General features: G+C 64.9%; 194 protein-coding genes, 1 tRNA gene and 1 riboswitch. Of the genes, 75 read left to right on the top strand and 120 right to left on the bottom strand.

The window, feature by feature from the left end:
- Together IF803_RS11960 and IF803_RS11955 are read left to right on the top strand one after the other, a co-directional pair.
- On the top strand, positions 1 to 721 hold a 721-nt coding region (locus tag IF803_RS11960; RefSeq protein WP_461192264.1), incomplete at its 5' end, for a peptidoglycan -binding protein.
- Between the two features lie 706 nt (positions 722 to 1,427).
- Entirely contained in the window at positions 1,428 to 1,700 is a 273-nt protein-coding gene (locus IF803_RS11955) for a hypothetical protein (RefSeq protein WP_155258634.1), read from the top strand.
- A 115-nt stretch (positions 1,701 to 1,815) separates the two neighbouring features.
- On the opposite strand, the gene IF803_RS11950 is transcribed toward IF803_RS11955, so the two are convergent.
- Positions 1,816 to 2,136 (bottom strand): PilZ domain-containing protein, encoded by a 321-nt coding sequence (locus tag IF803_RS11950; RefSeq protein WP_461192263.1) that lies wholly within the window; start codon positions 2,134 to 2,136, stop codon positions 1,816 to 1,818.
- A gap of 322 nt (positions 2,137 to 2,458) precedes the next feature.
- Here IF803_RS11950 and IF803_RS11945 point away from each other — a divergent pair, with 322 nt between their 5' ends.
- The 3 genes from IF803_RS11945 to IF803_RS11935 all read left to right on the top strand — a co-directional run bounded on the left by IF803_RS11945 (position 2,459) and on the right by IF803_RS11935 (position 6,196).
- A complete protein-coding gene (locus IF803_RS11945) occupies positions 2,459 to 3,973 on the top strand; it encodes an AMP-binding protein (protein ID WP_461192262.1) in 1,515 nt (504 codons plus the stop codon).
- 144 nt (positions 3,974 to 4,117) lie between these two features.
- Positions 4,118 to 5,089 carry a S1C family serine protease gene (locus IF803_RS11940; RefSeq protein ID WP_411779799.1) on the top strand — a complete coding sequence of 324 codons (972 nt, stop codon included), beginning with the start codon at positions 4,118 to 4,120 and terminating at the stop codon, positions 5,087 to 5,089.
- 24 nt (positions 5,090 to 5,113) lie between these two features.
- On the top strand, positions 5,114 to 6,196 hold the full coding sequence (locus tag IF803_RS11935; protein ID WP_461192261.1) for a carboxylesterase family protein: 1,083 nt from the start codon (positions 5,114 to 5,116) through the stop codon (positions 6,194 to 6,196).
- 234 nt (positions 6,197 to 6,430) lie between these two features.
- On the opposite strand, the gene IF803_RS11930 is transcribed toward IF803_RS11935, so the two are convergent.
- Both IF803_RS11930 and IF803_RS11925 read right to left on the bottom strand, forming a co-directional pair.
- Positions 6,431 to 7,330, bottom strand: coding sequence for an SDR family oxidoreductase (locus tag IF803_RS11930; RefSeq protein ID WP_461192260.1), 900 nt, complete (start codon positions 7,328 to 7,330; stop codon positions 6,431 to 6,433).
- A 56-nt stretch (positions 7,331 to 7,386) separates the two neighbouring features.
- Positions 7,387 to 8,127: an SDR family oxidoreductase gene (locus IF803_RS11925; protein WP_461192259.1), complete on the bottom strand. Its 741-nt coding sequence runs from the start codon at positions 8,125 to 8,127 to the stop codon at positions 7,387 to 7,389.
- Positions 8,128 to 8,246: 119 nt separating this feature from the next.
- On the opposite strand from IF803_RS11925, the gene IF803_RS11920 reads away from it, so the two are divergent.
- Complete coding sequence (locus tag IF803_RS11920) at positions 8,247 to 9,134, top strand: LysR family transcriptional regulator (protein WP_461192258.1); 888 nt, start codon at positions 8,247 to 8,249, stop codon at positions 9,132 to 9,134.
- 63 nt (positions 9,135 to 9,197) lie between these two features.
- Positions 9,198 to 9,404 (top strand): hypothetical protein, encoded by a 207-nt coding sequence (locus IF803_RS11915; RefSeq protein WP_016841536.1) that lies wholly within the window; start codon positions 9,198 to 9,200, stop codon positions 9,402 to 9,404.
- Between the two features lie 77 nt (positions 9,405 to 9,481).
- On the opposite strand, the gene IF803_RS11910 is transcribed toward IF803_RS11915, so the two are convergent.
- The 6 genes from IF803_RS11910 to IF803_RS11885 form a co-directional block, all read right to left on the bottom strand.
- Positions 9,482 to 10,159, bottom strand: a complete 678-nt coding sequence (locus IF803_RS11910; RefSeq protein ID WP_461192257.1) for a DsbA family protein — start codon at positions 10,157 to 10,159, stop codon at positions 9,482 to 9,484.
- Positions 10,160 to 10,195: 36 nt separating this feature from the next.
- Entirely contained in the window at positions 10,196 to 10,933 is a 738-nt protein-coding gene (locus tag IF803_RS11905) for a sulfite exporter TauE/SafE family protein (RefSeq protein WP_461192271.1), read from the bottom strand.
- 135 nt (positions 10,934 to 11,068) lie between these two features.
- A complete protein-coding gene (locus IF803_RS11900) occupies positions 11,069 to 11,791 on the bottom strand; it encodes an LrgB family protein (RefSeq protein ID WP_069275888.1) in 723 nt (240 codons plus the stop codon).
- Positions 11,788 to 12,174, bottom strand: a complete 387-nt coding sequence (locus tag IF803_RS11895) for a CidA/LrgA family protein (RefSeq protein ID WP_137476834.1) — start codon at positions 12,172 to 12,174, stop codon at positions 11,788 to 11,790. Before IF803_RS11895 ends, IF803_RS11900 begins: the two co-directional genes overlap by 4 nt.
- Positions 12,175 to 12,502: 328 nt before the next feature.
- Positions 12,503 to 12,949 carry a PaaI family thioesterase gene (locus tag IF803_RS11890; protein ID WP_461192270.1) on the bottom strand — a complete coding sequence of 149 codons (447 nt, stop codon included), beginning with the start codon at positions 12,947 to 12,949 and terminating at the stop codon, positions 12,503 to 12,505.
- 5 nt (positions 12,950 to 12,954) lie between these two features.
- The gene (locus tag IF803_RS11885) at positions 12,955 to 13,389 is read right to left on the bottom strand and encodes an acyl-CoA thioesterase (protein ID WP_018269668.1); all 435 of its coding nucleotides are present in this window, start codon (positions 13,387 to 13,389) and stop codon (positions 12,955 to 12,957) included.
- A 93-nt stretch (positions 13,390 to 13,482) separates the two neighbouring features.
- Here IF803_RS11885 and IF803_RS11880 point away from each other — a divergent pair, with 93 nt between their 5' ends.
- Positions 13,483 to 14,040 (top strand): TetR/AcrR family transcriptional regulator, encoded by a 558-nt coding sequence (locus IF803_RS11880; protein ID WP_028342569.1) that lies wholly within the window; start codon positions 13,483 to 13,485, stop codon positions 14,038 to 14,040.
- 79 nt (positions 14,041 to 14,119) lie between these two features.
- On the opposite strand, the gene IF803_RS11875 is transcribed toward IF803_RS11880, so the two are convergent.
- Positions 14,120 to 14,605: a hypothetical protein gene (locus IF803_RS11875; RefSeq protein ID WP_461192256.1), complete on the bottom strand. Its 486-nt coding sequence runs from the start codon at positions 14,603 to 14,605 to the stop codon at positions 14,120 to 14,122.
- A 208-nt stretch (positions 14,606 to 14,813) separates the two neighbouring features.
- Here IF803_RS11875 and IF803_RS11870 point away from each other — a divergent pair, with 208 nt between their 5' ends.
- Both IF803_RS11870 and IF803_RS11865 read left to right on the top strand, forming a co-directional pair.
- The gene (locus tag IF803_RS11870) at positions 14,814 to 15,095 is read left to right on the top strand and encodes a PsiF family protein (protein WP_028342570.1); all 282 of its coding nucleotides are present in this window, start codon (positions 14,814 to 14,816) and stop codon (positions 15,093 to 15,095) included.
- A gap of 326 nt (positions 15,096 to 15,421) precedes the next feature.
- The gene (locus IF803_RS11865; protein WP_085970728.1) at positions 15,422 to 16,507 is read left to right on the top strand and encodes an AbrB family transcriptional regulator; all 1,086 of its coding nucleotides are present in this window, start codon (positions 15,422 to 15,424) and stop codon (positions 16,505 to 16,507) included.
- A 273-nt stretch (positions 16,508 to 16,780) separates the two neighbouring features.
- Here IF803_RS11865 and IF803_RS11860 read toward each other — a convergent pair whose 3' ends face one another.
- Complete coding sequence (locus IF803_RS11860) at positions 16,781 to 17,353, bottom strand: disulfide bond formation protein B (RefSeq protein ID WP_461192255.1); 573 nt, start codon at positions 17,351 to 17,353, stop codon at positions 16,781 to 16,783.
- Between the two features lie 509 nt (positions 17,354 to 17,862).
- Here IF803_RS11860 and IF803_RS11855 point away from each other — a divergent pair.
- A tRNA-Leu gene (locus tag IF803_RS11855) sits at positions 17,863 to 17,947 on the top strand.
- 134 nt (positions 17,948 to 18,081) lie between these two features.
- On the opposite strand, the gene IF803_RS11850 is transcribed toward IF803_RS11855, so the two are convergent.
- Together IF803_RS11850 and IF803_RS11845 are read right to left on the bottom strand one after the other, a co-directional pair.
- Positions 18,082 to 19,458, bottom strand: a complete 1,377-nt coding sequence (locus tag IF803_RS11850; protein WP_461192269.1) for a SagB/ThcOx family dehydrogenase — start codon at positions 19,456 to 19,458, stop codon at positions 18,082 to 18,084.
- Between the two features lie 92 nt (positions 19,459 to 19,550).
- Positions 19,551 to 21,797, bottom strand: coding sequence for a TOMM precursor leader peptide-binding protein (locus tag IF803_RS11845; protein WP_461192254.1), 2,247 nt, complete (start codon positions 21,795 to 21,797; stop codon positions 19,551 to 19,553).
- Between the two features lie 959 nt (positions 21,798 to 22,756).
- Here IF803_RS11845 and IF803_RS11840 point away from each other — a divergent pair.
- From IF803_RS11840 to IF803_RS11830, 3 genes are all read left to right on the top strand, one after another.
- The gene (locus IF803_RS11840) at positions 22,757 to 23,626 is read left to right on the top strand and encodes a VOC family protein (RefSeq protein ID WP_461192253.1); all 870 of its coding nucleotides are present in this window, start codon (positions 22,757 to 22,759) and stop codon (positions 23,624 to 23,626) included.
- A gap of 663 nt (positions 23,627 to 24,289) precedes the next feature.
- On the top strand, positions 24,290 to 24,541 hold the full coding sequence (locus IF803_RS11835; protein ID WP_028342576.1) for a C40 family peptidase: 252 nt from the start codon (positions 24,290 to 24,292) through the stop codon (positions 24,539 to 24,541).
- A 187-nt stretch (positions 24,542 to 24,728) separates the two neighbouring features.
- On the top strand, positions 24,729 to 24,983 hold the full coding sequence (locus IF803_RS11830; RefSeq protein ID WP_461192252.1) for a hypothetical protein: 255 nt from the start codon (positions 24,729 to 24,731) through the stop codon (positions 24,981 to 24,983).
- Positions 24,984 to 24,986: 3 nt separating this feature from the next.
- Here IF803_RS11830 and IF803_RS11825 read toward each other — a convergent pair whose 3' ends face one another.
- A complete protein-coding gene (locus IF803_RS11825) occupies positions 24,987 to 25,619 on the bottom strand; it encodes a TetR family transcriptional regulator (protein ID WP_461192251.1) in 633 nt (210 codons plus the stop codon).
- A 93-nt stretch (positions 25,620 to 25,712) separates the two neighbouring features.
- On the opposite strand from IF803_RS11825, the gene IF803_RS11820 reads away from it, so the two are divergent.
- Positions 25,713 to 26,378 carry an O-methyltransferase gene (locus IF803_RS11820; RefSeq protein ID WP_461192250.1) on the top strand — a complete coding sequence of 222 codons (666 nt, stop codon included), beginning with the start codon at positions 25,713 to 25,715 and terminating at the stop codon, positions 26,376 to 26,378.
- Positions 26,379 to 26,403: 25 nt separating this feature from the next.
- Here the strand turns inward: IF803_RS11820 and IF803_RS11815 are convergent, their stop codons facing one another.
- From IF803_RS11815 to IF803_RS11805, 3 genes are all read right to left on the bottom strand, one after another.
- Entirely contained in the window at positions 26,404 to 27,531 is a 1,128-nt protein-coding gene (locus IF803_RS11815; protein WP_461192249.1) for a TRAFs-binding domain-containing protein, read from the bottom strand.
- A gap of 225 nt (positions 27,532 to 27,756) precedes the next feature.
- Positions 27,757 to 28,341 carry a hypothetical protein gene (locus IF803_RS11810; RefSeq protein ID WP_461192248.1) on the bottom strand — a complete coding sequence of 195 codons (585 nt, stop codon included), beginning with the start codon at positions 28,339 to 28,341 and terminating at the stop codon, positions 27,757 to 27,759.
- Between the two features lie 111 nt (positions 28,342 to 28,452).
- The gene (locus IF803_RS11805) at positions 28,453 to 29,592 is read right to left on the bottom strand and encodes a patatin-like phospholipase family protein (protein ID WP_461192247.1); all 1,140 of its coding nucleotides are present in this window, start codon (positions 29,590 to 29,592) and stop codon (positions 28,453 to 28,455) included.
- A 391-nt stretch (positions 29,593 to 29,983) separates the two neighbouring features.
- Between IF803_RS11805 and IF803_RS11800 the strand changes: the two genes are divergently transcribed.
- Positions 29,984 to 31,408 carry a toll/interleukin-1 receptor domain-containing protein gene (locus IF803_RS11800; RefSeq protein WP_461192246.1) on the top strand — a complete coding sequence of 475 codons (1,425 nt, stop codon included), beginning with the start codon at positions 29,984 to 29,986 and terminating at the stop codon, positions 31,406 to 31,408.
- 40 nt (positions 31,409 to 31,448) lie between these two features.
- Here the strand turns inward: IF803_RS11800 and IF803_RS11795 are convergent, their stop codons facing one another.
- From IF803_RS11795 to IF803_RS11785, 3 genes are all read right to left on the bottom strand, one after another.
- Positions 31,449 to 32,174, bottom strand: coding sequence for a hypothetical protein (locus tag IF803_RS11795; protein ID WP_461192245.1), 726 nt, complete (start codon positions 32,172 to 32,174; stop codon positions 31,449 to 31,451).
- A 108-nt stretch (positions 32,175 to 32,282) separates the two neighbouring features.
- On the bottom strand, positions 32,283 to 32,525 hold the full coding sequence (locus tag IF803_RS11790; RefSeq protein ID WP_461192244.1) for a hypothetical protein: 243 nt from the start codon (positions 32,523 to 32,525) through the stop codon (positions 32,283 to 32,285).
- A gap of 126 nt (positions 32,526 to 32,651) precedes the next feature.
- Entirely contained in the window at positions 32,652 to 33,650 is a 999-nt protein-coding gene (locus IF803_RS11785; RefSeq protein WP_461192243.1) for an NAD(P)H-dependent flavin oxidoreductase, read from the bottom strand.
- Between the two features lie 66 nt (positions 33,651 to 33,716).
- Here IF803_RS11785 and IF803_RS11780 point away from each other — a divergent pair, with 66 nt between their 5' ends.
- Positions 33,717 to 35,279 (top strand): AMP-binding protein, encoded by a 1,563-nt coding sequence (locus IF803_RS11780; protein ID WP_461192242.1) that lies wholly within the window; start codon positions 33,717 to 33,719, stop codon positions 35,277 to 35,279.
- A gap of 179 nt (positions 35,280 to 35,458) precedes the next feature.
- On the opposite strand, the gene IF803_RS11775 is transcribed toward IF803_RS11780, so the two are convergent.
- The 7 genes from IF803_RS11775 to IF803_RS11745 all read right to left on the bottom strand — a co-directional run bounded on the left by IF803_RS11775 (position 35,459) and on the right by IF803_RS11745 (position 41,988).
- Positions 35,459 to 37,585: an ATP-binding protein gene (locus IF803_RS11775; RefSeq protein ID WP_461192241.1), complete on the bottom strand. Its 2,127-nt coding sequence runs from the start codon at positions 37,583 to 37,585 to the stop codon at positions 35,459 to 35,461.
- A 232-nt stretch (positions 37,586 to 37,817) separates the two neighbouring features.
- Positions 37,818 to 38,591: a thioesterase family protein gene (locus IF803_RS11770; protein ID WP_461192240.1), complete on the bottom strand. Its 774-nt coding sequence runs from the start codon at positions 38,589 to 38,591 to the stop codon at positions 37,818 to 37,820.
- Positions 38,591 to 39,562: an NAD(P)H-dependent flavin oxidoreductase gene (locus tag IF803_RS11765; RefSeq protein ID WP_461192239.1), complete on the bottom strand. Its 972-nt coding sequence runs from the start codon at positions 39,560 to 39,562 to the stop codon at positions 38,591 to 38,593. The genes IF803_RS11770 and IF803_RS11765 overlap by 1 nt, the downstream gene beginning before the upstream one ends.
- 178 nt (positions 39,563 to 39,740) lie before the next feature.
- Entirely contained in the window at positions 39,741 to 40,334 is a 594-nt protein-coding gene (locus IF803_RS11760) for a hypothetical protein (protein ID WP_461192238.1), read from the bottom strand.
- Between the two features lie 54 nt (positions 40,335 to 40,388).
- Positions 40,389 to 40,970, bottom strand: coding sequence for a YqaA family protein (locus IF803_RS11755; protein ID WP_461192237.1), 582 nt, complete (start codon positions 40,968 to 40,970; stop codon positions 40,389 to 40,391).
- 69 nt (positions 40,971 to 41,039) lie between these two features.
- Positions 41,040 to 41,435, bottom strand: coding sequence for a phosphoribosyl-ATP diphosphatase (gene hisE, locus IF803_RS11750; protein ID WP_028342591.1), 396 nt, complete (start codon positions 41,433 to 41,435; stop codon positions 41,040 to 41,042).
- A 118-nt stretch (positions 41,436 to 41,553) separates the two neighbouring features.
- On the bottom strand, positions 41,554 to 41,988 hold the full coding sequence (locus IF803_RS11745; RefSeq protein WP_253604604.1) for a hypothetical protein: 435 nt from the start codon (positions 41,986 to 41,988) through the stop codon (positions 41,554 to 41,556).
- Positions 41,989 to 42,253: 265 nt separating this feature from the next.
- Here IF803_RS11745 and IF803_RS11740 point away from each other — a divergent pair, with 265 nt between their 5' ends.
- The 6 genes from IF803_RS11740 (at position 42,254) to IF803_RS11715 (ending at position 50,070) form a co-directional block, all read left to right on the top strand.
- Complete coding sequence (locus IF803_RS11740; protein WP_461192268.1) at positions 42,254 to 43,309, top strand: ABC transporter substrate-binding protein; 1,056 nt, start codon at positions 42,254 to 42,256, stop codon at positions 43,307 to 43,309.
- 300 nt (positions 43,310 to 43,609) lie between these two features.
- On the top strand, positions 43,610 to 45,388 hold the full coding sequence (locus IF803_RS11735) for a glucan ABC transporter ATP-binding protein/ permease (protein ID WP_461192236.1): 1,779 nt from the start codon (positions 43,610 to 43,612) through the stop codon (positions 45,386 to 45,388).
- 203 nt (positions 45,389 to 45,591) lie between these two features.
- Positions 45,592 to 47,037 (top strand): D-alanyl-D-alanine carboxypeptidase family protein, encoded by a 1,446-nt coding sequence (locus tag IF803_RS11730; protein ID WP_461192235.1) that lies wholly within the window; start codon positions 45,592 to 45,594, stop codon positions 47,035 to 47,037.
- A gap of 176 nt (positions 47,038 to 47,213) precedes the next feature.
- Positions 47,214 to 48,896: a long-chain fatty acid--CoA ligase gene (locus tag IF803_RS11725; RefSeq protein ID WP_028342596.1), complete on the top strand. Its 1,683-nt coding sequence runs from the start codon at positions 47,214 to 47,216 to the stop codon at positions 48,894 to 48,896.
- A 22-nt stretch (positions 48,897 to 48,918) separates the two neighbouring features.
- A complete protein-coding gene (locus IF803_RS11720; protein WP_461192234.1) occupies positions 48,919 to 49,476 on the top strand; it encodes a DUF924 family protein in 558 nt (185 codons plus the stop codon).
- Between the two features lie 108 nt (positions 49,477 to 49,584).
- Entirely contained in the window at positions 49,585 to 50,070 is a 486-nt protein-coding gene (locus IF803_RS11715; RefSeq protein ID WP_028342598.1) for a peroxiredoxin, read from the top strand.
- Between the two features lie 266 nt (positions 50,071 to 50,336).
- On the opposite strand, the gene rnhA is transcribed toward IF803_RS11715, so the two are convergent.
- Genes rnhA through ispH form a run of 3 tightly spaced genes read right to left on the bottom strand, consistent with a single transcriptional unit; the run spans position 50,337 to position 52,746 of the window.
- On the bottom strand, positions 50,337 to 50,798 hold the full coding sequence (rnhA, locus tag IF803_RS11710) for a ribonuclease HI (protein ID WP_461192233.1): 462 nt from the start codon (positions 50,796 to 50,798) through the stop codon (positions 50,337 to 50,339).
- On the bottom strand, positions 50,786 to 51,766 hold the full coding sequence (locus IF803_RS11705) for a homoserine kinase (protein WP_461192232.1): 981 nt from the start codon (positions 51,764 to 51,766) through the stop codon (positions 50,786 to 50,788). Before IF803_RS11705 ends, rnhA begins: the two co-directional genes overlap by 13 nt.
- 5 nt (positions 51,767 to 51,771) lie before the next feature.
- Positions 51,772 to 52,746, bottom strand: a complete 975-nt coding sequence (ispH, locus tag IF803_RS11700; RefSeq protein WP_028342601.1) for a 4-hydroxy-3-methylbut-2-enyl diphosphate reductase — start codon at positions 52,744 to 52,746, stop codon at positions 51,772 to 51,774.
- 251 nt (positions 52,747 to 52,997) lie between these two features.
- On the opposite strand from ispH, the gene IF803_RS11695 reads away from it, so the two are divergent.
- A complete protein-coding gene (locus IF803_RS11695) occupies positions 52,998 to 53,696 on the top strand; it encodes a DUF1013 domain-containing protein (RefSeq protein ID WP_028342602.1) in 699 nt (232 codons plus the stop codon).
- Between the two features lie 109 nt (positions 53,697 to 53,805).
- Here IF803_RS11695 and IF803_RS11690 read toward each other — a convergent pair whose 3' ends face one another.
- From IF803_RS11690 to IF803_RS11680, 3 genes are all read right to left on the bottom strand, one after another.
- A complete protein-coding gene (locus IF803_RS11690) occupies positions 53,806 to 54,078 on the bottom strand; it encodes a hypothetical protein (RefSeq protein ID WP_075969207.1) in 273 nt (90 codons plus the stop codon).
- 389 nt (positions 54,079 to 54,467) lie between these two features.
- On the bottom strand, positions 54,468 to 56,375 hold the full coding sequence (locus IF803_RS11685) for a propionyl-CoA synthetase (protein WP_461192231.1): 1,908 nt from the start codon (positions 56,373 to 56,375) through the stop codon (positions 54,468 to 54,470).
- Positions 56,376 to 56,573: 198 nt separating this feature from the next.
- A complete protein-coding gene (locus tag IF803_RS11680; protein ID WP_461192230.1) occupies positions 56,574 to 57,347 on the bottom strand; it encodes a tetratricopeptide repeat protein in 774 nt (257 codons plus the stop codon).
- A gap of 149 nt (positions 57,348 to 57,496) precedes the next feature.
- On the opposite strand from IF803_RS11680, the gene IF803_RS11675 reads away from it, so the two are divergent.
- Entirely contained in the window at positions 57,497 to 59,041 is a 1,545-nt protein-coding gene (locus tag IF803_RS11675; protein ID WP_461192229.1) for a cation:proton antiporter, read from the top strand.
- 53 nt (positions 59,042 to 59,094) lie between these two features.
- Positions 59,095 to 59,865, top strand: a complete 771-nt coding sequence (locus IF803_RS11670; RefSeq protein ID WP_461192228.1) for a hypothetical protein — start codon at positions 59,095 to 59,097, stop codon at positions 59,863 to 59,865.
- Positions 59,866 to 59,967: 102 nt separating this feature from the next.
- Here IF803_RS11670 and IF803_RS11665 read toward each other — a convergent pair whose 3' ends face one another.
- The 4 genes from IF803_RS11665 to IF803_RS11650 form a co-directional block, all read right to left on the bottom strand.
- On the bottom strand, positions 59,968 to 60,774 hold the full coding sequence (locus IF803_RS11665) for an SDR family NAD(P)-dependent oxidoreductase (protein WP_316395930.1): 807 nt from the start codon (positions 60,772 to 60,774) through the stop codon (positions 59,968 to 59,970).
- Between the two features lie 99 nt (positions 60,775 to 60,873).
- Entirely contained in the window at positions 60,874 to 61,287 is a 414-nt protein-coding gene (locus tag IF803_RS11660; RefSeq protein WP_461192227.1) for a DUF1850 domain-containing protein, read from the bottom strand.
- On the bottom strand, positions 61,248 to 63,356 hold the full coding sequence (locus IF803_RS11655; RefSeq protein ID WP_461192226.1) for a TRAP transporter permease: 2,109 nt from the start codon (positions 63,354 to 63,356) through the stop codon (positions 61,248 to 61,250). The genes IF803_RS11660 and IF803_RS11655 overlap by 40 nt, the downstream gene beginning before the upstream one ends.
- 221 nt (positions 63,357 to 63,577) lie before the next feature.
- On the bottom strand, positions 63,578 to 64,525 hold the full coding sequence (locus tag IF803_RS11650) for a TAXI family TRAP transporter solute-binding subunit (protein WP_461192225.1): 948 nt from the start codon (positions 64,523 to 64,525) through the stop codon (positions 63,578 to 63,580).
- Positions 64,526 to 64,672: 147 nt separating this feature from the next.
- Between IF803_RS11650 and IF803_RS11645 the strand changes: the two genes are divergently transcribed.
- Both IF803_RS11645 and IF803_RS11640 read left to right on the top strand, forming a co-directional pair.
- Positions 64,673 to 65,950: an MFS transporter gene (locus tag IF803_RS11645; protein WP_461192224.1), complete on the top strand. Its 1,278-nt coding sequence runs from the start codon at positions 64,673 to 64,675 to the stop codon at positions 65,948 to 65,950.
- 370 nt (positions 65,951 to 66,320) lie between these two features.
- On the top strand, positions 66,321 to 67,535 hold the full coding sequence (locus tag IF803_RS11640) for an EAL domain-containing protein (RefSeq protein ID WP_461192223.1): 1,215 nt from the start codon (positions 66,321 to 66,323) through the stop codon (positions 67,533 to 67,535).
- A 14-nt stretch (positions 67,536 to 67,549) separates the two neighbouring features.
- Here the strand turns inward: IF803_RS11640 and IF803_RS11635 are convergent, their stop codons facing one another.
- Together IF803_RS11635 and IF803_RS11630 are read right to left on the bottom strand one after the other, a co-directional pair.
- Positions 67,550 to 68,452 carry an HpcH/HpaI aldolase/citrate lyase family protein gene (locus IF803_RS11635; RefSeq protein WP_461192222.1) on the bottom strand — a complete coding sequence of 301 codons (903 nt, stop codon included), beginning with the start codon at positions 68,450 to 68,452 and terminating at the stop codon, positions 67,550 to 67,552.
- Between the two features lie 19 nt (positions 68,453 to 68,471).
- Positions 68,472 to 68,951 (bottom strand): hypothetical protein, encoded by a 480-nt coding sequence (locus tag IF803_RS11630; RefSeq protein WP_225162966.1) that lies wholly within the window; start codon positions 68,949 to 68,951, stop codon positions 68,472 to 68,474.
- 205 nt (positions 68,952 to 69,156) lie between these two features.
- Between IF803_RS11630 and IF803_RS11625 the strand changes: the two genes are divergently transcribed.
- A complete protein-coding gene (locus IF803_RS11625; RefSeq protein WP_038386153.1) occupies positions 69,157 to 69,456 on the top strand; it encodes a hypothetical protein in 300 nt (99 codons plus the stop codon).
- 16 nt (positions 69,457 to 69,472) lie between these two features.
- On the opposite strand, the gene IF803_RS11620 is transcribed toward IF803_RS11625, so the two are convergent.
- On the bottom strand, positions 69,473 to 70,669 hold the full coding sequence (locus tag IF803_RS11620) for a hypothetical protein (protein ID WP_461192221.1): 1,197 nt from the start codon (positions 70,667 to 70,669) through the stop codon (positions 69,473 to 69,475).
- Positions 70,670 to 70,801: 132 nt separating this feature from the next.
- Between IF803_RS11620 and IF803_RS11615 the strand changes: the two genes are divergently transcribed.
- Positions 70,802 to 71,023: a hypothetical protein gene (locus tag IF803_RS11615; protein WP_244435874.1), complete on the top strand. Its 222-nt coding sequence runs from the start codon at positions 70,802 to 70,804 to the stop codon at positions 71,021 to 71,023.
- Between the two features lie 11 nt (positions 71,024 to 71,034).
- Here IF803_RS11615 and IF803_RS11610 read toward each other — a convergent pair whose 3' ends face one another.
- Positions 71,035 to 71,664 carry an NUDIX hydrolase gene (locus IF803_RS11610; RefSeq protein WP_461192220.1) on the bottom strand — a complete coding sequence of 210 codons (630 nt, stop codon included), beginning with the start codon at positions 71,662 to 71,664 and terminating at the stop codon, positions 71,035 to 71,037.
- 92 nt (positions 71,665 to 71,756) lie between these two features.
- On the opposite strand from IF803_RS11610, the gene IF803_RS11605 reads away from it, so the two are divergent.
- The 3 genes from IF803_RS11605 (at position 71,757) to IF803_RS11595 (ending at position 73,749) form a co-directional block, all read left to right on the top strand.
- Positions 71,757 to 72,182: a PaaI family thioesterase gene (locus IF803_RS11605; protein WP_016845608.1), complete on the top strand. Its 426-nt coding sequence runs from the start codon at positions 71,757 to 71,759 to the stop codon at positions 72,180 to 72,182.
- 102 nt (positions 72,183 to 72,284) lie between these two features.
- Positions 72,285 to 73,295, top strand: a complete 1,011-nt coding sequence (locus tag IF803_RS11600; RefSeq protein ID WP_461192219.1) for an aldo/keto reductase — start codon at positions 72,285 to 72,287, stop codon at positions 73,293 to 73,295.
- A 253-nt stretch (positions 73,296 to 73,548) separates the two neighbouring features.
- A complete protein-coding gene (locus IF803_RS11595; RefSeq protein WP_461192218.1) occupies positions 73,549 to 73,749 on the top strand; it encodes a hypothetical protein in 201 nt (66 codons plus the stop codon).
- Positions 73,750 to 73,849: 100 nt separating this feature from the next.
- Here IF803_RS11595 and katG read toward each other — a convergent pair whose 3' ends face one another.
- Positions 73,850 to 76,015: a catalase/peroxidase HPI gene (gene katG, locus IF803_RS11590; protein WP_461192217.1), complete on the bottom strand. Its 2,166-nt coding sequence runs from the start codon at positions 76,013 to 76,015 to the stop codon at positions 73,850 to 73,852.
- Between the two features lie 118 nt (positions 76,016 to 76,133).
- Between katG and IF803_RS11585 the strand changes: the two genes are divergently transcribed.
- A complete protein-coding gene (locus IF803_RS11585; RefSeq protein ID WP_028342619.1) occupies positions 76,134 to 77,090 on the top strand; it encodes a hydrogen peroxide-inducible genes activator in 957 nt (318 codons plus the stop codon).
- A gap of 261 nt (positions 77,091 to 77,351) precedes the next feature.
- Here IF803_RS11585 and galU read toward each other — a convergent pair whose 3' ends face one another.
- Positions 77,352 to 78,227, bottom strand: a complete 876-nt coding sequence (gene galU, locus IF803_RS11580; RefSeq protein ID WP_461192216.1) for a UTP--glucose-1-phosphate uridylyltransferase GalU — start codon at positions 78,225 to 78,227, stop codon at positions 77,352 to 77,354.
- Between the two features lie 223 nt (positions 78,228 to 78,450).
- Between galU and IF803_RS11575 the strand changes: the two genes are divergently transcribed.
- Both IF803_RS11575 and IF803_RS11570 read left to right on the top strand, forming a co-directional pair.
- Positions 78,451 to 79,830, top strand: a complete 1,380-nt coding sequence (locus tag IF803_RS11575) for a lytic murein transglycosylase (protein ID WP_461192215.1) — start codon at positions 78,451 to 78,453, stop codon at positions 79,828 to 79,830.
- 408 nt (positions 79,831 to 80,238) lie between these two features.
- Positions 80,239 to 81,945 carry an SGNH/GDSL hydrolase family protein gene (locus tag IF803_RS11570; protein WP_304498505.1) on the top strand — a complete coding sequence of 569 codons (1,707 nt, stop codon included), beginning with the start codon at positions 80,239 to 80,241 and terminating at the stop codon, positions 81,943 to 81,945.
- A 203-nt stretch (positions 81,946 to 82,148) separates the two neighbouring features.
- On the opposite strand, the gene IF803_RS11565 is transcribed toward IF803_RS11570, so the two are convergent.
- Together IF803_RS11565 and IF803_RS11560 are read right to left on the bottom strand one after the other, a co-directional pair.
- Positions 82,149 to 82,526, bottom strand: a complete 378-nt coding sequence (locus IF803_RS11565; RefSeq protein ID WP_028334740.1) for a CsbD family protein — start codon at positions 82,524 to 82,526, stop codon at positions 82,149 to 82,151.
- Positions 82,527 to 82,670: 144 nt separating this feature from the next.
- Entirely contained in the window at positions 82,671 to 83,405 is a 735-nt protein-coding gene (locus IF803_RS11560; protein WP_461192214.1) for an SDR family NAD(P)-dependent oxidoreductase, read from the bottom strand.
- Between the two features lie 181 nt (positions 83,406 to 83,586).
- Here IF803_RS11560 and IF803_RS11555 point away from each other — a divergent pair, with 181 nt between their 5' ends.
- Positions 83,587 to 84,366 (top strand): SDR family NAD(P)-dependent oxidoreductase, encoded by a 780-nt coding sequence (locus IF803_RS11555; RefSeq protein WP_461192213.1) that lies wholly within the window; start codon positions 83,587 to 83,589, stop codon positions 84,364 to 84,366.
- Positions 84,367 to 84,467: 101 nt separating this feature from the next.
- Positions 84,468 to 85,355, top strand: coding sequence for a TauD/TfdA dioxygenase family protein (locus IF803_RS11550; protein WP_461192212.1), 888 nt, complete (start codon positions 84,468 to 84,470; stop codon positions 85,353 to 85,355).
- A gap of 199 nt (positions 85,356 to 85,554) precedes the next feature.
- Here the strand turns inward: IF803_RS11550 and IF803_RS11545 are convergent, their stop codons facing one another.
- Positions 85,555 to 86,211 (bottom strand): YqgE/AlgH family protein, encoded by a 657-nt coding sequence (locus IF803_RS11545; RefSeq protein ID WP_028342624.1) that lies wholly within the window; start codon positions 86,209 to 86,211, stop codon positions 85,555 to 85,557.
- Between the two features lie 136 nt (positions 86,212 to 86,347).
- Between IF803_RS11545 and IF803_RS11540 the strand changes: the two genes are divergently transcribed.
- Positions 86,348 to 87,187 carry a protein-disulfide reductase DsbD domain-containing protein gene (locus IF803_RS11540; protein WP_304498500.1) on the top strand — a complete coding sequence of 280 codons (840 nt, stop codon included), beginning with the start codon at positions 86,348 to 86,350 and terminating at the stop codon, positions 87,185 to 87,187.
- Positions 87,188 to 87,389: 202 nt separating this feature from the next.
- Entirely contained in the window at positions 87,390 to 88,781 is a 1,392-nt protein-coding gene (locus IF803_RS11535) for an oligosaccharide flippase family protein (protein WP_461192211.1), read from the top strand.
- A gap of 84 nt (positions 88,782 to 88,865) precedes the next feature.
- On the opposite strand, the gene IF803_RS11530 is transcribed toward IF803_RS11535, so the two are convergent.
- The 15 genes from IF803_RS11530 to cysG form a co-directional block, all read right to left on the bottom strand.
- Positions 88,866 to 90,047: an MFS transporter gene (locus tag IF803_RS11530; RefSeq protein WP_461192210.1), complete on the bottom strand. Its 1,182-nt coding sequence runs from the start codon at positions 90,045 to 90,047 to the stop codon at positions 88,866 to 88,868.
- 24 nt (positions 90,048 to 90,071) lie between these two features.
- Complete coding sequence (locus tag IF803_RS11525; RefSeq protein ID WP_461192209.1) at positions 90,072 to 91,463, bottom strand: FAD-binding oxidoreductase; 1,392 nt, start codon at positions 91,461 to 91,463, stop codon at positions 90,072 to 90,074.
- Positions 91,441 to 91,620 carry a hypothetical protein gene (locus IF803_RS11520; protein ID WP_196238192.1) on the bottom strand — a complete coding sequence of 60 codons (180 nt, stop codon included), beginning with the start codon at positions 91,618 to 91,620 and terminating at the stop codon, positions 91,441 to 91,443. Before IF803_RS11520 ends, IF803_RS11525 begins: the two co-directional genes overlap by 23 nt.
- 84 nt (positions 91,621 to 91,704) lie before the next feature.
- A complete protein-coding gene (locus IF803_RS11515) occupies positions 91,705 to 92,493 on the bottom strand; it encodes a 3-hydroxybutyrate dehydrogenase (RefSeq protein ID WP_137476689.1) in 789 nt (262 codons plus the stop codon).
- A gap of 12 nt (positions 92,494 to 92,505) precedes the next feature.
- Positions 92,506 to 93,675: a DUF3734 domain-containing protein gene (locus IF803_RS11510; RefSeq protein WP_057016154.1), complete on the bottom strand. Its 1,170-nt coding sequence runs from the start codon at positions 93,673 to 93,675 to the stop codon at positions 92,506 to 92,508.
- 108 nt (positions 93,676 to 93,783) lie between these two features.
- On the bottom strand, positions 93,784 to 94,281 hold the full coding sequence (locus tag IF803_RS11505; RefSeq protein WP_016845206.1) for a CAP domain-containing protein: 498 nt from the start codon (positions 94,279 to 94,281) through the stop codon (positions 93,784 to 93,786).
- A gap of 302 nt (positions 94,282 to 94,583) precedes the next feature.
- On the bottom strand, positions 94,584 to 95,633 hold the full coding sequence (locus tag IF803_RS11500; RefSeq protein ID WP_028342240.1) for a sulfate/molybdate ABC transporter ATP-binding protein: 1,050 nt from the start codon (positions 95,631 to 95,633) through the stop codon (positions 94,584 to 94,586).
- Positions 95,623 to 96,585 (bottom strand): sulfate ABC transporter permease subunit CysW, encoded by a 963-nt coding sequence (cysW, locus tag IF803_RS11495; protein ID WP_461192208.1) that lies wholly within the window; start codon positions 96,583 to 96,585, stop codon positions 95,623 to 95,625. The genes IF803_RS11500 and cysW overlap by 11 nt, the downstream gene beginning before the upstream one ends.
- A gap of 8 nt (positions 96,586 to 96,593) precedes the next feature.
- Positions 96,594 to 97,400 carry a sulfate ABC transporter permease subunit CysT gene (gene cysT, locus IF803_RS11490; RefSeq protein WP_461192267.1) on the bottom strand — a complete coding sequence of 269 codons (807 nt, stop codon included), beginning with the start codon at positions 97,398 to 97,400 and terminating at the stop codon, positions 96,594 to 96,596.
- A gap of 50 nt (positions 97,401 to 97,450) precedes the next feature.
- Positions 97,451 to 98,440, bottom strand: coding sequence for a sulfate ABC transporter substrate-binding protein (locus tag IF803_RS11485; RefSeq protein ID WP_028342243.1), 990 nt, complete (start codon positions 98,438 to 98,440; stop codon positions 97,451 to 97,453).
- A 204-nt stretch (positions 98,441 to 98,644) separates the two neighbouring features.
- Complete coding sequence (locus tag IF803_RS11480) at positions 98,645 to 99,373, bottom strand: phosphoadenylyl-sulfate reductase (protein ID WP_461192207.1); 729 nt, start codon at positions 99,371 to 99,373, stop codon at positions 98,645 to 98,647.
- Entirely contained in the window at positions 99,370 to 99,885 is a 516-nt protein-coding gene (locus tag IF803_RS11475) for a DUF934 domain-containing protein (protein ID WP_016845212.1), read from the bottom strand. Before IF803_RS11475 ends, IF803_RS11480 begins: the two co-directional genes overlap by 4 nt.
- Entirely contained in the window at positions 99,872 to 101,527 is a 1,656-nt protein-coding gene (locus tag IF803_RS11470) for a nitrite/sulfite reductase (RefSeq protein WP_461192206.1), read from the bottom strand. Before IF803_RS11470 ends, IF803_RS11475 begins: the two co-directional genes overlap by 14 nt.
- 12 nt (positions 101,528 to 101,539) lie before the next feature.
- Entirely contained in the window at positions 101,540 to 101,857 is a 318-nt protein-coding gene (locus IF803_RS11465) for a DUF2849 domain-containing protein (RefSeq protein ID WP_028334721.1), read from the bottom strand.
- Positions 101,854 to 103,305 (bottom strand): siroheme synthase CysG, encoded by a 1,452-nt coding sequence (cysG, locus tag IF803_RS11460; RefSeq protein ID WP_461192205.1) that lies wholly within the window; start codon positions 103,303 to 103,305, stop codon positions 101,854 to 101,856. The genes IF803_RS11465 and cysG overlap by 4 nt, the downstream gene beginning before the upstream one ends.
- 247 nt (positions 103,306 to 103,552) lie before the next feature.
- Here cysG and cysD point away from each other — a divergent pair, with 247 nt between their 5' ends.
- The 3 genes from cysD (at position 103,553) to IF803_RS11445 (ending at position 108,639) form a co-directional block, all read left to right on the top strand.
- Entirely contained in the window at positions 103,553 to 104,347 is a 795-nt protein-coding gene (gene cysD, locus IF803_RS11455; RefSeq protein ID WP_155258612.1) for a sulfate adenylyltransferase subunit CysD, read from the top strand.
- 63 nt (positions 104,348 to 104,410) lie between these two features.
- The gene (cysC, locus tag IF803_RS11450) at positions 104,411 to 106,330 is read left to right on the top strand and encodes an adenylyl-sulfate kinase (protein WP_461192204.1); all 1,920 of its coding nucleotides are present in this window, start codon (positions 104,411 to 104,413) and stop codon (positions 106,328 to 106,330) included.
- Positions 106,331 to 106,476: 146 nt separating this feature from the next.
- Complete coding sequence (locus IF803_RS11445) at positions 106,477 to 108,639, top strand: malate synthase G (protein WP_461192203.1); 2,163 nt, start codon at positions 106,477 to 106,479, stop codon at positions 108,637 to 108,639.
- Between the two features lie 457 nt (positions 108,640 to 109,096).
- Here IF803_RS11445 and IF803_RS11440 read toward each other — a convergent pair whose 3' ends face one another.
- The 3 genes from IF803_RS11440 to IF803_RS11430 all read right to left on the bottom strand — a co-directional run bounded on the left by IF803_RS11440 (position 109,097) and on the right by IF803_RS11430 (position 110,919).
- A complete protein-coding gene (locus IF803_RS11440) occupies positions 109,097 to 109,252 on the bottom strand; it encodes a Thivi_2564 family membrane protein (protein WP_461192202.1) in 156 nt (51 codons plus the stop codon).
- 112 nt (positions 109,253 to 109,364) lie between these two features.
- Positions 109,365 to 109,997, bottom strand: a complete 633-nt coding sequence (locus IF803_RS11435) for a DUF2865 domain-containing protein (protein ID WP_461192201.1) — start codon at positions 109,995 to 109,997, stop codon at positions 109,365 to 109,367.
- Positions 109,998 to 110,088: 91 nt separating this feature from the next.
- Positions 110,089 to 110,919: a L,D-transpeptidase gene (locus tag IF803_RS11430; protein ID WP_461192200.1), complete on the bottom strand. Its 831-nt coding sequence runs from the start codon at positions 110,917 to 110,919 to the stop codon at positions 110,089 to 110,091.
- Between the two features lie 227 nt (positions 110,920 to 111,146).
- On the opposite strand from IF803_RS11430, the gene IF803_RS11425 reads away from it, so the two are divergent.
- The 3 genes from IF803_RS11425 (at position 111,147) to IF803_RS11415 (ending at position 113,314) form a co-directional block, all read left to right on the top strand.
- A complete protein-coding gene (locus IF803_RS11425; RefSeq protein WP_028342252.1) occupies positions 111,147 to 112,259 on the top strand; it encodes an AI-2E family transporter in 1,113 nt (370 codons plus the stop codon).
- A gap of 76 nt (positions 112,260 to 112,335) precedes the next feature.
- Positions 112,336 to 112,707: an ElaB/YgaM/YqjD family protein gene (locus IF803_RS11420; RefSeq protein WP_016842979.1), complete on the top strand. Its 372-nt coding sequence runs from the start codon at positions 112,336 to 112,338 to the stop codon at positions 112,705 to 112,707.
- A gap of 166 nt (positions 112,708 to 112,873) precedes the next feature.
- A complete protein-coding gene (locus IF803_RS11415; RefSeq protein ID WP_461192199.1) occupies positions 112,874 to 113,314 on the top strand; it encodes a hypothetical protein in 441 nt (146 codons plus the stop codon).
- A 175-nt stretch (positions 113,315 to 113,489) separates the two neighbouring features.
- On the opposite strand, the gene IF803_RS11410 is transcribed toward IF803_RS11415, so the two are convergent.
- The 3 genes from IF803_RS11410 to IF803_RS11400 all read right to left on the bottom strand — a co-directional run bounded on the left by IF803_RS11410 (position 113,490) and on the right by IF803_RS11400 (position 115,735).
- Complete coding sequence (locus IF803_RS11410; RefSeq protein ID WP_038386124.1) at positions 113,490 to 113,882, bottom strand: hypothetical protein; 393 nt, start codon at positions 113,880 to 113,882, stop codon at positions 113,490 to 113,492.
- 660 nt (positions 113,883 to 114,542) lie between these two features.
- Positions 114,543 to 114,725: a hypothetical protein gene (locus IF803_RS11405; protein ID WP_016842983.1), complete on the bottom strand. Its 183-nt coding sequence runs from the start codon at positions 114,723 to 114,725 to the stop codon at positions 114,543 to 114,545.
- An 83-nt stretch (positions 114,726 to 114,808) separates the two neighbouring features.
- On the bottom strand, positions 114,809 to 115,735 hold the full coding sequence (locus IF803_RS11400) for a DMT family transporter (RefSeq protein WP_461192198.1): 927 nt from the start codon (positions 115,733 to 115,735) through the stop codon (positions 114,809 to 114,811).
- Between the two features lie 185 nt (positions 115,736 to 115,920).
- Here IF803_RS11400 and IF803_RS11395 point away from each other — a divergent pair, with 185 nt between their 5' ends.
- Positions 115,921 to 117,927 (top strand): tetratricopeptide repeat protein, encoded by a 2,007-nt coding sequence (locus IF803_RS11395; RefSeq protein ID WP_461192197.1) that lies wholly within the window; start codon positions 115,921 to 115,923, stop codon positions 117,925 to 117,927.
- 66 nt (positions 117,928 to 117,993) lie between these two features.
- On the opposite strand, the gene IF803_RS11390 is transcribed toward IF803_RS11395, so the two are convergent.
- Positions 117,994 to 118,674, bottom strand: a complete 681-nt coding sequence (locus tag IF803_RS11390; protein WP_157347171.1) for a transglutaminase-like domain-containing protein — start codon at positions 118,672 to 118,674, stop codon at positions 117,994 to 117,996.
- A gap of 146 nt (positions 118,675 to 118,820) precedes the next feature.
- Between IF803_RS11390 and IF803_RS11385 the strand changes: the two genes are divergently transcribed.
- A complete protein-coding gene (locus IF803_RS11385; RefSeq protein ID WP_461192196.1) occupies positions 118,821 to 119,429 on the top strand; it encodes a hypothetical protein in 609 nt (202 codons plus the stop codon).
- Here IF803_RS11385 and crcB read toward each other — a convergent pair.
- The 4 genes from crcB to IF803_RS11365 form a co-directional block, all read right to left on the bottom strand.
- Positions 119,426 to 119,812 carry a fluoride efflux transporter CrcB gene (gene crcB / locus IF803_RS11380; RefSeq protein ID WP_461192195.1) on the bottom strand — a complete coding sequence of 129 codons (387 nt, stop codon included), beginning with the start codon at positions 119,810 to 119,812 and terminating at the stop codon, positions 119,426 to 119,428. The two genes, IF803_RS11385 and crcB, sit on opposite strands and share 4 nt — an antisense overlap.
- A complete protein-coding gene (locus tag IF803_RS11375) occupies positions 119,809 to 119,982 on the bottom strand; it encodes a hypothetical protein (protein ID WP_225161321.1) in 174 nt (57 codons plus the stop codon). Before IF803_RS11375 ends, crcB begins: the two co-directional genes overlap by 4 nt.
- Positions 119,983 to 120,049: 67 nt before the next feature.
- Positions 120,050 to 120,110: riboswitch (Fluoride riboswitch) on the bottom strand.
- A 61-nt stretch (positions 120,111 to 120,171) separates the two neighbouring features.
- A complete protein-coding gene (locus tag IF803_RS11370; RefSeq protein ID WP_461192194.1) occupies positions 120,172 to 120,294 on the bottom strand; it encodes a hypothetical protein in 123 nt (40 codons plus the stop codon).
- A 37-nt stretch (positions 120,295 to 120,331) separates the two neighbouring features.
- Positions 120,332 to 120,508 (bottom strand): hypothetical protein, encoded by a 177-nt coding sequence (locus IF803_RS11365; RefSeq protein ID WP_196238195.1) that lies wholly within the window; start codon positions 120,506 to 120,508, stop codon positions 120,332 to 120,334.
- Between the two features lie 185 nt (positions 120,509 to 120,693).
- Here IF803_RS11365 and IF803_RS11360 point away from each other — a divergent pair, with 185 nt between their 5' ends.
- The gene (locus tag IF803_RS11360; protein ID WP_028342259.1) at positions 120,694 to 120,936 is read left to right on the top strand and encodes a hypothetical protein; all 243 of its coding nucleotides are present in this window, start codon (positions 120,694 to 120,696) and stop codon (positions 120,934 to 120,936) included.
- Between the two features lie 27 nt (positions 120,937 to 120,963).
- On the opposite strand, the gene IF803_RS11355 is transcribed toward IF803_RS11360, so the two are convergent.
- The 3 genes from IF803_RS11355 to IF803_RS11345 all read right to left on the bottom strand — a co-directional run bounded on the left by IF803_RS11355 (position 120,964) and on the right by IF803_RS11345 (position 122,890).
- Positions 120,964 to 121,104, bottom strand: a complete 141-nt coding sequence (locus IF803_RS11355; RefSeq protein WP_155258615.1) for a hypothetical protein — start codon at positions 121,102 to 121,104, stop codon at positions 120,964 to 120,966.
- A 57-nt stretch (positions 121,105 to 121,161) separates the two neighbouring features.
- Positions 121,162 to 122,043: a DMT family transporter gene (locus IF803_RS11350; RefSeq protein WP_461192193.1), complete on the bottom strand. Its 882-nt coding sequence runs from the start codon at positions 122,041 to 122,043 to the stop codon at positions 121,162 to 121,164.
- Positions 122,044 to 122,167: 124 nt separating this feature from the next.
- Entirely contained in the window at positions 122,168 to 122,890 is a 723-nt protein-coding gene (locus IF803_RS11345; RefSeq protein WP_461192192.1) for a TetR/AcrR family transcriptional regulator, read from the bottom strand.
- Positions 122,891 to 123,005: 115 nt separating this feature from the next.
- Here IF803_RS11345 and IF803_RS11340 point away from each other — a divergent pair, with 115 nt between their 5' ends.
- Complete coding sequence (locus IF803_RS11340) at positions 123,006 to 124,229, top strand: cytochrome P450 (protein ID WP_461192191.1); 1,224 nt, start codon at positions 123,006 to 123,008, stop codon at positions 124,227 to 124,229.
- A gap of 84 nt (positions 124,230 to 124,313) precedes the next feature.
- Here IF803_RS11340 and IF803_RS11335 read toward each other — a convergent pair whose 3' ends face one another.
- Positions 124,314 to 125,126 (bottom strand): response regulator, encoded by an 813-nt coding sequence (locus IF803_RS11335; protein ID WP_016847263.1) that lies wholly within the window; start codon positions 125,124 to 125,126, stop codon positions 124,314 to 124,316.
- A 270-nt stretch (positions 125,127 to 125,396) separates the two neighbouring features.
- On the opposite strand from IF803_RS11335, the gene IF803_RS11330 reads away from it, so the two are divergent.
- Together IF803_RS11330 and IF803_RS11325 are read left to right on the top strand one after the other, a co-directional pair.
- A complete protein-coding gene (locus IF803_RS11330; protein ID WP_018269610.1) occupies positions 125,397 to 125,600 on the top strand; it encodes a NepR family anti-sigma factor in 204 nt (67 codons plus the stop codon).
- Positions 125,600 to 126,148 carry a sigma-70 family RNA polymerase sigma factor gene (locus IF803_RS11325; protein ID WP_016847265.1) on the top strand — a complete coding sequence of 183 codons (549 nt, stop codon included), beginning with the start codon at positions 125,600 to 125,602 and terminating at the stop codon, positions 126,146 to 126,148. The genes IF803_RS11330 and IF803_RS11325 overlap by 1 nt, the downstream gene beginning before the upstream one ends.
- 88 nt (positions 126,149 to 126,236) lie before the next feature.
- Here the strand turns inward: IF803_RS11325 and IF803_RS11320 are convergent, their stop codons facing one another.
- On the bottom strand, positions 126,237 to 129,146 hold the full coding sequence (locus IF803_RS11320) for an EAL domain-containing protein (protein WP_461192190.1): 2,910 nt from the start codon (positions 129,144 to 129,146) through the stop codon (positions 126,237 to 126,239).
- Between the two features lie 216 nt (positions 129,147 to 129,362).
- Between IF803_RS11320 and IF803_RS11315 the strand changes: the two genes are divergently transcribed.
- Positions 129,363 to 129,728 carry a methylamine utilization protein gene (locus IF803_RS11315; RefSeq protein WP_304498475.1) on the top strand — a complete coding sequence of 122 codons (366 nt, stop codon included), beginning with the start codon at positions 129,363 to 129,365 and terminating at the stop codon, positions 129,726 to 129,728.
- Positions 129,729 to 129,747: 19 nt separating this feature from the next.
- Here IF803_RS11315 and IF803_RS11310 read toward each other — a convergent pair whose 3' ends face one another.
- From IF803_RS11310 to urtA, 18 genes are all read right to left on the bottom strand, one after another.
- Complete coding sequence (locus tag IF803_RS11310; protein WP_028342265.1) at positions 129,748 to 130,731, bottom strand: hypothetical protein; 984 nt, start codon at positions 130,729 to 130,731, stop codon at positions 129,748 to 129,750.
- A 504-nt stretch (positions 130,732 to 131,235) separates the two neighbouring features.
- Positions 131,236 to 132,264 (bottom strand): cytochrome-c peroxidase, encoded by a 1,029-nt coding sequence (locus IF803_RS11305; RefSeq protein WP_051003091.1) that lies wholly within the window; start codon positions 132,262 to 132,264, stop codon positions 131,236 to 131,238.
- 178 nt (positions 132,265 to 132,442) lie between these two features.
- Positions 132,443 to 134,104: a CHASE domain-containing protein gene (locus IF803_RS11300; protein WP_028342267.1), complete on the bottom strand. Its 1,662-nt coding sequence runs from the start codon at positions 134,102 to 134,104 to the stop codon at positions 132,443 to 132,445.
- Between the two features lie 442 nt (positions 134,105 to 134,546).
- Positions 134,547 to 135,185 (bottom strand): urease accessory protein UreG, encoded by a 639-nt coding sequence (ureG, locus tag IF803_RS11295; RefSeq protein ID WP_028334695.1) that lies wholly within the window; start codon positions 135,183 to 135,185, stop codon positions 134,547 to 134,549.
- Positions 135,186 to 135,391: 206 nt separating this feature from the next.
- Entirely contained in the window at positions 135,392 to 136,129 is a 738-nt protein-coding gene (locus IF803_RS11290) for an urease accessory protein UreF (protein WP_461192266.1), read from the bottom strand.
- A complete protein-coding gene (locus IF803_RS11285) occupies positions 136,110 to 136,727 on the bottom strand; it encodes an urease accessory protein UreE (protein ID WP_038386109.1) in 618 nt (205 codons plus the stop codon). The genes IF803_RS11290 and IF803_RS11285 overlap by 20 nt, the downstream gene beginning before the upstream one ends.
- A 7-nt stretch (positions 136,728 to 136,734) precedes the next feature.
- Complete coding sequence (locus IF803_RS11280; RefSeq protein WP_028342270.1) at positions 136,735 to 137,034, bottom strand: putative quinol monooxygenase; 300 nt, start codon at positions 137,032 to 137,034, stop codon at positions 136,735 to 136,737.
- 24 nt (positions 137,035 to 137,058) lie between these two features.
- Positions 137,059 to 137,358 carry a putative quinol monooxygenase gene (locus IF803_RS11275; protein ID WP_461192189.1) on the bottom strand — a complete coding sequence of 100 codons (300 nt, stop codon included), beginning with the start codon at positions 137,356 to 137,358 and terminating at the stop codon, positions 137,059 to 137,061.
- 111 nt (positions 137,359 to 137,469) lie between these two features.
- Positions 137,470 to 139,185 carry an urease subunit alpha gene (gene ureC / locus IF803_RS11270; RefSeq protein WP_028342272.1) on the bottom strand — a complete coding sequence of 572 codons (1,716 nt, stop codon included), beginning with the start codon at positions 139,183 to 139,185 and terminating at the stop codon, positions 137,470 to 137,472.
- 1 nt (position 139,186) lies between these two features.
- Entirely contained in the window at positions 139,187 to 139,741 is a 555-nt protein-coding gene (locus IF803_RS11265) for an HD domain-containing protein (protein WP_461192188.1), read from the bottom strand.
- 5 nt (positions 139,742 to 139,746) lie between these two features.
- Positions 139,747 to 140,052 (bottom strand): urease subunit beta, encoded by a 306-nt coding sequence (locus IF803_RS11260; protein WP_038387566.1) that lies wholly within the window; start codon positions 140,050 to 140,052, stop codon positions 139,747 to 139,749.
- 111 nt (positions 140,053 to 140,163) lie between these two features.
- Positions 140,164 to 140,466: an urease subunit gamma gene (locus IF803_RS11255; RefSeq protein ID WP_028342275.1), complete on the bottom strand. Its 303-nt coding sequence runs from the start codon at positions 140,464 to 140,466 to the stop codon at positions 140,164 to 140,166.
- 28 nt (positions 140,467 to 140,494) lie between these two features.
- Positions 140,495 to 141,331: an urease accessory protein UreD gene (locus IF803_RS11250; RefSeq protein ID WP_461192187.1), complete on the bottom strand. Its 837-nt coding sequence runs from the start codon at positions 141,329 to 141,331 to the stop codon at positions 140,495 to 140,497.
- A 49-nt stretch (positions 141,332 to 141,380) separates the two neighbouring features.
- Positions 141,381 to 142,076 (bottom strand): urea ABC transporter ATP-binding subunit UrtE, encoded by a 696-nt coding sequence (urtE, locus tag IF803_RS11245; protein ID WP_024581870.1) that lies wholly within the window; start codon positions 142,074 to 142,076, stop codon positions 141,381 to 141,383.
- A gap of 4 nt (positions 142,077 to 142,080) precedes the next feature.
- Positions 142,081 to 142,842, bottom strand: coding sequence for an urea ABC transporter ATP-binding protein UrtD (urtD, locus tag IF803_RS11240; protein WP_016842654.1), 762 nt, complete (start codon positions 142,840 to 142,842; stop codon positions 142,081 to 142,083).
- 4 nt (positions 142,843 to 142,846) lie between these two features.
- Positions 142,847 to 144,016, bottom strand: a complete 1,170-nt coding sequence (gene urtC / locus IF803_RS11235; protein ID WP_461192186.1) for an urea ABC transporter permease subunit UrtC — start codon at positions 144,014 to 144,016, stop codon at positions 142,847 to 142,849.
- Between the two features lie 235 nt (positions 144,017 to 144,251).
- Positions 144,252 to 145,850 (bottom strand): urea ABC transporter permease subunit UrtB, encoded by a 1,599-nt coding sequence (urtB, locus tag IF803_RS11230; RefSeq protein ID WP_461192265.1) that lies wholly within the window; start codon positions 145,848 to 145,850, stop codon positions 144,252 to 144,254.
- A gap of 144 nt (positions 145,851 to 145,994) precedes the next feature.
- On the bottom strand, positions 145,995 to 147,290 hold the full coding sequence (gene urtA, locus IF803_RS11225) for an urea ABC transporter substrate-binding protein (protein ID WP_411781977.1): 1,296 nt from the start codon (positions 147,288 to 147,290) through the stop codon (positions 145,995 to 145,997).
- Positions 147,291 to 147,812: 522 nt separating this feature from the next.
- On the opposite strand from urtA, the gene IF803_RS11220 reads away from it, so the two are divergent.
- From IF803_RS11220 to IF803_RS11210, 3 genes are all read left to right on the top strand, one after another.
- Complete coding sequence (locus IF803_RS11220; protein WP_439711143.1) at positions 147,813 to 149,285, top strand: DEAD/DEAH box helicase; 1,473 nt, start codon at positions 147,813 to 147,815, stop codon at positions 149,283 to 149,285.
- 24 nt (positions 149,286 to 149,309) lie between these two features.
- Positions 149,310 to 149,603, top strand: coding sequence for a translation initiation factor IF-1 (infA, locus tag IF803_RS11215; RefSeq protein WP_016842649.1), 294 nt, complete (start codon positions 149,310 to 149,312; stop codon positions 149,601 to 149,603).
- A 279-nt stretch (positions 149,604 to 149,882) separates the two neighbouring features.
- A complete protein-coding gene (locus IF803_RS11210; RefSeq protein ID WP_016842648.1) occupies positions 149,883 to 150,095 on the top strand; it encodes a cold-shock protein in 213 nt (70 codons plus the stop codon).
- A gap of 222 nt (positions 150,096 to 150,317) precedes the next feature.
- Here IF803_RS11210 and IF803_RS11205 read toward each other — a convergent pair whose 3' ends face one another.
- The 5 genes from IF803_RS11205 to IF803_RS11185 form a co-directional block, all read right to left on the bottom strand.
- Positions 150,318 to 150,947 carry a TadE/TadG family type IV pilus assembly protein gene (locus IF803_RS11205; RefSeq protein WP_461192185.1) on the bottom strand — a complete coding sequence of 210 codons (630 nt, stop codon included), beginning with the start codon at positions 150,945 to 150,947 and terminating at the stop codon, positions 150,318 to 150,320.
- 8 nt (positions 150,948 to 150,955) lie between these two features.
- Positions 150,956 to 151,525, bottom strand: coding sequence for a TadE/TadG family type IV pilus assembly protein (locus tag IF803_RS11200; protein ID WP_016842646.1), 570 nt, complete (start codon positions 151,523 to 151,525; stop codon positions 150,956 to 150,958).
- 170 nt (positions 151,526 to 151,695) lie between these two features.
- A complete protein-coding gene (locus IF803_RS11195; RefSeq protein WP_038387572.1) occupies positions 151,696 to 152,202 on the bottom strand; it encodes a pilus assembly protein N-terminal domain-containing protein in 507 nt (168 codons plus the stop codon).
- 196 nt (positions 152,203 to 152,398) lie between these two features.
- Positions 152,399 to 153,844: a hypothetical protein gene (locus IF803_RS11190; protein ID WP_461192184.1), complete on the bottom strand. Its 1,446-nt coding sequence runs from the start codon at positions 153,842 to 153,844 to the stop codon at positions 152,399 to 152,401.
- A gap of 15 nt (positions 153,845 to 153,859) precedes the next feature.
- Positions 153,860 to 154,690, bottom strand: coding sequence for a sterol desaturase family protein (locus IF803_RS11185; protein WP_461192183.1), 831 nt, complete (start codon positions 154,688 to 154,690; stop codon positions 153,860 to 153,862).
- A 280-nt stretch (positions 154,691 to 154,970) separates the two neighbouring features.
- Between IF803_RS11185 and IF803_RS11180 the strand changes: the two genes are divergently transcribed.
- The 9 genes from IF803_RS11180 (at position 154,971) to IF803_RS11140 (ending at position 163,722) form a co-directional block, all read left to right on the top strand.
- Entirely contained in the window at positions 154,971 to 155,135 is a 165-nt protein-coding gene (locus IF803_RS11180) for a Flp family type IVb pilin (RefSeq protein ID WP_016842642.1), read from the top strand.
- 172 nt (positions 155,136 to 155,307) lie between these two features.
- Positions 155,308 to 155,832, top strand: a complete 525-nt coding sequence (locus IF803_RS11175) for an A24 family peptidase (protein ID WP_028342284.1) — start codon at positions 155,308 to 155,310, stop codon at positions 155,830 to 155,832.
- Between the two features lie 127 nt (positions 155,833 to 155,959).
- Positions 155,960 to 156,754 (top strand): Flp pilus assembly protein CpaB, encoded by a 795-nt coding sequence (gene cpaB / locus IF803_RS11170; protein WP_028342285.1) that lies wholly within the window; start codon positions 155,960 to 155,962, stop codon positions 156,752 to 156,754.
- 2 nt (positions 156,755 to 156,756) lie between these two features.
- Complete coding sequence (locus IF803_RS11165; RefSeq protein WP_085970777.1) at positions 156,757 to 158,235, top strand: type II and III secretion system protein family protein; 1,479 nt, start codon at positions 156,757 to 156,759, stop codon at positions 158,233 to 158,235.
- 8 nt (positions 158,236 to 158,243) lie between these two features.
- On the top strand, positions 158,244 to 158,996 hold the full coding sequence (locus IF803_RS11160; RefSeq protein WP_051447972.1) for a CpaD family pilus assembly protein: 753 nt from the start codon (positions 158,244 to 158,246) through the stop codon (positions 158,994 to 158,996).
- Entirely contained in the window at positions 158,993 to 160,261 is a 1,269-nt protein-coding gene (locus IF803_RS11155; protein ID WP_028342288.1) for an AAA family ATPase, read from the top strand. The genes IF803_RS11160 and IF803_RS11155 overlap by 4 nt, the downstream gene beginning before the upstream one ends.
- Before the next feature lie 24 nt (positions 160,262 to 160,285).
- Complete coding sequence (locus tag IF803_RS11150; protein ID WP_028342289.1) at positions 160,286 to 161,749, top strand: CpaF family protein; 1,464 nt, start codon at positions 160,286 to 160,288, stop codon at positions 161,747 to 161,749.
- Between the two features lie 11 nt (positions 161,750 to 161,760).
- Entirely contained in the window at positions 161,761 to 162,738 is a 978-nt protein-coding gene (locus IF803_RS11145; RefSeq protein ID WP_028342290.1) for a type II secretion system F family protein, read from the top strand.
- A gap of 9 nt (positions 162,739 to 162,747) precedes the next feature.
- On the top strand, positions 162,748 to 163,722 hold the full coding sequence (locus IF803_RS11140; protein WP_028342291.1) for a type II secretion system F family protein: 975 nt from the start codon (positions 162,748 to 162,750) through the stop codon (positions 163,720 to 163,722).
- Positions 163,723 to 163,896: 174 nt separating this feature from the next.
- On the opposite strand, the gene IF803_RS11135 is transcribed toward IF803_RS11140, so the two are convergent.
- Entirely contained in the window at positions 163,897 to 164,694 is a 798-nt protein-coding gene (locus tag IF803_RS11135) for a tetratricopeptide repeat protein (protein WP_137476641.1), read from the bottom strand.
- Between the two features lie 205 nt (positions 164,695 to 164,899).
- On the opposite strand from IF803_RS11135, the gene IF803_RS11130 reads away from it, so the two are divergent.
- Complete coding sequence (locus IF803_RS11130) at positions 164,900 to 166,279, top strand: leucyl aminopeptidase family protein (protein WP_461192182.1); 1,380 nt, start codon at positions 164,900 to 164,902, stop codon at positions 166,277 to 166,279.
- A complete protein-coding gene (locus IF803_RS11125; RefSeq protein ID WP_461192181.1) occupies positions 166,272 to 167,114 on the top strand; it encodes a C40 family peptidase in 843 nt (280 codons plus the stop codon). Before IF803_RS11130 ends, IF803_RS11125 begins: the two co-directional genes overlap by 8 nt.
- Before the next feature lie 281 nt (positions 167,115 to 167,395).
- On the opposite strand, the gene IF803_RS11120 is transcribed toward IF803_RS11125, so the two are convergent.
- The 6 genes from IF803_RS11120 to IF803_RS11095 all read right to left on the bottom strand — a co-directional run bounded on the left by IF803_RS11120 (position 167,396) and on the right by IF803_RS11095 (position 175,879).
- On the bottom strand, positions 167,396 to 169,021 hold the full coding sequence (locus tag IF803_RS11120) for an ABC transporter ATP-binding protein (RefSeq protein ID WP_461192180.1): 1,626 nt from the start codon (positions 169,019 to 169,021) through the stop codon (positions 167,396 to 167,398).
- Positions 169,022 to 169,024: 3 nt separating this feature from the next.
- Positions 169,025 to 170,209: an ABC transporter permease gene (locus IF803_RS11115; protein ID WP_028342296.1), complete on the bottom strand. Its 1,185-nt coding sequence runs from the start codon at positions 170,207 to 170,209 to the stop codon at positions 169,025 to 169,027.
- Positions 170,209 to 171,318, bottom strand: a complete 1,110-nt coding sequence (locus IF803_RS11110; protein ID WP_016842625.1) for a microcin C ABC transporter permease YejB — start codon at positions 171,316 to 171,318, stop codon at positions 170,209 to 170,211. The genes IF803_RS11115 and IF803_RS11110 overlap by 1 nt, the downstream gene beginning before the upstream one ends.
- Positions 171,319 to 171,321: 3 nt before the next feature.
- Positions 171,322 to 173,193 (bottom strand): extracellular solute-binding protein, encoded by a 1,872-nt coding sequence (locus IF803_RS11105; RefSeq protein ID WP_461192179.1) that lies wholly within the window; start codon positions 173,191 to 173,193, stop codon positions 171,322 to 171,324.
- 17 nt (positions 173,194 to 173,210) lie between these two features.
- Positions 173,211 to 175,067 (bottom strand): extracellular solute-binding protein, encoded by a 1,857-nt coding sequence (locus tag IF803_RS11100; protein ID WP_461192178.1) that lies wholly within the window; start codon positions 175,065 to 175,067, stop codon positions 173,211 to 173,213.
- A 263-nt stretch (positions 175,068 to 175,330) separates the two neighbouring features.
- Entirely contained in the window at positions 175,331 to 175,879 is a 549-nt protein-coding gene (locus tag IF803_RS11095) for a c-type cytochrome (RefSeq protein WP_028342300.1), read from the bottom strand.
- 200 nt (positions 175,880 to 176,079) lie between these two features.
- Here IF803_RS11095 and IF803_RS11090 point away from each other — a divergent pair, with 200 nt between their 5' ends.
- Positions 176,080 to 176,820: a 3-deoxy-manno-octulosonate cytidylyltransferase gene (locus tag IF803_RS11090; protein WP_461192177.1), complete on the top strand. Its 741-nt coding sequence runs from the start codon at positions 176,080 to 176,082 to the stop codon at positions 176,818 to 176,820.
- Positions 176,821 to 176,841: 21 nt separating this feature from the next.
- Positions 176,842 to 177,702, top strand: coding sequence for a prephenate dehydratase (locus IF803_RS11085; RefSeq protein WP_461192176.1), 861 nt, complete (start codon positions 176,842 to 176,844; stop codon positions 177,700 to 177,702).
- 153 nt (positions 177,703 to 177,855) lie between these two features.
- Here the strand turns inward: IF803_RS11085 and IF803_RS11080 are convergent, their stop codons facing one another.
- Positions 177,856 to 178,869: an LLM class flavin-dependent oxidoreductase gene (locus IF803_RS11080; protein ID WP_461192175.1), complete on the bottom strand. Its 1,014-nt coding sequence runs from the start codon at positions 178,867 to 178,869 to the stop codon at positions 177,856 to 177,858.
- A gap of 389 nt (positions 178,870 to 179,258) precedes the next feature.
- Here IF803_RS11080 and metF point away from each other — a divergent pair, with 389 nt between their 5' ends.
- The 3 genes from metF to maiA all read left to right on the top strand — a co-directional run bounded on the left by metF (position 179,259) and on the right by maiA (position 184,916).
- Positions 179,259 to 180,173, top strand: a complete 915-nt coding sequence (metF, locus tag IF803_RS11075; RefSeq protein ID WP_038387593.1) for a methylenetetrahydrofolate reductase [NAD(P)H] — start codon at positions 179,259 to 179,261, stop codon at positions 180,171 to 180,173.
- Between the two features lie 3 nt (positions 180,174 to 180,176).
- Complete coding sequence (metH, locus tag IF803_RS11070) at positions 180,177 to 184,031, top strand: methionine synthase (protein ID WP_461192174.1); 3,855 nt, start codon at positions 180,177 to 180,179, stop codon at positions 184,029 to 184,031.
- A gap of 225 nt (positions 184,032 to 184,256) precedes the next feature.
- Positions 184,257 to 184,916, top strand: a complete 660-nt coding sequence (gene maiA / locus IF803_RS11065; protein ID WP_461192173.1) for a maleylacetoacetate isomerase — start codon at positions 184,257 to 184,259, stop codon at positions 184,914 to 184,916.
- Positions 184,917 to 185,220: 304 nt separating this feature from the next.
- On the opposite strand, the gene IF803_RS11060 is transcribed toward maiA, so the two are convergent.
- From IF803_RS11060 to IF803_RS11050, 3 genes are all read right to left on the bottom strand, one after another.
- Positions 185,221 to 185,847, bottom strand: coding sequence for a glutathione S-transferase family protein (locus IF803_RS11060; protein WP_461192172.1), 627 nt, complete (start codon positions 185,845 to 185,847; stop codon positions 185,221 to 185,223).
- A 203-nt stretch (positions 185,848 to 186,050) separates the two neighbouring features.
- Positions 186,051 to 186,341 (bottom strand): hypothetical protein, encoded by a 291-nt coding sequence (locus tag IF803_RS11055; RefSeq protein ID WP_028342307.1) that lies wholly within the window; start codon positions 186,339 to 186,341, stop codon positions 186,051 to 186,053.
- Between the two features lie 12 nt (positions 186,342 to 186,353).
- Positions 186,354 to 186,947, bottom strand: a complete 594-nt coding sequence (locus IF803_RS11050) for a GNAT family N-acetyltransferase (RefSeq protein ID WP_461192171.1) — start codon at positions 186,945 to 186,947, stop codon at positions 186,354 to 186,356.
- Positions 186,948 to 187,098: 151 nt separating this feature from the next.
- On the opposite strand from IF803_RS11050, the gene IF803_RS11045 reads away from it, so the two are divergent.
- The gene (locus tag IF803_RS11045; protein ID WP_461192170.1) at positions 187,099 to 187,380 is read left to right on the top strand and encodes a hypothetical protein; all 282 of its coding nucleotides are present in this window, start codon (positions 187,099 to 187,101) and stop codon (positions 187,378 to 187,380) included.
- 89 nt (positions 187,381 to 187,469) lie between these two features.
- Here IF803_RS11045 and IF803_RS11040 read toward each other — a convergent pair whose 3' ends face one another.
- From IF803_RS11040 to IF803_RS11015, 6 genes are all read right to left on the bottom strand, one after another.
- Complete coding sequence (locus IF803_RS11040) at positions 187,470 to 187,727, bottom strand: hypothetical protein (protein ID WP_461192169.1); 258 nt, start codon at positions 187,725 to 187,727, stop codon at positions 187,470 to 187,472.
- 366 nt (positions 187,728 to 188,093) lie between these two features.
- Positions 188,094 to 190,538, bottom strand: coding sequence for a penicillin acylase family protein (locus IF803_RS11035; protein ID WP_461192168.1), 2,445 nt, complete (start codon positions 190,536 to 190,538; stop codon positions 188,094 to 188,096).
- Positions 190,539 to 190,625: 87 nt separating this feature from the next.
- The gene (gene glpK / locus IF803_RS11030) at positions 190,626 to 192,128 is read right to left on the bottom strand and encodes a glycerol kinase GlpK (protein ID WP_461192167.1); all 1,503 of its coding nucleotides are present in this window, start codon (positions 192,126 to 192,128) and stop codon (positions 190,626 to 190,628) included.
- A 258-nt stretch (positions 192,129 to 192,386) separates the two neighbouring features.
- Positions 192,387 to 193,388, bottom strand: coding sequence for an SGNH/GDSL hydrolase family protein (locus tag IF803_RS11025; RefSeq protein ID WP_461192166.1), 1,002 nt, complete (start codon positions 193,386 to 193,388; stop codon positions 192,387 to 192,389).
- Positions 193,389 to 193,401: 13 nt separating this feature from the next.
- Positions 193,402 to 194,184: an SGNH/GDSL hydrolase family protein gene (locus tag IF803_RS11020; protein ID WP_461192165.1), complete on the bottom strand. Its 783-nt coding sequence runs from the start codon at positions 194,182 to 194,184 to the stop codon at positions 193,402 to 193,404.
- Positions 194,181 to 195,440 carry an OpgC domain-containing protein gene (locus IF803_RS11015; protein ID WP_461192164.1) on the bottom strand — a complete coding sequence of 420 codons (1,260 nt, stop codon included), beginning with the start codon at positions 195,438 to 195,440 and terminating at the stop codon, positions 194,181 to 194,183. The genes IF803_RS11020 and IF803_RS11015 overlap by 4 nt, the downstream gene beginning before the upstream one ends.
- A gap of 273 nt (positions 195,441 to 195,713) precedes the next feature.
- Here IF803_RS11015 and apaG point away from each other — a divergent pair, with 273 nt between their 5' ends.
- A complete protein-coding gene (gene apaG, locus IF803_RS11010) occupies positions 195,714 to 196,112 on the top strand; it encodes a Co2+/Mg2+ efflux protein ApaG (protein ID WP_028333747.1) in 399 nt (132 codons plus the stop codon).
- Between the two features lie 288 nt (positions 196,113 to 196,400).
- Here the strand turns inward: apaG and IF803_RS11005 are convergent, their stop codons facing one another.
- The 3 genes from IF803_RS11005 to IF803_RS10995 form a co-directional block, all read right to left on the bottom strand.
- Positions 196,401 to 197,423, bottom strand: coding sequence for an Hsp33 family molecular chaperone (locus tag IF803_RS11005; protein WP_461192163.1), 1,023 nt, complete (start codon positions 197,421 to 197,423; stop codon positions 196,401 to 196,403).
- 211 nt (positions 197,424 to 197,634) lie between these two features.
- Positions 197,635 to 198,561 carry an ornithine carbamoyltransferase gene (gene argF, locus IF803_RS11000; RefSeq protein ID WP_016844071.1) on the bottom strand — a complete coding sequence of 309 codons (927 nt, stop codon included), beginning with the start codon at positions 198,559 to 198,561 and terminating at the stop codon, positions 197,635 to 197,637.
- Entirely contained in the window at positions 198,561 to 199,769 is a 1,209-nt protein-coding gene (locus IF803_RS10995; RefSeq protein ID WP_304498445.1) for an aspartate aminotransferase family protein, read from the bottom strand. Before IF803_RS10995 ends, argF begins: the two co-directional genes overlap by 1 nt.
- 487 nt (positions 199,770 to 200,256) lie before the next feature.
- Between IF803_RS10995 and IF803_RS10990 the strand changes: the two genes are divergently transcribed.
- On the top strand, positions 200,257 to 200,769 hold the full coding sequence (locus tag IF803_RS10990) for a GcrA family cell cycle regulator (RefSeq protein ID WP_304498444.1): 513 nt from the start codon (positions 200,257 to 200,259) through the stop codon (positions 200,767 to 200,769).
- The last annotated feature ends 286 nt before the right edge of the window (positions 200,770 to 201,055 follow it).

Below are 201,055 nucleotides of genomic sequence, written 5' to 3'. Positions count from 1 at the left end.
CTATGAGGGGCTCGCGAGTTCCGGCAGCGACGCGCAGGGCCGCGCCAACGAGCTCAACAAGGCGCTGGAGTCCGAGAAGGCCGTATCGTCGCGCGCACTGGCGCAGATCGAGCTGCTGAACCAGCAGATCAGCGCCCTGCGCCGCCAGCTCGCCGCGCTCGAAGAGGCGCTCGACGCCTCCGAGAAACGCGACAAGGAATCGCAGAACCGCATCGCCGATCTCGGCCAGCGCCTCAATGTCGCGCTGGCGCAGCGGGTACAGGAACTGTCGAAATACCGCTCGGAATTCTTCGGCCGGCTGCGTGCGATCCTCGGCAACCGTCCCGACATCCGCGTCGTCGGCGACCGCTTCGTGTTCCAGTCGGAAGTGTTCTTCGATACCGGCCAGGCGACGCTGCTGCCCGAGGGCAAGACCGAGCTCGAAACGGTCGCGAGCGCGCTGATCGATCTCGACAAGCAGATCCCGCCCGAGATCGCCTGGGTGCTGCGCGTCGACGGCCACACCGACGTGCGGCCGATCAACAGCCCGCTGTTCAAGTCGAACTGGGAATTGTCCTCGGCGCGCGCGATCTCGGTGGTGCAGTACCTGGTCTCGCTCGGCGTGCCGGCGCAGCGTCTGGTCGCCGCAGGCTTCGCCGAATTCCAACCGCTCGACACCGCACAGACCGAAGACGCCTACAAGCGCAACCGCCGCATCGAGCTGAAGCTGACGGAACGCTAGGACGACGGCGCCCGGCCAACCAGTCGTCATTGCCGCGTTCGACTGTGTTTGCGTGCACACGGCACTATCCGTTCGTCGTCCTGGCGAAAGCCAGGACCCATAACCACCGCATTTGATGATGAACGGGATCGCGGCTCCAGCGTCGCGCAACAATTGAGATTTGGGGTAATGGGTCCTGGCTTTCGCCAGGACGACGGTGAGGATGGGTTGCAATTCAAGATGTCAAACAGCGCGGTGTCGTCACCCGCGCATGCGGAGGCGGCGAGCCGGGCGATGACGGTGCGGATGCCACACACACGATCGTCGTCCTGGTGAAAGCCAGGACCTATAACCACCGCAGTTGATCATGAACGGGATCGTGGCCCCAGCGTCGCGCAACAATTGAGATTTGGGGTAATGGGTCCTGGCCTTCGCCAGGACGACACCAAATTTGTTGCGCGGTCCGTGAGTCACACATCCGCATTCTCGCGACATGAATGCCCAAACTTCATGTCGAAAGATCCGCAACGACCGGCGAGGCGTCGCCGCGATCGGTGGAGACCGTTCATTACACGGATATTTGCTTCGTCCTGGCGAGGCGCTCGGGAACGCATCAAATGCGGCTGACGTTATGTTGGTATCGCAATCTCGCGGGCTTGGCGGATATCTCGTCTCCGTCGCGGCTGTGCGTATGCCCCAGCCTCACCGCGCCATCTCGGACCTGCGCATGCTCAAGACCAAATTCGCCATCATCATCGCCGCCGGCCTCATCCTCGCACCGGCCCAGCTTCTCGCGCAGAACACGGGCGGCACCCCGCTGCCGCCCAGGCCAGGCGACCGCGCCGCACCGTCGAACGGCGTCGGCGGCACTGCGCTCCCGACCCAGTCCGGCCAGCGCGTCGCACCGTCTTCCGGCACCGGCGGCGGCAGCGCCGCACCGGCGCTTCCAGGAGGCCCGACCGGCACCACCGGCAATGCCGACAACCCGCAGCGGCGATGACGTGAGTCACGCCTGCGTTAGAAGTCCCGGCGTGCGCAATTGAACGCGCGGCCGATGCGATCGGCGATGGTCTGCGCCGAACGTCCATTCGAACATTGATTGACGAAACGCCGCGCTAGGTCGCGCCGGCCGGCTCCGCGGCCGGTTCAACCGGCTCGACTTCGGCGGTCACGAATTTGAGCCCGTAGGTTTTGCCGCGACACCAGACCACCTCGCAAGGGTAGCGCTTGGCATGATCGGCGAGCAGCGTCAGCGCGAGGCGGTCCTTCACCTCGAAGTCGACCTCGGTGGTGATCTTGGCGCCGCCGGGCGAGATGTCGACCACGGTGCATTCGCTCTCGGTCACGCCGTCGTCGACCGTGATCCAGGCCGCACGATTGTTGAGTTGGCGCCGCGGCTCGCGACTGACCTTGATCCGTGCTCCATTGCTCGCCATCGTCGCCGTCCTTGAAGCCATTGGTCATTGAAAGACATTGCACACCGCGCACGTCGATCGACGCGTCCGGCACAGAACCGCAACGGCCACAATGCCGGCCCCCCGTAAAGCCCGGCTTAGCGCGATCGCTTGAACTTTACCGGAATCTTGACGGGGCTTTTAGCGAACAGGGATTCTACAATTCCGTCAGCGGGATACCGGCCGCGTCGGCAGCCACCGGCTTGACACGGAGACTGCACTCTTGGTGAAGTGGCGGCCGTGGCGTTGACCACATCCCTGCAACAAGAGCGCTTCAAGCCGCCTTTTCCGACGGAAACGACCCATGCTGATCCCCCTCGCCGACGTGCCGCGCTGGTATGCCGAACGCAAGCCCACGGATGCGATCGCCATCAGTCATGGCGCGGATGCGTTGACCTGGCTCGAGCTCGAGCGCCGCGCCAATGCACGGGCGCGCGCCTTCGTCGCCAAGGGCGTCAAGCCCGGCGACTTCGTCGCGATCGGGCTGCCCAACAGCAACGCGTTCTTCGAGACGACTTTCGCGGTGTGGAAGTGCGGCGCGACGCCGACCTCGCTGTCATGGCGGCTGCCGCGCGGCGAGGCCGCCGCGGTGCTCGAGATTCTGAAACCGTCGCTGGTGGTCGGCGGCGAGGCCGACTGGAATGCGCCGAATTCGCTGCCGGTGAATTTCGTGCCGGATGGATTCTCCGGGGAGCCGCTCGATTCGCCGGTCGCGCGCTACTGGAAGGCGATGACGAGCGGCGGCTCGACCGGACGGCCGAAGGTGATCCTCGATCACAACCCCGCGGTGATCGAGACCACGGCCGAGGCGACGCTTGGCATTGCGCGCGACACCTCGCTGCTCAATCCAGGGCCGCTCTATCACAATGCGCCATTCATCCTCTCGCACTTTGCGCTGTTCGGGGGCGGAAGGGTCACCGGCATGGTGAAGTTCGACGCCGAGGAGACGCTGCGGCTGATCGAGCGCGAGCGCGTGCAGTGGGTGAATTTCGTGCCGACAATGATGCACCGGATCTGGGCGCTGCCAGAGGAGGTGCGCAGCCGCTACGACGTCTCCAGCCTGAAGATCGTGTTTCACATGGCAGCTCCGATGCCACCCTGGCTGAAGGAGAAATGGATCGAATGGCTCGGCCCGGAGCGGATCTGGGAGCTCTATGGCGGCACCGAGCGGCAGGGCGCCTGCGTGATCTCGGGCACCGAATGGATGGCGCACAAGGGCTCGGTCGGCAAGATCGGCGAGACCGCAAAGCTGCGCATCATCGGCGAGGACGGCAACGACGTCGCGCCCGGCGAGACCGGCGAAATCTATTTCCTGCCCAATGACGGCGCCGGCTCGACCTATCACTATCTCGGCGCAACACCGAAGCGGCGGCCGGATGGCTGGGAATCGCTCGGCGATATCGGCCGGCTCGATGAAGAAGGCTATCTCTATCTCGGCGACCGGCTCGCCGACATGGTGCTGCGCGGCGGCGCCAACATCTATCCGGCCGAGGTCGAGGCCGCTGTCAGCGAGCATCCCGAGGTGCGCTCCTGCGTCGTGGTCGGACTGCCCGATCCGGAATTCGGCCAGCGCGTGCATGCGATCCTCGAGCTCGCCGACAGCGCCGATGCACAAGCGATCGCCGACGGCATGGGCGATTTCCTGAAGGACCGGCTCAGCCGCTACAAGCATCCGGAAAGTTTCGAGCGCGTCGGCACCGCGCCGCGCGACGATTCCGGAAAGGTTCGCCGCACCATGCTGCGCGACGAGCGCGCCGCGTGGATCAAGGACAACCGTGCCTTCCGCATCATGCCGGCGCGTGCGGCAAAAACCGAATAGGTTCAATTATCTTGCGAGGGGCAGGTCTGCACGCCACATGAGCTGTGCAGGCGGCCCTGCAAGGTATATCATTCCATCTTCCCTGCCGGCAGAACCTCGGTCTACCTTGAGGTTCCAGCGCCCTGCACGCCAGGAGATCCCTTGATGCCCTCCACGACCGAATGGAAAGTGCCCGCGGCCTTTCAGCCTCGCCCCGAAGATTACCGCTACGATCTCGATCGCGCGCTGATGAGTGTGGTCGGGCTGCACTCGATCATTCCGCCGGATGCTTTCAGCGCCGAGACGCTCGGCACCGAGCGCGCCGGCAATGGCGTCCTGATCGACGACGGGCTGGTGCTGACGATCGGCTATCTGATCACTGAAGCCGCCACGGTGTGGCTGCATCTCGGCGACGGCCGCGCGGTCGAGGGCCACGCGCTCGGCTTCGATTTCGAATCCGGCTTCGGCCTGGTGCAGGCGCTCGGCCGGCTCGATCTCGCACCGCTGCGGATCGGCTCGTCCGCGGCGACGCAGGTCGGCGACAATGTGGTGCTCGGCGGCGCCGGCGGCCGCACGCGCTCGGTCGCAAGCCAGATCGCGGCGAAGCAGGAATTCGCCGGCTACTGGGAGTATCTGCTCGACGAGGCGATCTTCACCTCTCCGTCGCATCCGAACTGGGGCGGCACCGGGCTGATCAACAATGCCGGCGAGCTGATCGGCATCGGCTCGCTGCAGCTCGAACGCGAGCGCTCGGGCCACGCCGAGCATGTCAACATGATCGTGCCGATCGATCTGCTCAATCCGGTGCTGGACGATTTGCGCAAGTTCGGCCGGGTCGACAAGCCGGCGCGGCCGTGGCTCGGCATGTTCACGACCGAGATCGACAACCGCCTCGTGGTGGTCGGCGTCGCCAGCAAGGGACCGGCGGCGCGCGCCGAACTGAAGACCGGCGACGTGATCCTCGCGGTCGACGGCGACAAGGTGACGAGCCAGGCCGGCTTCTACCGCAAGCTCTGGTCGCTCGGCGCGGCCGGCGTCGACGTGCCGCTGACCATCTATCACGAGGGCGTCACCTTCGACGTCACGCTGACCTCGATCGACCGCATAAAGCTGTTGAAGGCGCCGCGGCTGCACTAATAAAAAATGGAAGAGGCAGCAGCGATGAGCGAGGCGGTGGTTGACGACATCGTGGCCGTGCTGCCGCCGCTGCTGCAGACGCTGGAGTCGCTGTCCTTCGTCGCCCGCAACCTCAACCCGCCGGACTTCGATCGCGTGATGCAGATCGCGGGCGAGCCCGAGGAGGCCTTGCAGGCGGTGCGGCCGCGGCTTGCCGATTGGCCGGAGAAATTCGCGCACATCAAGACCGCGCTGGAAGCCGCGATCGAACCGGCGCTGTCAGGCTATGCGGGCCTGCGCGCCGTGCAGCACGGCGAAGGCGACCTGGTCAGCGTGTTCCGCGCGCTGCGCTATCTGCCGCGGGCGCAGGAGGCGCTCTATCCCTTGACCGAGCTGCCGCCGGTCAGCGGTTTCTTCATCGCGCCCGATCTGCGCGAGAATACCGAGCTGCAGGCGAAGCTCGCGGCCAAGCCCAACGCCGACACCGGCATCTTCCACGAGCGCAACGAGCCGGGCAGCCGCGGCGGCTTCTCGATGTACGTGCCGGAATATTACACGCCCGATCGCGCCTGGCCGCTGGTGATGGCGCTGCATGGCGGCAGCGGCAACGGCCGCGGCTTCCTGTGGAGCTGGCTGCGCGATGCGCGCAGCCGCGGCGCCATCCTGCTGGCGCCGACCGCGACCGGCCAGACCTGGGCGCTGATGGGCGAGGACACCGACACGCCGAACCTCAACCGCATCCTCGAGCACGTGCAGGCGCGCTGGAAGATCGACGAGACGCGCCTACTCCTGACCGGCATGAGCGACGGCGGCACCTTCAGCTATGTGAGCGGGCTCGACGGCGCCTCGCGCTTCACGCATCTGGCGCCGGTTGCGGCGACTTTCCATCCGCTGATGGCGGAGATGGCCGACGCGGAGCGGCTGCGCGGCTTTCCGATCTTCATCACCCACGGCCGGCTCGACTGGATGTTTCCCGTGCAGACCGCGCGGCAGACGCAAGGCCTGCTAGCGGCCGCCGGCGCCAAGGTGACCTATCGCGAGATCGACGATCTCAGCCACACCTATCCGCGCGAGATCAACGCGGAGATCTTGCAGTGGCTGAATGGTGAGCGGGCCGACGGCGTCTGATGCGCCGCCGGCTTGTAGCTGCGTTGCGTAGCTCTATTCCCGTCACCCCCGCGCAAAGGCTTTGCCTTTGTCGCTGGAGGAGCGCGAAGCGCGTCTCGAAGGGTCGACGGGCCCGGCTGCGGCCACGCCGTTGCATCGGGGCCGTGCATCCTTCGAGGCTCGCTCCGCTCGCACCTCAGGATGACGGTGATGGACGGCGCGTGCAGCCCTGTCGCGAATGTAACGCCTGCCAGACTACCCGTTCACTCGCGGCTTGAGCAGGTCGGAGAAGCCGACCCGGTGCAGCATCTCGTTGCGGACGCGGTCGATCACGCCGAATGCGACTTCGGCGCCGTCCTGGGTCGGATCGATGTGGACGCGGAACGGCCGCTTGCCGAACGGCGTGTCGACCACCTTCACGATAGCGTCTGCGACCGACGAGGCGTCGGCATCCTCGGGCACGATCGCTGCGAACGCCTCCATGATCTCCTTGCCGAAACCGGCATAGGGACCGGCCTCATATTCGGCGACGCGCGCTTCGTCGGCGGGACGGCCGGAATGCGCAAAGTGGTTGGTGCCGCCGGTGAAGGCGCCGGGCACGATGATCGAGGTCTCGATGCCCCAGCGCGACAGCTCGCGGGCATAGATAACGGCCATCGCGTCCATGCCGGCCTTGGCCGCGAAATATGGCGCGAGATAGGGCGGCGTGCCGCCGGCCGAAGAGCTGCTCGACACCCAGACCACGAGCCCCCTGCCCTGCTTGCGCAGCTGCGGCAGCGCCGCGCGATTGACGCGCTGGGTCGATAGCACGTTGACGTCGTAGAGCTCGGCAAGCTGCTCGGGCGTGAACGCCTCCGCCGGACCGAACACCATGTGGCCGGCATTGTGCATCACGACGTCGAGGCGGCCTTCCTCGGCGACGATCTGCGCAATCGCCGTATCGACCGACGCCTGCGAGCCGACATCGAGCTCGAGCGAGCGCAGGTCGACCTTGTTGTCGCGCGCGAACTCCTCGATATCGGCGACCGCGGCGGCGTTGCGGCCGGTGGTGTGGCGCATCGAGGCGTAGACGGTGTGGCCGGCCTTGGCGAGCGCGTTGGCGGTGAGGCGGCCGAAGCCGCTCGAAGCGCCGGTGATGACGATGACCTGTTTCATGACAAATATCCTTGTGAAGTCGGTTGAATGCGCGTTGGGTTGGAGATGTGAAGACGTCAGACCAGGCCGCCATTGGCGCGCAGCGTCTGGCCGTTGATCCAGGAGCCGTCGGGGCCGGCGAGGAACGACACGACAGAGGCGATGTCATCGGGCGTGCCGAGCCGCTCCAGCGGGACCATTTTGGCGAAGCGGTCGATCAGCTCGTCCGACTTGCCGTGCAGGAACAGATCGGTCGCGGTCGGCCCGGGCGCGACCGCATTCACGGTGATGCCGCGGCCGCGCAACTCCTTGGACAGGATCGCGGTCAACGACTCGATCGCGGCCTTGGTCGCGACATAGATGCCGTAGGTCTCGAGCCTGGTGCCGACGACGCTGGTCGAGAAGTTGACGATGCGTCCGCCGTTGCGCAGCCGGCGCGCCGCCTCGCGCATGGTGTTGAAGCTGCCCTTCAAATTGACCGCGACCTGCTGGTCGAACGCGGCATCGTCGCTGTCGGCGATCTTGCCGAGTTTCATGATGCCGGCATTGTTGACCAGCACGTCGACGCCACCGAAGGCGGCTTCCGCCGCGTCGAACATGCCGCGCACCGCGCTGGCATCGCTGACATCGGCCTTCGCGGTCAGTGCCCGGCCGCCGGCGGCCTCGATCCTGTCGGCCACCACCTGCGCCGGCTTGGCGTCGCCGGAGTAGTTGATGACGACGGTGAAGCCGTCCCCGGCGAGGCGTTCGGCAACCGCCGCGCCGATCCCGCGCGAGGCACCCGTCACCAAGGCTACCTTGTTGGTTTGGTTGGTCATTTTAGTCTCCCATCGGGTTGTGCGGCCGCGCCGCGTTCGATGGGAGGACGCTACGCCTTGGCATTCACCGGATAATCATGCACCTTCCGGCATCACTATTCGTTATTTCCGGATAATAGATGGACCGTTTCGACGCGATGCGCGTGTTCACCCGGGTGGTCGAGCGGCGCAGCTTTTCGCTCGCCGCCGACGATCTGGGGCTGCCGCGCTCGACGGTAACGGACGCGGTGAAGGGCCTGGAAGCGCGGCTCGGCGTGCGGCTGCTCGAGCGGACCACGCGCACGGTGCGCCCGACGCTCGACGGCGAGGCGCACTACCGCCGCTGCCTGTCGCTGATCGCGGATCTCGAGGACGCCGAGGGCGCGTTCGGCGGCGCGCGGCCGAAGGGACTGCTGCGGCTCGAGGTGCAGGGCACGCTGGCGCGGCACTTCCTGCTGCCGAACCTGCCGGGCTTCCTCGCCGAATATCCCGACATCGAGATCAACATGAGCGAGAGCGACCGCTGGGTCGATCTGATCCGCGAAGGGGTCGACTGCGTGCTGCGTTTCGGCAAGCTGCCCGACAGCGACATGATCGCGCGGCAGGTCACGATGCTGGAGCGGCTGACTTGCGCGACGCCGGATTACCTTGCGCGCGTCGGCACACCGGTCGACCCGTTCGCACTCGACGGCCATCGCATGATCGGCATCCGCTCGCTGACGACCGGACGCCTGCGGCCGATGGAGTTCGTGATCGACGGCGTGCTGAAACAATTTCCGCTGCCGGCGCCGATGTCGGTGACCGGCCCCGAGAGTTATCTCGCGAGCGCCAAACTCGGTCTCGGCCTCGTGCAGGTGCCCCGCTTCCACGCCGAAATCGATCTTGCCAACGGAACGCTGGTCGCGGTGCTGCAGCAATGTCCGCCGCCATCGGTGCCGGTAAACCTGCTCTATCCGCGCAACCGCCAGCTCTCGCCACGCGTGCGCGTGTTCATCGATTACGTGATGCGGGCGTTCGTGCGCAGCTGATCGATCGCCGGAACCACACCGAGCCCGACGACGTTATGCTTCCGACACCGGAGGGATTGAGCGATGCGGACCTTTTTCGGCATGATTTTGGGCGCGCTGCTGCTGATATGCGGCGTTTATGTCTATGACTCGATGCGGACGTCGAGCGTCGCCAATGGCGAGGTGGCGCAGGATACGCGCACCATCGTCAATTGGGACGTCGCAGCGCATGACTGGAACCTGCTGAAGACGCGCACCCGCGAGCAGTGGGACAAGATCGCGGCGAAGTAACGATGGCTTTCAAACCGACACAAAAGCAGATGGCCTCTCCGACGCCGGAGAGGCCATTTTCGTCGCAGGAAGCGCGATCAATTCTGCTCGGTCTTGCGGCCCATATTGGCCTTGCGGGCGTCGGCGATCACCTGCTCAAACTGATCCATGCTGAGCACGCCCGGCACGCGATACTTGCCGACGATGAATGACGGCGTGCCGTTGAAGCCGAACGCCAGCGCCTGCTCGTTGTTGCGCGAAAGGATCGCATCGATCGTCTTGGCGTTGGCGTCGTGATCCTTCTTCAGCCGGTCCATGTCGAGGCCGGCGCCCGAAAGCAATTCGGCGATGCGCGGCTCGGTGATGCGCGAATTGACCGAGATCATCGCCTCATGCGCGACGTCGAACTTGTCCTGGTACTTCGCCGCCAGCGCCATCCGCGCCGCGACCTTGGAAACCGGCCCGAGGATCGGCCAATCCTTCAGCACGAGGCGGACCTTGCCGTCGTCCTGCACCACCTGGCGCAGTTCCGGCGCAAGCTTGCGGCAATACGGGCAGTTGTAATCGAACCATTCGACGATGGTGATGTCGCCCTTCGGATTGCCGATCACCGGAATATCCGGATCGCGCAGCACCTGCTCCTCGGTCAGGACATTGTCGTCCTCGGCGCCCGCGGTGCCCGCGGCCATGAGTGCGATGCCGGCACCGATCAGGCCGAGCGCGCCGCGGCGGGTGGCACCGGCGTTGATCAAGGGCGATTTCGTCAATTGGTTCATGGCTGGCTTTCGCAAGGGCTCGTCGCCCTTCTACGTTCAGGACACATTGATGTTACGCAGCAGCATATAGATCGCCACCACGATAATCACAGTCGCAAACACGATATTCAGCGCGCCGCGCCGTTCCGACAGGTGGCGGGCGCTGCTTGTGCCGAGCAGGCCGCCCGCGATGCCGCCGGCGACGAATAGCCCCGCCAGGCCCCACGACACCAGCCCGGACCACGCATAGCTCAGGGCCGTGGTCATGCCGAAGGCGGTGACGGCCACCAGCGAGGAACTCACCGCGTTCATGATCGGCATCCCGGTCGCCAGCATCAGGGCTGGCACGATCAGGAAGCCGCCGCCGATGCCGAAGAAGCCGGACATGGTTCCGGTGGCAAGCCCGAGGCCGATGATCGCGGGCATGTTGGACATCGAGATCTTGACGTCGGTCAGCCCGACCCGCGCGCGGCTCTTCAGCATCAGGCCCGCGATGACCAGCATCACCAGCGAGAACAGCGCGAGCAGCTTCTGCCCCTCCAGCATCTTGCCGAGGATGGAGCCGCCGAACGCGCCCAGCATGCCCGACAGCGCGAACACCAGCGCGCAGGACCAGATCACGGTGCCGCCGCGGGCGTGGTTGGAGAGATTGACCGCGGCGTTGGCAGCGACCGCGATCGCCGACGTGCCGATCGCGACATGCGGCTCCGGCACGCCGACCACATAGACCATCAGCGGCACGGCAAGGATCGAGCCGCCGCCGCCGACCAGGCCCAGCGAAAAGCCGACCAGCATGCCCGATGCCAGCCCAAGCATGCTTTGAGTTGCGGAGAAGACCAAGGGGAACAGACTCGCGTTTGAGGCGGCGACCCTAGAAGAATTTGCTGCTCAATGCCATACCAATAGCACAAAACTGCCCTGCAGCCGGGATTAGCGCAGCAGATATGTCACAGCCAGCGGCACCAGCAGCGAGGTGACCAGCGCATTCAGACTCATCGCGATCCCGGCGAAGACGCCGGCGACCTCGTCGACCTGGAAGGCGCGCGCGGTGCCGATGCCATGGGCGGCGATGCCCGCAGCAAAGCCGCGGGCGCGAAAGTCGGTGATGCCGGTGAAGTTCATCAGGGGCGTGACGATGATCGCCCCCATGATGCCGGTGAGGATCACCGACACCGCGGTCAGCGAGGGATCGGCATGCAGCGATTCGCTGATGCCCATCGCAACGCCGGCGGTGACCGATTTCGGCGCCAGCGACAGGATGACGTCGCGCGGCAGGCCGAACGCCTGCGCCAGCAGCACCACCGAGACGATCGCCGTCAGCGAGCCGATCGCGAGCGCAACCAGCATCGGCAGGATCGCCGCCGCGACCCGCCTGCGGTTCTCGTAGAGCGGCACCGCGAGCGCCACCGTCGCCGGCCCGAGCAGGAAGTGCACGAACTGCGCGCCGGCAAAATAGGTGGTGTAGGTGGTCCCGGTTAGCAGCAGGAACACGCCGATGATCCACACCGAATGCAGCACGGGATTGGCAAGCGGGTGCCGCCTCGTCTTCAGCGACACCGCGTCGGCCACCGCATAGGTCAACAGCGTCACCGTCAGCCAGAGCAGCGGCGACTGCGAGAGGTAGACCCAGAGCGAGAACGGATTGTCGCTCACGGCCGCTCCTCCTCGCGCGAAAACAAACTGCTCGCCGCAACGAAGGTCGCAACCGTCGCCAGCAGTGTGACGATGACCGAAACCGCGAGGATCACCAGGACCGCGATGCCGTGCTCGGCGAGCAGATCGAGCTTCTGCACCACGCCGACGCCGGCCGGAATGAACAGCAGCGAGAGATTGGCGAGCATGCCGCGGCTCGCGCTCTCGACGCCGTCATCGCCGAGCGGCCCGCGCGCCAGCGCCGGAAAGCGGTCGCGCGCCAGCAGCAGCAACAGCAGCAGCACGAGGCCGACCACCGGACCCGGCACCGGCACCGCCAGCGCGCGCACGGCGACCTCGCCGACCAGCTGGCAGAGCAGGATCAGGCTGAGGCTAGCGATCATGGCAGGAAGCTCACGCGACGCATCCGCCTATCAGGTCGTTGTGGCGATGGCTTGTCAATGCGCGGGTCTTGCATGCGCAGATCTTAGGCGCCGCCGCTCTCAAATCCGTCACACCTTCTCAGACCGTCATCCCGCTTGTCGTCCCTGCGAAAGCAGGGACCCATAACCACCGCATTCGGTGATGAGCGGGATAGTGGCCCCAGCAAGCGCAACAATTGAGATTCGGGGTAATGGGTCCTGGCCTTCGCCAGGACGACGCGGGGTGTGTGGCGCGACCTGCATCCACAATCGTCGTCCCTGCGAAAGCAACGCGCACAGAGTTAGCCTTCTACCCTTCCCGCCGCGCCAGCGCCATAAGCGTGCCGCTCATGGTTGCGACCAGCGTCTCGACGCCGTCCTGGATCGCGTAGGCGCGGCCGTCGCAGACCGTCAGCGTGCGGCCGGGCTTGACCACGACGCCGCGGAACACGAACCGCTCGCCGCGGGCCGGCGCCAGCAGATTGGTCTTGAACTCCACGGTGAGGATGTCGGAGCCTTCGGGCATCAGCGTGAAGGCGGCGATGCCGCAGGCATTGTCGAGGCCCGCGGTGATGATCCCGGCATGCACGAAGCCGTTCTGCTGGCAGAATTCCGGCGCGTAGGGCATCGCGAGATCGACTTCGCCGGGCTCCATGCGCGCGATCGAGATGCGAAGCGTCTGCATCGCGCGCTGGCGCGCGAACGTATCGGTCGCAACCGCGCGATAGTCGGGATTCTTCGGCTCGAAGCGGGACATCGCGGTCACGCACTCACGGGTTCTGACGGGACGAGATGCGGCATCGCGGCGTAGCGGATCGCGGGCGCAAACGGCGCCGCCTTGCGCGCGGCGCGATCGATATGCACGGCCGCGATCTCGCAGGTCGCGGCGATTTCGCCGGTCTCCGCGTTGCGCATCTCGTGCAGGATACGGATCGACTTGTCGCGGAACTCGACCAGCCGGCTCTTGACCTCGACGAGGTCGCCGGCGAGCAGCTCGCGCTTGTAGGAGATGTTCTGCTGCACGGCGGCCATGCCGCGGCCGGACTCGCGCAGATAGCTCGGCGTCAGGCCGAGCCGCGCGAACATGTTCCAGCTCGCCTCGTCGAACTTGCCGACATACCACATGACGTTCATGTGGCCGATATGGTCGCAATGCCAGGGATAGACCGTGCCGCGATAGGTCGCCTCGCCCTCCATCGGATCCCTCCTTCGATCTTTGATACGGTAGCGTATCAGGGACGAAGCGGGCTAGCAATACGGTACCGTATCAGAGGGGTACGCGGAGATCACATGACTGAAAGCAAAGGCGACGTCTGGGTCGCGGCCGGTTTCGCCGAACTCGCGCATAGCGGGGTCGACGGCGTGCGGGTCGAGGTGCTGGCGAAGAATCTCGGCGTCACCAAGGGCGGCTTCTACCGTCGCTTCAGGGATCGCGCCGCGCTGCTCGAGGCCATGCTGACGCGCTGGCGCGACGGCCGCATCGCATCGATCGAGAAGCACACCGCGCTCGACGGCGCCAGCGCGCGCGAGCGGCTGAAGGCGATCATCACACTGTATTCGGAGCGCATGAACACCGAGGCGATGGCGGTCGAGCTCGCGATCCGGCAATGGGCGCGCACCGATGAGGCCGCGGCCGCCGCCGCCGCGAGCGTCGATGCCGCGCGGCTGAAGAATGTCGCCCAGCTCTATCGCGCCACCGGGCTGCCGACTGAAGAGGCCGATGCGCAGGCCTTCCTGTTCTACTGCTTCATCTTCGGCCAGAGCCTGCTGTTCCTCGAGCGCGGCCCGCGCAAGCGCGCGCAACTGCTGGCGCAGTCGGCGGACAAGCTGCTCACGGAAAACCCGTAGAGAGAGAGCTGCCAATAGAGCCGGTGGAAACGGAAAGCGGCCGGCTTACGCCGGCCGCTCGCCAAACTCGGAGGCTGACTCAGGCGCCCTTCAGGCGCTTGTTGCATTCGCTGTAATAGCCGCCGCCCTTCTGGATCCACTTCAGGCCGCCATTGCCGCCGGTGGCCTTGTTGGCGTTGTACTGGTCGACGCAGGTGTGCATGCGTCCCTTGCCTTCGGACTCCTTGGCGTATTTGGGATCGATGGCATTCGGAAACACGGCCGGTCCTGACGGCGCCGCCGGTGCCGCGGCGGGCGCCTGCTTGGCTTCCTTCGGCGCGGCCGGAGCGGGCGCGGCGGCTGCCGGCGGCGGAGCGGCGGGCGCCGCGGCCGGGGTCGCGTCGGCGCCGCACTGCGCCTTGCGGAAATCATTCCACTTCTGGCCGCCGAGGGTGCCGGCCGACTTGGCCGCCTGGTACTTGGCGCTGCATTCCTGCGCGGTCAGGGCCTGCGCCGGCGCGCTCGCCGCAAAGGCTGCAAAGCCCGACATCGCAATCACGCACAACAATCTGGTTTGAATGGTCATCCCTGGTCTCCCGTCATCCCTGGTTTCCCGTTGGTTTCCCGTGGGGGGCATTGGCGTAAGACCATTATCCTAGCGCAACCCCGACTTGCGACAACGCGCCAGCGCGCCTGCGCGTTAAAATATTGTGGCGGCGGGACCACTGCATGTTCATCGACGGTTCAGCATCGTCGCGCGACGTTTCGACCCTCTTTCCCTCACGAGGTGCCCCATGAAGACGATTTCCACGCTCGCGTCCGCAACCGCCCTTGCCTCCCTGCTGCTGATGGGCGGAGCTTTCGCGCAAACGGCCGCGCCCGCCGCCAAGGACGCCGCTCCGAAGGCCGAGACCAAGGCGCCGGCCGAGAAGAAGCCGCGCACCGCCCAGTCGCTGGAATGCTCGAAGGAAGCCGACGCCAAGGGGCTGCACGGCAAGGAGCGCAAGAAATTCCGCTCCGAGTGCAAGAAGGAGAAGTCGGGCGGCGCCGCCGCTGCGCCCGCGGCGACGAAGTAACGCCCGGACAGGTTTGATGCGATTCGCTCTCCCCATCGGGGAGGGCAATCGCACATGCGCTCGATCCCTCGGCGAACCCGTCATGCCCGGCCTCGTGCCGGGCATCTACGCGTTGGCTTGCGCGTGGGAATGACGTCGATGGCCAGGAGACCTGCGCGAAGACGCGCTTCGCGCTTTGACCCGGTCATGACGAGTTTGTGGCGATACTGATCGCCATCCCCAGCTTGTTTCGAAGGGTGAAAATCTGTGCGCCACGCGAGCCGGGGCGCAATGCTGCAATCGCGAGATGCATTTGTCGCGTTCACGCGAATTTGCCATAAGGCGGCGTGACCCTGATCCGCGCTTCGATGGCAACGGCCATTCCCGACCGCAGCAAAGTCCTGAACGGGCTCGAGACTCTCGTCATCGGCACCGTCGGCGGCTTGCTGTTTCTGTGGGCAGAACTGCCGGGCGGCCTGATCTCGGGGGCGATGGTCGCGGTCGCGATCGCCGCATTGGCCGGACGGCCGCTCGCGGTGCCGGCGGTGTTGACGCAATCGGTGCTGCTGCTGCTCGGTATCTCCCTGGGCTCGCTGATGTCGCAGCAATTGCTGCAGCACATGAGCTCCTATCCGCTCACCATCGGCCTGCTGGCGCTGGCGACGTTCTGCTCGACCTTCGGCTCGAGCCTCTATCTGCAACGCGTTCATGGCTGGGACCAGACCTCGGCTTTCCTTGCCGGCAGCCCGGGTGCGCTGTCGCAGATCACGATCCTCGCCGCGGAAAAGGGCGCCGACGTCGCGGCGATCGCGGTGGTGCAGACCATGCGCGTGATCATTTTGACCGCGGCGCTGCCGCTGGTGCTGGCGCTGACCGGGGTGACGCATGCCGCGCCGCCGCCGTTGCCGACCTCGGTCGCCTCGCCGTTCGGCCTCGTCGCGCTGGTCGGCTTATCGATCGGGGTCTCGCTGCTGCTGCGCTGGATCAAATTCCCCGCCAGCTGGATGTTCGGAGCGATGCTCGCCTCCAGCCTGCTGCACGGCTCCGGGCTGGTCGATGGCGGCCTGCCGCCCTGGCTGCGCAACATCGCGCTGGTCGGCATCGGCGCCATCATCGGCACCCGCTTCGCGCGGATGAAAACCTCGACCCTGCTCAGTCACGTCAACGCCGGGCTCGGCTCGTTTGCGATTGCCATCCTGATCTCGGCGGTGTTCGTCGCGGTGATCGGCTTCACCACCCATGTGCGGCTCGCCGACGTCGTGGTCGCCTTCGCGCCGGGCGCGATGGATGCGATGCTGGCGCTGGCGCTGACGCTGCACATCGACCCGATCTTCGTCGGCGCGCATCATCTGTCGCGCTTCCTGTTCGTCACCATCTCGACGCCGGGCATCATCCATCTGTTCGGCCGCCCGCAGGACGACGTCGACGATTAGGCCCTCTTTGTCCCGTCATCCTGAGGAGCGCCACCGGGTCCGCGCGAAGCGCGGCCCGATGACAGGCTCCGCGCGTCTCGAAGGATGAACGGCCCGGTCAGTGCCCGTGCATGCTTCGAGACGGCTGCTTCGCAGCCTCCTCAGCATGACGGATCGAGAGACGGGCGGGCTTTATCCGTGGAAGCGTAGGATGGGTAGAGCGCAGCGAAACCCATCGGCTTCGTTCCGCAGCAAGGATGGTGGGTTTCGCTTCGCTCTACCCACCCTACGGGCTTATGCCCGCGCGGCTCGCATCACGCCCCAACCGGCGATCGCGGCCATCACGAGCGAGATCAGCACGTTGTAACCGGCCAGCGAAATGCCGAGGAAGCGCCACTGCACTTCGTCGCAGCGGACCACCTTCACCTTGTCGAGCTGGTCCAGCAGCGAGCCGGCCTTGCCGAAATCCACCATCGGGCCGGTGCAATCGGTCGGTCCCGGCCAGAACCCCCATTCGACGCCGGCGTGATAGGTGCCGAGCCCGGCATTGGCGAGCGCGGCGAGGCCGAGGATCATAAGGCCCGCGAGCAGCACCGGACGCGGCGCGCCGCGGGCGGCCGCGAGCGCAACCAGGGCGCCGAGCGGCACCGCGAGGTAATAGGCATAGCGCTGCTCGAGGCAGAGCGGACAGGGCATGATCTCCAGCACGAGCTGGAAGAACCAGGCGCCGGCCAGCGTCGCCGCCGCGATCACGGCAATCGCCAGGGCCGAGGTCAGCGCCGGATTGCCGGCGGCGGAAGCATGCGACGGATGGGCGGTGGCAATCGTCACGTCGGTCCTCCTGCGAGCATCGTTCGGGAGGGTCATGGGCCCTGCTCCAAGGTCGTCGATTGCGGTCGTATCGCGTGAAAATACCGCTGTCGAGGCGCGGGACAATCACATCCGCGCGGGTTGACCGTGACGGCCGCCGTCCGCCGCGGTCAAATCGCGTTCAGTCGATGATGCGTCGGAACGCGCAGGCGCCACTGGGTCATCGCCGCCTGCAACTCATCGGAAAAGAAAAGACCCGGATTGAGCAGCCTGCGTCATGTGCGTCATCGAGATCGACGAACGAATTCGCGCCTCCGTCCCGGAGTACGTTGCCGCAGCCGCGGCCGGGCATGGGCACGGTGGCAGACGGCCGCCGCCGGGCAAACTCTTCTGTGACCGCCATACGGACGGCGACGGCGTTGCGTCGTCCCTGGGATCACACCCCCCGGAAATTCCGCTGCCGGGGCGCGGGACATCCGGTCCGCGCGGGTTGACCGTGACGGGCCGCCCGCTATAGTCCGCCGCGCTTCGCGACCCCGGCCTTCCCGGCCGGGACCATTGCGAATGCCCCTGTGGCGGAACTGGTAGACGCGCTCGACTCAAAATCGAGTTCCGCAAGGAGTGCTGGTTCGATTCCGGCCAGGGGCACCATTCAGCGCAGCCGTAGCCGACAAGCCATCCGCACGAAGGCTCGTCCCGGCATAGCCCGAAGGGCGAAGCCGAATCCCGCCCCTGGGCGCCATTCGCGTGCGATCCAGGCCGTAAACATTCGAAAGACCTCCGCTCTAGCTAGAGGGGGCCGGTTTCCTGCCGCGCCCGAGCGCGAATTGACCGACCGGGCTCTCCACGTGGAATTCAAGCCCCGTCATTTTTGCAAACAGATCGATGTTGCAGGTGCCGATTGCGCAGCCACCAAGGCCCATGTCGGTCGCCGTCAGATAGAATGTCTGGATCAGGTTGCCGACGTCCTTCAGGATCAGCGAATATGCGATTGAGCTGTATTTCCAGGAGATCCGCCCAAAGCGCGCGGCGATCGTGATCAAGACCTGCGGTGGACCGGATGCGTCCATGGCAAACTCGGCCGCCGTAGAAAGCTCTTGGAGTTGTTGGGCGGAGGTGTCGATCGCGACAAGCGCGTGGCTGCCGGCGTCATAGTGGTAAAGTCCACGTGCAAGCCCCCCGCAGTTCAAGACCGCCAAGTATAGTTCCAGCTCGTACGCGCCGCCTGCCGACGGATAGGGTCTTGCGCTGTAGGTGACCTCGGGATCGCCGTCAAAATCTGCGCCGATCTTCCATTCCGACAGCACGCGGGCTGTCGTGTCGAGAAACTGCGCGAGCTCGGCGAGCGTGACCGGATGCTGGTCGTCGAAATCTCGTATTGAATGGCGTTCGCGCAACAGCTTCGCGAAGTGCGAGACCGACCCCGACGTGGAGAATTTGCCGAGGTCGATCTTCTTGCCGGGCCAAGGCGGACGCACCGCGGGTAGCGGTGGAACGACGCCCGCATGGGTGAACGCGCCGCCAACTGGATTGGTGTGCCGGCCCTCCGTGCTCCGCGTATGAAACACGAGATCGTGGAAGTCCCAGAGAACGAGATTGCCGTCGCCTTCATTCACCCGAAGGCCGTCGCCGTCTTTCGCATTGAGCTTGATCAGCATCTTGCTGTCGGTCAGCAATCCGAGCAGATCGAGGTTCGCGGAGGCCGCATGGCGGCGAAGCTTGCTGATCTTCTGAGGCCGCGACAGGGCAGCGAGGGTGGCAGCGATGGCGGGATCGAAAATCCGAAACAGCACGCCGGCGCGCGGTGATTCCAGCACCATCTCGCTGCCGCGCCGGCGCAGATAGGCGAAGCGCGACAACACAATGGTATCACCGTTCCCCAGCTTTGCGCGTTGTGGCCAGTATTCGGCGACCTGCGGCTCGATGACCACGAGGTCTTGCTCGTCACGCGGAGAGTATAAGCGGTATTCGAGAAATCCATGCCCTGCCAGTCGCCGCACGAGGGCATGAACCTGCCTCGCGAGGACGCCTTTACCCGCAAAGGAGGCGAGCGGCAGGCCGCTGGTAAGATGTCCCGCACGGTCGACCGCTGCCGCACTGAATTGTCCCAGATTGATCGAGTAACCGCCCAAGCCTGCAGCGATGCTTCCGTCCGCCTGCATGTGAAGGGAGCAACGACCGTTCAATCGGGCGACGATGACGGGTGCGATCTTCCTGAGCTTCGTTTTCCGGAAGTTGCGCAACGAGCCAGCCTTCAGGTGTGTGGAAGGAATGGCGTGAGCTCGCTTTCCAGTCGCGGACGATTCAGCAACCCGAGCTTCATCGGAACATCGTAAAGTCGGCCGGGCGCGAAGCGGCGATAGAAATGTCGCAACCCCGGAACGAGCACTCTGACGACGGGCACCTGGACATCGGGCCGCGTCTGGTCGAGCACGAGGAAATCAAATCCCGCGCCGGTGGCAATCTCGATGCAGGCATTGACCTGGTCGCGCGCGTTGTCGTGAACCTTGAGGCTCGGCGCCGACGGCACGATCGGATTGTCGCTGGGGATCAGGAACGGATAATCGTCCAGTCGCAGCGGCGTGACACCGTCCAGCGTCGGCTTCTCGCCACTTCCGCCGCCCATCATGCCAATCGACATGAACTGGGTCAGCTCGGTGAGGGAACGCAGCAGGGCTATGCGGCGATCGAAATGCGAGCCGGAACCGAATTCGATATTTTCGTGCCCGTTCTGCGTCCAATGGATGATCGCCACGTAAGAGGGAATGCCGAGATCGCTGGTGACGTCGAGCACCCAAAGCCTGCGCCCCGCATCGGCAAGCTGGGCTTGCAGATCCCGCACATAGGGATCTTCGAATTGCGCGAGGTCGACTTCTGCACGGTGCAGCCGATTGTACCACCAGATCGCGTAGGCGTCGCGTTCGACCAGCTCGAGGAAGCCTTGAACGATGGCTTCCTCCCGGGTGTTGCCGGCCGCGCATCCGTTGGAATCCGTGTGGAAGCCGCCATAGAAGAAGTACAAGAGGCCCGTTGGAAGATGTTTGAAACGCTTGTCGCGTAACGACCAGACCGGCGACCACTCCGTCTTGGTCGAGGGATCGAGCGGCTCAGGCACCAGATGTGAATCGTCCGGCTGCGAGGTATGTCTGCTTTGAAACTGCGCGTCGCTGAAAAGCTGTACTTCGTTGGGAAGAAGAGCGTCGCCGGGAGCGAAATCGACAAAGCGGCGCTTCGTCCTGATCTCGTCCCCCTGGAAAATACCCGAATAGCGCTCGATCGCCTCCATCAACGCGCTTGCCTCGCCCTGCTCGGCTGTGGAGCCCTTGCCGAAGCTGCCGCCGCTTAATCCGGATCTGAGTTGGTCGACGTTCCAGGCCGGCGCCGAGAAATTGTGGTAGGCGAAAAAATTCGTGTTCATCGGCAGATCGGCCTCGATCCGCTCGAGCCGTGAGACGACGCCGGTCAGCGGACTGACGTGCTTGCGGAACCGTGCTACGGTGGCTCGCGACGTCACGGCGCGGTAACCGCCGCTGGTCATGACGAGCTTTCCGCCCTCCGCGATCTCGATCGGCGCTGCCGCCCGGCGCGGACTCTGCAGCTTCCTGCTGCCACAGGTAGGACACTGCGGGCGTCGCGCGACGTAATGCTTGGCAATGACGGCACCGGTCAGGTCGAAGCTTGCGATGTGATCGCGCAGATCGGTACGAAATCCCGAGGCAATCGCTTTTGCGATTTCAACAGCAGCGAAGTGGATGCCGATCTGTCCGACGGCGTCGCCGACCAGGGGCGATACGGCGACCACCTGCGCCGCTCTGCGATCGAGAAATCCCTTGATCTCCCGATTGCGTATCATGCGATCGAACAGGCAAGTCCAGCAGGCGCTCTCGCCCGGCTTGAACACGGGTCCCACCAGCGGAAACACGCCGGACGGCTGCGCCAGCAGCCAGGGCGTCCCATCGCCAAAGCGCTTTCCGTTCAATTCGACGAGCCGCCGGTCAAGATAGTCGTTCGCCAGTGTGATCGTGAGCTTGGGCGACCGCTTGGTGATCCGAACACCGAGCTTGCTCAAGGCCGCGGCAAGTTCGTTGGCGCCTTTGACATCGATCGCTTCGACCCGCACGGGGCAATCGCGGAGATTCTGTTTTGCGACCTCGGGGGGGAGGCCGAGACTCGCCCAATATCCATCGACGGCGCCTGCGAACGCGTGCGGCGCTCCGCTTACGACATATCGGCGCTCTAGCAGCCGCCTGATCGCTTCCTCGATCTTGTCGGCGGGAAAACTCTTTGAGAGCTGGCGAACGATCTCTGCTGCAGCCTTACCATTCTTGCCGATCGCCGCGGCCACCGCACAATAGAGATCACCGTGCAGGAAGAATTTGCGGTTCTCGGAATAGAGGCAGACCACATCGGGAGGAATCACATAGGCGGTGAAGTTCGGCGCGAATCGCAAAATGCCCTTGCGGCTCTGCTTCGCGGTGCGGCTCTTGCCATTGACTGTCATCGGGGCGGCACGCTGATCCTGTTGCTGTCACTTCCGATCGCCGGCGCGCGGCCGACCATTGGCATCGCGCGGCTTGTGCGCCGCGTTCGGCCACTGGCATTCTGCGAGCAATTTGGATCACACTCGCCCACCATCGGCAAGCTGATCAGCCAGGCGCGGCGAATGCATAACGAAGCAAAAATTTGGCCGGGTCGTTCGGGCGCCCGGCCAATAAAATCGCGACGTCTCGACGCCCAGCGCTAGCACCAGCGGCAGCGGCCCCAGGATGCACAGCAGCCTGCGCATGAGACCAATGGAACGCCTACGCCGATCCAACCAACGCCGCAGCCGCCACATCCACCGCAACCGACACCGCAGCGGCAGCCTCTGCAGGCCCTGCATCCTCCGCAACCCCTGCAGCCTCCGCAAGCTCTGGCGCCTCCGCAGCCACGGCAACCACCGCATCCCCGCGCGAGCAGCACGCGGCCTCCGACGCTTTCATCGTCGATGAGATTGAGGTGGAAGGTGGCGAGACTGACGTCGGCGAGTTCTTCCTCACTGAGCGTCGTCATATGGCCCGGCGCGAAGCTCGGCTTGTGTTGAACGTCGCCGGTGGGCACGGCGGAGGCATAGGCGCTGCCCGCAAGCGAAAAAGTCAGACCGGCTAATCCCAGCGCCGGTACCGCGGCGTTGGTCGTTCGCTTCTTTCTCGAAGCTTGCTTCGCTCGCTGCATGGCCGCATCCTCCCAGTTTGGAAGAAAGGACTTCCGAAGCACGATCTTACGCCGAGCGAACGAGGCAGACAAGAATTACGGTATACACAAAATGTAATAGAGCTCGTTCTGATTGCATTCATCTTCATGAACGATATCGCGCAATTTGGTCGATTAAATCGAGAATCCGCGCCCGTGGAGCGGATTGCAACGGGTGCAATTTGATGCAGTGCGCAATCGTCGGCCCGCTTGAACGGGGAAATTAGCTTGGTCGATCAACTCGGACGCTTCGCCTGGTATGAGTTGCTGACGACGAACATGCCGGCAGCAGCCGCATTTTATGGCAAGGTCATCGGCTGGGCGGTGGAAGATGCGTCGACTCCGGAATTCGCCTACACGCTGCTTACTGCAGGCGACGCCCCGACAGTTGGGCTCATGCATCTCCCGGAAGAAGGGCTGCGATTGGGAGCGAGGCCGAGATGGGTCGGCTACGTCGCCGTGGATGACGTGGATGCGAAAGCCGTGCAGATCCGCCGTCGTGGGGGCGCCATTCTGGTAACACCGACCGCCAGCAATATTGGCCGAATTTCGGTGGTCGCCGATCCGCAAGGAGCGACGTTTGCACTGGTTTCCGGGCTAACATATGGCCAACGGCAGTCCAGCGGATTGGACGAGCCTGGACGCGTGGGCTGGCACGAGTTGCTGGCTGAAGACCGGAGCAAGATCTTCCCGTTTTACGGCGAGCTTTTTGGCTGGCAGAAGGCTCACGCTGGAACCGGGCCGGCCGACCTGTATGAATTGTTCTCAACGGCCGGCCAGACGATCGGCGGAATGCTCACCAAACTTCCGAGCGTATCGCAACCCTGCTGGCTCTATTACTTCAATGTCGACGACATCGGCGCGGCTGCCAAGCGCGTTGATGCTGGCGGGGGCCGGGTCCTCCAAGGTCCAATCGAGTTGCCCGACGGTTGCTGGATCTTGCGATGTGCCGATCCCCAAGGCGCCCTGTTTGCGCTACAGGGAGCCTGGGATCAGAAAGGCACCGGGCGACCTTCCGCCTCGGAAGTCAATTGGTCCGCCAGGTGGGGTGATGTCGCTTCACAGGGCAAATTGGTCCTTCACAAGACGAAGCGATAGGTCGGAACGTTTCGACCTTGTCCGCAGCAGAATTATATAGGTATTTAAATTAGGTAGAGGTGCGCAATCGTATTCTGAATGGTGCACCACGCTTAGCCCTTGCGGGCTTCGCGTGGCGCGGCCATGCGATGGCCGCAAGGGCGAAGCGTGTCCGGCGGAGCTTGAGCAACGCGAAAGCGAATACGGACTGGCGCCTCCCAAGAAGCTCTCTCACTGGTTCATGATCGGCGGCTTATCCTTGGCGGACCTGAGGCTCGGCAACGCGTCCTCGTCCGGACAGCCCAACCGCGGTGATCAAATTACCGGCCATCGCGCGGACCACGCCTGAAGTCTTCGGCAGCGTCGCGGCCGCCGGACGAGACGTGCCGGCCATATTTTGGCCATAGCCCGTTTCTTAAACGCCTGCGCGGGCCATGCCCCGCCTTCGTTTTGCGTCGCCTGACCGATGCGGTCGCTTCGCAAGCCAATCGCAGATCATCGCTGCGCTTCCCCCTACAACATGGATGGTCTGCCAACAGCAAGAAGGACTTTGTAATGCGTAAACTTCTAGCCGCTGTGGCGGTTCTTTTGGCGTTCGCTTCAACTGCCGAAGCCCGCGGCCGTCACCATCATCACCGGCACTATGCACATTCCGGTCGCCCAGCCGCGTGGTGCGGGTGGTTCATGCGCACCCAGGTCGGCAGCGATCCCGGTCCGCAATTCAATCTGGCCCGATCCTGGGCGCGCTACGGCAGCAATGCCGGCGGCCCTTCGGTCGGCACCATCGTGGTTTGGCGCCACCACGTCGGCAAGATCGTGGGTCAGGAGAACGGCCAGTGGATCGTGCAGAGCGGCAACGACGGGCATGCCGTGCGCACGCGGCCGCGCTCGCTGGCCGGCGCCATCGCGTTTCGAAATGCCTACGCTTCGTTCTAAAGCGCGATGAGATTGGGTCGAATCGTCATCGCGCTTTAGCCTCTTGTTTGAGCATGATCTCCGCGCAAACGCGTTGCGTTTGTCGCGAGGGAAAACCGCTGCGCACTTTTTCCGGATCATGCTTGGGGAACCTCGACGCTTCAGCTGACATGCGAGCTTGCGACACCCGGCGGTATACGAACCGTTCATGATCGCGGCTTACGCTGAAGCGGGGTTTCGCCCTGAAGCCCTCAGACGGGCGCCGTCATCTGTGTTGACCAGATGGCGGCGCCTTTTTCAGGAGCGAATTGGCTTGCCCCAGAAATCGAAAAAAGTCGCGACGCCCTCCCAGACGGTTTCTTACTGGTCGGCGGCTTACGTGAGTTTCCGCAACGGCGTGACGGTTTTAGCCGTGACCTGCGGCGTGCTCGGATTTCTGCTGGTCGCCAAGCACTATCTGTGAACTTCAGCGCTTTCCGAGACTCCTGAGATACGCGCAGAACATGTCAGCCATGGCGTCGGCATAGGCTTTGATCTCCGCGGGCGCTCGCGGGCTCTCCGAAAAATCCTTGCCCACCGTGCTCAGCGTCGTCGTGATCAGATCGCCGGCCATCGCGCGCACCGCGTCGGACGCTTGCGGCAATGCCTCGCGCATGAAGGCTTCGACGATGCGCTCGCCCGATGCCCGCGCTTCGCGCGCCTCGGGCGCATCGCGATAGAGCGGCGCGGCGTCGCTGAGCGCGACGCGCACCGCGGCCTCCTCGCATTCGGAGCGGATGAAGGCGTGCACCAACGAACGCAGCCGATCCAATGGCGGCCGCTTGGCATCCTCGAGGATGTCACGCAGCAGGCGCGTGGTCTGCCGCCACTCGTCGCTCTGCAACCGGAACAGGATCGAGGCCTTGTTCGGGAAATACTGGTACAGCGAGCCGACGCTGACGCCGGCCTTCTCGGCCACCCGCGCCGTGGTGAAGCGCTGCGCGCCCTGCTTCGTCAAAACCTGAACAGCCGCATCGAGAATCGCCGTGACGAGCTCGGTCGAGCGGGCCTGTTGCGGCTGTTTTCGCGAGGAAATTGAGGAGCTTCGCCGTTCGGTCATGGACGTCCTGGGGAATGCGATTAGCGAATGCGAATAATTATTCGTATTTCTGGCGAGGCGCAAGGACGCGCCGCTTTCACACCGGAGACCGACATGACCACCCTCATTTCACCCACGCTCGCGGGCCTGCTCGAGCGCCTGTTCGCGCAAGCCTCCGCTGCGGTCGAGGAAACCCGGCTCGCGGTGGCCGACCTTTCCGACACCGAACAGGCGCGCCTGATGCGGAGCAAGACCGACTACCGCGCGCTGTACGGCCGGCTCAGCAATGTGCCGCTCGCGGTCTCGCGCGAGACCGGCGCGCTGCTCTACATGCTGGCGCGCGGCAGCCGCGCGCGGAACATCGTCGAGTTCGGCACGTCATTCGGCATCTCGACACTGCACCTTGCCGCAGCGCTGCGCGACAATGGCGGCGGGCGCCTGATCACCAGCGAGTTCGAATCGTCCAAGGTGGTGCGTGCGCGGGACAATCTCGTCGCCGGCGGGCTCCATGACCTTGTCGAGATCCGCGAGGGCGACGCACTCCAGACGCTGCGCACGGGCATGCCCGATACGATCGACCTCGTGCTGCTCGACGGCGCCAAGGCGCTCTATCCCGATATCCTCGATCTCGTGGAGAGCTGTCTGAAGCCGGGCGCCCTCGTCGTCGCCGACAACGCCGACGACAGCCCCGACTATCTGGCGCGCGTGCGCTCGCCGGCGAACGGCTACATGTCTGTACCGTTCGGCGAGGACGTCGAGCTGTCGATGCGGCTCGGCTGAGGCGGATGACGAGAGAAGCGCGCGATCAAGCCGTCTTGATCCTGTCGATGATGGCGGACAATCGCGCGCGCTTTGCGGGATCGGCGACGTATTGGAGACTGGCTTCGAGGTCGCGAAGGACACTGCTCACTTTCCATTTCGCTTGCCCCTCGGCAACCACCTGCATTGCCAGTTCCTCGGCCTTGTCGGGATCACCAAGGTCAAAGGCCGCGGCAAGCTGCGTCGGGCGCAGCCATTCGTCGGCAAGTTGCAATCGTCTGGCCCGTTCGCAGGCGGCAATCGCGACCCGCACAGTGGCCTGCGCAAGATCCTCGTCGCCCGGGTTTCCCCGGGCGCGATAGAGACGGGGCAGGTTGCTGGAGCAATAATAGGCGTTGAGATCGAGCTCCATACCCTGCTGATAACAGTCGATCGCCTTCTCGAGCTCCTCCTTGCGGCGAGGAGAGTCGGCTGGTGCGCCTCTGGCGAGGCGTTTGTGGCGGCCACCCATCAAGCCGAGCCGTTCCGGCGTCAGCCCCGCGAAATCAATCAATGTCTGTATCTCGGCTATGGCCTGGATGTCGTCGCCGGCCTGGGCCGCGGCAAATGCACGATTCTCCTGCACTTCAGGCTCGTTGGCGAAGCGGTCGGGAAGTCTGCCGATGAAATCCAGCACGATGTTCCAGTCGGCGGCATCATTGACGCAGTCGCGCAGCATCAGCAACAAAGCGAGCGCCTTTGCATAAGTGGCGGGCGGACTTCCCTCGGTCGCGATCAGCGCTTGGGCCCGCGCCATGCGCTGATCCGTGGGCGCCGCGCGCACCGCGCGTATCTTGGTCTGAAACGCGGCTTGCTCGGCGAGCTGGCTCCGCATCGTCATCGCCTTGCGCGGGTCGACATTGTCTGGATAGCCCGGGATCGACTGGTGCATCGGCGAAATCCCGTCAGCAAGCGCCTTGATGGGCGCCTTGATCGCGGCCTGCATGGCTGCCGCGGTCGCCTCGGTGATCTCGCCCTCGGGCAACGGATAGCGGACGGTTCGCATCTGCACGACATCGAACAATTGTTTGGACCAGTCGGCAGCAAGCAACACACACCCGGTCTTTTGCGATGCGTGGCGGATACCGACCTCGTAATAGACATTGCCGTTCGGAATCGTCATGTCGGCGAGCACGAGATCGGCAAAGTAGATCCGTTCCAGCATTTCACTGACGATCAATGCGCTGGTGTCCTGGTCGGCACGCACCGGCTGATAACCGAGCGCCTTGATCGCGGGTACGTAGGCGCGATCCCACAATGCGTTAAAATCGATCTCGGCTGGACCAAACTTGGGATCGGCCTGGGTCGGCTTGCGGCCATAGGGCATGATCATGAAACACGACGGCATATCGCAATTCCTTCAGTCCCATAGTTTCTTCGTATCCAGCCAGTAAACCCACGTCGTCTTGCGCCCGGCCTCATCCATCAGGTGCTTGGCGCCGCCGGGACCATCGCCGCCTTCGCCATTCCACAGGCAGACAAAGGCGAGCTTCCTGTCGCCAAATCGGGCGGCCCGTTCCAGCATCCATTGATTTTCGCGCTCATAGGCGTTTTCACCGGCCGGCAGCGGCCCCAGTTCGTCGGGCATGACATGGAGCGTGGCTCGCGATTTCGCCGCGAGATAGCGCGCACGCCAGTTGCCGCCAGCGAAATCGACCGAGCCGGCAAGGAACGTCGGTTCGTCGAATGGAATATAGATTTCAAGCTGCATGCCCTTCGCGAGGGCAGCTTCCGCAAACAACAGATCGCCGCCGCAGGCGCCGCCGCAAATGGCGAGATCACCCTTGGTAACACCGATCTTCGCAAGCGCGTCGGCGATCGCAGCGGCCGCAACAGGCTCCTTGTCCGGCGGAAAGCGTGGCGTTTTTCGATCTGGCGCATCGATCATGTGACCGCTGAAGAGAACCACTGCGTTTGGCGATCCGGCGCTTTGCTCTGTGGTCATCGTGACACCCAGCTCGTGATGGGATCATTGTGTCTCGATGACGAACTTATCTGAAGGCGAATTCCTTGTCGAAACCGGGATCCGAGTGGCGGGACGCCGCGCTGTGCGGCATCACGTGAGATCGAAGGCCGGCGGGAAGTGTTCCGGCTTGACCTGTCTGACGGCTGCGAGGCGTCCGATCTCGGCAAGCTCGTCCATGTTGTTCGGGTCATCCATCGCGGCGATCTTCGCAAGCGCGTCCGGCGTCCGGTCGATCGCGACCGTCTTCTTCAACCAGGTGGTTTCCAGCAGCACGTTGTAGCGCGCATAGGTCGCGAGTTGCGGTCCGCCCCGGCTGTCCGCCACCATATCTTCCACCGCGCGATCGATCGACCAGGGCGTCAGGCAGTTGGTCAGCCATTGCAGCATGCCGTGATTATTCCGTCCGCAATCATCCATGAGCGATTGCAGCGAGCGCAGGCCCTGCTCGGCCGCCGGCATGTGAACGATCTCCTCCGTCGAGAAGGTCGACTTGAACACGCCGGTGCCCGCCGAGATGAGTAGGAGATTGTCCCTGCCGGTTGGCCAGCGAAAGCCATGGCCATGGAGCGACGCCAGCATCAGGAGCTGCAGCGCAGGATCGTTGAACGGGCTGACGCCGCCATCGACGAAGGCCCCGCTGACCGCGCCGCCGGAGCGCGACGAGATCGTGATCTCCTGGGGACTGAAATAGGTCGGCGCCGCGGTGCTGGCGCGCACCACTTGCGTCAGCCGCAGCCCGCCGTCCTGCTTGGCAAAGATCGCATCCGGATGGTTGTGCAGCGGCCAGGGACTGCCGGTATCGAGCCGCTTGGTCATGATCATCAGGCCGGTACGGATGCGATCGCTGCCGAGCGAGGTGTCGGCGCCGAGCTGCGCGTCGAGAGCGTGCTGCAGGGCATCCGACTTGAATTTCGGCGCCAGCAGCCCGCGCCGCCAGAACGAACCCCGGAAGACGTCGGTGCCGATGCCGCGATAGAGCTGCTTCAACGCGTCGGCCGTCATTCCGCAGGCCAGTCCGGCAGCGATGATCGATCCGGTCGAGGTGCCGCCGATCAGATCGAAATAATCGCAAAGCAGGAGATCGCTGTTGCCGAACCGCTTGCGCAACATCGCCTCGATGGCGCTGACATATTCGAGCGTCAGGATGCCACGGATGCCGCCGCCATCGAGCGCCAGTATCCGCTTCGGCCCGAGTGCACGATCGAGATGCTGCTGCTTGGTTTTCGGCATAACTGCCCCCCGACTATGACTTTTGCTGATCGCGATACGGACGACCGATCACGGCCGAAGGCTCAATTGGTCGCGCGCCCGCGCAAACGGCGCCAAGGCATAAAATGAAGCGATGCGTTCGACACATCAGCTGAGTTTCGAAAAATTTTAGCCAGTCCATTCCGGAGCCCGACAAGCGTCGCGCGCCGGGTCCCTGGGTATCTTGCACATGGCACACCCTAAGGTATAGTGAGATAAATCACTGGCAGGCGGTTTTTCTTTTTCGCGCCCGGCGATCGCAGATTTCAGAGACGAGCTATCATTGAGCTCGCGGCAGGATGTGCAGCCGCGGGATTCAGCCGATGAGACACGGCCAGCCGTCGCATAAGATTCATGCAGATCGGGTTTTGCCATGCCAAATGATTTCTCGGTGTTTATCAGCCATCGCGCCGAAGACAGATTTCTCGCGCGCCTGCTCAAGGCGCGGCTCGAATATCTCAGCAGCCTGGACGGCCAGCGTCCGGTGGAATGCTTCGTCTGCGAGGAAATTCCCGGCGGCTCCGAATGGCGGCAATGGATGATCGACAACACGGCGAAGGCCGATTGCCTGATCTTCATCCACACCAATGCCGAGCACAATTGGACCTGGTGCGCATCCGAGATTGCCCAGTTCGACGGTTACAAGCGCGCGCTGAAGCTCATCTCCAAGGTGCTGTGGTTCTCGGTCGACTCTTCGCCTTCGTTTCCGATGCTGGCGGAGAACGAGTTCTACGGAATCGGCGAGGACGACGTCCGGCGATTCCTCGAAGATCTGTTCGTGAAGCCGACCTTCGGTCCTGCGCCGCTGCGGCCGCGACTGAACGCCAACTACGCGCCCAAGTTCAACGAGGCGGCGAAGGACATTCACGCGCAGTTCCTGCAGATCACCCGCCCGGAAGAGCTGTTCCGCCTGCGGCTTCGCATCGTGTTCAGCGACGAATTGTCGTTCCGCCAAAAGGCCGAAACGCTCAGGCCATTGCCCCCCGCCGATCGCGCGCGCGGCTTCCTCAGGGATGCCGTGCTGGAGGCGGATGCCGGCACCACCACGCTGTTGTCCGGTCCCGATACGGCGGAGCTCGACTGGGAGGATCTGCTCCGCGCGCAAAACCGCTACGACAGCGGGGCCTGGCTCGATGAGCTGACGAGCTATGTCGCGAACTCGTTCGCCGACGTGGATATCGCCAGCCGGCGCGGCCGCGAGCAGGTCCTCAGTCCGATCTTCCGCGATCTGAAGCTGTATCAGCCTGTCATCGCCCGGCTCGAATATCTCGACAGCACGCCGTTCTCGATCGTCATCATCTTCGTGCCGATGCCGCCATTCAGCGAGGATCCCCGCCTGATGGTCGCGCAGAACATGCCGAAGGACATCGTCTTCCTGTCGATCCTGCTGCGACTGGCGCGACGCTTCCGGTGGTCGTTCCTCGAGCCGCTATACAACGCCGTCGAGGGCCTGGACGATGACTTCAGCGCCAAGCGATGGGACGATCTGCTGGAGCGCTACCACGAATGCCTGGAAAACCTGGATTCGATCCTGCGACAGGGCAATATGCGCGAGCTCGAAACCGTCGGCGACATCAAGTCGGCGATCAACATCTCCGACGATGCGCTGCTGAAGGAGATGTTCAAGGATTGGGGGACGTTTCAGACCCGGCTGGCGCAGGCCATCGAGAAGAAGTCGCCAAGCGACGTCAGGCAGACGCTCGAGCCCTGGCTGAAGCGCAACAAGGACTTCATGAAACAGCTGCTCGTCGAAACCCAGGGCAAGGTGGAGAAGCTGCGGCCGCTGGAGGCCCGCTAGAGCACACGGAGCGCAGAACCGGCTCGGCCGGACCCTGCGCTCAGATCATCGCAGCGACGCGTTCCAGGCCGATCAGGCGCGCCAGCGAACGAACCTCGTTCTTCTGATCCTCGCGGAGCTGGAACAGCAGCGGCATCGCCGCCGACTTCAGCTGCTGGACCTCCTCGGAGTCCGGATCGATCGGCATGCTGCCGGATGCGGGATCGCCCTGACGCTTGGCGTGGATCTTGCGGGCGACGGCGCGCAATGCGGTCTCGACCGCCGGCCAGTAATATTCCTGCGACGACGACAGCTTGAGGCGGTCCTTGATGCCGGCGATCTGGGCGTCGCTCAGCAGCGCATAGGTTTTCTGCAGCGCCGGCTTGGCCGCAGCCTTGGGCTTCGGCGGCGCGGGGGCGACCGGCGCGGGCTCGGCGGCCTTCGGCTGAGCCGCATCGACGGGGTCGGTGATCTTCGGCAGGCCGATATCGGCGGGCTCGACGGAGGCATAGGCCTGGCGCACCGTATCGGTCGCGCCCGGAATTGCGGCTTGCGCCCGCAACAGGAGCGGAGACGGATTGGCGGGAGGCTCAATCGGGTGGGGCGCCTCAAACGAGGCCGCGGCAAGCGTCGTGACGGCGAGCTTGTCCTGCTTGCTGGCACGGTTGGCGACCGGGCCAACGTCGGCCTGCGCCGCCGGCAGGCTGTCACGCCCCAAAATGGCTGTTATCGCGACGCCGGCGAGGAGGAAGCATGTCAGCGCGGCGAAGGTGATGGCTCTGGTCAAAAACTACTCCATTGCCGGCCGGTGTCGCTGCAAACTGCGCGTGAAATGCGGCGGTACCGTGCCGTGACGACGCCAAATAGGTGAAATTGTCCCGAAACGGCCGGAAAATCAGGCCGCGGCATCAAGCTCATAGGCCTCCTGGATGTCGGCGACGATCTCGTGCGCCGTCCAGAGGGCGCCGGGCTGGACCGTGTGCAGGCTGACCGTCCAGTTGGTGCGGCGGGTGCGCGGCGTGCTGACGATGTCGAATTCGACCTGACGGCACAGCGGATGCCGCTGCAGGGCGTAGAACACCCGGGTCCGGAGCTCGTCGAGCGTTGCCGAGGTCTTGGAGAGCGCCTCAAGGGCCATGTCGCATTCCCACAAACTGCCGGGCGGCCAGCCGTGGCGGCCCGTGGCTGTATTGTTGGGACTGGCATGGTTAATGCCGCGTTAAGCGGGCGAGCGGGATTTGAGCGGCTGCTGTTTCGCGGCGGATCAGGCGAGCCGCACCCGTCCGCTCGCCGCCTCATACTCCGCGATCGTCTGCGCGACGAGCTCGTCGACGCCGAGCACCCCGGTGACCCCGGAGGTGGAATGACCACCGCTCCAGATATCGCGCCAGCGTTTGGGGCGGCTCTCGCGGGCGCCGATGTCGATGTCCTTGCCGATGTCGATCGCGCCGCGTGCCGGCAGGTCGTCGGGATCGAGACCGGCGGCCTCGATCGAGGGCCGCAGCATGTTGGTCTGCAGGCCGGTGAACGCCGTCGTGAGCAGGATGTCGTCGGCGGTGGAGTCGACCAGCATCTGCTTGTACCTGCCGTCCGCCATGCTCTCGCGCGTCGCGATGAACTTGGTGCCCATATAGGCGAGGTCGCAGCCGAGCGCCTCTGCGGCGCGCAGCGCGTGGCCGTCGCTGATGCCGCCGGCCAGCACGATCGGGCCGTCGAAGAATGCGCGCACCGCGCGGACGAACACGAACGGATTGAGCCAGCCGGTCTGCCCGCCGGCGCCCGCGGTGAGCAGCACGAGCCCATCGGCCCCCGCCGCTGCCGCGCGCTCGGCATGACGGATCGAGGCGACGTCGGCGAAAACCAGCGCGCCTGCATCGTGCAGCGGCGCCAGCACCGGCGCCGGCGAGCCGACCGAGGTGATCACAAGCTCGGGCTCGTGCCGCAGCAGCACCGCGAGATCCTGGGCCAGCCGCGTGTTGGAGCGATGCACGATCAGGTTCGGGCAGATCGGCGCCGCCGCCCTGCCGCTCGCGTCGGCATGCACCTGCAGGCGGCGCGCGATGTCGCCGAGCCACGCATCGAGCTGTTCCGTCTCACGGCAATTCACCGTCGGAAACGAACCGATCACGCCGTTGCGGCAGGCGGCTACCACCAGCTCGACACCGGAGACCAAGAACATTGGTGCTGCAATCAGCGGCAGCCGGAGGCGATCGCGAAAACGCGCGAGAAGATCGGCGGACAAGATGTTTCTTCCCATCATCATTGTGTTAGCGTTGCCGCCAACATTGGCACGACAAAAGCCAAAGACAAAGGCGGGAGGGACAACGAGATGAGCAATCCGCTCTATGCATTTCCGGCAGTGTGCGAACAGACCTTGCGGGCGCTGGCGCGCTATCCATCGCGCACCGCCTTCGCATGGCCGGGCGGATCGCTCAGCTATCAGGGCGCGACCGACCTGATCGGACGAATGCAGGGCGTGTTCATGCGGCTCGGCTTTGCGCCTGGTACCCGCGTCGCGCTGCTCACCGCCAACCGCGCCGACAGCTGGTGCGCCGGCGTTGCCGCGCAATTGTCGCGGCTCGCGATCACCTGGCTGCATCCGCTGGGCTCGCTCGACGACCAGCTGTTCCAGATCGAGGATTCCGAAGCGCAGATGCTGATCGTCGACGGCATCACGTTTCGCGATCGCGGCGGCGAGCTTGCGACGAAGGCACAGGGCCTGAAGACCGTGTTCACGCTCGGCCCGGCGGATTACGGCGCCGACCTGTTGCAGGTGGCCGAGGATGCCGGCAGCGCGAGCGCGAAGAGCTTCGCGCGCGAGGACGACATCTCGACCTTGAACTACACCGGCGGCACGACAGGCAAATCCAAGGGCGCGCTGCGCTATCACCGCGAATATGGCGGCTTCGCCGCCGCCATCCTCGCCGATTTCGAGATCCCGGAGACGCCGCGCTACCTCACGGTGGCGCCGATCAGCCATGTCGCCGGCACCAAGATGCTGCCGACGCTGATGCGCGGCGGCACGGTGCACATGCTGAAAGGGTTCGATCCGGAGGCCGTGTTCACGACCATCGCGCGCGAGAAGATCAACTTCACGCTGTTCGTGCCGACCATGATCTATGTGATGCTGGATCATCCCGCGCTCGACAAGGCCGACCTCTCCTCGCTCGAGCTCCTGCTCTACGGAGCGTCCGCGATGTCGCCGAGCCGGCTGGTCGAAGGCATCGAGCGGATCGGCCCGGTGTTCTCGCAGCTTTACGGCCAGACCGAATGCTATCCGGTCTCGGTGCTGCGCAAGGCGGATCATGACCCGAGAACGCCGGACCTGTTTTTGTCCTGCGGCTTCCCGATCACCGCCTGCCAGGTGAAGATCCTCGATCAGGACGACCAGGAGGTCGCGACCGGCGAGGCCGGCGAGATCTGCGTGCGTGCCACGCATGTGATGGCCGAATACTGGAAGCGGCCCGACATCACGGCGGAGACGCTGAAGAGCGGCTGGCTGCACACCGGCGACATCGCGCGCAAGGACGAGCGCGGCTACATGTTCATCCTCGACCGCAAGAAGGACATGATCGTCTCCGGCGGCTTCAACATTTTTCCGCGCGAAGTCGAAGATGTCTTGTCGCAACACGCCGACGTCGCGATGGTCGCCGTGGTCGGCGTGCCCGACGACAAATGGGGTGAGGCCGTCACCGCCGTCGTGGTCGCGCGCGAGGGCGCTGTGCCCGACGCCGACGAGCTGATCGGACTGGTGAAGGCGAAGAAGGGCTCGGCGCACGCGCCGAAGCAGATCCAGTTCGTCAAGGAGCTGCCGATGACGGGCGTCGGCAAGGTCGACAAGAAGGTGCTGAAGGCGCGCTTCTGGACCGGCCGCGACCGCATGGTGGGGTAGGATGCTCGCACGACGATTGCTGGTCCCGTCATCCCCGCGCAAAGGCTTCGCCTTTGTCGCTGGAGGTGCGCGCTCTCGCGCGCCTCGAAGGATGCACGGCCCTGATGTTTCAGCGCGCGCTATCTCCGCTTGCGGCACCAGCCGGGCCGGCACCCTTCGAGGCTCGCTCCGCTCGCACCTCAGGGTGACGGGGAGAGAGTGGAAGGTGCGGTAAGATCGTCAGTGCCGGTCGCGGCCGCACGCTGCTGCATCCCCTGCGCCAGCAACCGATCGAGCCGGTCGCGCAACTGATCCTGGTGGTAGGGCTTGGCCAGCCGCGGCAGGTCGACCTGGGTGCCGTCGGGCAGTTCGGCATAGCCGGTGGCGAGCAGGACCAGGAGCTGCGGCCTCACCTTGCGCGAAGCCGCGGCGAGTTCGATGCCGGTCATGCCGGGCATCACGTGATCGGTCATCATCAGGTCGATCTCCTGGTCGCTCCTGAGGATCTCGAGCGCCTGCGGTCCGGAATTGACGCCGATCACACGGTGACCGAGGTCCTCCAGCATTTCCATGGTGGACATCGCGATCAACGGATCATCGTCAACCAGCAGGATCACCGCTGAGCGCTTGACCGTCTGCGCCGCAGGCGCCGGGCTCTCGACTTCCGGCACCGCGGTTGCAACCGGCAGCACGAGCGCAGCCGTGGTGCCCTTGCCGACCGCGCTCGACAACTGCAGCTCGCCGCCGAGCTGCACGGCGAGCCCATGCACCATCGAGAGGCCGAGCCCGGTGCCCTTGCCCACCGGCTTCGACGAGAAGAACGGCTCGATCGCGCGCTTCAGCACGTCCGGCGACATGCCGGTGCCGCTGTCGATCACCGAGAGTTTCAAATAGTCGCCAGGCTGCAGCGTCGGATCATTCTTCGCCTGCCAGGCCGCGAGGCGGATCTCGATCAGGCCGCCATCCGGCATCGCGTCGCGTGCATTGATCGCAAGGTTGAGGACCGCAAGCTCAAGCTGGTTGCTGTCGACGCAGGCCAGCGGCAGCCTCTCGGGAATGTCGAGCCGCAGCATGATGCGCGGTCCGAGCGAGCGCTCGAGCAGATTGCTCATATCGCGCACCAGCGCGCCGAGATCGACCGGCACCGCGCGCAGATCCTGCTGCCGCGCGAATGCCAGCAGCCGCTGCGTCAACGACGCGCCGCGCTCGGCGCCCTGCAATGCGCCGTCGACCAGACGACGCAGGCGCGGATCCTCCGGCATCCGCTTGCGCAGCAGATCGAGATTGCCCATCACCGCCATCAGCAGATTGTTGAAGTCGTGCGCGACGCCGCCGGTGAGCTGGCCGATCGCCTCCATCTTCTGCGCATGGCGGAGCTGTTCCTGCGCCCGCTCGCGCGCGGCGACCTCCTTCATCAGGTCGGCGGTGCGCTGCTCGACCCGCTGCTCCAGCGTCGCGGTGAGTTCGGCAAGCGCGGTGCGCTCGGCGGCGAGCTGCGCCAGCAGCGCCTCGCGCTCGATCTCGGCGGTCTTGCGCGCGGTGATGTCGGAGCAGACGCCGACCAGCGAGCGGATGCCGCCGTCGGGCCGCCGCACCGCACGGGCGCGGACGTCGACCCAGTGCTCGGTGCCGTCGGGCCAGATGTTGCGGTATTCGATCCGATAGTCCGAGCCGGTGCGCAACGTTTGTTCGACGATCTCGCTCCGGCGGGCGCGGTCGTCGGGATGCACCGCGTCCAGGAGATCCTGATAGGTGAAGGGATCGCCCGGCCTGCGCCCGAAATAGGTCTTGCAGGTCGGCGACGCCTCGAGCTCGAAATCCGGCAGATGGAGCTCGAGCGCGCCAAGATGACCGGCATTGAGCGCGGTCTGCAGCAGACCTTCGCTCTCGGTCAGATCCTCGAGGATCTGGCGGGTCTGGTATTGACGGCGGCGGCCGCGCACCGTCGCGGCGACCAGGCTTACCAGCGTGGTCGGATGAAACGGCCGCTCGATGAAGGTGACATTGCCGAGCGCTCGGCCGAGCCGCGCGGCTTCGGGATTGCGCTCGGATCCCCCCTTCTCGCTGATCAGCACGATAGGAAAGTCCGACCATGACGGCTGCTCGTTCAGCCAGTGCGTCAGGCCGGCGAGGTCGGCCGCCCTGATCACCTCGTCGGCGATGATGGCAAGGCCCGCCCCGTTCGCGATCTGGCGTTCGAGCTCGGCGAGGTCACCGCAGATGTTGGCGTAATAGCCGGCTTCCTTGATCAGGTGGGCAGTCTTGACGGCGTCCCGCTCGCTCGCGGCGAGGATGACCGCGCGTTCCGAGGACGGACCAGGCTTCATCGCGTCTGTCCCTGCGGCGGCCGGCCGTCGACACCGGCCGGCACATCACACAACCGCCGGACGGCCATGGCCACGATGCCGGCGGCGGGATCAATACGCATCATGGGACCCCCTAACGGGAGCGAAACTCGCACGTGCCGCCAACCGTTCCGGGAAGCGGAGTTATTTTTGCCGCAGGGGCAGTCGCTTGGGACTGCCCCTCAGCCGTGGCCGCAGGATCAACGAGCGCGTCCTAGCGCCGCTCGATGACCAGGCTCTGGACCGCCTGGCCGAAATAGCCGCGCTGATCGGCGAGCCGCGACATCGCAAGCCCGGCACCGTCGGGCCCGATCCAGGACTGGCCGTCGAGCAGGATCCAGTCGCCGACCGGCTCGCGCGCGAGACTCACCGACAAATCGGCGTTGATGAAGGTCCATTGGTTGAAATCGAGCGCCGGCGAGGTGCCGTTGGAGAAGTCCGAGGCAACCACTGCCCGCATCGCCTGCGAGACGGCGGCGCCCGCAATCAGCGGGCGGTCGACGCGGAACCAGATCGCGCCGGGTCCCACCACGCCGAAGCGGCCGCGCGCGGCCCGCATCGAGATGCATTTCACGAACGGACTGTTCGCAAGGTTGCCCGGCTCGATCATACTTTCGTCGGGGCCCGGCAGATCGACCGCAAGCGCGGCGACGTCAGGCGGCAGCTCGGCCGCCTGCTGCTTGATCTTCAGCACGCTGGCCGAAACGACCACGACACCGTCGGCGAGCAGCCTGACGCCGCAGAGCTGGATCTTGCGGCCGTCGCGCAGGATCTCGCTCGATACCGTCAGCGGCGCGACCGGCACCGGGCGCATCAGGTCGATGGTGACGCGCGCGATCCGCATCGGCACCGGCGTCGGAATGGCCTCGGCCGCCCACACCACCAGCGCCGCCGGCGCGGAGCCATGCTGCATCCGCGGGTCCCAGGGACCCGCGGCATCCGGACTGGTGACGACGCGGTCGCCGTCGACGCGAAAGATCGGCTCCATCAGGCAAGCGCCGGATCGACCGCGTCGTCATACTCTTTCCTGAACCGGGCGATCAGCTCGGCTGCGGGCACCACCTTGGAGATGCTGCCGACGCCCTGGCCCGAGCCCCAGATCTCCTTCCAGGCCTTCGGCTTGGCGCGCTCGCCGGACGCATCGGTGCCGAAGCTCATCTTCGAGGGATCGGAGGTCGGCAGGTTTTCCGGATCCATGCCGGCCGCAACGATCGACGGCTTCAGATAATTGCCGTGCACGCCGGTGAACAGGTTGGAGTAGACGATGTCCTCGGCGGACGAGTTGGTGATCATGCTCTTGTAGCCCTCGACCGCGTTTGCCTCTTTGGTCGCGATGAAGGCGGAGCCGATATAGGCGAAGTCGGCACCGATGATGCGCGCCGCGCGAATGGCGCGGCCGTTGGCAATCGTACCCGAGAGCGCAATGGGCCCGTCGAACCACTGCCGCGTCTCCGACACGAACGGGAACGGCGACAGCGTGCCGGCATGACCGCCGGCGCCGGCCGCAACCAGGATCAGGCCGTCGGCGCCCTTCTCGATCGCCTTGTGCGCGAACTTCTGGTTGATCACGTCGTGGAAGACGATGCCGCCCCAGCCATGGACCGCCTGGTTGAGCTCCTCGCGCGCGCCGAGCGAGGAGATGATCATCGGCACCTTGTGCTTCTCGCAAAGCGCCATGTCGTGATCGAGCCGGTTGTTCGACTTGTGCACGATCTGGTTCACCGCGAACGGCGCCGACGGCCGCTCCGGATGCGCCTTGTCATAGGCGGCGAGCTCTTCCTTGATCCGGTACAGCCATTCGTCGAGCAACTCCGGCGGCCGCGCATTCAACGCCGGAAACGAGCCGACCACGCCGGCCTTGCACTGCGCGATAACGAGGTCGGGCACGGAGATGATGAACAGCGGCGCCCCGATCACGGGAAGAGAAAGGCGGCCCTTGAACAGAGCAGGCATGGACATTGGAAGCGGATCCTCAAGCGTTGGTCGTTGGTTGGTCTCGAATGCTGATCGTCATACCAACAAGGCAATCTTTCCAGTGTCAAGGATTGCGTTTTGGCGCTGCAAAAGGATGACAAATCCTCATCCTGAAACCGTGTTTTCGCAGGCACCTGGCATCCCAGACACAAGCCTGGCCGCGCTATTGGCAGACGGCCCGTGTCACGAAATTTTCCGTCCTGCAGTCGTTCGGGCCGCGCTTGTGGCCCGGCAGATAGACCAGCGGCGAGCATTTCTCGGAGGCGTCGGTATCGATGCCCTTGCCTTCCCGAAACCCCTTGCTCTGGCACAGCCGGTCGGCGCCGATCTTGCAGTCCGGCGCACCGTTCGCGGCCACCACGCAGGCCGCGCGTCCGGTCACCACCGTCGAGGGGCGCGCGATGTTCGACAGGTCGTTGATGGTCTCGCCGGGACTCTTCAGCGGCGGCAACGCCGATTTCGACTTCTCGAACAGCTTTCCGATTTCGTTGATCAGCCCGGGATTCTCGCGCTGGACCGGCGCCGGCGGCAGCTCGATCTGCTGCTGCTGAGGCGGGATCGGCTGCTGCGCCGGCGACTGCACGCCGAGCGTCGGCAGTGCTGTCTGGGCCCGGCTGTGATCGAGGGTCATCAGTGTCATCGACAGCGCAAGACCCGAAAGCACAAGACCCGACAGCGCAATGCTCGCCTTTGCACGCGTAAGCCTGACGAGCGTGAGCACGGCAGGATTGAGCAGGTCCGCGATTCCATCAGCCATCGCGCCGAGCGTAACCCGAAGCCGCGCGCAGGCAAAGCCGCAAGCGGTCCGTCGCTAGATCAGCTTGAATGCGACAACAAAGCCCAGCACCAGCACGATGGCGCCGATCGCGACCCACAGGCCGAGCCGCTTCTCGAGCTCGGCACGGATGAAATCGCCATAGCGGTTGAGCAGCACCGCAACGAAGAAGAAGCGGCCGCCGCGCGCGACGATCGAGCACAGGATGAACAGCCAGATGTTGTAGCCTGCAAAGCCCGAGGTGATCGTCACGAGCTTGTAGGGGATCGGCGTCAGTCCCTTCAGCAGGATGATCACGGCACCCCATTCGGCGTAGGAGGCGCGGAACGCGTCGACCTTGTCGGAGAGGCCGTAGAGATGGATCAGCCACTGCCCGAGCGAGTCGTAGAGCAGCGCGCCGATCGCGTAGCCGAGCACGCCGCCGGCAACTGACGCCATCGTGCAGACCGCGGCGAACCACCACGCCCGCTTCGGCCGCGCCAGCGACATCGGCAGCAGCATGATGTCGGGGGGAATCGGAAAGAAGGAGCTCTCGGCGAAGGCGACGGCCGCGAGAATCCACAGCGCATAGGGCTTGTCGGCCGCCTCGACGCACCAGTCGTAAGTCCGTTTCAACATGGGCGCGATGAACCATCATGGAGCGGATTTGTCCATGGCGGGATTGAGCTGAATTTGGTTGATTTACGGCTACCGTTTGCGCAGCCGGTTCTCCAGCGCGACAATTCGGCGCCGAACCACCGGGACCGGCGCCGGTTTGGGCAGCTTGACCGGCGACTTCGGCAGCTTCTCGGCGATCCCGAGCAGCCGTTCGCGCCGCTCCATCTCGCGCCAGACATCCTCTGGCTTCACGCCGGCCGACGCCCAGAGAACGGCGAGGTTGTAGAACAGGTCGGCGCTTTCGCGAATGACGGCATCCGACTTGCCGCTGACGGCGTCGATCACGACTTCGATCGCTTCCTCGGCGAGCTTCTTGGCCATCTTGGCCGGGCCGCGCTGGAACAGCCGTGCCGTGCGCGACGTAGCCGGATCAAGATCCTTGGCCGCGATCACCGCCTGGTAAAGCCGCTCGATCGAATCACTCATGCTTCGAGCCTAGTCGAAACGCGTCGCCAGCGTGTTAACGGCGACGACGAAAAAATCCACCGGCCCGCGGCCGGTGGATCGGATGCTTTGTGACAGTTCCGAGAACCGCCGACGGCGGTCAGTACGGCTGATACGGCAGTTGCGACCGCCGCCCGTAATAGCCGCGGTAACCATAGTACGGTCCGCCGCCGTAATAGACCGGGCCGCCACCATAGTAGACGGGACCACCGTAGTAGCCCGGGCCACCATAGTAGCCGTAGGAGTCGTAATAGTCGCGGCGACTCTGGGCTGCGGCGATCGCGAGGCCCGTGCCGACGATCCCGGCGAACGCAGCCGCAGCGGCCGCGCCACCACCGCCATAGTAGCGACGGCGGGCACTGATGTCGGTCGCGCCGCTCGTGCCTTGTGACGTCGTCACAGCGGTCACCTTGCCTGTCTGAGCAGAGCCTGCGAACGCCATCGTCGGCTCGACGGCCGTCAACGCCACCGCGGCAACCGTTGCCAATGTGGCTGCGCGGCCAATGGACGAAAAAACACCTTTTCGCGCAAACATTGCAGTCATCCTTTGTGGAAGCCGGCCCGACGGGCCTTGGTTAGCTAACCCACTGCCTCCAGATTAGGTTCCCCAAACCGAATGCAAGCTGAACGACCAGAGGTGAAAACATGGCAAGCCGAAGCCTGGCAGTCATCGGCCGTTCACCTTGCCTGGGGCAAAATGCCTGCAAATAACGCTTGAAATTGACGCTTGCTCTGGCGCATTCGATGTCATGAAGCAGGCGCGCCGGCGCGGCACTTTGTCTCGCCTCCCGGATGTCATGATGCAGGTAAGTCGGACCACCGTTCTCCGCTGGATACTGGCCGGCATGATCGGCCTCGCGGGAGGCGTGTGGCCGGCGTTGACGCCGCTGCGCGCCAGCGATCTGCCGCCGCCGCTCACCATCCAGTTCACGCTCGACCGTCCGCTTGATGCGGCCGCAGCGCCATTCGTGATGGCGTCGACCGGAGGCCTGTTCAGCGCCGAGGGCCTTGCGGTCGGCACCAACGTCGCGACCAGCTCGGCGGATGCCATCGCGCGCGTCGCCGACGGCTCGAGCGATTTCGCCCTCGTCGACATCAACTCGCTGATCCGCTTTCGCGACAAGCCTGGCGCGGCCCCCGTCAAGGCGGTGTTCGTGCTGTTCAACCAGGCGCCTTATGCGATCATCGCGCGCAAGAGCCGCGGCATCCGGACATTGACCGACATGCAGGGCAAGAGCCTCGGCGTCGCCGACGGCGACCTCTCGATCCGGCTGTGGCCCGCGGTCGCGAAGCAGAACGGCATCAAGCTGTCGAGCGTGAAGCAGAGCACGATCAGCGCCGCGGTACGCGAGCCGATGCTCTCCGCCGGCCAGGTCGATGCCGTCACCGGCTTCTCCTATCTCTCGGCGATCAATTTGCGCGATCGCGGCGTGCCCGCCGACGATCTCGCGGTGCTGCGCTTCGCCGACTATGGCTGCGAGGCCTACGGCTTTGCCGTGATCGTCAGCCCGCGCCTTGCCGCCGCGAAGCCGGATGCGGTGAAAGGGTTCGTGCGCGCGGCGATCGGCGGCACCAACCTCGCGGTCAAGGATCCGGCCCGCGCCGCCGGCGAGGTCGCGAGCCGGATGGATGGCGGCTCGCGCGATCTGGAGCTGGAGCGGCTGAACGCCATCATCCGCGACAACATCCTGACCAGCGAGGTGAAGCGCGACGGCATCGGCGGCATCGAGGCGGAGCGCTTCGAGCGCGCGGTCGACCAGCTCGCGGAGGACTTCAAATTCCAGAAGCGGCCGCACGCCGCCGACATCTTCGACGAGGCTTTCCTGCCGCCGATCGACAGCCGCCTGGTGAATTGAGAGCATGCGAAATGCATAACTGACGAGCGGCACCAAACACTCAGTGTCGTCCTGGCGAAAGCCAGGACCCATTACCCCAACCGTTTGTTGTTGCGCGACGCTGGGGCCACTATCCCGCTCTCAATCAAACTCGGTGGCTATGGGTCCTGGCCTTCGCCAGGACGACGGCGTAGGGAGCCGTTCGCCACAATCACCCTCACCCTGAGCATGACGCGCTGTCACCGCTGGCCCTGCATCGCGAACCCTGATTAAATTGCATCCCGCCTGATCGGGCGCCCACCGCTGACGAGTGCCGCCGGCATGTCCATGCTTCGCCTCTATACCCGCGTCCTCGAACTGCTCGGCAAGGAGGCGCGGCTCGGCTGGATCCTGGCCATTACCAACGTGCTGCTCGCCGGCGCGCAATTCGCCGAGCCGGTGCTGTTCGGCAAGATCGTCGACGTGCTGTCGGGCCGGCCGGTCACCGGACTGTTCGCGACCTCCTCGGCATGGCCGCTGCTCGTCGCCTGGGCGGCGTTCGGCCTGTTCACGATCGGCTGCAGCGCGATCGTCGCGCTGCAAGCCGACCGGCTGGCGCACCGCCAGCGCCAGGCGGTGCTGACCGATTATTTCGAGCACATCCTGCAACTGCCGCTGACCTTCCATTCCGGCACCCATTCCGGGCGGCTGATGAAGGTGATGCTGAACGGCACCGACGCGCTGTGGCGGCTCTGGCTCGGCTTCTTCCGCGAGCATTTCGCCGCGATCATGTCGCTGATCGTGCTGTTGCCGCTTTCGCTCTACATCAACTGGCGGCTGGCGCTCCTGCTGTTCGGGCTCTGCGTCGTGTTCACCGTGCTGACCACGCTGGTGGTGCGCAAGACCTACGGCATGCAGAGCGAGGTCGAGGCCTATTACAGCGACCTCTCGGCGCGCGCCTCGGACGCGCTCGGCAATGTCGCGCTGGTGCAGAGCTTCGTGCGGATCGATTCCGAGGTGCAGGGCCTGCGCTACGTCGCCGACAAGCTGCTCGCGGTGCAGATGCCGGTGCTGTCATGGTGGGCGCTGGTCACCGTGATCACGCGCGCCTCGACCACGATCACGGTGCTCGCGATCTTCACCGTCGGCATCGCGCTGCATAACCAGGACCTCACCACGGTCGGCGAGATCGTGATGTTCGTCTCGTTCGCCACCATGCTGATCCAGAAGCTCGAGCAGGTGGTGAGCTTCATCAACAACGTGTTCATGGAAGCGCCGCGCCTGCAGGAGTTCTTCGACGTGCTCGATGCGGTGCCGGCGGTGCGCGACCGGCCCGGCGCGGTCGATCCCGGACGGCTGTCCGGCCTCGTCGAGTTCGACGACGTCTCGTTCTCCTATGACGGCAAGCGGCCGGCGATCGAGGATCTCAGCTTCACCGCCCTGCCGGGCCAGACCATCGCGCTGGTCGGCTCGACGGGCGCCGGCAAATCCACCGCGATCGCGCTGTTACATCGCGCGTTCGATCCGCAATCGGGCATCATCAGGATCGACGGTATGGACATACGCGCGCTGAAGCTGACGGCGCTGCGGCGAAACATCGGCGTGGTGTTCCAGGAGGCGCTGCTGTTCAACCGCTCGCTCGCCGACAATCTGCGCGTCGGCAAGCCCGACGCGACCGATGAGGAGCTGCGCACCGCCGCGGCGCGCGCACAGGCGCTGGATTTCATCGAGCGCAGCGAAAAGAAGTTCGATACCCACGCCGGCGAGCGCGGCCGCATGCTGTCGGGCGGCGAACGCCAGCGGCTGTCGATCGCGCGTGCGCTGCTGAAGGATCCGCCGATCCTGATCCTCGACGAGGCCACCAGCGCCCTCGACGCCGTCACCGAGGCCAAGGTGAATGCCGCTCTCGATGAAGTGATGAAGGGCCGCACCACCTTCGTGATCGCGCACCGCCTCTCCACCATTCGCCACGCCACCCGCATCCTGCTGTTCGACCAGGGACGGGTGATCGAAAGCGGAACTTTCGATGAACTGGTGGCGAAAGGCGGGCGCTTTGCCGAGCTGGCGCGGGCCCAGTTCATGGTCCAGGAACAGGCGCGCGCCGGCATCGAGACACCATAATTCCCGCCTTTCCAATTGAGGCGGCTGCCGAAATTCAGCCGATTTCGTCCACGATATAATTCACCGGCCTCTGTTCTCTGCTGGCAAGCCGGTATAGGGTTTGCATTGCCGCAATGCGGCGCCGGACACGCTTGAAACCCGTACGTCACAATCGCAAGACCTCCTTTTTTCAAGGCGGGTCTCAAAGGACCGGAACCGGATTCGTGCACCTTCCTCGCCCGTCATTGAAATGGATTCTGGCCGTCGCGATGCTCGCCGTTGCCGCGCCGCACATGGCGCAAGCCGAGGCGCTGCTGGTTGTCGAGGCCGATTCCGGAAAGGTGCTGCAGGCCGACAACGCGACGATGCCGTGGTACCCGGCCTCGCTCAGCAAGATGATGACGGCCTATGTGACTTTGAAGGCGGTCAAGGACGGCCGCGTCTCGCTCGACACGCTGCTCACGGTGTCGCCGACCGCGTCGTCGCAGTCGCCATCGAAGATGGGCTTCCGGCCCGGCACCCAGGTCACCGTCGACAACGCCCTGAAGATGATGCTGGTGAAGTCGGCCAACGACATGGCCGTGGTGCTGGCCGAGGGCCTCGGCGGTTCGATCGACGGCTTTGCCGGGATGATGAACCAGACCGCGCAAAAGCTCGGCATGACGCAAACCAGCTACGTCAATCCGAACGGCCTGCCGGCCGACGGCCAGATCACCTCGGCGCGCGACATGGCGATCCTCGCCCGCGCGATCATCCGCGACCTGCCGGAATACGAGTATTTCGTCCACATCCCCTCGATCCGCTTCGGCCGCCGCATCACCCAGAACTTCAACAAGCTGATCGGCCGCTATCCCGGCGCCGACGGCTTCAAGACCGGCTTCATCTGCGCCTCCGGCTACAATCTCGTGGCGTCGGCGACGCGCGACGGCAAACGGCTGATCGCCGTGGTGCTCGGCGCCTCGTCGGGCCGCATGCGCGCGATCCGCGCCGCGCAGCTCCTGGACCGCGGCTTTGCCAATAACGGGCTGGCGTGGCTGCGGCCCTCGCTCGGCACCGTCGATAATCTGGTGCCGATCGATTCCACGCCGCCGAACCTGCGCGAGGAGATGTGCGGCCCCAAGCACAAGCGGCCCGCCAGCGACGAGGACGCAGAAGACACCGTCGCCAGCGCCGGAAGCTCCAGCACCAACGGCGATGGCGGCGTCAGCTTCTTCGCCTCGGGCCTGCAGGCCGCGATGCCGACCAAGCCGGCCGACATGCTGGCGCAGCCTGCCGCGGCCTCCGAACCGGTCGTGGTTTATACGGGGCCGACCAAGACCGGGGCTGCGTTGATCGCCGCGGTCGAGGCCGATACCGAGAAGATGCAGCCGGTCAAGCGGGCCAAGGGCAAGCACAGCCGCGTCGCGGGCAAGAAGCCCGATGCGGCCGATGACGCGAAGGCCGACACCAAGAGCGCCTCCAAGTCGGACAACAAGCCGGCGGCCAAGCCCGTGCGTCACGCCAACGCCAAGCCGGATGCCGCAGCTGCGAAGTCGGCCGCGGACAAGCCCGCCGCCGCAAAGCCTGCCGGCAAGCCGGCGGCGGCAAAGCCGGCAGCCAAGCCCAAGACTGCGGCCGACAAACCCAAGGCTGGCGACAAGCCGAAAGCCGACGCCAAGCCGGCCGGCTAGCAGGGCGCCCGCCCGTCATTTCCGACCGTCATTTCCTCTAATGCGTCGATAACGCGCAGCGGCTTGCCATTGGCCGCGGCATCGCTCAATACTGCCTGAAATAATGCGGCCAAAGGTCGGAAAACCCGGAAGCAATCCGGGACATCAGCCAAATTTGAGAGAGGGGATTGACCATCATGGAGCGCATCTGGCTCAAGCATTATCCGGCCGGCGTGCCCGCCGATATCGACGTCACGCAATATTCGTCGCTGGTCGAACTGCTCGAAGAGAGCTTCAAGAAATTCGCCGATCGCAAGGCGTTCATCTGCATGGACAAGGCGATCACCTATCGCGAGCTCGACGAGATGTCGGCGGCGCTCGGCGCCTACCTGCAGAGCAAGGGCCTGCAGAGGGGCGCGCGGGTCGCGCTGATGATGCCGAACGTGCTGCAATACCCGGTCGCGACCGCGGCCGTCCTGCGCGCCGGCTTTGCCGTGGTCAACGTCAATCCGCTCTACACCCCGCGCGAGCTCGAGCACCAGCTGAAGGATTCCGGTGCGGAGGCGATCATCGTGCTGGAGAACTTCGCCACCACCGTGCAGAAGGTGCTGCCCAACACCGCGGTCAAGCACGTCATCGTCGGCAGCATGGGCGACCTGCTCGGCTTCAAGGGCGTGATCGTCAATCTGGTGGTGCGCCGGGTGAAGAAGATGGTGCCGGCCTGGTCGATCCCCGGCGCCGTCGGCTTCAACGAGGCGCTGTCAGCCGGCCGCGGCCTGAAGCTCAACAAGCCCGCGCTGACGCTCGATGACGTCGCCTTCCTGCAATATACCGGCGGCACCACCGGCGTCTCCAAGGGCGCGACCCTGCTCCATCGCAACATCCTGGCCAACGTGCTGCAGAACGACGCCTGGCTGCAGCCGGCGCTGGCGAAGCCGCCGATCGTCGAGCAGATGGTCATCGTCTGCGCGCTGCCGCTCTATCACGTCTTCGCGCTCACCGCCTGCTATCTGCTGGGCATGCGGGCCGGCGGCACCAATCTGCTGATTCCGAATCCGCGCGACATGGCGGGCTTCGTCAAGGAGCTGTCGAAGTACCAGGTCAGCTTCTTCCCGGCGGTCAACACCCTCTACAATGGCCTGCTGAACACGCCCGGATTCGACAAGCTCGACTTCTCCAAGCTGAAGATCGCCAACGGCGGCGGCATGGCGACGCAAAGGCCGGTCGCCGAGAAATGGTTGAAGGTCACGGGCATCTCGTTGTCGGAAGGCTATGGCCTGTCGGAGACGTCGCCGACCCTGACATGCAATCCTGCAACTATCGAGGAGTTCTCCGGGACGATCGGCCTTCCCGTCCCCTCGACCTGGCTCTCGATCCGCGACGATGACGGCAATGAGTTGCCGATCGGCGAGGCCGGCGAGATCTGCGCCAAGGGCCCACAGGTGATGGCGGGCTACTGGAACAGGCCTGACGAAACCGCGCGCGTGATGACGGCGGACGGCTATTTCCGCACCGGCGACATCGGCGTGATGGACGAGAAGGGCTACACCAAGATCGTCGACCGCAAGAAGGACATGATCCTGGTCTCCGGCTTCAACGTCTATCCGAACGAGATCGAGGAAGTGATCGCAAGCCATCCGGGCGTACTCGAATGCGCCGTGATCGGCGTGCCCGATGCGAAGTCCGGCGAGGCCGTGAAGGCCTTCGTGGTCAAGAAGGACCCGAACCTCACCGCCGAGGACATCATCAAATTCAGCGCCACCCAGCTCACCGCCTACAAGGTGCCGAAGCAGATCGAGTTCAGGACCGACCTGCCGAAGACCAATGTCGGCAAGATCCTGCGTCGCGAATTGCGCGACGAGAAGAAGGCCGCGGCTTAAGGCGTGAGTGGACTGACGTTCGATGTCTGACGCAAGCCTCGTGACGCCGGCTGACGTGCTTGGCTTCTGGCGGAATGCCGGCCGCGACCGCTGGTACAAGCACGACGACGCCTTCGATGCCGAAATCCGCAGCCGCTTCCTCGCCACCTGGCAGAAAGCGGCTGCCGGCGAATTGTCGTCGTGGGAGGCCAGCGACGACGGTGCGCTGGCGCTGGCCATCGCGCTCGACCAGTTTCCGCGAAACCTGTTTCGCAACGATAGCAAGACCTTCTCCACCGACAAGCTGGCGCGCGAGGTTGCAAGCCGTGCCATCGACCGCGGCGTCGATGCGCGGACCGACCCGGTGCTGCGCGAATTCCTCTATCTGCCTTTCGAGCATTCGGAGGACCTCGCCGACCAGCAGCGATGCGTGACGCTGTTCCGGCAATATGACTGCCATCCCGACAACCTGAAATACGCCGAGGACCACGCCGATATCATCCGCCGGTTCGGCCGCTTCCCGCACCGGAATCGCGTGCTGGGCCGGCAGACCACGGCCGAGGAGAAGGCCTTTCTCGACGCCGGCGGGTTTTCCGGCTGATGACGGAACGGTGACGATGGTCGGGCATTGCCGTTCTTCGGCGAGCCCGTATTGTGCCGTGCTGTAGCCGGGTTTAAGACAGTTCCGCTTCACCGAGGGAGAACAACGATGACGATCAATGTTGGCGACAAGCTGCCGGAAGCCAAGTTTCGCGTGATGACCGCCGAGGGTCCGCAGGTCAAAACCACCGACGATATTTTCAAGGGCAAGAAGGTCGCCCTGTTCGCCGTGCCCGGCGCCTACACCGGCACCTGCCACAAGATGCATCTGCCGAGCATCTTCCTCAACGCCTATGCCCTGAAGAACAAGGGCGTCGACACCATCGCGATCGTCTCGGTCAACGACGCCTTCGTGATGAACGCCTGGAAGCGCGACACCGACCAGCGCGACGAAGCCGTCTTCCTCGCCGACGGCAATGCCGACTTCGCCAAGGCGATCGGCATGGAGCTCGACGCCTCCGGCAACGGCCTCGGCATCCGCTCCAAGCGCTACTCGATGCTGGTCGAGGACGGCGTGGTGAAGAAGCTCAACCTCGAGCCCGCCCCGGGCAAGGTCGAGGTCTCCGGCGGCGACACGCTGCTCGGGCAGCTCTGAGCTGACGCTTTCGCCGCAAACATAGCTGTCGTCGCCCGGCTCGACCGGGCGACCCAGTACGCCGCGGCCTCTCGTTTCAATCACCACCGTCTCTGGAATACTGGATCGCCCGCTTTCGCGGGCGATGACAGTTATGGGCATGGTGATAGCCGGGGTCGCGGCTTCGTAGGATGGGTAGAGCGCAGCGAAACCCATCGCCTTCGTACCGTGCATTGAGATGATGGGTTTCGCTTCGCTCTACCCATCCTACGCACTCGCGGCGCGCCCTACCCCTTCAACCTCGCCATCGCCACACCCTCGCGCGCCAGCTCGTCGGCGCGTTCGTTCTCGGCGTGGCCGGCGTGGCCCTTGATCCAGTGCCAGCGCACCTCATGCGGCTTCAGCGCGGCATCGAGGCGCTGCCACAGCTCGACATTCTTGACCGGCTTCTTGTCGGCGGTGCGCCAGCCGTTGCGCTTCCAGCCATGGATCCAGCCGGTGATGCCCTGGCGGACATACTGGCTGTCGGTGGTGAGATCGACCACACAGGGCTTCTTCAGCGCCTCCAGCGCCGAGATCGCCGCCATCAGCTCCATGCGGTTGTTGGTGGTGTGCGGCTCGCCGCCCTTCAATTCCTTCTCGACCTCGCCGAACCGGAGGATCGCGCCCCAGCCGCCCGGCCCCGGATTTCCGGAGCAGGCACCATCGGTGAAGACAATCACATGCGGCTTGTCGCTCACGCCGCGCATCCGGCCGGCGTGATGCCGTAATCGCGCAGGCTCGCGACGTTCTGCTGGAAGCGCAGCTTGCGGACATATTCCAGCGGGTCCTTCGGCTGCACCAGCGCGCCTTCGGGCACGTTGAGGAAATCGACCAGCCGCGTCAGCAGGAAGCGCATCGCGGCACCGCGCGCGAGCAGCGGCAGCGCGGCCTCTTCCGCCGCCGACAGCGGACGCTCGCGGCCATAGGCGTTGAGCAATGCGCGCGCCTTGGTGACGTTGAAGGAATGGTCCGGCTCGAAGCACCAGGCGTTGAGGCAGATCGCGACGTCGTAGGCCAGGATGTCGTTGCAGGCGAACGGGAAGTCGATCAGGCCCGAGAGCTTGTCGCCCAGAAAAAAGACGTTGTCGGGAAACAGGTCGGCATGGATGACGCCGACCGGCAGATCGGTCGGCCAGGCAGCTTCGAGATGATCGAGCTCACGCGCGATGAAGTCGTGCAGGCCCGGCTGCACGCTGTCGGCCCGCGCGGCGGCGAGATCGAACAGCGGCCGCCAGCCGGCGACCGACAGCGGATTGTTGCGGACTAGCGGGAAATCGCGGCCGGCAACGTGCATTTTGGCCAGCGCCTCGCCGACGCCGGAGCAATGCGCCACGTTCGGCCGCCGCGGCCACACGCCCTCGAGGAAGTTGATGATCGCCGCGGGCCGGCCGGCGAGCCGGCTAGTGACCTCGCCCTTGCGGTTGCGCGCCGGCTGCGGGCACGACACGCCGCGCTCGGCGAGATGCGCCATCAGCGACAGGAAATACGGCAGGTCGTCCTCCGCCACGCGCTTCTCATAGAGCGTGAGGATGTAGGCGCCCTCGCTGGTGTGCAGCAGGAAGTTCGAATTCTCGACGCCCTCGGCGATGCCCTTGTAGGAGAGCAGTTCGCCGATGTCGTAGCTTTTGAGGAATTCCGCGAGGTCTTCGGCGGCAACGTCGGTGTAGACCGCCATATGGTCTATTCCGCCGCGGCAGCGTCGGGCCGCAGCGAACGCGGCAGCGGGAAGAACTCGTTCTCTTCCGCGGCCGAGACCGTCTCCACGTGCAGTTCGTAGCGCTCGGCGAAGGCGCCCATGATCTCCTCGACGATCACCTCCGGCGCCGATGCGCCCGCGGTGATGCCGAGGCTACTGATGCCTTCGAACCTGCTCCAGTCGATGTCGCTGGCGCGCTGGGCGAGCACGGCGATCGGGCAGCCCTCGCGCTCGGCGACTTCGCGCAGGCGCTGCGAGTTTGACGAGTTCGGCGCGCCGACCACGATCAGGGCATCGACCACCGGCGCCACCTTCTTCACCGCGAGCTGGCGATTGGTGGTCGCGTAGCAGATGTCTTCCTTGTGCGGACCATTGACGTTCGGGAAGCGCTGCTTGAGCAGCGCCACGATTTCCGCGGTGTCGTCGATCGACAGCGTGGTCTGGGTCACGAAGGCGAGGTTGTTGGGGTCCTTCGGAACGAAGGTCTTGGCATCCTCGGCGGTCTCGATCAGGGTCACGGCGCCAACCGGCAGCTGGCCCAAGGTGCCGACCACCTCGGGGTGATGGGAATGTCCGATCAGCAGGATCTCGCGGCCGCGCTTGAAATGGATCGCCGCCTCGCGGTGGACCTTGGTCACCAGCGGACAGGTCGCGTCCAGTGAGAAGAAATTGCGGGATTTCGCCTCGGCGGGAACCGATTTCGGAACGCCGTGGGCGGAAAACACCACCGGCGCGTCGGTGTCGTCGGGGATTTCGGCCAATTCCTCGACGAAAATGGCGCCTTTGGTCTTCAGGCTGTCGACCACATACTTGTTATGGACGATTTCGTGCCGGACATAGACCGGCGCGCCATAAATGGTGAGGGCACGTTCGACCGTGTCGATGGCGCGGACCACCCCGGCACAGAAGCCGCGGGGGGAACAAAGCACGATTCTAAGGTCGGGTTTTTTCGCTGACATGGGCTGTCTTGGGGCTGTCTTGGGGCTGTCTCGGAGCAATCTCGGGACCGAATCACCCCTCGCCGGCGGGGCGGGGAACGGCCAGTTACGGTAAGGACTTGGGACTGCTTTCGGGCGCTGTCAAGGCGATTTTGCTGGGCCATTGCGCCATTCCCCCCGGAGGGCTTATATAGGCGCCATAATTCCCGTCATCGCCGATGACTACCAGCTTCGCCTCGACAGAGGTGGGCGAAGCACAAAGGAGATTTGCCATGAGCAACGCACCGCTGATGCCGAAGGCGACTGCCGTGTGGTTGGTCGACAATACCGCCCTGACCTTCGATCAGGTGGCCGATTTTACCAAAATGCACCCCCTGGAGGTCCGCGCCATCGCCGACGGCGACGCCGCCCAGGGCATCAAGGGCATGGACCCGATTTCCAACGGCCAGCTGACCCGCGAGGAGATCGAGCGCGGCGAGCGCGACCAGAACTACCGCCTCAAGCTCCAGGAGAGCAAGGTGGTGCTGCCTTCCGCCGCCAAGAAGAAGGGCCCGCGCTACACCCCGGTGTCGCGCCGCCATGAGCGGCCGAGCGCGATCCTCTGGCTGGTGCGCAACCACCCCGAGTTGAAGGACGCCCAGATCATGCGTCTGGTCGGCACCACCAAGACCACGATCGCCAGCGTGCGCGACCGCACCCACTGGAACGCCTCGACCCTGACCCCGATGGACCCGGTGACGCTCGGCCTGTGCTCGCAGATCGAGCTCGATTTCGAGGTGCAGCGCGCCGCCAAGGAGAAGCCGACCACCACCGTCTACGGCGGCGCCACGCTGCTGCCGGCCTCCGAGACCACGCGCAAGGACGAGCTGGACGACCAGCCGGTCGAGCGCCACGACGATCTCAACGTCGATGCGGTGTTCGCCAAGCTGAAGACGATCGGCGGCAAGAAACCCGACGACGAGGAAGAGTAAGCGCGGATCGCGCAACTCGAAGAGCAGAACACGAAACGCGGCAGGGCAACCTGCCGCGTTTTTGCTTGGAAGCGCACGCAACGGGCGTGACGGCGACCGTCGGCGCGGCTCAGTGCCGGTCCGGATTGTTCATCATGTATTCGCCGAGATCGCGCTGCCGCCGATCGGTGCGGGCCTCGGCGTTCTGGCGCTGCACGTCGCGGTTCTTGCGGCAGGCGACATAATCAGGCGAGCCGACCGCCACCTTGCCGCCGGCCTGGCAGTACTGATCGTCGTCGCCCATGCTCTCCGCGATCGGCGATCGGCCGCGCTCGAGACAGCCTGCAAGCAGCGGCAGGGCGAGCAGCAAGGCGAGTGGCGCGCGTGCGGAAATGGATCGCATCCGTGGGTCCGTATCTCGTGGCATATGACAGGGAAGGCCGGGATGACCCGGCAATCCATCAAAATCAAGGCCGTTTTGCTTCCGATGGGTTTCGCGGGTGCGCGGCCGGATTGCGCTATGGGTGCCCTCATCGTCCATCGCGCCCGGGGCCACCCCTCTCCCCAGCCCTCCCCCGCAAGGGGGGAGGGAGCCTGACGAGCGTGCTCGCCTCACGTAACGCAGCGCAAACTGCTTGCCAGCCAGCTCGTCTTACGTGATGGAGCCACCGGCGGAAGGGTTCCCTCCCCCCTTGCGGGGGAGGGTTAGGGAGAGGGGTTCACGCGACGTGCCCTCCCGGATGTGCGTCACCGCATGCTTCGTCGCTTCGTTTTCAGAACGACGATCGTCGCCTACGCCTTTCCCTTCAGGGCCTCGCCGATTTCGTCGAGCACCTTCGGGTCCTCGATCGTCGCCGGCATGGTCCAGGGCTCGCCGTCGGCGATCTTCTTGATGGTGCCGCGCAGGATCTTGCCGGAACGGGTCTTCGGCAGCCGCGCCACCGTGATCGCGAGCTTGAACGCGGCGACCGGCCCGAGCTTGTCGCGCACCAGCGCCACGACGTCCTTCTCGACCTCGGCGGGCGCCTTGGTCACGCCGGCCTTCAGCACCAGGAAGCCGCAGGGCACCTCGCCCTTGATCGCATCCTTGACGCCGAGCACGGCGCATTCGGCAACGTCGGGATGCGAGGCGAGGATCTCCTCCATGCCGCCGGTGGACAGCCGGTGGCCGGCGACATTGATGATGTCGTCGGTGCGGCCCATCACCCAGACATAGCCGTCCTCATCCTTGTAGCCGGCATCCGAGGTCTTGTAGTAGCCGGGGAATTCCGAGAGATAGGCGTCCCTGAAGCGATCGTCCTGCTGCCACAGCGTCGGCAGGCAGCCCGGCGGCATCGGCAGCTTGATCACGATCGAGCCCATCGTGCCCGCCGCCACCGGCTTCGCCGCCTCGTCGACGATGTCGACCTGATAGCCCGGCATCGGCACCGTGGGCGAGCCGTGCTTGACCGGCAGCTGGCCGAGCCCGACCGGATTGCCGGCGATGCACCAGCCGGTCTCGGTCTGCCACCAGTGGTCGATGACCGGCACCTTCAGCTGCTGCTCCGCCCACTCCACCGTCGGCGGATCGGCGCGCTCGCCGGCGAGGAACAGGGTGCGGAAGCTCGAGAGATCGTAATTCCGGATGAACTTGCCCTCGGGGTCTTCCTTCTTGATCGCGCGGAACGCGGTCGGCGCGGTGAAGAAGGCGACTGCCTTGTGCTCGCTGATCACGCGCCAGAACGCGCCGGCATCCGGCGTGCCGACCGGCTTGCCCTCATACATGATGGTGGTCGCGCCGTGAATCAGCGGGCCGTAGACAATGTAGGAATGGCCGACCACCCAGCCGATGTCCGAGCCGCACCACCAGATCTCGCCGGGCTTCACGCCGTAGAGATTGTGCATCGACCATTTCAGCGCGACGAGATGACCGCCATTGTCGCGCACCACGCCCTTCGGGATTCCGGTCGTGCCTGACGTGTAGAGGATGTAGAGCGGATCGGTGGCGGCTACCGGCACGCACGGCGCGGCCTTGCCGGCGTCGAACGCGGCCTGGCGCAGCGTCGCCCAGTCATGGTCGCGGCCCGCGGTGAGCTCGCAAGCCTGCTGCGGCCGTTGCAGGATGATGCAGGTCTCGGGCTTGCTGCCGGCGAGGCGGATCGCCTCGTCGAGCAGCGGCTTGTATTGCACGATGCGCCCGGGCTCGATGCCGCAGCTTGCAGAGAAGATCAGCTTCGGCTTGGCGTCGTCGATGCGGGTCGCAAGCTCCTTGGCCGCGAAGCCGCCGAACACCACGCTGTGCACCGCGCCGATCCGCGCGCAGGCGAGCATCGCGACGACGGCCTCCGGCACCATCGGCATATAGAGGATGACGCGATCGCCCTTGGTGACGCCGAAATCCTGCATCACCGCGGCCAGCGTCTGCACCTCCTCCAACAATTCGGAATAGGTGAACTTGGTGATCGTGTTGGTGAGCGGCGAATCGTGGATCAGCGCGACCTGGCCGGCGCGGCCGCCGGCGACATGGCGGTCCAGCGCGTTGTAGCAGGTGTTGACCACGGCGCCGGCGAACCAGCGCCCATAGGCGCCCACGGAGGGATCGAAGATCTTCTTGGCCGGCTCGATCCAGTCGATCTCGCGCGCCGCTTCCGCCCAAAAGCCCTCGGGGTCCCGAAGCGAGCGGGCATACACCTCATGATACCGGCTCTGCTGGATATTCATCGCGTTTCTCCCTCGCGCGGTCGCGCGTCATTTGCCGACCATTGTCACGGGAAGTGGCGCCGTTTCAAGCCGAAATGACCGCGACCTTCGGCCGGTCGGAGCAAAGCGTTTTCGAGAGAAGTGGGTGCCGGTTCGCGTGAAGAAAACGCGTCAAAACAAGAATCTAGAGCCCCGTTCCGCTTCAATCGAAACGGAGCACTAGTAGCCGTCGACCCCGTTGATCCGCTGCAGACGCTCGCGCATCGCCTTTTCCAGGTCGTAGTCCGGCTTGCCGAACTCGGAATTGCGGCGGGCGACGAACTGATCCTGCGCGCGCTGCAGCTCGCGCGCCTGGTGCGGATTCTGCGCCTCGCGCACCGTGCGGAACGTCGATGCGACGATCTCGCGATCGAGATCGGCAAGCGTGGGATTGGCACAGATCGCCTTCTCCACCGGTCGGCGCGCCTTGCGGCAATCGAAGCTCGGCTTGCCGGCGACTGCCATCATGGCGCCGATCCGCTCCAGCTCCAGCGACAGCGATTTGTAGTTGGCCTTGGCCGCGGTGTGATTGGGATCGAGCTTGACGGCGGCGTCGAAATCCAGGATCGCCTTCGGCCGATCGCCCTTGCGGCGCCACAGCTCGCCGCGCGCATTATGCGCATCTGCAAGCGATGGATCGAGCTTGAGCGCGGTGTCGTAGTCCGCGATCGCGCGATCGATCATCTGCTTGCGGTCATAGGCGGCCGCCCGCGCCATCAGCGCCTTGACGCGATCGGGCCGCGCCGCCTTCTCATTGTCGATCAGCGTGCCGCAGACGTCGATGATCTTGTCGTCATCGGCCGCCGCTGCCGCCGCGATGCAGGGGCCGGCATTGGCCTGCACATCCTCGCCCGGCTCGCTGCCGGTGGCGCGCGCAACGCCCGACATCAGCGCGCCCGACAGGCCAACGCAGACCAGCAGCATCACGGCCAGATTTGCGCGTTTGTGTCGCATCCCGGTCGCCGACAAGACATCCCTCTCTTGCGCCCGAACCACCGGCCCCTGATGCCCGGCAGCGCGCCATTTGCCGCAAAACCACACGCTGGATTATACGTCAATTGCGACGATCGGCTGCACTTGGAGCCACACTTGGGGGGTTCGGCTTGCTCACATTCGAATGGATCATCGGCCTGTTGCTCGCAGCGGTGGCGCTGTCGGCGCTGGCGCGGCGGATCAAGGTGCCCTACCCGACCTTCCTGGCGCTCGGCGGCGTGCTGCTGACGCTGCTGCCTTGGGCCCCGACCTGGGCGCTGGAACCCAAACTGGCGCTGGCGCTGTTCGTCGCGCCGGTGCTGCTCGATGCCGCGTTCGACACCTCGCTGCGCGATCTCCGCAACAACTGGCTGCCGGTCTCGACGCTGGTGGTGGTCGCGGTCGGCGTCACGACGGCGGCGGTCGCCGTGGTCGCGCATTGGCTGCGCCCGGACATGCCGTGGGCGGTTGCGATCGCGCTCGGCGCCATCGTGGCGCCGCCGGATGCGGCCGCGGCCACCGCGATCCTGCGCCAGGTCAACCTGCCCTACCGGATCCAGAAGATCCTCGAAGGCGAAAGCCTGCTCAACGATGCCAGCGCGCTGTTGATCTATCGCGTCGCGGTCGGCCTCGTCGCCGCAGAGCACATGAAAATCCGCGAGTTCGTGCCGTCCATCACGATTGCGCTGGTCGGCAGTCTCGCCGCCGGCTTCCTGTTCGCGCAAGTCTGGATGATGATCACGCGCCGCATCACCGAGGCGCCGAGCGCGATCATCACGCAGTTCGGCGGCACCTTCATGGTGTGGATCGTTGCCGAGCATCTCGGGCTGTCCGGCATCCTCACCATCATCGCTTATGCGATCACCATCTCGCGCACCGCGCCGGCCCGCACCTCGGCGCGGCTGCGCGTGTCGTCCTACGCGGTGTGGGAAACCGTGGTGTTCGTGCTCAACGTGCTCGCCTTCATGCTGATCGGCCTGCAGTTGCGCCCGATCTGGTCCGGACTCGACGACGAGGTGCGGTGGAAATATTGCAGCTTTGCCGCCGCGATCCTCGCCGTCGTGATCCTCGCCCGCATCCTCTGGGTGATGCCCTACGGCGCGCTGCTGCGCACGCTGAAGGCGCGCAACCTGCTGCCCGCCCATGTGGTGGACGCCGTGCCGACCTTGAAGCGCGGCTTCATCGTGTCGTGGTGCGGAATGCGCGGCATCGTCACGCTGGCAGCGGCGTTTGCGCTGCCTGAATGGTTTCCGTATCGCGATCTGATCCTGCTGACGGCGTTTGCCGTGGTGCTGGGTTCGCTCGTGCTCCAGGGACTTACGCTGCGGCCGTTGATCCTGGCGTTGAATTTCGCCGACGACGATCCGGTCGGACGCGAGGCGGCCCATGCCCGCGGCGTGGTGTTTCGCGCCGCGCTCGACGAGATCGACGCCGACCCATCGGAAGAGGCCGAGATCCTCCGGCTCGAATATCGCGCCGTGCTGCTGCGCGCCGAGAATGATCCCGATGGCGGCCTGACCTCGCGCGAGCTGCCGTCGGATCCCTTGCGCCGCCGCGCCATCGCCGCGGCGCGTCAGGCATTGCTCAATCTGCGCCGCACCGAGGCGATCGGCGACGACGCGTTCCATCTGGTCGAGGAAGAGCTCGACCGCGCCGAGCTCAGCGTGGAGGCGTAGCGCCGGGCCGCAATATCCTTTGAACCATCACAGGGTTTGTCAGACCTAACATCATGACAATCCTCATTGATCGCAATTCCCCGCGCGCCTCGGCGAAAGTCGAGGCGAAGTTCTTTTATTTCTATATGGCGCTGTCCTGCATGGCGGTCGCCTTTCTCGGCTTTGCACCGACCTATTGGATGCCGATGGCGAGAGGCTCGCTGTCATCGCCTCCCGTGGTGCACCTGCATGGGCTGCTGTTCTTCGCCTGGACGCTCTATTTCGTGTTCCAGAGCTGGCTCGCCGCCTCGGGACGAATCACCCGGCATCGCAGCGTCGGATTGATCGGCATTTCGCTGGCGACCGCGATGACCATGATGGGCATCGTGGCCTCGATCAGCGTCATGAAGCGTTCGGCGGCGATCGGACAGCTCAATGAGGGCCTTACGTTTGCGATCGTTCCGCTCAGCGGCATCCTGTTCTTCGCCGTCGTGTTCGCGCTCGCGATCATCTACCTGCGTGACCGCGAAACCCACAAGCGGCTGATGCTGCTGGCGTCGATCTCGATCCTCGATGCGGCGGTCGCGCGCTGGTTCCTGACCTTCCTCGCGCCGCCGGGACCGCCCGGCCCACCGCCGGTCCCGGTCACGATCGCACCGGCGTTCGTCGCCTATCTGCTGCTGGTCGTCGCGATCGTGTTCGACTGGCGCACCCGCGGCCGTCCGCACCCGGTCTACGTCTATGGCGGGCTGGCACTGGTCGCGGTGAAGCTCTTGAACTGGCCGATCAGCACCTCGGCGGCCTGGCATTCACTGGCCGGCGGCATCCTGGCGCTGGCGCAATAGAGCATGATCCGGAAAAGCGGGAACCGGTTTTCCGAAGAGATCATGCTCAATCAAGAGTGTGAGATCATGATGCGGTCCCATCCGATCGCATCATGAGCGCCTTCACGCACCCGACTTGGAGGTGATGCCGCCGTCGACCACGAGCTCGATGCCGGTGACGTATTTCGACTCGTCCGACGCCAGGAACAGCGCGGCGTTGGCGACGTCCCAGGCGTCGCCCATATGCCCCATCGGCACCTGCGCGTCGCGCGCGCGCCACATCGCCTCGACGTCGCCCTTGGCGTAGCTCTGGGCCAGCCCGGCCGAATGCGCGACCATCGGCGTCTTCATCAGTCCGGGCAGGATCGCGTTGACGCGGACATGCTTCGAGGCGAACTCGACCGCGGTCGAGCGCGTCATCTGGTTCATCGCGGCCTTGCTCGCGTTGTAGCTGACATAGGAAATGCCGACATGGCGGATCGAGGCGATCGAGGAGATGTTGATGATCGAGCCGCCGCCCTGCTTGATCATCACGGGAATGACGTGCTTCATCGACAGATAGGCGCTCTTGAGGTTGACCGCGAAGACGCGATCCCACTCCGCTTCCGCAACTTCCACCACGCTGCCGACCTCGGCGATGCCGACATTGTTGTCGAGCACGTCGATGCGGCCATAGGCCTTGAGGCAGGCTGCGACCATCGCCTCGACCTCGCCGGCACGCGAGACATCGGCGGTGAATGCGACAGCCTTGCCGCCCTCGCCGGTGATGATGCCGACAGTCTCCTCCGCCGCGGCGCCGTTGCGATCGACGCAGAAGACGCTGGCGCCCTCGCGCGCAAAGGTGACGGCGGTCGCCTTGCCATTGCCCCAGCCGGGCCCGATCGAGCCCGCGCCGACCACCATCGCAACCTTGCCCTTGAGCCGATCCATCGCCTGTTCTCCCTTGTTGTTCTTAGTTCTTGTAGCCCGGATGACGCGCGGCGAAATCCGGGGCTACTGTTCCCGGATTACGCTTCGCTCCATCCCGGGCTACGGATTTTTGCAAACACTCATCGTCGTGACATTAGCACCGATCGGATGCCCGAAAATCTCCGATAGCGTCTGGCAGCGTCCCTCCTGGCACAGGTGCCATTCACCCGCGGCGCCGGAATTGCCGAGCACGACTTCCGCCCTTGGCACCGCCGGCGGCGACCATTGAAACCAGCCACCAATGAGGCGCGCCTCCGGCGGCGGCTCCATGCCGGCGCCCGTGCCCTTGATGCGCGCCTGTAGCAGCGTCAGCCCGGCCGGCGTCACCTGCCAGTCCTCCTGCCAGGCGGTCTTCTCGATCGAATGCGTCCAGGCCAGCGTGAAGGCTGCGATCGACAGCGCCTTCACGACACCCGCGGAAGCGAGGCAGAGGCTCAAGCCGCCGCCACCGCATTGCGCGGACGCTGCCGCCATTGCCACAGCACGACAGCAGCGGCGAGCGTGAAGCCCGCCGTATCCGAGAACGGGAAATCGCCGAGCAGGCAGAGCGCGGCGCCGAACGCGACCAGGATCTCGATGAAGGTCAGCCGCGTGAACAGGAAGCCGATCGCGACGATGCCGAACAATACGATCGCCACCAGCGCCTTGAAGGTCGCCAGCGCCACCGCGCCGTAGAAGCCGAGCTGCGCGGCCATCGGATCCCCGGTCTGCAGCATCAGCGCCGGCGAATAGACGAAGATGAACGGAATGACGTAGCCGGCCAGCGCGATCCGCATCGCCTCCCAGCCGATCTTGTCCGGATTCTCCTTGGCGATCGGCGCCGCCGCCAGGGCGGCGAGCGCGACCGGCGGCGAGAGGTCGGCCATGATGCCGTAGTAGAACGCGAACATGTGGCTTGCGATCAGCGGCACGCCGAGCTTGGCGAGCGCCGGCGCAGCCAGCGCTGCGGTGATGATGTAGGTCGGGATCGTCGGGATGCCGGTGCCGAGCAGGATCGACAGCAGCATGGTCATGATCAGCGCCAGGAACAGGCTCTTGGCGCCGAGCCCGATGATCCAGCTGCCGAAGATGGTGCCGACGCCGGTCTGCGTCATCATGCCGATGATGGTGCCGACGATAGCGCAGGCCATGCCGACCGTCAGCGCCGACTTGGCGCTGTCGGCGAGCGAGTCGCGGCAGGCTTTCAGCGTGGCGCGGCCGCCGCGGGTGATCGCCGCGATGACGATCAATCCGGCAACGACGCTGGCGACCGGAACGATCTCGATGCCGTGGCGCGAGACCGCGGCAACCACCAGCGCAAGGCCGATCCAGAAGATGTAGCGCACGACGGTGTTGGAGAAGCCGAGCGTGATGCTGGCGCCGAGGATCAGCGCGACCGTGAGCGCAAGTCCCATGCTGCCGGCATAGAGCGGCGTGAAGCCCTCGAACAGCATGTAGACCAGCGCCGCGAGCGGCAGCACGAGATACCAGCGTGCCACCAGCGCCTTCCAGGCGCTCGGGATCTCCGAGCGCTTCATGCCGACGAGCCCATGCTTGCCGGCCTCCAGATGCACCATCCAGAACGCCGAGGCGAAGTAGAGGATCGCCGGGATCACCGCGGCCTTGACGATGTCCGAATAGGGCACGCCGAGCGTCTCGGCCATGATGAAGGCGACCGCGCCCATGACGGGCGGCATGATCTGGCCGCCCATCGAAGCGGTGGCCTCGACGCCCGCGGCGAAGGCGCGGCGATAGCCGAACTTGATCATCAAAGGGATCGTGAACTGGCCAACGGTGACGACGTTGGCGACGCCCGAACCCGAGATCGTGCCCATCATGCCCGAAGCGAACACCGCGACCTTGGCGGGGCCGCCGCGGGTGCGGCCGAACAGGCCGAGCGATACGTCGGTGAACAGCTGGATCATGCCGGCGCGTTCCAGGAACGAGCCGAACAGGATGAACAGGAAGATGTAGGTCGCCGAGACGTAGATCGGCACGCCATAGAAGCCTTCGGTGCCGAACGAGAGATGGGTGACGATCTGATCGAAGTCATAGCCGCGATGGTTGAACGGCGACGGCAGATATTGCCCGAAGAACCAGTAGAGCAGACAGGCGCCGCACATCAGCGGCAGCGCCGCCCCCATCAGCCGCCGCGTGCCCTCGAAGATCAGGACCGCAAGCAGCGTACCGACCGCGAGGTCCATGTTGGTCGGATCGCCGTCGCGGGCGATCAGGTCGGCATAGAAGATCCACTGATAGAGCCCGCAGAGGAAGCCGGCGGCGCCGACGATCCAGCTCACCGCGCGGCCGAAATCGGTCTTGGCGGTGAAATTGCCGATCAGGCCGAAGGTCAGGAGGATCAGGAAGCCGACATGGACGCCGCGCACCACCTGGCTCGGCAGGTAGTTGAAGGCCGCGACATAGAGCTGGAACACCGCAAAGGCGAGACCGATGGCATAGGCCAGATGCCCCCAGGCGCCCGGGCCGAAGCCTTCCGGAAAGCCATGCTCGAAATTGTCGAATTCAACCTTGATGGGCTGCTCGCCCTCAACCTGCTGCTGCATATGATTAGTCCCCCCGCCGTGCCCGCGACGCTTATATCCACTGAGTCCGCCCACCGAAAGCCGGGACAGGAAAAACGCGCCCCGTCATTGCGAGCGAAGCGAAGCAATCCATCGCGCCACAAGGGGAGAGATGGATTGCTTCGTCGCGGAGCCTGTCATCGGGCGCGCATTCGCGCGACCCGTTGGCTCCTCGCAATGACAAAGGAGCAGACGTCTCGGCCCTACTTGATCAGGCCCTTCTCCTTGTAATAGCGGATCGCGCCGGGATGCAGCGGCACCGGGCTGCCGGTCGCGGCGGTCTCGAGCTTGATCTCCTTGCCCGCGGCGTGGGCGTTGGCGAGTTCCGGCAGCGATTCGTAGACCAGCTTGGTCATCTGATACGCGAGATCGTCCGACACTGCGCTCGAGGTCACGAGGTAGTTCACGACCGCGGCGGTCGGCACGTCCTTGTCCTGGCCGGTATAGGTGTTGGCCGGGATGATCACGGAGACGAAGGGCGGGCCGATCTTGTCGACGGTCTCCTTCGGCACGGCGACCACGGTGATCTCGCTCGAGGTCGAGAGGTCCTTCAGCGAGGCGACGCCGAGGCCGGCGGACTGCAGCGTGGCGTTGAGCTGACGGTTCTTCATCAGATCCACCGATTCGGCGAACGGCAGGTACTCGACCTTGCCGAGATCCTTGTAGCTCATGCCGGCGGCCGCGAGGATCGCGCGCGAGTTGAGCTCGGTGCCGGACTTCGGCGCGCCGACCGACAGGCTCTTGCCCTTGAGATCGGCCAGCGTCTTGATGCCGCTCTCGCCGGTTGCGACGATCTGGATGTAGTTCGGATAGATCGCGCCGATGGTGCGCAGCTTGTCGAGCTTGTTCTTGAAGCCGGCCTCGGCGTCGCCTTCCCAGGCCGCCTTCAGCGAATCGCCGAGCGTGAAGGCGATTTCGCCGCGGCCCTGCTGCAGCAGCACCAGGTTCTCGACCGAGGCCTTGGTCGCCTGCACCTGGGTTTTCACGCCGGGGATCTTGTCGCCGTAGATCTTCCCCATCGCGACGCCGAGCGGATAGTAGACGCCGGAGGTGCCGCCGGTGAGCACGTTAATGAACTGCTCGGCCTGTGCGACAGGCGCGGACAAAACGCTGGCTGCCACGATCGCGGCAGCCATCAACTTGGAATTCATGAGTATTATTCTCCCCTTAAGCCGGCCGGAAATTGGCCGGACACCCCCGCCGGGTCAACCCATCCAAATGACGCATGCGCGGCGGAAATCCCTGATGGCAACACCACTTTACCTGCGCGGGAACTCTCCGCCTGCGGGCGGGTTGAGATGCGCAATCCCGCCGCGAGGTATGACTTGCGGCCGTCCGGGACGACGACCGTTGAGCGCGCGCTTGATGCGTTGAACTTCTTCCTCGCCGACGTGCGGGACGGGCTCGGCCCCTATCTGGCGATCTACCTCCTGACCGAACGGAAGTGGGACGAGGCCTCGATCGGCTCGGTGATGTCGATCGCGGCCATCGCCGGGATCCTCGCCCAGACCCCGGCCGGCGCCCTGATCGACCGCAGCCGCGCCAAGCGCGGATTGATGATCGCCGCCGCCATTGCCGTGACCGCCGCGTGCCTCCTGCTGCCGCTGCTCGACCGGTTCGAGCTGGTCGCCGCCACCCAGGCGCTGGCGGCCGCTAGCGGCTCGGTATTCGCGCCGGCGATCGCCGCGGTGACGCTCGGCATTGTCGGACCCAAGGCGTTCGCGGCGCGGACCGGCCGCAACGAAGCCTTCAATCACGCCGGCAACGCGGTGGCCGCGGCGATCGCCGGCGGCACTGCCTACTGGTTCGGTCCCGTGGTCGTGTTCTGGCTGCTCGCGGCGATGGCGCTCGCCAGCATCGCCGCGACGCTGTCGATCCCACCCGCCGCCATCGATCACCAGATCGCACGCGGGCTCGACGATATGGAGGAGCACGGCGCGTCGCATGACCGGCCATCCGGCTTCCGCGTGCTGCTGACCTGCAGGCCGCTGCTGATCTTCGCGGTCTCGACCGTGATCTTTCATTTCGCCAATGCGGCGATGCTGCCGCTGGTCGGACAGAAGCTCGCATTGGTCAATCGCAACCTCGGGACCTCGCTGATGTCGGTCTGCATCATCGCGGCGCAGATCGTGATGGTGCCGATCGCGATGCTGGTCGGACGCAAGGCCGACGTCTGGGGCCGCAAGCCGATCTTCGCCGTGGCGCTCGCGGTGCTGGCTGCTCGCGGCGCGCTCTATCCATTGTCGGACAATCCATACTGGCTGGTGTCGGTGCAATTGCTCGACGGCATCGGCGCCGGGATCTTCGGCGCGCTGTTCCCGCTCGTGGTTGCCGATCTCACGCACGGTACTGGGCATTTCAACATCAGCCAGGGCGCGATCGCCACGGCGACCGGCCTCGGCGCCGCGCTGAGCACGGCTGCCGCCGGATTCATTGTCGTCCACGCCGGTTACAGCGCTGCATTCCTGTTCCTTGCAGCCGTCGCTTGTGCCGGGCTGATCGGCTACTGCGCGTTGATGCCGGAGACGTTGCGAGCGGCAACGACGACGTCACGCACAACTGCATCGGCATCATAAAACGGGTGATCTGATTCGCGATCGGCGCTCTGCGGAGCACTCTGCATGATGCGATCCGATGTCCGACAATGACGCAGTTCCGCGTCTGCATCGGCGCGACAACACAGTCATTAACGCCGTCTCTCGATGACACACGCGCACAGTGTTTCTGCCGATGTGCAAAGTCGGACGCGATCGCGCTTATGAATGTCAGATGACGCATTTGTTGCACGTGTAACAGCGGTGAGACGTCGCGATTCCAGCACCATTTGAATCGAATTGAATCCTTTAAGGTTAGCGGGGCAATCAATGTATGATCCAGAAATTTCCATGATTGCCGCCGCTCTAGGATGTACGAGTCAAGCCGGGGTAACTACGGACAAGGCGGGGCATGAATCACATCAGTCACATCGAACGCACGCGAGCCGGCTGGTTCGGACATCGCAAGCTGACCCCACGCGCATGCATTGCGGACAGCAAAAAACACCTTCGGACCTTCCTCGCGGAGGCGCTGGAAGACCTCGGCTTCATCACCAGTGAATGCAGTCAGGCTTTGGAACTCGACACCGTTCTGGACGCGGAACGGCCCGATCTTTTGGTGCTCGGCGTGTCCGTGGACGGCATCGAAGTCAGTAAAATTCTCGAGACTTTGGTGAGAAAGGACTATGACGGAAAGGTCCTCGTCATCGGTCAGCCGGACTCGATCATCGTCAAGGCGGTCCGGCAAATCGGCGATGAGTACGGCATTGCCATGCTGCCGGCGCTGTCGACGCCGTTCAGCGCCGGAACCCTTCGCGACAGTCTTGCGTCGTTGATGCCGCTTGAACCCGCGCCGAGCCCGGCTGTGGACGTGCCCGAAGCGCTGAAGGCCGGCTGGCTCGAGCTGTGGTATCAGCAGAAAATTCATCTCCGGACGCTGGTGCCGAGCGGCGCCGAGGCGCTGATCCGGATGCGCCATCCGGCCTGGGGAGTCGTGCCGCCGGCCTACTTCATCCCGGACGAAAGCGATCCGCATTTTCATGCGCTGTCCGAGTTCGTGATCGAGCGCGCAATCGAGGACTGGCGCTACCTCCTCGAGCAGACCGGGCCGGTCAATCTCTCTATCAACCTGCCGATCTCCTTCCTCGCCGACGATCATGCCGTGCGCGAGCTCTGTTACCGGATGCCGGATCATGCGGCCTTCGCGGGCCTCTTGATCGAGATCGACAGCACCGAGGTGGTCGATAATCTGGATCTGGCGATCGATGTCGCCCGGCGCGTTCGGCTGCACAATATCGGCATCTCGATCGACAATGTCGGCGCGAACTGGCCGTCTTTGCTGGGACTGCCGAACTTTCCGTTCGTCCAGCTCAAGGTCGACCATCAATTCGTCACCGGCTGCGCGGATCAGCGCCTGAAGCAGACGGTATGCCGGCGTGTCGTGGAGCTGGCCCACGACAATGGCGCGCAGGTCGTGGCCCAGGGGGTCGAGACGCGCGCGGACTTTCTCGCCGCGCATGAAATGGATTTCGATCAGGTCCAGGGCTACCTGTTCGGCAAGCCGATGGGTGTCAAGAAGTTCGCCCGCTCACGCATGCATTTCTCGGAGAAAGAGCCGGCCTCCTGAGGCGTGGCCACTGATCAGGCCCGAACGTCGCGATCGATCGCGCGCAGCGCTTCGCCGCGCGCGATCAGACGTTTTGCGTTGGAATAGGTCGGGACTTCCAGCAACGAGCCGTCAAGTTCGACGCGCCCAAAGCCCTTTGTCCGCGCCGCTTCGAACGCCGCGACGATCCTGCCCGCCCGGCGCATCTCCTCCTCGCTCGGCGTCAGGACGCCGTTGACGATCGAGGCATGCAGGGGATCGACCAGGCTCTTTGCGGTGTAACCCAGCCGTCGCGCCCAGATCGTGTCGCGTTCGACGCCTTCAGCGTCGCTCCAGGTGTAGGGACAATCGACCGCGACGACGCCCGCGGCACGACATTCGACGATGAAGCGCTGCCGCGCGTAAGCCAGCTCCAGGCCATCGTTGCCGCGCTCTGCACCAAGATCGGCGGCGAGGTCTTCGGAGGCCATCAGGCAGCCGATGATGCGCCGGCTCGCCATGGCGATCGCACCGGTCTGCACCAGACCGCGCGCGAACTCGATATTCGGCAGCAGCGACGTCGATCCCTCGGCGATACCGTAGTCGCGCTCGAACCGCGTCACTGCCTCGTCGAGCCAGACGACATGGTGCGGCTCGGCGACCTTCGGCAGCGCGACGATATCCGGACGTCCGCGCATCACGGCGGCGAGATCGTCCATGCCGTCCTGGTCCAGCGGATTGACGCGGACCGCGACCACCATGCCTCGGCCCCGCCAGGCCGCGTAGAGCTCGGCGGCCAGGGCCCGCGCCTTCGGGCGCAGCGACGGCGGGGTAAAATCCTCGAGCTCGTGGATCAGCACGTCGGCGCCGCTGGCGGCCGCGTGCTGCAGCACCTCCTCGTTGGCGCCTTCGAGAAACAGCCAGGAGCGGCACAGCGGGGCCGGACGCAGCTTGCGCATCACGCGACCCGCGCCGCCGTCACTGGAACGTCATGTCGAGGCATTTCGAGATGTCGGAGCCAAGGCCGGACGAGATGGTGATGCAGCCGCGGATCTTCTGGGTGTTGACGTCGCTCGCCCAGATCGCATAGCCGCCCGGACCGAAGAACGAGTTGGTGTTCGGCGGCTCGGTCTCGGTGGCGTCGAACGTGTAATTGCCGTCGGTCTCGAAGATGCGCGGCTTCTTGGTGCAGCCGCCGTCGGCCTGCACATTGATGACCTCCTTGTTGTCCCGCGTCAGCGCCAGCGAGACCTGGCAGCGGAAGTATTCCGAGGTCTTGGCGTTGAACAGATAGGCGTAGGACTTGCAGGTCGCGGTGTTGAGCTTGCCGGCGGACAGGCCGCGGCTGCAGGAGATCCGCTGATTGTTGGAGAGCCTGAACTCGTCCGCCTGCGCGACTGACGCCAGCGTCATGAACGACAGAGCGACACCGATTCCGATCTTCATGACGTGGTTCATCCTGATCATCCCAAGGTCGTGTTTCCGGCAATCCAAGCGTTTGTAAACGGTAACGCGAAAATAGTCGCCAAGCTTGATGCGGGAATTCACAAAGTCGCCGATCCGCGCGAGCGGTCGCGCCGATTGTCGTATTGACGCGCGAATATCGTTCGTGATTTGTTCAGAAACGTGGGGACGACGCCGTTTTCTCGGCCGGAGGTGGATCATGACGCATTTTTTGACCAAGACTTTTATTGCGACTGCGGCGTTTGCCGCGATGACGACCTGCGCATTCGCGCAGGAGGCGGCGCCCTGGGAGCTGAAGCCCGACATGGGCTACGCCTATGACAAGGACGGCAAGACCTGGTCCTACAAGATGGGCACCAACAACGCCGGCACGCTGCTGAAGGGCGCCAAGAAGGTGCCGAAGGGGACGCTGTTCTTCATCGGCCAGAACGGCCAGCTCTACATGCGCTCCGGGCCCTATCTCGAGGGCGACGGCAAGTTCAAGTTCGGCTCGAACTGACGTTGCTCGGCAGACCTCAGAACGCGGCGACCAATTCCCGGGCGCCGGGCTTGTTGCTGTTGAAGTCCATCCGCTCGTTGGTGACGGCAAGCAGCCTGGCCACCGTGTTGTGGCGAATGGCGACCGGGTTGCGCTCGTAGCCTGAGCGCTGGAAGAAGTTCGAGGTCGGCACCTGCTCACGCATCGCCTGCGGCATGGTCACCATGTCGAGCCCGGTGCCGTCGCCGGTCAGGTTCATCATCTCGAGCTCGGCCGCGGTCAGCGGCCGGCTGTAGCCCTTGTTGCGGGCGAAGATCACCGAGGTCAGTAGCTTGTGGGTCTGCAGCATCGGGCCGACATCGATGTCGAGCACCATGGCATGGCACGCCCAGCCCTGCGGCGTGTCGGCGAGGCGCTGATGCGCCGACCAATCGTCGGGCACGGTGCGCGTGAACGCGACCATCTTCTTCAGCACCGCGAGCTTGTGCTCCATCGCCTTGCGCGCGGGCCCCTGCGTCCTCGCGACCCGCTCGGTCAGGTCCCGCACGAATTCATGGCCCTGCTCGGCCAATAGCTCGACGGTGTTGGTGGTGAGCAGCTGGTTGTAGCCCATCGCGGTGGAGATGGCGCGCTTGCCGCCGTGCTCGATGCCCGCCTGCACGTCGTAGGTGCCGGTGCCGCCGGTCTCGAACGAATAGACCCGCACCGCCTGCTCCGGCGTCAGCCCCGCAGCGCGCGCGTAGCGGGCATAGGCGCGCTTGAACTCGACCTCGCTGGCCGGCCGCTGCGGCGTGAACTGGAATTGCTCGGCCGCCGCCCTGACCAGATCGGAGGCTACCGGAAGCGTCTTGGGCGGACGCGGCGGCTTGCCTTCCTCCTCTTCCGGAGCCGGATTGACCGGCCGCTTCGGACCCTCATAGACCGGCGGCTGCTGCAGCACGTAATCGTCCAGCGAGATCTGCACGCGGTCGCGCCGCTTGGCGTTGCGGCCGCGCCTCTTCTCGGCGATCGCGTTCCAATAGGCGCTCGCGTCCTGCTCGAAGGCGGCGCGCGCCTCCTGATATTCCTGCAGCTTGCGGCGATATTCCATGATCGCCTGCGGCGATGCCTGCGCCATCGCGTTGGCGACGGAAGGCGGCAACGCGCCGGCCTCGCCGGCAAATACGGACGGCGCACCGGCGGCGAGCGCGAGCGCGACAAATCCAGGGCACAGGCGAATCAATTGCGGGCGCATGGCCTCGTTGTAGCAAGCACGGCTGCGAAGTCAGCCCGGAATTGTCCGGATCGCAGCGGCCGGATGCCGCGATCAGTGCAGAATATTCGCCACAATGCGGTGTTTTCGGAACGAAGCAGTGGAGAGACTGCCATGAGGATGACCGTCTGGCTGGTTGCCGCCTGCGCGTTGACGCTCGCCGCACCGGCGCGCGCCGAGCGTCCGGACTGCGGATCGTTTCCGGATACGCGTTCACGCTTCACCTGTTACGAGAATGTGTCGCGGGCGCCTCCGGAACCCGAGGCCGCGGCGCATTCGCCTGGTGCGCAGGGGAAATCAATGAAGATGAACGCCCGCAAGCGGCGTCACAAATAGCGTCATCGTCGCTACTTCCATGCGAATACCGGCTGCTCCAGTTCGGCGACGCGGGTGCTGCGACCGGCCAGCACCTCGCGAAACTGATAGATCAGCGCGGCGGTCGGCGCATGGATCTGCTGGCCACCGAGGCGGAAGCGGATCACGCGGCGCGAGCTTTCCGGGATCGTCGCGAAGCTGAACGCGTCCTCCAGCTCGATCGCATCGAGGCCGATGCGATGAACGGAGGCGACCTCATCCGGGTTCGGGATGATCGCCGCATGCGCGCCGGCCCAGACCACGACCGGCGTGATCAGATAGCCGGACCGCGTCGGATAATCGTCGAGCATGCCGAGCACTTCGCGCTCCGACAGTGCGAGCCCGAGCTCCTCATGCAATTCGCGCAGCGCGGCCTCGGCCTGCGTCTCGCCGGCATCGCAGCGCCCGCCCGGCAGCGCCCATTGCGCGCTGTGGGCGCGCAGGCGCGCGCTGCGGCGGGTCAGCAGGAACGCCGTGCCGCTGCCGTCGTCGCCTTCGGTCAGCGCGATCGCGACCGCCGCGCGCTTCAGCGTCGGCGCGGCGTCCGCCGGCGCCAGGCGCGCGAACGCGGCACAGAGCTCTGCGATATTCTGCCGGGTGGCATCGTCAAATGTGCGGGCCATTGACCTTGACTACAACACAACAGCGTTTGATGAAATGACTGCTACCACATGCCTCCTGCGATCAATCATCAGCAAGCAACGGACCCCACCTCATGACGGCCAAGGCCGCGGACAAACTCAAATCCGACGGCTGGAAGATCGCCGAAACCACGGGATTCCTGACGCTGATCGGCCCATTGTGGGAACGATTGAAGGACGGCGCGCTTGAACTCGCCCTGATCACCGAGGACAAGCACCACAATCGCCGCGGCCTCGTGCAGGGCGGTGTGATCATGACCTTCGCCGACCGCGCCTGCGGCATGGCCGCACGCTTCGTCTCGGGCAAGCCGACGCTTGCGACCGTGCAGCTCGACACCCATTTCGTCGAGGCTGGCAAGATCGGCGAGATCCTGACGACGCGGCCGCGTGTGGTACGCTCGACCCGCAGCCTGATCTTCATCACGGCCGAGGTGACCGTCGACAAGCGCTGTATCGCGATGGCCAACGGCGTGTTCAAGATCCTGAAGAACGAGAGTTGATCCCGTCATTCCGGGACATCGCGCAGCGATGAACCCGGAATCTCGAGATTCCGGGTTCGATGCCAGCGCATCGCCCCGGAATGACACCGGAGGGAGTGCCCGATGCAATATCGCCAGCTTGGCCGCAGCGGCCTGAAGGTTTCGCCGATCTGCCTCGGCACCATGATGTTCGGCGGACCGACCGACGAGGCGACCTCGGCGCGGATCGTGGCGAAGGCGCGCGAGGCCGGCATCAACTTCATCGACAGCGCCGACGCCTATAATGGCGGCAAGTCCGAGGAGGTCGTCGGACGCGCGATTTCGAACAGAAGGTCGAACTGGGTGCTTGCCACCAAGCTCGCCAATCCGATCGGCGACGACCCCAATCACGGTGGGCTGTCGCGGCGCTGGGTGTTCCAGGCCGCCGACGCGAGCCTGAAGCGGCTCGGCACCGACTACATCGACGTCTATTATCTGCACAAGGAAGATCACACGACGCCGCTCGACGAGACCGTGCGCGCGATGGGCGACCTGATCCGCGACGGCAAGGTGCGCTATTTCGGCGTCTCCAACTACCGCGCCTGGCGCGTCGCCGAGATCTGCAACATCTGCGACCGGCTCGGCATCGACCGTCCGGTCGCGAGCCAGCCCTATTACAATGCGATGAACCGGATGCCCGAAGTCGAGCATTTTCCGGCCTGCGCCTATTACGGGCTCGGCATCGTGCCCTACAGCCCGCTGGCGCGTGGCGTGCTGACCGGCAAATACGCCCCCGACGCGGCGCCGCCCGCGGACACGCGTGCGGGGCGGAATGACAAGCGCATGATGCAGACCGAGTGGCGGCCGGAATCGCTCGAGCTCGCGCAACAGATCAAGCGCCACGCCGAGAGCCGCGGCATCACCGCCGGGCAGTTCGCAGTGTCCTGGGTGCTGAACTCGTCGTTCGTCAGCGCCGTCATCGCGGGCCCGCGCACCGAAGCGCAATGGGACGACTACATCCGCGCGCTCGATTATCGCTTCACCGCCGAGGACGAAGCCCTGATCGACCGCCTCGTCGTCACCGGCCATCCCTCGACGCCGGGCTTCAACGACCCCGCCTATCCGATCGAAGGCCGCCGCGCGCGGACCGGATAGCCACTGTAATAGCGACCGCACAACGTGCGGATTGCGCTCAATTCCAACCGCGCGTCATTGCGAGGAGCGTTAGCAACGAAGCAATCCATCCTTGCACAAGGGATGAGATGGATTGCTTCGCTTCGCTCGCAATGACGAGGGACAATTGAATCGGCAGCGCCGAAGTTACGTTTCGTAGCTTCCGAATTGCGCGAAGCCCGACTCGGCTGCAGCATCAGGGCATGGAAATGCTGATGCTGATGCTGGTGCTGCAATGACGGCATCCAATGTGCTGGACTGGATCGTAGCCCTCCTCGTCTGCTGGGCGAGCCTGACCGCAATCTTCGAGCCGCGGCGCGGCGCCTGGCAATGCGACGTGCCCACCGCGACAAGCAGCGCGCCGCAAGTCCCACTCTCGGCCCCGACGCAAGCGGAGTTCGAGGAGATGATCCGCGACATGAAGCTGCATGATTGAACGGAATCGGCAAACCGCGAAAATCCTTCCTCGTCGTCCCCCAAATGAAACAGGGCGGCGCCGAAGCGCCGCCCTGCCCTGATTGCCGTTTGCTCGCCGCTTACTTCACGAGGTCGAAGCGGTCGGCGTTCATCACCTTGGCCCAGGCCGCGACGAAGTCCTTCACGAACTGCTCCTTGGAGTCGGACTGGCCGTAGACCTCGGCGAACGCCCGCAGCTGCGAGTGCGAGCCGAAGATCAGGTCGACGCGGGTGCCGGTCCACTTCACCGCCTTGGTCTTGCGGTCGCGGCCCTCATAGACGCCCTGGCCGGCATCGCTCCACACCGTGCCCATGTCGAGCAGGTTGAGGAAGAAGTCGTTGGTGAGCGTCCCCGGCTTGCTGGTGAGGACGCCGTGCTTCGACTTCTTGGCATTGGCGCCGAGCACGCGCAGGCCGCCGACGAGGGCCGTCAATTCCGGTCCGGTCAGCCGCAGGAGCTGCGCGCGGTCGACCAACGCTTCCTCGGGCTGCAGGAACTGATGCTTGCCGCCGATATAGTTGCGGAAGCCGTCAGCCCGCGGCTCGAGCGGAGCGAAGGACTCGACGTCGGTCTGGTCCTGCGTCGCATCGGTGCGGCCCGGCGTGAAGGGGACCTTCACATTGGTGCCGCCGTCCTTGGCCGCCTTCTCGATCGCGGCCGCGCCGCCGAGCACGATCAAATCGGCCAGCGAGACCTTCTTGCCGAACTCCTTCTGGATGGCTTCGAGCTTGCTCAGCACAGTCTTGAGCTGAGCCGGCTCGTTGACATCCCAGTCCTTCTGCGGCGCAAGACGGATGCGTGCACCATTGGCACCGCCGCGCTTGTCGGAGCCGCGGAACGTGGAGGCCGAGGCCCAGGCGGTCGACACCAGTTCGGACACCGACAGGCCCGAGGCGAGGATCTTCGCCTTGAGCGCCTCGATATCCTTGTCGTCGATCACGGCGTGATCGAGCGTCGGCACCGGATCCTGCCAGATCAGCGTCTCCTTCGGCACCAGCGGGCCGAGGTAACGCTGGATCGGACCCATGTCGCGGTGCGTGAGCTTGAACCAGGCGCGGGCGAAAGCGTCCGCGAACTGATCCGGATGCTCGTAGAACCGGCGCGAGATCTTCTCATAAGCCGGGTCGAAGCGCAGCGACAGGTCGGTGGTCAGCATGGTCGGGACATGCTTCTTCGACGGGTCGTACGCGTCCGGAATGTCGGCCGCCGCGCCCTTCGCCTTCCACTGCTTCGCACCTGCGGGGCTCTTCGTGAGCTCCCATTCGTACTTGAACAGGTTATCGAAGAAGTGGTTGCTCCACTTCGTGGGCGTCTGGGTCCAGGTGACCTCGGGGCCGCCGGTGATCGCGTCGGCGCCGACGCCGGTACCGTGCTTGCTCTTCCAGCCGAGGCCCTGATCCTCGAGCGCGCCGCCTTCCGGCTCCGGCCCGATCAGCGACGGATCACCCGCGCCGTGGGTCTTGCCGAAGGTGTGGCCGCCGGCGATCAGCGCAACGGTCTCCTCGTCGTTCATCGCCATGCGGAAGAACGTTTCGCGAATGTCCTTCGCGGCAGCGACCGGGTCCGGATTGCCGTTCGGGCCTTCCGGGTTGACGTAGATCAGGCCCATCTGCACCGCGCCGAGCGGCTCGGAGAGCTGGCGCTCGCCGCTGTAGCGCTCGTCGCCGAGCCAGGTGCCTTCCGGACCCCAGTACAGCTCTTCCGGCTCCCACACGTCGGCGCGGCCACCCGCAAAACCGAACGTCTTGAAGCCCATCGATTCCAGCGCGACGTTGCCGGCGAGGACCATGAGATCGGCCCACGAGATCTTGCGCCCGTATTTCTGCTTGATCGGCCACAGCAGCCGGCGCGCCTTGTCGAGGTTGGCGTTGTCGGGCCAGCTGTTCAGCGGGGCGAAACGCTGCTGGCCGGCGCCGGCGCCGCCGCGGCCGTCGGTGATGCGGTAGGTGCCCGCCGAGTGCCAGGCCATGCGGATCATCAGGCCGCCGTAATGGCCGAAGTCGGCCGGCCACCATTCCTGCGACGTCGTCATCAGGGCCGTGAGATCCTTGATCACGGCATTGAGATCGAGGCTCTTGAATTCCTTGGCGTAGTCAAAACCCTTGCCCATCGGATCGGACAGGCTGGAGTTCTGATGCAGCACCTGAACGTCGAGCGTCTCCGGCCACCAGTCACGATTCGAGTGCCCGCGAGGCCCGCCTGTGAATGGGCATTTGCCCGCGCCTTCGTCGGTTTTTGCGTCCATGTTTCTTCTCCGAGGTGATGGATTCTGGAATGCGCTGGAGCTCTTCCAAGAACGATTCTACGCAACCCAATCCATCAGAGGAAATTGACTTTAGTGATCGCGTCGATAAGATTATCTGATGATAAATGTCACACTCCGGCAACTCAGGTATTTTGATGCTCTGGCCCACCACCGCCATTTCGGGCGCGCCGCGGATGCCTGCGCGGTGTCGCAGCCGGCGCTGTCGATGCAGATCCGCGAAATGGAACAGGCGGTCGGCGGCGTGCTGATCGAACGCAATGCGCGGCAGGTGACGCTGACCACATTCGGCGAGGACCTGCTGCGCCGCGTGCGCGACATCTTGCGCTCGGTCGACGAACTCGGCGACTTCGCGCGCGCCTCGCGCGACAAGCTTGCCGGGCGGCTGCGGGTCGGCATGATCCCGACCATCGCACCATATCTGCTGCCGAAGGTGATCGAGAACCTGGCGCGGCTGCATCCCGAGCTCGACATCCATGTCCGCGAGACGCTGACGCCGAAGCTCATCAAGGAGGTCGCCGAGGGCCGGCTCGACACCGCGATCGTGGCGCTGCCGGTATCGGAACCGTCGCTGACCGAGGTCGCGCTGTTCTCGGAAAACTTCCTGCTGGTGCGGCCGGGCGAGGACGCCAAGACGCCGGTGCCGAGCGCCGAGATGCTGCGCGAGATGCGGCTCTTGCTGCTCGAGGAAGGCCACTGCTTCCGCGACCAGGCGCTGTCGTTCTGCAACATGCAGTCCTCGCCGCCGCGCGAGGTGCTGGACGCGAGCTCGCTGTCGACGCTGGTGCAGATGGTCGGCGCCGGCATCGGCGTCACCCTGATCCCCGAGATGGCGGTGACGGTGGAGACGCGCTCCGCACCGGTCACCGTCTCGCGCTTCAAGCACCCGCAGCCGTCGCGCACCATCGGCATGGTCTGGCGCAAGACCTCTCCGCTCGCCGCGCAGCTCCAGCAGATCTCCGAGGTCGTCAGCCTCGCCGCCCGCGCCCTGCGCGCGCCGAAGCAGGATGGCGCCAAGGAGCCGGCGAAACGCGCGGGGCGAAGGAAGGTGGCGTGATCTCGGCTGTGTAGTGGAGACGATGCCGTCCGTGTTTACCGCACCAAGCGCGCCACGCTTACAGCTGTCGTCCCTGCGAAAGCAGGGACCCATCACCACGAATGCTCATTGTTGAGCAACGCTGGAACGACGAGTCCCATTCACTACGCCTGCTGCGGAGCATGGGTCCCTGCTTTCGCAGAGACGACATCGAATATGTTGCGCTGTCTGTGAATCATACGTCCGCATTCTCGCGGCGAATGACGAGATGAGGCGGCGCCCCTACTTCTCCAGGTACTTCTTCATCTCGGCGATCAGGCCATCGCGCAGTTCGGGGCGTTTGAGGCCGAAGGCGATGTTGGCGCGGAGGAAGCCGGGCTTTGAGCCGCAATCGTGACGCTCGCCCTCGAACTCCACGCCGTAGAACTTCTGCGTCTTCGCAAGACCGATCATCGCATCGGTGAGCTGGATCTCGCCGCCGGCGCCGCGCTCCTGCGTGGCCAGGATGTCGAAGATCTCCGGCTGCAGGATGTAGCGACCGGTGATCGACAGGTTGGACGGCGCGGTGCCCTGCGGCGGCTTCTCGACCATGCGGTCGACCTCGAAGATGTTGCCGTTGCGTTTACCGACGCTGCAGATGCCGTATTGATGGGTGAGTTCGTCGGGCACCGCCTCGACCGCTATCAGATTCGACTTGTCACCAAGCCTGCTCGCGGCATCGATCATCTGCTTCAGGCAGCCCGGTGTGTTCAGCACCAGCTCGTCCGGCAGCACCACCGCGAACGGCTCGTTGCCGACGATATCGCGCGCGCACCACACCGCGTGGCCGAGCCCGAGCGGCGCCTGCTGCCGGGTGAAACTCATCGCGCCGGCCTCAGGCTGGTTCTGCGCCAGGATATCCTGCTCGGTCTTCTTGCCGCGCTGCGCCAGCGTGGTGTCGAGCTCGAACATGCGGTCGAAATGATCCTCGATGACACCCTTGTTGCGGCCGGTGACGAACACGAAATGCTCGATGCCGGCTTCCCGGGCCTCGTCGACCACGTACTGGATCAGCGGCTTGTCGACGATCGTCAGCATCTCCTTCGGCATCGCCTTGGTGGCGGGCAGCACGCGGGTACCGAGACCGGCGACGGGGAATACGGCTTTGCGGATCTTCATGGGATTATCGGAAGCCTTGAAATGGGTGGGACGGCGGCACGAAATGAATCATGCCTTTGGTACCCCGTTTTGCAGCCGCCAACAAAGGCGGATGTGTGGTGCGGCTTAATTCCGCCGTTCCCGTCAGCCAATGCGGGCCGCAACAAAATCTCGCCCTTGTTAAGTTATTGGAAACCGTGCCGGGGCCTTCTGGAACAGCACGATTTTGACAGGCACACGACAAATGCGCGCGATGGGAACATCAAGGACCAAGCTTTTCGGCGCGAGCCTGATCGCGCTGGCCCTGCTGCTGCCCGGCAGCACGCAAGCCCAGTCGGCGGGCAACGGCCTGACCAACCTGATCGACAGCATCTTTTCCGGACCGAATGCGACGCCGCCGCAGGCCGCGACCGGACAGGATGGCGCAGCGCCGCCATGGAGCGGTGAAGACGGCGCCTCCGGCCATCCGCTGATGACGGCTGCGGCGATCCGCCAGGCCGCGTCGGACTTCCCGAACTGCGTCGCAGCGATGTGGCCAGATGCCGCACGACGCAACATCAGCCAAGAGAATTTCGAGCGCTTCACCGCCGGCCTCACGCCCGATCTGCGCATCATGGACCTGATGGATTCGCAGCCGGAATTCACCAAGGCGATCTGGGACTATCTCGACATCCTGGTCAGCGACACCAGGCTCGCCAAGGGCCGCGAGGTCCTTGCGAAATACAAGCCGCAGTTCGACGCCACCGAGAAGGCCTATGGCGTCGATCGCTACATCATCGCGGCGATCTGGGGCATCGAGTCGAACTACTCGACCCAGATGGGTGATCGCAACGTGGTGCAGTCGACCGCGACGCTCGCCTGCATCGGCCGCCGTCAGGCCTATTTCAAGGACGAGTTCCTGTCGGCGCTGGAGATCCTCAACCGCGGCGACCTCAGTCCCGAGCAGATGCGCGGCTCCTGGGCCGGCGCGTTCGGCCCGACCCAGTTCATGCCGACCGCGTTCAAGCGCTATGCCGTCGACGGCGATGGCGACGGCCGCCGCGACGTCGTCGACAATCCGAGCGACCTGATCGCCTCGACCGCCAACAATCTCAAGAAGGACGGCTGGCAGACCGGCGCGAGCTGGGGCTACGAGGTCGTGCTGCCGCAAGGCCTCAATTACATGCTGGCCGACCGCGCCAAGGCGATGCCGCTGTCGCAATGGGAGCATCTCGGCCTCAAGCGGCCAGGCGGCCAGCCGTTCCCGCGGCCGTCCGACAAGGCCTATCTGCTGGCGCCGGCCGGTGCCGAGGGGCCCGGCTTCCTGATGCTGCAGAATTTCCGGGTGATCATGAAGTACAACCCGGCGGAAGCCTATGCGCTCGCCATCGGCCATTTCGCCGACCGCCTGCGCGGCGGCCAGCCCTTCGCGCAGCCCTGGCCGCGCCAGGAGCGGGTGCTGTCGCGCGCCGAACGGCTGGAACTGCAGCAGCTTCTCGCCCAGCGCGGCTTCTACAAGGGCACGCCCGACGGCCAGTTCGGCGGCCAGACCCGCGAGGCGCTGCGCGGCTTCCAGGTCTCGATCGGGGCACCGGCCGACGGCTTTGCCACCTCCGAGGTGCTGGAGCGTCTGCGGGGGCGATAGGGCTCCTACGAAGCCTCTTCACCTCCCCTTGAAAAGGGGAGGTCGCTTTGCTCGAGAGAGCAAAGCGGGTGGGGATCGGGTCTCTCCACGAGCGACGGTGCGTGTGGCTGACCCCCATCCCAACCTTCCCCCTTTCCGGGGGAAGGAGAAGGCTTCTGGTCCCGGATTACGCTTCGCTCCACCCGGGCTGCGGCTCTGCCTCCCCCTCCCGCCGCAAGCGAGATCGGGGCACGGTTCCGTCGGGGCGACATCCGCCCCTCCACCCCAAAAGTAACCGTGAAATCCGATATTTGCCGGCTGCCTTGACGGCGGCCGGAGGCACCCGATTTATGGTGGAAAAGCTGCCCGCTTGCGGCCCGATTCCGCTAGTATGCTCACGTACTTCCAGATCATTTGCGACCGAACGCGATGCGAGAGCCAAAGTCCTTCCTGCGCATATTCACCGAAGCCGGTCCGCTGGTCGCGCTGACGGTGGCGCTTGCGCTGTTGATCGGCATTGCCCAGCCCGCCTCGGCGCAATTCTTCGGCTTCCCCGGCTTCGGCGGCGGACCGCCGCAACCACAGCGCCGCGCTCCGCCGCAGCATGGCGGTGGCGGCTGGTTCGGCGGCGATTTCTTTGCGCCGTTCCAGCAGCAGCAGCCGCAATCATCGCAGCCGCAGCGGCCGCGCGAGGATTTCTCGCGCGCCCCGGCGCCGGCCAAGCGCGAGGCCGCCGCCGAGCGCAACGTGCTGGTCATCGGCGACGCCATGGCCGACTGGCTCGGCTACGGCCTGGAGGATGCCTATTCCGACCAGCCCGACATGGGCGTGATCCGCAAGCACAAGACGGTCTCCGGCCTGATCCGCTATCAGCCCAAGGGCGACCCGGCGGATTGGGCCGCGGCCGCGAAGGGCATTCTCGCCACAGAGAACCCCGACGCCATCGTCGTGATGCTCGGCCTCAACGATCGCACCGCGATCCGCGAATCCGTCGTGGAGAAGAAGGTCGACAAGAAGGACGAGAAGAAGGACGCGCGCGGCAAGCCGGAGGCCAAGCCCGGCGACAAGCCCGATGCCGCCGCCAAGACGGACGGCAAGCCGGTCGAGGCCGAGCCGCCGGCCGACGACGCCGACAACGATCAGCAGGGCGCGCCGGAAAAGACCGCGCGCTCGCCCAATGGCCTCTATGAATTCCGCGACGACCGCTGGGTCGAGCTCTACGGCAAGAAGATCGAGGAGTTGATCAACGTGCTGAAGAGCAAGGGCGTGCCGGTGCTGTGGGTCGGCCTGCCCGCGATCCGCGGCCAGAAGGGCACGTCGGACATGCTGTTCCTGGACGCGCTCTATCGCGACGGCGCCGGCAAGGCCGGCATCACCTATGTCGACGTCTGGGACGGCTTTGTCGACGAGGCCGGCCGCTTCATGCAGAAGGGCCCGGACTTTGAAGGCCAGCCCCGCAAGCTGCGTACCGATGACGGCGTGTTCTTCACCAAGGCCGGCGCGCGCAAGCTCGCGCATTATGTCGAGCGCGAGGTGACGCGCCTGCTCGCGGTGCGCTCCGGGCCGATCGCGCTGCCGAGCGAACCGGCGACGCCGGATACCAGCGCCGAGCCCGGCAAGCCCTCGCCGCGGCCGCTGGCAGGCCCGGTGCTGCCGCTGGTCGCCTCCACGGTCGGCACCGATCAATTGCTCGGCGGACCGGGCTCGCGGCCCGCCGCTGTCGATGCGCTCGCCGCGCGCACGCTGGTGAAGGGCGAGGCGCTGGCGCCGCCCGCCGGCCGCGCCGATGATTTCGTCTGGCCGCGCCGCGAGATGGGCCGCGAGCAGGCCAAGGGCGATGTTCCGGTTGCCGCCACCACGCCCGCCGCGCCGGCGGGCGGGCCGGCCAATCCGCCGCCCTCGACCACGGCGATCGCGCCCGACGGCTCGATCATCACCGCGCCGAAGCCGCCAAGGCGTGTGTTCCGGCCGGCCCAGACCCAGGCCCAGCCGCAACAGCAGCCGCAGACACAGCCCTGGCTGCGCGATCTGTTCGGGTTCGGTGCGCCGCAGCAGCGCCCGCTGGTCGCTCCGCCGCCGCGCCCGCCGCGCGGCGTCGGACAGCGGGCCGGAGTGCCGGGGAATCCGTGGCAGTAGGCCGCGCGCCTTCCGATAGAATTGACGCTACATCCACGTCATTGCGAGCCAACGGGTCGCGCGAACGCGCGCCCGATGACAGGCTCCGCGAAGCAATCCATCGATCCGCACGCGCGGACGGCTGGATTGCTTCGTCGCTTCAGCGCAAAATTGCTTTGCAATTTTGTCGCGAGCTCCTCGCAATGACGGTGGGCGAGATGGTATCAACCGTAATAGCGCCAGCGCGACGGCGGCGGGCGGCGCGGCTGGCGCGTCATCAGGAGCGCGAGCGCAAAGCCGATGCCGCCGGCGATCAGCAGCGATCCCAGCGGGTTCTCCTGCACCGCATGCGCCATCGCCTTTTGTCCGCTGCGAACGGTCTCGCCGCGATGCTCATAGGCGTCCTTGGCGTAGTTGACCGCGGTGTCGGCGGCGTCGCGCGCGGCGTCCTTGGCCTGGCCGTAGAGATCCTGCACCGAGCCTGCGGCTTCGCGCACGCGGCCTGAGGCCTGGGTCTGCGCATCGCCGGTCGCATCGCCGACCGCGCCTTCGGCCTTGCCCGCGAACTCCTTCGCCGTTCCGAAAATCCGATCCTTGTCCATCGTCACGCTCCCTGATCTGTCCGGGAGCTAACCGGGAAACGGCGCGCAGGTTCCTGTGCGCCAAAGCGCAATACTCGCGCTTTGGCCTCCTTATTCGAGCATGATCTTTCCGGAAAACCGCTTCACACTTTTCCGGATCATGCCCTAGAGGATCAGCCCGCCGTCGACGACGATGGTCTGGCCGACGATGTAGGAGGCGAGCGGCGAGGCCAGGAACAACGCGGCGCCGGCCATGTCGGCGGGCGTGCCGAGACGCTTCAGCGGAATGCGCTCGAGCGCGCCTTCGAGACGCTTCGGATTTGCGGTCGTCGCCTTGGTCATCTTGGTGTCGACGAGGCCGGGCGCGATGCCGTTGACGCGGATGCCGTTCTCCGCCCAGGCCTCGCCGAGCGTGCGCGTCAGCCCGACGGCGCCGGTCTTCGACGCGTTGTAGGCCGGATTGCCCATGGTGGAATGATAGGCCGCGGTCGAGCTCACTATGATCAGCGAGCCCTTGGTTGCGCTCAGCATCGCCTGGAATTTGGTCGCGCAGGCCATCAGGCTCATCAGGTTGACTTCGAGCACCTTTCGAAAACCCTCCATCTCGAATTCCCCGCGGCGGTAAATCACCGCGCCCTGCGCCAGCACCAGCACGTCGAGCCGGTCGAACGACGGCTTGAAGGCCTCGATCGCCTGCGGGTTGCTGACATCGAGCTGCGCGTAGGCGAGGCCCTCGAGATGCGAGCCTTCCTCGGTGGAATAATCGCTCGCCTGCGCGCGGGTGCCGCAGATCGCGACGCGCGCGCCCCTGGCGCGGAATGCCTGCGCGATGCCGTTGCCGATGCCGCTGGAGCCGCCGACCACCAATATTTGCTTGCCGCCGAAATCGAGCTCGTTCATCGCGCGTTCCTCTCTCGTGCTGTTGTCTTGATTGAGCATGATCCTTTTCGGAAAGCCAACCGGGAAACTTGCGTTAACGCGCTGCGCGCATGCCGATATCGGGTCGGTGGTTTGACGTATCTTGCGATCGGTGCCAGCGTTGCCGTCTCTCACAACGCAAAAAATCAACGGGGGGTCCGTCATGTCCGAATACAAGCAGCTCAGCCGTTCGGTGAAGGGCCTCACCGTTCTCGTCACCGGCGCCGCCAGCGGCATGGGCCGCGCCACCGCGCGGGTGTTTGCCGATGAAGGCGCCAATGTCGCGGTCACCGACCTGACCGAAGAAGGCACGCAGGCGGTGGCGAAGGAGATTTCGGCAAGCGGCGGCTCGGCGAAGGCCTGGACGCTCGACGTCAGCGATCGCGACGCCATCACCAAAGTCGTCAACGACGTCGCCGCGCATTTCGGCGGGCTCGACATCATCGTCAACAATGCCGGCATCTCGGTGCGGGTGCCGATCGACGATCCCGCTTACGAGGACGCCTGGGCCAAGGGCATCGCGGTGATGCTGACGGCGCATCCGCGCATCATCCGCGCGGCACTGCCATACCTGCGCAAGTCGCGCTCGCCGCGCATCGTCAACATCGCCTCGACCGAGGCGCTCGGCGCAACCGCGCTGCACAGCCCCTACTCCGCTGCCAAGGGCGGCGTCACCGGCCTGACGCGCTCGCTCGCCGTGGAACTGGGACGCGAAGGCATCACCGTGAACTGCATCTGCCCGGGTCCGATCCGCACCGCGATCACCGACCGCATCTCCGAGGAGCACAAGACGCTCTACGCCAAGCGCCGCACCGCGCTCGCCCGTTACGGCGATCCGGAAGAGGTCGCGCACATGACGCTGAGCCTGTGCCTGCCCGCGGCGTCGTTCCTGACCGGCGCCGTGATTCCGGTCGACGGCGGGTTGATGGCGCGGAATGCCTGATCCGCGCGCGGCCGCGAAGCGTTGACAGCGCGCGCGTGGTGAGTAGCCTTCCTGTCAAACGAAGCGGGAAAACCGCCCGCGACAGACGGGGAGATACGCCAATGACGGTCCTGATCCGGCAGCTTCACAAGCACTTCGTCGGCGAGGTCTCCGGCGTCGATCTGCGCAAGCCGCTGACGAAGCAGGAAGCGATCGACATCGAGGCCGGCATGGACAAATACGCCGTGCTCGTGTTCCACGGCCAGGACATCACCGACGAGCAGCAGATGGCATTCGCGCTGAACTTCGGCGAGCGCGAAGATGCGCGCGGCGGCACCGTGGCGAAGAAGGAGGACTATCGTCTCTCCGCGGGGCTCAACGACGTCTCCAATCTCGGCAAGGACGGCAGGCCGCTGCCGAAGGACCACCGCACCCACCTGTTCAACCTCGGCAACTGCCTGTGGCACTCCGACAGCTCGTTCCGGCCGATCCCGGCGAAATTCTCGCTGTTGTCGGCGCGCGTGGTGAACCCGAAGGGCGGCAACACCGAATTCGCCGACATGCGCGCCGCCTATGACGCGCTCGACGACGAGACCAAGGCCGAGCTCGAGGACATGATCTGCGAGCACTCGCTGATGTATTCGCGCGGCTCGCTCGGCTTCCTCGACTACACCGACGAGGAGAAGGCGATGTTCAAGCCGGTGCTGCAGCGCCTGGTGCGGACGCATCCGGTGCACGGCCGCAAGTCGCTTTATCTGTCGTCGCACGCCGGCGCCATCAGGGGCATGAGCATGCCGGAGGCGCGGCTGCTGCTGCGCGACCTCACCGAACACGCGACGCAGCCCGAGTTCGTCTATGTGCACAAATGGACGGTGCATGACCTCGTGATGTGGGACAACCGCCAGACCGTGCACCGCGTCCGCCGCTACGACCAGTCGCAGCCCCGTGACATGCGCCGCGCCACGGTCGCGGGCACCCAGCCGACGGTCGCGCAGGAAGCGGCGGAGTAGCTAGCGCCGCCATCGTAGCCCCACTCACCGCTGTCGTAGCCAACCCCACAGCCGTCGTCCCGGGCAAGCGAAGCGCGACCCGGGACCCATAACCACAGGGCGCCATTATTGTGCGGCGCTGTGGCCCCAGCTCGCTCCATCCGCGCGTCCTGTGGTTATGGGTCCCTGCTTTCGCAGGGACGACACTGTGGGCGGGGCGCTACGCGTGGCCCGCGTCGTTCGACAGCATGCCGGCCTCGATGCCGATCTTGCGCAAGGCGCGCGCGTATTTCTCGTCGACGTCGGTACCGAAGATCAGCTCCGGATCGGCGTCGCAATGCAGCCAGCCATTGTGCTGGATCTCGTTCTCGAGCTGGCCCGGCGCCCAGCCGGCATAGCCGAGCGCGAGGATCGCGTGCTTGGGGCCGGCGCCCTTGGCGATCGCCTTGAGAATATCGACGGTCGCGGTGAGCGAGATGCCGTCGTCGATGTTCAGCGTCGCATCCTGAATGTAGAAGTCGCTGGAATGCAGCACGAAGCCACGGCCGGTGTCGACCGGCCCGCCCTTCATCACCTTCATCATCTCGGCATTCTCGGGCAGCTGGATCTGGTCCGACTTCTCGATGATGTCGAGCTGCACGAGCAGCCCGGGGAAATCGATGCTGCCGGCCGGACGGTTGACGATGATGCCCATCGCGCCCTCGGAGGAATGCGCGCACATGTAGATCACGGAGCGTTCGAAGCGCGGGTCGTTCATGACAGGCATCGCGATCAGCATCTGGCCGTCGAGATAGCCGCCTTCGGCGGCATGGGCGCCGACGGCCGGGCTTCTGCCGGCGGTCTTGCGAGTCTTGCCTGTTTTGCCTTCAGGGCGCATCCGCAAAGGCCTTTCCTGCTGATTTGACATCCTGATATCGGGTGGCGGTTCTGTCAATCAACCATCGACCGCCGTGCGGCGATGCATCACAAGCAATTCAATGGTTTGCACCGAAAGTTGCAGGTAAAGACGTCTCATGATCGTCATAGTTCCCTTGCGTGCCGCATTTGGCGTTGCCGCCCTGTTTTCCGTCGCATGTATGGCAACGGAGGTGCGCGCCGACGACGCCTCGCCGTGGCAACAGGACACGCATTCGGCGGTGCGGCTGCTCGCCGGATCGCGCAGCGGCGCGGTGCTGCTTGGCGGCATTGCGTTCCAGTTGCAGGACGGCTGGAAGACCTATTGGCGGACGCCGGGCGATTCCGGCGTGCCGCCGCGGTTCGATTTCTCCAGGTCGGATAACGTCGAGGCGGTCACCGTGATGTGGCCGGCGCCGCGGCAATTCGACGACGGCGCCGGCGGCACCTCGCTCGGCTACAAGCACCAGGTGGTATTGCCGCTGCGCATCGTGGCGAAGAATCCCGACAAGCCGCTGGTGCTGCGCGCCGACATCAACTACGCGGTGTGCGAGAAGCTGTGCGTGCCGGTGGAGGCGAAGGCCGAGCTGGCGTTCGCAAGCGTCGCATCGACCGAGGACGCCGTGCTGTCGGAGGCGCTCAACGCGGTGCCGAAGCCCGCCAATATCGGCGACCCCATCCCGTTTTCGATCCGCGACGTCAAGCGCGACGGCAAGAACCACGTGCTGGTCGATGTCAGCGCGCCCGAGAGTAGGGACCTCAGCCTGTTCGTCGAGGGGCCGACGCCCGACTGGGCGCTGCCGGTGCCCAAGCTCGTCGAACACGCGCCGCCGGGCGTGAAGCGCTTCTCTTTCGAGCTCGACGGCCTGCCGCCCGGCGCCAAGGCCGACGGCGCCGCGCTGAAGCTGACGCTGGTCGGCGGCGACAAAAGCTACGAATTCAATATCAATTTGAATTGAGCCGTAGGGTCATTCCGGGGCGATGCAGCGCATCGAACCCGGAATCTCGAGCTCCCCCGGTGCGCAATTGCGCACCTGAGGTTCAGTGCTTCGCACTGCCCCGGGACGACCCCGAAGGGGTGCGTCACCCAACCCAATCTTAACGTTTCGTTGATAGATCGGGGCCATTGCCGCCTCGCGGCGCTTTAGGAATTTTTCCGCCTTGGCTGTGATGGAGACACAATCCGCAACCTCTGCGCCATTGGGCCGGGCCGCACGCCTGCGAGGGCTCGCCGCGCGCGCGCTCGGCGGCACCAATGAGGCGTCGGTCACCAAGCGCCTCGCCGGCATGATCTTCGCCATCCGCGTCATCAGCGCCGCCATCGCCTATCTCGCGCAGATCCTGCTGGCGCGCTGGATGAGCGGCTCGGACTACGGCATCTATGTCTATGTCTGGACCTGGGTGCTGCTGCTCGGCAGCACGATGGATTTCGGCATCGCGCCCTCCGCGCAGAAGATCATTCCGGAATACCGCGCGCGCGGCGACCTTGCGGCGCTGCGCGGCTTCCTTTCCGGCGGCCGCTGGGTGGTGCTTGCGACGTCCAGCATGGTCGCGCTGCTGCTCGCCGGCGTGATCCACCTCGCCTCGCCCTGGATCGATCCCAACGCAATCGTGCCGCTCTATATCGGCTGCCTGACCTTGCCGCCCTTCGTCGTCGCCAACACCCAGGACGGCATCTCGCGCGCGCATGACTGGATGCAGCTCGGCCTGATGCCGCAGTTCATCGTGCGGCAGGGGCTGATCATCGCGCTGACCGCCGGCGCGCTGGCGCTCGGCCTCAATCTCGGCGCCACCGCGGCAATGATCGCGAGCGCCGCCGCGGTGTACATCGCGGCGATCGGCCAGATGGTCGTGCTCAACCGCCGCCTCACCGCCCACCTCGGGCGGGGCGAGAAGAGCTACGACGTCAAAGACTGGTTCGCGATCTCGCTGCCGATCATGCTGGTCGAGAGCTTCTATCTCCTGCTCGGCTACACCGACGTGCTTATGCTGCAGCAATTCCGCTCGTCCGAGGAGGTCGGCATCTATTTCGCCGTGGTGAAGACGTTGGCACTGGTGTCGTTCGTGCACTACGCGATGGCGGCGACCACGGCGCACCGCTTCGCCGAATACAACGCGCTCGGCGACAAGGACCGGCTGTCGGCCTATGTCGCGCACGCCATCAGCTGGACGTTCTGGCCCTCGCTGCTCGCGACCGTCGCCCTACTGGCGTTCGGCAAGCCGCTGCTGTGGCTGTTCGGCCCGAAATTCGTCGACGGCTACAGCATCATGTTCGTCGCCGCGATCGGCCTCGTGGTCCGCTCGGCGATCGGCCCGGTGGAGCGGCTGTTGAACATGCTCGGCCACCAGAGCATCTGCGCAATAGCCTATGCGGTGTCGTTCCTGATGAATGTCGGGCTCTGCATCGCCCTCGTCCCCCGCTACGGCGGCATGGGCGCCGCCGCGTCGACCTCGCTGTCGCTGACCTTCGAGACGATCCTCTTGTTCTATGTGGTGCGCTCGCGCCTCGGGCTGCACGTATTGGCGTTCGGCAAGCGGCGACCGGCGCCATAGCATTCCGCCGGACGCGGCCTAATGCGATGGCATGACCGCCGCCGGACTGGAAAACCTGCCTGACCGCGTTCAACCTTGCGCCTGTCAGGCGCGCCTGACGTCCGCCTGCTGCCAATCGTGGCCGGCAACCATACGGCGGAAGAACCACAGCACGGCCGGGCAAGCCAGCAGCGCGGCGGCGCCGAAGTCGAGCGCCGCGCTGGCGGAGCCGACCGAGGTGGAGAGCTTTCCTCCGATCGCAGGTCCCGCCAGCATGCCGGCGTAGAAGACAGTGTAGAATATTCCCATTCCGATCGGCCGCGTCTTCTGCTCGAGCACACGCGCAGGCAGGCTCATGATCGGACCGGCAGGCAGGCCGCAGAGGATTCCAAGAGCGATGACGACAGGAAGCACCGTGCCGCTGCGCGACAGGAGCAATGTCAGGAGCGCGAAGGCGATGCAGCCCGTGACCAGGATGATCTCGCCGCGCCTGGTCCGATCGGCGAGGAAGCCGCCCAACGGCACCGAAAGGGCGGCGAGCCAGAGCACGATACTGATGGTTGATCCGGCCGCGGCGCCGGACCAGCCTTGCTCGACGAGCATCGACGGACCGAAACTGAAGATCATCGCAAAACCGATGTTGTAGAGACACCAGATCAGGCCGGCGGCAATCACGGCGCAAATCGTGTCGGCGGTCAGGCTGCTGTGCTCGCCTTCAACCGCGACGGCCGCATCCGGCGCGCGATAAACCAAAGCGATGACGCCGAGGCCGATCAGGATCACCCCGGCGACGGCAAGATTGACGGCATGGAGTCCGAGCGTGGCTCCGATTGCCGGCAACAGCATGAGAGCGACGGCGATGCCGGCCGGCCATGAGTTGATGAAAATGGCCATCGCGGTGGCGATTTCCCGGCCGGCAAACCAGTCTGCGACCATCTTGGTCATCAGAACGTTCAGGAGGACGCCGCCGATGCCGGCAGTCAGTCGGCCCGCGATCTGCACGCTCCACGACGTTGACGTGGTCATCAGCAGTTCGCCCGCCAGCATCATCAGGAGACCGGCAAGGACCACCACCTTGTCGCCATAGCGACGGCCGATCGCGCCGCCAGGCAAGGCAAGCAAGGCGCCCGGCGCAAAGTAGAGCCCGATCAGAACGCCGATATCGGCGAGGCTCGCGCCCAGACCCTGGCTGAGCTGCGGCGCGATGGCCGCGACGCTCTGAAACTGAAAGGCGATGGTGGCGCGAGCGACGAACAGAGCAGCAAGGATGGTCCAGCGGCTTCGCATTTGGATTTTCTCCGATGCCCTGAACTATGCCGTCGGCTTGATGTTCTGGTTCAGGCGGAAGAAATTCGTCGGATCGTATTTGTTCTTGAGCGCGACGAGACGTGCGTAATTTTCGCCATAGGCGTCGCGTACTCGGTCTTCGCCCTCATCGCCCAGGTTGTTGGCATAGACGCCGCCGGTCGAATAGGGCCTGACGGCACTCCACAGCTCGCGGGCCCAACGCATGTTCGCCTCGTCACCGGCCGGATCATCCCAGATCGCCACGGGAAAGCAGTCGAACGACGCATCGCGGTTTGCGTAGGGCGAGCTCGATACCGGAACCCGTGCAATTGCGCCGCCGACATGCTGGAGGACCAGCAAGGACGAGGTGTTGGGGGCTCTCGCATAGGCGTCGAGCAGCGCGTCGATCGCGCCCGCACTGATCTCGCGCAGGAACTGCGCCTTCCAGTAATAGCGGCGTCCCCGCGGAAACAGGGCATCGCCACCCGACTGAATCTCGAGATAGGGGACGGTTGCGAGGCGCGTCTCGACGGGCGAGCCGAACTTGACGATCGGCGAAAGCGCGCGCTCACCGTCATGATGCGAGCCGACATAGCAACCGGAGATGTTGAAGAACCGGTCGCCCGACGGCAGCGTCACAAGAGCCGCATCGACGTTGACCTCGTCGGCAGCGTTTCGGGCGAATGCATCGTAGAACTGCATGGCCTCACGCGCCTGATCGTAGGGATAAAGCGTTGACGCGACGGGCAACGACGTGCCGATCGGATGCAACTGGTATTCGAACGCGGTCACGATGCCGAAATTGCCGCCGCCGCCTCTCAAGCCCCAGAGCAGGTCGGGGTGTTCGGTCGCGCTGGCCCTCAAGACCTGTCCCTCGGCTGTCACCACCTCGGCGGCAATCAGGTTGTCGCAGGTCAACCCGTATTTTCGCCCGAGCTTGCCGAAGCCGCCGCCAAGCGTCAGCCCGGCGATGCCGGTGTCGCTGTTGACCCCCATCGTGGTCGCGAGGCCGTGCGCCTGCGTGGCCCGATCGAATTCGCCGAGATCGAGGCCGGCCTCCGCGCGCGCGGTGCGCCGGACCGGATCAACATCGATGCGTTTCATCCGCGACAGGTCGATGACCATGCCGCCGTCACAGACCGAGAGGCCGGCGACATTGTGGCCTCCGCTGCGAACGGCCACCGGGAACGTGCGGGACCGCGCGAACGTCACCGCCTCGACCACGTCCCGGGTATCCGTGCAGTAGGCGATCATGGCCGGCCGCCTGTCGACGGCGCCGTTCCAGACCCTGCGCGCCTCGTCGTAACCGGCGCTCCCGGCGAGGACCACCTGGCCCTTGAGCCGTAGCTGGGAGGTGGGCCGAAGCTCGGAATGCGATTTGCCCATCACCTCGTCATATGGCTGCCGCTGCTCCATCCGATTTGCTCCTCGCCACGAATGCCCATGCCATCATCTCACGGCGTGCCAAATCGTCCTGAATCCGATCGGAAAAAGTTGCGAAAATTTGCCGAAAGGGATGGCTCCAGGCGATGGCGGCGACGCCGACATGCGCACGGCCTGCGATGTCGTCCACCCTGGCTCGCGGCCTCAAAACAAAAGCCGGCCCTGATCCAATCAGGGCCGGCTTGTTCTGAGGCCGCCAAATCGCGCCGGAAAATTACTCCGCGGTCCAGCCGCCGTCGATCGAGTAGTTGGAGCCGGTGATCTGCGCGGCGTCGTCGCTGCACAGGAACAGCGCAAGCGCTGCAACTTGATCCGAAGTCACGAACTCCTTGGTCGGCTGCGCGGCGAGCAGCACGTCCTTGATGACCTGCTCCTTGGTCATGTTGCGCGCCTTCATGGTCTCCGGAATCTGGTGCTCAACCAGCGGGGTCCAGACATAACCCGGGCTGATGCAGTTGCAGGTGATCTTGTGCTGCGCGAGCTCCAGCGCCACCGTCTTGGTGAGGCCGGCAATGCCGTGCTTGGCCGAGACATAGGCCGACTTGAAGGGCGAAGCGACCAGCGAGTGCGCCGAGGCGGTGTTGATGATGCGGCCCCAGCCGCGCTTCTTCATGCCGGGCACCGCGGCGCGGATGCCGTAGAATGCCGACGACAGATTGATCGCGATGATCGCTTCCCACTTCTCCGGCGGGAATTCCTCGATCGGCGCAACGAACTGGATGCCGGCATTGTTGACCAGGATATCGACCGAACCGAAGGTCTTCTCACCGAGCGCGATCATGTCGGCGATCTCGGCCGGCTTGGTCATGTCGGCCGGCGAATGCACGGCCTTGACCTTGAAGTCGGTCTCGATGCCCGAACGCTCCTTCTCGATATCGGCCGGAACGCCCATGCCGTTGAGAACGATATTGGCGCCGGCTCCCGCGAAGGCGCGCGCGATCGCCAATCCGATGCCGCTGGTCGAGCCGGTCACAACGGCGGTCTTGCCTGTCAACGTACCCATTATCGGTCGCTCCTATTTGCTTGCGGGGGGTGTGGGTTCATCCCCCGTGAGATCGTAAGTCACCATGGTTTCCCCGGACTGCGGCCGTTCTAGCCATTCTTTGTGACGCATCGACAAATGCACGTCGCGGACGCCCGCGCCCCAGTGCTCGACCATCGCAACATGGGAGAAGTCGTAGTCCTTCGACGAGCTCTCGTAGTTCTTGCTCTTGTAGATCAGGTGAACCACCGTGACGGTGTTCTCCTTGGACGCCTTGCGCAGCAGCTCGACCGACGGATCGTTCTTCAGGTAATCGGGCAGCTTGCCGATCAGGTCGCGCACCGCCATGCGGGCGTTGTGGATCTGCCTGTTCTTGTCGGTGTTCATCCGCGTCCGGCTGGAATAGCGGATGTCCTTCTCGCGCTCGGCGGCCTCCAGCAGCGTCTCCGGCAACGGCCCGCGCGCGCTGAACAGATCGACCTGGAAGATCAGGAGATCGCGGCTGGTCTCCTCGTCGAGCACGAAGTCGAGCGGGGTGTTGGAGGCGATGCCGCCGTCCCAGTAATGCTCGCCCTCGATCACGACGGACGGAAAGCCCGGCGGCAGCGCGCCCGAGGCCATGATGTGCTCGGGGCCGATCTTCTTGCCGAGCTTCCTGAACTCGTAATTGTCGAAATAGCGGAAATTGCCCGAGGTGACGCTGACCGCGCCGACCGACAGGCGCGTCTTCAGGTCGTTGATGCGGTCGAAATCAACCAGGCGCTCCAGCGTCTTCTTCAGCGGCGCGGTGTCGTAATAGCTCAGCGATTGCGAGCTGCCGGGCGGCCACAGCGGCGCCGGCGGAATCCGCGGCGTGAAGAAGCCGGGCACGCCGAAGGTCGCGATGATGGCGGCGCTGGTCTCGTTGAACAGCGAGCGGGCGCGTTCATGCTTCGAGACCGGATTCCACGGCACCGGCGCCGACACCATCTCCCAGAATTCCTTCAGCCGCGGCACGCGCTCGGCCGGCTCGTTGCCGGCGATGATCGCGGCGTTGATGGCGCCGATCGAGATGCCGGCGATCCATTCCGGCTCGAAGCCTGCGTGACAGAGCGCCTGAAAGGCGCCGGCCTGATAGGAGCCGAGCGCGCCGCCGCCCTGAAGAACCAGCACGCGCTGCGCTTGCGCCGGCGTCGAGGCAGGCGCGGTGTCGGAAGTATCCATTCGTAACCGTTGGGGCTGCAAACAACGAGAACGGCGCACCGTGGCGGCTGTTCGCCGCGGCGTCAATCAACGAGATGCGGAGGGCAGATCACGCGGAATTTATCGAGATCAGGTTGCCGCCAAAATGAGCGTCCAGAACACCTTGTACTTGGTGTTGGGTGCATAGACCGCCGCGATGCCCATTTTTGTGACACCGCCCTTCAGCATATTGGCCTTGTGCGGCGGTGAATCGCGCCAGCCCGAAAAGGCTTCCGCAAGCGTGTGATAGCCGGCCGAGATGTTCTCGACCGCCACCGTCGCAGGATAGCCCCCGGCCTGCAGCCGCTTGCCAAGGGGGGCCTTCACGTCATGGTCCATCTTGTTGCGGGCGGCCATCGCCTGCGATTGCTGCTCAGCGAGCTTGGTCAGGTCCGGATCCACCACGACGGTGCCAAGACCATTGTTCTGGCGGTACTGCGAGAACATGATCGCGGCGGCCTGGCTATCCAGCACCGCGCCGGGCTGTGCCATGTTGAGATACATGGCCGGTTCTTCCGGGAGTTTGGTGTCGGCGGCGCAGCCGGCAAGCACCAGAAGCCCGAACAGGGCGACCGTCGTCCGTTTCACTTTTGAGAACCCCCAAGGTTGGCCCGCCGTTGTTGCATACCAACCGTGGCTGAATGGTGAACAGGGGCTAACTTTTGGCCACACAAAACGCCGTCATTCCGGGGCGATGCGGTAGCATCGAACCCGGAATCTCGAGATTCCGGGTTCGGTCCTGCGGACCGTCCCGGAATGACAGGTGAGATTGTTGGCCTGGTAGCCCGGATGAAGCGAAGCGTAATCCGGGACAGCCCATCCGCGGAACGAAGCCCCGGATTTCGCTGCGCTTCATCCGGGCTACGGGTACTTCGCGCGGGGCTACGGCCCTACTCCTGGGCGGCAAAGATCCGGTAGCGGCGGGGCTGCAGGGAGACGATTTCGCCGGCCTGGAGCTCGCGGTCGCGGGGGGCGTCGATCTCGATCACGGTCTTGCCCTCGCTCCCCGACAGGGCCACCTCGGCGCGCTGGATCGGACCGAATGAACGGACATGCCGGATGGCGCCTTCCAGGGCGCCGGTTCCGGCCGGGCCGACCGCCATGTCGTGGCGGCGGACGAACAGTTTTGCCGCGCCCGATGCCGCGCCGAGCGCCGGAATGTTCAGGGGACGGCCGTCCAGCCGCACCGCATCGCCGGCGACGTCGACCGGCAGCACGATGGATTCGCCGATGAAGCCGTGCACGAAGGCGGTCGCCGGATTGTCATAGACCTCGCCGGGCGAGCCGATCTGCTCGATCTTGCCCTTGTCCATCACCACGACGCGGTTGGCGACTTCGAGCGCTTCTTCCTGGTCATGGGTGACGAAGATCGAGGTGACGTGGATCTCGTTGTGCAGCGAGCGCAGCCATTGCCTGAGCTCCTTGCGCACCTTGGCATCGAGCGCGCCGAACGGCTCGTCGAGCAAGAGGATCCGCGGCTCGATCGCGAGCGCGCGCGCCAGCGCGATGCGCTGGCGCTGGCCGCCGGACAATTGGCTGGGATAGCGGTTGGCCAGCCAATCGAGCTGCACCAGGTCGAGCAACTCCTTGACGCGGGCGCGGATCGTCGCTTCGTCCTTGCGGATCGCGCGCGGCTGCACGCGCAGGCCGAAGGCGACGTTCTCGAACACCGTCATGTGGCGGAACAGCGCGTAGTGCTGGAACACAAAGCCGACCTGGCGCTCGCTGGCGCCGCGCGAGAGCGCATTCTCGCCGTCGATCGCGACCTCGCCCGAGTCAGGCCAGTCCAGGCCCGCGATGATGCGCAGCAGCGTCGTCTTGCCGGAACCCGATGGACCGAGCAGGGCCAGCAACTCGCCGTCGGCGACCTTGAGATCGACATTGTCGAGCGCGGCGAAGCTGCCGAACGTCTTTACGATATTCTTGACTTCAATCGCCATCGGGCACCTCTGCCTCGTCGAGCCGCCGCTCGAGAACGGTTTTCGCCACCAGGGTGATCAGCGCCAGCATCGCGAGCAGCGACGCGATCGCGAACGAGGCGACGAACTGGTACTCGTTGTAGAGAATTTCGACCAAGAGCGGCATCGTGTTGGTCTCGCCGCGGATGTGGCCGGAGACGACCGACACCGCGCCGAACTCGCCCATCGCGCGCGCGTTGCAAAGCAGGACGCCGTACAGCAGGCCCCATTTAATGTTGGGCAGCGTGACGCGGAAGAAGGTCTGCAGGCCGGAGGCGCCAAGCGAGATCGCCGCCTCCTCTTCCTGGGTGCCCTGCTCCTGCATCAGCGGGATCAGCGCGCGCGCCACGAACGGGAAAGTGACGAAGATCGTCGCCAGCGCGATGCCGGGCACCGCGAACAGGATGTGGACGTTATGCGCCTGCAGCCACGGCCCGAAATAGCCCTGCGCACCGAACAGCAGCACGAAGACCAGGCCCGAAATCACCGGCGAGACCGAGAACGGCAGGTCGATCAGCGTGATCAGGAAGGTCTTGCCGGTGAACTCGAACTTCGAGATCGCCCAGGCCGCGATCACGCCGAACACGAGGTTGAGCGTGACCGAGATCGCGGCGATCAAGAGCGTCAGCTTGATGGCGGCGAGCGCCTCGGGCTCCGCCAGCGCCGCAAGATACGCGCCGATCCCCTTCGAGAAGGCCGATGCAAACACCACGACCAGCGGCAGGACGACGAAGATGCTGAGGAAAGCGATCGCCAGCGCGATGATGATGAAGCGGACCGGGCCGGGCTCGGTGCGCAAATTGCGCTGCGCCGTCCCCGGCTCCGCGCGCGCGATCTCGAGCCGCGGCCCCGGCGCCGCCACGCTGACATCGGTCGCGGGTGCGTAGGTCCGCAGTTGCGTGGTCGAGGTCACCAATCCCGTCTGCATCGACATCTTGAGCCTCAATGCACGGGGATGCGGGCTTGCGCCCAGCGCTGCAGCCGGTTGATCAGGAAGATGATCAGGAACGAGGCCACCAGCATCACGACCGCGATCGCGGTGGCATCGGCATAGCGGAATTCGGACAGCCGGATCACGATCAACAGCGGCGCGATCTCGGAGACATTGGGCAGATTGCCCGCGATGAAGATCACCGAGCCGTATTCACCGATGGCGCGGGCGAAGGCCAGCGCGAAGCCGGTGAGCAGCGCCGGGATCAGGCTCGGCAGGATGACGCGAAACACGGTGTGCCAGCGATTGGCGCCCAGGCTCGCCGCCGCCTCCTCGATCTCGGGATCGAGATCGATCAGCACCGGCTGCACCGTGCGCACCACGAACGGAATGCCGATGAAGATCATCGCGATGAAGATCCCGAGCGGCGTGAACGCGACCTTGATGCCGAGCTCGGCGAGCGGCGCGCCGAGCCAGCCCTTCTGAGCGAACAGCTGCGTCAGCGCGACGCCGGCGACCGCCGTCGGCAAGGCAAAGGGAATATCGACGATGGCGTCGAACAGCCGCCGGCCCGGAAAGCGGTAGCGCACCAGCGCCCAGACGATGATGGTGCCCATCACCAGGTTGACGCAGGCGGCCGCAAACGAAAGCCCAAACGAAATCTTCAGGGCATTCAGGGTGCGGCGGCTGGTGATGATGCCCCAGAACTGGTCGAGGCTGAGCTCGAACGTCTTGAGGAACAGCGCGGCCAGCGGAATCAGGATGATAACGGAGAGCCATGTCAGGGTCAGTCCCATGGTGAGACCGAACCCCGGCAGGGTACTGCGCCGTGCAACCGCTGTGCTCACATATCCCCCTGATAATCCGATCAGTTCTTGTAAATCTGATCGAAGATGCCGCCCTCGGCGAAGTGCTCCTTCTGCGCCTTGGTCCAACCACCAAAAACGTCGTCGATGGTGAAAAGTTCAACCTTGGCGAAGGATTTTTCGTACTCCTTGGCGATCTCGGGATCGCGCGGCCGGTAGGAGTTGCGCGCGGCGATCTCCTGACCTTCCTTGGTGTACCAGTACTTCAGATAGGCTTCGGCGACCGCCCGGGTGCCCTTCTTGTCGGTCACCTTGTCGACGACGGCGACCGGCGGCTCGGCGAGGATCGACTGCGCCGGGGCCACGATCTCGAACTTGTCCGCGCCGAATTCGCGCAGCGCCAGAAAGGCTTCGTTCTCCCACGCCAGCAGCACGTCGCCGACGCCGCGTTCGACGAAGGTCACGGTCGAGCCGCGCGCGCCGGTGTCGAGCACCGGCACGTTCTGATAGAGGTCGGCGACGAATTTCTTCGCCTTGTCGGCCGAGCCGAACTTCTTCTGCGCATAGCCCCAGGCGGCGAGATAATTCCAGCGCGCGCCGCCCGAGGTCTTCGGGTTCGGCGTGATGACGCTGACGCCGGGTTTGATCAAATCGTCCCAATCCTTGATGCCCTTGGGATTGCCCTTGCGCACCAGGAACACGATGGTCGAGGTGTAGGGCGAGGCATTGAGCGGCAGCCGCTTCTGCCAGTCGGCGGCGATCAGGCCCTTGCCCGCGATCGCATCGATGTCATAGGCAAGCGCCAGCGTGACGACATCGGCCTGCAATCCGTCGATCACCGAGCGCGCCTGCGAACCCGAGCCGCCATGCGACTGCTTGATCTCGACGCTCTTGCCGGTTTCCTTCTGATAGGCCGCGGCGAACGCCTTGTTGAAATCGACATAGAGCTCGCGCGTCGGATCGTAGGACACGTTCAGCAGCGAATAGTCGGCCGCAAAGGCCGAGCTCGCCCACAACAGTCCCGCGACCAGCGGCAGGATACGACGGATCATTTCTGTCTCCATTCAACCTGAGAAATGTCAGGGAACACGCAAGACATAACTCACGGCGAAGTGGTCTTAAGTCAACAAAACCGGTTTTCTTTGTTTTCGGCGGCGCAGCGCGCTTGTGCTACGAAGTCGCCGCACTGCGAAGGCTTTGTCGCGTCGCCAAATCGCGACGAACCGTCATCGCGATCGAGCGCCCTGCTCCATGCCCTATGACATCTTCATTGTATGGATGCCGCATTCCGTCTTGGCCCGGCCGCGCCAGCGGCCGTCGCGCGCATCCTCGCCGGCAGCGGACCGGCTGCTGCAAGGCATACACCCGACCGACTGATATCCCGATGCGACAAGTGGATGCGGCGGCAGCTTGCCGAGCGTGTAGATCGCCTCGATCTCCTCGCGGGAGACATTGGCGAACGGATTGAATTTCAGCCTGACGCCGTCATCCTCGACAACCGGGATGTCGGCGCGGGCACCGCCTTGGAAACGCTTGCGGCCGTTGATCCAGCCGGCGAACGGCTTCAGCGCGCGCGCCAGCGGCTCGACCTTGCGGATGCGGCAGCAGGCGTCGGGATCGGTGAACCACAGCTCGCGGTCCGGATCCTGGCGCGACAGCGCTTCCTCATCGGGCTTGATCGAACGCACATCAGTGAGGCCGAGCGCGGCTATCAAAGTGTCACGATAGGCCAGCGTCTCCTCGAACAGCCAGCCGGTATCGAGAAACACCACCGGGATCGCCGGATCGACGTCCGCCATCACCTTGAGCAGCGCGGCGGACTCGGTGCCGAACGACGACACCAGCGCCACCTTCTCGCGGCCGAGCGTCCTGACCGCGGCCGCGATCACCTCGGCGGGTGACGCCGTGCGCAGCGCGCGATCGAGCGCATCGGCCGCGGGCAATGCGGCCGGCGCCACTGCGAGCTCTGGTGCAAGCGTGCTCACTGGCCGGCGCTCTCCGAGTGACGCAGCTGCATGCGGCGGTTGAGTGCGGTGACGCGGCCGTCGCCGGTCGGCTGGTAGAACACCGAATAGCGCTTCATGGTCGCGGCGAACGCGTCGGCATCGGCATCCTTCTTCACCTCGAAGGCGTCGAAGCCGGCGCGCGTCATGAACACGAACTGGTCGCGCAGGATCTGGCCGGTGGCGCGCAGCTCGCCGTCATAGCCGTAACGCTCGCGCAGCAGACGGGCCTGGCTGTAGGCGCGGCCGTCGCGGAAGGTCGGAAACACCAGCGCGACCGAGGCCAGCCGGTCGAGATGCGGCACGAGATCGTCGAGGTTGCGGTTGTTCGGCCAGATCACCCCTAGCTTGCCGGGACGGCGCAGCAGCGCCTCCGGATCGGCGAGAAAGCGCTCGGCGCTCACCAGCACCGCACCGTCGCCCGGCAGCTCGGCGCCGTCGGCGACATGCACGAACAGATCGGTGGTGATTCTTCCCTGCTTAACGAGTGGCATAGACCCGCTCCCTGATAGGCTCGACGCCCAGACGCTTCACCGTATCGACGAACAACTCCTCGGGACGGTCGCGCAGCGCGAGATAGGCTTCGACAATGTCTTCGATCACGTCGGCGACTTCCGCATAGGGAACGGCCGGGCCGATCAGCGTGCCCAACTGCGCGTTCTCGTCGGCGCGGCCGCCGATCGTGATCTGGTAGAACTCCTCACCGTTCTTCTCGACGCCGAGAATGCCGATGTGGCCGACATGGTGATGGCCGCAGGCATTGATGCAGCCGGAGATGTTGATGTGCAGCCGCCCGATCAGGTCGGCGGTGTCGTGGTTGGCGAAACGGCGCGTCAGCTCCTGCGCGATCGGGATCGAGCGTGCGTTGGCCAGCGAGCAGTAATCCAGCCCGGGGCAGGCGATGATGTCGGTGACGAGGTTGACGTTCGGCGTCGCGAGGCCGAGGCGATCGAGCGCCTTGAACAGTTGCGGCAGGTCGCGCTTGGCGACGTGCGGCAGCGCCAGGTTCTGCTCGTGGCCGACGCGGATCTCGCCGAACGAATATTTGTCGGCGAGGTCGGCGACTGCGTCCATCTGCTCCGCGGTGGCATCGCCCGGAGGGCCACCGACCGGCTTCAGCGACAGCGTCACGATCGAGTAGCCCTGCACTTTGTGCGCCGACACCGAGTTCTTGCGCCAGCGCTCGAACAGCTTGTCATGCGCGGCCTGCTTCAGCTCGTCCGGCATGTGCGGCAGCTTCTCGTAAGGCGGATAGGAGAAGCGCGAGCGGACCTCCTCGATGGCGGTGTGATCGAGCGTCAGCCCGACATCGCCCATCGCCTTCCACTCCTCCTCGACTTCCCTGGCGAACTTCTCGATGCCGAGCTCGTGCACCAGGATCTTGATGCGCGCCTTGTAGATGTTGTCGCGGCGGCCGTACTGGTTGTAGACGCGCAGGATCGCCTCGATATAGCTCAGGATGTCGCGGCCCGGGACGAACGGCTTGATGGTCTTGGCGATGAACGGCGTGCGGCCGAGGCCGCCGCCGACCAGCACCTCGAAACCGGTCTCGCCGTCGGCGTTCTTGTGCAGCCGCAAGCCGATGTCGTGGATCTTGATCGCGGCGCGGTCGTGCTCGGCGGCGGTGATCGCGATCTTGAACTTGCGCGGCAGGAACGAGAATTCCGGATGCAGTGTGGTGTGCTGGCGGATCAGCTCCGACCAGATGCGCGGATCCTCGATCTCGCCCGGCGCGACGCCGGCCCACTGGTCCGAGGTGACGTTGCGCATGTTGTTGCCGGAGGTCTGCATCGCATGGATGCCGACTTCCGCAAGATCGGCCAGCGCGTCGGGCAGCTCGGCGAGCTTAATCCAGTTGAACTGGATGTTCTGCCGCGTGGTGAAGTGGCCGTAGCCGCGATCGTAGCGGCGCGCCACATGGGCGAGCCGGCGCAGCTGCTTCGACGACAGCGTGCCGTAGGGGATCGCGACGCGGAACATGTAGGCGTGCAGCTGCAAATACACGCCGTTCTGCAAGCGCAGGATCTTGAATTCGTCCTCGGTGAGCTCGCCGGAAAGGCGGCGCTTCACCTGGTCGCGGAATTCCGAAACACGCTCGTTGATCAGCGTGCGGTCGAGTTCGTCATATGCATACATGATGGATGAGCCTTACGCCGGCACCTGAAGATCGATCGTGACGCCCTTGGCGCGGATGTGTTCGCGAAGATTGCCCGGCTTGAGCTTGCCGCCGTCCTTGAGCTCGACCGGCGCGATGTAGGGGCCGACCGCGCCGACATCGTCGGCGGTGGCTTCGGCCAGCAATGCGCGCGCATCGTCGGAGGTGCTGACGACAGCGGAATCGGACAGTTCGGTGGACCAGCCTTGCTTGGCGGTTCGGTACACCACGGCACCATCCCAGGTGCGGTTGGCGGTCACCACCGAGGGGCCCGTGATCCTGATTTTCTTCTGTTCAAGCGGAGAGGTCATTCGGCAGCTTTCAGCAGTTCGGAGAACATCTGGTTGGAGAAGAGTTGGGTGACGTTGGACCGGCTCCACGGCGCGGAATGCGCGACCACGTCGCCGATGATGAGAATGGCGGGACCGCCATCGACCTGTTTGACGAGTTCGGGCAGCCGCGCCAGCGTGCCGACCGCGGCCTTGGCATCCGGCCGGGTCACGCGCGCGAACACGCCGACCGGCGTCTCCGGCGAGCGGCCCGCGGCAAGCATGCCTTCGCGGATCGAAGGCGCCGCGGTCATGCCCATATAGACGACGACGGTCATCTTCTTGTCTGTCAGCACCGACCAGTCGACGACCTCGGCATCGCGCGCCTTGTGCGCGGTGAGGAAGGTGATGCGCAGTGCCTCGTGCCTGAAGGTCAACGGCACTTCGAATTGCGCGGCGGCGCCCAGACCGGCGGAGACGCCCGGAATGATGGAGTAAGCGACGCCGGCGTCGCGCAGCGCCTCGATCTCCTCGCCGCCGCGGCCAAAGATAAAGGGATCGCCGCCCTTCAGCCGTACCGCGCGCTGGCCCGACTGCGCGGCCTCGATCATCAATGCATTGATGGCGTCCTGGCCGATGCCGGGCTTGCCGACACGGCGGCCGACCGGGATCCGCGTGGCATCGCGCCGGATGCGGTCGAGAATTTCGGACGACACCAATTCGTCGTAGAACACGACGTCGGCATCCTGCAGCGCGCGCAACGCTTTCACCGTGAGCAGATCCGGATCGCCGGGACCGGCGCCGACCAGCGTCACGTGACCGATGGCTTTGCCTTCCGCGCTCGCGCCGGCGAATGCGGCGGGATCGGTGATCGCGTTCAGCGCCTGCTCGGCCTCGTCCTTGCGGCCGGCCAGCACCAGCGCGCCGATCGGGCCGTCGACGACACGCTCCCAGAAGCGGCGGCGCAGCGGAAACTCTTCGATGCGAGCGTGGATCGATTTGCGGACGCCGCCGATGAAGCCGGCGAGATCGCCGATCCGCGCCGGCAGCACCGCCTCGATCTTCTCGCGGATGCGGCGCGCCACCACCGGCGACGTGCCGCCGGTGCCGACCGCGACCACGACATCGCCGCGATCGACGATCGCCGGCATGATGAAGGTGGAGTGCACGAGGTCGTCCATCACGTTGACCGGCAGGCCGATCGCTTTGGCGCGCACCGACATCGCAACACCGATCTCGCCGGCGCCGGCACAGAGGACGGCGATGACACCGGAGAGATCGGCGGCGAGCGGATCGCCTTCGGCGCGCTCGATCCGCGCGGCGTCCTCCGCCGTGAGACCGGCAATGTCATGATCGCCGTCCGTCGCGTACCAGCGCACTACGGCGCCGGCGGCTGCGAGCAGCCGCAACTTGGCGCGCACGAGCTCGCCCGCTCCAACGAGCAGCACCTTGCCGCTTTGCAGATCCAGAAACACCGGCAGATATCGCATCAGACACTCGCTTCCCCAATTTGGGGGTTGACTGAAATTATTTTCTATTTATCTCTCGATCAAGCCCAGCAAAGAGAAAATTATTTCTTCTCTATTGCAGCGCAACTTTAGAATTTTCAACTCCACAGGCCAAGGCCAAGAGATGCATCTTCTCGACAACGAATCCGTCGCCGCCAAGACGCGGTCCGCAGCCCTTAGCAATGCATCTTCCGTGCCGGGGATTCCCGCCAATCAGGCCCCACCGTCGATGGATCATCTCGACGAGCTGGAGGCGCAGAGCATCTACATTTTGCGCGAGGCGTTCGCCCGGCTGAAGAAGCTCGCGCTGCTGTGGTCGCTCGGCAAGGATTCCAACGTGATGATCTGGCTGGCGCGCAAGGCGTTCTTCGGCCGCGTCCCGTTCCCGGCATTGCATGTCGACACCGGCAAGAAATTTCCGGAGATGTACGCGTTCCGCGACCGCTTCGGCAAGGAATGGGACCTCGACCTGCGCGTCGAACCCTGCCCGCCGATCGACAGCGTCGACCCGACCCTGCCGCCGGCCGCGCGCTCCGCCGCGCGCAAGACCGAGGGACTGAAGCTCGCACTCAACAAATTCGGCTTTGACGGACTGATCGCCGGCATCCGCCGCGACGAGGAGGCGACGCGCGCCAAGGAGCGCGTGTTCTCGCCGCGCGGCCTCGAAGGCGAATGGGACGTCCGCGACCAGCCGCCGGAGTTCTGGGACCAGTTCAACGCCTCGCCGCCGCCGGGCGCGCATTTGCGCATCCATCCGATCCTGCATTGGACCGAGGCCGACATCTGGGCCTACACCAAGCGCGAAGGCATTCCGATCATCCCGCTCTATCTCGCCAAGGACGGCAAGCGCTACCGCTCGCTGGGTGATGCCGACATCACCTTCCCGGTCGCCTCCACCGCCTCCAACATCGACGAGATCCTCACCGAGCTCGACGGCACCAAGGTCCCGGAGCGCGCCGGCCGCGCGCTCGACCACGAGACCGAGGATGCGTTCGAGCGGCTGCGCGTCGCCGGCTATCTCTGATCGACACTCGAAGCAACACCTGACTCCAAGCAACTTGGTTTCCCACTTCGTGCGAGCGTTCCGATGAACATGATCCTTCCTACCGCCTCGATCTCGGCAACGCCCAACGGCACGACGCGGCCGCAGGTGCGCATCGTCATCGTCGGCCACGTCGATCACGGCAAGTCGACGCTGGTCGGACGCCTGCTGCATGAGACCGGTAGCCTGCCGGACGGCAAGCTGGAAATGCTGAAGGCGGTGAGCGCGCGGCGCGGCATGCCGTTCGAGTGGTCGTTCCTGCTCGATGCGCTGCAGACCGAGCGCGACCAGGGCATCACCATCGACACCACCCAGATCCGCTTCCGCACCCGCTCGCGGGACGTCGTGCTGATCGACGCGCCCGGCCACGCCGAGTTCTTGCGCAACATGATCACCGGCGCCTCGCAGGCCGACGGCGCGGTGCTGATCATCGATGCGCTCGAAGGCGTGCGCGACCAGACCAGGCGGCACGGCTATCTCTTGCATCTGCTCGGCGTGAAGCAGGTCGCGGTCGTGGTCAACAAGATGGACCGCGTCGAGTTCAGCGCCGATCGCTTCAAGGAGATCAGCGACGAAATTTCCGCGCATCTGATCGGCCTCGGCGTGACGCCCACGGCGGTGATCCCGATCTCGGCGCGCGACGGCGACGGCGTCGCCGAGCGCACGGCGCGGATCGACTGGTACCAGGGACCGACCGTGGTCGAGGCGCTCGATGCGCTCGAGCCGGCACGCCCGCTGGCCGAGCTGCCGCTGAGGCTGCCGGTGCAGGCGATTTACAAGTTTGACGATCGCCGCATCGTGGCGGGCCGCATCGAATCCGGCAACCTGAAGGCCGGCGACGAGATCGTGATCATGCCGACCGGCAAGATCGCGCAAATCAAGACCGTCGAGAGCTGGCCGGTGACGCCGGTGGGCGGCCCGCAGGGCGCCGGGCGCTCGGTCGGCATCACGCTCGACCGCGAGCTGTTCCTCGAGCGCGGCGACATCATCGGACATGCCGGGCAGAGCCCGCGCGACACCCGCCGCATCCGCGCCCGGATCTTCTGGCTGCACGACAAGCCGCTGACCAAGGGCGAGCAGATCCTGATCCGGCTCGGCACCAAGGAAAGCCGCGCCACCGTGGTCGCGATCGAGAAGGCGATCGATCCCGGCGCGCTGTCCAACGAAGAGAACACCGCGATCGCACGCAACCATGTCGGCGAGATCGACATCTCGCTGGCGCAGCCGGTTGCAACCGATCCCTACACCGACAATCCGCGCACCGGCCGCCTCGTGATCGAGGTCAACGGCCGGATCGCCGGCGGCGGCCTCGTACTGTCGGTCGACGCCGGTCGGCCGGCGGTGCCGGTCGATATCGTGCCGGTGGAGTCCGCGCTGCGGCCGGACGAGCGCTCGGCGCGCTACCATCACAACGGCGCGGTGATCTGGCTGACCGGCCTGCCCGGCTCGGGCAAGTCGACCCTGGCGCGGGCGCTGGAGCGGCGCCTGTTCGGCAATGGCGGCTCGCCGATTCTGCTCGATGGCGACACGCTGCGTGCCGGGCTGAACGGCGACCTCGGCTTCTCGCCGCAGGACCGCGCTGAAAACATCCGCCGCCTCGCCGAAGTCGCGACCCATCTGGCGCGCAACGGCCATATCGCGATCGTCGCCGCGGTGTCGCCATCGTCCGCCGACCGTGCGGCAGCGCGCCGCATCGCCGACAGCGCGTTCCGCGAAATCTATGTCGCGACGCCGGCCGAGGTCTGCGAGACCCGCGATCCCAAGGGCCATTACGCCAAGGCCCGCTCCGGCGGATTGCCGTCTTTCACCGGCATCACCAATGACTACCAGCCGCCGACCGGCAATGAACTGACCATCGACACCTCGAACCGCTCGGTCAGCGACGCCACCGACGAGATCGAGCGGATGCTGGCCACGACCGGCATCCTGTTCGACGAACTGACCGACCTCGCTGCGAATATCTAGGCGGCGTGGCCTCCTCCTCTGGGGGGCCTTCTCAGAGCCGGGACTTTAGGGCTAAAAGGGCCGTGAACGCGGCCCTTTGGCGCGTTTTTTGCTGATTTCTGTCGAAAACAGCTCCTAAACGCCCCATTTCTTTGAGAAAGCCCATCATGACTCGTGTCGATGCCCATGGATTGAAGATCGCCCCTGTCCTGTTCGATTTCATCGCCAAGGAGGCGACGCCGAAAACCGGGATCGCCCCGGATGCGTTCTGGGCCGGACTTGCCGCCATCATCCAGAAGCTCGGACCGAAGAACCGCGAGTTGCTCGCGGTGCGCGACGCGCTGCAGGCCAAGATCGACGACTGGCATCGCGCCAACAAGGGCAAGGCGTTCGACATCAACGCCTACACCGCGTTCCTCAAGGACATCGGCTACCTGCTGCCCGAGCCCGCGACCCACAAGGTCGAGACCGCAAATGTCGACGAGGAAATCGGCAAGATCTGCGGCCCGCAGCTGGTGGTGCCGCTCACCAACGCCCGCTACGCGCTGAACGCCGCCAACGCGCGCTGGGGTTCGCTGTACGACGCGTTCTACGGCACCGATGCGATCCCGCACGATCCGAGCGAGGCTGGCCGCGGCTACAACAAGGCTCGCGGCGACAAGGTGATCGCGAAGGCGAAGGCGTTCCTCGACGCCGCCGTGCCGCTTGCGACCGGAAGCCACACCGACGTGACCTCCTACGCCGTGATCGCGGGCCAGCTCTCGGTCAAGCTGAAGAGCGGCAATTCGACTGCGCTGAAGAACGCCGCCCAGTTCGCCGGCTATCAGGGCGACGCCGCCCAGCCTTCCGCGATCCTGCTCGTCAACAACGGCATGCATGTCGAGGTCAAGATCGACCGCAGCAACGTGATCGGCAAGGATGACCCGGCCGGCGTCGCCGACATGACCCTGGAATCGGCGGTCTCCACCATTCTCGACATGGAAGACTCGGTCGCCGCCGTCGACGCCGAGGACAAGGTTCTGGTCTATCGCAACACGCTCGGCCTGATGAACGGCACGCTGTCGGCCGATTTCGAGAAGGGCGGCAAGACGCTGACCCGCTCGCTCAATGCCGACCGCGTCTACAGGAAGCCCAACGGCAGCGAGCTGAAGCTGCACGGCCGCAGCCTGCTCCTGATGCGCAACGTCGGCCACCACATGTTCACCGACGCCGTGCTCGACGCCAAGGGTGAGGAAATCCCGGAAGGCATCCTGGATGCCGCGGTCGCCGGCCTGCTCGCGATCCACGACCTCAAGGGCAACTCCAAGGTCAAGAACAGCCGCACCGGCTCGGCCTATATCGTCAAGCCAAAGATGCACGGCCCCGACGAGGTGACGCTGACCTGCGACCTGTTCGCCGAGGTCGAGAAGATGCTCTCGCTGCCCGAGAACACGCTGAAGGTCGGCATCATGGACGAGGAGCGCCGCACCACGGTCAACCTCAAGGCCTGCATCCAGCGCGCCTCCAAGCGCATCATGTTCATCAACACCGGCTTCCTCGACCGCACCGGCGACGAGATCCACACCTCGATGGAAGCGGGTCCGATGATCCGCAAGAACGACATGAAGGCGCAGCCATGGATCAAGGCCTATGAGGACTGGAACGTCGACAACGGCCTGATCGACGGCCTGCCCGGCCATGCCCAGATCGGCAAGGGCATGTGGGCGGCCCCCGACAAGATGGCCGATATGCTGGCGCAGAAGATCGGTCATCCGCAGGCCGGCGCCACCACCGCCTGGGTGCCGTCGCCGACCGCGGCCACGCTGCACGCGCTGCACTATCACCAGGTCAACGTGATCGCCCGGCAGCAGGAGCTCGCCAAGGGCGGGCCGCGCGCAAAGCTGTCCGACATCCTCACCATTCCGGTGTCGCAGTCGAACTGGGCGCCCGACGACGTGAAGCAGGAGATCGACAACAACTGCCAGGGCATCCTGGGCTACGTCGTGCGCTGGATCGACCAGGGCGTCGGCTGCTCCAAGGTGCCCGACATCCACGATGTCGGCCTGATGGAAGACCGCGCCACGCTCCGCATCTCGAGCCAGCACCTCGCGAACTGGCTGCACCAGGGCGTCATCACCAGGGATCAGGTGATGGAATCGCTGAAGCGCATGGCTGTCGTCGTCGACAAGCAGAACGCCGGCGATTCGCTCTACAAGCCGATGGCGCCGTCGTTCGATGGCGTTGCCTTCAAGGCGGCTTGCGACCTGATCTTCGAAGGCCGCACGCAGCCGAACGGCTACACCGAATACATCCTCACCGCGCGCCGCCGCGAGGCCAAGGCCGCGGGCTGATCCGCGAGCGATCGCAACGACTAAGCAAAGCCCCGGTGCGAGCCGGGGCTTTTTTGTTGGCGCCGCGAGCCTGCCGTCGCAGGGGCGCACTGCCAAATTATCGAAAACAACCCCATGCAAAGGTGCCGGCGGCTGCCTGCGGACACGGCAACTTGACTCGTCGGGCAAATCAGCGGCATTATTCCATTATTCCGAAATCGTGCAGACGCCCTCGCCGTGTCATCACCCGCGCATGCATGTGCGGGGGACGACACCGAGAAGCTGTTTGACAACTTGAATCGCGTCCCACCGTCATCGTCGTCCCTGCGAAAGCAGGGACCCATAACCACGAATGGTAGTTGTTGGATGGCGCCGGAACGACGCATCCCGTTCACAATAAAAGCCGCGGAGTATGGGTCCCTGCTTTCGCAGGGACGACGATGAGGATGGTTCCGCTTCGCTCCTCGCAATGACGGATCTAAAACACTGCCAGATACTTCAGCAGCGAGACGATGCCGATGATGATGACGACGGCGCGGGCGATCTGCTTGGCGCGGCCGTCGAGCGGCAGCATGTTGATGAGGTAAAGAACGAGAATAATGACAAGGAAGGTGACGAGTACGCCGACGAGCATGCGAAGCCCCCTGATGGCATCGGTGAATGTGCTGTTCGCCCTTTGCTAACGTGCAGGAGGCAGGCCGGTTCCGCGCCAGGAACCGAAAGCGGCCGCCCGCGTGCGATCGACGCTACTCGCGTGCCAGCACGGCCGGCCGGCCATATTTGGCGCGGATGCGATCCGGCGCCGGCGTGAAGTTGAGCTGCGCGCCGCGCCGGTCCGGACGGCTCACCGACATTAGCCCGTCCTTGCCGGCAACGATGTCGCCCTTGCGCAAGGTCGGATCGTCCTCGATTTTCACCGCGGCGAGGCCGACCGAGTCCTTGCCGTTGCAGGTGCAGCCCGAGACCAGCTCGTCGCGATAGCGGAACGCGTTCGGCAGCTCGGAATACGGCTTGCCGTCTTCCGTCGCGGCGTTGTCGATATTGCCGCCATAGACCACTTCGGTTGCGCTCGCCGGGCAGAAGCTGTTGCAGCTTTCCGCCTTGCTCTGGTTGCCGGTCGCCGCAAGCGGGAAATAGCGGCCGTCGCAGGTCCGCACGCAATAGGCTTGGCCGACGTCATAGCGCGGACGGCGCTCGACCCGCGGCGCCATCGGCGCCGGGCCGTCGTCGAACGGCATCCGGATCACCGGCGGGCGGCCATGCATGAAGCCGCCGAACAGTTGCGAGAAGAAATCCTGAGCTTGCGCTGCAGACGCAAGGGACAGGCCGAGCAATGCCGCCGTCCCGAACGCGCAGCGCCTTACGTGCCGTTTCACCATCACCGACCTCGGTACAATGCCGATCCCCAGGAGCCCCGTTCCGATTGAATCGGAACGCGGCTCTCGATTCTTGTTCTGACGCGTTTTCGCTCTAGTACAACGAGGAAGCCGTCGGGATGTTCATTGCCTGACGCCCGGAAGGCAGCGTCATCGCCGCGGGGCGCGGCCGCGCCGCGGCCGGCCGGACCGAGATCTGCGTCGTGGTCGAGCCGATCTCGCGCGCGGCGAGGTGCGGCGCGTTCTTCGGCAGCACCACGACCCTGGTGCCGACATCGACCCGGCCGAACAGGTCGGAAACGTCTTCATTGGTCAGGCGGATGCAGCCGGACGAGACGAACTTGCCGATCGTCGAGGGATCGTTGGTGCCGTGGATGCGGTACTCGCTGGAGCCGAGATACATCGCGCGCGCACCGAGCGGGTTGCCCGGGCCACCGGCCATGAAGCGCGGCAGATAGGGCTGGCGCCTGATCATCTCGGCCGGCGGATGCCAGTCCGGCCATTCCGCCTTGCGGCTGATGCTCTGCACGCCGGCCCAGGTGAAGCCTTCGCGGCCGACGCCGACGCCGTAGCGGATCGCCCGGCCGCCGCCGAGCACGTAATAAAGTGCGGTGTTGCCGGTATCGATGATGATGGTGCCGGGCGCCTCAGTCGTGTTGAGCGCGACGGTGGTCCGGCGCAGCCGCTCCGGCAGCGCGCCGTCCTCACCGGCCCCACTCGAAGGGTCGTTCATCACCTCGTCGGCGGGAAATGCACCCGGTTGCGTCGACGCATAGCCGAGCGCGGAAGAGCGGACCTGGGCGCTGGCCGACGTGCTGACGACGAGCGGCGTCACCAACAGGACGCTGCCGATGGCAAGAGTGCGGGCAAGGGTTCGCGCGGCGCGCGACGCAAGCCGGCGGCTGGAAACAGGCTGCTGTGTCATGTGCTGCCCCTGGACGGGATGCGCATCGTGGTGATGCGATGCCGGGCCAACGCGCAGGGCCGCGAGTCAGTTCCGCCGCGAATCGTCGCGAGGTCGCGATTGTCAACCCGTCACGTCTCACGAAGCCGCGATGGAACTTTCTCCGCAGCGATCAGTTGTCATCGCGCAATTCGACGCGCGGGGCGACCACGCGACGGGTTTGTTCGTCCTCACGCGGGAGGAGTTCGGTGCGCGCCTTTCCGAGTGAAGACCTGCTTGGCAATGCGCCCGAAGGCACGCCCGTCCCCGACAGCAAGATCGAACTGCCGCCGGTTGTCAGCCGCGCCGAGGCCGTCGCCTTCGCATTGATCGCCCTGCTGGTCATTGTCGTTGTGGCGGTGCTCTATCTCGCACGCGCCTTCTTCCTCCCGATCACCATGGCTTTCATCGTCGGCACCATGCTGTCGCCGGCGGCGAGCATGCTTGAACGCTATCGGATCCCGCGCGCGCTCGGCGCGGTCGTCATCGTGATCGCGGTCGGCGCCGCCGTCAGCTTCATGGTCGGGCTGATCGCCTCGCCGGTGATGGAGTGGAGTTCGCGGCTGCCCGAGCTCGGCGCGATCCTGAGGGAGAAGCTGCATGTGTTCGACCGGCCGCTCGCGCTGTGGCAGGAATTGCAGACCATGGTCGGCGGCTCCGATACGCTGGCCACGCTCCAGCTGCCGAAATTCGAGTGGGTGCAGCCGACGCTGGAATTCCTGTCGCCGACCTTCGCCGAATTCCTGCTGTTCATCGCGACCCTGATCCTGTTCATCGCAAGCTGGAAGGATCTGCGCCGCGCACTGGTGATGGCCTTCAGCGAACGCACGGCGCGGCTGCGTACGCTGCGCATCCTCAACGAGGTCGAGACCCATCTCGGCAATTATCTGCTGACGGTGACCATGATCAATGTCGGCGTCGGCATCGTCACCGGCGCGATCTGCGCGATGACGGGCATGCCAACCCCGGCCGGGCTCGGTGCGCTCGCCGCGACGCTGAACTTCGTTCCGATCATCGGCCCGGTCGCGATGTTCGTCGTGCTGGTCGTGGTCGGCATCATCGCCTCGCCGACCATCGGCGCGGGACTGATCGCGCCGGCATGTTTTGCGGTCGTGACCTTCCTGGAAGGACATTTCGTGACGCCGACGATCGTCGGCCGCAGGCTGTCGCTGAATGCGCTCGCGGTCTTTCTGGCGCTGGCGTTCTGGACCTGGCTGTGGGGTCCGATGGGCGCCTTCCTGTCGTCGCCGCTCTTGATCGTGGCGCTGATCGTCAAGGAGCATTTGATGCCGGTCAATTCGCCGCAGCTGCCGGAAGACTAGCCCCGGTTTCGCATCGGGAACCATGCACCGCGCGGCGCGTTTTTGTTCCAGCACGCAAGTTCTCCGGGAGCCTTCGATGTCGAGCACGGACAGCGCATTTGGGATCAAGAACATGACGGACAAAGCGACCTACGAACGCCTCGAAAAGGATGTCACCGCCGTGAAAAACGATATCGCCGCCCTGACCGAACAGATCACCGACGCGCTGAACTCGTTTGCCAACAACGCGGGCAAGCAGGCCCGCCGCCGCTACAAGGATGCGCGCGCCAGTGCGGAAGATACACTCGACGACATGTCGGAGCGCGGCAGCGCGATGATGGGCGCGGCGCAGGATGCCGCATCCTCGATCGAGGAATCGCTGGAAGATATGATCACGCAGCGGCCGCTGGCGACGGTCGGCCTTGCACTCGGTCTCGGCTTCCTGATCGGCGTCACCTGGCGCCGCTAGGCAATCTGCGGTCTCCGGGGGATGAGCCCCATGGTGGCGATCATGCGAAAACCACCGTTCTGGATGCGATGGCGGCGCTGGCGCGCCGCCGCCGCGTTTGTCGATGCGCTCTTCAGGGCAAGATTCAAGGCAAGAATCAGGGCAAGATTCAGGGCAGGGCTGGTCGATGCTTCAGCGGCTGATCAATGACGTTAAGGATTCCACCGGCAACGCGCTGCGGCTGACGTCGCTGGCCGCGGCCACGGCGATCGCTCTGTTCATCACCATCGCCTTTCTGTGCGCGGCCGCCTTCGTCTACGTGCTGCAGCACTACGGGCCGGTGGAAGCGTGCCTCGCCGGCGCCGCGCTGTTTCTTGTCGTCACGGTGATCGCCGCCAGCGTCTACGTCGTGCGCAAGCGCGAGATGCGCCGCCGCGCCGAGAAGGCGGCAAAGGCCGCCGCGGCCAATGTGTTCGCCGATCCGGTGGTGGTCGCCACCGGCCTGCAGATCGTGCGGGCCATCGGCGTGAAGCGGCTGATCCCGCTCCTGGCGGTCGGCGGCCTCGCGCTCGGCCTGATGGCAAGCCGCAGCGCTGCCAGCAGCGGCGAGGCGGAGGAGGAGGAATAGCCTGCGCTGCCCGGCAAGGTGCAAACCGCAACCAACGATGTCATCGCCCGACTTGAACCGGGCGATCCAGTATTCCAGAGACGATTGTGATTGAGCCGATGGGCCGCGGCGTACTGGATCGCCCGGTCAAGCCGGGCGATGACGCCGTCTATATTAGACCGACTGTGCGCCCTGCTCAGGTCACGCAGCGGCCGGGCTGCAGCAGCTTGGCCACTTCGGTCAGCACGCTGACCACGGGCTCGCAGGCCACCTTGCGGGTGTCGCCGGGCCGTGCCCGAGCCGGCGCTGCGGGGCGATGGCGCGCCTCTTCCTTGGCCACGGGGACGCGGACCAGCACCGATGTATCGGGAAGCCGCTCGACCTTCAGCGCAACGGTCCGGCTCGGCAGGCCGGTGACTGGAACCGTGGCACGGTCGGTCTTGGCGGCGCGATTGACGGCGCTCTCCGGCGCCAGTGCGGTGGTGACCTGCTGGCCGCCGATGAGATCGTGGCCAGATGCCAGCTGGACGGCGCCAAGCGTCAGCCCAGCCGCCAGCGCAGCGAAAATTCCCATCTGAATCTTTGACATGGTGATGTCCCTCGCCCCATGGAAATTCGCTCGACGATCCCTTGGCGATCCCGGACACAACGCGAACGAAACCCGCGGAGTTCTCGCGTCCGGCCATCACTTAACCGTGTACGAAAATATTTTCGCTTGCGAGGAACGACTCAGGGGGTCTGCGAGTCATTGGAGGAGCCGGTTATTCCCCCTGCCCCATTGACCGGCGACGTAGGGCGCGACCGTGGTGATGCCGGTCGCGCCCTGCTCTTTTTCTGGTGTGCCGCGAACGATGCGTCAGCCGGCCTGTCGCTCACCGGTCGCAATCGAAAACCTGAAACCAAAGGCCCGGTCCTCCCACTGGCGAGAGGACCGTCCGCGTCAGGCATTGTCGTTCGCTGGCATGTCCTAGGATCGAACAACCGTCACTTCACGGCATGACGGGCAACGGCCGACGTGAAACTTGATTCCAGTTGTCTGGTCGTCGACGAGCATCAATTCGCTCAAGGGCTCACCGCATTTGCAGGTGACCGTTTTCTGATCGGCAAAGTACATCTGACGTCCTCCATAAGCCTGGAGATTTCTCGTCTTCGGGGCGAGCTCGCTTGCGCCGTGCTCGCCCCCTCGCTTCCGCTCCTTCTCGGTCGGTCAGATCCGGGCCATCCGGATGGTTGGTGTGGCTCCTGGCGCTTATTTCGAAGCGGATTGCGCCTTCCGTGACTCCGCGGCTTCGCGCGCCTGCCGCTCGGCCTTGAGGCGCTGGAAGTTGTCGTAGAACGCCTTCTCGTTGGCGCGATGCTCCTTCATCGCCTGCGATGCGTCTTGCTGACGTTGCGCATCACGGTCCTTGCGCTGCTGGGGAGTAAGATTCATACGACCTCCGACTAAGCTCTTGAATCAACGCTGGATTCAACGCGCGAGGCCGGAAAAGGTTGCACCTTGGGAAGGAACTGGGTCTATTTGCGCAGGCTCGCCCAGACGCCGCCGAGGATCAAAAGACCGCCAACCAGATGGATCAGCTTCGGCGGCTCGCCGAGGATGATCCAGGACAGCAGCGCGCTTGCGATCGGTGCGACGTAGAGCACCAGCGAGCTCCGCACCGAGCCGAACCGCGCGCCGAGCCAGGCGAAGCCCGCATAGGCGATCAGGCCGGGCACGAGGCCGGCGAAGACATAGGCCTCGAACGCCCGGGTGTTGAACACCTCCGCCGGGGTGGCCCACATCTCCTGGAGCGCCGGCGGAAGCGAGCACAGCGCGCCGGCCGCCGAGAACAGGCTGACCCGCGCCAGCAGCGAGGCGCGCGGCGCGACACGCGACTGCAGCAGCGTGTAGCCGGACCAGCCGAGCATCGCGCATACCACCAGGAGATCGCCCCAGGCCGCGCTTGATTGCGTCAGCGTTTCCAGATGACCGCCCGAGACGATCAAGAGCGCGCCGCCGAGCGCCAGCGCCGTACCGAGCCATTGCAGCGGACCGATATGCTCGATGCCGAGCGCCGCCGAGATCAGCAGCACCATGATCGGCGACAGCGCGAAGATCAGCGCGATGTGGATCGCCGTGGTCGTGATGCCGGCGATGTAGACCGGGGCGCCGCACAGGAACATGCCGAGGAAGCCGGCGGCGAGGATCGGCCAGAGGTTCTGCGCCAGCGGGATCTTGCCGTCGCGGATCGCTGCGATCGCAAACGGCGCGAGGCCGATGGCGATGATGCTCCAGCGGAAGAAGGCCAGCGAAAACGGCGGCACCGAGCCGGCAAGGCCGCGCGCCAGAACCTGGTTGGAGGCCTGCCCGACCGCGACCAGGATGAAGCCGATCAGCGCGACCGCGTCCTCCCAGCCTTTGGCGGGGCGGCTGACCTGCGCTTTCGGCGGCTCCGCATCCATGACACCCGCCCAAGTCTCTCGAACTCACCTCGATACCTAAACCAGCTCAACGCCCTTGAACAGATCGGGAACACAACGACCGACAGATCGAATGTGTGGAAAGAGCGAGCCAAGGGTCGAAACCTGAGACGGGGTTTGGATACAGTTTCACATACCAGCCCCCGGCAAGACTAGGAAAACGTGCCGTGACGAAGTCTATTCGCGCATTCGTTGGTCACAGCTTCTTGCCTGAAGACGAAATCGTCGTTCGTGCATTCACTGACTATCTAGATACCTTGGCGGAATCGCTCCCTTCGTTTTCTTGGGACAACGCAAGAAGAGCAGAACCGAACGCGCTGACCGAAAAAGTTCTCGGCATTGCGAAGGATAAGAATCTCTTCATTGGAATTTGCACAGCTAAAGAAAGCGCAGTTCTTACGAAGGCGCTAACTTACGTCTGGCCATGGCAACGCTCCTCCCTGAAAGCCAATATCACACAGTTTTCGTTGAAAACGTCGGATTGGATCCTACAAGAAATTGGCATGGCCATAGGCATGGGCATGAAAACGATCCTCCTGCAGGAAAAAGGAGTGCGTCGTCCCGGTGGACTTCAAGGCAACACCGAATACATCGAATTCGATCGCGATAAACCATCAGAAGCATTTCCTTCGTTGCTTCAGATGATAAGCAGTATCTCTCCGAAGGAGATATCTGCGCCTATAGCGGCGTCTGCCGAACTAGACACAGAACGAGGCGCGTCCGAAGTTGACCCTCCATCGCCACCTATGCCACTTGACCTTGGAGCGCCAAATGCGACCTGGGACCAAGCCGCCTATAATCTCGCCGCGCTTCGGGCCATAGCGAAGAAAGACCAAGAGGCCTTAGACAAGATTGACGAGGCGTATCGTGAGACGCCTTCAGCGATCAGACATGAAGACGAATGCGCCTGGCAAGCCAACATTGAATGGGGACGTATTCGCTTCGCTTTTGATGGCAGCATCGAGAGACTTGCTGAGCTTGCGAAGAAGAACCCAGGCAGCTCAAAAGTATTGCAATCGCTGGCTAACGCTTACGCCTTCTATAAAGAGCGGCAATTGTCCGCGTCTACATACATTCTAGCAGCCAACGCATCCGCAAGTGTCGAAGACAAGGCAAGTCTTCTGTGCAAATCGATCAAGCAGTATGTTGCTGACGAACATTATGAGATGGCAAGATACATTGCGGACGAGATAAGGAAAACGATTGCGGAAAGCAGCTCAAATGAGTCGATATTTCTCGACGCAACAGCCGACATCGCCAAAGCGGAAAATGATGCGCGGCTCTACGTTGCAACCCTCGAGCGCTTGGTCGAACTAAGACCCGATGACAGCGATTCCAGATTCTTGCTAGCGCTCAAGCAAGGCGAAATCGGAAACAATGACCTGTCTCTAGCAAACTATTTGCGCGTTCCCATCGAGGAAAGGTCTTCAGGCGTTTGGAACAACCTCGGCGTTCAGTTCGATCATTTCAAGTTGCCAGCAAAAGCTGTCGACGCATTTACGAAAGCAGCGGATCAAAATGAAACGCTTGCGATGAGCAACCTAGGATTCCGATACGCGGAACAAGGATTCCTTTCTGCCGCTAGAGAACTAGGTGATCGAGCAATTGAGATTCCGAATCATCATAAGAACATACACGATCTGATCTCGCGCCTTTCCGAGATACCAGAGTCCAAGGAGAAGAGCGAAAGCGCTGTCCTTTCATCATCTAAAGCAAAGGGTGATTTCTATCGCGAGGTAGGTCGGGCCCTGGGCCAATCAGACGCAACCGAAACCGTGATCTCCAACTTGTGGCAGAGCAAAGAGTCCTCGTTGAGAGCCTCCAAAAGTGAGAAGGGGATTGAAATATCGGGCTCGTTTGAGCGGGACAAGAATCCTTTCACCGGTCTGCTTAGTCTAATATCATCACAACATGGAAACACCGCAAATAGTCAGCCCCAAAAGGTTACACAGCACATTCGCTATGTCGGTAGATTTTATGGGCGGGCATTTTTTGGAACAGTAACTCGACGTTCCGAGGGAGGAACGCTCTTGTCGGATGCGGACAGCAAGCACGAAATACTCATGTTCTTGTCAGTTGACGGCTCGGTCCTAAAGGTGCTCGAAGCAGAGCAACAAGCTGATCCACGATACTATGATCTGAAATGCGAAGCTCGTGCCTTAAGCTCTGAATAGCCACCGGACGTTGACGACCCAATCGATGGGCGAGCACCTATTTTTAGGAACTCCCTCATCGCCCTCTCACTGCTCGGCCGCCTCGCGCTCCATGTCGCGGCCGGCGAGATCCTCGCCCTGCATGTTGGCGTATTCGCGCGCCATCTCGCGCATCAGGAATTTGGCGGGGACGTCGTGATAGCTGCCGTGGTCGTTGACATACTGCATGTAGGCGCGCCCTTCGCCATCGAAGGGATGCAGCAGCGCGTCGGCGTGGCCGTCGAAATCGAGCGGCTTGACGCCGAGCTTGGCGCACAGCGTGTCGTTGAAGGTCGGGGTCGCCTTGCGCCAGGCGCCGTCGACGAACACTTCGGTAAAGCCGTGCCAGGTGAACAGGTCCGAGCCCATGCTCTGGCGCAGCTTCTCGGTGGTGAGATGGTTGCGCACATCGGCGAAGCCGACACGCGCCGGGATGCCGTGGACCCGGCAGGCCGCGGCATAGAGCGCCGCCTTGCCGACGCAGTAGCCGTTGCCGGCGGCGAGCACGCTCGAGGCCCGGTAGCTCTCGGGCGAGCGCATGCTGACATAGGGGTTGTAGCGGATGCCGTCGCGCACCGCGGTGTAGAGCCGGCGCGCCTTGTCGCGCGCGCTGGCGTCAGACGGAACGGCGGCGCGGGCGAACGCCTCGACGGCGGGATGGTCGCTGTCGACATATTCGCCAGGATCGGTGTAGAGGCGGCTGATCGTATCGGGGAGCTGCTCGGTCATGGCATAAGCTTAGCAAGCCATCTGCGCAGTTCAATGCAGCACGTGCGGCCCCGCCCGCAGCCCTGCCCCGCCGAAGCCCCTGTCTCTTATACACATAGTTCGTCGGCAGCGTCAGATGTGTATAAGAGACAGGACGTGCGAAATGGATGCCGATCCCGATCAGGAACGGCGGCGCAAGCGCGGCCGCGATCATGAGCGCGGTGATCGACTTCGGCGTCAGGATGTCCAGCACCATCGACGCCAGCAGCCACAGCGTGGCAGCAATCACCGCGACGTCGACGTGCTTCATTCCTTGGTCTTTCCCTTGGTTCCTGGCTACCATTCGGGTTCCATCCTACCGGCTGGTCCCGGACGCGCCAAGGATTCCGGGCGGCAGACGGTACCTCCGGCCCTTCACTTTTTTGGAACGGCGCTTGTTTGGAACGGCGCCTGCGCGGGCCACGTTGGTCCAGATCAAACCTTGCAGATCAGACCTTGATCAACCGAGCACGGAGGCCGCGATGGGCAACTCCAGTGACATTCACAGCGGCGTCGACCGTCCCGCCAGCCGGAACGGCGTCAACGACCCCGTCGGCGGGGTCGATGTGAAGCGAACCTTCAACGACAACCAGACGCCGCACGAACGCGCGCAATGGGCCGCCGATGTGCGTGCCGACGCCACGCCGAAGCGCGGCGAGCCGTTCCTGCCCGAGGCGCTGCGGCGGCGCCCGACGTCGCCGATCAATCCGCGCACCGGCCGCCGTGCGACTGACTAGGCTGTGAGCGCCCGCACCAGCAGCAGGCCGCCGAACAGTGCGAAGATCGAGAGCGCGACGGAGGCAGCGATATAGGAGCTGGCCGCCCACAGCTCGCCGCGCTGCATCAATACGATCGCATCGAGCGAGAAGGTCGAGAACGTGGTGAAGCCGCCGCAAATGCCGACGGTGAGAAACACCCGCATCGCCTGGCTGGCATTCCAGCTCAGCGCGAACGCCTCCGCGAAGACGCCGATCAGGAACGAACCCACGATATTGATCGCCAGCGTGCCCCAGGGAAATTCCGTGCCGACCAAGCGCCCCGCGCCGATCGCCACCAGATAGCGCGCGACCGATCCCAGCGAACCGCCGATCGCGACCGCCGCCAACAACTGAACGTTCAATGCTCCACCTTTCCGGCTCGCCATTCGACGAAGCCCGCCACCAACCCAAGCACGAAGGTCGCGGCGACCAGCTCGCCCGGCGCGCCGACCAGCAGGGCGACGACACCGACGAGCCAGATCGACCCGACCAGCGACAATGCGATTGAGAGTGAACCAGGAAGACCCGTCATGCGCTGTCCCTTCTCATTCGCGGGACACGGCGGGTCGGCGGGGGCCACGCTCCTACCGACGCTGTCGCGTCCGGTAGGAGTCATCAGCCTTGCGGCGGTTATCGGGGGACTCCATCCCCATCAACATGGCGATGGTAGGCGAGCGGAGCGGCAGGAGCAAGTGGCCGTGCCGCCGTTTCGCTTCTCGGCTTAACCGGTCGCCGACAGCATCGCGTTCAGTTCGACGGCTGTCTTCAGCTGATCGATGCGCGCGGCAATCGACTCGCGCTCAGCTCCGCGCGGCAATTCAGCGAGCAGGCCTTCAAGTCTCACACGATGTTCCTCGAGGCGTTGCTCGAATGTATGGGGTTCAGATCGCTTCCGCTTTTGAATCGTCCTCTGCATTATCGACCTTTGGCGGTTGAAGACCGGGGCTGTTGGCCCAGCGGTCCAGTTGCTCAATGACTTTCGCGTGGCTCGGGCGCCGCGGTTTCGGGGCTTCCGGCTCATCGGACAGCTTGCGGGGAAGCTTGACTTGGTTGGCCATAGCATCTCTCCAGCGACTTCGACATAACGAGACGGGCAGCCGGATCGTTCCCAAATTTTTTATCTAAGTTATTGATTTCATTTGTTAATCCTACTCAATTAGCATTTTTGTCTCAACCGGTGGAACCTCACGCGAGTTTGGCGGTTTAGCAAATTACTCAACAAGCTAAGTCTGGGTGTTTTGCGATGAATGAGCTTCGCGCTGAACGGCTTCAGGTCATGCTGTCGCCAGAGGAGTTGGCAGCCCTCGACGATTTCCGGTTCAAGCACCGCATGCCGACCCGCGCCGCGGCGGTCCGCGAGCTGCTCAAGCTCGGTCTGGCCGGCGTGGGCACCGACGGGGCGGCAGGGGTGAAATCGAGCGATTATGGGGTGTTTGACCGGGGGCCCGATGGGCACACCCAGAGCGACGCGCCGCAAGAGGATTGACGGCGCGCTGGCACAGCATGGTGGCGATCAACCGGCGGCGAACAGGTCCACAATCGCCTTCAGGATGCACACCACGAGGGCCGACGTGAACATCGCCGTGCCGAGATCTGCGAGATAAAGCAGTTGCGCCCTCTGCTCAGCATCAAGCCGCGCGATCGCTTTGCGCATGGCCAAGCTCCCTTTTCGGGAGAACGCAATGCGCCGATGTCCGTTCCCTGCCTCGCATCAGGCCCGCTGCAGCGCCAGCGTCACGCCGCCGAGCGTCAGTGCCATGGCGCCGATCTCGCGGAGCCCCAGCGGCTCACCGAGAATGATCGCGGCCGACACCACGCCGATGACCGGCACCAGCAGCATGCCCGTTGACGCCGATGTCGGCGGCAGGCGGCGCAGCGTCTCGAACCAGGTGAGATAGCAGATGCCCATCGGCATCAGCGTCATGTAGGCAAAGCAACCGAGGCCGAGCGGCGTGATCGCGGCATAGTTCGGATGCTCGAAGAGAATGCCGAGCAGAAGCATCGCGAGACAGCCGATGCCGACCTGCCAGGCCACCACCGCGAGCGGCGGCATCGGCAGCGGCTTGCGATTCAGCACATTGCCGAGCGCGAACAGGATGGCGCAGGCGAGCGCCAGCGCGATACCGGTGAGCTTGTCGGCGCTGAACGCAAAGCCATTGCCGCCGAGCAGGAGCGCAACGCCGGCGACGCCGAGCACCAGCGCCGCAAGATCCCGCAGCGTCGGGCGGCTGTGCAGCACCGGCCAGGCGAACAGCATCGCCCAGATCGGCATCGTGTAGGCGAGTAGCGCGCCCTCGCCGACCGTGACGAATTTCATCGCGATGGTGCCAAAGCCCATCCAAGCGAAGACATTGGTGAAGGAGGCGAACAGCAGCCGCGGGATCGCCTCGCGCGGCACGGCGAGCGACTGCCCGCGGGCCAGCGCCAGCGTGGCCAGGATCACCGCCGCGCAGGTGCCGGCAAGCCCACGGGCGAACAGCGGCGGCCATTGCTGCAGCAACAGCTTCATCAGCGGCCAGTTCAGGGCCCAGCCGAAGGCCGTCACCAAAAGGCAGAGAAAGCCCACCGTTCTATCGCGCTGCGTCATATCCATGGGCCGCGCTTAGCAGGCGAACGCACGGGATTCCACATCGCTTGGCGTATGAGGGGCGCATCGCGTATGCAGGGACGCGTGGCACGCGCGAATAACCGGGCATGGACCTTCGGACACCGCGCCGTCAGGCGAAGGTGCCGATCGTGACCCGCGGCCAGCCGTCGCTTTTCCGCGCGGCGGCAAGCCTGGCCGTCCAGGCATCGATCAGGCTGGCGATGAGCAGGCGGCCGGTGCCGCGCATGTCGGGCAGTTTCATGGTCGGCGTGCCGAGCGTGAGCGCGACCACGCCGTGGGTCGCCGCCAGCAGTGCGGTCGCGAGCCGCTGCGGCAGGCCAGGCGCCGGCTCGGCGCCATGTGCCGCCAGAAATTCCCGCACCGAGATCACGAACAATTCGTAGCTGCGACGTGCGATCTCGGTCTCGCCGAAATAGACTCCGTCGGGAAAACGGCGGTCCTCGATCGTACCGGTCATCGAGAACAGCGAGCGGAAGTGATCGGGATTGTCGGCCCAGTAATCGAGATAGGTTTCCATCACGCGCCGCAGCCGCAGATCGCTGTCGGCCGTCTCCGCGCGGACCCGCTCGAGGCGTTCGGCGACCGCCTCGAGGTTCTGCTGCTTCACCGCGAGCAGCAGCAACAGCTTGGTCGGGTAATATTTGAGGACGGTGCCCTTCGAGTAGCCGATCGCCTCGGCGATCTTCTGGATCGAAACGGTCTCGAGCGTGCCGGCGGCGAACTCCTTGCGCGCGGTCTCGAGGATCAGCGCCTTCAGCGCCTCCTTGTCGGCCTCCTGGCGCGCCCTGCGCTGAAAACGCCGTGCGCCTTTGGCTCGCTCCACGATCGACATCCCCATCTGCCTCGCGCCTCCATGCCGCGCACCCGCCCCGATGGCAACCCCGCCCTTGCAATATGCAAGTTAATTGACTATGGTCAATTAACTAATGACAAGACGGGAGGATCCGATGAGCACCGATGCGAGCCCCCATGCGAACCCCCTTGCAGGCGAAATTGTCCGCAGCGATTTCGATCCGTTCAGCGCGGCGACGCGGGCCGATCCCTACGGCACCTATGCGGAGCTGCGTGCCGCGGCGCCGGTCATCCGCCTGACCAAATATGACATCTGGGCGGTGCCGCGCTTTGCCGAGGTCAAGACGATCTTCGGAGACCATGTACATTTCAGCAACGCCGGCGGCGCGGGGCTCGCGAACCACTTCACGGAAAAGCCGTGGCGGCCGCCGAGCATCGTGCTGGAAGCCGATCCGCCGCTGCACACCCGAACCCGCGCGGTGCTGGCGCGGATCCTCTCGCCCGGCGCGATGCGGCGGCTTGCCGATGACTTCAAGGCGATGGCGACGCGGCTGATCGACGGGCTGGTCGAACGCGGATCGTTTGACGCCATCAAGGACATCGCCGAGGTGTTTCCGGTCAGCGTGTTTCCCGACGCGCTCGGCATCGACCAGGAGGGCCGCGAGAACTTCCTGACCTATGGCGCGATGGTGTTCGCCGGCTTCGGGCCCGAGAACGACTATTTTCGCGATTTGATGCAGCAGGCGCCCCGCGTGCTGCCCTGGGTCGCGGCGCGCTGCCAGCGCGAGGCGCTGCGCCCGGGCAGTTTTGGCGCGCAGGTCTATGAGGCGGCCGACGCTGGGGAGATCAGCGCAGAGGAAGCTCCGCTGCTGGTGCGTTCGCTGCTCTCGGCCGGGCTCGACACCACGATCAGCGCGATCGGCATGGCGCTGTACACGCTTGCGCGCCATCCCGAGCAATGGTCGCTGCTTGCAGCCGATCCGTCGTTGTCGCGCGCGGCATTCGACGAGACGCTGCGCTACGATTCACCGGCGCCGTTCGTGTTCCGCACCACGCCGCATGACACCGAGATTGCAGGCGTCGGGATCGGCAAGCACGAGAAGGTGCTGCTGCTGCTCGCCTCCGCCAACCGCGACGAGACGCGCTGGGAGCATGCCGACCAATTCGACGTCAGACGGCGGCTCTCCGGACATATGGGCTTCGGCGTCGGCATCCACGGCTGTGTCGGGCAGATGGTGGCGCGGCTGGAAGCCGAGGCCGTGATCACGGCGCTCGCCAGCCGCGTCAAGCAGTTCGAGATTGCAGGCGCCACGGCCTTCCGCGACAGCTCGGGCCTGCGGGCGCTCAGCACAATGCCGGTCCGCGTGACGCCGAAGTAACGTCGCGATCGAAGGCTCGCTCAAAAAAAGCCGGCGTACCTTTCGGCACGCCGGTCTGGATTTTGCCGCTTGCGAAAATTCAGCTCATGCCGATGCCGCGCGCGGCGTGCGGTTGCGCGAGTTGCGCTGGAAGAACAGCGCCTGGCTCGCCACCGCCGACACCATCGCCGGCTGGAACGGCTTTGAGATCAGGAATGCCGGCTCCGGCCGCTCTCCGGTCAGGAAGCGCTCGGGATAGGCGGTGATGAACACCACCGGCACCTCGAAGGTCCGCAGCAACTCGTTCACGGCATCAAGGCCCGACGAGCCGTCGGCGAGCTGGATGTCGGCGAGGATCAGGCCGGGCTTCTTGTTCTTGGCGAGCGCCACCGCATCGGAATGCGTACGCGCAACGCCGATGACGTTGTGGCCGAGATTCTTCACCAGGCTCTCGAGGTCCATGGCGATGAAGGTCTCGTCCTCAATGATCAGGACGTCGGTGGCGATCTCGGCGGCCATCTCGCGGCCGGCGGCATCGGTCAGCTTGCGCGTCTCGGCGATATCGGTGCCGAGAATGTAACCGACCTCCTCCTCCGAAAAGCCCTCCAGCGACAGCAGCAGGAAGGCCTGGCGCGGCAGCGGCGTGATGTTGGACAGCCGCCGCTCCGGCGGCAGCGACAGCGTCGCCACATCGGCATTGTCGTTGTTGTTCACCGACACCGAATTCCAGATCTGGGTGAACAGCCGAAACAGGCCGGCGCGCGGCCCGTGGGTCTGGTCCAGCAACGATCCATCCTGCAACAGGGCCTCGAGCATGGCCCCGACATAGGCGTCCCCCGACGCCTGATTTCCGGTCAGTGCGCGAGCGTAACGGCGCAACAGCGGAAGGTGTTCGGCAACGATCTGCGATCGGGACATTCCCACTCCATCCTTGTTCGTGAGGCCTGGTGGCCTGAAACCCGTTGTCTGGGGGCGCCAGAATCCAGTTCTGGGGCGCCCCCGGTTCCCCTGCATGCCCGACTACGCGCGAAAGCCGAAAAAGTTCCACGAAATAGTTCCAGCATTCCGGAACTTTCTGCGCAACTTCGCATTAGCTCCTGACCGACGAGGCAACGCGGCCAGCCTCCTTTTTCGAGGAAACGACTTGGAAATCAGAGACTTAACTCCCGGGGAAGCGTGGATCACATCATGAAGGAAGTAAAGAAGCAGGGCGGTCTCAACGCCGAGATTCAATCGAGAATCGGCCACCAGCTTCGCGCCATGTACGATGACGTGGTGCGACAGGGCGTACCCGACCGCTTTGCGGAGCTGATCCGCAAACTCGACGGGCCGGAGGCAGCGGCGGCGGCCGTCGCCGGGGGCGATACCGACAAGAACAATGGAGGGGACTAATGCCTCTCACGAATGAACTTCGCGACGATATCCTTGCGTCGGTCCCGAGCCTGCGCGCGTTCGCGATCTCGCTGTCCGGTAATGGTGACCGCGCCGACGATCTGGTGCAGGAGACCCTGCTGCGCGCGATCGCCAACATCGACTCGTTTCAGCCCGGCTCGAATCTGCCCGCGTGGCTGTTCACCATCCTGCGCAACCTGTTTCGCTCCGACTACCGGAAGCGGCGGCGCGAGGTCGAGGATGCCGAGGGCAACTACGCCAAGACGCTGAAGAGCCAGCCTTCGCAGGCGGCGCATCTGGAGTTCGAGGAATTCCGCGCCGCGCTCGAAAAGCTGCCGCAGGACCAGCGCGAGGCGCTGATTCTGGTCGGCGCGTCCGGCTTCTCCTACGAGGATGCCGCGGCGATCTGCGGCTGCGCGGTCGGCACCATCAAGAGCCGCGTCAACCGCGCGCGATCGAAGCTCTCCGCGCTGCTTTATGTCGACAGCGCCGAGGATTTCGGCCCCGACAACACCGTGCGCGCCGTGATCGGCGGCAATGGCGGCTAAGCGCGACCACAACGATAAATGAGAAAAGGCGGCCCGCGGGCCGCCTTTTTATGTTGGCCTGCAAGGCCCGGTGACGCTCAGCGCGCCATCAGCTGGCCATCGCCGTCTTGACGGAGGCCGGCTTGAAGCCGTTCCTCAATTCGAGGATCTTGGCCGCAATTTCGGTCACCGGGACCGGGTGACTGAGCAGGAAGCCCTGCGCCTCGTTGCAGCCTTCGGCCCGCATATGATCCAGCTGCTCGACGGTCTCGATGCCCTCCGCGATCGTGGTCATGCCGAGGCTTCTGCCGAGGCTGATCACGGCGCGGACGATCGACTTCGATCCATGCGTCGCGGTCGCGTCGCGCACGAAGGATTTGTCGATCTTGAGCTTGTCGAACGGGAAGCTGCGCAGATAGCTCAGCGACGAATAGCCGGTGCCGAAATCATCCAGCGCGATGCGCAGCCCCTGCGCCTTCAGCTTGTGCAGCGTTGCAAGCGTCTCGTTGCTGTTCGCGAGGAACACGGACTCAGTGATTTCGAGCTCCAGCCGGCGCGGCGACAATTTTGACGCCGCGAGCGCGTTGACAACGACGTCGATGAAGTCGGCATCACGAAACTGGACCGCGGAGACGTTGACCGCGAGCTTCATCTCGCCGGGCCAGGTCGTCGCCTGTTCGCAGGCGCGATTGAGCACCCATTCTCCCAGCGGGCCGATCAGGCCGATCTCTTCCGCGATCGGGATGAACTGGTCCGGCGACACCAGCCCGCGCTTGGGGTGATGCCACCGCAGCAGCGCCTCGAAGCCGCAGATGCGGTCGAGATGGAGATCGTAGAGCGGCTGGTAGAACAACGAGAACTCGTCCTTGGCCATCGCCTCGCGAAGGTCGAGCTCGATCGCCCGTCGCCGCTGCAGGCTGGCGTCCATCGCAGGCTCGAAGAAGCGCCAGGTGCCGCGGCCTTCCATCTTGGCGCGGTACAAAGCGACGTCGGCGTTCTTCAGCAGCTTCTCGCCGGTGGTGCCGTCGCCCGGCGACATCGAGATGCCGACGCTGCATCCGACGACGACGCGATGCCCGTTCAGCTCGTAGGGCGCACCCACGCATTCCACGATGCGGCGCGCGAGGCGCTCGGCCTCGTCTCCGCCCTGGACGCCACACTGGATGACCGCGAACTCGTCGCCGCCCAAACGCGCGACGGTGTCGACCTCACGGACGCAGGCGTTGAGCCGGTCCGCGACCGCGCACAGCAATTCGTCGCCGACCGGATGCCCGAGCGTGTCGTTGACCTGCTTGAAATTATCGAGATCGAGGCAGAACACCGCGAAGCCGAGTCCGCGGCCGACCTGCGCAACCGCCAGCTCGATCCGTTCGGCCAGCAACGTCCGGTTCGGCAGCTTGGTCAGCGCATCGTGCCGGGCCATGAACGCGATCTGCGATTCCGCCCGTTGCTGTTCGGTGACGTCCTCGCAGGTGACGAGCCAGCCGCCATCGGATGTCGGCCGTTGCGCGATCGCAATGATCCGTCCATCGCTGAGATGCTGCAGATAGTTGCCGTCGTGCTGGGCCATCGAGCGCTCGCGCTCCGCCAGCAGGTCGGCGACGGTCCGCTCGCCGTGATTGCCGGCGGCGATGCTCAGGTCGAGCACCTCCTCCATGGTCATTCCGGGAACGACCAGCTCCGGCGATATATCGAAGATCTCGCAGAACCGGCGGTTGGCGACCTGCAGCCGCGCTTCGCTGTTGTAGAGGCACAACCCTTGCGACATGTGCGTGAGCGCCGCGTCGAGCCGCAAATTGGTGGCATGCAGCTCCGCCTTCTGCTGCTTCAGCGCGGAGATGTCGCTGTAGACGAGAACGACGCCGCCCTCCTGCGTCTCGCTGCGGCTGACGCGCAGCCAGCGTCCATCCGAAAGCTGCGCCTCGCTCGCAAAGCCGTCGATGTCACCATCGGCGGGCGCCAGCCTGGCAGCATCGAGCGGATGCGACTGCAGAAGCCGCGGCGAGAGACGGATGAATTCACTCGCGCGCGAGTTGGCCAGCGCGATCTGGCCGTCCGCGTCGAGCAGCACGACGCCCTCGCGCGACGTTTCAAGCGCATCGGAAAGCCGTGCCTGCGCCGAGCGGCGTTGCGATACCTCTTGATTGACCATGCGCCGGATGTTGTCGCGCATCGTTTCCATGGCGGTCAGAAGCGTGCCAAGCTCGTCGGTACCGCCCTTGGGGATGGTCGCGTCGAGGTCGCCGCCGGCGATGCTTCGCGCGGCCCGCGATGCGATCGCGACCGGTCCGATGATGCGGCGCGCCAGCAGCCACGAAAACAGGGCCGACAGAAACAGCGCGACGGTCAGCCCGGCGACGTTGAGCTGCAGGTCCCGCTTGATCGTCGAGAGCGCCTTCTGCCGGAACAGAAAGCCATCGCCGGCCGTATAGTTGACCAGCAGCTCGACCTGCTGGCTGACGATCTTGGAGTAGCGATCGACATCGCCGACCGTCGCACCCGGTGCGCGCGGATCAGCCACCGCGCTTCCCTCTGTGGACGATCCGATCGCGCGTCGGTGCAGCGCCATCCAGGCGTCGGCGGCTTCCTGAACCTTTGCGGCGGCTTGCGCGGCGCGCGAGGATTGCGACCGATCGGCAGCAATAGCCAAATCTTCCGAGAGCGTCTTCGCGAGCTTTTCAATCTGGCCATCGAGATTGGCGCGGATCTCCGGATCCGTGGTCAGCAGGCGCTGCGACGAGGCGACCCGCATCGTGGCGAAATCCGCACCGGCGGCGCGTGCATAGTTGATCGACATCAGGGATTCGTCGAACGTCTTGGCCACCAGATCGCCGGCATGGCGGATGCCGAGGATGGAGTACCCGCCGAGGGCGACCGCAACGGCGCTCATCGCAAGGCAAAAAATCAGAATCTGGCTGCGGATCGAACCCCTGGTCAGGGCAAGACGCGAGAGGCGGCCGGTTGCGAACCGAAAGGCCGCACCGCTCTTTACCTTGAGGTTGCCAAATAGGCTGTCCATGCCCGCGTTTCGCCGTAGTGCTCGATACTCAGCTACGCAGAAACGCGCAGCACTGCGGAAAATAACTGTCTGCTCAAAATTGCCTTAGTAGTGACTGGAACTCATGCTGAAATCGTTAAGATCAGCTGGCGATAATCACCCTTACAGGTAATCCGGGAGCCACGCTTGCAGCCCGGGATAGCCGATATTTGGTGTTCGAGGTTCAGCGGGGGTCTTATGCAGTCAGGCTTGTTGCGCGCCTTGCGCCTGGGCCAATTCGGTCGCGTGCCATTTGCGGCGGCGATCGTCACTGGAGCGCTTGCGGGAGCCGCTTTGGGCGCAGCCCCTTATGTCATTTCGCAGAAGGATCGTGAATTCAAACCCGCGCAGATCTCGATCAAGCGGGGTGAGGTTTTACGATTCGTTAACGATGACGGTGAACTGCTGCATCACGCTTATTTGAGCACCGATACGTTCAGTTTCGACTCGGGCGACCAGCAGCCGGGCAGCAAGTTCGACGTCACCTTCTCGGTGCCCGGCGACTACACGGTGCTGTGTGGCATTCATCCGAAGATGAAGCTCGCCGTCCACGTCGCCAAATAGCCGCCCAGGCGGCGGCGATCTACAGGACCGACGTCTTGAAGATCGCGGCGTGGCCGAAATAGTAGACGAACAAGGTCACCGACAGCGCGGCACAGAGCGCGACCGGGGCAAGCCACGGCGCGCGGCGGTCGCGCGACAACACCTTGTTGTCGGCGACAATCGCAAGCAGGACGGCGATGATCGCCGAATGTCCGATGGTGTCGATCTTGCCGAATTCGAAGCACGCGCTGATGAACATCCCCGTCAGCACGGTGGCGGCGCAGCGCCGGATCAGCGGGGTCCAGATCAAGGCAAAGGCGAGCGTGAATTCCACCATGCCGGCAGCGCGCATGTAGAACTCGTTGTCGAAGCCCAGCGTCATCGCGGAATGCTCGATCAGCAGCGGGAAGCTCCACTCCGGATAGGCCCATTTTTCGACCGAGGCCCACATCAACGTCACCGCGGCGGCGTAGCGCATCACGTCGATCGGCCGGATTCCGAACAGATCCTTGTTCAGCCCGACGAGCGCAAGATAGGCGGCAACACCGAGAAAGATCGGGTAATCGGCGAGGTGAAAGACACCGTAGTCGCGCACGCCGATCCCGAACAGGACCACCATCCCCGCCGCCGACAGCGGCAGCGTGCGGCGTGACAGCATCCCGGCAGCGATCGCAAGTTGCAGCGCGCCCACGAACGGCGACGTCGTCTTCAACTCGGGCGTCAGCAGGATGCCGCCCACGGCCCAGATCGAGATGAAGAAGAACGCGCATACGGCGCGGATCATCAATTCGGTGCGCAGCCGCAGTCCCTCGGTGACGCGGTCCATCACCCGGATCGTGGCATCACCCAGCGAGGTGGGCTCGATCAGGCAACCCGCAAACAGCCAGAAAATGGCGACGCCGAGCAGCAGCTCGAAATCCAGGCAAAGAACATTCTCGAGTCCGCGGGGTTGACCGGCGACATCGTAAGCACAGAACCATTTGACATGTGCCTCGGCACTGCGCGCGGCTACGACACAAAACAAAACCGCTGCAAGGCACGTGGCGAAAAAGGAGCGCACCGCCGAGACGGTATCTCGCGCCCATCCACTAAACATTGAACCAACCGCCCACACACTTAAGGACTTGTTTAACTTATATCAAATTTTACGCTTTGCGCCTGCCGGGACACCCCGTGGTTGCATTGTGGTTAATCATGGCAGGCGAGCCCCCGGCCTGTCCCTTAGTGCAGTCTTTACAGCCGGTTCCCTCAAATTTTAGCTAATTCCGGCACGGGAGCTCAATTCAACTGTCGTAGTCAAATCCGGACAAAATCGGATCGGGAGGCCGGTACAGTGTTCGGAGCGTTGAGCGTCGTAAGTATCGGGGTGGGGTCGGCCCTCGCCTACATGACAAGATCGTCCGCTGCGCGCGCAGCGACCCTCGAGACCTGCGCGGGCGCATTCGTGATCGTCGGGCTCGGCCTGCTGGGCGCAGCGCTGCCGCACCTGTGCTGAACGAACCTCGTTCTGAACCGCGTTGGGCCGAGGTCAGCGCGGCAGTTTGGGGACCCCTGCCACCGGCGGGGCCGTTGCAGTCAGGGTTTGCAGGAAGGCGATGAGGTCGTTCTTCTCGCCTGCCGTCAGGGACAGCGGCTTGATGTCGGGCGATCGGCTCGGCCGATCGATCCCGCCCTTGTTGTAAAGCTCGATGACATCTTCCAGCGTCGCCACCGATCCGTCGTGCATATAGGGCGCGCGGCGCGCGACGTCGCGCAATGTCGGCGTCTTGAACGCATATTTCAGCTTCGCCGAGGTCGGAAAGAAACGGCCGCGCCCGATGTCATGGCCCTTGGCGGTGCCGATATCCTGGAAGGATCCGTCGGAAAACGACGGGCCGCTGTGGCAAGCCGAGCAACGCGCCTTGCCGTTGAAAAGCTCAAAGCCGTGCTGGGCTGACTTGCTGATGGCGGTATCGTCGCCCTTGATCCAACGGTCGAACGGAGCCTCGCCTGCGATGATGGAGCGCTCGAAGGTCGCCAATGACGCCTCGATCCTCGGCCGCGTGATCGCGCCGTCTCCGAACGCGTGGGTGAAGGCATCGACATAGCCGGGGATCGCCGACAGTCGCGCGATCAATTCCGGCTCGGTCATGTTTAGGTTCGCCGGACTGAGGATCGGCCCGAACGCAACGGATTCCAGATCCTTGAACTTGCCGTCCCATCCCAGCGGCTCGAAGAAGGCCACATCGATCAATGTCGGCGAGCGGATCGGCAGGCCCTTGGGATCCTCACCGATGGCGCGCGGAAGGCCGTCGGCCCATGAAAGGGATGGCCTGTGGCAGCTCGCGCAGGAGTGCGTCTTTGACCTCGACAGCAGCGGATCGAAGAACAGCAGCTGCCCAAGGGTGGATTTCGCCTCCGAATAGGGATTGCTGCTCGGGAACGGAACGACGTCCGGCCGCCGATAGCTGGCACGGATTGTCGCAGGGTCGCCCGGCGCCGTCGCCGGGGTCAAGGCAAGCGACAGCCCTACCGGCAAAACTGCCGCGAGCAAGGTCAGGCTGACCCAAAGCCTCATCGGGGTCCTCAGACGGTATCCTGCTCGGTATATGCCCAAGCAAGTTCAACGAAGTTTTAACAAACGGTTGCGGCCTATTACGGATACCGGGCATTGGTCACGATGACGCGGGGCCTGCGCGCGCGCCTGATTTCGATCAATCCGCGCGGCGGTCTGGTCACACAACCTGAGGCAGCCGCTACTTCTTCACCGGGCGCAGCGGCGCGGAGAACTGTTCGGTGCGGTCGCGCTCGGTCATGTCGACGACGGTGTCCATCGGCGCGGTCAGCTCATAGACATAGGAGACGTCGGTGAAGTAGCGCTTCGCGGTGCCGCCGAGCGCCTCGGGCGCGACACGGTCGAGCAGGATCAGGCCGAAGTCACTGTCGACCCGCCGCGTCGCCTGGCTGGTGTTGAACTCCTCCCAGCGGAAATGGAAGACCGCGTCGGCATCCTCGCCGACGACCTCCCAATTGGCGACGATGTGCGGGTGCTTGCCGACCAGCGACAGCCCTTCGTCGGAATGCGAGGCGAGCTCGAAGAACAGCAGCGACAGCGATTGCGCGGCGCGAGCGCTGACCGTGATGTCGGGACCGTTCACCGCGATCCGGTCGGCATGCGGGATCGAGCGCGATTCGAACAGGCCCTTCAGCTTGACGCCCTGCCACTGGCTCTCGCTGAGCAGCGTGACGACGTTCGACATCGCGTGGATGCGTCCGATCAGGAGCTCGCGCGCGACGTCGATATCGGCGCCGTGCCGCAGCGTGCGGGTCACGATCGACTGGATCACCGCGAGGATGTTCTTGACGCGATGGTTGAGCTCGTCGATCACGGCGGTCAACCGGCGCTCGAAGCCAATGCGGACCTCGATCTCGCGGCTGAGGCGCAAATTGTTGTAGGCGACATAGCCGAACAGGCCGCAGACGATGCCGGTCAGCGCGAGGCCGATCGCCGCGACGATGGTCGCGGTCTGCTGCGCACGCACCGTCGCGTTGCTCTTGGCATAATAGTCGAGCGACCAGTCACGGCCGCCGAACGTCACCGTGCGCACCATCGACGGCAGCGGGCCGTCCAGGCGCACCGCGCGCGAGGTGACGATGCCCTGCTCGTTGGCGGTGAACTCGTCATTCGAATCGCGCGGGTCCTTCAACGCCACCGCGAACAGCGAGCTGTCGTCGTTGGTCAGCATCAGCGACGACAACTCATAGGAGAAGGTGATGAAGCCGGCCGGCTCGGATGCGCCCTCCTGGAACACCGGCGCGGCGAGCACGACCCCGACCGGGCCGTTCTGCCGCAACAGCGGCACCGGGTCGGAGGCCACCGGCTTGGCGTTGGCCATCGCGCGCGCCAGCATCGGGCCCACCACCGAGTGGCGGTCGAAGGCGCGGCCCGGAATGCTCAGGGTCTCCGGATTGCGCGGCTCGACGTCCATCAGCACGTTGATCGGCTTGTCGAGCGCCTTGAGGTCGAGCGCCTGGTCGTCAAAATCCCGGATGGTTGGATTGGTGAAGCCATTGGCCTTCAGCTCGGCCTCCGCCGCGGCGAGCTCGTCCGGCTTGAGCCGCGCGATCCAGGCGGCGACGACGAAATCGGTCTTGAAGGCGTAGATCGCCGAGCGCAGCGGCTGCAGCATGTTGGCCTTCACCATCGACGGCGCCCGGAACAGCCCCGAGGCCACCCGTGCCAGCAGCTCGCGCTCGGTCAGGCGGTCCTGCACCAGGCTGGCGTGGACGTCGATCGCCCGCGCCAGCGCGATGCCGTCGATCGCGAGCTCCTGATCGTGCACCCGATAGGCGGCAAGACCGGAGAGCAGAACTCCGATCAGTGCAATCAAGGCAACGATGAAGCCCAGTCGAACCACACGCTTACTCGGCAATCAGGGGGTGGCGAAAGGGGACGGAAGGCATCTGGCTTCTGCGAGGGCGGCGACAAATCAGGATGCGATGAAAGCCCGCCGCAAAGTAATATGGAATAGCGATCATCGGTCCGCAACAGGAGCCGGTCGGCAACATTAACGACGACGCCACCCGGCGGTCTTTGGCGGCGCCAACGGTTGCTAATCGTCAAAGTTGGAAATTGTTCCGGCTATTGCGCAGCTTTTTTGCGGCGAGGTGCGCGCACTCGCTCGTTCACCGTCACCCTGAGGAGCGCGGCACGCGCATCTCGAAGGGTGAACGGCCCCACCGGTGGCCGTTCATCCTTCGAGGCTCGCTCCGCTCGCACCTCCAGCGACAAAGGCGAAGCCTTTGCGCGGGGATGACGGGACTGGCCGACCCTGCCACAATGATTAACGTCTAGCTGGCCTAACCCGCCTTGACCTTGCCCTGCGACCGAAGGCCGCCCTTGGTCTCGATGAAGCTGATGATGCGATCGAGGCCGTCGCTCTTCTTCAGGTTGGTCATCACGAAGGGCCGCTCGCCGCGCATCCGCCTGGCGTCGGTGTCCATCTTCTCGAGCGACGCACCGACATGGGGTGCGAGATCGATCTTGTTGATCACCAAGAGGTCGGATCGCGTGATGCCGGGGCCGCCCTTGGAGGGGATCTTGTCGCCGGCGGCAACGTCGATGACGTAGATCGTCAGGTCGGCCAATTCCGGCGAGAAGGTCGCCGCCAGATTGTCGCCGCCGGATTCGATCAGCACCAGATCGAGGTCGGGGAATTTCGCCCGCATGTCGGCGACCGCGGCGAGATTCATCGAAGCGTCCTCGCGGATCGCGGTGTGCGGGCAGCCGCCGGTCTCGACACCGGCGATGCGGTCCGGCGTCAGCGAGCCGGAGCGCACCAGAAACTCGGCATCCCATTTGGTGTAGATGTCGTTGGTGATCGCGGCGATGTCGTAGCGCTCGCGCATCGACTTGCAGAGCAGGTCCATCAGCGCGGTCTTGCCGGAGCCGACCGGACCGCCGACGCCGACGCGAAGTGGGCCGTGGGAAGTGGGCATGAGGCGCTCTCTCCGTTATCGTCGTCCCGGCCGAGTGCGCAGTTGCGCACGGAGCCGGGACCCATTACCACCGAACTGAATTGGTGCGACGCGCTGGGGCCACAGCCCTGCACAACCACAGAAGCCTGTGGTAATGGGTCCCGGCCTTCGCCGGGACGACGGCTGAGGACGCGAACGCGGCACCAACATCGTCGCTTCATTGCGCCTCATGACCGGAACAGCCTCGTGTACTGCGTCTCGTGACGCAGGCTTGCGAGATCGGCGCGAAAGGTCGCGCTGCCGAGATCGTCGAGCGAGGCGGCGTCGGCCCGCGCCGCGGTCGCGGCAACGACCGGCTCGAGATCGGCCAGCACGCGCTGGCTGTCGGTCTGCCCGAGCGGGATCAGCCGGCTGCCCGCGGAAATCCAGTTCGAGAGCACGGCATGCAGGAAGGCGTGCAGCACAGGCGGAAGCCGAATGCCGTGCGCGGCGCTGACGAGGGCGACTGCGACCGGGTAGACGATCGGTCCGTCGCAAGCCGCGATCATCGTGTCGAGGCCGGGCGAATTCCAGGTGGCACGGGCAATCTCGATGAAGGCGCGCCCCTGCGTCGTGGTCTCGAGCTGCCGCTCGCGCGACGGCACGAAGGCGGCCGCGAGTACGGCAATCTCCTTCAGCCCGGCGGGATCATGCTCAGACGCCGCGCGAAAACTCTGCGCGAGAAGCACGGCGTCGCAAAATCCGCTGCCGTCGGAAAGCATCGCGGCGAGCCAATCGCGCAGCGACGCGGCATCGGTGATATCGCCGGCCTCGACCGCCCATTCGATGCCGCTGGAATAGGCGAATGCTCCGACTGGAAAGGACGGCGACAGCCATGTCATCAGCCGGTACAGCGCGGCCGCCTCGTCCTCCGCCATCCCGCCGCGCAGCACGGCGGGATCAGGCTCATTTGTGGTCATGAGCATGGGAGTGGTCGTGGTGATGATGGGCATGCTCGCAATGCTCATCATGATGATGGTGGTGGTCATGGTCAGGTCCATGATCATGGCCATGGTGGTGACCGTGATCATGCGCATGGCTGTGGGCATGATCGTGCCCGGTGTGACCATGCGCGTGCTCGTCGGCATGCGCGTGCTCGGCATAGGCGCCGCCCTCGGGATCGAACGGCGCCTCGATCTCGATGACACGGGCCCCTAACCCCTTCACCATCGCCTCGATCACGTGATCCCTGCGGATGCGCAAGCCCTTCGGCATGATCTGGGTCGGCAGATGACGGTTGCCGAGATGCCAGGCGACCCGGATCAGATGATGCGGATCGCTGCCGCGGATTTCCGCGAGCGGCTCGGGAGCTGCGACCACCTCGACGAGGCGGCCGTCCTCCAGCACCAGGGCATCGCCGCCGCGCAGCGCGACGGCGTTTTCGAGATCAAGCAGGAATTCGAGCCCGCGCGTCCCTGACATCACCATCCGCCGCCGGTGCCGGTCGTCGAAATCGAGCACGACGGTGTCGGCTGCCGCTTCCTTCCAGCGATGCTGTCCCAGGACTTTGGTGGCGCGGATCATCGATGCCTCAGAGCTTCTCGACCTTGGCGTCGCTGATGATCTCGATCACCGTCGGCCCGGTCTTCATGTTAGCGGAATATTCGCGCCATACCTTCATGTGCGGCGCCCTGGCATGGCCGTTGAGATCCTCGCGGCTCTCCCAGCGCTCGACCACCACATAGAGGTTGGGATCGTTGACGCTGACATTGCCGTCATAGGAGATGCAGCCCTTCTCCTTGCGGGTCTCGACCGTGCAGGCCTTGTGCCCCTTGATAAAGTCGTCCTTGTTCTCCGGCTTCATCGGCGTGGTGGCGATGACATAGATCATGCTGTTGCTCCCGTTCTTCTTATTCTAGCGGACGTCGACCTTCTCGGGCGTGATCACCTCGATCTTCGGCGGCGCGGCCATGCATTTCACCGCGACCCGGCCGAACGTCTTCATGTGCTCGGCGGTGCGGTGCGGCACCAGCGCCTCCGCGTTCTCCCACTGCTCGACGAACACCATCTTGCTGTGGTCGGTGACGCTCTCATGCAGATCGTAGGCGATATTGCCGGGCTCCTTGCGGGTTTCCTTGATGGAGGCCGTCGCCGCGGCGATGAATTCGGCACGGGTCTCGGGCTTGATGGTCAGCGTGGCAACGACGTAAATCACGGAAATTCCTCCCGGTTTTCTCTTTTGACTTGGGTCTTGTTTTGACGCGTTTTCTTTCCGCGAACCGGAAATCCAGTTCACTCGAAGACGCTCTGGTTACCGGGACGGGTTTTAGAACATAAAATAGCGCTGTGCCATGGGCAGCACCTCGGCCGGCGCGCAGGTCAAAAGCTCGCCGTCTGCGCGTACCTCATAGGTCTCGGGATCGACCTCGATCTCGGGCGTCGCGTCGTTGTGGATCATGCTCTTCTTGGAGATCTTGCCGCGGGTGTTCTGCACCGCATAGAGCTTCTTGGCTGTGCCGAGCTTGCGGGCGAGACCGCCGCTCGCCGCGGCCTTCGAGGTGAACACCACCGAGGACGCGGTGAGCGACTTGCCGAAGGCGGCGAACATCGGCTGGTAATGCACCGGCTGCGGCGTCGGGATCGAGGCGTTGGGATCGCCCATCGGCGCCGCCACGATCGAGCCGCCCTTGATGATGCAGTCCGGCTTGACGCCGAAGAACGCCGGCGACCACAGCACGAGGTCGGCGAGCTTGCCTTTCTCGACCGAGCCGATCAGCTTCGACACGCCGTGCGCGATCGCGGGGTTGATGGTGTATTTGGCGATGTAGCGCTTGACGCGGAAATTGTCGTTGTCGTTGCCCTTGTCCTGCGGCAGCGTGCCGCGCTGTTTCTTCATCTTGTCGGCGGTCTGCCAGGTACGGATGATGACCTCCCCGAGCCGCCCCATCGCCTGCGAGTCCGACGAGATCATCGAGAGCGCGCCGAGATCGTGCAGGATGTCCTCGGCGGCGATGGTCTCCTTGCGGATCCGGCTTTCGGCGAAGGCGAGGTCCTCGGCGATCGACGGATCGAGGTGATGGCACACCATCAGCATGTCGAGATGCTCGTCGATGGTGTTGCGGGTGAACGGCCTTGTCGGATTGGTCGAGGACGGCAGCACGTTCTTGAGGCCGGCGACCTTGATGATGTCGGGCGCGTGGCCGCCGCCGGCACCTTCGGTGTGGAAGGCATGGATGGTGCGGCCCTTGAAAGCCTTGATCGTATCCTCGACGAAGCCGGATTCGTTGAGCGTGTCCGAGTGCAGCATCACCTGGACGTCGTAATCGTCGGCCACCGAAAGGCAGGTGTCGATCGCCGACGGCGTGGTGCCCCAGTCCTCGTGCAGCTTCAGCGCGCAGGCGCCGGCCTTGATCATCTCGACCAGCGCCGCCGGGCGTGAGGCATTGCCCTTGCCGGAAATGCCGAGATTGACCGGGAAGGCGTCGAACGACTGGATCATCCGTCCCATGTGCCAAGGGCCGGGCGTGCAGGTGGTGGCAAAGGTGCCGTGCGACGGGCCGGTGCCGCCGCCTAGCATCGAGGTGACGCCACTCATCAGCGCGTGCTCGATCTGCTGCGGGCAGATGAAATGGATGTGGCTGTCGAATCCGCCGGCTGTGAGGATCTTGCCCTCGCCCGCGATCACGTCGGTGCCGGGACCGATGATGATGGTGACGTTGGGCTGGATGTCCGGATTGCCGGCCTTGCCGATCGCAGCGATCATGCCCTCCTTGATCGCGACGTCGGCCTTCACGATGCCCCAGTGATCGACGATCAGCGCATTGGTGATCACGGTGTCGGCCGCGCCTTGCGCGTTGGTCACCTGCGACTGCCCCATGCCGTCGCGGATCACCTTGCCGCCGCCGAACTTGACCTCCTCGCCATAGGTGGTGAGATCCTTCTCGACCTCGATGATCAGGTCGGTGTCGGCAAGCCGCACCTTGTCGCCGGTGGTCGGGCCGAACATGTCGGCATAGACGGAACGCTTGATCTTCACGGACATGTCAGCCCCCAGTTTCAGCCAGCGCGGCCCTGGCGCGCGCAATCGTGTCGTCGAAAATGCGGTCGAGCCGCGGATTGATACCCCGGCAGCCGGCAACGACCTTGTCGGCCCAGGTCGCATAGTCGGCGAGATCGTCGCGCTCGTCCTTGCTTGGATGCGGCACGATCCGCGCGCCGACATTGCTGATCTTGTCGGCGATCTTGATCAGCTTTGCATCGGGAGACTTGTGCGGAGCATCCTCGATCTGCTTTTGCCGGCGGGCAACCTTTGGCAGGCTCATGTCATCGGTGCATTCGGCCACCAGCGAGGCAACGCGCGCGCTGAACTTCTGCGCGAGCTCCTCGCGCGTGGTCTCGGTGTCCTCAATGGTGTCGTGCAGCCAGCCTGCGGCGACCAGCTCGGCATCGGCGCCATCGGTCACCTGCGCGAGCAGGTTGGCGACCTCGGCGAGATGGTTGATGTAAGGCTCGCTGCCCCGCCCCTTGCGCGCCATGCCGTTGTGACGGCGCGCAGCAAGCTCGGCGGCTTCGGAGACCATGCGGAGCGCGGGCAGCATCGGACCTAAAGCTTCCCCTTCACCTCGGCGCGAAAACCGTAGATCACGCGCTTGCCGGCGAGCGCGACGAGGTGGACGTCGCGGGTCTGGCCGGGTTCGAAGCGGACGGCGGTGCCGGCGGCGATGTCGAGGCGCATGCCGCGGGCTTTCTTGCGGTCGAATTTCAGCGCCGGGTTGGTCTCGAAGAAATGGTAGTGCGAGCCGACCTGGATCGGGCGGTCGCCGGTGTTGGCGACCGAGAGCGTCACGGTCTTGCGGCCGGCATTGAGCTCGATCTCGCCGTCCTTGATGAAGAGTTCGCCGGGGATCATGTCCTTCTCCTCGTCATTCCGGGGCATGCGAAGCATGAACCCGGAATCTCCTTAAACAATCTCTGGATTCCGGGTTCGGCCTTCGGCCGCCCCGGAATGACGCGCGCGTGGCTATCGGATCGGCTCGTGCACGGTGACGAGTTTTGTCCCGTCGGGGAATGTCGCCTCGACCTGGATGTCGTGGATCATCTCCGGGATGCCATGCATCACCTGCGCGCGGGTCAGGACCTTCGCGCCGGCCTGCATCAGATCGGCGACGGTGCGGCCATCACGCGCGCCCTCGACGATGAAGTCGGTGATCAACGCGACGGCTTCGGGATGGTTCAGCTTGACGCCGCGCTCGAGCCGGCGGCGTGCCACCATGGCCGCCATCGATACCAGGAGCTTGTCCTTTTCGCGGGGAGACAAATTCATGCGAGCACTCTGATCGTTCTTGAAAGGTTTAGTTGAGCCACAGCCGCGGCAGCGGGACAGTGGAGGCGCGGCCGAGCACCATCATCATGTCGGCGCGCAGCCGGGCCGCATCTTGGGCACAGAAGCGGGCCATTGCAAAGCCATTCCAGGCGGAGATGCCGACCTCGCCGCCGAAGTTTTCCGACGCCTCGCGGATGCGCTCGACCAACGCCTCGTCGCCCGGCACGATCAGCGCCGTGCCGATCGCGCAGCCGCCATTGGCAATCGCCGGCCTTGCCAGCTTCTCGCCAATCTCGCCGTCGAGCCTGACGGTCTCGGCAAACACCAGCCTGCCGCCACGCCGCATCCGCCAGCGATCGACAAATTCGCCGTGGCGCATGGTCTCGCCCATCGCGGCGCGGCCGAACACCACGATCTCGCAGAGCAGGAGCGAGGCACCCTCGGCAAGGTCGATGTCGAAGCCCCTGACAATGCGGGCACGATCGAACAGGATAGTCTCCTGCGGCAGCCAGGAGAGATGTGCACCGCTCGCGACCGTCAATGCGATGTCAAGCCGGGCAGCGGCGCCGGGCGCCCGATAGATCTTCTCGGCTGCCGCCGTGGTCAGCGTCAGGCGCGCCCCCTCAGCGGCCGTGATTGCAATGTCGAAGCGGTCGCCGCCGGCAATGCCGCCGGCGGTGTTGACTAACATGGCCGACAGGCCGTCGTCCTCGGGCGATGGAAAGCGGACGCGCAGTGAGCCTGACTCATGGAGGTCGCCGCGGCGGGTGGCACCGTCTTTCAGATGCACACCGAACCGGACCGCACCCTGGGCGCGGTTTGCCGCAAACGTCGCCGCTGCCGCGCCTGCGATCCCGGTCCGCATTCCCCCGACGCTCCCTTCGCGCGCCACGACAGGCGGCGTCACATCCTGTTCACAGCGCCATCTGGCGGCTGATCTCGGCGGGATCGAGGCTTGCGCGGTCGCAGGCATATTTCACCGCACCCCGGTCCATCACGGCAAAACTGTCGCCGAGTTCGCAGGCAAAGTCGAGATATTGTTCGACCAGCACGATCGCGATGTTGCCGAGGTTGCGCAGATAGGAGATGGCGCGGCCGATATCCTTGATGATCGAGGGCTGAATGCCCTCGGTCGGCTCGTCGAGCAGCAGGAGCTTTGGCCGCATCACCAGCGCCCGGCCGATCGCAAGCTGCTGCTGCTGGCCGCCGGAAAGGTCGCCGCCGCGGCGGCCCAGCATGGTCTCCAGCACCGGAAACAGCGAGAACACGTCGTCGGGAATGTTGCGGTCTTCGCGCTTGAGCGGACCGAAGCCGGTCTTGAGGTTCTCTTCCACCGTCAGCAGCGGAAAGATCTCGCGGCCCTGCGGCACGAAGCCGATGCCGCGACGCGCCCGCTCATAGGGCTTGAGCGCGGTGATGTCCTTGCCGTCGAAATTGATCGCGCCGGACGCGATCGGATACTGGCCGACCATGGCCCGCAGCAGCGAGGTCTTGCCGACGCCGTTGCGGCCGAGCACGCAGGTGACCTTGCCCGGCTCGGCGGTCAGCGACACGCCGCGCAAGGCCTGCGCCGCTCCGTAGTAGAGATTGATGTTGTCGATCTTCAGCATCGCCCTAGCGCCCCAGATACACTTCGACCACCCGTTCGTTCGACGACACCTGGTCGATCGAACCTTCGGCGAGCACCGAGCCCTCATGCAGGCAGGTCACCTTGACGCCGAGCTCGCGTACGAAGGTCATGTCGTGCTCGACCACCATGATGGTGTGGTTCCTGTTGATCTCCTTCAGCAGCTCCGCGGTCAGATGGGTCTCGACATCGGTCATCCCGGCGACCGGCTCGTCGACCAGCAGCACCTTCGGGTCCTGCGCCAGCAACATGCCGATCTCGAGCCACTGCTTCTGGCCGTGCGACAGGCTGCCGGCGAGGCGGTTGCGCGCATCGGTCAGGCGGATGGTCTCGAGCACCTTGTCGATACGCTCGGACTCGGCCTTGCTGCCGCGCCAGAACAGCGTGCCGCGCACGGAATGATCGACATTGAGCGCGAGCAGGAGATTGTCCTGCACGGTCTGGCTCTCGAACACCGTCGGCTTCTGGAATTTGCGGCCGATGCCGAGCTCGGCGATCCGGGTCTCGTCGAGCCGGGTCAGGTCGACGGTGCCGTCGAACAGCACCGTGCCCTCGTCGGGCTTGGTCTTGCCGGTGATGATGTCCATCATCGTGGTCTTGCCGGCGCCGTTCGGGCCGATGATGGCGCGCATCTCGCCGGGCTCGAGCGCCAGCGACAGATTGTTGATGGCGTGAAAACCGTCGAACGAGACGTGCACGCCATCGAGGTAGAGCATGGCCGAAGTGGCGCGGGTATCCATGACGTTCATCTGCCTACTCCGCCGGGTTCGGTGCGCCGATGCCGTCTTCGCGCGCGGCACTCTCGGCGTCGGGTGAGTTGCGCCGCGCTTTCAGCGGCTCCCACCAGGCGTTGAAGGTACCGACGATGCCCTTGGGCAGCAGCAGCGTGACCAGGATGAACAGCGCGCCCAGCATGAACAGCCAGTACGGTGCGAGTGGCCCCGAGGTGAAGAACGTCTTGGCATAGTTGACGACGACGGCGCCGAGCGCCGCGCCGATCAGCGTGCCGCGGCCGCCGACCGCGACCCAGATCACCGCCTCGATCGAGTTGGCGGGCGCGAACTCGCTCGGATTGATGATGCCGACCTGCGGCACGTACAGCGCGCCGGCGACGCCGGCCATGCACGCCGACAACGTGAACACGAACAGCTTGTAGGATTCGACGCGATAGCCAAGGAAACGGGTCCGGCTTTCGGCGTCACGCACCGCAATCAGGACCTTGCCGAGCTTCGAGGTCACGATCGCGCGGCAGATCAGGAAAGCGATGATCAGCGCAAGGCAGCTCAGCAGGAACAGCGCGGCGCGGGTGCCTTCGGCCTGCACGTTGAAGCCGATGATGTCCTTGAAGTCGGTCAGCCCGTTGTTGCCGCCGAAGCCAAAATCGTTGCGGAAGAACGCCAGCAGCAGCGCATAGGTCATCGCCTGCGTGATGATCGACAGATACACGCCGGTGACGCGCGAGCGGAAGGCGAGCCAGCCGAAGCAGAAGGCGAGCAGACCCGGCACCAGCAGTACCATCAGCGCGGCGAACCAGAACTTGTCGAAGCCGTACCAGTACCAGGGCAGCTTGCTCCAGTTCAGGAACACCATGAAGTCCGGCAGGATCGGGTTGCCGTAGACGCCGCGGCTGCCGATCTGGCGCATCAGGTACATGCCCATCGCGTAGCCGCCGAGCGCGAAGAACGCGCCGTGGCCGAGCGAGAGGATGCCGCAATAGCCCCAGATCAAATCGATCGAGAGCGCGAGGATGGCGTAGCAGACATATTTGCCCCACAGCGCCACCAGATAAGTCGGCACCTGGAACATCGAGCCCGGCGGCAGCAGCAGGTTCGACAACGGGATCAGCACGCCGATCGCGGCGACGATCAGGACGAACGCGGTCGCGGCGCGGTCGAGCGAACGGGTGAGGATGTGCGGCGTCATCGGCGAACTCCCTTGCCTCTCCCGCTTGCGGGGGAGCGCAGGCCGCCTTGCGCGGCCGTTCTTAGGAGACGCCGAAGCGGAGCTTCGGCTATGGCGCGCATCAGCGCGCGGCGGGTGGGGGTCTCTCCACATCGGGAGTGTACCGTGTGGAGAGACCCCCACCCCAACCCTCCCCCGCAAGCGGGAGAGGGAGTCGCAGCGCACTTCGGGGCAGTCATTGGTGGCTCAAAGCAGGTCATGCTTCCACCGCCCGCCCCTTGAGCGCGAACAGGCCGCGCGGCCGCTTCTGGATGAACAGGATGATCAGCACCAGGATCGCGATCTTGCCGAGCACCGCGCCCGCGACAGGCTCGAGGAACTTGTTGGCGATGCCGAGCGTGAAGGCGCCGACCAGCGTGCCCCAGAGATTGCCGACGCCGCCGAACACCACGACCATGAAGCTGTCGATGATGTAGCTCTGGCCGAGATTCGGGCTGACATTGTCGATCTGCGACAGCGCCACGCCGGCAATGCCGGCGATCCCCGAGCCGAGGCCGAAGGTCAGCGCGTCGACGCGCGAGGTGGCGATCCCCATCGAGGCCGCCATGCGGCGGTTCTGCGTCACCGCGCGCATCTCGAGTCCGAGCGCGGTGTAGCGCAGCATCGCCAGCAGGATGGCAAACACCGCGAGCGTGAAGCAGAGGATCCAGAGCCGGTTATAGGTGATGGTGATCTGGCCGAGCTCGAAGGCGCCGCTCATCCAGGAGGGGTTGCCGACCTCGCGGTTGGTCGGACCGAACGCGGTACGTACCGCCTGCTGCAACACCAGCGACAGGCCCCAGGTCGCGAGCAGCGTCTCCAGCGGGCGGCCGTAGAGGAAGCGGATGATGGTGCGCTCGATCACGACACCGATCAAGCCGGCGACCAGGAAGGCGAGCGGCACCGCGATCAGCAGCGAGTAGTCGAACAGCGCAGGATAGCGGCCGCGGATCACCTCCTGCACCACGAAGGTGGTGTAGGCCCCGAGCATCACCATCTCGCCGTGCGCCATGTTGATGACGCCCATCACGCCGAAGGTGATGGCAAGCCCGATCGCCGCGAGCAGCAGCACCGAGCCGAGTGACAGGCCGTACCAGGCATTCTGCACCATCGACCACATCGCCAGATTGCTCTGGATCGAGGACACCGCGCTCGCGGCCGCGTTCGCAACCAGCGGCGGCTGGTCGGTGCCGAGGGCGGTGAGCAGCGCCAGCGCCTCCTGATCGCCGCGCGCCTTGACCACGGCGACGGCGTCGAGCTTGTCGCTGTCGGATGCGTCCGACTTGAACAGGATGATGGCGGCGCGCGCCTCGGCGAAGGCCTGCTTGACCGACTTGACGCTCTCCTTGGCGAGCGCGCTCTCCACCGTCGGCAGCAAATTCTCCTCGTGGCTCTTGAACACCGACTGCGCGGCGGCGAGACGCTTGGCCGGATCCGGCGACAGCAGCGTCAGGCCGCCGAGCGCGGCCTCCACAGTGCGGCGCAGGCGGTTGTTGAGGCGGACGGCGGCGGCGTTGTCGGGCAGCTTGTCGACGGCAGCACCCGTGGCGGCGTCGACGATCTTGCCGTCGGTCCGCGTGATGAAGACCTTCTTGCTGTCGGGATCGGCCGAGAGCCGGCCGTCCTGCAACGCGCTGATGATGGGCGAGGCCAGCGCATTGCCCGACGCGGCGACCTCACCGATCGCAGCCTCTGTGTCGGAGAACTCGTCATTGGCGAATTTGGCGACCGAATCCTCGAACGGACCGGCCAGCGCCGGCACAGCAAGGCAGCTCAGCAGCACGATCGAGAGACAAAGCGCGCGAAAACGATCAATACAATTGGCGAACACGTCAGTACCCCGGCAGGAGTGTGAGGAGAAGGCGGCGAGTTGTGCCGCCTTCTCCAGGTTCTTGGATGGTTGTGTTGTGTCGTCGATCAGGTCAGGAGCTCAGGAGCCCTGTTGTCAGGAGCCTTGTTGTCAGGAGCCCTGGCCGCCGCACTTGTTGGTCTTGGTGTTGTAGTTGCCGCACTTCTTGCCGACCCAATCGCCGATCAGGTCCCTGGAGCCCTCGAGCTCCTTCGACCAGGCGTCGCCGGCCACCAGGCCCGGGGTCTTCCAGACCACGTCGAACTGGCCGTTGCCCTTGATCTCGCCGATGAACACCGGCTTGGTGATGTGGTGGTTCGGCAGCATCTGCGACACGCCGCCGGTCAGGTTCGGCGCCTCGATGCCGGGAAGCGCATCGATCACCTTGTCCGGATCGGTCGACTTCACCTTCTCGACCGCCTTCACCCACATGTTGAAGCCGATGTAGTGCGCTTCCATCGGATCGTTGGTCACGCGCTTCGGATTCTTGGTGTAGGCCTGCCACTCCTTGATGAACTTCTCGTTCGCCGGGGTCTTGATTGACTCGAAGTAGTTCCAGGCGGCGAGATGGCCGAGCAGCGGCTTGGTGTCGATGCCGGCGAGTTCTTCCTCGCCAACCGAGAACGCGACCACCGGGATATCGGTCGCCTTGATGCCCTGGTTGCCGAGCTCCTTGTAGAACGGAACGTTGGCGTCGCCGTTGATGGTGGAGACCACCGCGGTCTTCTTGCCGGCCGAGCCGAACTTCTTGATGTCGGCCACGATCGTCTGCCAGTCGGAGTGACCGAACGGCGTGTAGTTGATCATGATGTCGTCCTGGGCGACGCCCTTCGACTTCAGATAGGCTTCCAGGATCTTGTTGGTGGTGCGCGGATAGACGTAGTCGGTGCCGGCCAGCACCCAGCGCTTCACCTTCTCTTCCTTCATCAGATAGTCGACGGCGGGGATCGCCTGCTGGTTCGGCGCAGCGCCAGTGTAGAACACGTTGCGCTCGGACTCCTCACCCTCATACTGCACCGGATAGAACAGGATGTTGTTCAGCTCCTTGAACACCGGGAGCACGGATTTGCGCGACACCGAGGTCCAGCAGCCGAACACGACCGCGACCTTGTCCTTGGTGATCAGCTCGCGGGCCTTTTCGGCGAACAGCGGCCAGTTCGAGGCGGGGTCGACCACGACGGGCTCGAGCTTCTTGCCGAGCACGCCGCCCTTCTTGTTCTGCTCGTCGATCAGGAAAAGGATCGTGTCCTTCAGCGTGGTTTCGCTGATGGCCATGGTGCCTGACAGCGAGTGAAGGATGCCAACCTTGATGGTGTCGTCGGCCGCTTGCGCGGGCGCGAGGGACGAGGACGCAGCCAGGCCCAAAACCAGGCCGGCCGTCGCCGCGAGCGCGCGGCGGCGGGTCATCGTCGTTATTTTGTGAGAAAGGTGAGTAAGCATGAAATGTCGTCTCCCTGACGCAGGCGTGGAACGCTGCGAACGGCCGCTTGGCCGCCTGCGGTTAAGGGAATCGCAAGAACTGTGCCACGGTGCGCAGCCCCCGTAAGCCGATGAACCGGCTGGATAATTTCATCGGTTCCGGGCAAATACGGAAGCCGTTTGCTCAATCATTGAGCCGTCAACTTGACTGCCGAAAGAGCAATCAGACTATTTTGTAGGCAAAATCGCAGTCTTGGCTAAATTTCCGGCACCGATTTGTGACAGTTTGCGCGATGGTTCAGCGAACTCCGGGCACCAAAGACGGCGATCTCATCTTGAAACCGCCCAGTTCCTGGTCCATATCCTCGCCATGCCCGCGACATCGCGGTGCCTTTGCGAGCTGCGTGTTCAAGCTGCCCCAAGCGGCTTCTGGCTCGCCTTTCAGCTAACCCAGCTTGACGCCCCAGACACGCGGGTGTCCCCGAATGCCTTCCTGCGCTTCCGGCCGATATGGGCCGGGACGACGACGGCTTTTATGGAAAGAACCACCTTTTGACCTCCTTTCAGGATTTCGGCCTCGCCGATCCCATCGCCCGCGCGCTCCGAGAAGAAAATTATCTCACGCCGACCCCCATCCAGGCCCAGACCATCCCGCTAGCCCTTGCCGGCCGCGACGTCGTCGGCATCGCCCAGACCGGTACCGGCAAGACCGCCTCCTTCGCGCTGCCGATCCTGCACCGGCTGCTTGAAAACCGCGTCCGCCCGCAGCCCAAGAGCTGCCGCGTGCTGGTGCTCTCGCCGACCCGCGAACTGTCCGGGCAGATCCTCGACAGTTTCAACACCTATGGCCGCCACATCCGGCTGTCCTCGACGCTCGCCATCGGCGGCGTGCCGATGGGCCGCCAAGTCCGTTCCCTGATGCAGGGCGTCGAGGTGCTGGTCGCCACCCCCGGCCGCCTGCTCGACCTCGTGCAGAGCAACGGACTGAAGCTCAACCAGGTCGAGTTCCTGGTGCTCGATGAAGCCGACCGCATGCTCGACATGGGCTTCATCAACGACATCAGGAAAATCGTCGCCAAGTTGCCGATCCGGCGCCAGACGCTGTTCTTCTCGGCCACCATGCCCAAGGACATCGCCGAGCTCGCCGAGGCGATGCTGCGCGACCCGGCCCGCGTGGCGGTGACGCCGGTGGCCTCGACGGTGGATCGCATCGCCCAGCGCGCGATCCAGGTCGATTTCGCGGCCAAGCCGACGGTTCTCGCCCAGCTGCTGAAGCAGGAACCGGTCAACCGCGCCCTGGTCTTCACCCGCACCAAGCACGGCGCCGACAAGGTGGTGAAGAGCCTTGCCAAGGCCGGCATCGAGGCCAATGCGATCCACGGCAACAAGTCGCAGAACCACCGCGAGCGCACGCTGGCGGCGTTCCGTTCCGGCGAAATCCGCACGCTGGTGGCGACCGATATCGCCGCCCGCGGGATCGACGTCGACGGCGTCAGCCACGTGGTGAATTTCGACCTGCCCAACATCCCGGAGACCTACGTCCACCGCATCGGCCGCACGGCACGCGCCGGCGCCGACGGCGTCGCGATCTCGCTGATCGCAGGCGCCGAGGAGATGGGCTATTTGCGCGATATCGAGCGGCTGATCCGGATTACCGTGCCGCGGGAAGACCGCCGCACACAAGGCAGCTCCTCTGGCGGCCGCGAGGCCGCCGCGCCGGCCCAGGCCACCCACCCGCACCGGGGCGGCCGTTCTGCGCCCCGCGCACATAATGTCCGTGGGAATGAGGCCGCTCCGGGTGCAAAAGGCCCTCGCCGCCGCCGCCGTCGAGGTGGTAATAATGGCGCGCCGCAGACGAGCCGGGGCGAGTCGCCGCGTCCGTCGCAGGCCGGCAACAGCGAAGGCATTCAGGGCGTCGCCTTCTTGCATCGCGAGAGCCGGCCGAATCCGCAACACAACCGCAACAACCGACCGAAGCACTAGCCGTCGCTCGATCTGGAGAAACATATGGCTAAGGAAGAGCTGATCCAGTTCGAAGGACTGGTGACCGAAATTCTCCCCGACGCTCGTTACCGGGTGCAACTCGATGCCGGGCACGAGATCGTCGCCTACACCGCCGGCAAGATGAAGAAAAACCGCATCAAGACGCTGGCCGGCGACCGCGTTACGATCGAAATGTCGCCCTACGATCTCGAAAAAGGGCGCCTGATTTTCCGGCACAAGGACGAACGTCCGAGCGGCGCGCCCGGCGGCCCGCCGCGGGGCGGAGCCCAGCGCGGCGGCCAGTTCCGCCGCCGATAAGCGGGGTCTTGCAACCGCTGCGGGCATGACGTCCTGATGTCCTGCGCACAATTGGCCGGCGGCTGCGCCGGCCAAAAAATCGCGCACGTCAGGATTGTTTTCAGGATTGTTTTGAAGCCTTCTATCGAATAATATCCTACCCATCGATTTTCGGCCGGACGACATTAGCCAATACCGGTACAGCCGGTTCAGACGCTGACGACCCTTCCAAAAATTCGATCTCACCACCCCGCCGATCAGCGGGTCTTGAACTTGTATATCTGAGAAGGGACTACCCACGTGAGCATGGGAACCGTGAAGTGGTTTAACGCGACCAAGGGCTACGGCTTCATCCAGCCGGATGAAGGCGGGAACGACGTGTTCGTGCACATCAGTGCAGTCGAGCGCGCCGGCCTTGGCACTCTGCGTGAAGGCCAGAAGATCTCCTACGAGATCGTGGCTGACCGCCGTTCCGGCAAATCCTCGGCCGACAATCTGCGCGCCGCCGGATAAGCCGATTTCCCGGGAGCGCGAAGCTCCAGGAAATTGTCGCTAAAGCATCAAGGGCCGCATCTTCGGATGCGGCCCTTTTTGTCTGGATTGCCAACCGGCGTCAGCGTCGTTCGAAAGGCTCTAGAGCCTATCCTGTTCCGATTGAATCGGAACGGGGCTCTAGATTCTTGTTTTGACGCGTTTTCTTCACGCGAACCGGTATCCACTTCGCTCGAAAACGCTCTAATAGGTCGAGCAGGTCGTCGGCATCGTGGCGGACGTCGGGGCGTAGAACACGCAACGCGACTGCCGCGGTCTCGTATAGGCCACGTCGCTGAGATTGATGCCGCCCTTGGCCATCACATAGCCGACCGTCGGAACGTATTTGTAGCTGACTTCGCTGAAGATCAGATAGGTGTCCGCAACCAGCAGCGCCGCCGGAACGACGCTGGTCACGACATCGCCCTGACTGCGGCTCGAGGCCGTCAATGTGGCCTGCGTGGCGCCCGTGGCCATCACCCCCGCCTTGCTCCACTGGATCCGCGCGACCTTCGAGGCATCGACGTAGATTTCCGACAATGTGACCTTGGTCGGCGTCGGATCGTATGGCGTCATGATGCCGACGCTGGCGCTGAAGAAGTTCTGCAGGTCGGCATCCACCACCTGCGTCGACTGCGAGGTCAGGTCCGACGCGGCGCGCGCCATCAAGGTGACCTTGCGGTCGACCGCGACACCGGATGAAAACTCGACGGTGCCGAAGAACAGCACCAGCATCAGCGGCAGGACGAAAGCGAACTCGACCGCGGCAAGGCCCCGGCGGTCATTGCAGAGGGCCGCGACCGAGCGCAGCAAGGCCGCTGCCTGGGTTTTCATGACGTTGCTCATGAGCATGTCGCCCCGGCGGTGCCGGATGGCTCGTTCTTGAATGTCGCGGTCGCGGTCAGCAGCCGCTTGCCGTTGGCGAGGTTGGCGACATTGAAGCCAAGCTTGGTGACGAACAGCGGCCACTGATAGAACAGCCGGACCACCACGACGTCGCCGTCCTTGCCGGGACACCATTTCATGGTCGGAATGAATGCGTTGTTGGAATCGATCGGAGGCGCGATGTTGACGCTGCTAAAGCCCGTCGCAGCGGGATAGCTGCGCACGTCGACCGATATGCCGTTGGCGCAATCGAACAGCGCGCTGACCTGGCCGCAGACGAAGTTCTTGAACTGCTGCTGGGTATAGCTTGCGCCCTGCGCCTGACCGGTCATGATCATGCGCGCGGAATCCTGCGTCACCGTCTCCAGCACCTGGCTCGCGAAGAAGATCATCGCCACTTCGATGATCGCAAACAGCAGTCCGAAAAACAGCGGCGCGACCATCGCGAATTCGACTGCGGTCGCGCCACGGCGGTTTCTGCGAAAGCGATGGAGGAGGCGCGCAAAAGAATGAGCGGGCAGCGGCATCAACGACCCCGGATCAACATGGCGACAACAACTACCCGAGACTCATTGTCGAAGTATTTCGCCGGATCGAGACAGAACGACCCGATCCGTTAGGCTTTTCTTAACCATGTCGGATGAACCGCCTCGGCCGGCGGCTGCCCCGGCGTGTGAAACGCCGGCGCGGACACGCGCTAGTTCTGCGGCTTCGCGGCCGCGCCCGAGCCGGAGGCCTGGCTGTTGAGCGAGCCGGCCTGGTCCATGGTCGACTTGAAGTAGGTCTCGCCGTCGCCGAGGGTGATGCGGCGCTGGCAGACCGGCATGCAGCTGTAGGTCTCGCGATCGACGCCGCGATAGACGGTGACCAACTGGTCGGTCGGACCTTCGACCTGGATCTGGCGATCCACCAGCACCTGGCCGGTGCGGTCGAGAGCGATGAAGTTGGTCGCGCCGTAGCCCTTGCCGGTCACGACGACAACGCCGCCATTCTGCAGGGTGACGTCGGCGATCAGCGGGTTGCCGACCACGATGGTGGAGATGCCGCCGGGCAGCTTGACGAGCTTGGCCTGATCGACATTGACCGCAATCCGGTCCGGATCCGGCGCTGCCGTTGCGAATGCGGGCCACAGCAGAACGGCTGCGGCCAGCGAGATGAATCCAATACGCGCGACGGCGCGAATACGCTGGGACTGAAACGACATACCTTACCCCGGGACGTTAACAAGCCGGCAAAAGCGATACGCAGCGGACCGGCGCCCGACGCAGGCAAATCTGACGGCAATTCATTTAAGAAGAGCAAAAATCGACCGCCGAATTGCGCGGATGTCACGACTTCCGGAACGGATCGGCCAACGGCCCGGTGATCCCGCGGAAAAACACCCCCGCGGGGACCGCCGTCTAGCCGGCGCCACGCACATGCACCACCACGCGATCGTCGGCGTAGAGGCGCTGCCATCCATCGATGTGATCGAGAAATCTGGAGGCGGGCGTTGCCGGATCGAGCATCACCGCATCGATTCTGTAGGTCTTGAGCAGATCGAGGAAGCCGTCGACGTCCTTGAGCTGGAGCGCACGATAATAGGCCATCCCGAACTTCTCGCCGTAGAGCTCGGCGCGGCCGTCGACGAACACCGGCACCTGGCGCCAGATCAGATAGCCGCCGAACTGCAGATCATTGAGCACGCGCTGCACGTTGTGCGCCTTCAGCGCGTCGACGGCGGCGGTGGGCGAATGGATCGTCGGCGGCGACATGTCCCGGCGCGCCGCAATGAACCAGGTCGAGACGCAGAGCGCGGCGATCAGCATCGCGGCCGGCGTGGCCTTCAGCCGGACCACGCTTGCGGCCCGCAGGCCGAACTGGCTTGCCACCGGCGTCAGCACGGCCAGCGGCAACAGCAAAGCGAAGAGCTCGAGATTCCTGACATGGGATAGCGCCATGTGCAGCAGGCCCAGCGCCAGGGCGATTCGCGGCAGCGGCAGCTTCACCCCGCAATAGAGCGCCCCGCCGATCAGGCCGAGAATGGTCAGCTCGAACGCATCGACGTGGCTGAAACTCGCCGGCATCCACTCCGCGATGAGATGCAGCAATTCACCGAGGCTGAGAATCCTCAGCGAGGCGAGGATCGTCCCCCAGCCATAGGGCGTCACGCAGCACGCGGCCAGCGCGCCGAGGCCGAATGCGGCCCAGCGCAGCGCCAGCGGCAATCTTTGCGCTGGCGCGGCGTTCCACAGCGCATCGAGCGCGAAGGCGCCGGCCAGCACCAGGCCGAACAGAAAGCCGCCATGCAGGTTGGCCCAGAGCGCGATCAGCGGCAGCAGCCAGAACGAAGGAGCCTCGCGGCGTTCGCTGGCGACCATCAGGCCGTTCGCCCAGACCATCATGATCGGCAGTGCAAGCACATGCGGACGGGCCAGCAGATGCCCGCATGTCAGCACCAGCGCCGCCAGCGCGATCAGGCTGGCGTAGATCGCCGGCAGCGCGCGGCTGAGGATGGCGGTGAGCAGTGCGAAGGTGGCGGCGCCGCAGGCGGCGGCCAGCGCCGCGGGCCCGGTCCACCCGGCAAGGTCGTAGGCCTTCGCGAACAGGACCTGCGCCAGCCAGGACGACGACACCCACGGCTCACCCGCCTTGGTGAAGGAATAGATATCGACCGACGGCAATGCGCGGTGGTCGAGGATCCACCGGCCGACGGCAATCTGCCAGTAGGTGTCGGAATCGGCGAGCAGCCTGTCGCCGACGACCAGCAGCAGCGCATAGACGCCGCACGCCATCCAGAACCAGGCCGGGACTTCGGCGAACACCGAGGCCCGCACCTGTGGGACGGTTGCGGTCTCAGCACTCATGCGCGCACGGTCCGGTCAATGACGGAACGGATAGGCCAGCTGTCCGCCGATTTCGGCCGGCACGCCCTGCTCGGCGTCGACGCCGTAATCATCCGGAAGCTTGCCTTCGGGCATGCGGAATGTCCCGAACAGAATGTCCCAGAGCGGAAACGTGCCGGCGAAATTGGTGTCGCCACCCTCCTCGAGCGCGGTGTGATGCCAGCGATGAAACACCGGCGTGGCGATCACATATTTGAACGGACCGAGCGTCCAGTTCAGGTTGGCGTGCACGAAGGCGGAGTGGAATGTGGTGAAAGGACCGACCCACAGCATGATGTTCGGCGAGATGCCGGCCATCAGCAGGATCACGTCGACCGAGATCGTGCCGATCAGCAGATTGACGGGATGGAAGCGCGCCGCCGAGATCCATTCGAGATCCTCGGAGGAATGATGAATGGCGTGGTACTTCCAGAAGCCGCCGCCGTGAAACATCCGGTGCAGCCAATACAGCATGAAGTCGGCGGCGACCAGGAAGATGATCGATTGCAGCCAGAGCGGCAGCTGCGCCAGCGGGCCGTGTCCGTTCTCGTAGAACGAGATCAGCTCGTCGGCACCGTGCACGTCGAACACCGCGGCCGCGCCCACCACCAGCAGCCCGATGCGCAGCACGCGGGCGAATACCGGCACGAAGAACCAGTAGCAGATGTCCGTGACCAGCTCGCGCTTCTGCCACCACGGCTTGCCGGGATTGCAGGCCCAGAAGTGGGTCAGCACCGTGAAGAACAGCGCGAGGCCGATCGTGATCGGCACCACCCTCATCATCGTCTGGCCGAGCATCTCGATGACTTCGATCGGAAGGGTGGACATGGCAGCCTCATACTACGGAAGCCCCATGGGTATAGATGTGCGCTTAAGGAGCCGTGAATAGGCGCCGGGCGCCGGGTCGCAGCAACAGTCTGCAATTTTAGCGGACCGTTTAATGCCAAATTTACTGTGCGCAACATCAGCGGGTTCCCGCAGAGTTTATGCGATCAAATTAACTGCGCCGAAATCGTCCAACACTAGGGTGCCGCAATGGTCACGGTGCTGAGAACGCCGGCGAGACCAAATCTAGTTCGACCAGCCACGTGTACACAGGAGTGATTTTATGAAGAACCTCGTTTCGCGCTTCGTGAAGGACGAATCGGGCGCGACCGCCATCGAGTACGGCCTGATCGCCACCGGTATCGCCATCGCGATCATCGCTGCAGTCAACGGCGTCGGCACGAAGCTCTCGGGTACCTTCAACTCGATCTCGGGCTCGCTGAAGTAAGCCGGCTTCGACGAATTCGCATCAAAGGTCCCGGCAATCCCGGGACCTTTGCTATTTGTCGGGGGCCGATCGGCAGCCTCCGTTGATGGTGCCGGCAATCCTTTTCCGATTGTTCACCATTGGCCGCTAGCGTCGGGTCTCGACCGCAGCTCCAGCTTGACGGCATGAATTCATGATCCTCGACATCGCACGCTTGATGCTGTTTCCGGCCCTGATGGCCTTTGCGGCGGCGAGCGATCTCTTGACCATGACGATCCCGAACCGGATTTCGCTGGCACTGGTGGCGGGCTTCTTTGTCCTGGCGCCGCTGACCGGGATGGGCGTCCACGATATCCTCACCCATGCCGGCGCAGGCGCGCTGGTTCTCGTGGTGGCGTTCGGCATGTTCGCGATGGGCTGGGTCGGCGGCGGAGACGCCAAGGTCGCGGCCGCGGCCGGCCTGTGGTTCGGGTTCGAGCACCTGCTGCCCTATCTGGTCTTTGCGTCTTTGTTCGGCGGTGCGCTGACCGTGCTCTTGCTGCAGCTGCGGCAATGGCCGCTGCCCTACCCGCTCGCGTCGCAGGCCTGGCTCAGCCGCCTGCACGACAAGCAGACCGGAATTCCCTACGGCATCGCACTCGCCCTCGGCGCCCTGCTGATCTATCCCGAGACGGACTGGATCAAGACGATCGATCTCGCGCACTTCGCGATGCGCTGAGAAAGCAGCGGTAACCGCCCGTTAAGGCGATTTAGATACGCCTCATTAACCATGCTTTGACGAATAGCTGGTCAACTCCCATCACGGCGGCGGCAGCGTCGCGGCGTCATGTGGAAAGTGAAGCGTAATGGATAAGGCCCGCATTCTGGTCCTGGCAATTGCAGGCTGCGCCGGCCTTGCGGCGCTTTATTTGGCGAGCGGAAGCGACGACAAGCCGGCGGCCCCTCCGCCAGTTGCCCAGCTGCCGACCGTCGACATCCTGGTCGCGCGCGCCGACATCGGCCTCGGCCAGGCAGTGAAGGCCGAAGATCTGCAGTGGCAGACCTGGCCGGCGGCGACCGCCAGCGCCAGCTTCATGCGCAAGGACAGCCACGCCGACGCCATCAAGGACGTCACCGGCTCGATCGCGCGCGCCCCGTTCATCCAGGGCGAGCCGATCCGCGAGCAGAAGCTCGTCAAGGCCGACGGAAGCGGCTTCATGGCCGCGATCCTGCCGACCGGCATGCGGGCGGTATCGACTGAAATCTCTCCCGAGACCGGTGCCGGCGGCTTCATCCTGCCGAACGACCGGGTCGACGTCCTGCTGTCGAAGCGGGACAAGAATCCCGACCGCAGCGGCGCCGACATCGTCAATTCCGAGGTCATCCTGACCAATATCCGCGTCCTTGCGATCGACCAGGCGCCGAAGGAGAAGGACGGCACCAACGCACTGATCGGCAAGACGGTGACGCTGGAGCTGAAGCCTGACCAGACCGAGACGCTGGCGCGCGCGCGCCAGAGCGGCGTCCTGTCGCTGGCGCTGCGCAGCATCGCCGACAACAACGGGACCGACGTCAGGACCGACGACAACCACCAAAGACGCGGTGAGACCATCAACGTCATCCGCTTTGGCGTTGCCAACCAGGCAACGATGCAGAAGTGACCATGAGGACACAGGTGATGAAGGGCGGGGCAACTCAACGGACGATGCGGGCCTTCATGGTCCGCGCATTGTCGTTCTCGGCCGTCGCGGCGCTCACGCTCAACCCGGCACTGACGCCGGTGGTGGCGGGCGACTACCGCGCCGCTCCCGCCGCGGCCGACGGCCAGATGAACGCCCGCTTCCTCGCACTCGGCGTCGGCAAATCGGTGGTGATCGATCTGCCGAGGGACATCAAGGATGTGCTGGTCGCCGATCCCAAGATCGCCAATGCCGTGGTCCGCTCGGCGCAACGCGCCTACATCATCGGCGCGACGGTCGGCCAGACCAACATCGTGTTCTTCGACGCCGCCGGCCAGCAGATCGCGGCCTATGACATCGCGGTCAAGCGTGACCTCAACGGCGTGCGGGCGGCCCTGCGCGCAGCACTGCCGAATGCCGATATCCAGATCGAGGGTGTCGGCGAGGGCGTCATGCTGACCGGAAGCGCAGCGAGCCCGATCGAAGCGCAGCAGGCCGGCGAGATCGCCACGCGGCTGGTCGGCAGCGCCGACAAGGTCGTGAACTCCATCACGGTTCGCGGCCGCGACCAGGTGATGCTGAAGGTGACGGTCGCCGAAGTCTCGCGCAGCCTGATCAAGCAGCTCGGCATCGACCTCACCGCGAACCTCAACTACGGCACCACCGTGGTGAAATTCACCAACAACAACCCGTTCACGGCGAACAACGCGGCGCTGGTGCCCGGTAACGCCCTCACCACATCGTTCGGCGCGGCTCCATCGGTGTCGGCGACGCTACGCGCCATGGAAAGCGCGGGCGTGGTGCGGACGCTCGCCGAGCCGAACCTGACTGCGATCTCCGGCGAATCGGCGACCTTCATCTCGGGCGGCGAATTTCCAATTCCGACCGGCGTGACCTGTCAGACGACGACGGGAGGCGCGATCGGAAATTGCGTTCAGACCGTCAGCTTCAAGAAATTCGGCATTTCGCTCAACTTCACGCCCGTGGTGCTGACCGAGGGACGGATCAGCCTGCGCGTGATGACGGAAGTGTCGGAAGTCTCGACCGAGAACTCGCTGACCGGCGGCGCCGGCGGAACGACGATCCCCTCGATCAAGACCCGGCGCGCCGAGACCACGCTGGAAATTCCCTCGGGCGGCTCGATGGCTATGGCCGGCCTGATCCAGGACCAGACCAAGCAGGCGATCAATGGCCTGCCCGGACTGGCGTCGCTGCCGGTGCTCGGAACGCTGTTCCGCAGCCGGGATTTCGTCAACAACCAGACCGAGATGATGGTGCTGGTGACGCCCTATGTCGTTCGCGCGGTGGCGCAGAAAGACCTGTCGCGTCCGGATGACGGCTTCGCCAACGCGTCCGATCCGCAGGCCGACCTGCTGGGCAGCATCAATCGCGTCTACGGCGTGCCCGGCCGCACCGAGCCGGCGCGGAATTACCGCGGCACTTACGGCTTCATTACGGACTGAGGCGGACGATGACACAGACCATATCCAGGACATCCGCCGGTTACCGGCGCGGCATCGCTCTCGCCGGAGCGCTCGTCAGCCTCGCGATGACGCTGGGCGCCTGCCAGCACGCCGCCGACAACAGCTTCGCGATGGTGAACGCGCCGGCCGACTATCGCCAGCGTCACCCGATCGCGGTCACCGAGGCTGATCGCTCGATCGTGGTCTTCGTCGGCCGCAGCCGCGGCGGCCTGACTGCGGAGCAGCGCGCCGAGGTGATGGGGATGGCGCAGGACTGGATGCGCGAGGGAACCGGCGCCGTCACCATCGACGTTCCCGCCGACACGCCGAACGCACGGACCGCCCAGGAATCGCTGCGCGAGATCCAGGCCACGTTCACCGCCGCCGGCGTGCCGCCGCGCGGGATCCTCGTTCGCAAATACCGTCCCGAGGATCCGCGCCAGATGCCCGCGATCCGCGTGAACTATCCAAAGATGAAAGCGGTCGCCGGGCCGTGCGGCCTCTGGCCGGAAGATCTCGGCCCGTCGATCCACAACGGGTCCTACATCGAGAACAAGCAGTACTACAATTTCGGCTGCGCCAATCAGCGCAACCTCGCAGCCATGGTCGAAGACCCGACCGACCTCGTGCAGCCGCGCGCGGAAACCCCTGCCTATACATCACGTCGTAACATCGCCTTCGACAAGTATCGCAAGGGCACCACCACCGCCACGACTTATCCCGAGTCCGACAGGGCCAAGCTAAGCGACACAGGAAAATGATCACCTACGCGCAGCAAAACTCCGAAGAGCAGACGGACGCCCCGCCGCAGGCCGCGGACGACCATATTGCTCCGGCGCCACGGGTTTCGGTCCAGGCGTTCTGCGAAACGGTCGAGACCGCTGCCGCCGTGCAGTCGGCGGGCGAGGATCGCCGGCTGGCCAAGGCTCACCTCAAGATCCAGATGGGCGGCATGGCGGCTGCCATCGAAGCCTATCGCTCGGCGCCGACGCCCAATGTCATCATCCTCGAGACCGAGGGCCGCGGCGACATCCTGGCTGGCCTCGATCAGCTCGCAACAGTGTGCGACGCCGGCACCCGCGTAGTCGTGATCGGCCGCGTCAACGACGTGACGCTGTATCGCGAGCTGGTGCGCCGCGGCGTCAGCGATTACGTGATTGCGCCGGCCCATGCGATCGACGTGGTGCGCGCGGTCTGCAACCTGTTCTCGGCGCCGGAAGCCAAGGCGGTCGGCCGCATCGTCGCCGTCGTCGGTGCCAAGGGCGGCGTCGGCGCTTCGACCATCGCCCACAATGTCGCCTGGGCGATTGCCCGCGATCTGGCGCTTGATTCCGTGGTCGCCGACCTCGACCTCGCCTTCGGCACCGCCGGCCTCAACTACAACCAGGATCCCGCGCAAGGCATCGCCGATGCCGTGTTCTCGCCGGACCGCGTCGATACCGCCTTCGTCGACCGCCTGCTGTCGAAATGCACCGACCATCTGAGCCTGCTGGCGGCGCCGGCGACGCTCGACAAGGTCTACGATTTCGGCGCCGAGGCGTTCGATGCGATCTTCGATACGCTGCGGACCACGATGCCCTGCATCGTGCTCGACGTGCCGCATCAATGGTCCGGCTGGACCAAGCGCGCGTTGATCGCGGCCGACGACATTCTGATCGTGGCGGCGCCCGATCTCGCCAATCTGCGCAATGCCAAGAACATGTTCGACCTGCTGAAGGCGTCGCGGCCCAACGACCGCGCACCTCTGTACTGCCTGAACCAGGTCGGCGTGCCGAAGCGTCCCGAGATCGCGGCCGGCGAGTTCGCCAAGGCGATCGAAAGCCAGCCGATCGCCGCCATCCCGTTCGATCCGCAGATCTTCGGTTCTGCCGCCAACAACGGCCAGATGATCGCCGAGATTTCCGCCAATCACCGCGCGGTCGAGATGTTTCTGCAGATGGCGCAGCGGCTGACAGGCCGCGGCGAGACCAAGAAGCCGAGGGGGTCCTTCCTGTCGCCCCTGCTCGAAAAGCTGCGGTCCAAATAGTGGTCCGCGTGGAGTTAAGACGTCGTGTTTGGTAAGCGTAGCGGAAACGATGGGGACGTGCGGGCACCCAAGCCCGCGTTTCAGGCGCCGGAGCCTGCCGGCGCGCCGGCGATGTCGCGCGAGTCCGCCGCACCGGCGATCTCGTCGCCGCCGCTGGCACCTAGCAAGCCACCGCCTGCTCCCGCCGTCGAAGCCCGCCGCTCGGACAACTACTACCAGGTCAAGGCGACGATCTTCGGCGCCCTGATCGAGGCGATCGACCTTGCCCAGCTCGCCAAGCTGGACAGCGAATCGGCGCGCGAGGAAATCCGCGACATCGTCAACGAGATCATCGCGATCAAGAACATCGTGATGTCGATCGCCGAGCAGGAGGAGCTGCTCGACGACATCTGCAACGACGTGCTCGGCTACGGTCCGCTGGAGCCGCTGCTGTCGCGCGACGACATCGCCGACATCATGGTCAACGGCGCAGGCACCGTATTCATCGAAGTCGCCGGCAAGATCCAGCGCACCGGCATCCGCTTTCGCGACAACCAGCAGCTTCTCAACATCTGCCAGCGCATCGTCAGCCAGGTCGGCCGGCGCGTCGACGAATCCTCGCCGATCTGCGACGCCCGCCTCGCCGACGGTTCCCGCGTCAACGCCATCGTGCCGCCGCTGGCGATCGACGGGCCCGCGCTCACCATCCGCAAATTCAAGAAGGACAAGCTGACGCTGGAGCAGCTCGTCAAGTTCGGCGCGATCACCCCGGAAGGGGCAACCATCCTGCAGATCATCGGCCGCGTCCGCTGCAACGTGATCATCTCCGGCGGCACCGGCTCGGGCAAGACCACGCTGCTGAACTGCCTGACCAACTATATCGAGCACGACGAGCGCATCATCACCTGCGAGGACGCCGCCGAGCTTCAGCTGCAGCAGCCGCATGTGGTGCGGCTGGAGACCCGGCCGCCGAACATCGAGGGCGAGGGCCAGGTGACGATGCGCGAACTGGTCCGCAACTGCCTGCGTATGCGCCCGGAACGCATCATCGTCGGCGAAGTCCGCGGACCCGAAGCGTTCGACCTGTTGCAGGCCATGAACACCGGCCACGACGGCTCGATGGGCACGCTGCACGCCAACAATCCGCGCGAAGCACTGTCGCGCTGCGAATCCATGATCACCATGGGCGGCTTCTCGCTTCCGTCTCGCACCATTCGTGAGATGATCTGCGCCTCGGTCGACATCATCGTGCAGGCGGCGCGCCTGCGCGACGGTTCACGCCGCATCACGCACATCACCGAGGTGATGGGCATGGAAGGCGACACTATCATCACCCAGGATGTCTTCCTCTACGACGTGGTCGGGGAAGACGCCAACGGCAAGATCATCGGCAAGCACCGCTCGACCGGCATCGGCCGGCCGCGCTTCTGGGAACGTGCGCGCTACTACAATGAAGAGAAGCGGCTTGCGGCGGCGCTCGACGCCTCCGACGCGCCGGCGCCGGTCTAGGGGAACGCAGGATGCAGACGCAAACTCTGGCTCTCGCCTTCCTCGCCGCCACGACGGTCGGCGGCATCGCCTGGGTCTTCCTGTATCCCTACCTTTCGGGGGAAAAGAAGGCCGAGTCGCGCCGCGCGTCGGTGGCGCGCAGCGAACCCACGACGACACGAAATGCTGACCGCACGCAACGCTCCCGCCGCGAGCAGGTCGAAGGATCGCTGAAGGAGCTCGAGGCGCGGCGTCAGAAGGACAAGAAGGTCCCGCTCGGCGTGCGCATCTCGCAGGCCGGACTGGACTGGTCGGAGCAGAAGTTCTGGATGATCTCGGGCGCCCTTGGCCTGTTCGGGTTCGGCGTGGCCTTCATGGTTGGCGGAGGCCTGCTCGGCGCGGCCGGCATCGGCTTTGCCATGGGTCTCGGCCTGCCGCGCTGGGTGCTCGGCTTCCTGAAGAAGCGGCGGGAGAAGGCGTTCCTGAAGGCGCTGCCTGACGCCGTCGACGTCATCGTGCGCGGCATCAAGGCCGGCCTGCCGCTGTTCGAATCGCTCAAGGCGGTCGTCAACGACGCGCCGGAACCGCTGCGCAGCGAGTTTCTCGCCATCATCGAGACCCAGGCGATCGGCATGCCGCTCGGCGAAGCCTGTGCCCGGCTCTACGAGCGGATGCCGCTGCCGGAGGCCAACTTCTTCGGCATCGTGATCGCGATCCAGCAGAAGTCGGGCGGCAATTTGTCGGAAGCGCTCGGCAACCTGTCGAGGGTGCTGCGCGACCGCAAGAAGATGGCCGAGAAGATCCAGGCGATGTCGATGGAAGCGAAGGCCTCCGCCGCCATCATCGGCTCGCTGCCGCCGATCGTGATGATCCTCGTGTTCCTGACGACGCCGGACTACATCGCCCTGCTGTGGACGAATTCGATGGGCCAGCTCATGCTGGTCGCCTGCGCGATCTGGATGTCGATGGGCGTGCTGGTGATGAAGAAGATGATCAACTTCGATTTCTGACGGTGCAGCATGATTGATATTCTGGTCGCCAAGCTCCACGACGTCAGGTTCATGACCATGCTGCTTGCCTTCTTCGCGGCAAGCGCGACGGTCTACACGCTGGTGATGCCGCTGCTCGCCGGCGGCGATCTCAACAAGCGCATGAAGGCGGTCGCCAGCGAGCGCGAGCGCCTGCGGCAGCGCGAGCGCGACCGTCTCTCCAAGTCGGAAAAGGTGACGCTGCGCCAGACGCCGAAGCAGGCCGTCTCCAAGATGGTGGATGACCTGAATCTCACCAAATGGCTGGCCCAGGAAGCGGCGATCGAGAAGCTCGTGATGGCGGGCTATCGCGGCCACGCTCCGTATGTCTATTTTCTGGCAGCGCGGGCGGTCACGCCGATCCTGATGCTCATCGGCGCTATCATCTATACGTTCTTCATTGCCGGCGCGAACTGGTCGCTCACGCTCAAGATCGGCATTTGCGTCGGCGCGGCCTATGCCGGCCTGCAGGCGCCGATGCTGTTCCTGAAGAACGCAATCTCCAAGCGCCAGCTCCAGATCAAGCGCGCCTTCCCGGATTCGCTCGACCTGCTGCTGATCTGCATCGAGTCGGGCATGTCGGTCGAGGTCGCATTCCGGAAAGTGGCCAACGAGATCGCCGGGCAATCGGTCGCGCTGTCGGAGGAGTTTGCGCTGACGACCGCGGAACTGTCCTATTTGCAGGACCGCAAGACGGCCTATGAGAACCTGGCGCGCCGCACCGGCCTCGAAGGCGTGAAGTCGGTGTGCATGGCCTTGCAGCAGTCCGAGCGCTACGGCACGCCGCTCGGCCAGAGCTTGCGCGTGATGGCGCAGGAAAACCGCGACATGCGGATGAACGAGGCCGAGAAGAAGGCCGCATCACTGCCGCCCAAGCTGACGGTGCCGATGATCCTGTTCTTCCTGCCCTGCCTGTTCATCGTGATCCTCGGCCCGTCCTACATCAAGATCGCCACGATGCATTGAGTTGCGCAGCAGCGGACTGCGTTACTGCTTTTCCTTCCCCCTGAAAGGGGGAAGGTCAGGATGGGGGTCGGCCACAGACGCCGCTGCGCAATGGAGAGATGATCCCCACCCGCTTTGCTTTCGTGGGCAAAGCGACCTCCCCTTTTCACGGGAGGTGGAGCTGCCACGTTTGGTTTAGTCGTCCTTGGCGACGACCGGCGCCGCACGCGACGCGGTCCGCGGCCCGTCCTTGCGGTTCAGCATGTCGCGGAGATAGGCGACGTTGGCCGCGGCCTCATCCGACGGCAGGTCGGCCTTGACGATCGTTTCGGCCTCCGCGAAGCGGCCCTGCAGGCCGACGACCAGCGCAAGGTTCTGCCGGATCCGGGTGTCGGCGCGGGCGCTGGCATAGGCCTGGCGCAGCGTCTCTTCCGCTTTCGGCAAATCCTTGGTCAGCATGTAGGACAGGCCGAGATTGGACAGCACCGACGGCTCGTCCGGAGCCAGCCTGAGCGCACTGGCGTAATAGCGCCGCGCCTCCTCGTGCCGGTTCATCTTGTCGAGCGTGGTGCCCTGCACCGACAGGATCCGCCAGTCCGGATTGTCCGGGCTATGCGCGCGGCTCAGCACGTCGAATGCAGCTTGCGAATTGCCGTTATCGGCCAGCGCGCGGCCATAGGCGGCGAGCAGCGCCTTGTTGCCGGGGTTGGCGATCGTGGCCTGCTCGAGCACGGCGCAGGCCTGCGAACGCTGTCCGGTCATCCGCAGGGCCTGGCCGTAGCCGACCGCGGCGGCGACATCCTTGGGATTCTTGCGATAGCGCTCGCCATAGACCTCGACGGCGCGGCGCGGATCATCGGGCGTGGGATCGGACCGGGACGTGATCGATCCCGCCACGTCGGACATGGTCTGGCAACCGCCAAGCCCTGCGGCCAGGACCGCCAGGAGGGCTGCGGAAGCGAGATGCCGGGTCAGATTGGACTGTCGACGCATGGCACTGTGACTCACGAAATCGGGCGAACGGTTCCAGCCGAGCGTGCCAGCAATAGACTGTTAACCCTAACGTCTGGTTAACTGGCGGCGTGACAACCGGCCCGCCGGTTCCGGCCTGCACGGCGCGTGAACCGTTGGCGCGCTACCATCCGTGGCGAAAGGCGTGTAGTAGCCCACCAACGACGCCAGAACAGCCGAGAGCCGCATGCCATCCGTGTTCGAGACTGCCGCCACGACCGCCGCCACGCCGATCACCTTCGTCACCAAGGCGACATGGGATGCGATTCGGGGCGAGCTGCCGGCACCGGCGCGCCAGTTCGCGGCGGCCAATGACTTTGCGGCCAAGCCCGGCAAATTGCTCGTCCTGCCGGCGGCAGACGGTGGCATCGCGCAGGTGCTGTTCGGCCTCGAGGCCGCCGACCACAAGGCGCGCGATCCGTTCCGGCCCGGCGCCCTGCCCGGCCTGCTGCCGCCGGGCGTCTATCGGTTCGCCAATGCACCGCACGACACCAGACTTGCCGCACTCGCCTTCGCACTCGGCTGCTATCGCTTCGGCCGCTATCGCGCGAACAAGGTCCCCGAAGTCCGCCTGGTGCCGCCCGACGGCATCGACACGGCGGAGATCACCCGGATGGCGGATGCCGCGGCGCTGGCGCGCGACCTCATCAACACGCCGTCCAACGACATGGGGCCGGCCGAGCTCGCCGACGTGGCGCGTGACCTCGCGACGCGGTTCGGTGCGACCTTCAATTGCATCGACGGTGACGAGCTCGCGCAGAACTTTCCGCTGATCCACGCCGTCGGCATGGCGTCGACTCGCGCGCCGCGGCTGGTCGAGCTGAGCTGGGGCGACCCCGCCCATCCGAAGGTAACGCTGGTCGGCAAGGGCGTCTGCTTCGATACCGGCGGGCTCGATCTCAAGCCGTCGAGCGGCATGCTCATCATGAAGAAGGACATGGGCGGCGCCGCCAACGTGCTGGCGCTGGCCCAGATGGTGATGGACGCGAAGCTGAAGCTGCGGCTGCGCGTGCTGATCCCGGCGGTCGAGAACGCGGTTGCCGGCAACGCGTTCCGCCCGCTCGACATCTTCAAGTCGCGCAAGGGCATCACCGTCGAGATCGGCAACACCGACGCCGAAGGGCGGCTGGTGCTCGCCGACGCGCTGGCGCTCGCCGACGAGGAGACGCCCGATCTGCTGGTCGATCTGGGCACGCTGACCGGCGCCGCGCGGGTGGCGCTGGGCCCGGATCTGCCGCCGTTCTACACCAATGACGAGGCGCTTGCCGGCGACGTCGCATCTTGTGCGAAGAGCGAGAACGACCCGTTGTGGCGGATGCCGCTGTGGCCGGCCTACGACGCCTGGCTCGACTCCAAGACCGCCGACATCACCAACGCACCGTCGGGTGGTTTCGCGGGCTCGATTACCTGCGCGCTGTTCCTGCAGCGCTTCGTCGAGCACGCGAGGAGCTGGCTGCACGTCGACATCTACGGCTGGACGCCGTCGGCCAAGCCCGGCCGCCCCGAAGGCGGCGAGTGCCAGGCCGCGCGCGCGATCTACAAATTGTTGAGCCAGCGCTATGCATGACCCCCGTCTGACGCCGGCCCGCGGCGACCTCGCGGCGAAATATCTCGAGGGCAAGGTCAAGGCGGCGCGCTTCGTCGAAGGCGAAGTGCTTGAAGTCGGCGAGGCCATCGCGCCGCTGCGCCAGGCGCCGGCGAGCGATGCCGAACAGATGACGCAGGCGCTGAGGGGCGAGCGCGTCACGGTGTACGATCGCAACGGCGAAGGCTGGGCCTGGGGCCAGCTCGCCGATGACGGCTATGTCGGCTGGATTCCCGAGGTCGCGCTGGCCAAGCCCGGCGCCGCCCCGACGCACAAGGTCACGGCGCTGCGCACGCTGGCGTTTCCGGGCCCGTCGATCAAGCTGCCGCCGGTCGAGGCGCTGGCGCTGGGGACGAAGCTTGCGATCGTCCGCGAGGACGCTGCGTTCGCGCTGACCCGCGAGGGCTGGCACCTGCCGCGCCGGCATCTCGCGCCGCTCGACACGATGGCAGGTGATTTCGTTGTGATCGCCGAGCAATTCGTCGGCACACCGTATCTGTGGGGCGGCAAATCGAGCCTCGGCATCGATTGCTCCGGCCTGGTGCAGATTGCGCTGACCGCCGCCGGCACCGGCTGCCCGCGCGACAGCGACATGCAGCAGGAAGGGCTCGGCCGCGAATTGACGGCTGCCGAATCCAAGCATCTACAGCGCGGCGACCTGATATTCTGGAAGGGCCATGTCGCCATCGTGCGCGACGCGACGACGATCGTGCACGCCAACGCGCATCACATGGCAACGGCGCTGGAGAACACGCACGCCGCCATCGCGCGGATCAAGTCCGCCGGCAGCGAGGTCCTCGCGATCAAGCGGCTTTGATTGGCGCGACGGCGTGTCACCGTCATCCTGAGGAGCGCGTAGCGCGTCTCGAAGGATCGACGGCCCCACTCGGGCCACGCATCCTTCGAGGCTCGCCCAGCGGCGCATTTGCGCCGCAAGGCTCGCACCTCCAGCGACAACGGCGAAGCCGTTGCGCGGGGACGACGTGGGACGAGAAGCGAGATGCCGTAGGATGGGTAGAGCGCAGCGAAACCCATCAAGCTGCTTCCGCGCGGATGAATGATGGGTTTCGCTTCGCTCTACCCATCCTACGAAGCTCGCTACGTCGCCACCGCCCCGTCGCCGGCCGCTTCGATGCGGAACGCGGCGGCGAACAACGCGCGGGTGTAGTCGCTCTTCGGATTCTTGAACAGCTCGGAGGCCGGTCCCTCCTCCTCCACCTTGCCGGATTTCATCACGATCAAATGGCTCGCCAGCGAGGCGACCACGCGCAGATCGTGCGAGATGAACATATAGGTGAGGTCGCGCTTGCGCTGCAGGTCGCGCAGCAGGTCGACCATCTGGGCCTGCAGCAGCATGTCGAGCGCGCTGGTCGGCTCGTCCAGCACGACGAAATTCGGCTCCAGCACGACCGCGCGCGCGATCGAGATGCGCTGGCGCTGGCCGCCGGAGAATTCGTGCGGATAGCGGAAGCGCCAGTCGGGATCGAGCCCGACATCCTTCAAAGCCTTGATCACCCGCGCTTCACGCTCCTCGCGCGACAGCTGCTTCTGGTGCACCTCGAGGCCCTCGGCAATGATGTCGGCCACCGACATGCGCGGGCTGAGCGAGCCGAACGGGTCCTGGAAAACGATCTGCATGTCGCGGCGGAACGGCCGCATCTGCTTGAAGCGCAGGCCCTGGATGTCGCTGCCGAGGAACACGATCGGACCATCGGACGAAATCAGCCGGAGCAGCGCGAGCCCGAGCGTGGTCTTGCCGGAGCCGGATTCGCCGACCACGCCGAGCGTCTCGCCCTTGCGCACCGCGAGGCTGACGCCATCGACCGCCTTGATGTGGCCGACGGTCGAGCGCAACAGCCCGCGCTTGATCGGAAACCAGACCTTGAGATTGTCCGCCGACATCACGACCGCTGCGCCCGGCTGCGGCGGCGCCGGATCGGGCTTCGGCTCGGCCGCGAGCAGCGCCTGGGTATAGGCGTGCTTCGGCGCGGTGAAGACCTGCTCGACCGGCCCCTGCTCGACGATCTTGCCGTTGTTCATCACGCAGACCGTGTCGGCGATGCGGCGGACGATGCCGAGATCGTGGGTGATGAACAAGAGGCTCATGCCGAGCCGCGCCCTGATCTCGGCCAGCAGCGCCAGGATCTGCGCCTGCACGGTGACGTCGAGCGCGGTGGTCGGCTCGTCCGCGATCAACAGATCGGGCTCGTTGGCGAGCGCCATCGCGATCATCACGCGTTGGCGCTGGCCGCCGGACAATTGGTGCGGATAGCTCTTGAGCCGGGTCTCCGGCTCGGGGATGCCGACCTGGCCCAATAGCTCCAGCGTCCGCGCCCGCGCTGCCGCGCCACTGACGCCCCTGTGCAGCGACAGGATCTCTCCGATCTGGGTCTCGATGGTCTGGAGCGGATTGAGCGAGGTCATCGGCTCCTGGAAGATGATCGAGATGTCGTTGCCCCGGACCTCGCGCATCTCCCGATCGGACGCGGTCAGGAGGTCGCGGCCGCGGAAGCGGATCGCGCCGGTGGGATGCGACGCCGTCGGATAGGGCAGCAGCTTCAGCACCGACAGCGCGCTGACGGATTTTCCCGAACCGGATTCGCCGACCAGCGCGACGCACTCGCCGCGCTTGATCGAGAACGAGATGCCGTCGACCGCAAGCGCGCGGCCGAAGGCGACCGAGAGGTCGCGCACATCGAGCAAAGGCTGGTTGATCGCGTCCATGCCTCAGCCCTTCGAGAACGTCTTGCGTGGATCGAAGGCGTCGCGCGCGGCTTCGCCGATGAAGATCAGGAGCGACAGCATGATCGCGACCGAGAAGAAGCCGGTGAGGCCGAGCCACGGCGCCTGCACATTGGCCTTGCCCTGCGACAGCAATTCACCGAGCGAGGGCGAACCGGGCGGCAGGCCGAAGCCGAGGAAATCCAGCGCCGTCAGCGTCATCACCGAGGACGACACGATGAAGGGCAGGAACGTCATGGTCGCGACCATCGCGTTCGGCAGCAGATGGCGGAACATGATCACGCCGTTGGACACGCCGAGCGCACGCGCCGCCTGGATGTATTCGAAATTGCGGCCGCGCAGGAATTCGGCGCGCACCAGGCCGACCAGCGAGACCCAGGAGAATAGCAGGAGGATGCCGAGCAGGATGAAGAAGCCCGGCGGCAGCACCGCCGAGATGATCAGCAGCAGATAGAGGGAGGGGATCGCGGTCCAGATCTCGATCAGCCGCTGGAACATGAGATCGGTCCAGCCGCCGAAATAGCCCTGCACGCCGCCGGCGGCGATGCCGATGATCGAGGACAGGATGGTCAGCGTCAGGCCGAACAGCACCGAGATGCGGAAGCCGTAGATCAGCCGCGCAACCACGTCGCGGCCCTGATCGTCGGTGCCGAGCCAGTTGTATTCGAGGTCGCGGCACCCGGTCAGTCCCTTCCGCTTCACCACGTCCTTGCACTGCTCTTCGGTCAGGAGCCAGGTCGGCTTCGACGGCACCGCCGTCGGCGGGTCGAGGTTGCGGCTGTCGTAGGAGTAACGGATCGGCGGCCAGATCATGCTGCCGCCCTTGGCCGCGATCTGCTTCTGCAAGTATGGATCGCGATAATCGGCCGCGGTCTCGAAGTCACCGCCGAAGGTGGTCTCGGCGTAAGTGAAGATCACCGGCCAGTAGAGACGGCCGTCATATTTGACCATCAGCGGCTTGTCGTTGGCGATGAAATTGGCGAACAGCGACGCCACGAACAGCACGAGGAAGATCCAGAACGACCAGTAGCCGCGGCGATTGGCCTTGAAGTTCTGCCAGCGCCGCCTGTTCAGCGGCGACGGCGAGAAGCCGTGCCGCGTGGCGGGCACCGCCTCGCCGAGCGGCGATTGCGTCGAGGTCTCGACCGGTTGGGGCGCGAGCATCGTCATCAGACCTCCCGCGCTTCGAAGTCGATCCGGGGATCGATCCACATATAGGCGAGGTCGGAGAGCAGATTGACCACCAGCCCGACCAGCGAGAAGATGAACAGCGTCCCGAACACCACCGGATAGTCGCGGTTCAGCACGCTCTCGAAGCCAAGCAGGCCGAGCCCGTCGAGCGAGAAGATGGTTTCGATCAGCAGCGAGCCGGAGAAGAACGCGTGGATGAACGCGCCCGGAAAGCCGGCGATCACGATCAGCATGGCGTTGCGGAAGATGTGGCCGTACAGCACCTGGCGCTCGCTGCAACCCTTGGCGCGCGCGGTCATCACATATTGCTTGCGGATCTCGTCGAGGAACGAGTTCTTGGTCAGCAGGGTCATAGTGGCGAAGGCGCCGAGCGCCATCGACACCAGCGGCAGCGTCAGGTGCCAGAAATAGTCGATGATCTTCCAGTACCAGGGGAATTGCGCCCAGCCGTCCGAGGTCAGGCCGCGCAGCGGAAAGATATTGAGGAATGAGCCGCCGGCAAACAGCACGATCAGGAGGATCGCGAACAGGAAGCCCGGTATCGCAAAGCCGATGATGATCACCGCCGAGGTCCAGGTATCGAACCGCGAGCCGTCCTGCACCGCCTTGCGGATACCGAGCGGGATCGAGATCAGATAGGTCAGCAGCGTCATCCAGATGCCGAGCGACATCGAGACCGGCAGCTTCTCCTTGATCAGCTGCAGCACGCTGACACTGCGGAAATAGCTGTTGCCGAAATCGAACCGCGCGAAATTCCACACCATCAGCGCGAACCGCTCCGGCGCCGGCTTGTCGAAGCCGAACTGCACCTCGAGTTTCTTGATGAAATCAGGATCGAGGCCCTGCGCGCCGCGGTATTTCGAGTTGATGGCCGCGCCTGCGCCCGCGCCCTGGCCGCGCTGCGCGCCGAAATCGCCGCCGCCTCCCGACACGCGCGACGTGCCGCCGGTGTCGGCGCCGTTGATCTGCGCGATGACACGCTCGACCGGACCGCCGGGGGCAAACTGCACGACCACGAAGGAGACGAACAGGATGCCAAGCAGCGTCGGCAGCATCAGGAAGATACGTCGGGCGATATAGGCGCTCATCGGCTACTTCGCCTGCTCGAGCTTCGCGGCCTTGGCCGCATCATACCACCAGTTCTCCGGGGCGCCGACGCCCTGGGCATATTTCGCCAGCTTCTCGGTATGGCCGAACTGGTCCCAATAGGCGATCGGATGCGTGTTGCGGTACCATTGCGGCACCCAGTAGCGGCCGGCGCGGAACACGCGGTCAAAGGCGCGGCAGGCGATCGTCAGCTCATGGCGGCTGTTGGCGCCGATGATCTTCTCGATCAGCACGTCGATCGCGGGATTGGCGATGCCTGCGAGATTGTAGGAGCCCTTGGTCTTCGCGGCGTGCGAGGAGAAGAACGGCCGCATGCTGTCGCCGGGCGTCGCCGAGAAGCTGAAGCGCTGCATGGTCATGTCGAAATCGAAATCTTCCACCCGGGCGCGGTACTGCACCGCGTCGACCAGGCGGAACGTCGCCGCGATGCCGAGCGTGCCGAGGTTCTTGATGTAAGGCCCATGGTGCGGCTGCAGCGAGGGCTCATCGTTGAGGAATTCGATGGTGATGGGCTCGCCGTTCGGCAGCACACGCTTGCCGTCCTTGACGACACAGCCGGCCTCGTTGAGCAGTTGCACCGCCTTGCGCAGCAGCGCGCGATCCTGGCCGGAACCGTCGGACATCGGCGGCACGAACGGCAGGCCGAACACCTCGTCGGGCACTTGGCCGCGGAACGGCTCGAGCAGCGCAAGCTCCTCCGGCGAGGGAGGCCCGTCCGCCACCATATCCGAGTTCTGGAACGGCGAGACGGTGCGCGCATAGGCATCGTACATGATGGTCTTGTTGGTCCACTCGAAGTCGAAGGCGCAGATCAGCGCCTCGCGCACGCGTGGATCCTTGAACTTGTCGCGGCGCGTGTTGATGAACCAGCCCTGGGCACCGGACGGCGTATCGTCGGGCAGCGTCTCGCGCTTGACGCGGCCATCCTTCACCGCGGCGAAATCGTAGCGTGTCGCCCAGACGCGCGCGGTGAACTCCTCGCGGAACAGATAGCTCTTCGAGGTGAAGCCCTCGAACGCCACATCGCGGTCGCGATAGAATTCGTAGCGCACGGTGTCGAAATTGTAGCTGCCGCGATTGACCGGCAGCTCGGCGCCCCACCAGTCCTTGATGCGGTCGAATTCGACGTAGCGGTTGACCTCGAACCGGCCGACCTTGTACGGCCCCGAGCCGAGCGGCGCATCGAGCGTCGAGTCCTCGAAGGACCGGTTCGCGTAATAGGCCTTGGAGAAGATCGGCAGGCCCGCAACATAGAGCGGCACGTCGCGCGCGCGCCCCGCCGCGAAGGTCACCACCACGGTCGCGTCATCGGGCGCCTCGGCCTTGACGAAGTCGCGCAGCTGCACCTGGATCAGAGGGTGGCCTTTTTCCTTCAGCGTATTGAGCGAGAAGGCGACGTCCTGCGCGGTCAGCTTCGAGCCGTCATGGAAGCGCGCCTCGGGGCGCATGGTGAAGCGGTAGGTCAGCTTGTCCGGCGAGATCTGCACCGAACTCGCGGCATAGCCGTACATCGCGTCGGGCTCGTCATTGGCGCGCGACATCAGCGTCGCGAACGTCATGTCCATGCCCTGCGCGCCTTCGCCCTTGAGGACGTAGGCATTCAGCGAATTGAACGTGTAGTAAGACTGGTTGTAACCGCGCACCCACGGGATCACCGAGAACGCCCCGCCCTTCGGCGCCTTCGGATTGACGTAGTCGAAGATCTTAAAATCCGCCGGATATTTCAGGTCGCCGAACACCGACATGCCGTGAATCCCGGTTCCGTTGTCGGCCGCCGCCGGTGCGATACGCAAGCCTGCAGCACTCAACGCACCGATGCCGAGACCGAGTGCGTGCCGACGGGAGAATAGCGCCATGCGCGAATCCTTGAGTTTTATGAACGCTTAAGCTTGGCCGCCTTGTCGGCGTCGTACCACCAAAGATTTGGGAATCCCGAAACAGCGTATTTCGGCAGCGGGTCGGGATGGCTGAAGCGATCCCAATAGACATAGCGCTGCTTGTCGTAATTGAAGTGTGGAACAAGATAGAAGTTCCAGAGCAAGACCCGGTCCAGCGCCTTGGCGGCGGCAACCTGATCGACGCGGCTGGTGGCGAAGATGATGCGTTCGATGATGGCATCGACCGCCGGATTCTTGATGCCGGGAAGATTGTTCGAGCCGGGCCGGTCGGCCGCCTGCGAACCGAAATTGTCGCGCTGCTCGTTGCCGGGCGAGATCGATTGTCCCCAGACCTGGGTGACCATCTCGAAATCGAATTCGCGGACCCGGTTCTGGTACTGCACCGTGTCGACGGCGCGCAGATTAACGGTGATGCCGAGGCGCTCCAGGCTCGGCTTGTAGAACAGTGCGATCCGCTCCATACCGGAATCGCCGCTGTTGCCGAGTATCTCGACCGTGAACGGCTGACCGGACGAATCGACCAGCTTGCGGTCGCGAATCTCGAAGCCGGCTTCCTTCAACAGCCGCGTCGCCTCGCGCAGATTGGCGCGCACGTTTTCCGGTGTGCCGCCGACCGGATCCTTGTAGGGCGTCGTGAAGACTTCCGGCGGCACCTTGTCGCGCACTGTCTCCAGGATCTCGAGCTCCTTGCCTTCCGGCAGGCCGGTCGCCATCAGATCGGGGATGCCGTCGAAATAGCTTGAATCGCGATGATAGTCGCCGGTCGAAAGCACGCGGTTCATCTCTTCGAAATCGAACGCGTAGTTGAAGGCGCGGCGCAGTCTGGGGTCGGCGAATTTCGGGCGCCTCAGATTGAACACCCAGCCCTGCATCCGACCCTGGTTGCGGACGGTGAAGAGCTCCTTGAGCAGCCGCTTCTCACGCACCGGCGGAACGTCGTAGGCCGACGCCCACTCCTTCGCGCTGCGCTCGCCGTACCAATCGAACTGGTCGGCCTTCAGCGCCTCGCGCGCGACCGTGTCGTCGCGGAAATATTCGTAGCGCAGCTCGTCGAAATTGTTCTGTCCGATCGCGATCGGAATGTCCTTGCCCCAGTAGTCCTTGACGCGCTCGAGCACGACCGACCGTCCGGCGACGAACTCCTTGATCCGATAGGGTCCCGAGCCGAGCGGCGGCTCCAGCGTGCTCGCGGTGATGTCACGCTTCTTGCCCTGCGCGTCGGTGCCTTCCCACCAATGCTTGGGCAAAATAGTGAGCTGGCCGGTAATCATCGGCAGCTCGCGGTTGCCTGCGCTGTCGAAGGTGAACTTGACGTCGCGATCGCCGATCTTCTCCGCCTTTACGATATGCCGGTAGTAGGCGCTGAACATCGGGCTGTTCGCCTTCCACGCCTCGAAGGAGAAGATCACGTCCTCCGGCGTGACCGGCTTGCCATCATGCCAGCGCGATCCGGGCCGCAAGCGGTAGATCACATAGGAGAAATCATCGGGGAAGGCTGCCGCCTCGGCGAGTTCGCCGTAATAGGTATCGGGCTCGTCGAGCGAGGCCTCCATCAGCGAGTCGTAGATGCGAGCGACAGCGGCCGAGACGGAGCCTTTCAACCCCGCAACGACGAGGTTGAAGCTGTCATAGGTGCCGGGCTGGAACAGCCGCACCACGCCGCCCTTCGGCGCGTCCGGCTTGACGTAGTCGTAGCGCTTGAAGTCGGCGGGATATTTGATTTCGCCGTAGGTCGAGAGGCCGTGCCGCCATTTCAGCCCGTTGGGGGCATCGTCGGCGAAGGCCGGCGTGATCGCCGACAGGCTGGTGGTGAGTCCGAGCGCCGGAGCCATTGCCGCCAGTGCGCTGCCTTGAAGGAGGTGTCGTCGGGTGATCGCCAAATTCGGTCTTCCTGCTTGCGGCCCCGCTTACATGGGACCCAATATAAGGCAACGGTTCGACAAATTACGTTGCTTTTTCCTCATGATATTGGCCCGGGAACAATATCGGTGCGGCGAAACGTCCCGATAACAACCCCGCGACAGCGGATTCCCCATGCGAAAACGGCCAGGCATTGCCTGGCCGTTTCATCCGCATGCTTGCGCGAAGCAAATCGTTACTTCGAGGCGGTCGGGAGCGGAGCCGGGTGCTCCGAGTTCGAATTCAGATAGGCGATGATGTCGGCACGCTCGCTGTCCTTCGGCACGCCGGCAAAGCCCATCGCGGTGCCCGGGATGAAGCCCTTCGGGTTGGTCAGGAACTTGTTGAGGTCGTCGAACGACCATTCGCCGCCCTTGCCCTTCATCGCGGCCGAGAAATTGAAGCCGCGGCCCTCGCCCTTCTTCTCGCCGACGACGCCGAACAGGTTCGGACCGACGCGGTTGGGACCGCCCTTCTCGAAGGTGTGGCAGGCCTGGCACTTCTTGGCGGCCGCCGCGCCCTTCTCGACGGACGCGGTCTGCAGCAGCTTCTCGATCGGCTCGGATGCGGCCGCAGCGGCCTCGCCGCCACCGCCATGGGACTCTTCCTTCACCGCGATCTCAAAACCCGGCTTCTCCGGCAGCTTCGGCGCGAATTTCGCGCTGGCGGCAAAGCTCATCACCAGGACGACGATGCAGGTGCCGAGAACCGCACCGAGGATTTTGTTGAGTTCGAAGGAGTCCATTTTGGGTCAGGCTCCGGGCCTTGAATGTCGACTTCAGGCCGGGAATACGGCCGCGGGGAAAGACCTGGGAATCGGCCTTATCGCACCGCCCCAAGCAGGGTTGAGATATCGGTTTGCCCGCGCTCTGGCAACCCGTATAAACGCGCCGAATTCAACCTCCTCCCCGGCAATTTCCGCAGGCCGGACGGGCCCCGACACGAATGACCCAACCCCGTACCTTGGTGCTGATTCCGGCTCGCATGGCCGCCACCCGGCTGCCAGGAAAACCGCTGCTCGAGATCGCCGGCGTGCCGATGATCGTCCATGTGCTGCGGCGCGCCGAGGCGGCAGGCATCGGCCGGGTTGCGGTCGCCACCGACACGGCCGAGATCGCTACGGCGGTGAAGGCTGCCGGCGGCGAGGTCGTGATGACCCGCTCCGACCACCCGTCCGGTTCGGACCGGATTTATGAAGCGATGACGACCCTCGACCCCGGCGGCCGCGCCGAGATCGTGGTCAATCTGCAGGGCGATTTCCCGACCATCAGTCCCGAGACCATCCGCAGCGTGATGCCGGCGCTCGACGATCCCGCAGTCGACATCTCGACCCTGGCCTCGCGCATCCATAGCGAGGAGGAGGATCAGGCCCCGAGCGTCGTCAAAGCGGTCGGCTCGCCGATCGGGCCGAACCGGTTGCGCGCGCTGTATTTCACCCGCGCCACCGCGCCTTATGGCGACGGGCCGCGCTACCATCATATCGGTCTGTACGCCTATCGCCGCGCCGCGCTGGAGCGGTTCGTAGCGCTGCCGCCCTCACCGCTGGAGCAGCAGGAAAAGCTCGAGCAGCTGCGCGCGCTGGAGGCCGGGATGCGGATCGACGTCACCATCGTCGACACCGTCCCGCGCGGCGTCGACACCCCGGCCGATCTCGAAACCGCCCGCAGAATACTTTCCAAAGCCTGATCGGCTGGTAAAAGGCCACCCATGACCAAGAAGCTGAAAATCGCGTTCCAGGGCGAGCCTGGCGCCAATTCCCATATCGCGATCGTCGAGGCCTATCCCGACGCCGAGCCGATGCCCTGCCCGACCTTCGAGGACGCGCTGGCGGCGATTTCCTCGGGCGAGGCCGATCTCGGCATGATCCCGATCGAGAATTCGGTCGCCGGCCGCGTCGCCGACATCCACCATCTCTTGCCCGCCTCGGGCCTGTTCATCGTCGGCGAATGGTTCTTGCCGATCCGCCACCAGCTGATGGCGATCAAGGGCACCAAGCTCGCCGACATCAAGAGCGTCGAGAGCCACGTCCACGCGCTCGGCCAGTGCCGCCGCGTCATCCGCAAGCTCGGCATCAAGCCGATCGTCGCCGCCGACACCGCCGGCAGCGCCCGCGACATCTCCGAGCGCGGCGACAAGAGCGTGGCGGCGATCGCCTCCCGCCTCGCCGCCGATATCTACAGCCTCGACATTCTCGCCGAGGACATCGAGGACGAGGCCCACAACACCACCCGCTTCGTGGTGCTGGCGCGCGAGGCCAAATGGGCGGCGCAGGGCTCGGGGCCGCTGGTCACGACCTTTGTCTTCCGGGTGCGCAACTTGCCCGCCGCGCTGTACAAGGCGGTGGGCGGCTTTGCCACCAACGGCGTCAACATGACCAAGCTCGAAAGCTACATGGTCGACGGCAATTTCTTCGCCACGCAATTCTATGCCGATGTCGACGGCCACCCCAACGACCGCGGGCTCGCCTTTGCGATCGAGGAATTGAAATTCTTCTCGCGCGAATTCCGCATCGTCGGCGTCTATCCCGGCCATCCGTTCCGCGCCACCTTCAGCGAGACGCAGGATTAGACCAGGCGAGCGCAGCCTCTCTACGGGGTCGTCCCGGCGAAAGCCGGGACCCATAACCACCGGCTTGGGTTGTGGGAGCGATAGCGGCCCCAGCGAAGTGTAACAACTTTCATTCGTGGTAATGGGTCCCGGCTTTCGCCGGGACGACAATCTTTATGCCGCCTTCTCCAACCCGAACGCCTCGGCGAGCAGGCTGTACGACTTCTTCCGCGCCGCGTGGTCGTAGACCGCTGATATCACCATCAGCTCGTCGGCCTGGGTCGCCGCGATCAGCGGCTGCAGCTTCGTCATCACGGTTGCGGGGCTGCCGACGAAGAGGCGGGCGCGGTTGCGCGCGATCGAGGCGCGCTCGGCGTCGGTGTAGGGATAGGCTTCTGCCTCCTCGACGCTAGGCAGCGGCAGATACTGGCCGCGGTCGCGGCGCAGCCGGTTGAGATCCATCGACATCGCAAGCCGCTCGGCTTCCGCGTCGGTCTCCGCCGTGACGACGGCGACTGCCAGGATCGACTGCGGCGTCGCGCGCCAGCCCGACGGCTTGAAATGTGCGCGGTAGTTCGTCATCGCCGCAATTGCGTCGTGAGTGGCAAAATGATGCGCGAACGCAAAGCCCATCCCGACCTGGGCTGCGAGCTCGGCGGAATAGTCGCTCGAGCCGAGCAGCCAGATCGGCGGCAGCGGCGAGTCATCCGGCATCGCCACCACATTGTTGTAGGGATGGCCGGGTGGGAAATCGCGCGTCTCCCACAAGGTCAGCTCGTGCAGCCGCTCGAGGAAATCATCGCCCTCGCGGCGATCGAGCCGGCTGCGCAGCGCGTAGGCGGTGGCGCCGTCGGTGCCGGGCGCGCGGCCGAGGCCGAGATCGATGCGGCCGGGAAACAGCGCCTCCAGCATCTTGAAGCGTTCGGCGACGACCAGCGGCGCATGGTTGGGCAGCATCACGCCGCCGGAGCCGACACGGATATGCTGCGTCACCGCCGCGATCTGCCCGATCATCAGATCGGGCGCCGGACTCGCGACGGAAGCGAGGTTGTGATGTTCGGCGAGCCAATAGCGTGTGTAGCCGAGACCATCGACATGGCGCGCCAGATCGATGCTGTTGCGGAGCGCAGCGGCCGGCCTGGTGCCAGTGGTGACGACGGACAGGTCGAGGACGGAGAGCGGAATCATGGCCGTCAACCTAGTGTGGCGCCACGGGGCGACAAAGGCCCCGACCACGCAGACCAGTCCCGCAGCGGAACGTCGGCGCCAGCAGTCGCTGATTTTGGGACGATATACGTCGGTTCATTGATGCACCAAGCTACCCACAATCGATTTCGACCTCAAATCACTTGCAGAATCATTATTATATTAATATTTTCAATATCTTAATACTACAGCCGCGAAACAGATTACCTGCCCACTTGGCGTTCTCGATAGTCAAATTTTGCCGAATCTTCGCCACGAATGGGCAATTTCCCATATCCGATGGGCTGTTTGATCCAACGCGTTTGGCATATCTTAGCGCCTTCATATCCAGGCCGGACGTCTGCCCTCCAGTTGCGGAGCCTTTGCGTATCATGACCGAGACCATTTCCTCCGTGCATAACGCACCGCGTGCGCCCAAGGCGCCGAAAATCTCCTTCGAGTTCTTCCCGCCGAAGACCGAGGAGATGGAGCGCAATCTCTGGGAGACGATCAATCGCCTGGCGCCGCTGACGCCGAACTTCGTCTCGGTCACCTACGGCGCCGGCGGCTCGACCCGCGAGCGCACCCATTCCACGATCACCCGCATCCTGCGCGAGACCGATCTGCTGCCGGCCGCGCATCTGACCTGCGTCAGCGCCTCGCGCGGCGAGATCGACGACATCGTCGACCGCTATCATGAGGTCGGCGTCCGTCACATCGTCGCACTGCGCGGCGATCCGCCCGGCGGCATCGGCACGCCGTACTTCACCCATCCGGACGGCTACCAAAGCTCGGCCGAACTCGTCGCCGGGATCAAGCGGCGCCACGCCGACATCGAGATCTCGGTGTCCGCCTATCCGGAGAAGCATCCGGAAGCGAAGGACTTCGACGCCGACATCGACACGTTGAAGGCCAAGGTCGACGCCGGCGCGACGCGCGCGATCACCCAGGTGTTCTTCGACAACGACCTCTACCACCGCTACGTCGACCGGGTGCGCGCGCGCGGCATCGAGATTCCGATCGTGCCGGGTATCATGCCGATGCACAATTTCAAGCAGGCCCGCAATTTCGTGACGCGCGCCGGCACCAGCGTGCCGGACTGGCTCGCCGAGAAGTTCGAGGGCCTCGACAACGACGCCGAGACCCGCAAGCTGGTCGCCGCCACCGTCGCCGCCGGCCAGGTGCAGAAGCTGTTCAAGCACGGCGTCGACACCTTCCACTTCTACACCATGAACCGCGCGGACCTCGTGTTCGCGATCAGCCACCTGCTCGGCATCCGGCCGAACGGTGCCCAGAAAGCTGCCTGACACATGTCCGTTCCCGTTTCCCCCAAGCGTAACGCTTTGCTCGCGGCTGCCCGCGAGCGCATCCTGGTGCTCGACGGCGCCATGGGCACGATGATCCAGGGCCTGCAATTCGACGAAGCCGCTTTCCGCGGCGCGCGCTTTGCGGACTTCCACCGCGACATCAAGGGCAACAACGATCTGTTGATCCTGACCCAGCCCGATGCGATCACGGACATCCACGCCGCATATCTGCGCGCCGGCGCCGACATCGTCGCGACCAACACCTTCTCCTCGACCTCGATCGCGCAGGCCGACTACGATATGTCGGATCTCGCCTATGAGCTGAACCTGCAGGGTGCTCGTCTGGCGCGCACCGCCGCCGAGCGGGTGAGCGCCGAGGACGGCAAGCCGCGCTTTGTCGCCGGCGCACTCGGCCCGACCAACCGCACCGCCTCGATCTCGCCCGACGTCTCCAATCCCGGCTATCGCGCGGTCACCTTCGACGATTTGCGCAAGGCCTATGGCGAGCAGGCCAAGGGTCTGCTCGACGGCGGAGCCGACCTGCTGCTGGTCGAGACCATCTTCGACACGCTGAACGCCAAGGCGGCGCTGTACGCAATCTCCGAGATCATCGAGGAGCGCGGCATCGACGTGCCCGTGATGATTTCCGGCACCATCACCGACAAGTCCGGCCGCCTGCTCTCCGGGCAGTTGCCGGAGGCGTTCTGGCATTCGGTGCGGCACGCCAGGCCGATCACGATCGGCTTCAACTGCGCGCTCGGCGCCGAGGATCTGCGGGCGCACATCGCCGATATCGGCCGCGTCGCCGACACGCTCGTGTGCGCTTATCCGAACGCCGGCCTGCCCAACGAATTCGGTCAGTATGACGAGACGCCGGACTACATGGCGCGGCTGATCGGCGAATTCGCCGCTGCCGGCCTCGTCAACATCGTCGGCGGCTGCTGCGGCACCACGCCCGACCACATCGCGGCGATCGCCAAGGCCGTCGCCCCGCACAAGCCGCGCGTGGTGCCCGAGATCGCACCGCGGCTCAGGCTGTCTGGCCTGGAGCCGTTCACGCTGACCGACGCCATCCCGTTCGTGAATGTCGGCGAGCGCACCAACGTCACCGGCTCCGCGCGCTTCCGCAAGCTGATCACCGCCGGCGACTACACCGCCGCGCTGCAGGTCGCGCGCGACCAGGTCGAGAACGGCGCCCAGGTCATCGACGTCAACATGGACGAGGGCCTGCTCGATTCCGAAGCGGCGATGGTGACGTTCCTCAACCTCGTCGCCGCCGAGCCCGACATCGCGCGGGTGCCCGTGATGGTCGATTCCTCGAAATTCCACGTCATCGAAGCCGGCCTGAAATGCATCCAGGGCAAGCCGATCGTGAACTCGATCTCGATGAAGGAAGGCGAGGAGAAATTCCTGCACGAAGCGACGGTCGCCAAACGTCACGGCGCCGCTGTCGTGGTGATGGCGTTCGACGAGACCGGCCAGGCCGACACGTTCGCGCGCAAGACCGAAATCTGCAAGCGCGCCTACGATATCCTGGTTGGCCGGCTCGACTTCCCGCCCGAGGACATCATCTTCGATCCGAACATTTTTGCGATCGCGACCGGGCTCGAGGAGCACAACAATTACGGCGTCGACTTCATCGAGGCGACGCGCTGGATCCGGGCGAACCTGCCGGGCGCCCACATCTCCGGCGGCGTCTCCAACCTGTCGTTCTCGTTCCGCGGCAACGAGCCGGTGCGCGAGGCGATGCACTCGGTGTTCCTGTATCACGCGATCCATGCCGGCATGGACATGGGCATCGTCAATGCCGGGCAGATGATCGTCTATGACGACATCGACCCCGAGCTGCGCCAAACCTGCGAGGACGTGATCCTCAACCGCGATCCCGGCGCCTCCGAGCGGCTGCTGGCGCTGGCCGAGAAGTTCCGCGGCAAGGAGAAGCAGACCAAGGAGCAAGATCTCGCCTGGCGCGAATGGCCGGTCGAGAAGCGGCTGTCCCACGCGTTGGTGCACGGCATCACCGAGTTCATCGAACAGGACACCGAGGCCGCGCGCCAGAACGCGTCCCGTCCGCTCGACGTCATCGAGGGCCCGCTGATGGCCGGCATGAACGTGGTCGGCGACCTCTTCGGCGACGGCAAGATGTTCCTGCCGCAGGTCGTGAAGTCGGCCCGCGTGATGAAGCAGGCGGTCGCCTATCTGATGCCGTTCATGGAGGAGGAGAAGGCCCGCAACCTCGCCAACGGCATCACCGGCGGCCGCAACGCCGCGGGCAAGATCGTGCTCGCGACGGTGAAGGGCGACGTCCACGACATCGGCAAGAACATCGTCGGCATCGTGCTTCAGTGCAACAATTACGAGGTCATCGACCTCGGCGTCATGGTGCCCGCCAACAAGATCATCGAGACCGCGAAGGCCGAGGGCGCCGACATCATCGGCCTGTCCGGCCTGATCACGCCCTCGCTCGACGAGATGAGCTTCCTCGCCGGCGAGCTGCAGCGGCAGGGCATGAACCTGCCGCTCCTGATCGGCGGCGCCACCACGAGCCGCGTGCACACCGCCGTGAAGATCGACCCGAACTATCCGGGCGGCCCGGTCGTGCATGTCAACGATGCGAGCCGCGCCGTCGGCGTCGCCTCCTCGCTGCTGTCGGCCGACAAGAAGCAAGCCTATGCTGCCGAGGTGCGCGCCGAATACGCCAAGATCTCGACCGCGCATTTCCGCGCCCAGGCAGACAAGAAGCGGCTGAAGCTTGGCGATGCCCGCGCCAACAAGGTCGCGATCGACTTCGCGGCGACGCCGCCGAAGAAGCCGGCCTTCTTCGGCCTGAAGAGCTTTGACGCCTACGATCTCGCCGAGCTCGCCGACTACATCGACTGGACGCCGTTCTTCCAGACCTGGGAGCTGACCGGCCGCTTCCCGGCGATCCTCGACGACCCCAAGGTCGGCGAAGTCGCCCGCTCGCTCTATGCCGACGCGCGCAAGATGCTGGACACGATCATCGAGGAGAAGTGGTTCACCGCCCGCGCCACCGTCGGCTTCTGGCCGGCGAACGCCGTCGGCGACGACATCGAGGTCTATGCCGACGAGAGCCGCGCCAGGAAGATCGCGACCTTCCATACGCTGCGCCAGCAGCTCGAGAAGCGCGAGGGCCGCTTCAACGCCGCGCTGTCCGATTTCATCGCGCCGAAGGAAACCGGCATCGCCGACAATATCGGCGGCTTCGTCGTCACCGCGGGGATCGGCGAGGATGCGGTCGCCGACCGCTTCAAGAACGCCAATGACGACTACTCCTCGATCCTGTGCAAGGCGCTGGCCGATCGCCTGGCGGAAGCCTTCGCCGAGCGCATGCACCAGCGTGTGCGCAAGGAGTTCTGGGCCTATGCGCCCGACGAGGCCTGGTCGGCGGACGAACTGATCCTCGAGAAATATGACGGCATCCGCCCCGCGCCCGGCTATCCGGCGCAGCCCGACCACACCGAGAAGCAGACGCTGTTCGCGCTGCTCGACGCAGAGGCAACGGCCGGCGTGAAGCTGACCGAGAGCTTTGCGATGTGGCCGGGCTCGTCGGTCTCGGGCCTGTACTTCTCGCATCCCGAAAGCTTCTACTTCGGTGTCGGCAAGATCGAGCGCGACCAGGTCGAGGACTACGCCGCGCGCAAGGCCATGACGGTCGCCGAGATCGAGCGCTGGCTGGCGCCGGTGCTGAACTACATCCCTGCGCAGGACGGCGCCAAGGGACCGGCGATTGCGCCCGCCGCGACGCCTGCCAATGACGCGGAGCTGGCCTCGCATCCGCAGGGCTGCACCTGCGCGGTGCACCTCGCCTGGCGCAAGAAGAAGGTGGGCGCGGGATAGCTCCGCTCGTCTCTGCACCTCGCCCCGCTTTTGCGGGGAGAGGTCGAAGCCGAAGGCTTCGGGTGAGGGGCGCCCCCGCAATGACAGTCGCCTTTGTTGTCCGGTGAGGATTTCCGAGTCGGAGAGGGCTATAGTGCGGGACAATCGTGCCTTGCCCCTCACCCGGCGCTGCGCGCCGACCTCTCCCCGCCAAAGGGCGGGGCGAGGTGAACATCGGACCCACCCATGCAGTTCTTCTCCTTCTGGCGATCGCTGGCGAGCTTTCGGGTGCGGATTGCGCTCAACCTCAAGGGCGTGACCGCCGACGTCGTCTTCGTCGATCTCGATGCGGACGCGCATCGCACCGACGCCTATCGCAAGATCAATCCGCAGATGGCGCTGCCGGCACTGGTGACCGACGACGGCACGGTGCTGTTCCAGTCGCTGGCGATCATCGACTGGCTCGACGAGACTTTTCCGACGCCGCCGCTGCTGCCGGCGGATGCGCTCGGCCGCGCCCGGGTGCGCGGGCTGGCGCTGATCGTCGCCTGCGAGGGCCATCCGCTGCTGACGCCGCGGGTGCGCCGCTATCTCGACCGCGAGCTCGATTTGCGCGACAGCCAGCAGAACGCGTGGCGGCGGCACTGGACGATCGAGACGCTGGCGGCGCTCGAGGGCCACCTCGCCGGCCACAAGGCCACCGGCCGGTTCTGCCATGGCGATGCGCCGACCCTTGCCGACATCTGCCTGGTCGGCCACGTCACGGCGGCGATCAACCAGCAGATCAGCCTGTCGCCCTGGCCGACCGTGAAGCGCATCCACGAGACCGCCATGGCGCTGCCGGCGTTCGCCAAGGCGCATCCGTCCGCGCAGCCGGATACACCGGAAGCGATGCGGGCGAAGTAGCTTGCGGACGCGTTGCAAAGGACACGCAGAGGCGCAAGCGTGTGCGCGGTTCTCTCTCGACCGTCGTCCCGGCGAAGGCCGGGACCCATACGCGGCAGCGGATGTTGCGGATGGGACTGGTCGTTCCAGCATCGCATAACCATTTGCAGCGGTGGTTATGGGTCCCGGCCTTCGCCGGGACGACACTGAGTGTGTTGCACGGGCTGTGAATCATACTTGCGCATTCTTACTTGCGCATTCTCATTCCCCGGTGCGCAATTGCGCACCGGGCAATGACGACGGAGAGAGATGACGCTACGCCGCGCTAACCGCTCGGCGGCGCCAGTGGCTGCACGATCTCCTGGAACGGCGGCAGCGCCTCGCAACGCGCGGCGTGGGCCTTGAGCGCCGGATAGCGCGCATCGAACAGATGCGGATGCGCCTCGCCGGTGAAGCGCAGCGCGCAGGCCACCGCGATGTCGGCATGGCCGATGCGATTCTCCAGCCAATATGGCGACGGCACCGCCGCGCGCTCCTGCTCCAGCACCGCGAGCACGCCCGCGATCTGCGCCTCGCAACGCTCGACCCAGAGTTTCAACTGCTCCTTGCGCAGCACGCGCTCATAAACAAGGCTCACCGCCTTGTCGGCGAGCCCGGTCGCCAGCGCCGTAATGCGCAGATGCTTGCGCCGCTCCGGCCCCGAACGCGCGATCATCGCCTTGTCCGGCCCGACCAGCTCGTCGAGATAGTCCAGGATCACACCGCTCTCGATCAGCGCCTCGCCGTCATCGAGCACCAGCGTCGGCACCCGCCGCACCGGGTTGTAGGCCGCAACCTTCTCCGCATCGCCGAAGGTCGACCACGGCTTGTGCTCAAACGGCAATCCATAGAGCCGCAGCGCGATCGCGGTGCGGCGGACAAAGGGCGAGTCGTATTGGCCGATCAAAAACATCTGTCATCTCGTCGGTCATGCCGCGGCAGGCCGTGCCTCGAAAGCAGGCTTTCGAAGTGTAGCGGCCCAAGCCGGGTCAGAGGTTGCGCTTTGCACCATCCTAGATGAGACGTACCGCGTTGCAATATGGCAAGTCATTCCGGCGAAGCATTGCCTGCTATTGATTCTGCCGAGGCCACAGGCGGGACGCGACAGAACCGGCGCTACTCCTCAACCATGTTGGTGAGCTCACCTGACTCCATCAATAGCGCCACGGCCTGCTCCATATTCGCCCTTGTGATGGATTGAACTATCACCAGGTTCGGCTCGAAGAACACCCTGCCACGCTCCAGCTCATCATTGATGGCTTGCGCGAGTCGTGCGGGGTCATAGAAATTCAGAAGGTATCGCTTTCCTGAAGCGTTGATCCACGCTTGCGAGAACCAACCCTTCGCCTCGACTTCCCATTCGTAATCTGCAAAGTCCGCTGGCAATTCCAACGCGAAGTCGGACATATATTCGCCTCTCTACCCAATCACCGGCACATGCCTCGCCGCATCGCGCGGCAGTTTGCCGTCGAGCCTCGGATCATCCGCCACCTCGATCTGCCGCAGGAACGGGCGGAAGCCGGAGCGCTGGTAGAACGCAACGGCCGAAGGATGATCGAAGGTGCAGGTGTGCACCCAGACGCGGCCGACGTCGCGCGACCAGGCGATCTCGAGCGCGCGGTTCATCAGGAAGCGCGCGGCGCCGGTGCCGATGAATTTTGCGGTGACGCCGAAATAGAGCAGCTGGCATTCGCCGGGCACGCTGAAATCGAGTTCGAGCAGGCCCTCATCCTGGCCGTCGACGGCCAGCCCGTAGAGCTCGTTGCCGGGGGCGTGGATCCTCGAGGCGAGATCGGAATCATCGAGCCCAGTGCGGGTGAACCACAGCCACTCCTCGCCGACGCGGCGGTAGAGATCACGATACCAGTCGAGCGCGGGCGGATCGACCTTGCGCAGGCGCCACGCGCCGGGCGGATCGTCGCGCCGCGGCGGGCGCGCAGTCATTTCCAGATGTGTGACGACAGCGGCGATCTTGCCGTGTGGGATGTCGGAATAGCCGTCGGGCAGCAGCAATAAGCGACCTTTGTTTCCATATTGCCGTCGGGAAATATCGGCATGTCACTGCGCAGATGCAATGCAACGCCGCGCAACAACGTTACCGATTTGTCAGTGGGGATTTGCGCGAATCAGGCGCTCGATGTCGAGAGGCCACCGGAGCTCGACCGTGTCGTGCCATCACACGCTGCCGCCGATCATCACTACGCCGCCACCACCGAAGCCGAAGCCCGCGCGGCGCCGGCGTGGCGTCGGTTACGCGCGGGGTGCGCGTGTGGCTGACGAGGCCGCAGACATCGAGCAGGGTGCACCAGTGCGTAGCACGCCGGTCGTTCTGCAGCATGCGCGCCCGGTCGAGACCGTCGAGCGGCGCGCGCCCTCACCCAACGGCAAGCTCAGCGACGACACGCTGCGCGCGATGCTTGAGGTGCAGGAGAAGCAGCCGGGGTAACCAGCCGCTCCCGCTGTCGTTCACTCGAGCGGGATAAACCAGCTTGAACGCGCTTTGAGGGAGGGCTCCCCCGACCCTCCCGTACTCGGTTAATTGCCAACCCACACGTTGCCGTTCGCGTCGAAATCGTTCTTCGGGTTGTAGCCAGACTCGCGAAGATTCCGCATACGCATCGCGCGGTCGCCGACATCACCATTGAGACTGGCGTTGGCGTTGAGCACGGCAGGACTCAGTGCGGTACCCATCACGAGGCGTTGGTGGGTCCGGTGTTGTGCCGTCCGTGCATCGGCGAGTGCCGCCGTGGAGAGAGAGGCGACTGCGATCGAAACAAGAATGATTTTCGTCATGGTCAGCTCCTGTGAAGTAACCAGCTGAGCTTTCAATCGCTTCCAGAAAATACGTTCTCGCGCCGAATGTGAGAATCGCCACAGCCCGGCGGCGATCACGATCGATCAGACTAGCAGGCAGAAGCCAACGCTTCTTGGACGCCCGCGCACAGCGTCGCGGGACGTCCATGCGCAACTCGCAAACGTCAACTTGTAGTGATCGAGATGTGCCGCCGCGTTGATGGCACAAAGTGAATAGCGGCTGACCGCCGCAGTTCGCGTCGGCATTCGCAGCGATGAGTCCCGGGTCGCGCTTCCGCTTTCACTCTTCGAGCTTTGGCGAGACAAGTCGATGACCCGGGACGACATTGGAGTTGGTGGCGCCCCTCACCTCGGCGTCAGCGTGATCGCTTCCGCGGTAGCGGCTTCCACAGCGCCGCGGCTGTAGAGCAGCGGCACATACTGGCCCGTCGCCCACAGCGGCGCGAGGTCGCGGTAGTGGCCGCTGAAGGGATCGCCGGATTGGCCCGGCGTGTTGACGGCGCGGCTCGCATCCCAATTGCCGACATCGAGCACCATGCGGAATGAAGCGCCGGAGATCAGATGATAGTCGGAGCGGCGATAGGTGGCGGCGCGCGGCACGTTGGCGGCACCGCCAAAGGCGAGCGGGCCGACCTGCATCTGCGCCGCGGTAGCCTTGTCGGCGAGCGGCATCAGCGCGTGATTGAACTGCGCGACATGCAGCCGGCCCCAGCGCCAGGTCGACGCATCGGGACCGAGCTTGTCGGCAACGTCGGCGACGGCCTCGCCGAGGCTGTCGCGCAGCACGCGGTCCCGCTCGCCTGAGGGATCGCTGCCGAGCGCGGCGTCGGGCTTTTCGAGATAGCCGACAATCGCGGAGTTGCTGGAGGCTTCCGGCGCGATCAGCTCGGCCGCCTTCGGCGCGGTGGTCTTGAGCAGCACCGGGCCGAGATGGTTTGCGATCCACACCTCATAGACCGCAGCGGCCGCGCTGTCGGCCGCGTCGCGCGCATCCCACGCCTTGAGCAGATCGAGACCCTTCTTGACGTTCGCGTCATCCGACGTGAGCGGCTTCAGCAGCGCGACGAGGCGCCGCGCGAGCATGCCGGTGTCGTCGTTCTGCAGCGCCATCGCGTCCGCCAGCGTCACCTTGCTGTTGGCCTGCAGCACCTCGGTGATGCGCTGCCAGCGCGCGCTGTCGGCCCATTCGAATCCGACCCTGCGCTCACCCACCGGATAATCCGCCGGCAGGTTCATCTGGTTGGCGGTGGCGATGAAGCCCTGCTTCGGCTGATAGAGCTTCGGCAATTCGTCGAGCGACAGAAAGCCCTGCCACTCATAGCGGCCGTCGCCGGGCACCGGCATCAGGCCGTCGAAACTGGCGCGGCGCGGCGTCTTGCCGGCGGCGACCCAGCCGATATTGCCGCTGATATCCGCATAAACTTGGTTCTCCGACGGCGCGCCCCAGCGCCGCATCGCACCGAGGAAGCCGTTCCAGCTTTTCGCGGTCATGTAGTCCGACGAGCCGAAATAGGCCGAGGTGCCCGGCTCGAACCAGATCGAGCGCACGGCGAACGCATGCTTCTTGTCGGCGTCGACGAAAATCACCGGGCCGTGGCGGGTGAACTTCAGCTCGAGGTCGCGGTCGGCCTCGCCCTTCACCGCTTCCTTCTCATGCACGATCCGCATGTCCTCCCAGCCGGTGCCGTAGCGGTACTGGTTCGGATTGTCGGGGTTGAGCTCGTAGACGTAGAGGTCTTCCTGGTCGACGTTGAAGATGGTCAGCCCGAACGCGATGGTGTCGTTGTGGCCGATCGAGATGCCCGGCAGCGCTGGCTCGCCGGCGCCGATCACGGAGATGCCGGGTGCGTTGAGGCCGACGATGTAACGCAGCGACGGCACCGAGTGCTCGCGATGCGGATCGTTGGCGAGGATCGGACGTCCGGTCGCGGTGCGCGATGCCGCGATCACCCAGTTGTTGGAGCCGATGGTGTCGCGCTGCTGGTCGGCCTCGGCGAGGAACGTGTCGGGGTCGTGCGCCAGCGCCGCCTTCTGGTCCTTCGGCGCGGCGAACTTCACCGGCCGCGTGGCAAGATCGTAGGCGGCGAGCACCGCCTTCGGCACGCTGCAGGGATCGAGGCCATCGGGGATCCTGGTGGTCCAGGTCGGCTCCAGCTTGACGCGGAAGCGATCGGCATCGAGGCCGGCAGCGCAGGCGACACGCGAGCGCTTCACCTCGGAGGCGACGTTACGCGTGAGACCATGGCTGCGGACGCGCACGACATCCTCCGCCGACCACAAATCCGGCATCGTGCCTGCGATCCTGAACTCGATCGGCAGCGCACGCTTGCCCGCCTGAACGTCGGTGACATAGGCGTTGACGCCGGCGACGAACGCCTCCGCATAGGATTTTGCCTTCGGACCATAGGCCGTCCATTCCGCATTCATGTCGCCGCGATAGAGGAACAGACGCAGCGCCTTGTCCTGCTCGGCATAAGCGGGGCCAAAGTCCTTCGCCAAGAGACCGAGCCCGCGCTTGCGCCAGAGATCGATCTGCCAGAGCCGGTCGCGCGCGGCGTTGAAGCCCTGCAGGAAGAACAGGTCGTGCTCGTTGGCGGCATAGATGTGCGGGATGCCCCAGACATCGACCAGGATCTGGCCCGGCGCCTTCAGCCCCGCGACGTCGGTCTTGACCTCGCGCGCTGCGACGAGCGGGCTCGGCTTCTCGCGCGCGGTGGCGGGAGCGGTGAGTATTGCGGCACAGAGCGCGGCAGCGAGTAGCTTGGCGACGCGGTTGAGATCCGTGTTCATGTTGTTCTCCGATGGTTGTTATTCTTGGGAGACGTCAGCGACTGTGCTGCGCCCCCTCTGCTGCATGTAGTATCCGTCGCGCGACGCTTACTCCCCTTCGTCGCTCGCCAGCACGCCCTTCACGGCGCGGGCCCAGCCGGCGAGCTTGCGCTCGCGCGTCGCCTGACTCATCGCCGGCCGGAAGCGGTGCTCAAGCCGCCAATTGTCGGCGAACTTCGCGGGCTCCGGATAGACGCCGGCATCGAGGCCGGCGAGATAGGCGGCCCCTAACGCCGTGGTCTCCTGGATCATCGGGCGATCGACCGGGGCGTTGAGCAGATCGGCGAGGCGCTGCATGGTCCAGTCCGAGGCGGTCATGCCGCCGTCGACGCGCAGCACGGTGTTGGCGGCGTTGGCCTCCGGCCAGTCGGTGCGCATCGCGGCCCACAGATCGAAGGTCTGGTAGCAGACGCTCTCCAAGGTCGCATGCGCGAGCTCGGCCGGACCGGTGTTGCGGGTCAGCCCGAACAGCGCACCGCGCACGCCCGGATTCCAGTACGGCGCGCCCATGCCGACGAAGGCGGGCACGAGATAGACGCTCTGCATGCTGTCGGATTTGTCGGCAAGCGGCCCGGTCTCGGCGGCGTGCTTGATGATGCCGAGCCCGTCACGCAGCCACTGCACCGCGCTGCCGGCGACGAAGATCGAGCCCTCGAGCGCGTAGGTGCGCTGGCCGCCGAGCTGGTACGCGATAGTGGTGAGCAGCTTGTTCTTCGAGGCCACCGGCGTGGTGCCGGTGTTGAGCAGCGCGAAGCAGCCGGTGCCGTAAGTCGACTTCATCATGCCGGGCTCGAAGCAGGCCTGGCCGATGGTCGCGGCCTGCTGATCGCCGGCAATGCCGGAGATCGCGATCGGGCCGCCGAACAGATCGGCGGTGCTCTCGCCGAAGCGGGCGGAGGAATCCCTCACTTCGGGAAGCATCGAGCGCGGCACGCGCAAGAGGTTGACGAGGTCGTCGTCCCAGGCGCCGGTGTGGATGTTGAACAGCAGCGTGCGCGAGGCGTTGGTGGCGTCGGTGGCATGGACTCGCCCGCCGGTGAGCCGCCACAACAGATAGCAGTCGACGGTGCCGAACAACAGCTCGCCGCGCTCGGCGCGCTCGCGCGCGCCCGGCACGTGATCGAGGATCCAGGCGACTTTTGTGCCGGAGAAATAGGGATCGATAATCAGACCGGTCTTGGCCGAAATCGCCGGCTCATGGCCCTCGGCCTTGAGTTTTGCGCAGATGTCGGCGGTGCGGCGGTCCTGCCAGACGATGGCGCGGTGCACCGCCTGTCCGGTGGCGCGGTCCCACACCACGGTGGTCTCGCGCTGGTTGGTGATGCCGATCGCGGCGATGTCCTTCGCCTTGAGGCCGGCCTTCTCCAGCGCCTCGCGGCACACCATCACGGTCGAGGTCCAGATGTCCTCCGGCTCGTGCTCGACCCAGCCGGAGGCGGGGAAATGCTGCGGAAACTCCTGCTGCGCGACGGCGGCGATGGAGATGTCGCCGCGAAACACCATGGCGCGCGACGATGTGGTGCCCTGATCGATGGCCAGCACGAAAGACATGAGCGTTTCCCTTAAAGAGCTTCATCCCGAGAAGGATTGGTGCAGGCGCAAAGGGAGCGGATTACCGCGGCGAGGTCAAGATTGGTGGTGAGTGTGGCATAGCGAAGGTATTGGTCCCGTCATCCTGAGGAGGCCGCAGCGCGGCCGTCTCGAAGGATCGACGGCCACCAGCCGGGCCGTGCATCCTTCGAGGCTCGCAAGAGCTCGCACCTCAGGATGACGGTGAACGAGACAGGCGCAGGGAGAGAGGCCAGCCGATCACATCGGCCGGTAGGTCCTGACGTCGGCGGGGACGTTGACGCCGATCTTGATCGCGCCGACCGAGCGGATGATGTCGTCGCCGAGCAGCTGGGCGAAGCAGGCATAGCCCCAATCGTTCATGTGCAGGCCGTCGGCGGTGACGAAATCGGTGATGGGGATCGCCTGTCTCTCGTGCCAGTCGCGCATCACCTCGAAGCGCGGGAAGATGCCGACATGGCGCAGCGCGGCGATGCGGCCGAGCAGCTTCACCATGCCGCGCGCGCTTTCGGGACGCTCGGTGACGCGCGGCGAATATTGCGGATCGACCAGCACGACGTCGGCGCCGGACGCCTGAAGGCGCGCCACGCCGTCCTCAACCTGCTTGGCGGTCTCGGCAGGATCGAGGTTGCGCAGCACCGCGTTGGTGCCGACCTGCCAGATCACCATGTCGGGATGTACGTCGATCACTTCGGTTTGCAGCCGCGCCATCATCTCGGGCGCGTCCTCGCCGCCCTTGCCGCGATTGAGCACGGTGATGTCGGCGGACGGATATTGCCGGCGCAACTGTCCGGCGAGCCGGTTGGGATAGGTGAATTCCGGCGCCGACGAACCATAGCCCTGAGTCGAGGACGAGCCGAACGCGATGATGACGACCGGCTTGCCGGCGGCGAGCTTGGCCGCGACATGCGGCAGCGAGCCGGTGCTGTTCGGCACGCCCTTGGGCTGCTGACAGGGCACGCGGTGGAAGATGTCGCTGGCGGATTTCGCGGCCTGCTTCACCCTGTCGAACGCCTTCGCGGCGACGCCCGGTTGCGGCTGCTGAGCGGCGGTGGCTTCGAGCGCGGCGGGCCTGCTCGGCTCTGTCTTCGTGGCTTCAGCCTTGGTACCGGATGAGATCGCTGCATGCTGGTCGGCCTGCCCAGTCTGCGCGCGCGACGGCGCGACCCCGAGCAGCGCCAGCACTGCAACAGCGCACAGGCCTCGCCCTGCGGAAGCGCGAAAAGGGAAGGCAAAACGCATTTACTCTGCTTCCTTAATTCTGCTGCACCGGGCCCAGATGGGCCGCATCGATCACGAATTTCGCCAGTGCGCGGCCGAGACAGGCATGAACCTTCTTGGCCAGATCGACACCATGCGAGGTGCTGAACAGGTCAAAATATCCGGCGTCGCTCCACTGCTTCATAATCGCGAACCGGTCGAACAGCGGAACGTCGTGCTGCTGCGCCACCACCTTCATGTTGTCGAGATATGGCGGCGCAGAGATCATCGTCTCCGTACGCGGGCTGTATTGCAGATTGACCAGCACCACGTCGGTCCCGGCGTCCCGCAACGCAACAACGCCTTCGTTGATGGCGGTACGGAAATCGTCGGGATCGACTGCTCGCATAGCATCGACCGTTCCGGTCTGCCAGATAACCAAAGTAGGCTTTTTTGCTTCAACAAGCTTAACAAGAGTTCCCGCGGTCTCCTCGGCGGTGCTCTTTCCCTGTAATTCTACGGATAGATCGATCGTCGACGACGGCAACGCCTCCTTCAGCGCCGTCTGCAGCGTGGCCGGATAGGCGCTCGCCTCGTTGCCCTGGATGGTCGAGGAGCGGCTGCCGACGACCAGTACGTTGAGCGGCCGGCTGGACTTGATGGCGTCGGTGACCTTGGGCAGCGAGCTCTCGCTCGTAAGCAGATAGGCGGGCACGTCGCAGGGCGGCGGCGGTGCCGGCTCCGCCGTGTCGCCGGCGCGCGCGGGCGCCGCCGCCAAACCGGCCGTCAGGCAGGCTGCGAGCAGCGTCAGGCCCAGCATCGTCCACGCGGACTTCATGCTCCCCCTCCCGCCAGATCGGCGTTGCCGGCGGCGCCTTTTTTCGAGGCGCCTTTGTCGGCGGAGTGCTTGTACCACGAAATGATCCACGCCATGCCGCACATGATGAGGATGCCGCAGATGCTGATCAAGGCGTGCAGTGCGGCACCGCCAGATACTTCGGCAAGTACGAAGTGACCGGCAAAGGCGAGGAAGACCCCGAGGCAGAATATCTCAAGCGAGTGCTGGCCACACAGGATCAAAGGTCGCAGCCAGGGCGATTTCAGCCCCGGCCAGTCCCTGGGCAGGAAGCGCACGGTGAGCGCAGCGAGCGCCAGGAAGTGCGCGAACCGCAACACGTCCAGGTCGGTCTTGTTGATCGGATACATCCATTGCTCGATCACCTTCGGCATGATGTGGCCGAGCTGCGGTACGTACCAGGTCAGCGTCACGAAGAACGCCGCGACCAGATAGACGATGCAGATCCACATCGTGATGTTCGACGACAGGATGCGCGACATCCGCCGCGCGCCGCCGAGCGCGCACCAGGCGCCGAACACGAACAGCAATTGCCAGGCGAACGGATTGAACGCCCAGAAGCCGTTCGGGTAAGCCGAGAGATAGAGGTCGAACTGCCAGGTCAGCGCGTAGAGCACGACCGAGAGGCCGAGCGTGACGTCGGGCTTCCATTTCATCAGCCACAGGATCAGCGGCAGGAACAGCATCAAGACGATATAGAGCGGCAGCACGTCCATGTTGACGGGACGGAAGCGCAGCAGCAGCGCCTGGACGATGGTGACGTCGGGCTGCTTGAGGAAGTCCATGATCCCCATTTCCTCGCTGTAGAGCGGGTTCTCGAACGAGGTCGCGACATAGGAGATCTCGGCGAGGAAGATCGTGAACAGGAAGACGTGCGCGACATAGATCTGCCAGACCCGGCGCAGGATGCGCGCGGTCGCGATCACGAAGCCGCCCTCCAGCATCGCGCGGCCGTAGACAAAGGCCGCGGTGTAGCCGGAGATGAAGATGAAGATCTCGGTGGCGTCGGAGAAGCCGTAATTGCGGATCGTCAGCCAGGTCAGAAGATTGGTCGGCAGATGATCGATGAAGATCAGCCACAGCGCGAGCCCGCGGAACAGATCGAGGCGGAGCTCGCGCTCGCCGGTCGCCGGCAGCGTGATCGCGGGCGCAGCAACCTTCGCCTCGACCTCAGCCTTTACCTCGGCCTTGGCGTCAGCCACCGGCGAACCGGCTATGGGGTCGGCAATCGAGCTCATCAAACACCGTGTCGGCCGCGGACGCCCCGCACGCCGTGCTGAAAAGATAATATCGGTCCGCGAGTTGCCGACAAAGCACGGAGTGCGGCGGCATGCGGCCGCGCTTTAGAGCGGAACTATGTTGAAACCGCGATGAACGGACCGCCCTTGGGCCGCCTTTTCACGGCCCGGCGGGCGATTGGTTCCGGCGGCTCAATTGGCTATGATGGCGCCCTGTTCGAGCATGATCCGGTCGAAAACGGACCATACGCCAGGACCATCGGATTGAGCCGCATGTACCGCGCCGTTACCCGCCAGATCGAAGTCACCGTCGAGCCGAACTTCATGCCGGAGCGCTCGTCGGTCGACCGGCGCGAATATTTCTGGTCGTACAAGATCGTGATCGTCAATTCGGGCCCGGAAACCGTGCAGCTGCGGACGCGGCACTGGATCATCACCGACGCCACCGGTCGTCGCCAGGAGGTGCGCGGCGAGGGCGTGGTCGGCGAGCAGCCGGTGCTCGCGCCCGGCGAGCGCTTCGAATACACGAGCGGCGTGCCGCTGCCGACCGCCTCCGGCTTCATGACCGGCAGCTATCAGATGGTCACCGAAGCCGGCGAGCGCTTCGACATCGACGTGCCGACATTCTCGCTGGATAGCCCGAGCCCGGGCGGCAAGCGGGTGTTGAACTGACGCCTGCGTAGCCCGGATGGAGCGAAGCGCAATCCGGGGCAGGTGCATACGCGATTGGAGCGGCCCCGGATTGCGCGGAGCCTGTCATCGGGCGCGCGTTCGCGCGACCCGTTGGCTTCATCCGGCCTACGATGAACTCTCCCAGCGTCGTCCCTGCGAAAGCAGGGACCCATACTCCGCGGCGGGTCTTGTGGACGGGACGCGTCGTTCCGGCATTGTCCAACAACAACCATTCGTGGTTATGGGTCCCTGCTTTCGCAGGGACGACGGTGAGGGGTGGGTCGCGATTCAAGATGTCAAAGAGCGCGCCTGCTCCACGCCGGCTTCCTGCGGCGTGAACTCATACACCGACGAGCAGAACTCGCAGGTCACGACGACCTTGCCGTCCTTCACCATCTCGGCGCGGTCGTTCGGCGCGAAGCTCTTCAGCATCGACGACACCGCATCGCGCGAGCAGGAGCACTGCGCGCGCAGCGTTTGCGGGTTGAAGACGCGAACGCCGCGTTCGTGGAACAGGCGATAGAGCAGCCGCTCGCCGGACAGATCGGGATCGATCAGCTCGACGGCCTCGACGGTCGAGATCAGCGACTGGCCCTCGATCCACGCATCGTCGTCCGGCACGCTATGCGTGGCGGTGCCTTCCGGTGCATCGCCGGGATGCAGATCGGCCTGCTTGGCGCGCTCGGGCGCCTTGGGCAGGAATTGCAGCAGGATGCCGCCGGCGCGCCAGTGCAGCTTGCCGCCCTCGCCGCCGCGCATCTCCTCGCCGACCGCAAGCCGCACTCGCGTCGGGATCTGCTCCGAGCGCAGGAAATATTCATGGGCCGCCTCTTCCAGGCCGCCGCCGTCGAGCGCGACCAGTCCCTGGTAGCGGCTGGTGTTGGAGCCCTGATCGATGGTCATCGCAAGGTGGCCCTTGCCGAGCAGTTCGCCCGAGCTCTGGCCGTTCTTGAGGCGCGATGCGTCGTAGCGCGCATAGGCGCGCAGCCGGTCGGGCGCCTGGAAATCGACGATCAGGAGCGACACCGGACCGTCGGTCCGGGTCTGCAGGATGAAGCGGCCCTCGAACTTGACCGACGAGCCGAGCAGCGTAGTCAGCACGATCGCCTCGCCGAGCAGCTTGCCGACCGCGGGCGGATAATCGTGCTTGTGCAGGATCTCGTCGAGCGCGGGGCCGAGCCGGGTCAGCCGGCCGCGCAGGTCCAGCGCGCCGACCTCGAAGGCCAGCACGGCATCGTCGACAGGAACCGCTGAGGGCGCGCGAACCGGCGCCTCGGGCGTGATTTTGATGTCGGGGGATTGTGAAACCATGGCGCTCTATCTGGGGTCTCGGACCGCAAAACGAAAGGGGTTCACAGGAACGGATCTATCCGTCGTCCCTGCGAAAGCAGGGACCCATAACCACCAATGTGAGTTGCTGCATCAAGCTGGGGCCCCAGCTTTCACAACAATTGACAGCGGTGGTTATGGGTCCCGGGTCGCGCTGCGCTTGCCCGGGACGACAGCGCTTACTGATCTACGACTACGCGACCGCGTCGAAACACCAGGCCAGGATGCCCTTCTGCGCATGCAGGCGGTTTTCCGCCTCGTCGAACACCACGGATTGTGGCCCGTCGATCACCTCGTCGGTGACCTCCTCGCCGCGATGCGCGGGCAGGCAGTGCATGAACAATGCGTCCGGCTTGGCGAGCGACATCAGCTTGGCATTGACCTGATAGGGCCGCAGCACGTTGTGGCGGTGCTCGCCCTCCTTGTCACCCATCGACACCCAGGTGTCGGTGACGACGCAGTCGGCGCCGCGCACGGCGGCTTCCGGATCGCTGCCGAGCATGATCGGCGCGCCGGTCGCCTTGATCCAGTCGCGCATCGGCTTCTTCGGCGACAGCTCCGGCGGGGTTGCGACATTGAGCTGGAACTTGAACCGCTCGGCGGCATGCGCCCAGGAGGCCAGCACGTTGTTGTCGTCGCCGGTCCAGGCCACGGTCTTGCCCTCGATCGAGCCGCGGTTTTCCTCATAGGTCATGAGGTCGGCCATCACCTGGCAGGGATGCGAACGCCGGGTCAGGCCGTTGATGACGGGGACGGTGGCGTGAGCCGCGAGCTCGAGCAGCGCGTCATGGTTGAGGATGCGGATCATGATCGCATCGACATAGCGCGACAGCACGCGCGCGGTGTCGGCGATGGTCTCGCCGCGGCCGAGCTGCATCTCGGCACCGGTCAGCATGATGGATTCACCGCCGAGCTGGCGCATGCCGACGTCGAACGACACCCTTGTGCGGGTCGACGGGCGCTCGAAGATCATCGCCAGCGTCTTGCCTTCAAGCGGCTTCCTGCCCTTCTCATGCGCCTTCAGCTTCGCCTTCATGGCGGCTCCGGCGGACAGCATGTTGCGCAGCTCGCCGAGCGGCAGCTCGTTGATATCGAGGAAGTGACGGACCGGCTTGCTCATTATCCAGCCGCCTTCTTCGGCTGGGCCGCCGACAATGTCGCGCAGGCGCGCTCGAGCGCGGTGATCGACGTATCGATCTCGGCCTCGGTCACGATCAGGGGCGCCAGGAACCGTACCACATTGTCGCCGGCGCCGACGGTGAGCAGCTTCTCGTTGCGCAGTGCTGCGATCAGGTCGCCCGACGGCACCACGGCCTTGACGCCGATCAACAGCCCCTCGCCGCGCACCTCCGACAGCACGCCGGGATAGCGGTCGACGACGGAAGCGAGCTTCTGCTTGAGCAAGAGCGACATCTTTTGCACATGCTCGAAGAAGCCGGGTTTCAGCATGACGTCGAGCACGGCATTGGCGGCGGCGACCGCGAGCGGATTGCCGCCGAAGGTCGAGCCGTGCGAGCCGGGCGCCATGCCTTCGGCCGCTTTCGCGGTCGCCAGCACCGCGCCGATCGGGAAACCGCCGCCGAGCGCCTTGGCCAGCGACATCACATCCGGCGTGACGCCGGTGCGCTTGTAGGCGAACAGCTCGCCGGTGCGGCCCATGCCGGTCTGCACTTCGTCGAAGGCGAGCAGCAGGCCATGCTCGTCGCAGAGCGCGCGCAGCGCCTTGAAGAACGCCTGCGGCGCCGAGCGCACGCCGCCCTCGCCCTGCACCGGCTCGATCAGGATGCCGGCGGTGTGCGGACCGATCGCCTTCTTCAACGCCTCGATGTCGCCATGCGGCACCTGGTCGAAGCCGTCCATCGGCGGGCCGAAGCCTTCGAGATATTTCGCCGAGCCGGTCGCGGCCAGCGTGCCCAGCGTGCGGCCGTGAAAGGCGCCCTCGAAGGTGATGATGCGGTAGCGCTCGCCATGGCCCTTGGAGAAGTGATAATGGCGGACCAGCTTGATCACGCCCTCCATCGCTTCGGCGCCGGAATTGCAGAAGAACACGAAGTCGGCAAAGCTCTGCTCGCACAGCCGCGCGGCCAGCACCTCGCCGTCCGGGCTCTTGAACAGGTTCGACATGTGCCAGAGCTTGGTCGCCTGGTCCTGCAGCGCCTTGACCAGATGCGGATGCGCATGCCCGAGCGCGTTCACCGCAACGCCCGAGGTGAAATCGAGATAACGGTCGCCGTTGGTTGCGATCAGCCAGGCGCCCTCACCGCGCTCGAAGCCGAGATCGACCCTGGCGAAGACGGGGAGCAGATGCGACGTGGCAGCGTTGGTCATGGCGTTCACTGACGGTTTTTGAGCCGACAATTGCCGCGGGGCTTGACGCCAGCGCAGCAACGGCCAGCTTCGGAAAACAAAACGGCCGCCTTTGCGGGCGGCACGTGGCGGACATTCTATGCTGCGGTCGGTAGGTGTCAATCGCCACGAAGTGGCCTTCCTGCAATGCGAAACGAGCGCAATCCGGAGCATTCCGGTGCGGTGGAAAAGCCTCATCGCAATGCTTAACTGTATCGGAACATGTGGACGCACGGCCGCGGACTCTTGCGCCAGAGTCACGCCATATTGTAGCGTTTGGCCTGTCGGGTACGACATCTCGTGCGGCAGTACTGGACCCTCTAAGTAGCCTTCGTATCGCGCGTAAACGTTCGGGCGCAAGACCGCGCCCGGCGAGGGCTAAGGGATTCTGGCCGCAGGGATATTTGTCCAGATTGGCTCGCAGCGCCGCTCCAATGATTGGCCGGCGCTACGCGAAGGGAAGAATGCGATGACTGTATTGACCTGGTCCGACGATCGCGTCGAGCAGCTGAAGAAACTCTGGGAGTCTGGCCTGTCGGCCAGCCAGATCGCGGCGGAACTTGGCAATGTGACGCGAAACGCCGTGATCGGCAAAGTGCATCGGCTCGGCCTCTCCGGCCGCGCCAAGGCCCCCTCCACGGCCGCGCCGCGGCAGCGCAAGGCCCGCCCCGCCCAGCACATGATGCGGGTGGCGCGCCCGGTGTCCCGCGGCAACACCGCGCTGGCGCACGCCTTCGAGGTCGAGATGGAGCCCGATCCGATCTCCTACGACAATGTGGTGCCGATGAGCCAGCGGCTGTCGCTGCTCGAACTCAACGAGGCCACCTGTCACTGGCCGGTCGGCGATCCCTCAAGCCCGGAATTCTTCTTCTGCGGCGGCAAGGCGCTCGGCGGCCTGCCCTATTGCGCGCATCACTCGCGCGTCGCCTACCAGCCCGCCGCCGATCGCCGCCGGCCGTCGGCGAAACCGCAGATCAAGTGAGCACTCGGGAAACTACGGAAGACCTGAAAAACAAATCCCCGCGAAAGCGGGGATTTTTTTATGGCGCGTGGCCCGTTACATCATCGGCGTCGTCCCGGCGAAAGCCGGGACCCATAACCACTGATGCGTGTTGTTAGAAAGCCGTCTGGCCCCGTGCCGATTACGCCGGCCGCGGCGTATGGGTCCCGGCTCCCGTGCGCAATTGCGCACTAAAGCGTGATGGCATTAAGTTCGATAGCCTGAATTTTTGAGGTAGTTGGCACATTCCTCGGAGGTGAAGGCGTCG

The organism is Bradyrhizobium sp. UFLA06-06, assembly GCF_054820065.1.
This window is presented reverse-complemented; position numbering and strand designations above follow the sequence as displayed.

Bases quoted from the DNA above. Each gene is read 5' to 3' on its own strand.
- IF803_RS11955 (WP_155258634.1), top strand. From the start codon at position 1,428: ATGCTCAAGACCAAATTCGCCATCATCATCGCCGCCGGCCTCATCCTC.
- IF803_RS11950 (WP_461192263.1), bottom strand. From the start codon at position 2,136: ATGGCGAGCAATGGAGCACGGATCAAGGTCAGTCGCGAGCCGCGGCGC.
- IF803_RS11945 (WP_461192262.1), top strand. From the start codon at position 2,459: ATGCTGATCCCCCTCGCCGACGTGCCGCGCTGGTATGCCGAACGCAAG.
- IF803_RS11940 (WP_411779799.1), top strand. From the start codon at position 4,118: ATGCCCTCCACGACCGAATGGAAAGTGCCCGCGGCCTTTCAGCCTCGC.
- IF803_RS11935 (WP_461192261.1), top strand. From the start codon at position 5,114: ATGAGCGAGGCGGTGGTTGACGACATCGTGGCCGTGCTGCCGCCGCTG.
- IF803_RS11930 (WP_461192260.1), bottom strand. From the start codon at position 7,330: ATGAAACAGGTCATCGTCATCACCGGCGCTTCGAGCGGCTTCGGCCGC.
- IF803_RS11925 (WP_461192259.1), bottom strand. From the start codon at position 8,127: ATGACCAACCAAACCAACAAGGTAGCCTTGGTGACGGGTGCCTCGCGC.
- IF803_RS11920 (WP_461192258.1), top strand. From the start codon at position 8,247: ATGGACCGTTTCGACGCGATGCGCGTGTTCACCCGGGTGGTCGAGCGG.
- IF803_RS11915 (WP_016841536.1), top strand. From the start codon at position 9,198: ATGCGGACCTTTTTCGGCATGATTTTGGGCGCGCTGCTGCTGATATGC.
- IF803_RS11910 (WP_461192257.1), bottom strand. From the start codon at position 10,159: ATGAACCAATTGACGAAATCGCCCTTGATCAACGCCGGTGCCACCCGC.
- IF803_RS11905 (WP_461192271.1), bottom strand. From the start codon at position 10,933: ATGCTGGTCGGCTTTTCGCTGGGCCTGGTCGGCGGCGGCGGCTCGATC.
- IF803_RS11895 (WP_137476834.1), bottom strand. From the start codon at position 12,174: ATGATCGCTAGCCTCAGCCTGATCCTGCTCTGCCAGCTGGTCGGCGAG.
- IF803_RS11890 (WP_461192270.1), bottom strand. From the start codon at position 12,949: ATGTCCCGCTTCGAGCCGAAGAATCCCGACTATCGCGCGGTTGCGACC.
- IF803_RS11885 (WP_018269668.1), bottom strand. From the start codon at position 13,389: ATGGAGGGCGAGGCGACCTATCGCGGCACGGTCTATCCCTGGCATTGC.
- IF803_RS11880 (WP_028342569.1), top strand. From the start codon at position 13,483: ATGACTGAAAGCAAAGGCGACGTCTGGGTCGCGGCCGGTTTCGCCGAA.
- IF803_RS11875 (WP_461192256.1), bottom strand. From the start codon at position 14,605: ATGACCATTCAAACCAGATTGTTGTGCGTGATTGCGATGTCGGGCTTT.
- IF803_RS11870 (WP_028342570.1), top strand. From the start codon at position 14,814: ATGAAGACGATTTCCACGCTCGCGTCCGCAACCGCCCTTGCCTCCCTG.
- IF803_RS11860 (WP_461192255.1), bottom strand. From the start codon at position 17,353: ATGACCCTCCCGAACGATGCTCGCAGGAGGACCGACGTGACGATTGCC.
- IF803_RS11850 (WP_461192269.1), bottom strand. From the start codon at position 19,458: ATGCAGGCGGACGGAAGCATCGCTGCAGGCTTGGGCGGTTACTCGATC.
- IF803_RS11845 (WP_461192254.1), bottom strand. From the start codon at position 21,797: ATGACAGTCAATGGCAAGAGCCGCACCGCGAAGCAGAGCCGCAAGGGC.
- IF803_RS11835 (WP_028342576.1), top strand. From the start codon at position 24,290: ATGCGCACCCAGGTCGGCAGCGATCCCGGTCCGCAATTCAATCTGGCC.
- IF803_RS11830 (WP_461192252.1), top strand. From the start codon at position 24,729: ATGATCGCGGCTTACGCTGAAGCGGGGTTTCGCCCTGAAGCCCTCAGA.
- IF803_RS11825 (WP_461192251.1), bottom strand. From the start codon at position 25,619: ATGACCGAACGGCGAAGCTCCTCAATTTCCTCGCGAAAACAGCCGCAA.
- IF803_RS11820 (WP_461192250.1), top strand. From the start codon at position 25,713: ATGACCACCCTCATTTCACCCACGCTCGCGGGCCTGCTCGAGCGCCTG.
- IF803_RS11810 (WP_461192248.1), bottom strand. From the start codon at position 28,341: ATGACCACAGAGCAAAGCGCCGGATCGCCAAACGCAGTGGTTCTCTTC.
- IF803_RS11805 (WP_461192247.1), bottom strand. From the start codon at position 29,592: ATGCCGAAAACCAAGCAGCAGCATCTCGATCGTGCACTCGGGCCGAAG.
- IF803_RS11800 (WP_461192246.1), top strand. From the start codon at position 29,984: ATGCCAAATGATTTCTCGGTGTTTATCAGCCATCGCGCCGAAGACAGA.
- IF803_RS11790 (WP_461192244.1), bottom strand. From the start codon at position 32,525: ATGGCCCTTGAGGCGCTCTCCAAGACCTCGGCAACGCTCGACGAGCTC.
- IF803_RS11785 (WP_461192243.1), bottom strand. From the start codon at position 33,650: ATGATGATGGGAAGAAACATCTTGTCCGCCGATCTTCTCGCGCGTTTT.
- IF803_RS11780 (WP_461192242.1), top strand. From the start codon at position 33,717: ATGAGCAATCCGCTCTATGCATTTCCGGCAGTGTGCGAACAGACCTTG.
- IF803_RS11775 (WP_461192241.1), bottom strand. From the start codon at position 37,585: ATGAAGCCTGGTCCGTCCTCGGAACGCGCGGTCATCCTCGCCGCGAGC.
- IF803_RS11770 (WP_461192240.1), bottom strand. From the start codon at position 38,591: ATGGAGCCGATCTTTCGCGTCGACGGCGACCGCGTCGTCACCAGTCCG.
- IF803_RS11765 (WP_461192239.1), bottom strand. From the start codon at position 39,562: ATGTCCATGCCTGCTCTGTTCAAGGGCCGCCTTTCTCTTCCCGTGATC.
- IF803_RS11760 (WP_461192238.1), bottom strand. From the start codon at position 40,334: ATGGCTGATGGAATCGCGGACCTGCTCAATCCTGCCGTGCTCACGCTC.
- IF803_RS11755 (WP_461192237.1), bottom strand. From the start codon at position 40,970: ATGTTGAAACGGACTTACGACTGGTGCGTCGAGGCGGCCGACAAGCCC.
- hisE (WP_028342591.1), bottom strand. From the start codon at position 41,435: ATGAGTGATTCGATCGAGCGGCTTTACCAGGCGGTGATCGCGGCCAAG.
- IF803_RS11745 (WP_253604604.1), bottom strand. From the start codon at position 41,988: ATGTTTGCGCGAAAAGGTGTTTTTTCGTCCATTGGCCGCGCAGCCACA.
- IF803_RS11740 (WP_461192268.1), top strand. From the start codon at position 42,254: ATGCAGGTAAGTCGGACCACCGTTCTCCGCTGGATACTGGCCGGCATG.
- IF803_RS11735 (WP_461192236.1), top strand. From the start codon at position 43,610: ATGTCCATGCTTCGCCTCTATACCCGCGTCCTCGAACTGCTCGGCAAG.
- IF803_RS11725 (WP_028342596.1), top strand. From the start codon at position 47,214: ATGGAGCGCATCTGGCTCAAGCATTATCCGGCCGGCGTGCCCGCCGAT.
- IF803_RS11720 (WP_461192234.1), top strand. From the start codon at position 48,919: ATGTCTGACGCAAGCCTCGTGACGCCGGCTGACGTGCTTGGCTTCTGG.
- IF803_RS11715 (WP_028342598.1), top strand. From the start codon at position 49,585: ATGACGATCAATGTTGGCGACAAGCTGCCGGAAGCCAAGTTTCGCGTG.
- rnhA (WP_461192233.1), bottom strand. From the start codon at position 50,798: ATGCGCGGCGTGAGCGACAAGCCGCATGTGATTGTCTTCACCGATGGT.
- IF803_RS11705 (WP_461192232.1), bottom strand. From the start codon at position 51,766: ATGGCGGTCTACACCGACGTTGCCGCCGAAGACCTCGCGGAATTCCTC.
- ispH (WP_028342601.1), bottom strand. From the start codon at position 52,746: ATGTCAGCGAAAAAACCCGACCTTAGAATCGTGCTTTGTTCCCCCCGC.
- IF803_RS11695 (WP_028342602.1), top strand. From the start codon at position 52,998: ATGAGCAACGCACCGCTGATGCCGAAGGCGACTGCCGTGTGGTTGGTC.
- IF803_RS11690 (WP_075969207.1), bottom strand. From the start codon at position 54,078: ATGCGATCCATTTCCGCACGCGCGCCACTCGCCTTGCTGCTCGCCCTG.
- IF803_RS11685 (WP_461192231.1), bottom strand. From the start codon at position 56,375: ATGAATATCCAGCAGAGCCGGTATCATGAGGTGTATGCCCGCTCGCTT.
- IF803_RS11680 (WP_461192230.1), bottom strand. From the start codon at position 57,347: ATGCGACACAAACGCGCAAATCTGGCCGTGATGCTGCTGGTCTGCGTT.
- IF803_RS11670 (WP_461192228.1), top strand. From the start codon at position 59,095: ATGACAATCCTCATTGATCGCAATTCCCCGCGCGCCTCGGCGAAAGTC.
- IF803_RS11665 (WP_316395930.1), bottom strand. From the start codon at position 60,774: ATGGATCGGCTCAAGGGCAAGGTTGCGATGGTGGTCGGCGCGGGCTCG.
- IF803_RS11660 (WP_461192227.1), bottom strand. From the start codon at position 61,287: ATGGCGGCAGCGTCCGCGCAATGCGGTGGCGGCGGCTTGAGCCTCTGC.
- IF803_RS11655 (WP_461192226.1), bottom strand. From the start codon at position 63,356: ATGCAGCAGCAGGTTGAGGGCGAGCAGCCCATCAAGGTTGAATTCGAC.
- IF803_RS11650 (WP_461192225.1), bottom strand. From the start codon at position 64,525: ATGAATTCCAAGTTGATGGCTGCCGCGATCGTGGCAGCCAGCGTTTTG.
- IF803_RS11645 (WP_461192224.1), top strand. From the start codon at position 64,673: ATGCGCAATCCCGCCGCGAGGTATGACTTGCGGCCGTCCGGGACGACG.
- IF803_RS11640 (WP_461192223.1), top strand. From the start codon at position 66,321: ATGAATCACATCAGTCACATCGAACGCACGCGAGCCGGCTGGTTCGGA.
- IF803_RS11635 (WP_461192222.1), bottom strand. From the start codon at position 68,452: ATGCGCAAGCTGCGTCCGGCCCCGCTGTGCCGCTCCTGGCTGTTTCTC.
- IF803_RS11630 (WP_225162966.1), bottom strand. From the start codon at position 68,951: ATGAACCACGTCATGAAGATCGGAATCGGTGTCGCTCTGTCGTTCATG.
- IF803_RS11625 (WP_038386153.1), top strand. From the start codon at position 69,157: ATGACGCATTTTTTGACCAAGACTTTTATTGCGACTGCGGCGTTTGCC.
- IF803_RS11620 (WP_461192221.1), bottom strand. From the start codon at position 70,669: ATGCGCCCGCAATTGATTCGCCTGTGCCCTGGATTTGTCGCGCTCGCG.
- IF803_RS11615 (WP_244435874.1), top strand. From the start codon at position 70,802: ATGAGGATGACCGTCTGGCTGGTTGCCGCCTGCGCGTTGACGCTCGCC.
- IF803_RS11610 (WP_461192220.1), bottom strand. From the start codon at position 71,664: ATGGCCCGCACATTTGACGATGCCACCCGGCAGAATATCGCAGAGCTC.
- IF803_RS11605 (WP_016845608.1), top strand. From the start codon at position 71,757: ATGACGGCCAAGGCCGCGGACAAACTCAAATCCGACGGCTGGAAGATC.
- IF803_RS11600 (WP_461192219.1), top strand. From the start codon at position 72,285: ATGCAATATCGCCAGCTTGGCCGCAGCGGCCTGAAGGTTTCGCCGATC.
- IF803_RS11595 (WP_461192218.1), top strand. From the start codon at position 73,549: ATGACGGCATCCAATGTGCTGGACTGGATCGTAGCCCTCCTCGTCTGC.
- katG (WP_461192217.1), bottom strand. From the start codon at position 76,015: ATGGACGCAAAAACCGACGAAGGCGCGGGCAAATGCCCATTCACAGGC.
- IF803_RS11585 (WP_028342619.1), top strand. From the start codon at position 76,134: ATGATAAATGTCACACTCCGGCAACTCAGGTATTTTGATGCTCTGGCC.
- galU (WP_461192216.1), bottom strand. From the start codon at position 78,227: ATGAAGATCCGCAAAGCCGTATTCCCCGTCGCCGGTCTCGGTACCCGC.
- IF803_RS11575 (WP_461192215.1), top strand. From the start codon at position 78,451: ATGCGCGCGATGGGAACATCAAGGACCAAGCTTTTCGGCGCGAGCCTG.
- IF803_RS11570 (WP_304498505.1), top strand. From the start codon at position 80,239: ATGCGAGAGCCAAAGTCCTTCCTGCGCATATTCACCGAAGCCGGTCCG.
- IF803_RS11565 (WP_028334740.1), bottom strand. From the start codon at position 82,526: ATGGACAAGGATCGGATTTTCGGAACGGCGAAGGAGTTCGCGGGCAAG.
- IF803_RS11560 (WP_461192214.1), bottom strand. From the start codon at position 83,405: ATGAACGAGCTCGATTTCGGCGGCAAGCAAATATTGGTGGTCGGCGGC.
- IF803_RS11555 (WP_461192213.1), top strand. From the start codon at position 83,587: ATGTCCGAATACAAGCAGCTCAGCCGTTCGGTGAAGGGCCTCACCGTT.
- IF803_RS11550 (WP_461192212.1), top strand. From the start codon at position 84,468: ATGACGGTCCTGATCCGGCAGCTTCACAAGCACTTCGTCGGCGAGGTC.
- IF803_RS11545 (WP_028342624.1), bottom strand. From the start codon at position 86,211: ATGCGCCCTGAAGGCAAAACAGGCAAGACTCGCAAGACCGCCGGCAGA.
- IF803_RS11540 (WP_304498500.1), top strand. From the start codon at position 86,348: ATGATCGTCATAGTTCCCTTGCGTGCCGCATTTGGCGTTGCCGCCCTG.
- IF803_RS11530 (WP_461192210.1), bottom strand. From the start codon at position 90,047: ATGCGAAGCCGCTGGACCATCCTTGCTGCTCTGTTCGTCGCTCGCGCC.
- IF803_RS11525 (WP_461192209.1), bottom strand. From the start codon at position 91,463: ATGGAGCAGCGGCAGCCATATGACGAGGTGATGGGCAAATCGCATTCC.
- IF803_RS11515 (WP_137476689.1), bottom strand. From the start codon at position 92,493: ATGGGTACGTTGACAGGCAAGACCGCCGTTGTGACCGGCTCGACCAGC.
- IF803_RS11510 (WP_057016154.1), bottom strand. From the start codon at position 93,675: ATGGATACTTCCGACACCGCGCCTGCCTCGACGCCGGCGCAAGCGCAG.
- IF803_RS11500 (WP_028342240.1), bottom strand. From the start codon at position 95,633: ATGGCGATTGAAGTCAAGAATATCGTAAAGACGTTCGGCAGCTTCGCC.
- cysW (WP_461192208.1), bottom strand. From the start codon at position 96,585: ATGTCGATGCAGACGGGATTGGTGACCTCGACCACGCAACTGCGGACC.
- IF803_RS11485 (WP_028342243.1), bottom strand. From the start codon at position 98,440: ATGATCCGTCGTATCCTGCCGCTGGTCGCGGGACTGTTGTGGGCGAGC.
- IF803_RS11475 (WP_016845212.1), bottom strand. From the start codon at position 99,885: ATGCCACTCGTTAAGCAGGGAAGAATCACCACCGATCTGTTCGTGCAT.
- IF803_RS11470 (WP_461192206.1), bottom strand. From the start codon at position 101,527: ATGTATGCATATGACGAACTCGACCGCACGCTGATCAACGAGCGTGTT.
- IF803_RS11465 (WP_028334721.1), bottom strand. From the start codon at position 101,857: ATGACCTCTCCGCTTGAACAGAAGAAAATCAGGATCACGGGCCCCTCG.
- cysG (WP_461192205.1), bottom strand. From the start codon at position 103,305: ATGCGATATCTGCCGGTGTTTCTGGATCTGCAAAGCGGCAAGGTGCTG.
- cysD (WP_155258612.1), top strand. From the start codon at position 103,553: ATGGATCATCTCGACGAGCTGGAGGCGCAGAGCATCTACATTTTGCGC.
- cysC (WP_461192204.1), top strand. From the start codon at position 104,411: ATGAACATGATCCTTCCTACCGCCTCGATCTCGGCAACGCCCAACGGC.
- IF803_RS11445 (WP_461192203.1), top strand. From the start codon at position 106,477: ATGACTCGTGTCGATGCCCATGGATTGAAGATCGCCCCTGTCCTGTTC.
- IF803_RS11440 (WP_461192202.1), bottom strand. From the start codon at position 109,252: ATGCTCGTCGGCGTACTCGTCACCTTCCTTGTCATTATTCTCGTTCTT.
- IF803_RS11435 (WP_461192201.1), bottom strand. From the start codon at position 109,997: ATGGTGAAACGGCACGTAAGGCGCTGCGCGTTCGGGACGGCGGCATTG.
- IF803_RS11430 (WP_461192200.1), bottom strand. From the start codon at position 110,919: ATGACACAGCAGCCTGTTTCCAGCCGCCGGCTTGCGTCGCGCGCCGCG.
- IF803_RS11420 (WP_016842979.1), top strand. From the start codon at position 112,336: ATGTCGAGCACGGACAGCGCATTTGGGATCAAGAACATGACGGACAAA.
- IF803_RS11415 (WP_461192199.1), top strand. From the start codon at position 112,874: ATGCTTCAGCGGCTGATCAATGACGTTAAGGATTCCACCGGCAACGCG.
- IF803_RS11410 (WP_038386124.1), bottom strand. From the start codon at position 113,882: ATGTCAAAGATTCAGATGGGAATTTTCGCTGCGCTGGCGGCTGGGCTG.
- IF803_RS11405 (WP_016842983.1), bottom strand. From the start codon at position 114,725: ATGAATCTTACTCCCCAGCAGCGCAAGGACCGTGATGCGCAACGTCAG.
- IF803_RS11400 (WP_461192198.1), bottom strand. From the start codon at position 115,735: ATGGATGCGGAGCCGCCGAAAGCGCAGGTCAGCCGCCCCGCCAAAGGC.
- IF803_RS11390 (WP_157347171.1), bottom strand. From the start codon at position 118,674: ATGACCGAGCAGCTCCCCGATACGATCAGCCGCCTCTACACCGATCCT.
- IF803_RS11385 (WP_461192196.1), top strand. From the start codon at position 118,821: ATGCCGATCCCGATCAGGAACGGCGGCGCAAGCGCGGCCGCGATCATG.
- IF803_RS11375 (WP_225161321.1), bottom strand. From the start codon at position 119,982: ATGACGGGTCTTCCTGGTTCACTCTCAATCGCATTGTCGCTGGTCGGG.
- IF803_RS11365 (WP_196238195.1), bottom strand. From the start codon at position 120,508: ATGGCCAACCAAGTCAAGCTTCCCCGCAAGCTGTCCGATGAGCCGGAA.
- IF803_RS11360 (WP_028342259.1), top strand. From the start codon at position 120,694: ATGAATGAGCTTCGCGCTGAACGGCTTCAGGTCATGCTGTCGCCAGAG.
- IF803_RS11355 (WP_155258615.1), bottom strand. From the start codon at position 121,104: ATGCGCAAAGCGATCGCGCGGCTTGATGCTGAGCAGAGGGCGCAACTG.
- IF803_RS11350 (WP_461192193.1), bottom strand. From the start codon at position 122,043: ATGGATATGACGCAGCGCGATAGAACGGTGGGCTTTCTCTGCCTTTTG.
- IF803_RS11345 (WP_461192192.1), bottom strand. From the start codon at position 122,890: ATGTCGATCGTGGAGCGAGCCAAAGGCGCACGGCGTTTTCAGCGCAGG.
- IF803_RS11340 (WP_461192191.1), top strand. From the start codon at position 123,006: ATGAGCACCGATGCGAGCCCCCATGCGAACCCCCTTGCAGGCGAAATT.
- IF803_RS11335 (WP_016847263.1), bottom strand. From the start codon at position 125,126: ATGTCCCGATCGCAGATCGTTGCCGAACACCTTCCGCTGTTGCGCCGT.
- IF803_RS11330 (WP_018269610.1), top strand. From the start codon at position 125,397: ATGAAGGAAGTAAAGAAGCAGGGCGGTCTCAACGCCGAGATTCAATCG.
- IF803_RS11325 (WP_016847265.1), top strand. From the start codon at position 125,600: ATGCCTCTCACGAATGAACTTCGCGACGATATCCTTGCGTCGGTCCCG.
- IF803_RS11320 (WP_461192190.1), bottom strand. From the start codon at position 129,146: ATGGACAGCCTATTTGGCAACCTCAAGGTAAAGAGCGGTGCGGCCTTT.
- IF803_RS11315 (WP_304498475.1), top strand. From the start codon at position 129,363: ATGCAGTCAGGCTTGTTGCGCGCCTTGCGCCTGGGCCAATTCGGTCGC.
- IF803_RS11305 (WP_051003091.1), bottom strand. From the start codon at position 132,264: ATGAGGCTTTGGGTCAGCCTGACCTTGCTCGCGGCAGTTTTGCCGGTA.
- ureG (WP_028334695.1), bottom strand. From the start codon at position 135,185: ATGCCCACTTCCCACGGCCCACTTCGCGTCGGCGTCGGCGGTCCGGTC.
- IF803_RS11290 (WP_461192266.1), bottom strand. From the start codon at position 136,129: ATGCTCATGACCACAAATGAGCCTGATCCCGCCGTGCTGCGCGGCGGG.
- IF803_RS11285 (WP_038386109.1), bottom strand. From the start codon at position 136,727: ATGATCCGCGCCACCAAAGTCCTGGGACAGCATCGCTGGAAGGAAGCG.
- IF803_RS11280 (WP_028342270.1), bottom strand. From the start codon at position 137,034: ATGATCTATGTCATCGCCACCACGCCGATGAAGCCGGAGAACAAGGAC.
- ureC (WP_028342272.1), bottom strand. From the start codon at position 139,185: ATGTCCGTGAAGATCAAGCGTTCCGTCTATGCCGACATGTTCGGCCCG.
- IF803_RS11265 (WP_461192188.1), bottom strand. From the start codon at position 139,741: ATGCTGCCCGCGCTCCGCATGGTCTCCGAAGCCGCCGAGCTTGCTGCG.
- IF803_RS11260 (WP_038387566.1), bottom strand. From the start codon at position 140,052: ATGATCCCCGGCGAACTCTTCATCAAGGACGGCGAGATCGAGCTCAAT.
- IF803_RS11255 (WP_028342275.1), bottom strand. From the start codon at position 140,466: ATGAATTTGTCTCCCCGCGAAAAGGACAAGCTCCTGGTATCGATGGCG.
- IF803_RS11250 (WP_461192187.1), bottom strand. From the start codon at position 141,331: ATGCGGACCGGGATCGCAGGCGCGGCAGCGGCGACGTTTGCGGCAAAC.
- urtE (WP_024581870.1), bottom strand. From the start codon at position 142,076: ATGCTGAAGATCGACAACATCAATCTCTACTACGGAGCGGCGCAGGCC.
- urtD (WP_016842654.1), bottom strand. From the start codon at position 142,842: ATGAACGTCATGGATACCCGCGCCACTTCGGCCATGCTCTACCTCGAT.
- urtC (WP_461192186.1), bottom strand. From the start codon at position 144,016: ATGACGCCGCACATCCTCACCCGTTCGCTCGACCGCGCCGCGACCGCG.
- urtA (WP_411781977.1), bottom strand. From the start codon at position 147,290: ATGACCCGCCGCCGCGCGCTCGCGGCGACGGCCGGCCTGGTTTTGGGC.
- IF803_RS11220 (WP_439711143.1), top strand. From the start codon at position 147,813: ATGGGCCGGGACGACGACGGCTTTTATGGAAAGAACCACCTTTTGACC.
- infA (WP_016842649.1), top strand. From the start codon at position 149,310: ATGGCTAAGGAAGAGCTGATCCAGTTCGAAGGACTGGTGACCGAAATT.
- IF803_RS11205 (WP_461192185.1), bottom strand. From the start codon at position 150,947: ATGAAAACCCAGGCAGCGGCCTTGCTGCGCTCGGTCGCGGCCCTCTGC.
- IF803_RS11200 (WP_016842646.1), bottom strand. From the start codon at position 151,525: ATGCCGCTGCCCGCTCATTCTTTTGCGCGCCTCCTCCATCGCTTTCGC.
- IF803_RS11195 (WP_038387572.1), bottom strand. From the start codon at position 152,202: ATGTCGTTTCAGTCCCAGCGTATTCGCGCCGTCGCGCGTATTGGATTC.
- IF803_RS11190 (WP_461192184.1), bottom strand. From the start codon at position 153,844: ATGAGTGCTGAGACCGCAACCGTCCCACAGGTGCGGGCCTCGGTGTTC.
- IF803_RS11185 (WP_461192183.1), bottom strand. From the start codon at position 154,690: ATGTCCACCCTTCCGATCGAAGTCATCGAGATGCTCGGCCAGACGATG.
- IF803_RS11180 (WP_016842642.1), top strand. From the start codon at position 154,971: ATGAAGAACCTCGTTTCGCGCTTCGTGAAGGACGAATCGGGCGCGACC.
- IF803_RS11175 (WP_028342284.1), top strand. From the start codon at position 155,308: ATGATCCTCGACATCGCACGCTTGATGCTGTTTCCGGCCCTGATGGCC.
- cpaB (WP_028342285.1), top strand. From the start codon at position 155,960: ATGGATAAGGCCCGCATTCTGGTCCTGGCAATTGCAGGCTGCGCCGGC.
- IF803_RS11165 (WP_085970777.1), top strand. From the start codon at position 156,757: ATGAGGACACAGGTGATGAAGGGCGGGGCAACTCAACGGACGATGCGG.
- IF803_RS11160 (WP_051447972.1), top strand. From the start codon at position 158,244: ATGACACAGACCATATCCAGGACATCCGCCGGTTACCGGCGCGGCATC.
- IF803_RS11155 (WP_028342288.1), top strand. From the start codon at position 158,993: ATGATCACCTACGCGCAGCAAAACTCCGAAGAGCAGACGGACGCCCCG.
- IF803_RS11145 (WP_028342290.1), top strand. From the start codon at position 161,761: ATGCAGACGCAAACTCTGGCTCTCGCCTTCCTCGCCGCCACGACGGTC.
- IF803_RS11140 (WP_028342291.1), top strand. From the start codon at position 162,748: ATGATTGATATTCTGGTCGCCAAGCTCCACGACGTCAGGTTCATGACC.
- IF803_RS11135 (WP_137476641.1), bottom strand. From the start codon at position 164,694: ATGCGTCGACAGTCCAATCTGACCCGGCATCTCGCTTCCGCAGCCCTC.
- IF803_RS11130 (WP_461192182.1), top strand. From the start codon at position 164,900: ATGCCATCCGTGTTCGAGACTGCCGCCACGACCGCCGCCACGCCGATC.
- IF803_RS11125 (WP_461192181.1), top strand. From the start codon at position 166,272: ATGCATGACCCCCGTCTGACGCCGGCCCGCGGCGACCTCGCGGCGAAA.
- IF803_RS11120 (WP_461192180.1), bottom strand. From the start codon at position 169,021: ATGGACGCGATCAACCAGCCTTTGCTCGATGTGCGCGACCTCTCGGTC.
- IF803_RS11115 (WP_028342296.1), bottom strand. From the start codon at position 170,209: ATGACGATGCTCGCGCCCCAACCGGTCGAGACCTCGACGCAATCGCCG.
- IF803_RS11110 (WP_016842625.1), bottom strand. From the start codon at position 171,318: ATGAGCGCCTATATCGCCCGACGTATCTTCCTGATGCTGCCGACGCTG.
- IF803_RS11105 (WP_461192179.1), bottom strand. From the start codon at position 173,193: ATGGCGCTATTCTCCCGTCGGCACGCACTCGGTCTCGGCATCGGTGCG.
- IF803_RS11100 (WP_461192178.1), bottom strand. From the start codon at position 175,067: ATGGCTCCGGCGCTCGGACTCACCACCAGCCTGTCGGCGATCACGCCG.
- IF803_RS11095 (WP_028342300.1), bottom strand. From the start codon at position 175,879: ATGGACTCCTTCGAACTCAACAAAATCCTCGGTGCGGTTCTCGGCACC.
- IF803_RS11090 (WP_461192177.1), top strand. From the start codon at position 176,080: ATGACCCAACCCCGTACCTTGGTGCTGATTCCGGCTCGCATGGCCGCC.
- IF803_RS11085 (WP_461192176.1), top strand. From the start codon at position 176,842: ATGACCAAGAAGCTGAAAATCGCGTTCCAGGGCGAGCCTGGCGCCAAT.
- IF803_RS11080 (WP_461192175.1), bottom strand. From the start codon at position 178,869: ATGATTCCGCTCTCCGTCCTCGACCTGTCCGTCGTCACCACTGGCACC.
- metF (WP_038387593.1), top strand. From the start codon at position 179,259: ATGACCGAGACCATTTCCTCCGTGCATAACGCACCGCGTGCGCCCAAG.
- metH (WP_461192174.1), top strand. From the start codon at position 180,177: ATGTCCGTTCCCGTTTCCCCCAAGCGTAACGCTTTGCTCGCGGCTGCC.
- maiA (WP_461192173.1), top strand. From the start codon at position 184,257: ATGCAGTTCTTCTCCTTCTGGCGATCGCTGGCGAGCTTTCGGGTGCGG.
- IF803_RS11060 (WP_461192172.1), bottom strand. From the start codon at position 185,847: ATGTTTTTGATCGGCCAATACGACTCGCCCTTTGTCCGCCGCACCGCG.
- IF803_RS11055 (WP_028342307.1), bottom strand. From the start codon at position 186,341: ATGTCCGACTTCGCGTTGGAATTGCCAGCGGACTTTGCAGATTACGAA.
- IF803_RS11040 (WP_461192169.1), bottom strand. From the start codon at position 187,727: ATGACGAAAATCATTCTTGTTTCGATCGCAGTCGCCTCTCTCTCCACG.
- IF803_RS11035 (WP_461192168.1), bottom strand. From the start codon at position 190,538: ATGAACACGGATCTCAACCGCGTCGCCAAGCTACTCGCTGCCGCGCTC.
- glpK (WP_461192167.1), bottom strand. From the start codon at position 192,128: ATGTCTTTCGTGCTGGCCATCGATCAGGGCACCACATCGTCGCGCGCC.
- IF803_RS11025 (WP_461192166.1), bottom strand. From the start codon at position 193,388: ATGCGTTTTGCCTTCCCTTTTCGCGCTTCCGCAGGGCGAGGCCTGTGC.
- IF803_RS11020 (WP_461192165.1), bottom strand. From the start codon at position 194,184: ATGAAGTCCGCGTGGACGATGCTGGGCCTGACGCTGCTCGCAGCCTGC.
- IF803_RS11015 (WP_461192164.1), bottom strand. From the start codon at position 195,440: ATGAGCTCGATTGCCGACCCCATAGCCGGTTCGCCGGTGGCTGACGCC.
- apaG (WP_028333747.1), top strand. From the start codon at position 195,714: ATGTACCGCGCCGTTACCCGCCAGATCGAAGTCACCGTCGAGCCGAAC.
- IF803_RS11005 (WP_461192163.1), bottom strand. From the start codon at position 197,423: ATGGTTTCACAATCCCCCGACATCAAAATCACGCCCGAGGCGCCGGTT.
- argF (WP_016844071.1), bottom strand. From the start codon at position 198,561: ATGAGCAAGCCGGTCCGTCACTTCCTCGATATCAACGAGCTGCCGCTC.
- IF803_RS10995 (WP_304498445.1), bottom strand. From the start codon at position 199,769: ATGACCAACGCTGCCACGTCGCATCTGCTCCCCGTCTTCGCCAGGGTC.
- IF803_RS10990 (WP_304498444.1), top strand. From the start codon at position 200,257: ATGACTGTATTGACCTGGTCCGACGATCGCGTCGAGCAGCTGAAGAAA.